The sequence below is a fragment of the Actinomyces ihuae genome, from assembly GCF_001457875.1.
Taxonomy (GTDB): domain Bacteria; phylum Actinomycetota; class Actinomycetes; order Actinomycetales; family Actinomycetaceae; genus Pauljensenia; species Pauljensenia radingae_A.
On record NZ_CZPX01000004.1, the window covers coordinates 115,343 to 346,028 of the forward strand.

General features: G+C 59.8%; 211 protein-coding genes, 5 tRNA genes and 1 riboswitch (2 of these 217 cut by a window edge). Of the genes, 152 read left to right on the forward strand and 64 right to left on the reverse strand.

Annotated features, from left to right (window positions below; translation table 11 throughout):
* The 6 genes from BN3002_RS01685 to BN3002_RS01710 all read right to left on the reverse strand — a co-directional run.
* On the reverse strand, positions 1-305 hold the 5' portion of the coding sequence (locus BN3002_RS01685; protein ID WP_154955690.1) for an Imm61 family immunity protein. 268 nt of this gene lie to the left of the window's left edge; only the first 305 of its 573 coding nucleotides appear in the window; the start codon lies at positions 303-305; its stop codon lies beyond the left edge, outside the window.
* Between the two features lie 5 nt (positions 306-310).
* A complete protein-coding gene (locus tag BN3002_RS01690) occupies positions 311-784 on the reverse strand; it encodes an Imm61 family immunity protein (protein ID WP_157843496.1) in 474 nt (157 codons plus the stop codon).
* Between the two features lie 32 nt (positions 785-816).
* Positions 817-1,353: an Imm61 family immunity protein gene (locus BN3002_RS01695; protein WP_157843497.1), complete on the reverse strand. Its 537-nt coding sequence runs from the start codon at positions 1,351-1,353 to the stop codon at positions 817-819.
* A 74-nt stretch (positions 1,354-1,427) separates the two neighbouring features.
* Positions 1,428-1,772, reverse strand: a complete 345-nt coding sequence (locus BN3002_RS01700; protein WP_058236326.1) for a glycohydrolase toxin TNT-related protein — start codon at positions 1,770-1,772, stop codon at positions 1,428-1,430.
* A gap of 252 nt (positions 1,773-2,024) precedes the next feature.
* Positions 2,025-3,212, reverse strand: coding sequence for a glycosyltransferase family 4 protein (locus BN3002_RS01705; protein WP_058236327.1), 1,188 nt, complete (start codon positions 3,210-3,212; stop codon positions 2,025-2,027).
* A 6-nt stretch (positions 3,213-3,218) separates the two neighbouring features.
* Positions 3,219-3,953 carry an IclR family transcriptional regulator gene (locus BN3002_RS01710; protein ID WP_058236328.1) on the reverse strand — a complete coding sequence of 245 codons (735 nt, stop codon included), beginning with the start codon at positions 3,951-3,953 and terminating at the stop codon, positions 3,219-3,221.
* A gap of 165 nt (positions 3,954-4,118) precedes the next feature.
* On the opposite strand from BN3002_RS01710, the gene leuC reads away from it, so the two are divergent.
* From leuC to BN3002_RS01730, 4 genes are all read left to right on the forward strand, one after another.
* Positions 4,119-5,531, forward strand: coding sequence for a 3-isopropylmalate dehydratase large subunit (leuC, locus tag BN3002_RS01715; protein WP_058236329.1), 1,413 nt, complete (start codon positions 4,119-4,121; stop codon positions 5,529-5,531).
* 110 nt (positions 5,532-5,641) lie between these two features.
* Positions 5,642-6,292, forward strand: a complete 651-nt coding sequence (gene leuD / locus BN3002_RS01720) for a 3-isopropylmalate dehydratase small subunit (RefSeq protein WP_058236330.1) — start codon at positions 5,642-5,644, stop codon at positions 6,290-6,292.
* 91 nt (positions 6,293-6,383) lie between these two features.
* Entirely contained in the window at positions 6,384-7,709 is a 1,326-nt protein-coding gene (murA, locus tag BN3002_RS01725; RefSeq protein ID WP_058236331.1) for a UDP-N-acetylglucosamine 1-carboxyvinyltransferase, read from the forward strand.
* Between the two features lie 95 nt (positions 7,710-7,804).
* Complete coding sequence (locus BN3002_RS01730; protein ID WP_141757377.1) at positions 7,805-8,572, forward strand: lysophospholipid acyltransferase family protein; 768 nt, start codon at positions 7,805-7,807, stop codon at positions 8,570-8,572.
* Between the two features lie 96 nt (positions 8,573-8,668).
* Here BN3002_RS01730 and BN3002_RS01735 read toward each other — a convergent pair whose 3' ends face one another.
* Positions 8,669-9,406, reverse strand: a complete 738-nt coding sequence (locus BN3002_RS01735; RefSeq protein WP_058236333.1) for an AMIN-like domain-containing (lipo)protein — start codon at positions 9,404-9,406, stop codon at positions 8,669-8,671.
* A 131-nt stretch (positions 9,407-9,537) separates the two neighbouring features.
* Here BN3002_RS01735 and BN3002_RS01740 point away from each other — a divergent pair, with 131 nt between their 5' ends.
* From BN3002_RS01740 to BN3002_RS01755, 4 genes are all read left to right on the forward strand, one after another.
* The gene (locus BN3002_RS01740; RefSeq protein ID WP_082628479.1) at positions 9,538-10,644 is read left to right on the forward strand and encodes an NAD(P)H-dependent glycerol-3-phosphate dehydrogenase; all 1,107 of its coding nucleotides are present in this window, start codon (positions 9,538-9,540) and stop codon (positions 10,642-10,644) included.
* Between the two features lie 61 nt (positions 10,645-10,705).
* Positions 10,706-11,845 (forward strand): D-alanine--D-alanine ligase family protein, encoded by a 1,140-nt coding sequence (locus BN3002_RS01745; protein ID WP_058236334.1) that lies wholly within the window; start codon positions 10,706-10,708, stop codon positions 11,843-11,845.
* Between the two features lie 25 nt (positions 11,846-11,870).
* Positions 11,871-12,785 carry an ATP-grasp domain-containing protein gene (locus tag BN3002_RS01750; protein WP_058236335.1) on the forward strand — a complete coding sequence of 305 codons (915 nt, stop codon included), beginning with the start codon at positions 11,871-11,873 and terminating at the stop codon, positions 12,783-12,785.
* A gap of 55 nt (positions 12,786-12,840) precedes the next feature.
* A complete protein-coding gene (locus BN3002_RS01755) occupies positions 12,841-13,191 on the forward strand; it encodes a metallopeptidase family protein (protein WP_257525408.1) in 351 nt (116 codons plus the stop codon).
* A gap of 15 nt (positions 13,192-13,206) precedes the next feature.
* Here the strand turns inward: BN3002_RS01755 and BN3002_RS01760 are convergent, their stop codons facing one another.
* Positions 13,207-14,484, reverse strand: a complete 1,278-nt coding sequence (locus BN3002_RS01760) for a hypothetical protein (RefSeq protein ID WP_058236336.1) — start codon at positions 14,482-14,484, stop codon at positions 13,207-13,209.
* A gap of 288 nt (positions 14,485-14,772) precedes the next feature.
* On the opposite strand from BN3002_RS01760, the gene BN3002_RS01765 reads away from it, so the two are divergent.
* Positions 14,773-14,845: transfer RNA gene (locus BN3002_RS01765), tRNA-His, on the forward strand.
* Between the two features lie 58 nt (positions 14,846-14,903).
* On the opposite strand, the gene BN3002_RS01770 is transcribed toward BN3002_RS01765, so the two are convergent.
* On the reverse strand, positions 14,904-15,893 hold the full coding sequence (locus BN3002_RS01770; RefSeq protein WP_058236337.1) for an alpha/beta hydrolase: 990 nt from the start codon (positions 15,891-15,893) through the stop codon (positions 14,904-14,906).
* Positions 15,894-16,476: 583 nt separating this feature from the next.
* Between BN3002_RS01770 and BN3002_RS01780 the strand changes: the two genes are divergently transcribed.
* Positions 16,477-17,826, forward strand: coding sequence for a hypothetical protein (locus BN3002_RS01780; RefSeq protein ID WP_257525409.1), 1,350 nt, complete (start codon positions 16,477-16,479; stop codon positions 17,824-17,826).
* 175 nt (positions 17,827-18,001) lie between these two features.
* Entirely contained in the window at positions 18,002-18,343 is a 342-nt protein-coding gene (locus BN3002_RS01785; RefSeq protein ID WP_058236340.1) for a hypothetical protein, read from the forward strand.
* A gap of 81 nt (positions 18,344-18,424) precedes the next feature.
* On the opposite strand, the gene BN3002_RS01790 is transcribed toward BN3002_RS01785, so the two are convergent.
* The 6 genes from BN3002_RS01790 to BN3002_RS01815 all read right to left on the reverse strand — a co-directional run bounded on the left by BN3002_RS01790 (position 18,425) and on the right by BN3002_RS01815 (position 26,472).
* Positions 18,425-19,306, reverse strand: a complete 882-nt coding sequence (locus tag BN3002_RS01790; RefSeq protein ID WP_058236341.1) for an anchored repeat-type ABC transporter permease subunit — start codon at positions 19,304-19,306, stop codon at positions 18,425-18,427.
* Entirely contained in the window at positions 19,300-20,133 is an 834-nt protein-coding gene (locus tag BN3002_RS01795; RefSeq protein ID WP_058236342.1) for an anchored repeat-type ABC transporter ATP-binding subunit, read from the reverse strand. Before BN3002_RS01795 ends, BN3002_RS01790 begins: the two co-directional genes overlap by 7 nt.
* Before the next feature lie 2 nt (positions 20,134-20,135).
* Positions 20,136-21,233, reverse strand: a complete 1,098-nt coding sequence (locus tag BN3002_RS01800) for a choice-of-anchor M domain-containing protein (RefSeq protein ID WP_058236343.1) — start codon at positions 21,231-21,233, stop codon at positions 20,136-20,138.
* 2 nt (positions 21,234-21,235) lie between these two features.
* The gene (locus BN3002_RS01805; protein ID WP_257525411.1) at positions 21,236-22,930 is read right to left on the reverse strand and encodes an anchored repeat ABC transporter, substrate-binding protein; all 1,695 of its coding nucleotides are present in this window, start codon (positions 22,928-22,930) and stop codon (positions 21,236-21,238) included.
* Entirely contained in the window at positions 22,931-24,778 is a 1,848-nt protein-coding gene (locus BN3002_RS01810; protein WP_058236344.1) for a TIGR03773 family transporter-associated surface protein, read from the reverse strand. It abuts the gene before it with no gap.
* 176 nt (positions 24,779-24,954) lie between these two features.
* Positions 24,955-26,472, reverse strand: a complete 1,518-nt coding sequence (locus BN3002_RS01815) for an amino acid permease (RefSeq protein WP_058236345.1) — start codon at positions 26,470-26,472, stop codon at positions 24,955-24,957.
* 303 nt (positions 26,473-26,775) lie between these two features.
* Here BN3002_RS01815 and BN3002_RS01820 point away from each other — a divergent pair, with 303 nt between their 5' ends.
* The gene (locus BN3002_RS01820) at positions 26,776-27,414 is read left to right on the forward strand and encodes a PepSY domain-containing protein (RefSeq protein WP_058236346.1); all 639 of its coding nucleotides are present in this window, start codon (positions 26,776-26,778) and stop codon (positions 27,412-27,414) included.
* Between the two features lie 94 nt (positions 27,415-27,508).
* Here the strand turns inward: BN3002_RS01820 and BN3002_RS01825 are convergent, their stop codons facing one another.
* From BN3002_RS01825 to BN3002_RS01835, 3 genes are all read right to left on the reverse strand, one after another.
* Positions 27,509-28,111, reverse strand: coding sequence for a GNAT family N-acetyltransferase (locus BN3002_RS01825; protein WP_082628481.1), 603 nt, complete (start codon positions 28,109-28,111; stop codon positions 27,509-27,511).
* A gap of 77 nt (positions 28,112-28,188) precedes the next feature.
* The gene (locus tag BN3002_RS01830; protein WP_058236347.1) at positions 28,189-28,503 is read right to left on the reverse strand and encodes a thiamine-binding protein; all 315 of its coding nucleotides are present in this window, start codon (positions 28,501-28,503) and stop codon (positions 28,189-28,191) included.
* Between the two features lie 277 nt (positions 28,504-28,780).
* Positions 28,781-28,854 (reverse strand) — tRNA-Gly (locus BN3002_RS01835).
* A 170-nt stretch (positions 28,855-29,024) separates the two neighbouring features.
* Between BN3002_RS01835 and BN3002_RS01840 the strand changes: the two genes are divergently transcribed.
* The 6 genes from BN3002_RS01840 to BN3002_RS01865 all read left to right on the forward strand — a co-directional run bounded on the left by BN3002_RS01840 (position 29,025) and on the right by BN3002_RS01865 (position 34,545).
* Positions 29,025-29,101: transfer RNA gene (locus tag BN3002_RS01840), tRNA-Pro, on the forward strand.
* Positions 29,102-29,537: 436 nt separating this feature from the next.
* Positions 29,538-30,710, forward strand: coding sequence for a metal ABC transporter substrate-binding protein (locus tag BN3002_RS01845; protein ID WP_082628482.1), 1,173 nt, complete (start codon positions 29,538-29,540; stop codon positions 30,708-30,710).
* A 21-nt stretch (positions 30,711-30,731) separates the two neighbouring features.
* Complete coding sequence (locus BN3002_RS01850) at positions 30,732-31,529, forward strand: metal ABC transporter ATP-binding protein (protein WP_058236349.1); 798 nt, start codon at positions 30,732-30,734, stop codon at positions 31,527-31,529.
* On the forward strand, positions 31,519-32,460 hold the full coding sequence (locus tag BN3002_RS01855; protein WP_058236350.1) for a metal ABC transporter permease: 942 nt from the start codon (positions 31,519-31,521) through the stop codon (positions 32,458-32,460). The genes BN3002_RS01850 and BN3002_RS01855 overlap by 11 nt, the downstream gene beginning before the upstream one ends.
* Positions 32,457-33,308, forward strand: a complete 852-nt coding sequence (locus tag BN3002_RS01860; protein ID WP_058236351.1) for a metal ABC transporter permease — start codon at positions 32,457-32,459, stop codon at positions 33,306-33,308. The genes BN3002_RS01855 and BN3002_RS01860 overlap by 4 nt, the downstream gene beginning before the upstream one ends.
* 184 nt (positions 33,309-33,492) lie before the next feature.
* Complete coding sequence (locus BN3002_RS01865; RefSeq protein WP_058236352.1) at positions 33,493-34,545, forward strand: zinc-binding dehydrogenase; 1,053 nt, start codon at positions 33,493-33,495, stop codon at positions 34,543-34,545.
* A gap of 134 nt (positions 34,546-34,679) precedes the next feature.
* Here BN3002_RS01865 and BN3002_RS01870 read toward each other — a convergent pair whose 3' ends face one another.
* From BN3002_RS01870 to BN3002_RS01885, 4 genes are all read right to left on the reverse strand, one after another.
* A complete protein-coding gene (locus tag BN3002_RS01870; RefSeq protein ID WP_058236353.1) occupies positions 34,680-35,606 on the reverse strand; it encodes a diacylglycerol kinase family protein in 927 nt (308 codons plus the stop codon).
* A 154-nt stretch (positions 35,607-35,760) separates the two neighbouring features.
* Complete coding sequence (locus BN3002_RS01875) at positions 35,761-37,395, reverse strand: MFS transporter (protein WP_058236354.1); 1,635 nt, start codon at positions 37,393-37,395, stop codon at positions 35,761-35,763.
* 125 nt (positions 37,396-37,520) lie between these two features.
* The gene (locus BN3002_RS01880; RefSeq protein ID WP_058236355.1) at positions 37,521-39,248 is read right to left on the reverse strand and encodes an SLC13 family permease; all 1,728 of its coding nucleotides are present in this window, start codon (positions 39,246-39,248) and stop codon (positions 37,521-37,523) included.
* A gap of 268 nt (positions 39,249-39,516) precedes the next feature.
* Positions 39,517-40,917 (reverse strand): MBL fold metallo-hydrolase RNA specificity domain-containing protein, encoded by a 1,401-nt coding sequence (locus BN3002_RS01885; protein ID WP_058236356.1) that lies wholly within the window; start codon positions 40,915-40,917, stop codon positions 39,517-39,519.
* Between the two features lie 188 nt (positions 40,918-41,105).
* On the opposite strand from BN3002_RS01885, the gene tig reads away from it, so the two are divergent.
* From tig to BN3002_RS11085, 10 genes are all read left to right on the forward strand, one after another.
* On the forward strand, positions 41,106-42,482 hold the full coding sequence (gene tig, locus BN3002_RS01890) for a trigger factor (RefSeq protein ID WP_058236357.1): 1,377 nt from the start codon (positions 41,106-41,108) through the stop codon (positions 42,480-42,482).
* 204 nt (positions 42,483-42,686) lie between these two features.
* Complete coding sequence (locus BN3002_RS01895; RefSeq protein WP_285014476.1) at positions 42,687-43,319, forward strand: ATP-dependent Clp protease proteolytic subunit; 633 nt, start codon at positions 42,687-42,689, stop codon at positions 43,317-43,319.
* Between the two features lies 1 nt (position 43,320).
* Complete coding sequence (locus BN3002_RS01900) at positions 43,321-43,968, forward strand: ATP-dependent Clp protease proteolytic subunit (protein WP_058236358.1); 648 nt, start codon at positions 43,321-43,323, stop codon at positions 43,966-43,968.
* Between the two features lie 260 nt (positions 43,969-44,228).
* Complete coding sequence (gene clpX, locus BN3002_RS01905; protein ID WP_058236359.1) at positions 44,229-45,482, forward strand: ATP-dependent Clp protease ATP-binding subunit ClpX; 1,254 nt, start codon at positions 44,229-44,231, stop codon at positions 45,480-45,482.
* Between the two features lie 89 nt (positions 45,483-45,571).
* Positions 45,572-45,916 (forward strand): chorismate mutase, encoded by a 345-nt coding sequence (locus BN3002_RS01910; protein WP_058236360.1) that lies wholly within the window; start codon positions 45,572-45,574, stop codon positions 45,914-45,916.
* A gap of 113 nt (positions 45,917-46,029) precedes the next feature.
* On the forward strand, positions 46,030-46,446 hold the full coding sequence (locus tag BN3002_RS10875; RefSeq protein WP_058236361.1) for a PLD nuclease N-terminal domain-containing protein: 417 nt from the start codon (positions 46,030-46,032) through the stop codon (positions 46,444-46,446).
* Between the two features lie 289 nt (positions 46,447-46,735).
* Positions 46,736-47,737 (forward strand): TAXI family TRAP transporter solute-binding subunit, encoded by a 1,002-nt coding sequence (locus BN3002_RS01920; protein WP_058236362.1) that lies wholly within the window; start codon positions 46,736-46,738, stop codon positions 47,735-47,737.
* A 13-nt stretch (positions 47,738-47,750) separates the two neighbouring features.
* Positions 47,751-48,209 carry a DUF1850 domain-containing protein gene (locus BN3002_RS01925; RefSeq protein WP_058236363.1) on the forward strand — a complete coding sequence of 153 codons (459 nt, stop codon included), beginning with the start codon at positions 47,751-47,753 and terminating at the stop codon, positions 48,207-48,209.
* 4 nt (positions 48,210-48,213) lie between these two features.
* A complete protein-coding gene (locus BN3002_RS01930; protein ID WP_082628487.1) occupies positions 48,214-50,244 on the forward strand; it encodes a TRAP transporter permease in 2,031 nt (676 codons plus the stop codon).
* Between the two features lie 35 nt (positions 50,245-50,279).
* The gene (locus tag BN3002_RS11085) at positions 50,280-50,441 is read left to right on the forward strand and encodes a hypothetical protein (RefSeq protein WP_157843498.1); all 162 of its coding nucleotides are present in this window, start codon (positions 50,280-50,282) and stop codon (positions 50,439-50,441) included.
* 295 nt (positions 50,442-50,736) lie between these two features.
* Here the strand turns inward: BN3002_RS11085 and BN3002_RS01935 are convergent, their stop codons facing one another.
* The 7 genes from BN3002_RS01935 to BN3002_RS01965 all read right to left on the reverse strand — a co-directional run bounded on the left by BN3002_RS01935 (position 50,737) and on the right by BN3002_RS01965 (position 61,205).
* The gene (locus BN3002_RS01935; protein WP_082628488.1) at positions 50,737-52,761 is read right to left on the reverse strand and encodes an AMP-dependent synthetase/ligase; all 2,025 of its coding nucleotides are present in this window, start codon (positions 52,759-52,761) and stop codon (positions 50,737-50,739) included.
* 2 nt (positions 52,762-52,763) lie between these two features.
* The gene (gene valS, locus BN3002_RS01940; RefSeq protein WP_058236364.1) at positions 52,764-55,508 is read right to left on the reverse strand and encodes a valine--tRNA ligase; all 2,745 of its coding nucleotides are present in this window, start codon (positions 55,506-55,508) and stop codon (positions 52,764-52,766) included.
* Between the two features lie 94 nt (positions 55,509-55,602).
* Positions 55,603-56,430 (reverse strand): pyrroline-5-carboxylate reductase, encoded by an 828-nt coding sequence (proC, locus tag BN3002_RS01945; RefSeq protein ID WP_058236365.1) that lies wholly within the window; start codon positions 56,428-56,430, stop codon positions 55,603-55,605.
* A 93-nt stretch (positions 56,431-56,523) separates the two neighbouring features.
* Positions 56,524-58,533 carry a helicase HerA-like domain-containing protein gene (locus tag BN3002_RS01950; RefSeq protein ID WP_058236366.1) on the reverse strand — a complete coding sequence of 670 codons (2,010 nt, stop codon included), beginning with the start codon at positions 58,531-58,533 and terminating at the stop codon, positions 56,524-56,526.
* Positions 58,534-58,568: 35 nt separating this feature from the next.
* Positions 58,569-59,072 (reverse strand): DUF4853 domain-containing protein, encoded by a 504-nt coding sequence (locus tag BN3002_RS01955; RefSeq protein ID WP_058236367.1) that lies wholly within the window; start codon positions 59,070-59,072, stop codon positions 58,569-58,571.
* Between the two features lie 108 nt (positions 59,073-59,180).
* Complete coding sequence (locus BN3002_RS01960; protein WP_058236368.1) at positions 59,181-60,821, reverse strand: alpha/beta hydrolase; 1,641 nt, start codon at positions 60,819-60,821, stop codon at positions 59,181-59,183.
* A gap of 9 nt (positions 60,822-60,830) precedes the next feature.
* A complete protein-coding gene (locus tag BN3002_RS01965) occupies positions 60,831-61,205 on the reverse strand; it encodes a hypothetical protein (protein WP_154955692.1) in 375 nt (124 codons plus the stop codon).
* Between the two features lie 112 nt (positions 61,206-61,317).
* Here BN3002_RS01965 and BN3002_RS01970 point away from each other — a divergent pair, with 112 nt between their 5' ends.
* Positions 61,318-62,169, forward strand: coding sequence for a ComEA family DNA-binding protein (locus tag BN3002_RS01970; RefSeq protein WP_058236370.1), 852 nt, complete (start codon positions 61,318-61,320; stop codon positions 62,167-62,169).
* Between the two features lie 30 nt (positions 62,170-62,199).
* Here BN3002_RS01970 and BN3002_RS01975 read toward each other — a convergent pair whose 3' ends face one another.
* A complete protein-coding gene (locus tag BN3002_RS01975) occupies positions 62,200-62,961 on the reverse strand; it encodes a DUF4853 domain-containing protein (protein ID WP_058236371.1) in 762 nt (253 codons plus the stop codon).
* A gap of 334 nt (positions 62,962-63,295) precedes the next feature.
* On the opposite strand from BN3002_RS01975, the gene BN3002_RS01980 reads away from it, so the two are divergent.
* A complete protein-coding gene (locus BN3002_RS01980; RefSeq protein WP_058236372.1) occupies positions 63,296-64,846 on the forward strand; it encodes a ComEC/Rec2 family competence protein in 1,551 nt (516 codons plus the stop codon).
* A 55-nt stretch (positions 64,847-64,901) separates the two neighbouring features.
* A complete protein-coding gene (holA, locus tag BN3002_RS01985) occupies positions 64,902-65,885 on the forward strand; it encodes a DNA polymerase III subunit delta (protein WP_058236373.1) in 984 nt (327 codons plus the stop codon).
* Between the two features lie 17 nt (positions 65,886-65,902).
* On the opposite strand, the gene BN3002_RS01990 is transcribed toward holA, so the two are convergent.
* The 4 genes from BN3002_RS01990 to BN3002_RS02005 all read right to left on the reverse strand — a co-directional run bounded on the left by BN3002_RS01990 (position 65,903) and on the right by BN3002_RS02005 (position 68,794).
* On the reverse strand, positions 65,903-66,733 hold the full coding sequence (locus tag BN3002_RS01990; RefSeq protein ID WP_058236374.1) for an aldo/keto reductase: 831 nt from the start codon (positions 66,731-66,733) through the stop codon (positions 65,903-65,905).
* 213 nt (positions 66,734-66,946) lie between these two features.
* On the reverse strand, positions 66,947-67,225 hold the full coding sequence (gene rpsT, locus BN3002_RS01995; protein WP_058236375.1) for a 30S ribosomal protein S20: 279 nt from the start codon (positions 67,223-67,225) through the stop codon (positions 66,947-66,949).
* Positions 67,226-67,558: 333 nt separating this feature from the next.
* Positions 67,559-68,152, reverse strand: coding sequence for a type II toxin-antitoxin system PemK/MazF family toxin (locus BN3002_RS02000; protein ID WP_058236376.1), 594 nt, complete (start codon positions 68,150-68,152; stop codon positions 67,559-67,561).
* Between the two features lie 9 nt (positions 68,153-68,161).
* On the reverse strand, positions 68,162-68,794 hold the full coding sequence (locus tag BN3002_RS02005; protein ID WP_058236377.1) for a hypothetical protein: 633 nt from the start codon (positions 68,792-68,794) through the stop codon (positions 68,162-68,164).
* Between the two features lie 178 nt (positions 68,795-68,972).
* On the opposite strand from BN3002_RS02005, the gene BN3002_RS02010 reads away from it, so the two are divergent.
* The 20 genes from BN3002_RS02010 (at position 68,973) to BN3002_RS02105 (ending at position 90,408) form a co-directional block, all read left to right on the forward strand.
* Entirely contained in the window at positions 68,973-69,620 is a 648-nt protein-coding gene (locus BN3002_RS02010) for a TM2 domain-containing protein (RefSeq protein ID WP_058236378.1), read from the forward strand.
* A 194-nt stretch (positions 69,621-69,814) separates the two neighbouring features.
* A complete protein-coding gene (locus BN3002_RS02015; RefSeq protein ID WP_092648424.1) occupies positions 69,815-70,798 on the forward strand; it encodes a tetratricopeptide repeat-containing protein in 984 nt (327 codons plus the stop codon).
* A gap of 137 nt (positions 70,799-70,935) precedes the next feature.
* Positions 70,936-72,798 carry a translation elongation factor 4 gene (gene lepA / locus BN3002_RS02020; RefSeq protein WP_371935762.1) on the forward strand — a complete coding sequence of 621 codons (1,863 nt, stop codon included), beginning with the start codon at positions 70,936-70,938 and terminating at the stop codon, positions 72,796-72,798.
* Between the two features lie 7 nt (positions 72,799-72,805).
* A complete protein-coding gene (gene trmB, locus BN3002_RS02025) occupies positions 72,806-73,660 on the forward strand; it encodes a tRNA (guanosine(46)-N7)-methyltransferase TrmB (RefSeq protein WP_082628491.1) in 855 nt (284 codons plus the stop codon).
* Positions 73,657-74,928 carry a radical SAM family heme chaperone HemW gene (gene hemW / locus BN3002_RS02030; protein WP_058236381.1) on the forward strand — a complete coding sequence of 424 codons (1,272 nt, stop codon included), beginning with the start codon at positions 73,657-73,659 and terminating at the stop codon, positions 74,926-74,928. The genes trmB and hemW overlap by 4 nt, the downstream gene beginning before the upstream one ends.
* 33 nt (positions 74,929-74,961) lie before the next feature.
* Positions 74,962-75,876 carry a DUF3097 family protein gene (locus BN3002_RS02035; RefSeq protein WP_074026147.1) on the forward strand — a complete coding sequence of 305 codons (915 nt, stop codon included), beginning with the start codon at positions 74,962-74,964 and terminating at the stop codon, positions 75,874-75,876.
* 195 nt (positions 75,877-76,071) lie between these two features.
* Positions 76,072-77,097 (forward strand): heat-inducible transcriptional repressor HrcA, encoded by a 1,026-nt coding sequence (gene hrcA / locus BN3002_RS02040; protein WP_058236382.1) that lies wholly within the window; start codon positions 76,072-76,074, stop codon positions 77,095-77,097.
* 85 nt (positions 77,098-77,182) lie between these two features.
* Positions 77,183-78,328 carry a molecular chaperone DnaJ gene (gene dnaJ, locus BN3002_RS02045; protein WP_058236383.1) on the forward strand — a complete coding sequence of 382 codons (1,146 nt, stop codon included), beginning with the start codon at positions 77,183-77,185 and terminating at the stop codon, positions 78,326-78,328.
* Between the two features lie 8 nt (positions 78,329-78,336).
* Positions 78,337-79,218, forward strand: coding sequence for a 16S rRNA (uracil(1498)-N(3))-methyltransferase (locus tag BN3002_RS02050; RefSeq protein ID WP_070727505.1), 882 nt, complete (start codon positions 78,337-78,339; stop codon positions 79,216-79,218).
* Positions 79,219-79,277: 59 nt separating this feature from the next.
* Positions 79,278-80,339 carry a PhoH family protein gene (locus BN3002_RS02055; protein WP_058236384.1) on the forward strand — a complete coding sequence of 354 codons (1,062 nt, stop codon included), beginning with the start codon at positions 79,278-79,280 and terminating at the stop codon, positions 80,337-80,339.
* Positions 80,332-80,781, forward strand: coding sequence for an rRNA maturation RNase YbeY (gene ybeY, locus BN3002_RS02060; protein ID WP_058236385.1), 450 nt, complete (start codon positions 80,332-80,334; stop codon positions 80,779-80,781). The genes BN3002_RS02055 and ybeY overlap by 8 nt, the downstream gene beginning before the upstream one ends.
* Complete coding sequence (locus BN3002_RS02065; protein ID WP_070727506.1) at positions 80,778-82,178, forward strand: hemolysin family protein; 1,401 nt, start codon at positions 80,778-80,780, stop codon at positions 82,176-82,178. Before ybeY ends, BN3002_RS02065 begins: the two co-directional genes overlap by 4 nt.
* Positions 82,171-83,229: a GTPase Era gene (era, locus tag BN3002_RS02070; protein ID WP_074026149.1), complete on the forward strand. Its 1,059-nt coding sequence runs from the start codon at positions 82,171-82,173 to the stop codon at positions 83,227-83,229. The genes BN3002_RS02065 and era overlap by 8 nt, the downstream gene beginning before the upstream one ends.
* Positions 83,230-83,411: 182 nt before the next feature.
* Complete coding sequence (gene amrB / locus BN3002_RS02075) at positions 83,412-84,311, forward strand: AmmeMemoRadiSam system protein B (protein ID WP_058236386.1); 900 nt, start codon at positions 83,412-83,414, stop codon at positions 84,309-84,311.
* Between the two features lie 5 nt (positions 84,312-84,316).
* Complete coding sequence (amrA, locus tag BN3002_RS02080; protein ID WP_058236387.1) at positions 84,317-84,961, forward strand: AmmeMemoRadiSam system protein A; 645 nt, start codon at positions 84,317-84,319, stop codon at positions 84,959-84,961.
* A gap of 14 nt (positions 84,962-84,975) precedes the next feature.
* Positions 84,976-86,058: an AmmeMemoRadiSam system radical SAM enzyme gene (gene amrS, locus BN3002_RS02085; protein WP_058236388.1), complete on the forward strand. Its 1,083-nt coding sequence runs from the start codon at positions 84,976-84,978 to the stop codon at positions 86,056-86,058.
* A 103-nt stretch (positions 86,059-86,161) separates the two neighbouring features.
* The gene (locus tag BN3002_RS02090) at positions 86,162-86,734 is read left to right on the forward strand and encodes a hypothetical protein (RefSeq protein WP_058236389.1); all 573 of its coding nucleotides are present in this window, start codon (positions 86,162-86,164) and stop codon (positions 86,732-86,734) included.
* A gap of 290 nt (positions 86,735-87,024) precedes the next feature.
* Entirely contained in the window at positions 87,025-88,782 is a 1,758-nt protein-coding gene (gene leuA / locus BN3002_RS02095) for a 2-isopropylmalate synthase (RefSeq protein WP_058236390.1), read from the forward strand.
* A gap of 70 nt (positions 88,783-88,852) precedes the next feature.
* Entirely contained in the window at positions 88,853-89,590 is a 738-nt protein-coding gene (gene recO, locus BN3002_RS02100) for a DNA repair protein RecO (RefSeq protein WP_058236849.1), read from the forward strand.
* Positions 89,587-90,408 (forward strand): isoprenyl transferase, encoded by an 822-nt coding sequence (locus BN3002_RS02105; protein ID WP_058236391.1) that lies wholly within the window; start codon positions 89,587-89,589, stop codon positions 90,406-90,408. The genes recO and BN3002_RS02105 overlap by 4 nt, the downstream gene beginning before the upstream one ends.
* Before the next feature lie 5 nt (positions 90,409-90,413).
* Here the strand turns inward: BN3002_RS02105 and BN3002_RS02110 are convergent, their stop codons facing one another.
* From BN3002_RS02110 to BN3002_RS02135, 6 genes are all read right to left on the reverse strand, one after another.
* Positions 90,414-90,953 carry a DedA family protein gene (locus BN3002_RS02110; RefSeq protein ID WP_058236392.1) on the reverse strand — a complete coding sequence of 180 codons (540 nt, stop codon included), beginning with the start codon at positions 90,951-90,953 and terminating at the stop codon, positions 90,414-90,416.
* On the reverse strand, positions 90,953-91,354 hold the full coding sequence (locus BN3002_RS02115) for a Fur family transcriptional regulator (RefSeq protein WP_058236393.1): 402 nt from the start codon (positions 91,352-91,354) through the stop codon (positions 90,953-90,955). Before BN3002_RS02115 ends, BN3002_RS02110 begins: the two co-directional genes overlap by 1 nt.
* Before the next feature lie 77 nt (positions 91,355-91,431).
* Entirely contained in the window at positions 91,432-92,406 is a 975-nt protein-coding gene (locus BN3002_RS02120; RefSeq protein WP_058236394.1) for a metal ABC transporter permease, read from the reverse strand.
* Complete coding sequence (locus BN3002_RS02125) at positions 92,399-93,109, reverse strand: metal ABC transporter ATP-binding protein (protein ID WP_074026150.1); 711 nt, start codon at positions 93,107-93,109, stop codon at positions 92,399-92,401. The genes BN3002_RS02120 and BN3002_RS02125 overlap by 8 nt, the downstream gene beginning before the upstream one ends.
* 32 nt (positions 93,110-93,141) lie before the next feature.
* On the reverse strand, positions 93,142-94,176 hold the full coding sequence (locus BN3002_RS02130; RefSeq protein ID WP_058236395.1) for a metal ABC transporter substrate-binding protein: 1,035 nt from the start codon (positions 94,174-94,176) through the stop codon (positions 93,142-93,144).
* 61 nt (positions 94,177-94,237) lie between these two features.
* Positions 94,238-95,266 carry a LacI family DNA-binding transcriptional regulator gene (locus tag BN3002_RS02135; RefSeq protein WP_058236396.1) on the reverse strand — a complete coding sequence of 343 codons (1,029 nt, stop codon included), beginning with the start codon at positions 95,264-95,266 and terminating at the stop codon, positions 94,238-94,240.
* Between the two features lie 213 nt (positions 95,267-95,479).
* Between BN3002_RS02135 and BN3002_RS02140 the strand changes: the two genes are divergently transcribed.
* The 7 genes from BN3002_RS02140 (at position 95,480) to BN3002_RS02170 (ending at position 105,656) form a co-directional block, all read left to right on the forward strand.
* A complete protein-coding gene (locus BN3002_RS02140) occupies positions 95,480-96,736 on the forward strand; it encodes a sugar ABC transporter substrate-binding protein (protein WP_058236397.1) in 1,257 nt (418 codons plus the stop codon).
* 269 nt (positions 96,737-97,005) lie between these two features.
* Entirely contained in the window at positions 97,006-98,502 is a 1,497-nt protein-coding gene (locus BN3002_RS02145; RefSeq protein WP_371935768.1) for an ABC transporter permease subunit, read from the forward strand.
* 77 nt (positions 98,503-98,579) lie between these two features.
* The gene (locus tag BN3002_RS02150) at positions 98,580-99,428 is read left to right on the forward strand and encodes a sugar ABC transporter permease (protein WP_058236850.1); all 849 of its coding nucleotides are present in this window, start codon (positions 98,580-98,582) and stop codon (positions 99,426-99,428) included.
* A 79-nt stretch (positions 99,429-99,507) separates the two neighbouring features.
* Entirely contained in the window at positions 99,508-100,899 is a 1,392-nt protein-coding gene (locus tag BN3002_RS02155; protein ID WP_058236399.1) for a glycine--tRNA ligase, read from the forward strand.
* 18 nt (positions 100,900-100,917) lie between these two features.
* On the forward strand, positions 100,918-102,183 hold the full coding sequence (gene dusB, locus BN3002_RS02160) for a tRNA dihydrouridine synthase DusB (RefSeq protein WP_074026151.1): 1,266 nt from the start codon (positions 100,918-100,920) through the stop codon (positions 102,181-102,183).
* A gap of 4 nt (positions 102,184-102,187) precedes the next feature.
* Positions 102,188-102,931: a type I 3-dehydroquinate dehydratase gene (gene aroD, locus BN3002_RS02165; RefSeq protein ID WP_157843499.1), complete on the forward strand. Its 744-nt coding sequence runs from the start codon at positions 102,188-102,190 to the stop codon at positions 102,929-102,931.
* Positions 102,932-102,968: 37 nt separating this feature from the next.
* Entirely contained in the window at positions 102,969-105,656 is a 2,688-nt protein-coding gene (locus BN3002_RS02170; RefSeq protein WP_257525421.1) for a glycoside hydrolase family 95 protein, read from the forward strand.
* 20 nt (positions 105,657-105,676) lie between these two features.
* On the opposite strand, the gene BN3002_RS02175 is transcribed toward BN3002_RS02170, so the two are convergent.
* Positions 105,677-106,105, reverse strand: coding sequence for a TetR/AcrR family transcriptional regulator (locus BN3002_RS02175; RefSeq protein WP_058236402.1), 429 nt, complete (start codon positions 106,103-106,105; stop codon positions 105,677-105,679).
* Between BN3002_RS02175 and BN3002_RS02180 the strand changes: the two genes are divergently transcribed.
* Positions 106,104-106,610, forward strand: a complete 507-nt coding sequence (locus tag BN3002_RS02180) for a hypothetical protein (protein ID WP_371935763.1) — start codon at positions 106,104-106,106, stop codon at positions 106,608-106,610. The genes BN3002_RS02175 and BN3002_RS02180 overlap by 2 nt on opposite strands.
* Before the next feature lie 217 nt (positions 106,611-106,827).
* Here BN3002_RS02180 and BN3002_RS02185 read toward each other — a convergent pair whose 3' ends face one another.
* A complete protein-coding gene (locus BN3002_RS02185) occupies positions 106,828-108,063 on the reverse strand; it encodes a hypothetical protein (protein WP_154955695.1) in 1,236 nt (411 codons plus the stop codon).
* A gap of 90 nt (positions 108,064-108,153) precedes the next feature.
* Between BN3002_RS02185 and BN3002_RS02190 the strand changes: the two genes are divergently transcribed.
* From BN3002_RS02190 to BN3002_RS02210, 5 genes are all read left to right on the forward strand, one after another.
* The gene (locus BN3002_RS02190) at positions 108,154-109,437 is read left to right on the forward strand and encodes a deoxyguanosinetriphosphate triphosphohydrolase (RefSeq protein WP_058236852.1); all 1,284 of its coding nucleotides are present in this window, start codon (positions 108,154-108,156) and stop codon (positions 109,435-109,437) included.
* A gap of 25 nt (positions 109,438-109,462) precedes the next feature.
* Positions 109,463-111,454 carry a DNA primase gene (dnaG, locus tag BN3002_RS02195; protein ID WP_058236405.1) on the forward strand — a complete coding sequence of 664 codons (1,992 nt, stop codon included), beginning with the start codon at positions 109,463-109,465 and terminating at the stop codon, positions 111,452-111,454.
* Between the two features lie 8 nt (positions 111,455-111,462).
* A complete protein-coding gene (locus BN3002_RS02200) occupies positions 111,463-111,945 on the forward strand; it encodes an S-ribosylhomocysteine lyase (protein WP_058236406.1) in 483 nt (160 codons plus the stop codon).
* Positions 111,946-111,972: 27 nt separating this feature from the next.
* Positions 111,973-112,476, forward strand: coding sequence for a hypothetical protein (locus BN3002_RS02205; protein WP_058236407.1), 504 nt, complete (start codon positions 111,973-111,975; stop codon positions 112,474-112,476).
* A 170-nt stretch (positions 112,477-112,646) separates the two neighbouring features.
* Positions 112,647-112,718 (forward strand) — tRNA-Asn (locus BN3002_RS02210).
* Positions 112,719-112,832: 114 nt separating this feature from the next.
* On the opposite strand, the gene BN3002_RS02215 is transcribed toward BN3002_RS02210, so the two are convergent.
* Positions 112,833-113,216 carry a hypothetical protein gene (locus BN3002_RS02215; protein ID WP_058236408.1) on the reverse strand — a complete coding sequence of 128 codons (384 nt, stop codon included), beginning with the start codon at positions 113,214-113,216 and terminating at the stop codon, positions 112,833-112,835.
* A gap of 148 nt (positions 113,217-113,364) precedes the next feature.
* Between BN3002_RS02215 and BN3002_RS02220 the strand changes: the two genes are divergently transcribed.
* Positions 113,365-113,438, forward strand: a tRNA-Ile gene (locus BN3002_RS02220).
* A 138-nt stretch (positions 113,439-113,576) separates the two neighbouring features.
* Here BN3002_RS02220 and BN3002_RS02225 read toward each other — a convergent pair.
* Positions 113,577-114,707, reverse strand: coding sequence for a hypothetical protein (locus BN3002_RS02225; protein ID WP_058236409.1), 1,131 nt, complete (start codon positions 114,705-114,707; stop codon positions 113,577-113,579).
* A 69-nt stretch (positions 114,708-114,776) separates the two neighbouring features.
* Between BN3002_RS02225 and rimP the strand changes: the two genes are divergently transcribed.
* The 10 genes from rimP (at position 114,777) to BN3002_RS02275 (ending at position 126,775) form a co-directional block, all read left to right on the forward strand.
* Positions 114,777-115,280: a ribosome maturation factor RimP gene (gene rimP / locus BN3002_RS02230; RefSeq protein WP_257525422.1), complete on the forward strand. Its 504-nt coding sequence runs from the start codon at positions 114,777-114,779 to the stop codon at positions 115,278-115,280.
* A gap of 6 nt (positions 115,281-115,286) precedes the next feature.
* Positions 115,287-116,438 carry a transcription termination factor NusA gene (nusA, locus tag BN3002_RS02235; RefSeq protein ID WP_082628495.1) on the forward strand — a complete coding sequence of 384 codons (1,152 nt, stop codon included), beginning with the start codon at positions 115,287-115,289 and terminating at the stop codon, positions 116,436-116,438.
* A 20-nt stretch (positions 116,439-116,458) separates the two neighbouring features.
* Positions 116,459-116,773, forward strand: coding sequence for a YlxR family protein (locus BN3002_RS02240; protein WP_074026152.1), 315 nt, complete (start codon positions 116,459-116,461; stop codon positions 116,771-116,773).
* A gap of 110 nt (positions 116,774-116,883) precedes the next feature.
* Positions 116,884-119,781, forward strand: a complete 2,898-nt coding sequence (gene infB, locus BN3002_RS02245; protein ID WP_058236411.1) for a translation initiation factor IF-2 — start codon at positions 116,884-116,886, stop codon at positions 119,779-119,781.
* A gap of 98 nt (positions 119,782-119,879) precedes the next feature.
* Positions 119,880-119,985, forward strand: a riboswitch (TPP riboswitch).
* Positions 119,986-120,009: 24 nt separating this feature from the next.
* The gene (locus BN3002_RS02250; protein WP_058236412.1) at positions 120,010-121,164 is read left to right on the forward strand and encodes a phosphotransferase enzyme family protein; all 1,155 of its coding nucleotides are present in this window, start codon (positions 120,010-120,012) and stop codon (positions 121,162-121,164) included.
* Positions 121,161-122,228, forward strand: coding sequence for an ABC transporter substrate-binding protein (locus BN3002_RS02255; RefSeq protein ID WP_058236413.1), 1,068 nt, complete (start codon positions 121,161-121,163; stop codon positions 122,226-122,228). The genes BN3002_RS02250 and BN3002_RS02255 overlap by 4 nt, the downstream gene beginning before the upstream one ends.
* A 3-nt stretch (positions 122,229-122,231) precedes the next feature.
* Positions 122,232-123,044 (forward strand): ABC transporter permease, encoded by an 813-nt coding sequence (locus tag BN3002_RS02260; protein WP_058236414.1) that lies wholly within the window; start codon positions 122,232-122,234, stop codon positions 123,042-123,044.
* Positions 123,028-123,768 carry an ABC transporter ATP-binding protein gene (locus BN3002_RS02265; RefSeq protein ID WP_058236415.1) on the forward strand — a complete coding sequence of 247 codons (741 nt, stop codon included), beginning with the start codon at positions 123,028-123,030 and terminating at the stop codon, positions 123,766-123,768. The genes BN3002_RS02260 and BN3002_RS02265 overlap by 17 nt, the downstream gene beginning before the upstream one ends.
* 2 nt (positions 123,769-123,770) lie before the next feature.
* Positions 123,771-124,679: an ABC transporter substrate-binding protein gene (locus BN3002_RS02270; protein WP_058236416.1), complete on the forward strand. Its 909-nt coding sequence runs from the start codon at positions 123,771-123,773 to the stop codon at positions 124,677-124,679.
* 368 nt (positions 124,680-125,047) lie between these two features.
* Positions 125,048-126,775, forward strand: a complete 1,728-nt coding sequence (locus tag BN3002_RS02275) for an FAD-dependent oxidoreductase (RefSeq protein ID WP_058236417.1) — start codon at positions 125,048-125,050, stop codon at positions 126,773-126,775.
* On the opposite strand, the gene BN3002_RS02280 is transcribed toward BN3002_RS02275, so the two are convergent.
* From BN3002_RS02280 to nadE, 3 genes are all read right to left on the reverse strand, one after another.
* Complete coding sequence (locus tag BN3002_RS02280) at positions 126,772-129,399, reverse strand: choice-of-anchor M domain-containing protein (protein ID WP_058236418.1); 2,628 nt, start codon at positions 129,397-129,399, stop codon at positions 126,772-126,774. The genes BN3002_RS02275 and BN3002_RS02280 overlap by 4 nt on opposite strands.
* Positions 129,400-129,497: 98 nt before the next feature.
* A complete protein-coding gene (locus BN3002_RS02285; RefSeq protein ID WP_058236419.1) occupies positions 129,498-130,031 on the reverse strand; it encodes a hypothetical protein in 534 nt (177 codons plus the stop codon).
* Complete coding sequence (nadE, locus tag BN3002_RS02290; protein ID WP_058236854.1) at positions 130,031-130,870, reverse strand: NAD(+) synthase; 840 nt, start codon at positions 130,868-130,870, stop codon at positions 130,031-130,033. Before nadE ends, BN3002_RS02285 begins: the two co-directional genes overlap by 1 nt.
* Positions 130,871-130,974: 104 nt before the next feature.
* On the opposite strand from nadE, the gene lipB reads away from it, so the two are divergent.
* Together lipB and lipA are read left to right on the forward strand one after the other, a co-directional pair.
* Entirely contained in the window at positions 130,975-131,640 is a 666-nt protein-coding gene (lipB, locus tag BN3002_RS02295) for a lipoyl(octanoyl) transferase LipB (protein ID WP_058236420.1), read from the forward strand.
* A 9-nt stretch (positions 131,641-131,649) separates the two neighbouring features.
* Complete coding sequence (lipA, locus tag BN3002_RS02300) at positions 131,650-132,765, forward strand: lipoyl synthase (protein WP_074026153.1); 1,116 nt, start codon at positions 131,650-131,652, stop codon at positions 132,763-132,765.
* Positions 132,766-132,848: 83 nt separating this feature from the next.
* Here the strand turns inward: lipA and BN3002_RS02305 are convergent, their stop codons facing one another.
* The 4 genes from BN3002_RS02305 to BN3002_RS02320 form a co-directional block, all read right to left on the reverse strand.
* Positions 132,849-134,366 carry a hypothetical protein gene (locus BN3002_RS02305; RefSeq protein ID WP_154955696.1) on the reverse strand — a complete coding sequence of 506 codons (1,518 nt, stop codon included), beginning with the start codon at positions 134,364-134,366 and terminating at the stop codon, positions 132,849-132,851.
* Positions 134,359-134,694: a hypothetical protein gene (locus BN3002_RS02310; protein ID WP_058236422.1), complete on the reverse strand. Its 336-nt coding sequence runs from the start codon at positions 134,692-134,694 to the stop codon at positions 134,359-134,361. Before BN3002_RS02310 ends, BN3002_RS02305 begins: the two co-directional genes overlap by 8 nt.
* Positions 134,691-135,035, reverse strand: a complete 345-nt coding sequence (locus BN3002_RS02315) for a YbaB/EbfC family nucleoid-associated protein (RefSeq protein WP_058236423.1) — start codon at positions 135,033-135,035, stop codon at positions 134,691-134,693. Before BN3002_RS02315 ends, BN3002_RS02310 begins: the two co-directional genes overlap by 4 nt.
* A gap of 250 nt (positions 135,036-135,285) precedes the next feature.
* The gene (locus BN3002_RS02320) at positions 135,286-136,965 is read right to left on the reverse strand and encodes a class I adenylate-forming enzyme family protein (protein WP_058236424.1); all 1,680 of its coding nucleotides are present in this window, start codon (positions 136,963-136,965) and stop codon (positions 135,286-135,288) included.
* 133 nt (positions 136,966-137,098) lie between these two features.
* On the opposite strand from BN3002_RS02320, the gene rbfA reads away from it, so the two are divergent.
* The 3 genes from rbfA to BN3002_RS02335 are packed head-to-tail and all read left to right on the forward strand — an operon-like array spanning position 137,099 to position 139,569.
* Positions 137,099-137,614, forward strand: a complete 516-nt coding sequence (gene rbfA, locus BN3002_RS02325; RefSeq protein ID WP_058236425.1) for a 30S ribosome-binding factor RbfA — start codon at positions 137,099-137,101, stop codon at positions 137,612-137,614.
* 14 nt (positions 137,615-137,628) lie between these two features.
* On the forward strand, positions 137,629-138,576 hold the full coding sequence (gene truB, locus BN3002_RS02330) for a tRNA pseudouridine(55) synthase TruB (RefSeq protein ID WP_058236426.1): 948 nt from the start codon (positions 137,629-137,631) through the stop codon (positions 138,574-138,576).
* 3 nt (positions 138,577-138,579) lie between these two features.
* The gene (locus BN3002_RS02335; protein WP_058236427.1) at positions 138,580-139,569 is read left to right on the forward strand and encodes a bifunctional riboflavin kinase/FAD synthetase; all 990 of its coding nucleotides are present in this window, start codon (positions 138,580-138,582) and stop codon (positions 139,567-139,569) included.
* A 37-nt stretch (positions 139,570-139,606) separates the two neighbouring features.
* Here BN3002_RS02335 and BN3002_RS02340 read toward each other — a convergent pair whose 3' ends face one another.
* From BN3002_RS02340 to BN3002_RS02350, 3 genes are all read right to left on the reverse strand, one after another.
* Positions 139,607-140,905, reverse strand: a complete 1,299-nt coding sequence (locus BN3002_RS02340) for an MFS transporter (RefSeq protein ID WP_058236428.1) — start codon at positions 140,903-140,905, stop codon at positions 139,607-139,609.
* A complete protein-coding gene (locus tag BN3002_RS02345; RefSeq protein WP_058236429.1) occupies positions 140,902-142,206 on the reverse strand; it encodes a glycoside hydrolase family 1 protein in 1,305 nt (434 codons plus the stop codon). The genes BN3002_RS02340 and BN3002_RS02345 overlap by 4 nt, the downstream gene beginning before the upstream one ends.
* A gap of 70 nt (positions 142,207-142,276) precedes the next feature.
* Positions 142,277-142,849, reverse strand: a complete 573-nt coding sequence (locus tag BN3002_RS02350) for a YbaK/EbsC family protein (RefSeq protein ID WP_058236430.1) — start codon at positions 142,847-142,849, stop codon at positions 142,277-142,279.
* Between the two features lie 230 nt (positions 142,850-143,079).
* Between BN3002_RS02350 and rpsO the strand changes: the two genes are divergently transcribed.
* From rpsO to miaA, 21 genes are all read left to right on the forward strand, one after another.
* Positions 143,080-143,349, forward strand: a complete 270-nt coding sequence (gene rpsO / locus BN3002_RS02355; protein WP_058236431.1) for a 30S ribosomal protein S15 — start codon at positions 143,080-143,082, stop codon at positions 143,347-143,349.
* A 189-nt stretch (positions 143,350-143,538) separates the two neighbouring features.
* Complete coding sequence (locus tag BN3002_RS02360; RefSeq protein WP_058236432.1) at positions 143,539-145,959, forward strand: polyribonucleotide nucleotidyltransferase; 2,421 nt, start codon at positions 143,539-143,541, stop codon at positions 145,957-145,959.
* A gap of 209 nt (positions 145,960-146,168) precedes the next feature.
* Positions 146,169-146,861 carry a hypothetical protein gene (locus BN3002_RS02365; protein WP_058236433.1) on the forward strand — a complete coding sequence of 231 codons (693 nt, stop codon included), beginning with the start codon at positions 146,169-146,171 and terminating at the stop codon, positions 146,859-146,861.
* Between the two features lie 14 nt (positions 146,862-146,875).
* Complete coding sequence (locus BN3002_RS02370) at positions 146,876-148,201, forward strand: M16 family metallopeptidase (protein WP_371935769.1); 1,326 nt, start codon at positions 146,876-146,878, stop codon at positions 148,199-148,201.
* 34 nt (positions 148,202-148,235) lie between these two features.
* Positions 148,236-148,982, forward strand: coding sequence for a 4-hydroxy-tetrahydrodipicolinate reductase (gene dapB / locus BN3002_RS02375; RefSeq protein WP_058236434.1), 747 nt, complete (start codon positions 148,236-148,238; stop codon positions 148,980-148,982).
* Positions 148,979-149,635: a GNAT family N-acetyltransferase gene (locus BN3002_RS02380; protein ID WP_058236435.1), complete on the forward strand. Its 657-nt coding sequence runs from the start codon at positions 148,979-148,981 to the stop codon at positions 149,633-149,635. Before dapB ends, BN3002_RS02380 begins: the two co-directional genes overlap by 4 nt.
* Positions 149,636-149,678: 43 nt before the next feature.
* Positions 149,679-150,575, forward strand: coding sequence for a 4-hydroxy-tetrahydrodipicolinate synthase (dapA, locus tag BN3002_RS02385; protein WP_058236436.1), 897 nt, complete (start codon positions 149,679-149,681; stop codon positions 150,573-150,575).
* Positions 150,576-150,646: 71 nt separating this feature from the next.
* A complete protein-coding gene (locus BN3002_RS02390; RefSeq protein WP_058236437.1) occupies positions 150,647-152,338 on the forward strand; it encodes a ribonuclease J in 1,692 nt (563 codons plus the stop codon).
* Positions 152,335-155,721 carry a bifunctional lysylphosphatidylglycerol synthetase/lysine--tRNA ligase LysX gene (lysX, locus tag BN3002_RS02395; protein ID WP_058236438.1) on the forward strand — a complete coding sequence of 1,129 codons (3,387 nt, stop codon included), beginning with the start codon at positions 152,335-152,337 and terminating at the stop codon, positions 155,719-155,721. The genes BN3002_RS02390 and lysX overlap by 4 nt, the downstream gene beginning before the upstream one ends.
* Entirely contained in the window at positions 155,718-156,662 is a 945-nt protein-coding gene (locus tag BN3002_RS02400) for a PfkB family carbohydrate kinase (RefSeq protein WP_193599980.1), read from the forward strand. The genes lysX and BN3002_RS02400 overlap by 4 nt, the downstream gene beginning before the upstream one ends.
* A 69-nt stretch (positions 156,663-156,731) precedes the next feature.
* Positions 156,732-159,431 (forward strand): DNA translocase FtsK, encoded by a 2,700-nt coding sequence (locus BN3002_RS02405; protein WP_058236439.1) that lies wholly within the window; start codon positions 156,732-156,734, stop codon positions 159,429-159,431.
* A 17-nt stretch (positions 159,432-159,448) separates the two neighbouring features.
* Positions 159,449-160,057, forward strand: coding sequence for a CDP-diacylglycerol--glycerol-3-phosphate 3-phosphatidyltransferase (pgsA, locus tag BN3002_RS02410; RefSeq protein ID WP_227469210.1), 609 nt, complete (start codon positions 159,449-159,451; stop codon positions 160,055-160,057).
* A gap of 14 nt (positions 160,058-160,071) precedes the next feature.
* Positions 160,072-161,856 carry an ABC transporter ATP-binding protein gene (locus BN3002_RS02415; protein ID WP_058236440.1) on the forward strand — a complete coding sequence of 595 codons (1,785 nt, stop codon included), beginning with the start codon at positions 160,072-160,074 and terminating at the stop codon, positions 161,854-161,856.
* Between the two features lie 208 nt (positions 161,857-162,064).
* Positions 162,065-162,376: a helix-turn-helix domain-containing protein gene (locus BN3002_RS02420; RefSeq protein ID WP_058236441.1), complete on the forward strand. Its 312-nt coding sequence runs from the start codon at positions 162,065-162,067 to the stop codon at positions 162,374-162,376.
* A gap of 14 nt (positions 162,377-162,390) precedes the next feature.
* On the forward strand, positions 162,391-162,612 hold the full coding sequence (locus BN3002_RS02425) for a DUF3046 domain-containing protein (protein WP_058236442.1): 222 nt from the start codon (positions 162,391-162,393) through the stop codon (positions 162,610-162,612).
* A gap of 271 nt (positions 162,613-162,883) precedes the next feature.
* Complete coding sequence (recA, locus tag BN3002_RS02430; protein WP_058236443.1) at positions 162,884-163,993, forward strand: recombinase RecA; 1,110 nt, start codon at positions 162,884-162,886, stop codon at positions 163,991-163,993.
* Between the two features lie 5 nt (positions 163,994-163,998).
* Complete coding sequence (locus BN3002_RS02435; protein ID WP_257525435.1) at positions 163,999-164,631, forward strand: regulatory protein RecX; 633 nt, start codon at positions 163,999-164,001, stop codon at positions 164,629-164,631.
* Positions 164,621-165,127: a CinA family protein gene (locus BN3002_RS02440; protein ID WP_058236445.1), complete on the forward strand. Its 507-nt coding sequence runs from the start codon at positions 164,621-164,623 to the stop codon at positions 165,125-165,127. Before BN3002_RS02435 ends, BN3002_RS02440 begins: the two co-directional genes overlap by 11 nt.
* 27 nt (positions 165,128-165,154) lie before the next feature.
* The gene (miaB, locus tag BN3002_RS02445) at positions 165,155-166,708 is read left to right on the forward strand and encodes a tRNA (N6-isopentenyl adenosine(37)-C2)-methylthiotransferase MiaB (protein WP_058236446.1); all 1,554 of its coding nucleotides are present in this window, start codon (positions 165,155-165,157) and stop codon (positions 166,706-166,708) included.
* 4 nt (positions 166,709-166,712) lie between these two features.
* Positions 166,713-167,861 (forward strand): hypothetical protein, encoded by a 1,149-nt coding sequence (locus BN3002_RS02450; protein WP_058236447.1) that lies wholly within the window; start codon positions 166,713-166,715, stop codon positions 167,859-167,861.
* Positions 167,858-168,835 carry a tRNA (adenosine(37)-N6)-dimethylallyltransferase MiaA gene (miaA, locus tag BN3002_RS02455; RefSeq protein WP_058236448.1) on the forward strand — a complete coding sequence of 326 codons (978 nt, stop codon included), beginning with the start codon at positions 167,858-167,860 and terminating at the stop codon, positions 168,833-168,835. Before BN3002_RS02450 ends, miaA begins: the two co-directional genes overlap by 4 nt.
* Before the next feature lie 23 nt (positions 168,836-168,858).
* Here miaA and BN3002_RS02460 read toward each other — a convergent pair whose 3' ends face one another.
* Positions 168,859-169,473 carry a class I SAM-dependent methyltransferase gene (locus BN3002_RS02460; RefSeq protein WP_058236449.1) on the reverse strand — a complete coding sequence of 205 codons (615 nt, stop codon included), beginning with the start codon at positions 169,471-169,473 and terminating at the stop codon, positions 168,859-168,861.
* An 84-nt stretch (positions 169,474-169,557) separates the two neighbouring features.
* Between BN3002_RS02460 and hflX the strand changes: the two genes are divergently transcribed.
* The 3 genes from hflX to BN3002_RS02475 all read left to right on the forward strand — a co-directional run bounded on the left by hflX (position 169,558) and on the right by BN3002_RS02475 (position 174,136).
* Positions 169,558-171,096 (forward strand): GTPase HflX, encoded by a 1,539-nt coding sequence (hflX, locus tag BN3002_RS02465; protein WP_082628499.1) that lies wholly within the window; start codon positions 169,558-169,560, stop codon positions 171,094-171,096.
* Entirely contained in the window at positions 171,089-173,071 is a 1,983-nt protein-coding gene (locus BN3002_RS02470) for an ATP-dependent DNA helicase (protein WP_058236859.1), read from the forward strand. The genes hflX and BN3002_RS02470 overlap by 8 nt, the downstream gene beginning before the upstream one ends.
* Before the next feature lie 81 nt (positions 173,072-173,152).
* On the forward strand, positions 173,153-174,136 hold the full coding sequence (locus BN3002_RS02475; RefSeq protein ID WP_058236451.1) for an L-lactate dehydrogenase: 984 nt from the start codon (positions 173,153-173,155) through the stop codon (positions 174,134-174,136).
* A 1-nt stretch (position 174,137) separates the two neighbouring features.
* On the opposite strand, the gene lexA is transcribed toward BN3002_RS02475, so the two are convergent.
* Positions 174,138-174,836: a transcriptional repressor LexA gene (gene lexA / locus BN3002_RS02480; RefSeq protein ID WP_058236452.1), complete on the reverse strand. Its 699-nt coding sequence runs from the start codon at positions 174,834-174,836 to the stop codon at positions 174,138-174,140.
* Positions 174,837-175,036: 200 nt separating this feature from the next.
* On the opposite strand from lexA, the gene BN3002_RS10990 reads away from it, so the two are divergent.
* Together BN3002_RS10990 and nrdR are read left to right on the forward strand one after the other, a co-directional pair.
* A complete protein-coding gene (locus BN3002_RS10990) occupies positions 175,037-175,519 on the forward strand; it encodes a LysM peptidoglycan-binding domain-containing protein (RefSeq protein ID WP_070725911.1) in 483 nt (160 codons plus the stop codon).
* A gap of 87 nt (positions 175,520-175,606) precedes the next feature.
* On the forward strand, positions 175,607-176,230 hold the full coding sequence (gene nrdR / locus BN3002_RS02490) for a transcriptional regulator NrdR (RefSeq protein WP_058236861.1): 624 nt from the start codon (positions 175,607-175,609) through the stop codon (positions 176,228-176,230).
* A 44-nt stretch (positions 176,231-176,274) separates the two neighbouring features.
* Here the strand turns inward: nrdR and BN3002_RS02495 are convergent, their stop codons facing one another.
* The 3 genes from BN3002_RS02495 to BN3002_RS02505 all read right to left on the reverse strand — a co-directional run bounded on the left by BN3002_RS02495 (position 176,275) and on the right by BN3002_RS02505 (position 181,691).
* Positions 176,275-178,086, reverse strand: coding sequence for an AMP-binding protein (locus tag BN3002_RS02495; protein ID WP_058236453.1), 1,812 nt, complete (start codon positions 178,084-178,086; stop codon positions 176,275-176,277).
* 81 nt (positions 178,087-178,167) lie between these two features.
* Entirely contained in the window at positions 178,168-179,373 is a 1,206-nt protein-coding gene (gene serA, locus BN3002_RS02500) for a phosphoglycerate dehydrogenase (RefSeq protein ID WP_058236454.1), read from the reverse strand.
* Positions 179,374-179,405: 32 nt separating this feature from the next.
* Positions 179,406-181,691, reverse strand: a complete 2,286-nt coding sequence (locus BN3002_RS02505) for a HelD family protein (protein ID WP_058236455.1) — start codon at positions 181,689-181,691, stop codon at positions 179,406-179,408.
* Positions 181,692-181,848: 157 nt separating this feature from the next.
* Between BN3002_RS02505 and BN3002_RS02510 the strand changes: the two genes are divergently transcribed.
* Complete coding sequence (locus BN3002_RS02510) at positions 181,849-183,081, forward strand: PAC2 family protein (protein ID WP_058236456.1); 1,233 nt, start codon at positions 181,849-181,851, stop codon at positions 183,079-183,081.
* Positions 183,074-184,321 (forward strand): MFS transporter, encoded by a 1,248-nt coding sequence (locus BN3002_RS02515; RefSeq protein WP_074026155.1) that lies wholly within the window; start codon positions 183,074-183,076, stop codon positions 184,319-184,321. The genes BN3002_RS02510 and BN3002_RS02515 overlap by 8 nt, the downstream gene beginning before the upstream one ends.
* Here the strand turns inward: BN3002_RS02515 and BN3002_RS02520 are convergent.
* Entirely contained in the window at positions 184,296-185,117 is an 822-nt protein-coding gene (locus BN3002_RS02520) for a spermidine synthase (RefSeq protein ID WP_058236458.1), read from the reverse strand. The genes BN3002_RS02515 and BN3002_RS02520 overlap by 26 nt on opposite strands.
* Positions 185,118-185,162: 45 nt before the next feature.
* Between BN3002_RS02520 and dinB the strand changes: the two genes are divergently transcribed.
* The 36 genes from dinB (at position 185,163) to thiL (ending at position 221,269) form a co-directional block, all read left to right on the forward strand.
* Positions 185,163-186,434, forward strand: coding sequence for a DNA polymerase IV (dinB, locus tag BN3002_RS02525; protein ID WP_058236459.1), 1,272 nt, complete (start codon positions 185,163-185,165; stop codon positions 186,432-186,434).
* A 46-nt stretch (positions 186,435-186,480) separates the two neighbouring features.
* Positions 186,481-186,915: a DUF3040 domain-containing protein gene (locus BN3002_RS02530; protein ID WP_058236460.1), complete on the forward strand. Its 435-nt coding sequence runs from the start codon at positions 186,481-186,483 to the stop codon at positions 186,913-186,915.
* 420 nt (positions 186,916-187,335) lie between these two features.
* Positions 187,336-187,767, forward strand: coding sequence for a division/cell wall cluster transcriptional repressor MraZ (mraZ, locus tag BN3002_RS02535; RefSeq protein ID WP_058236461.1), 432 nt, complete (start codon positions 187,336-187,338; stop codon positions 187,765-187,767).
* Between the two features lie 112 nt (positions 187,768-187,879).
* Positions 187,880-188,863 (forward strand): 16S rRNA (cytosine(1402)-N(4))-methyltransferase RsmH, encoded by a 984-nt coding sequence (gene rsmH, locus BN3002_RS02540; protein WP_058236462.1) that lies wholly within the window; start codon positions 187,880-187,882, stop codon positions 188,861-188,863.
* Positions 188,860-189,258, forward strand: coding sequence for a cell division protein FtsL (gene ftsL / locus BN3002_RS02545; protein WP_058236463.1), 399 nt, complete (start codon positions 188,860-188,862; stop codon positions 189,256-189,258). Before rsmH ends, ftsL begins: the two co-directional genes overlap by 4 nt.
* A gap of 24 nt (positions 189,259-189,282) precedes the next feature.
* Positions 189,283-191,025 (forward strand): peptidoglycan D,D-transpeptidase FtsI family protein, encoded by a 1,743-nt coding sequence (locus BN3002_RS02550; RefSeq protein WP_058236464.1) that lies wholly within the window; start codon positions 189,283-189,285, stop codon positions 191,023-191,025.
* Between the two features lie 34 nt (positions 191,026-191,059).
* Positions 191,060-192,493, forward strand: coding sequence for a UDP-N-acetylmuramoyl-tripeptide--D-alanyl-D-alanine ligase (locus tag BN3002_RS02555; RefSeq protein ID WP_058236465.1), 1,434 nt, complete (start codon positions 191,060-191,062; stop codon positions 192,491-192,493).
* The gene (gene mraY, locus BN3002_RS02560; protein WP_058236862.1) at positions 192,490-193,575 is read left to right on the forward strand and encodes a phospho-N-acetylmuramoyl-pentapeptide-transferase; all 1,086 of its coding nucleotides are present in this window, start codon (positions 192,490-192,492) and stop codon (positions 193,573-193,575) included. Before BN3002_RS02555 ends, mraY begins: the two co-directional genes overlap by 4 nt.
* Positions 193,575-195,008: a UDP-N-acetylmuramoyl-L-alanine--D-glutamate ligase gene (gene murD, locus BN3002_RS02565; RefSeq protein ID WP_058236466.1), complete on the forward strand. Its 1,434-nt coding sequence runs from the start codon at positions 193,575-193,577 to the stop codon at positions 195,006-195,008. The genes mraY and murD overlap by 1 nt, the downstream gene beginning before the upstream one ends.
* 12 nt (positions 195,009-195,020) lie before the next feature.
* Positions 195,021-196,346 (forward strand): FtsW/RodA/SpoVE family cell cycle protein, encoded by a 1,326-nt coding sequence (locus tag BN3002_RS02570; protein ID WP_227469203.1) that lies wholly within the window; start codon positions 195,021-195,023, stop codon positions 196,344-196,346.
* Complete coding sequence (gene murG / locus BN3002_RS02575; protein ID WP_058236467.1) at positions 196,343-197,458, forward strand: undecaprenyldiphospho-muramoylpentapeptide beta-N-acetylglucosaminyltransferase; 1,116 nt, start codon at positions 196,343-196,345, stop codon at positions 197,456-197,458. Before BN3002_RS02570 ends, murG begins: the two co-directional genes overlap by 4 nt.
* Positions 197,455-198,852, forward strand: a complete 1,398-nt coding sequence (murC, locus tag BN3002_RS02580) for a UDP-N-acetylmuramate--L-alanine ligase (RefSeq protein WP_058236468.1) — start codon at positions 197,455-197,457, stop codon at positions 198,850-198,852. The genes murG and murC overlap by 4 nt, the downstream gene beginning before the upstream one ends.
* Complete coding sequence (locus BN3002_RS02585) at positions 198,849-199,835, forward strand: cell division protein FtsQ/DivIB (RefSeq protein WP_257525444.1); 987 nt, start codon at positions 198,849-198,851, stop codon at positions 199,833-199,835. Before murC ends, BN3002_RS02585 begins: the two co-directional genes overlap by 4 nt.
* Positions 199,836-199,955: 120 nt before the next feature.
* Entirely contained in the window at positions 199,956-201,215 is a 1,260-nt protein-coding gene (gene ftsZ, locus BN3002_RS02590; RefSeq protein WP_058236470.1) for a cell division protein FtsZ, read from the forward strand.
* Positions 201,216-201,218: 3 nt separating this feature from the next.
* Positions 201,219-201,941, forward strand: coding sequence for a purine nucleoside phosphorylase YfiH/LACC1 family protein (locus BN3002_RS02595; RefSeq protein ID WP_058236471.1), 723 nt, complete (start codon positions 201,219-201,221; stop codon positions 201,939-201,941).
* Positions 201,942-201,999: 58 nt separating this feature from the next.
* Positions 202,000-202,467, forward strand: coding sequence for a cell division protein SepF (locus BN3002_RS02600; protein ID WP_058236472.1), 468 nt, complete (start codon positions 202,000-202,002; stop codon positions 202,465-202,467).
* Positions 202,467-202,775, forward strand: a complete 309-nt coding sequence (locus BN3002_RS02605) for a YggT family protein (protein ID WP_058236473.1) — start codon at positions 202,467-202,469, stop codon at positions 202,773-202,775. Before BN3002_RS02600 ends, BN3002_RS02605 begins: the two co-directional genes overlap by 1 nt.
* A gap of 228 nt (positions 202,776-203,003) precedes the next feature.
* Positions 203,004-203,645 carry a DivIVA domain-containing protein gene (locus BN3002_RS02610; RefSeq protein WP_058236864.1) on the forward strand — a complete coding sequence of 214 codons (642 nt, stop codon included), beginning with the start codon at positions 203,004-203,006 and terminating at the stop codon, positions 203,643-203,645.
* Between the two features lie 81 nt (positions 203,646-203,726).
* On the forward strand, positions 203,727-204,245 hold the full coding sequence (gene lspA / locus BN3002_RS02615) for a signal peptidase II (protein ID WP_257525445.1): 519 nt from the start codon (positions 203,727-203,729) through the stop codon (positions 204,243-204,245).
* Complete coding sequence (locus BN3002_RS02620) at positions 204,238-205,164, forward strand: RluA family pseudouridine synthase (protein WP_058236866.1); 927 nt, start codon at positions 204,238-204,240, stop codon at positions 205,162-205,164. Before lspA ends, BN3002_RS02620 begins: the two co-directional genes overlap by 8 nt.
* Positions 205,161-205,640, forward strand: coding sequence for a GNAT family N-acetyltransferase (locus BN3002_RS02625; protein ID WP_058236474.1), 480 nt, complete (start codon positions 205,161-205,163; stop codon positions 205,638-205,640). Before BN3002_RS02620 ends, BN3002_RS02625 begins: the two co-directional genes overlap by 4 nt.
* A 5-nt stretch (positions 205,641-205,645) precedes the next feature.
* A complete protein-coding gene (gene dnaE, locus BN3002_RS02630) occupies positions 205,646-209,194 on the forward strand; it encodes a DNA polymerase III subunit alpha (protein WP_058236867.1) in 3,549 nt (1,182 codons plus the stop codon).
* 15 nt (positions 209,195-209,209) lie between these two features.
* Entirely contained in the window at positions 209,210-210,535 is a 1,326-nt protein-coding gene (gene hisD / locus BN3002_RS02635; protein ID WP_058236475.1) for a histidinol dehydrogenase, read from the forward strand.
* Positions 210,528-211,652 carry a histidinol-phosphate transaminase gene (locus tag BN3002_RS02640; protein WP_058236476.1) on the forward strand — a complete coding sequence of 375 codons (1,125 nt, stop codon included), beginning with the start codon at positions 210,528-210,530 and terminating at the stop codon, positions 211,650-211,652. Before hisD ends, BN3002_RS02640 begins: the two co-directional genes overlap by 8 nt.
* Positions 211,649-212,251: an imidazoleglycerol-phosphate dehydratase HisB gene (hisB, locus tag BN3002_RS02645; RefSeq protein WP_058236477.1), complete on the forward strand. Its 603-nt coding sequence runs from the start codon at positions 211,649-211,651 to the stop codon at positions 212,249-212,251. The genes BN3002_RS02640 and hisB overlap by 4 nt, the downstream gene beginning before the upstream one ends.
* Positions 212,251-212,916: a hypothetical protein gene (locus BN3002_RS02650; RefSeq protein ID WP_058236478.1), complete on the forward strand. Its 666-nt coding sequence runs from the start codon at positions 212,251-212,253 to the stop codon at positions 212,914-212,916. Before hisB ends, BN3002_RS02650 begins: the two co-directional genes overlap by 1 nt.
* Positions 212,913-213,569 (forward strand): imidazole glycerol phosphate synthase subunit HisH, encoded by a 657-nt coding sequence (hisH, locus tag BN3002_RS02655; protein WP_257525446.1) that lies wholly within the window; start codon positions 212,913-212,915, stop codon positions 213,567-213,569. The genes BN3002_RS02650 and hisH overlap by 4 nt, the downstream gene beginning before the upstream one ends.
* 31 nt (positions 213,570-213,600) lie before the next feature.
* Complete coding sequence (gene priA, locus BN3002_RS02660; RefSeq protein WP_058236479.1) at positions 213,601-214,338, forward strand: bifunctional 1-(5-phosphoribosyl)-5-((5-phosphoribosylamino)methylideneamino)imidazole-4-carboxamide isomerase/phosphoribosylanthranilate isomerase PriA; 738 nt, start codon at positions 213,601-213,603, stop codon at positions 214,336-214,338.
* Positions 214,335-215,057, forward strand: coding sequence for an SseB family protein (locus tag BN3002_RS02665; protein WP_074026157.1), 723 nt, complete (start codon positions 214,335-214,337; stop codon positions 215,055-215,057). Before priA ends, BN3002_RS02665 begins: the two co-directional genes overlap by 4 nt.
* 69 nt (positions 215,058-215,126) lie before the next feature.
* A complete protein-coding gene (locus BN3002_RS02670; RefSeq protein ID WP_058236481.1) occupies positions 215,127-216,209 on the forward strand; it encodes a hypothetical protein in 1,083 nt (360 codons plus the stop codon).
* 269 nt (positions 216,210-216,478) lie between these two features.
* Positions 216,479-217,783 (forward strand): hypothetical protein, encoded by a 1,305-nt coding sequence (locus tag BN3002_RS02675; RefSeq protein WP_058236482.1) that lies wholly within the window; start codon positions 216,479-216,481, stop codon positions 217,781-217,783.
* A gap of 271 nt (positions 217,784-218,054) precedes the next feature.
* A complete protein-coding gene (gene infC / locus BN3002_RS02680; RefSeq protein ID WP_227469198.1) occupies positions 218,055-218,771 on the forward strand; it encodes a translation initiation factor IF-3 in 717 nt (238 codons plus the stop codon).
* 52 nt (positions 218,772-218,823) lie between these two features.
* On the forward strand, positions 218,824-219,024 hold the full coding sequence (gene rpmI / locus BN3002_RS02685; protein WP_058236483.1) for a 50S ribosomal protein L35: 201 nt from the start codon (positions 218,824-218,826) through the stop codon (positions 219,022-219,024).
* Positions 219,025-219,056: 32 nt separating this feature from the next.
* A complete protein-coding gene (gene rplT, locus BN3002_RS02690; protein ID WP_058236484.1) occupies positions 219,057-219,440 on the forward strand; it encodes a 50S ribosomal protein L20 in 384 nt (127 codons plus the stop codon).
* Positions 219,441-220,280 carry a TrmH family RNA methyltransferase gene (locus BN3002_RS02695; RefSeq protein ID WP_227469197.1) on the forward strand — a complete coding sequence of 280 codons (840 nt, stop codon included), beginning with the start codon at positions 219,441-219,443 and terminating at the stop codon, positions 220,278-220,280.
* The gene (gene thiL / locus BN3002_RS02700; RefSeq protein WP_058236485.1) at positions 220,277-221,269 is read left to right on the forward strand and encodes a thiamine-phosphate kinase; all 993 of its coding nucleotides are present in this window, start codon (positions 220,277-220,279) and stop codon (positions 221,267-221,269) included. Before BN3002_RS02695 ends, thiL begins: the two co-directional genes overlap by 4 nt.
* A 156-nt stretch (positions 221,270-221,425) precedes the next feature.
* Here the strand turns inward: thiL and BN3002_RS11410 are convergent, their stop codons facing one another.
* Positions 221,426-221,881 carry a hypothetical protein gene (locus BN3002_RS11410; RefSeq protein WP_058236486.1) on the reverse strand — a complete coding sequence of 152 codons (456 nt, stop codon included), beginning with the start codon at positions 221,879-221,881 and terminating at the stop codon, positions 221,426-221,428.
* On the opposite strand from BN3002_RS11410, the gene BN3002_RS11095 reads away from it, so the two are divergent.
* Positions 221,866-223,383 carry a hypothetical protein gene (locus BN3002_RS11095; RefSeq protein WP_157843500.1) on the forward strand — a complete coding sequence of 506 codons (1,518 nt, stop codon included), beginning with the start codon at positions 221,866-221,868 and terminating at the stop codon, positions 223,381-223,383. The genes BN3002_RS11410 and BN3002_RS11095 overlap by 16 nt on opposite strands.
* Positions 223,384-223,541: 158 nt before the next feature.
* On the opposite strand, the gene rpmB is transcribed toward BN3002_RS11095, so the two are convergent.
* Positions 223,542-223,736, reverse strand: coding sequence for a 50S ribosomal protein L28 (gene rpmB, locus BN3002_RS02715; RefSeq protein WP_058236488.1), 195 nt, complete (start codon positions 223,734-223,736; stop codon positions 223,542-223,544).
* Positions 223,737-223,952: 216 nt separating this feature from the next.
* Here rpmB and BN3002_RS02720 point away from each other — a divergent pair, with 216 nt between their 5' ends.
* Entirely contained in the window at positions 223,953-225,530 is a 1,578-nt protein-coding gene (locus BN3002_RS02720) for a hypothetical protein (RefSeq protein ID WP_058236489.1), read from the forward strand.
* Positions 225,527-227,698 carry an ATP-dependent DNA helicase RecG gene (locus BN3002_RS02725; RefSeq protein WP_058236490.1) on the forward strand — a complete coding sequence of 724 codons (2,172 nt, stop codon included), beginning with the start codon at positions 225,527-225,529 and terminating at the stop codon, positions 227,696-227,698. The genes BN3002_RS02720 and BN3002_RS02725 overlap by 4 nt, the downstream gene beginning before the upstream one ends.
* On the opposite strand, the gene BN3002_RS02730 is transcribed toward BN3002_RS02725, so the two are convergent.
* Both BN3002_RS02730 and BN3002_RS11235 read right to left on the reverse strand, forming a co-directional pair.
* On the reverse strand, positions 227,695-228,018 hold the full coding sequence (locus tag BN3002_RS02730) for a branched-chain amino acid transporter permease (protein WP_058236491.1): 324 nt from the start codon (positions 228,016-228,018) through the stop codon (positions 227,695-227,697). The genes BN3002_RS02725 and BN3002_RS02730 overlap by 4 nt on opposite strands.
* Positions 228,015-228,236, reverse strand: coding sequence for a hypothetical protein (locus tag BN3002_RS11235; protein ID WP_058236492.1), 222 nt, complete (start codon positions 228,234-228,236; stop codon positions 228,015-228,017). Before BN3002_RS11235 ends, BN3002_RS02730 begins: the two co-directional genes overlap by 4 nt.
* Here BN3002_RS11235 and rsmD point away from each other — a divergent pair.
* The 5 genes in view from rsmD to rnc are tightly spaced (at most 20 nt apart) and all read left to right on the forward strand, a layout consistent with a single transcriptional unit that may run on beyond the window.
* Positions 228,230-228,799 (forward strand): 16S rRNA (guanine(966)-N(2))-methyltransferase RsmD, encoded by a 570-nt coding sequence (rsmD, locus tag BN3002_RS02740; RefSeq protein ID WP_058236493.1) that lies wholly within the window; start codon positions 228,230-228,232, stop codon positions 228,797-228,799. The genes BN3002_RS11235 and rsmD overlap by 7 nt on opposite strands.
* Positions 228,796-229,311, forward strand: a complete 516-nt coding sequence (coaD, locus tag BN3002_RS02745) for a pantetheine-phosphate adenylyltransferase (RefSeq protein WP_058236494.1) — start codon at positions 228,796-228,798, stop codon at positions 229,309-229,311. Before rsmD ends, coaD begins: the two co-directional genes overlap by 4 nt.
* Positions 229,312-229,331: 20 nt before the next feature.
* Complete coding sequence (locus BN3002_RS02750; RefSeq protein ID WP_058236495.1) at positions 229,332-230,042, forward strand: hypothetical protein; 711 nt, start codon at positions 229,332-229,334, stop codon at positions 230,040-230,042.
* Entirely contained in the window at positions 230,035-230,601 is a 567-nt protein-coding gene (locus tag BN3002_RS02755) for a YceD family protein (protein ID WP_058236496.1), read from the forward strand. The genes BN3002_RS02750 and BN3002_RS02755 overlap by 8 nt, the downstream gene beginning before the upstream one ends.
* On the forward strand, positions 230,594-230,686 hold the 5' end (the start) of the coding sequence (gene rnc, locus BN3002_RS02760; protein ID WP_058236497.1) for a ribonuclease III. Its footprint extends 648 nt past the window's final position; the window shows 93 of its 741 coding nt (coding positions 1-93); it begins with the start codon at positions 230,594-230,596; the stop codon falls past the right edge of the window. The genes BN3002_RS02755 and rnc overlap by 8 nt, the downstream gene beginning before the upstream one ends.

Below are 230,686 nucleotides of genomic sequence, written 5' to 3' on the forward strand. Positions count from 1 at the left end.
TGCGCCCAGCGGAAAGATACGCCCGCCTGGTAGATGAACCAGCGCGTCACCAGGTCAAGATCCGGGGAAAAGAACGAAAAGAAAATCCTCTCATTCCGCGAGCTGCCTCCATACGCGAACTGCCCATCCTCAAGCTGAGCCAAGTGGTAAATCGGATCCCCATTACTGTAACTGAGACTGACAGAGTTCGGATGAAACACATTACGCACAAAAAGAGCATTACGACATTCCGCCAGCAGCCTCAGCTCCTCGAAAAACGGCTCATCAAGACTCATCAACGACACAGTCTTTACAACCTTCCTCACACACGTTATTCCTCGACGATAAAGGCTTCCAAAGCCGGGCGACCATCAGGATCTAGGAAAGAGTCAAGAAGATCCCGAACCGGAATATCACAGATATAAGAAAACAGCACAGTCTCTGAATAGTCGTTGACGAGATCGTCATGCATATGGAAAGGCAGGACCTGGCCAGCTGGCGTCTTAAGAGTGTACGTGTACTTTTCTACCTCAACCAGTTCGTATCCGGGCCGCTGTTCATAGGTGTAACACGGAAAGTACAAGGACGCGTAGCCGCGCTGCGCCCAGCGGAATGATTCGCCCGCCTGGTAGATGAACCAGCGTGTCACTAGGTCAAGATCCGGGGAAAAGAACGTAAATTGGATATCCTCGTTTCGCGTACTTTCTCCGTATGCGAACTGCTCATCCTCAAGCTGAGCCAAGTGGTAGATCGGATCCCCAGCATGACTGATACTGATCGAACGAGGATGGAACACATTGCGCATGAAAAGAGCGTCCGAACTTTCCGCCAGCGGCCTCAGCTTTTCGAAAAAAGGTTCATCAAGGCTTTGAAACGGCATCGCTTCGTGCTTTCTTTACGGGCAATTTCATTCGCAACGATTGCTTCCAGGTTGGAGGCACCCTCTGGCTCCAAGAAGAAGTCGAGAAGATCGCGAACCGGGATATCGCATATGTAGGAAAACTCCACTGTGGGTGAATATCTGTTGACGAGGTCGTCATGCATCCGGATAGGCAGAACGTGGCCGGTTGGAGTCTTGAGCGTGTAGGTGTTTCGAGCTACTTCCACCAGAGAGTACCCGGGCCGTTGCTGATCCGTGTACCAGGGAAGATCAGCCAGCGAATAGTGCTTTTCCGAGCGGTACGCCGTTCCTGCCTGGTAGATGAACCAGCGTGTAATGAGGCCGAGGTCCGGCGAGAAAAGCCTGAACGAAATGGGTTCGTTTCGCGAGCTGAGCCCGTATGCGAATTTTCCTTCATTGAGCTGGACAAGGTGATAGAGCGGATCCCCGCAATGGCTGATACTGATTGAGGATGGGTGAAGCGCATTACGCATGAAATGAGCGTTACTGCAGTGCGCCAGTTGCTGCAGCTCTTCGAAAAAAGGTTCATTAAGGCTGTTGAACGACATCACGACAAGACCCCTTTGATGAGTGCTTCCAAGACTGTCAGCAGTTCGCCGTCTGCGTCAAGGATCTGTAACTGTGTCGCGCCGCCAGAATAGCCAAACCATGGCGGCGCTGTGCTGACTTCAATCGAGTAGCCTTCCGGCAGACTGGAGAGCTTGTATGAGTAGTGCGGCTCTTTGAGTGCGCTGTGCGGCAGCGAACGGCTCTCGAATGAGACGGGCACACCGTCAGGTGCTACAGCCAACCATGTGCCTCGTGGTTTGCCGATCCGATCCACATGGCAACCGTATTCAGCTATGAATGCGTCAAGAGACATTCGGATTTTTCCGCCTGGCACATGGCTCATTTTGTCTTCCTTCACCGGATACCAATTTCCTCCTCCGCTCACTTTCGGTGTACGGAGTACGCTCGGATCCCTTTTCCAATCTCCAGGATCCGTGCCCCGGAAGAAGCGAATACTAAGGGCTTAAACCCTGATTGTACTGCTCAAACTGTTCTTCGGATCAATTTGATCAATGTCTGAGCACCTCACAAGCAGATCCACATGTGCGGGCCTGTGCCTTCAAGGCATCGTCTGCACGCACAAACACCGAAGCGCTCAACGACAGGAATGATGGTTAGAGCGAACATCCTGGTACAGATCAGTGACGACTCGTGCTCCACGCTCCCACGTCAGCTGCGTCGGCTGAGATGCAGCTGCATGCTGCAGGCCAGCCAACTTGTGTGGCTGGACTGCCAGGTCGAACAGTGCGCGTGCGATATCACCATCGCTCCCGGCCATCACGCCGTCCACACCGTCGGTACAGAAGTCAGCGATTCCGTTGCCGCTGCGGTAAATAACAGGCAGGCCGCTGGCGTGAGCTTCCAATGCAGCAATGCCGAATGCCTCGTGAACAACAGGGGAGACGAACACGTCAGCCTCGCGGTACGCATCGGCCAGTTCATCTGGCGACTTGCGTCCGCACCAGTGAATGTAATCGGCATCCGCCGTGCGCTTTTCCAACGGGGTACGCAATGGCCCCTCGCCAAAGACTCGCAGTTCAATGTCAGCGCCGTGCTCGTGAGCTGCCACCACGCATTCGACCAGCTGCGTGATGCGTTTGCGTGGCGCCAGTCGCGTAGCAGTCACCGCTCGCAGCGGTCTCGACGGTCGTGAGGACGGTAGCGGCACCGGCATCGCCGCCCGCCCTCGTGCCCGTTCTGCCTGGAGCAGCCCGGCATGCGCTGCATGGGACACTCGGGTGGTCTCCCAGGGTTCAGCGGTGATGAAATTGGGCAAAATTCGCACCGATACAGGCCCGCGCGCGCAGCGTTCAACGGCCCGAGCTGCGCTGCTCGACACGGCGCTCAGAACAATGCCGGCACGCTGCCAGTCATCCAGCGGATTCGCCCACCCGTACCACAGGCGCTGATCGTCAAGCATGCAGTGCCACGTCACCACGCAGGCGATCTCATGGCGCGCGCAGATATTCGTTGCCATCCGCGCGAAAGGCGAAACCACGCCGGTGTGGATGTGTACCACGTCGAAAGTAGGAAGAGCGCGCGTGAGAGTCACCCTCGCCAATGGGTTAATGGGAATGTCCCACGGAAGACGCATCGTGAGGCGGCGAACGCGTACCCCGTCCTCAACTGACGTGTGATCGCCGCGTTCAGATCCAAGTGGTGTGGCAGTGATGACGGTGACGTCGTGCCCGGCAGCAGTGAGCGCTCGAGCCAGCCCCGCCACCTGCGTTTCGATCCCGCCCAGTCGCGGTGGGTAGCAGTCAGAGACGAGGGCGACTTTCACAGCGCCCTACAGTTCCATTTCCTCAACTGAACGCAGGTACTCGGACAGGCGGTTGGCAGCAGCAACCACTGACGGACCGTGCTGACGACCAGGCTGGCGTCCCATGCGTTCAATCGGGCCGGACACGGAGATCGCGGCGAGGACGCGCCCAGATGGTCCACGCACCGGAGCGGACACCGACGCGACGCCGGCTTCGCGCTCACCTACAGATTGTGCCCACCCGCGGCGACGCACCTGTGCCAGCATCGTCGCGCTGAAGGAAGCGTTGTACAGGCCGCGGTGCATGCGGTCCGGCTCTTCCCAGGCCAACAGAACGTGGGCGGCGGATCCGGCTTTCATGGACAGTGTTGCGCCGACAGGAATGGAATCGCGCAGACCCATCGGCGGTTCGCTCGCTGCCACACACACGCGTGATTCGCCCTGGCGGCGATACAGCTGCGTGGATTCTTTGGTGTGATCGCGCAGTGCAATCAAAACGGGCATAGCGGCTGACAGCAGACGATCCTCGCCCGCTTGGGAGGCCAGTTCTTTCAGGCGCGGCCCCAGGACGAATCGACCCTGCATGTCGCGGGCCACAATACGGTGAAATTCGAGAGCTACAGCCAGGCGGTGGGCAGTGGGCCGCGCCAGGCCAGTGGCGGCGACGAGATGGGCAAGAGTGGCAGGGCCTGCCTCGAGTGTGTCAAGAACCAGCGTCGCCTTGTCGAGAACCCCGACGCCTGATGAAGATGCGTCGTCCATATAGTGATCCTCTCATCTCAAGTCCTGAGATTCAAAATCTGCAGACACGTGTTGTGTCTAACCATAGACACTGTCGACGTATTTATGCACCCAGTTCGACGGCGGTGCTGAAAATTCGCTGAATCAGAGGGAACTGACGGTGATGACACACGTGAAGGAGGAATCATGAGCGGCACATTGGCTGAAAAAGTGTGGGCAGACCATGTTGTGACGAAAGGCGAGAACGGTGCCCCGGACCTTCTTTACATCGACCTGCAGCTGTGCCACGAAGTCACCAGCCCTCAGGCATTCGAAGGGCTGCGCCTGGCCGGGCGCAAGGTTCGCCACCCGGACCTGACCATCGCGACAGAGGACCACAACACTCCGACAGTCAACATTGACCTGCCGATCGCAGACCTTACCTCGCGCACTCAGATCAACACGCTGCGAGCCAACGCCGAAGAATTCGGCATTCGCCTGCATTCACTGGGAGATTCGGATCAGGGAATCGTGCACGTGGTCGGCCCGCAGCTGGGTCTGACTCAACCGGGTATGACAATCGTGTGCGGCGATTCGCACACGTCCACACACGGTGCATTCGGCGCCCTCGCATTTGGCATCGGAACCTCTGAAGTCGAGCATGTCCTGGCTACCCAGACACTACCGCTGGCCCCTTTCAAGACAATGGCGATCACGATCAACGGCACGCTGTCACCGAGTGTGACAGCCAAGGACATCATCCTCGCGATCATCGCGAAGATCGGCACAGGTGGCGGGCAGGGATACGTCCTCGAATACCGAGGCGAAGCCATTCGCGCACTGTCAATGGAAGGCCGCATGACCATATGCAACATGTCCATTGAGGCCGGTGCGCGCGCCGGAATGATTGCTCCCGACCAGACCACATTCGACTATCTGAAGGGTCGCCCCCACGCGCCCGAGGGTGAGCAATGGGACGAGGCTGTGGAATATTGGTCCACACTGTATTCAGATGACGACGCCGTATTTGACGCCGAAGTGGTGCTGGAAGCTGAAGAGATCGAACCATTCGTCACATGGGGAACGAACCCCGGTCAGGGCGTCCCGCTGTCAGCAAGCGTGCCCGATCCGGAGAACATGGGTGACGCAGCCAGGCGGCATGCAGCTGAACGAGCCCTCGAATACATGGATCTGCGTGCAGGAACACCAATGCGGCAGATCCCCATCGACACTGTTTTCCTGGGATCATGCACCAACGGACGTATTGAAGACCTACGGGCTGCGGCGAAGATTATCAACGGGCGCCACAAAGCTGACGGCCTGCGAATGCTCGTCGTCCCAGGATCAGCGCGCGTGCGACTGCAGGCTGAAGATGAAGGCCTGGACAAGATCTTCAAGGACTTTGGAGCCGAGTGGCGAAACGCCGGATGCTCGATGTGCCTGGGGATGAATCCCGATCAACTGTCGGTTGGTGAACGCTCCGCCTCCACATCGAACCGCAATTTTGAAGGACGCCAGGGCAAAGGTGGACGCACCCACCTCGTCTCGCCACTGGTGGCAGCGGCGACTGCCGTGCGCGGAACACTGTCCAGCCCGGACGATCTGGAACCGCAGGCCTGACCGGAACGACGCGCGCACCGCCCTTACGCGCAGCGCACGAGCCCCGGGCAGATGGCAGCCTACGTACCGGACCAGCAATCGTAGAAAAACACTTGTGGAAGAAGAGTGAGATGGAAAAATTCACCACCGTCAGTGGCGTGGGCGTGCCGCTCGAACGGTCGAATGTTGACACCGACCAGATTATTCCGGCCGTCCACCTCAAGCGCGTTGCCCGCACGGGCTTTGAGGACGCATTGTTCTCAGCGTGGCGCTCAGACCCGAACTTTGTGTTGAACAACCCGGCCTACGAACACGGGACGATCCTGGTGGCAGGCCCTGATTTTGGCACTGGCTCTTCGCGTGAGCACGCGGTGTGGGCGCTCAAAGATTACGGGTTCCGAGTCGTTCTGGCCCCCTCGTTCGCGGACATCTTCAGAGGAAACGCGGGCAAACAGGGATTGCTGGCCGGGCAGATCAGCGAAGGCGACTGCCAGCAACTGTGGAAGCTTCTCCGCAACGAACCAGGCGTCATGATGACCGTGTCACTGGGGAACCGCACCGTGACATGCGGCTCGTTCACCTGCACGTTCGACATCGACGATTATACGGCGTGGCGTCTGCGCGAAGGCCTGGACGACATTTCATTGACGTTGCGCAACGAAGATGCCATCAAAGCGTACGAGGCGCGCCGCCCCTCTTTCAAGCCGCGCACCCTGCCGGTGCGGACCCTGCCGAAGGAAACAGTCGTGTCGGCTCGCCCCAGCGACGAGCAGGAGCAGTGAGAGATTCCTAGCAGTGCGCTCCCTGAGACTCCGTTGCGCACTCGACTGTCATAGAGTGAGACAATACGGATTCTTCCACGAGGAGCTTCAGATGACGTCGATACTTGAAGTTGAAGGGGGACACCCGCTCACGGGCAGCATTACCGTGCGAGGGGCAAAGAACTTTGTTCCTAAGGCCATGGTTGCAGCCCTCCTTGCGACCACACCCTCTGAGCTGTACAACGTTCCGCTGATCCGTGACGTGGATGTGGTGTCGAATCTTATGCGCCTGCATGGCGCGCACGTCGACTTCGACCAGGACCGCGGCATCATGAGAATTGACCCCTCGAACGTTGAAGTGGCTCAACGCTCTGACATCGATGCTCTGGGCGGATCCTCACGCATCCCGATCCTGTTTTGCGGCCCGCTGCTGCACCGCATGGGTGAAGCGTTCATCCCACAGCTGGGAGGATGCAACATTGGGGGACGCCCCATCGATTTTCACCTGCAGATCCTGCGCCAGTTCGGTGCGATTGTCGACAAACGATCCGACGGCATCCATATGTCACGGCCAGCCGAAGGGCTGCGCGGAACAGTCGTGGACCTGCCGTTCCCATCAGTGGGAGCCACCGAGCAGACACTGCTGACCGCGGTTCGTGCTGAAGGCGTCACGATCCTGCGCGGCGCGGCCGTTGAACCGGAAATCATGGATCTGATCAACGTGCTGCAGAAAATGGGCGCGATCATCTCACCGGATACCGACCGTTCCATCCGTATTGAAGGTGTCAAGGAACTGGTTGGATATCGGCACACCTCGCTGCCCGACCGCATTGAAGCAGCATCGTGGGGCGCGGCAGCACTGGCAACCGGCGGCGATGTGTACGTCCAGGGTGCGCGCCAACCCGACATGCTCACATTCCTCAACACCTTCAGGAAGGTCGGCGGCGCCTTCGACATCGAGAAGGAGGGTATCCGCTTCTATCATCCTGGTGGTTCTCTGCATTCGATCGCGCTGGAAACGGCTGTCCATCCCGGGTTCATGACGGACTGGCAACAGCCACTGGTTGTCGCCCTGACGCAGGCCGACGGGCTGTCCATCGTCCATGAGACGGTGTACGAAAACCGCTTCGGGTTCACTCAGGCGCTGCGCCAGATGAAGGCGAATATTCAGGTGTATCGAGAGTGCCTGGGTGGGACTCCCTGCCGTTTTGGTCAGCGTAACTTCTACCATTCCGCAGTGATTTCGGGACCGACGCCGCTGCAGGCAGCTGACATCACCGTGCCTGACCTGCGTGGCGGTTTCTCCCACCTCATCGCAGCATTGGCTGCGACGGGAACGTCCCACGTGGCCGGCATCGACGTGATCTCGCGCGGATATGAGCATTTCCTGACCAAACTGCGCCAGCTGGACGCCCGCGTCCAGTACGTTGACGACTGAAGCGACTCCTCGGCAGTGCCCAAGAACCAAGCGGCACCGACAGCTCGGATTGAAGACGCCTTATTGACCGACCCCTGTGATTAAGCTGGTGAACTGTGAGCAGAATTCAAGGCCTGTACAAGAATGCGGTGGCGGCGGTTTCACCGATCATGCACACGTGGATCAACTTTGATGTCACGGGGGAAGAAAACCTGCCCGAATCAGGCGGCTTCCTGGTGACCCCGAACCATATTTCGAACACCGACCCGGTGTGCGTGGCGTTTGTCCTGGGTGAGCTGGGAATTCCGACCCGCTTCATGGCCAAGAACGAGCTGTTCAAGGTGCCGGTGCTGGGCGCTGTGATGAAGAAACTTGGCATGGTGCCGGTGCTGCGTAATTCCTCGCATTCTGTGGACTCGCTGGCAGGGGCCCGTAAGGCGCTCGACGCGGGTCAGTGCGTTGGCATCTATATTGAAGGCACTCTTACACGTGACCCGCAGTACTGGCCGATGCGTGGCAAGACGGGTGCTGCGCGTCTTGCCCTGGATACTCGCTGCCCGGTCATCCCGATTGCACAGTGGGGTCCCCAGGCGATCCTGGAGCGTTACTCGAAGGCGCTGGACATTCGTCCCGGGCGCAAAGTGCGCATGACAATCATGGAACCGGTCGACCTTTCCGACCTGTATTCCGATCAGGGATCGCAGGACCGCGAAGCGGTGGTGGAAGCGACTGAGCGCATCCAGAAGGCCATCACTCGTGGCGTAGAGGAATTGCGCGGAGAGAAGGCTCCTGAACAGCCGTGGGATCCTGACAAGATGCAGGGGCCAGCCAAGAAGACGCTGGGACGGTTCGGGCACTGGCGCAGGGGCGTCCAGGGACGCTGATTTCATTGCAATGCGGCGCCTGTGCCCCGTGTACTCATATCGACGAGGATGACTCTTCCGCCCGCTGCCCGCTGACCACCTGAGCGATGAGGCGGCTCATTTGCGTATGTCGATTACCACTCGCATCGGGTCTTCAAGAATTCCAATCTGATAGACGCGCTGTTGATCCATGCCGATCACAACATGCGTGCGCCCTTCAAATGTGCCGTCCTCAATGATCGACAGCGGCCCGATATTGAGCAGAGGAGGCCCCGAGTAATACACGTTCTGATCTTCTTCCTCCAGCGGCATGGCAGTGCCCTCGATGCCCACATCCAGGAAGGTTGCGCCGCGGATTTTCAGCGGCAATCCGCGTCCTTGCTCAAGAGGCTGAGCCGCACGGTCAACGTACCAGCCGGGTAGGCCCTCACCTGAAAATTCGATGACGAACCGGTAGAAGTTCTCATGTTCTCCCACTCGCATGTCATGGAAGATGAGCTGGCTGCCTTCAACAGGAGCGGATTCCTGATGAGTGGGACCGTCAATCCATTGATCGACGTTCACTGGCAACGTTGCATCTTTTTCGTCTGAGAGGTTCGCTTCCGGCTCATTGGGTGTCGCGGATGAATCCGTGTCGCTGTCGGAGCTGGAAACATCAGATTCATTCGGTGTCTGCGGCGTGTCGGGTGTGCTTTGCTGAGAATGCTCGCTGGCACCGGATGCTGAGGCACCCTCGTCAGGAGTTGATGAACAACCGGCGACAAGGAGGCTGGCTGCGGCAATCCCAGCTGCGACAGCAGGCAGAAAAGCACTGTCACGTTTTGATCCCTCGTTGTACGGTCCGGGCAGCACCATGATCACAATCTCCTTACAGGGCGTCGCTTATGCGCACTCGTGCGCATGTGGCAGTACCCGAAAGCTTATCTCCCATTTTTCGTACTTGTGGCTCAACCGCGATCTGAGTGCCCACGCAGTAGAGTTGATGTATGACACCTCACGCAACGACCGGCTACGACGCTCACTCCCACACGCCTCCGGCGGACAGCTCCGAGGAACGGGCAGGCGCACCTGAACAGCGCTTCACCCACGCCAGCGTGCTGGGCACCGGAGCATGGGGAACAACCTTCGCGCACATCCTGAGCCAGGCCGGCCTCACCGTGTCGATGTGGGGTAGGAACGAGGGCGTCGTCGACTTCATCAACTCTCATGAAAACTCAACCTACCTGCCTGGTGTCACACTGTCCGATGCGATTAACGCGACAACCGACATCCGGCAGTGCATTCAGGACTCGAACCTGGTATGCATCGCCGTGCCCGTGGGGGCGGTGCGCGCCACTTTGGAACAGGCCACATCCGCACTGGACCCCGATGCCACATTGCTGTCCCTGGCCAAGGGTCTTGAACTGGACACGCTGCGCACAGTCCATTCAGTGATCTGCGAGGCAACCGGCTTCGCACCGACCAGCGTGGCCGTCATGTCCGGTCCGAACCTGTCGCGCGAAATTGCCGACCGTCAGCCGACGGCAACGGTCGTGGCATGTGAGGACATCGAGCGCGCCACGATGATCGCACGCACCTGCCACACGTCAACATTCCGCCCCTACGTGAGCGGCGACGTACTTGGATGCGAAATCGCCGGTGCTGTCAAGAACGTCATCGCCGTTGCCATTGGAGCCGCCGAGGGAATGGGCCTGGGAATCAACACGCGTGCCACACTGATCACCCGCGGCCTTGCTGAAATGACCCGTCTGGGTACGACACTGGGAGCCAGTGCCGACACCTTCGCCGGTCTTGCCGGTATCGGTGACCTTGTGGCGACCTGCTCATCGAAACTGTCGCGTAACTACTCGCTGGGTGTGCGCATGGGGCGCGGAGCTTCCCTGGACGAAGCGCTCGAACTGTCTCCCGGCGTGGTGGAAGGTGTGCGCTCCGCACATCCGATCCTGCAGCTGGCTCGCGCTCACGATGTGGATATGCCGATCACGGAGAGCGTGGTGCGCGTGGTCCATGACGGTGACTCCATTGAGCACATGGGTCAGATGCTCATGTCGCGCCCTCAGAAGATGGACGGGTGGCGCATCGAACTGCTGTGAGCCGAGGCATCAGGGGGCGCCCTCGTCAATAAACGCGGCGGACGGCGGTAGGCTTAACGCCATGATGACTCAAGCCCGACCCCGTGTCCTCATGGTTTTTGGAGGACAATCAAGCGAACACGAGATTTCGTGCGCCACTGCCGCAGGGATCCTTTCAGCGATCGACCGCGACGTGTGGGACATTGTGCCGGTGGGCATTACGAAGGATGGCCAGTGGGTGCGCGTCAGTGACAACCCTGATGACCTTGAATTCCACGACGGGCATGGGCACGAAGTCACCGCGACGGGCGCACACGTGGTGTGGGGGCCGCACGGACACCTCTTTGAACTGTCAGACAGTGACGAGGGTGGCCAGGGCCTGCGGACGGCACGCGATCTGGGAGCAATCGACGTTGTGTTCCCGCTGCTGCATGGCCCCTACGGTGAGGACGGCACAATCCAGGGGCTCCTGGAGATGGTTGGCGTGCGCTACGTGGGATGCGGTGTGGCAGCTTCTGCGGTGTGCATGGATAAGCACCTGACTAAGACAGTGCTCAGCCAGGCTGGCGTAGACGTAGGGCGCTGGGAGTTGGTGACGGCTGAGCAGTGGTCGCATCACAAGGACGATGCGCACGAGCGGATCCGTGCCCTCGGATTGCCTCTGTTTGTCAAGCCATGTCGCGCTGGATCCTCCATCGGTATCACGCGTGTGGACCAGTGGGAGCAGCTGGACCAGGCGATCGAAGAAGCACACGCACACGATCCGCGCGTCATCGTCGAATCAATGTTGCAGGGGCGCGAAGTTGAATGCGCCGTCTTGGCCACCCGCGCTGAGACAGGGGAGCGGGCTCCGGCTCGTGCCGCAGTTCTGGGTGAGATTATCGTGCCTGACGGCGAGTTTTACGATTTCAACTCCAAGTACGTGGACGCGGAAGCTGCCACGCTCAAGTGTCCTGCAGATTTAAAGAAGGCAGACGCCGACCGGATCCGTGATGTTGCGATCCAGGCGTTTGCCGCGGTGGGTGGTGAAGGACTCTCACGCGTTGACTTCTTCTTCAACGACTCAACCGGCGCCATTACCGTGAACGAAATCAACACCATGCCGGGGTTCACTCCCATTTCGCTGTACCCGCGCATGTGGGAGAGCTCCGGAGTGGATTACGGTCAGCTGCTCGATACTTTGCTGCGCGAAGCACTTGCACGCCCGCTTGGGCTTCGCTGAGATCCGATCGGGGTAATGTGGAGTCATGTCGAAACCGAAGGTAACGCTCGTAACGTCAGCGGAGATGCCTGACCTGTACACCAATGATGTCGGACTTCTTGATGCACTGGTCGAGCGAGGTACCGATCCGCACATTGCAGTGTGGAACGACCCGAACGTGAACTGGGATGATGCCGGTGTCAGCGTGGTCCGCTCAGTGTCGGACTACGCCACTGACCGTGATGCCTTCATCCAGTGGAGCCGCTCGGTTCCACGTTTACTCAACCACCCCGATGTGCTGGAGTGGAACTCGGATAAGCACTACATGATTGAGTTGGAGAAGCGTGGCCTTCCGGTGATTCCCACGATGTGGTTGGAGCCGGAACAGAACCTGTCGAAGCATCAGGTGCATGCACGTTTTCCCGCCTCGGGTGACTTCGTCGTGAAGCCGGCTGTGTCCTCGGGTGTGCGCGATGTGGGTCGGTACTCCGCCAACGACACGAAGCAGCGTCAGGCCGCGATCATGCACGCGATGACGATGCTGTCGGAGGGCCGTTCGGTCATGGTGCAGCGCTACCTGGAGGACATCGATATTCACGGTGAGATCTCGCTGCTGTTCTTCAACGGCCTGGTTTCGCACTCGGTTGAAAAAACCGCAATGCTGTCCCCGGACACCATGTCGGCACCTGTGTTCCGTGAATCAGTGGTCGAGGCGCGTGACGCGAGTGCCGAGCAGTGGCAGTGGGGCGAGTTGATCCGCTCCATCCTGCATTCGTATGTGCGTGATCGGATGGGCCGCGACGAGCTGTTCCTGTACAACCGGGTTGACCTTGTTCCCGACGGGCAGGGCTCGTTCAGGGTGATGGAAGTGTCACTGGTGGATGCGGACCTGTATCTTGCCTCGTCACCTGCCGCCATGAACAACTTTGCTGACGCTATTGCGATGCGCGCGTTTTGGTGAGCATTGTGGTGCTGCGGGCAGGTGCGCCCGCAAGATCCTGTGAGGGCGGGCCGGCGTGAGCGTTGACGCCAGCTTTGATGAGTTTGAACAGATGGTGGCGCGTGCAGTCGATGAGATCCCCGAAAGACTGTGGCGAGCAATCGACAATGTTGCATTCATTGTCGAGGACGACCCACCCGAAGATTCTCTGCACCTGTTGGGTTTGTATGATGGCGTGCCTCTGACTGAGCGCAGCGACTACGCCGGGATGCTGCCGGATCGTATCTTCATATTTCGTCGCCCCACCCTGGCCGTGTGCGACACGCTCGAAGAAGTCGAGGACGAGGTACGAACAACGGTCATCCACGAGGTCGCTCACTATTTCGGTGTTGACGACGAAGAGCTCGACCAGTGGGGGTGGGGCTAAGCAACCCGCTTTGGCCTATTTATTGGGGACCAGCAGGCGAGCCTCAGGACCGGTTTCGTCGATGACGATGTGCCCATCAAAGACCCTGAAATCTTCCCCGGGAATCTCGTGCTGAGTCTTTCCGTCGGGGGTGACGATGAAGTACCCGTCATCAGTTCTCATCACAACGAATCTTCCGTCGGCTGCCACGGCTTTGACTTCGCCCATATCGTCGAAGTTAAAGCCAGTGGTGGCGAACAGGCTATCGCGGTCGTGCCTGATCGTCACGACGTTTCCCTTGGCGTCGACGCTGGCAGGGCCATCTTCCCGATGGGCAAACATCGCCGAGGACGGAACCAGAGAATGACTGACCACGCTATCGGCAAGCTCTTCACTGAATCCCTTGAAGGTACCCTTTTCTGTGCCGTCGTAGGCGTAAATTGTATGTTCGGCTTCCTCGTCATCTGCTGAGGAGTCGTAGACGATGTATCCGTCGCTGAACGTCTGAACCCAGCTTTCTTCGCCGCCCACGGGGTCCATTGTGGGTTCGCCTGTTTCGAGGTCGTATGCCGTGATCTGCTTTTCGCCGTTATCGCACACCAGAACCTCTTCAGCAATTGTGCAGTCGGCTCCGTGAGCGTCGACGGACCACTTGGTGCCGCTGCCGTCCAGTGCCACTGCCGCGATCATGTCGCCCGTGAAATTGACGTCGAGGGCAGCATACACCACGTTGTCACGTATGCCGAATGGCTTGATGCTCCTAATGACACCGCCTTTGATTTCGAGCAGTGGTGTCCGCTTGCCTGTCTCACCGTCGAAAAGCTCCGCGTAACCATCATCAGACACTCTGCCGTCAGAGCTATAAAAGCAGATGGTGCTGCCGTTGACGGAATGGTTCGGGGTCTCTGCGCACTGCATGTAGTCTTCAGTGTCGCTCCACATGACTTGTCCATCCGGAATGCTGATGCCTTGGGCTGCAAGGTGATCGTCGGCATTCCAGGCAACGTAATAAGAGGAGTCAGCTGCCACCGCTTGCAAGGTGGTGGCGTCGTTCTTGTTGAACTCTATTTCCTCGAAACCGTTGATGTAAGCGGGGTCAACCCAAGATCCTTCTTCAGCGACGATAGCAATCGGGTCATAGGTGGGGATCTCACCATCGGCAGATGCTGTGCCACCGCCACTGGCATTGTCATCACTCTTAGTAGCACCGCCTCCGCTGGAACACCCGACCAGAAGGCCAAGCGATAACAATGCGCTGAGGGTGATGATTCCTGCGTTCCGGTGACCTGATCGTGCGCGACGTGGGAACGACATCGCTCGTCTCCTTTACATATGCTTAAGAAGCGGTCTTTTTCGCATGATACTAGGCAAAACATGGGTGCTGAGGTGGAAGTGCGGCGATCAGGATCGATGCTGCAGAATTGATGCAGAACTTTCACTAACATGTTCCGAATTGTTTACGGTGATGTTGCGAACGATGGAGCGTGCAGCGGTGAACGCGGGACGTGTTCGATGCCACCATCGGAGGCGGCGTGAGAATTTTCAGGTCCGGCGTGAACTCTGATAGAGTTAGCATTCGTTGCACCGGTCGGTGCGGCAATGGTGGCTGTAGTTCAGCTGGTAGAGCACCTGGTTGTGGTCCAGGACGTCGCGGGTTCGAGCCCCGTCAGCCACCCCCAGGGAAGCCCCGTAGCCTTGAGGTTGCGGGGTTTTCGCTTGAATACGCGGAGTCTTCACCTGTTGCAAGCGGTGAGCTCGTTTTCGACCTGACGGATCGTGTCCTCAGGAAAAAGGTCGGGTGCCTGTTCGAACAGGATGCGTGCAGACATGTGCGCTGACGCCGGATGTGCTTCCACGAATGCCAAAAGCTCAGGTGCCAGTTTCTGCAGGATCGCGCGTGCCTGAGGAACTGCCAGGAGGCGATCGACTCGCATGTCGATCCCCACTCGGCGCGTATCTGTATAGGACTTCCACGTCATCGCAGCACCCTCGAGCGGGAAGGGGGAGAAAATGCGCCGCAGGAATGTAACGGAAGCTTGGAACCACTGCGCAACCGCCTCATCTGTGCTTCCCGCTTGCCCGTTAGCCGTGTGAGCCTTCGCCAGGCTGAGGCCGTGAGCACCCAGAAGGTACATGTGCGCCTCCACGGGCACGTTGTGCGCCATCAGCGCGCTGACCAGATCAGTCGTATTGGAAGCGGGAACCAGGCTGTCGCTTTGAGTGGTGAACACGAATGTGGGAGGAGTGGATTCGTCAACTGAATCGACCACATCGAGGATCTCCTTACCCATCAAAGGGCCGAACTCGGCTCGCGTGACGGGGTAACCAAGGACGAGGGCGTCCGGCCGGTCACCGCGCGTCGTTGCAATGGATGCCGCCAGGTGGCCACCCGCCGAAAAGCCAACTGCAGCTATCTGATGAGGGTCGCTGCCATACTTGCGTGCGTGTCGACGCACCCACTGCATGCATTCCTGCCCATCGTCAAAAGACTGCTCCCACGGTGCGTCCTGACCCACTGCGTAGCGGGCGACGAATGCGTTGAATCCTTCAGCTGCGTAGGCGAGCGCTACTGGCTCTGCTTCCCGGTCCGAGCAGAACTGGTAACCGCCGCCAGGGAAAATCAGGACTGCAGGGCGAAGACCTGTGGACAGCTCCTCGCTTGCGGACAGAGCATAGCCGGTAATTGTGGCACTGGGAGTGATTGCCTGGGTAAAGACATCCATGGTGGTTTCGCATCCTTGGGGTACAACGTGTGAACTGATCATACGCCGACTTTGTTGCAGCCAGTCGAGTCATTGGAATGCTCTGTGTGTTAGAGCAGTCCAGATGAGGGTCATCTGCGTATTGAATGGGAGAGCCGAAGCGACAGGTGTGCCGGTTGTTTTCACCGAAAACACTTGTATTGTCTAGAGTTTGTATGATAGTGTGATGTGAGACATGATCTACCTCAGTGTCGTGACGGTAGAGCCAGTGCAACCGGACAGGATCGACGATGACTTTTTCAATGTCCCCTGAAGAAATGAAACAGCTGTCGAACGATCTGAACCAGCTGTTTTCTGCGTTCTCCACTGTCAAGACGCCAGCTCACCCTGGGATCGGGGTGCTTGGTCAGCCGGAGCTGAGCGATGCATACGAAGCATTTTCCCAAGCCGCACAGACACGTGTTGGGGAAGTCGGGCAATGGTGTAACAAGACATCTGAGGCCGTTGCGACTGCCAGGAAGCAAAGTGAGCAAACGGACGGGCAATGGGCCCGGAGTTTCAGATATGACCCAGAACGTCAACACAAATTCAGGTCGTGATCGCCATGCCGCTCTTTTCTCTTCTTATCGGTGATATTCCGGGAGATGCCGCCGCCATTAACGCAACAGCCTCAGGTGTGGAAACCACCGCACAAGTGATGGAAACGAATACTCAGGAACTGGAAGGAATTCCTGGCCGAATACGTGCATGGGAAGGGGAAGCGCGCGAATCGTTCGACAGCGCGCATCAAGAGATTCGAAAACAGGCGTTGCATGTGGTGGACGGAATCGGCCAGGCAGGCGATGCCCTCGTAGGATATGGAGCCTCGGTTTCAGCGCTTCAACGAAAAGCCGACGAACTCCATCACCAGGCGCTCACAATCGATGCGCAAATTGATGCAGCTCCGCCCCTGGCGAAACTGCCAACGATCGTAGCTGTTGCGCGTCAGGGGAACGGGCTGCTGTCGGCATATCGTTCATTGCTGGATCAGGCGCAGGCTCTTGGTGCTGAATGTGCAGCACTGGTGCGTGAAGCACTGCATCTGGAGCCGGTCAACAGAGACGAATCAGGCAGTTATATCAGTGATCGCACCGCATTATCGGACGAAGAGCTCGAGGATATTCTCAGACAGCTCGATGATATGGGTTCCCTTGAAATGAACCAGAGGGGAATCGGAGACTGCTATTTCCTGTCGGCATTAATAGCTCTTAATGACTCGACAGAAGGGCGTGAGCACCTTCGGAACATGATCAAGCCCCATTACGATGAAAATGGAAAACTCGACGGCTATTTTGTGACGATCTATGATGATCCGCTTCATCGTGACGAAAGTCGGAAACGAACTGAATTCGTTGATGACGTATATGCGAGTGGTGCCCGTGGAAAAGACGGGAAAGCGAATGTGTATTCGCTGTTTGAGTCGGCCTATGGGCAAATGCATCAGGGCGGAACGATGCCTGGCAACAATGGCGGCATCACCGGTGGATGGCCTGGCCCTGCCACGAAGGAACTGTCCGGCGGGGACTATCACGTCATCGATAAGTCGAACGGCTTCCTGTTCTTCAAAGAAGGATATAAGCCCTGGGATCAGATGGAAGTCAGAGGTGCGCTTGAAGCTGACAAGCCTGTTACTGCGGAGACAGCAACGACAAGCGGACAATTCCATCCGGACAGGAATACCGCCGTGGTCCATGCCACAGACTCCAGCGGACGGGACATCAACGTCGAACTTGTGGGACAGCACGCCTATCAGGTCAAGAGCGCGACAGCGGATACGGTCACGATTGTGAATCCATGGGGCCACAACTATCTGGAAGGTGGAGGAACAACTCCCACCGGTGAAATCACCATTTCCTGGGAAGACTTTGGAAAGTATTACGGCTCGATCGCGGTTGGAGATGGATATGCGAAGTAGACATGGGGGCACGAGACAGGCCCTCCTGGCATGCGCTTTCGTAGTCGCGATGGGTGCCCTTGCCGGGTGCTCTGATGGAGAAACAGGACAAAGCGAGAGCCCCCATCAACAGTCGCAATCAGACTCAGAGCCAATCACCGGTGGAAATCACGGACAAAACGGGAGCAAGACTATAGTGTGTGACAACGGAATTGAACTGACGATCGGTGAGAATGCGCCGCTGTGGCTGGACAACGCCGGCAATTACACCGCGACGATCACTGCGCCGCAGGTACAGGATCACTTTATGCAGACATATCTGAATGCCGGAAGCGCGCAGGGCGGTATTCAGGTAGTGCTACTGGCTGGAGATTCGGCAACTCTGGAATCCGTGGGGACTTTTACCCTGATCAGAGTGGAACCTACCACGAGCATTGGCGTAGACCCCAATGGCAGTGCCACTTTCTGCTTTGAACCCGACGAAGGGTTCCCCCTGGCTGACACCTTGCGTGAACTGGAACGCGGGCAGTCTGACTAACCCTTACGCACTCGCGTGCCGAGTGCGGTCTCAGCGGCGCCTAGCAGTCTCGAAGCCGTGAAGCCTTGTTGGCGCGGGCGCTTAGGCGGCGGCAGGTGATGCGGTTACGCGGCGTGGCCTGTGGCGGCCTGTCAGTCCATGTCGCGGAGCAAGAACCCACGCCACGACAAAAACAACTGTCAGCGTGACAACAATCGTCGCCCCCGTCGGCAGATCACTGCTCCACGACAGATACACGCCGATCAGCGAACACAGCGCCCCGATAGCGGGGCCAAGAATCATCATCACGCCCAGACGCTCAGTCAGCAGACGCGCCGTCGCAGCAGGCGTGACCAGTAACGCCAGCACCAGAACATTTCCGATCGTCTGCACCGAAATGACAACCGTCAGCGAAATCACTACAGCCAGCAAGACGTCCACAGCCAGCGTCTGCACCCCGGCTGCGCGAGCACTTTCCCGATCCAGCCCAACCGCCAGGAAACGCTGATGCATCAGCGCAACCACAACCATGATCCCAGCGCTCACACCCAGAACAACGGGAACATCGGATGCAGGTATTCCGGTGATGGAACCGAATAGGAACTGCTGGAGCGAACCGGCGTAGCCAGGCGCCCTCGACATGATGAGCAAACCCAGAGCGAACGCACCGGCAAACAGTACTCCGATGACAGAATCTTCCTTCAAACGCCGATTGCCTGACAACAGAGCGACCAGCACCGCTGTGACGATGCCGGCGATCGCACCTCCCAGTACCAGAGATCCCTGAAGGACGAACGCGATGGCAAGGCCGGGGAACACAGAGTGGGCAACTGCATCACCCATGAACGCCATCCCTCGCAGCACAACGTAGGATCCGACAACACCGCAGACTACGGCGCAGCACACACAGATCAGAAGCGCCCGAGGCAGGAAAGCCAACAGGGGATTGTGCAGATCCTGCCAAAACTCGCTGAGCGTCAGCATGCGTCCTCCAGTCGTTCTGCCGGCAACAGGCGCAGCAGCGGGTTGTCGGAGCGAATGTGGAAGGCCTGCACCCACAACGTCGGATCAGCAAGCTCAGCGGCAGTGCCGTGCGCAATCACCGTGCGATTGAGCAGCAGCAGCTGATCGCACGTATGGAGCGCGGAGGCAATGTCATGCGTACTCATCATAATGGTGCAGCCTTCGCCGGTCAGCCGCTGAAACAGATCAGTCAGGAGTTCCTGGGTGGGCATGTCCAACCCCGTGAACGGCTCATCGAGGAACAGTAACTGCGGATTACCGGCGAGCGCCCGGGCAACCAGGACGCGCTGGCGCTGCCCGCCTGACAACTGTCCGATTGGACGGGAAGCCAGATCCGACAGCTCGACTCGATCCAGGGCGCGCGAGACGCGCTCATGGCGCTCGCGGCGTGCGATGGAATCGAAACGCCGCATCATGCGGAGCGTGCGCGATCCCTCGCCGGGGTGGAGGCGCGCAGCCATATCGACACATTGGCGCACGCTGATGGGGTACTCCCACGCGAATTCATGGCGTTGAGGAACGTACCCGATCATCGGCGCACTCAGATGCGTCCCTCCGGCTTGAACGCTGCCGGAGCTGATCGGCACCAATCCGAGCAATGCGCGCATCAGTGTGGTCTTGCCGGCACCGTTCGGGCCGATGAGACCGATCAGGCAGCCGGGAGGAACAGTGAAGCAGACATTGTGCAGAACCGAACGGCCCGCCAGTGACACATTCAGGCCCGACACGCTCAGCGCATCGCCTGCCGGTGACCTGTCCGCCGCAGCAGTTGGTACCGTGAGAGTCATGCCTATCGAGTGGTCCTTTCTGAATCCTGCGGATTGACGAGGGATGAGCCTGCGCGCTGCTTCCTGTGCGCCCTGCTCACAAGCCACGCCACGCCGGCACCAATCAGCACGACGGCTGCAATGATGGTGATCCACAGGGGAGCGGACGTATTCGAATCAGACACGTCCCGTGGCCCCTTCAGAGCCGACTGGTCCTGTGAGGAAACACCGGGCGGTGCCGATTCGGCAGTGGATGCAGAATTGTCGCCAGCTTGTTCGCCTGCTCTGGACTGGTCGGAAGCATTCTGAGAATCGGCAGGATCTGCAGTTGCGGGCACAGCCCTGAGGGCGTCGTGCGGATCAGTCTGGCTGCCGACAGCGACACGCATGACAGCCTGGGCCGTCGCGTCAGACGACGCGTTTCCTGCACCGTCGTCAGCTGCCACACGCAGATGAACCAGGTACACGCCCGGCTCAGAAAATACCCAATTAGCGTGCACATGAGTATTGGCTTCCATCCATACCTCACCGGCAGGTGTGCTGCCCGCTGATCCGTCAGCGCTGTTCGCCCCCGAATCCGCCAGCACACGCGGCGCTCCGAACGTACCGTCCTGCAGGAACAGCCACATGCGGCCCGGCCCCTCGACACGTTCAACCGTCATCGTGGCGCCCGTTCCCATGCGCTTCAGTGCCTCCGAATCCTGCGTGTTCCACCCGACCCAGGGCACATCGACCTGCTGAGTTTGCGGGATCACCCAGGCGCGCTTACCCTGCGCGCCTTCTAGAAAGGCGTAATCGTCTGTATCCGGCACATCCATCATGGACTCATCGCTCACGTGGATGGCAACCGAATCCAGGGTGCGCCACAGTGGTGTGGCAGCCGAATCATCGCGCGCCAGGATCTGCCACGTGCCGTCGATGACGCGCGGACCGATGTCAACGTGTCCGCGCGAAATCACGGTCGGATCAGTGGAAACGGGTTCATCTGCCTTAACCGTCTGATCCAGGGCAGGGTCAGCCTCGTCCATCGGCGCAGACAAGGCGGGCAGGGCCAGGCAGGCAGTGGCGGCGAGGGCCCCCAGGGCGGCACTGGTCAGGCGTGAAATCAGGGATTGTGTCACGGTTACTCTTTCGTTGAATCAGCAGGGCAGAGGCACTCGCGCAGCGAATCTGCATTCGCGCGCATCATGTCGATGTAGGTCGGGGCGCGTGAATCCAGCGTGTCGCCGTACAGAGGGCAGACTTTCACGCCTGATTCCTCTGCAATCGTGCGCAGCGGTGAGCGCCCTCGGGCCAGGTTCGGCTCCAGGAAAACGGCGGGAATCTTCAGGTCACTGAGCGCTGCCTGGAGTGCTTGGCGGTCAGCGAGGGATGGCTCTGTGGCCGGATTGGGAGCCAGGAAGCCCGCCACGTCCAACCCGTACGCGTCGGCAAGATAAGCGAACGCATCAGTAGTGGTGACCAGGTGGCGTCGTTCGGGCGGGATCTGCTCAATCGTCTGGGCCATATAGGTGTCCAGGTCAGCCAGCTCGTTGAGGTAGGCGGCGCTGCGGCGCTGGTAGGTTGCGGCCCCTTCGGGATCAGCGCGCATCAGTTCGTCGCGAATGACCTGCACGTATGCGCGCGCATTCGATACGTCGTGCCACAGGTGCGGGTCGATCTCGCCGTGCACATGCTTGCCGAGGACTGCCTGCGGCAGCAGGTAGATCGGGTCGCCTGGATGGCCGAGGAATCGGAAGCCATCTGCCGGAATTGAGGTCAAAGTGGAAGCCGGCACTGACAGGACGGCGCGATCCAGGTTGATCCGCTCCAGGCTTGAATCCCCGCCCGCGTGTGAATCAGCCATGAGGGTCACGTCACCGTGTTCCAGATCCACGGTCACATCCGCATGGCCAGAATCGACGACGGTGCGCCTTTCGCGCGCGGCGATTTCACCGGGGTCAATGCCCACAGCCACGACCAGCGTCCCACTGCGCAGGTTGCTGTCAGGCAGGCCGCGCCCGGGGCGGATGGTCGCTCCCAGCGTGAGGCGGTAGATCCCTGGCTTTGTGAAACCCCAGCTCATGTGCTGGTGCGCCTGGGCGGGGAGGCGCATCTGATCATTTGAGCATGCATGTGTCTGTGAAGTCTCTGTCTGCCCGCCCGCAGTAAAGGCGATGCTGGGCGCACCGAACGTGGTGGTCAGCCACGCGCTCGCCACCGATCCTTCGGGTAGGTCTGCGCCGGTGCAATACAGGGATATTTCCGATGCTCGATCCGCTCCGTATTTCTCCCCGCTGCCGCTTACCCGCATGCCGAGCCACACCGTATCCAGTGCGCGATCTTCGACCAGCGGGCGTACTTTCGCACCGTATGCCGCGGCAACTTCCGCGATGGACACCGAGCGTGCCTGGGAGGGCAGGTTGGCGTCGAGCGCGCGGATTATGGCATGTTCTTCGAGCAGCAGGTAATTCGAAAATGCCACGTCAGCGTAGGCGACGTCGCGGATGTCGCGCAGTGAGGGCTCATAGGTATGCGGATCTGCCCCATCGGGCACCAGTGCATTAACCGACACGCGCTCACCGCCGACCTGACGCACCAGGTCAGCCAGGATTCCTGTGGTTGTCACGACTTTGAGCGCGCCGGTTTGATCGGCACCTGCTTGCGCGCGTCCGATGCCGCTGCACGCGCTTATCGTGGCGACAGATGCCACAGTGACGAGGGTGACTACCGTGCGTGTCAGCAGTGCGCGCCCTGTGATGCGAAAGGTGTGTGCTGCAGCATGCAGGTGGGCTGGCCACCCTCGTCGTAATGTGTGGAACATGGCGATCAGCGGCATCTAGCGATCGCAGCGTGTGCGACGAGCAGCGTGGTGCATGCCCAGACCAGCCAGGCCCGCGATGAGCACAAGGCCGGCAAGAACCAGAAAGCTGTTGGCGCCGGTTGACGCTAGACTGGTGGCGTTTTCCGGCAACTCACATGCTTTTCCGGAGGGGGTGCGGCCCACGACTTCTGTGACGACGTGCTGGCCGTTCTCATCCACATGGACGCCTGAGGCTGCGAAAGCTGCGGCATTGGTGGGGGTGAGTGTCTGGCTGATGGTCACGGAGTAATGGCCAGGAGCTGTGAAGACCCAGTTCGGATGCGCGTGAGTGTTGGCTGGCAGTGTGAAGGAATCACCGGGAGCGGTGAAGATTTTTTCGCCTACTCCGCCGCCAAGTCCTCCGGAGAAGAAGACGCCCAGACGGCCAGGACCTTGCACATCCTCGAGTGCCCATCGCACCTGACCGGTTGTGGCGCCTGACAGTTCGGGGCGCTGTGAGTTCATGCCGAGCCACGGCACACCGCGTTGCTGTGTGGAGCCGATCATCCACACGGGCTTTCCTGCGGTGGTGAGGAATGACAATGCTGAGGGTGCTTTGAGATATGCGGCGCCTCCCACGGCAAACGTCAGGCTTGACGGATTGACCCACGATGCGGGCTGAGCGCGATCGTCTTTGAGCAGTGCCACGGCACGCCCGTTCGAGATGCCGACGCCGAGGTCGAAGTGTCCATCGGTCGCATCTCCTGAAGCGTTGGGGCCTACCGAAAAGTGCAGGGTTGTTGTGGCGACTGTGGAATCACCGTGGGGAGCAGATTGTGCCTGCGCAATCTCCGCTTCGGTGGCGGGGCGGGTGATTTCGGTGGCAATGCACTTCTCTGGTTCTGCTTTCGCGGCTGGTTGTGCTGCTGAGCCATTGTGTGCTGGTGAGTCTGCGTGCGGTTTCGAGACGGCGGCTGGCGAGTCAGGCTGTGCCTGTGAGCCAGTTCCCGTCTGTGAACTGCTTTCCGTTTGCGTGCCGTCGCCTGACTGCGTGCCGTCACCTGACTGCGTGCCGTCACCTGACTGCGCGTCGTCACCTGCCGGGGAGGTGCTTTCGTCCCCTTCAGGGGATGTCGGTGTCGTGGCTGCCTCGCCCTCGCCCGGCTTCGAGCCAGGTTCGTCAGTGCCCTGTGAATCTGAGGCAGGCTGTGCATGTCCTACGACGATCGTGTACGTATGTGGGGTGCTGTGAACCTGGGTGCCATCGGTGCGCGTGGCCCGCGCGGTGACCTTGAGCGTGTAGGTGCCGGCATGTGTAAACAGCCAGTTGACGTGCGCATGCGCCAGATAAGGCTGCTCGATAGTGGAGCCGGCAGGATCCAAAGCGAGGGACTTGTCGGTCAGTACTGACTGAGGCGCACCGAAGGCTGGTGTCATCCACGCTGCGATGTGACCTCCCTGGGGACCTGAATACGAAATGTCGAAGTTCGCGCCCGTGTAGGAATCTCCCAACGCCAAAATGTCCCATCCCGGCCACAGCAGGTTGAAATCCTGCTTTTGCGGAAGCACGTACGCCTCTGGTGCACCGGGCACACCTGCATCGGATGGAATCGCTGTTTTTGCAGCTTCCTTGACGACGAATGTGACATCTTCAGGGGCGTGACGGACGTCTGTGCCCGTAACGTCTTCTTTCACGTCGAGGTCGATTCCACCTGAGGAGGTGGTACTCAGGTGAAACATATCGACGTGACCGTGATCAAGGGTGAGTGTGTCGGATGCCGGGGACGGCATGGCGTTGCTGAGTGAGGCGACCACACTGAGCAGTGCTGCTGCCGCAAGGGCTTTGGCGCTGCGGCGCCGAGCAAGCGTGCGTAAGAAGCGCATTGGACCTCCTGTCAAGAATGATTATCAATACGCACAACACTAACATAGTGAAAATCAATCTCAAAAGGGTGGGGCGTCTAACAGAGCACACAGAACAGCGCACACAGAACAGCGCATAAGGAATCGGCCTCGCGTCGAACGCGAGGCCGATTCCGTTACGACAGGGAACGGCGGAACTACTGCGCTGTCCGCGACAGGTCGGCATTCATCGGGTCAACTGCGCGCGAGCGCGTCACCAGTTTATGTCCGCCCCAAATGGCGAGGAAGAAGAACAGCCCGATATAGATACCGATGAACTTGATGACGGAGAATTCGCCGGCAATCACGTCGAGGGACTGACCTACCACAACGATCGCACACATCGCCAACGCAATGAGCGGACCTGCAGGATAGAGCAGAGCGCGGTAGGGCAGATCCTTCGGATCCTTCCCCTGAGCCTTATATGCGCGACGGAAACAGAAGTGCGACCATGCGATTCCCATCCATGTGATGAAACCGGCCAGGCCGGACGCGTTCACCAGCCAGCTGTAGACAACGCCGGAACCGACGCGAGATGTGGCGAAACATGCCGCGCCGATCAGGCACGTAGCGGCCAGAGCTGCCAGGGGAACACCGTGTGAGGTGACACGACCAAACAGACGAGGCGCCTTACGCTCCTTCGCCATTGAGTAGAGCATGCGAGTGGCGACGTAGACACCGGAGTTTCCTGCAGACAGAATCGAGGTCAAAATGACCGCATTCATTACACCTGCAGCACCGGCGATGCCGGCTCGCTCAAAGAGCAACGTGAAAGGTGACTTCGTGACGGCCTCGGTGAAGCCTTGTGCGGTGGAATCGTCCGCACTTGCGCCCTGCAGCAGCGACGGGTCGGTGTAGGGGATGAGGAAGGCAATCACCAGGATCGCGCCGATATAGAACAGCAGGATGCGGAAAAAGACCGCTCGCGTAGCCCTGGGAACGTTCTTCTCCGGATCTTCAGTCTCGCCGGCTGCGATGCCGATCATTTCTGTTCCCTGGAATGAGAATCCGGCGATCATGAAGACCCCCATGATTCCCCAGAAGCCGTTGACGAAGGGCGCCTCGCCAATCTGCCAGTTAGTCAGGCCGGGCGATTCGCCTCCCAGGATACCGACGATCATCAGCACACCCAGCGCCAGGAAGATCAAGACGGTCACGACTTTGATGGCGGCGAACCAGAATTCAGATTCACCAAAACCGCGCACACTGAACGCGTTGAGGGTGAACAGAATCAGCAGGAAGACGCCGGACCAGATCCACGGTGGAACTTGATCCGGCGGGAACCAGTACTGCATGACGATGGTGGCGGCAACGAGTTCGGCTGCCACCGTGATCGCCCAGTTGTACCAGTAGTTCCATCCCTGCGCGAAGCCGAAAGACTTGGAGACGTAGCGCGTCGCGTAAACCTCGAACGCACCGGAGGAGGGGCAGTATGTGGCCATCTCGCCCAGTGACTGCATGAGGAAGAAGACCATGACGCCGATTGCGCCGTACGCCAGCAGTGCGCCACCTGGCCCTGCGCCGGTGATGGTGCCACCTGATGCGACGAACAGGCCCGTTCCAATTGCGCCTCCGATGGCGATCATGTTGAGGTGGCGAGCCTTGAGGTTGCGTCGAAGGTGTGGATCGGCTGTGCCGTGGCTGCCAGTTTTTGGCGTCGCAGCAGAATCAGACATACGTTCCCCCTCGTTGAGTAAGCAGTCAGTCGAGAATCAGCAAAGAAGTCGACTGTCACCATGCATGTGAACACGGTAGGCCAAAAATCGCCCTCGTGGAAAAGTGTTCGTATGGTGGATACCTTGCGCAAGGTCGGATGAACGGCATCCAAATAGCGAAACTTACTGATAGGTATGCATAATCATGCGGACGTCGAGGGTTGCGCACGCTGGCGCCGTTTGAGGGTGGTAGCAATGCTTCGCGCGCCGTGAATCTGGCGTGATCGCTTGCAAAAGTGGGAGAGTACTTGACAGGGTAAAGGCATGAAAACCACACGAAAACTGGCATTTGTCCCTGCGATCGCGTTGGCATTCACTCTCGGAGCCTGCAGTTCCCAAAATGACCCCGCACCAGTTGAATCTGAACCCACGTCAACTACTACGACGAGCGAGGCAACTCAGTCTTCCTCGGACGATGACCGTGATGATGATGCTGATGACACCGCCGAATCTGGAGATGACGATCAGGCCTCTGCGGCATCAGGTGTTTCATCCAACGAGCAGGCTCTGGCGGCTGTGGCGGCTGCTGAGGGCGTGAACGGTGGCCGCGCCTATTCTCTGGAAACCAACGACCAGCGCTCCGAGTGGAAAGTGAAGGTTGTTGAGGGTAATGAAGGCCGTGTCTACGTCATTGATCAAAGCGGCAATGTCGTGCGAAACGAGATCGACGACGACTTTGATGAAGACGACAAGCATGTTGCGGATGCTGGAATCATCTCACTGGCCGATGCGGTCAAGGCTGCCCTGGCCGAGCGTCCCGATGGCTACCTCATATCTGCTGACTTCGACGACGATGACGACAACAAGTTCTACTTCGAGGTTGAACTCGAAAACGAAGCCGGGGGAGACTTGGCCGAATTCGACATCGACGCTGAAAGTGGCGCTGTGACAGTTGAGGGTTGATGCAGGTGAGCTGGAGATGATGCAGCGCATGTAGTCTGCGGAAAGTATGAGCTCGGGCCCACCGCTGTTGAAGGCGGTGGGCCCATTTCATGCCTCATTGACGAAGTGAGGCATGCAGCGCCCGTTTAACGATGAATTCATGATCGCGGTGGCAGCCGACTTTGAATCGGTATTCCCCCGCGTGCGTGAAGCCGAAACGCTCATAGAAATGCTGCGCGCGGTCGTTGCGTGACCAGACGCCCAGCCATAAGGCGTCCGGCTGACGCTCAAGAAGCCAGTCGACGGCGATGAACATGACCTGTGTACCTAGGCCTGAATTCTGCAGGCCTTGCCTGACATAGAGCCGCTTAATCTCCCCGTCGCCGGAGCGCACATCAGGGTGGGGAAGTGAGCATGGCCCGGCAAGCACATACGCGACCGGTTGAGAGGTCTCCTGCGCGTCGAGATTAGTGTCTCCACCAACGCCCGCATCGAACGCCAGCCAGACGGCGCATTGGGGGTCAGTGAGCAGCGATGTGAGCGCGTCGGGCGAATAGGTCGATTCGAGGAAGTTCTGGAGGTCATCGGGCGCGTACAGAAAACCGAAGGTCTGTGTAAAAGTCGTGATGGACAGTTCCTGCAGTGCGGAAACGTCAGCGCGTGTGGCCCTGCGGATCGTGAATGGCCGGGACTGGGGCGCGTCGGTAGGGATGCTCATGTTCCTACGGTATTGGTCATAGCGTGATGCTCGCGCACGCGTTCGCGACCACGCACTATGGTGTTCCCTTGGGGGAGTTACTGTCCGTCGATCTTGTCGAGCTGGGAGTTGAGTCGCTGCACTTTCCCGCTCATCTCATCTGAGTGACCGGGGCGCAGGTCTGCTTTCAGCACCAGTGAGACCCGAGGGCTGACTTCGCCCACTGCTTCGCAGGCGCGGCGAATCACTGGCATGCATTCATCCCATGTGCCTTCGATGGTGGTGAACATCGAATTGGTTTCGTGGGGTAGGCCGCTGTCACGAATGACTTTGACGGCGCGCGCCACGATATGCGCCATCGAACCGTCAGGGCTGTCCGTCGTGGACGGGGAAATTGAAAAGGCAAATAACATGCCTTGAGGATATCGTGAAGTGCCGCTCGAAGCGTGCGTATTGCCCGCTTCAGAAGACCGCGTGCCTTCCGTTTTTGCCGCAGTGTCAGTGACGTCCTCACGCGCCGAACGAGGGGGCGACCCTGTTTTTTGTTGTTTGTCTGGTTTCAATACATAGTTGACAGGTGTGTCACGTCATAGTTGACATGGGGTGCAGGCGATGTGTCGGGACATACCCACACACAAAAAGATCGAGACACCGCCAACAAACTGTCAACGCTGCCCCGACACATCATAGTGGAGCGGGCGACGGGAATCGAACCCGCATGACCAGCTTGGAAGGCTGGGGCTCTACCATTGAGCTACGCCCGCGATGTCAGCGCCGATAGGCGTGACTGCTCGCGTGAACGAATCGATCGTAACGTGCCGGGGCTGAAAAGTGAAATCGAAAAACCACGATCTATCCCACAATCCGGATTGAGTGCGAGAATTGGTTTTCGTTGAGCGGATGCATTATCATTTCCAAGCGGTGAAAAACCGACCGGGGTGTAGCGCAGCTTGGTAGCGCATCTGCTTTGGGAGCAGAGGGTCGCAGGTTCAAATCCTGTCACCCCGACCATTTTCGATTTATTGTCATTCATTGCGAATGTGCCGTTCTTCTTGGGTTCTTCAGCTGTCCCCGTTGCGTTCCGCTCCTCTCGAATTTTCGAGGGTGGCTGGCCACTGCCTCTTCCTGTGAATCCATCGGTTACCCCCTTGTATCCATCGCGGCGAGGCCTCTGACTTCAGCACTTTGTGCCTCTGCACACACTGCAGTGAGACCCCTGTACCCAGCACGCTGCCGTGCTCTTGTGTTGCCTCCTGATCTGCACGTTGACACTCCCACACCCAGCAAATATTGTATTGAGCCAAACATATTATTCGGTTGACCGAAAACCTAACTTGGGCGTATAGTGAGAGCCGTTATCGTTAAGGGCTGGGAGGGAATACGACCAGCGGCATCACACATAAGGGGAGAAAGAGTGAAGAAGAGAACTGTGTGCCTTCGAGCAGCGATGGTCGCCGTGGCGGCGGCTAGTCTTGCAGGCTGTGGCAATACCCAGGCGAACATGTCAGGAGCGACCGCCGCGAATGGTCAATCCGGCGCACAACGCTCCTCCAACACAGTGAATGTGGTGGCTACAACCACCCAAGTGTGCGATTACGTCACGCAGATCGCCGGCAACGCCGATGAGCACTCGACGCTGGCGCTCAACAAAACTGACGCACAGGGCGCCACTCATGCCTTAGGAGCGCCAGCCCAGTCAGCCGCCACCACGATTAACCTGACGTGCCTACTCGCCCCGAATGCCTCGGCACATGAACACGAGATGACCCCGGCACAGGCAGACGCCCTTGCTCACGCCGACATCATGTTCGTTTCTGGCGTCGACCTGGAACACTTCCTTGACTCAGCAATCCAGGCATCTGGCTTCCACGGGATCATGGGAGTGACATCGGGAGTTCTGACGGCAGCGGAAGTCGACGACCCTGCCTCGGTGACTAAGCGTGAAAGCGACCTGCCCTACACCATTGATCGCGGCTCGCAGAAGGTCGATGTGCAAAAGTGGCCGTTCCCGCCTGAAGATGGTGCCGCAACACCGGAGTTTCAGTACGACCCGCATGTGTGGACCAGCCCGAAGAACGCCGCCATCCAGGTGCGCAATATCGGTGAAATCCTCGGCAAAGCCTCGCCTGACAACAAGGACCTCTTCGACCGGCACGTTGCGCAGTACACGCAGACCCTGACCGACCTGGACGGATGGGTGCGTGAAGCGATCGATTCGGTTCCGCCTCAGCACCGCGTCCTCTTCACCTCTCACGACGCATTCGGATACTTCTCCAAAGACTACGGCGTGAAGTTCATCGGCGCAGCCCTGTCGGATTTCAACAGCCAACAGGACGCCACCGCTGACCACATCAAGAAAGCTGCCCAACAGGTCAAGGACTCAGGAGCGGTCGCGCTTTTTGCAGAAAACTCCAACAACTCGAAGTCAATCGAGGCAGTTGCTCAGGCCGCCGGTGTCAAAGCAATCGTCGGAGACGACGCACTATACGGCGACTCCCTCGGACCCGACGGGTCGGCAGGACAAACCTACGTCGGCTCCATCACTCACAACGTGACGACGCTGGTCCAGGCGTGGAACGGGAACGTACCACAGCTGCCTGACACGCTCGCAGAAAAATAGGCAACGGAGCAAGGAAAGGCTATGGGCGCGGCACTCGAATTCGACAACTGCTCACTGGCATACGGCAATAAGACAGTGCTCACCGGAGTGGATGGCAGCATCCAGGCAGGTGAAGCGCTGGCACTGATCGGGCCGAACGGGTCAGGAAAGACCACGCTGCTGCGCGGCATCATCGGATCCGTCCGCGTCAGCGCCGGTCACCTTCGAGTGCCGCCAGGCTCAACAGTGGGATACGTCCCGCAACAGCTCAACCTGGACCCCACATTCCCCATCACTGCTCGCCAGGTAGTTGCGATGGGATACCGAGGTCAGCGGAAACTGTTTGGGCGGCTCGGATCGACCGGCAAACAGCGCATCGAGGACGCCCTCGCCAATGTCGGGATGAGTGATCGTGGAGACGTCCGGTTCGGTGACCTGTCTGGCGGGCAGCGTCAGCGCATCCTGTTGGCGCGAGCCCTGGTCGCTGAGCCGGCGATGATCCTGCTCGACGAGCCGTTCAACGGGTTGGATGAGCCGAACCGCCGTGCCCTGCTCTCCATCATCACCAACGCCAAGAACCAGGGCGTAGCCGTCGTGATCTCCACGCATGACCTCATCTTGGCTGACGCTACCTGTGAACGGGCACTGCTGCTGGCAGGCAGGCAAGTGGCATTCGGGCCAATCGCACAGGTACTGACACCGGAGCTGGTGGCGAAGGCATACGGCGGGTCGGTGCCCGTCGAACTCGCAGCGACCAGCGCAGGTAAAGAGGAACACCGCGCTGATCGGCGTGCTCGCATCGCGCACATAGCGACACAGGAGTCCGAGCATGTGGGCTGAATGGCTTGAAGGTCTACGGCAGTTTCTGCAGCCACTACCTGGATGGGGATTTATTGCGTCAGCTCCGTACACGTTCAGGCCATTTGTCTTGCTGATTATCCTGGCCTGCGCCAGCGGAGTGGTCGGCGTGCTGGTCAACGTGCGGTGTGCGGAGTTCAACGCAGAAGCACTGGTTCACGGCGTCTTCCCTGGCATCGTAGTAGGTGCCCTTTATGGCGGCATCGACATGATCGCGCCCGGAGCTGCGCTATGTGCATGCGCAGTCATCGCAGCACTGGTGTGGGCCGGGCAGCGCAGCCACATTTCCGAGGGATCCACCGCAACGATTCTGACGACCTTCTTCGCACTGGGCGTGGTGATCTCGCTGAAAAAAGGCGACATGTCCGGCCAGCTGGAAGCGCTCATGTTCGGCCGACTGCTGGACGTGACCGATGCGCGCCTGGCGCAGTCCGTCCTCTTCTGCCTGCTCGCCATCGTGATCGTCGCCCTGACGTGGCGCGGCCAGGTAATCACCGCCTTCGACCGCGATACCGCTCCGGTTCTGGGAGTCAACACCCTCCTTGTCGACATTGTTCTCAACACCGCGATCGCCGCCGTTGTTGTATCAGCCGCTTCCGCCATCGGCGTCCTGCTGGTGATCGGATATCTGGTGATCCCTGGGGCCAGCGCTCGACTGGTCGCCCGCACCGTCGGGTGGATGATTCCCGTGGGGATTGCGGTCGGCGTCGGCGGGGCGGTCCTGGGGATGCATGTTATGAACTTGCCGGTTTCGCGCCCAATCTCACCGCAGGCTGCTGTCTCGCTCAGTGTGTGTGCCATGTTCGGGCTGGTACTGGCTGTGCGCACGTTGTACCGCATGTGCGTGCGCGCACTGGACACCGGGCACGCGACGCAGCCTGTCGCCCACCCGATTCAGGGAGTGCGCCCATGATCTCGATGTGGACCATCATCGCCCTGCCGCTGGTTGAAGCAATCGTTGTGGGAGCTCTGTGCGGCCTGGTCGGATCCCTCGCCGTACTCAGCCAGCGCATCTTCTTCACTGAATCAATCACCCATGCCGCGTTCCCGGGCGCCGTCATCGGCGTGGTCGGCGCGGCGCTGGTCTCGAGCAGCCATGAGGCTTTGTCTCTGGGACTGTTCATCGGTGCTGGCCTGGCCTCACTCGTCCTCGCGCTGTTGATGCATGGCGTATCGGCCCTGAAAGGAATTTCCTCGCAGGCGGCCGCCGGAATCACGCTCACCGTGGGGTTTGCCTCTGGCTACTTCCTCAATAAGTGGTTCGCGCCCCTGCCGCTGCGAATCGATGGCTTCCTGACAGGATCCCTGCTGGCATGTACGCGCATCGACGTTATCGCGGCCGCCCTCGTCCTTATTGTCGCTGGGGGAGTGTGGGCGTTGATGGGCGGGCGGCTGGTAGCAGTCAGCTTCGACGCGGTGAACTACCGAGCCAGCGGAGGGCGGCCTGACCTGATGCGCCTGATTACCCTGGGTCTGATTATCGCGACGGTGACGGTCATTATTCCGGCGGTCGGCACCGTCGTGTCAATCTCCTTAATCGCCGCCGCACCCACCGTCTTGAAGGGGCGCGTCGCATCGACGCCGCGTTTCGTCGCACTGTCCACGCTCGCGTCTACCATTATTGCCGTAGTTGGACTGGGGCTTGCGGTCGTGTGTGGCCTGTCAGCAGGCGGCACGATCGCGTTGGTTGCAGGAGGCTTCTTCGTTATTGTCGAGGCAGGCTCACGCATCGCTTCGTCGAAACTCGCATCTGCGATATAGGCCAAAAGACCCAATAACCGCAGGTCATGGGTTAGTCTGTGCTCATAGGAGAAATCCTCCTACATAATGTCCGCGTGACGTCGTGTGAGCTTTGGCGACAACCTTGTCAACGCATCTGCAGGCACAGACGCCTGTCTTTTTATGCGCACGAGGGCACGGCGCTGCGCGCAAAAAGGAGAGAGCAATGGAAAGCACGATGCGCGCCCAGCGTCTGCATTCAGATCGCACCGTAACGATCGAGGATATTCCGATTCCCAAACCCGGTCCGAACCAGGTCCTCATCAAAGTTGCCTACTGTGGAATCTGCCATTCGGATATGGCGCTGATCGACAGTGATTTTCCCATGAAAATGCCGGAAATCACGCAGGGCCACGAGTGCTCGGGCACCATCGCAGAGATGGGATCGAATGTGCAGGGCTGGGAGATCGGCGACAAGGTCATCCCGCAGTCGGGTATGCCCTGCCTGAAGTGTCGCGAATGCCGCCGAGGTAACCGAGGCTCATGCCAAAACCTGCGCGTTATGGCATTTGACTATGACGGTGCATGGGCGCAGTACACAGTGGCCAACGCTGAAGGACTCACCCGCGTGCCCGATGGTGTGCCGATGGAACAGGCCGCGATCCTCGCTGATGCTGTGGCAACCCCGTTCGGAGCAGTCAAGCACACCGGCAAGGTCTCGATGGGCAACGCCGTTGCCGTGTGGGGATTGGGTGGAGTCGGAACCCACATCGTCCAGCTGTCCCGGCTGGCGGGTGCGTACCCTGTCATTGGTATCGACATCAACGAGGGTGTGTTTGATCGAGCCAAACGTCTGGGCGCTGACTTCACGTTCCGATCCGACGACCCCGAGCTGATGGACAAGATCAAGAAAGCGACGGGTGGGCGCATGATTGACGTTGCGTTCGACGCTGCCGGTCTTCAGGTGACCTTCGAGCAGGCAGTGCAGTCACTGGACTACAGGGGGCGCGCCGTGCTGGTCGGGCTGTCACGCCAGGAATTCCACGGCGGAAGCCTGTACGATTTTGGCGTCAAGCGCCGTCAGGCCATAGGACACCTGGGCTACGAAGTAGTGGACATCTTCCTGCTTGCTGAACTCGTCAAGGCTGGGCGACTGGATCTGTCCGAATCGGTCTCTCAGATCATCTCGCTGGAGAATCTGGAAGAAGGCCTGGACATCATGCGCAATAAGACAGGTAACCCGATCCGTATAGTCGTCGATCCGTGGGCTGAAAGCTAGGGTGCCTCTCGGTGGCTGGCCGTTGGTCTGCAGCAGCATAGTGAGCCAGCCCCACCGATTCGACGCAAACTCACTGATCTGCCACAGTCGCCCTCGTTCGTCACAATGAGCGAGGGCGACTTGCGTGCGCCGCTCTACCTCGCCATGATCAAGTTGAGGGCGCGCGGCACGCATTCGATGTGCAAAGGCATGGGCATGAGACGCTCGCCGTCAGCAAATGCATCGAGGCCGCTGACTTCGATGTCAACACTGTGGGCACGGTACATGTGGACCTCCGGTACCTCCTCCAGGCGGTGCAGGAAGGTCTTCGGAACTTTGCTGATCGCTTCGAGGCGATTGAGCGTTTCCACCAGGCTGATCGACAGCAGGCCGTCGCGGGGGTCAGCATGCGGACACATCATGATGCCGCCGCCATACGTCTTGGTAATGGCAATGGCGTTGAGAATTGTCGGGACGTGATGTGTGCCTTTGCCGTCGATGCGGATCGTTGTGCGCAGGGGGCGTAGGCGTGCGAACTCGATGCCCAGTGCCAGCAGGTAGCGTGAATTACCCTTCGGCCATCTGATCTGGTTGGCACGATCGTTAATCATTGAATCCACGCCCGCGCACATAATTGTTGCAAAGTAGCGTTCTTCCCCGTTCGCGTGGCTCATGAGGCCCACATCAACGCTGTCGTGGTGGCCGTCCACAATGAGTGATGCGGCTGCTCTGGGATCGAAAGGAATGGAATATTCGCGTGCCAGGTCGTTACCGGTGCCAGCCGGTATGACACCGAAGAGTTTGCCTGTGCCGACCACCTCCTGCAATGCAAGGTTGATCAGCCCGTCTCCGCCGCACACCACAATCGCGTCAATGGTTGGGTCAGCGACAAATTCGCGAGTGCGCAGGCTCGTCGTCAGTGGCAGGTAGCTGGCAATGGAGACCACATCGATGCCGCGATTGGCCAGAAACTCAGTGGCGCGCCGTGCCGCATCCATCGACGATCCCAAACCTGCAACGGGGTTTGTAATCAGTGCGATCCGACGAATCGGGCTCTGTGGCCGTGAATTGGGATCGGTCATACATACTCCGTTCATTTCTTGTTCTACGCCACAGCGATCGTCGCTGTCAGATGGGATGCAATTGATATAGTGTAGCGATTTAAGCGGGCGTGTCGAACAAGTATCTGCAGAAACGCCGCCGTGTGACGCGAGGTAACCCCCCGTGCCACGTGCCCTATTCGCCTGAGGGCTTGCGGGCGCCAGGCAGGAAGAACGTCAGTGCACATCCCAGTCCGAGGGCTGCGCCGGCCACTCCCATTGCGCGCGACGTTCCGACGCTGAAAGCCTCCGACAGTTTGTCGATCACCTGATCGGTCAGTTCCGCTGGAACGCCTTCTGAACCGTCCGAGTCAGTCAGCGCCCGAATGGAAGCGCCAGCTGAAGGTGCGACAGACGCTTCGATGCCGTGACGTGCCTGCTCGGGCAGCGGCACATCGTCGAGGCTTCCCTGTACCTGTGAATTCACTGACGCAGCCAGGAACGTTGCAACCAGAGCAATTCCCAACGCTGTACCGACCTGACGTGTCGTGGACTGGGTGGCGGATGCCTGCCCCGACGTGCTGGGTGGCACATCAACCAGAATGACGGATGTGAGTTGCGCTGACGCCAGCCCCAGACCAAAACCGTAGGCAACCAGTGCTGTGACGATAACTGCGATGGGCGTGTGGGCTGTCAGGCTGATCGCCAGGCTGAATACGGCAATGGATTCTATGGCCAGTCCGGCGCGCGCCACCCACGTTGCAGAAAAGAGACGCCCCAGTGGGGATGCTGAGCCACCTGCGATAAAGGCGCCTGCAGCCATTGCAGCCAGGACACCGCCTGATTGGAGTGGTGTGAGCATGCGGACGTTCTGAAGGTACAAAGGCAACGCGAAGAGCAGACCGAATTCTCCCACTGAAATTGCCGCAGCGGCCACGTTCCCTGCAGAAAAGCTTCGGAGCTTGAAAAGATTCAGATTCAGCAGGTGCGGCCCGTCCACTCGCAGCTGTCGCCGTTCCCACCAGATGAAAAAGCCGAGCAGGACGGCGGCCAGAGCAGCTGCCAGCGGCACAGGCGAGAGTGGCCATGACGCCCAGTCCTCATTGATCGGCTTCCACCAGCCCAGGTCACGCCCCTGAATCAGTGCGTAGACCAGAGCGGCGAAACCGATTGACGAGGTGATAAACCCGCCCGCGTCGAAACCGTGTTCGGAGCGTTCTCCGTAAGTGTTGGGCACGAAGAAAATGCAGCCGAGCGCAACGATGATGCCGATCGGAACATTGATCAGGAAAATCCACGGCCAGGTGGTGTTCGTCGTGATCCAGCCACCCAGCAGAGGACCAACAGCGGCCATCCCTGAAATAACTGACCCCCACACGGCGAAGGCAATCATGCGCCTTTTGCCTGTAAACGTCGCGTTGACAGTTGAGAGCGTTGTTGGAGAAACGGCCGCCGCTCCGGTGCCCTGCAGGAAACGTGCGATGAGCAGGGGAGTGAAAGTGCGCGCCGTGCCGGCAATGATTGATGCGATAACAAAGATGGCGATCCCTGCCAGAAGGATGTTGCGTCGTCCCCAGTTATCGGCCAGACGTCCCACGGTGATCAGCAGCGCTGAGAAGATCAGGGCGTAGCTCGTTGTCAGCCATTGAGCCTGCGTGAATGTGAGCTCAAGGTCACGCATGATTGTCGGCAAAGACACGTTGATGATGGTGCCGTCCATAACGATCAGTGACAGTGCCAGAGACAGGAAAACGAGTGCGATCCAGGGGTGCGCCAGTGTTGATGACCGAGATGGCGCAGTGGATGTACTTTTCCGGGAAGTCGGTGTCATGCCACGATTATGACACACTGTCATTAAAGTGGCGCGCGGTCATCCGCCCGATGATTCAAGCTGGAGTTTCGACACGGCGCCGCGGTCGCCCTCGTTCATCGTGATTGCCGAGGGCGACCGGAGTGCTACACGGAAGGCGTTAAAGCTAGACCAAAGATCGGGACCGCCAGAGCCAGTACGGTGCCCATCACCAGGAAGATGCCGACGACGTTAAACCAGAAACCTGCCTTGATCATGTCGACGATGCGCACGTAACCCGACCCGTACGCGATGGCGTTTGGAGGCGTGGCGACCGGGAGCATGAACGCACACGTGGCAGCCAACGCAGCCGGGATCACGAAGAGCAGGATGTTCATATCGCCGTACCCAAGGCCGATGGCGACGCCGCCGATAATCGGCAGGAACGCGGCAGCAGTTGCGGTGTTGGAGGTGAGCTCCGTCAGAGCCAGGACGAGCGCCGTGATCGCGAACAAAATCACGATGATGGGCAGGGTGCGCAACTGCTCAACTGAGTGGCCCACCCAGTTTGACAGGCCCGTGTGAGAGAACTGGCCAGACAGAGCCAGACCGCCGCCGAACAGCAGGATGATATCCCAGGGTAGGTCCTTCATTGACTCCCAGTTCATCAAACGCACCCCTCGCTTCGGGTCTGCCGGAATGATGAAGAGCAGCAAGGAGATCCCCATGCCGATAATGGTGTCGATCCCCTTGATCTGAATGCCGAAAAACTTCAGGAAAAAGGGCAGGAACACCCACAAGATGGCGGCGGCCACGAAGAGGATGCCGACGAGTAACTCGCCGCTGCCCATCGGGCCGAGCTTCTTCAGTTCACTGCGAATGAGCTTCTTACCTCCGGGGATTTCCGAGATTTCCGGTGGGAACAGAACATATGTCAGCAGGAACCATCCGATCGCCAGGAACGTCACCGCCAGTGGGACACCTACCAGCATCCACTGTCCGAAACCGATCGAAATATCGTGGTTTTCCTTCAGGTATGCCACCAGGAGCGAGTTGGGCGGAGTGCCGATGATGGTTCCCAGTGAGCCGATCGAAGCGGAATAGGCGATGCCGAGCATGAGGGAAATGGCGAACTTCGAGTGATATAGCTGCGTCTGCTTACTGATCGTTTCCGAGGCATCTTTGCCTTTTTGAACGATTGCTGCCACGACGCCACCTTTTGTGGCGTCGCGAGCTGTGCCGGACACTGATTCAGCGTCGGCGGGTAGATCCTCAGAATCTGCCTGGCGGGAACCTTCGAGCTGGGAGACGAGCTGCAGCACCGACATGCCGATGGGCAGCATCATGACGGCGGTCGCGGTGTTGGACACCCACATTGACAGGAAACCAGTCGCGATCATGAATCCTGCGACCAGTTGGCGAGGTTTCGTCCCGACCATGTTGACCACGGTCAGCGCGATACGTCGGTGCAGGTTCCAGCGCTGCATGGCGAGCGCCAGGATGAATCCGCCCATGAACAGGTAGATCGTGTCCGAGGCGTACGGTCCGGCTGTTCCGGAAAAAGAATCGACCTGTAGGGCAGGGAAGACGACCATTGGAATCAGAGCAGTGGCGGCGAGCGGGATGGCTTCGGTCATCCACCAGATGCCCATGAGGATCGCGACCGCGGCCACGATGGGCAGGCCGTCAAGATTCATGGTGCTGAGCTTTTCGTCAGAAAGGCCCTGTGCTGCGATGTCGGCAGCATTGTCGGGCATGATGAAGTACACCAGTACGGCCAGAAGTGGACCTCCCAGCAGGCCCGCCACGCGCACAAGGTGGACGGTACGTGATGGCGCTACGTAGTCATCAGCTGCTGCATGCGATGACGATGTGTGAAGGGTAGGAATACTCATGGTGACCTTTCGTGACACAGAGGACGCGTCGCCTCGACGGAGAATCCCAGGACAGATGTGCGACGCGGCGTACCATCGTCGGTCCGCCGCCTGTATGCACTGTGGCGCATATAGGACTTTAGTCGCAGACATTATTGTATGGCGCGCCGCGACGTGTGTCAGGAAATTGCGACAAGAAAAGTTACGAAAAGGACACAAAAGCAGAAAATAACCGTGTTCTGTTCCGGTCGATTCTGGCCGGCTGAGAAGAGGGGGAGTGGACGCTATGTCACTTCTTCAACTCGATGGTCTTCTCCGGGACGGCCACCCGGGCGCGTACACCCAGCTCCTGATCGAGCGATTCGACTAACGCCTGCGCAGCCTTTTCTTCGCCATGCACGCACCACACTGAACGAGGCTGAGGCACCAGATCGCGTACCCAGTCCACCAGCTCCGAGCAATCTGCGTGTACGGAGAATTCCTCGTCGCGAATCACCTCGGCCTGCACGCTCACCCACGCGCCATGCATTTTCAGTTCGCGTGCGCCGTCCAGGAGCGCGCGCCCACGTGTGCCTACCGCCTGATAGCCGGTCAACACGACGGTATGAATCGCCTGGGGGAGCATGTGCTCGATATGGTGCAGGACGCGGCCGCCGGTGAGCATGCCGGAGGCCGACACAATGATGGAAGGCTCCTTAGGATCGTTGAGTTTTTGCGACTGTTCCTGGTCTCGCACCTCAATGAGATTCAGGTTGCTCAGCTTCAGGCCTCCCACTTCATCATTGAGTTCGCCGCGCGCACTGACAGCCTGGTAGAGGCGCAGGGACGCCAGCGCCATGGGGGAGTCCACGTAGATTGGCACCGAGGGGATCTGGCCGGCAGCGACCATGTCGGAAAGTACTTTCAGCACTACTTCAGTGCGGTCGACGGCGAACGCTGGAACCAGAACGGAGCCGCCGCGATCGATGGTTCGGCAGATGGCGTCACGGAACACTTCGTGCTTTTCGTGTCCTGGATCAGCTTCAAAGTGTTCACGATCTCCATATGTTGATTCGAGCAGAACCGTCGGGGCACCCTCGGGAATTTCTCGCGAGCGCAGAACGGGGTGCGTGGGTCGGCCCAGGTCACCGGAAAACAGCGCGTCACCGCCAGGTGTGTGGACGCGGATCGAAGCTGAGCCGAGGATGTGGCCGGCGCGCGTCCAGTGCGCACTGACCTGCCCGCCCACGTCAATGTCAGCGTCGAAATCGACAGCTCGCATCAGTGGCAGCGTGTCCTCAACGTCGTTGACCGTATACAGCGGTAACGGCCGGCGGTGCTTGGAATACCCGTAGGTGCGTGCATGCTCGGCGTCGCGTTCCTGCAGGTAGGCAGAATCTCGCAGAACGATATGTGCCAGGTCGATGGTGGACGGTGTGGCCCAGATGGTGCCGCTGAAGCCCTGCTTGACCAGGCGTGGCAAATATCCCACGTGATCCAGGTGTGCGTGAGTGAGGAGAATGTCCGAAATGGAATCGGCCGGGACTGGAAAATCAGACCAGTTCTTGCGGCGGAGTTTTTTCTCGCCCTGATACAGGCCTGAATCGATGAGAATCCGTCGCTCGCCTCGTGGGGAGTCAACGGTTAGAAGATGCTTGGAACCGGTCACGGTTCCAGCTGCGCCCACGAAAGTTAAGGTCGTTGGAGCCATACCTTTACTGTGACGCAGATTACGTTGCGATGGGGACGTTCAGTGGTGCGTGTCGCACATTCGGTAGATTCATCCCACATATGACGGATCCCTTGCAGACAACGCCTGGGACTTGTCGTAGAATCGAGGGGTTGTCATGTGCCCGAAATACGGGCTGAAATCGAAACAAGACGTTGGAGTGCACACACGTGAAGAGCACTGTTGAGACCCTCGAGCCCACCAAGGTGCGCTTGACCGTTGAGGCCGACCATGAAGAAATCAAGCCTCAGATGGACAAGGCATACAAGGAAATTTCGAAGCAGGCGAATATCCCCGGTTTCCGTAAGGGACACGTTCCGCCGCGCATTATCGATCAGCGATTTGGTCGTGCCGCCATCATCGAACAGGCAGTCAACGAGGTTTTGCCTCGCCTGTACTCGCAGGCGGTCGTGGAAAACGAACTGCGCCCCATGGCTCAACCCAGCATCGAAGTCACCGAAATTCCGGCGACCAGCGGCCCGATCAGCGGCAAGCTCGTCTTCACCGGCGAGGTCGACATCGTTCCCGCCTTCGAAGTGCCCGAAATTACCGATGACATGACCGTTGAGGTTGACCCGGCGGATGTCACCGACGAAGACGTGCAGACCGAGCTGGACCGCCTGCGCGCACGTTTCGCCACGCTGAAGTCCGTCAAGCGCCAGGCTAAGACCGGCGACTTCGTCACCATCGACCTGACTGCAACGGTCGACGGTGAAGAGGTGGATTCGGTGTCCGAGGTTTCCTACGAAATCGGTTCCGGCACGATGCTGGATGGCCAGGACAAGGCTCTGCGCGGCACGCACTCGGGTGACGACGTGACCTTCACGTCCAAGCTCAAGGGTGGAGATCATGCCGGTGAAGAGGCGGAAGTTGTCCTGCACGTTCACTCCGTGAAGATGCGCGAAATGCCGAAGGTTGATGACGAATTCGCCCAGATGGCATCCGAATTCGACACTGCTGACGAACTCATGGAGGACATGAAGAAGCAGGCTGAGCAGACCAAGCGTTCTCAGCAGGCGCTGGACGCACGCGACCGTCTGGTCGATGCACTGCTGGACAAGGTGGAAATCCTCCTGCCTGAATCCGTCATCGACGAGGCTGTCAAGCAGCAGCTGGGTGACAAGCCCACCGCCAAGAAGAAGAAGGAAGCCCGCGAAGAGCTCGAACTCGAGTTCCGTCGCGACATCCTCTCCGACGAACTGGCCAAGAAACTGGAAGTCCAGGTTTCCCAACGCGAACTGATCGACTACCTGATGCAGATGTCGCAGACCTACGGCATCGACATCAACCAGCTGATCTCTTCGCCCGAGGAAGTCCAGACCGTGGTTGCACGACTGACCCGCACCAAGGCCATCATCGAGGCCCTGCGTCTGGTCACCGTGAAGGACACAAACGGCCAGGCCATCGACCTGACTGAGTTCTTTGGTGATGAAGAAGCTAGCGATGATGCAGCCGAAGGCGCTGACGAAGCGGCTGAGGATGCAGCTGAGGCCGACGATGCAGCCGAGACTGAAGACGCAGAGGCAGCAGAAGCTGACGAGAAGTGATCGCGTAGCTGATCAATCACTCACACGCGGGGCAGGAACCAGAAAACGGTCCTGCCCCGCCTGCATGAGGTGAGCAGCAAGAGCGTGCATGAGTGCGCGTGAACGTGCGCCGTCAGCGAAAAGTGCCAATCCAGGCCGACGGCACAGTGCGAAACCGGTAGGTTGGACATCAGTGATGAAAAATGCCCGATGGAAGGACGTCAAGTGAGTGAACAGCGCGTGAGAGGCGCCGACGGCGCGCAGCCTCAAGGCTCGTTCGGAGATGCTGTCTACCAGCGTCTGCTCAAGGAACGCATTATCTGGCTGGGAAGTGCAGTGGAAGACGAAAATGCGAACGCAATCTGCGCGCAGATGCTGCTTCTGGCTGCTGAAGATCCCGACCGCGACATCTACCTGTACATCAACAGCCCCGGCGGCTCGGTCACCGGCGGCATGGCCATCTACGACACCATGCAGTACGTCAAGCCGGATGTTGTCACCGTGGCCATGGGTCTTGCAGCGTCCATGGGGCAGTTCCTGCTCACCGCAGGCGCACCCGGCAAGCGTTTCATCACCCCGCACACGCGTGTCCTCATGCACCAGCCCTCAGGCGGGGCCGGTGGTTCGGCCACCGACATTCGCATCAACGCCGAACTGATTCTCAAGATGAAGCGCGAACTGGCGGAAATCACCGCTGAGCGCACCGGTAAGTCCGTCGAGCAGATCCTTGCGGATTCCGACCGCGACCACTGGTTCAGCGCTCAGGAAGCAATCGAATACGGATTTGCCGACAAGATCGTCTCCACACCGCAGGAGATCGGCCACCGTGCCAACGACGCGCAGAACGGAGAGAACTGATATGTCCAGCACTGCTCCTTACTTTGACGCAATGGCCCGTCAGATGCCGCAGGCCCGCTACGTGTTGCCCACCTTCGAGGAGCGCACCGCCTACGGGTACAAGCGCCAGGATCCGTACGCCAAACTGTTCGAGGACCGCATCGTGTTCCTCGGAGTTCAGGTTGACGATTCGTCGGCTGACGATGTGATGGCTCAGCTGCTCGTGCTGGAGTCTCAGGATCCCGATTCAATGATCACGATGTACATCAACAGCCCCGGCGGCTCGTTCACTGCGATGACCGCCATCTACGACACCATGCAGTACGTCAAGCCTCAGATCCAGACCGTGTGCCTGGGGCAGGCCGCCTCGGCTGCCGCCGTGTTGCTGGCCGCGGGCGCGCCCGAACGCCGACTCGCACTGCCGAACGCTCGTATCCTGATTCACCAGCCTGCGATGGAAGGCATGCACGGTCAGGCCTCGGACATCGAGATCGTGGCCGATGAGATTGACCGCATGCGCAAGTGGCTCGAAGACACCCTGTCGAAGCATTCAGGCGTCAGTTCGGAGCAGGTACGCCGCGACATTGAACGCGACAAGATCCTCACTGCTGAGCAGGCCCGCGAGTACGGTCTGATCGACCAGGTGCTCGAGCCGCGCAAAGCCCAGTAACTGATCGCCGGCGCGTAGTATCGCTGGCTCAGGTACGCGCGGTGCTGCTCGCATGTATCAGCAGGTGGTGCCAGTCACTTTGTCCAGCGCGCCGAGTTGTTCGTGAACAAGTCGCCCTCGTCAATCATGTGACACCCGACCGGGAAACCTCACATGATTGGCGAGGGCGTTCCCACGCGCGCCGGTTCGCCCACTGCGGATGGCTCCATTAGGCTAGAAACACGCGCATGGAGGTGTGCGGATCGAATGGGAGGCGCGTCATGGCACGGTTGACGGATGGGGCAGAACTGCTCAAGTGTTCGTTCTGCGGCAAGACACAAAAACAAGTGCGCAAGCTGATCGGCGGCTCCGGTGTGTACATCTGCAACGAGTGCATCGAACTGTGCAACGAAATCATCGAAGAAGAGCTGCAGACTGACAGCGCGCCCACGCAGACCCCGCTACCCAAACCGCGCGAAATCTTCGACTTCCTTGACTCGTGGGTCATCGGTCAGGACCGCGCCAAGCGTGCACTATCCGTAGCAGTCTACAACCACTACAAGCGCGTGCGCTCCAGGGAAGCCGGAAACGATGAGGATATGCAGGGCACCAAGTCCAATATTCTTATGCTGGGTCCAACCGGAACCGGGAAAACCCACCTGGCCCGATCACTTGCCCGCATGCTGCACGTTCCGTTCGTGATTGTGGATGCCACTGCGCTGACGGAGGCAGGGTATGTGGGCGAGGACGTTGAAAACATCCTGCTCAAACTTATCCAGGAAGCCGACGGCGACATCAAGAAGGCTGAACGCGGCATCATCTACATTGACGAGATCGACAAGATTGGCCGCAAGGGCGAAAACGCGTCGATCACGCGAGACGTATCGGGCGAGGGCGTCCAACAGGCACTGCTCAAGATTATTGAAGGGACCGTCGCATCCGTCCCGCCTCAAGGCGGTCGCAAGCATCCGCACCAGCAGTTCCTCGAAATCGACACATCCGGCATTCTGTTCATCGCGGCCGGCGCATTTGCCGGTATCGAGGAGATCGTGCGGGCGCGCCTTGGACAGCGCTCCACAGGTTTTGCCTCGTCACTGAAATCCTCTTCCGAAATGGGTGACATTTACGAATCAGTCACGCCCGAAGATCTGCACAAGTTCGGCATGATTCCGGAATTTATCGGCAGGCTCCCGATCCTCACCTCAACGAAACTGCTCACCGAGCAGGACCTGGTTCGCGTCCTCACCGAGCCGCAGGCATGCCTCGTCGCCCAGTACCAGCACCTGTTTGAGCTGGACGACATGACGCTGGAATTTACCGAGGACGCGCTGATGGAGATCGCCTCTGAAGCCAACAGGCGAGGTACGGGCGCGCGCGGCCTGTCCACCATTATGGAAAAGACGCTGTCCGACCTGATGTTTGAACTACCCAGTCGCGACGATGTCGGCACCGTCGTCATTACCCGCGATGTCGTCACCGGCGAGGGGGACGCGGAACTGTATGCCCCTGGTGAGGCGAAGACTCAAAGCGCGTAGCCGCGTTTGCCGGAGCGGGTGTGCCCGGCAGGAAGACATGCACGCGTCGAAGACGACGCAGCACGTAAGACAACGAGGGGAGTGCTGATATGAACCAAACATCTGACCCGAGTGCCGCCAGTGCCGGCACGCAGCCCGCTATTCCTGTAGAACTCAGCCAGGCACGCGAAACGATCGACAATATTGATGCTGCGCTCATCCACATCCTGGCGGAGCGGTTTCGCTGCACGAAGCGCGTAGGGTTCATCAAGGCGGAGCACGATATGCCGCCTGAAGATCGGGCGCGTGAGGCGCGGCAAGTGGCGCGATTGCGGCGTTTGGCGGAAGAAAGCGGGCTGGATCCGGACTTTGCGGAGAAGTTCCTGGCCTTTATGGTGCGCGAGGTTATCCGACATCATGAACACATCAAGCGCAATTTTGGAAACGAGGAGTGAACGGGGCGTAACACGTAAATGACATCGTTCACAAAGTGGGGCCAGTGACCGTATCATAGAGATAGTTCGTCAGAACTGTAATCACGTCATACACTTTCGAGGATATGAGGGCAATGGCAATGAGCCAAAACACCAATACTCCCCCTAATTATGGGCAGGATAACCCTAATTATGGGCAGGAGAATCAGTACAATTCGTCCGGCTCCGATGCGTACGGATCCCAGTCTCAGCAGTACCAGGCTGGACAGCCATCGCCATACGGCCAGCCGGGGCAGTACCAGCAGGCGAGCCAGTATCAGCAGGGAGCAAATCCTGTGGACACCGGCAGCATCGGATGGGCGGTCCTGGGATTCTTCGTCCCGATTGTCGGCCTGGTTTTGTGGTTGGTCTGGAAGGATCAGCGTCCGAACGATTCGCGCATGTCGCGTAACGGCTTCCTTGCAGCACTGATCGTGTTCGTTGTTCTCATGATCATATGGATCATCATTGTTGCGATAGTAGCAGCGAGCGCCTCCATGTCCGTGTCCTAATCCGCGGCACCAGGAACGCGCAAGGCGGCAGATATCCTCAGCGATATCTGCCGCATTTTTGCGTATTTCGAATTCTGCGATTCGAGATACGGCAATGAAATTCTAAAATTTCTCTTGACGTGAAGATAATAACAGGGGTATTGTCCGAAAGAAATATGTGAGCTGAAGGACAGGGAAGTAACTGGCTACATGAGGATTCACCGAGCCAGTATGTCAGCATGGCGCAGGCGAATCCAACCGTCACACAGCCACCTCATCGGACACATCAGCAAGCCCGGAAGGGGACGTCATGAGAAAACGATTTGGAGCCATAATGGCCGCCGCGGCGTTGGTACTGACTGCCTGCATAGCACCAGGTCCTTCGCACGAACGCGGATCCGTCGAATTCATCACTATCGCCGCCGGCGGCACGTCTGGACCGTACTACCAGATCGGCGCCTCTATGGCTCAGATTTTCCGCAACGAACTAGGATCGGACGCATCCGTACAGGCAACGGGCGCATCCGTGGAAAACATCTCGCTCATCACCTCAGGGCGCGCCGAACTGGCCTTCGTCATGGGCGATGCAACACGACAAGCTGTCGAGGGAACCGGCCCATTCGAAGGACGCCGCCAGCTCAGTGAGCTCACCGCACTAACAGCGTTGTACCCCAACTATGTCCAGATCGTGACAACCGCCAGGACTGGGATCCGATCGGTGGAGGACCTGCGCGGCAAACGCGTCGGCGTGGGAGACAAGAACTCCGGTGTGGAACTGAACGCGCAGATGATTCTGGATGCGTACGGCATGACCTATGACGACATCCAGGAAGATTTCCTGTCATACTCGGGCGCCATCGACCAGATCAAGAACGGCCAGACCGACGCAGCGTTCGTTACCTCCGGCCTGCCAAACTCCTCAATCATGGACCTTGCGACAACCGAAGACGTTGTCATTGTCCCCATCGAGGGTGAAGGATTCGCCAGGCTCAAGGAGAAGTATCCTTTCTTCGACCAGAGCGCGATCCCTGGCGGAACATACTCGCAGGCAGAGGACGTCCTCACCGCGTCGATTATGAACCAGCTGCTCGTCTCTCCGGACCTGGACGAGGAACAGGTCTACAAAATGACGAAAGCCCTGTTTGAAAACCTCGACACCCTGCACGCGTCTCACAAGGCTGCAACGGGAATCACGCTGGACAGCTTCGATGAAGGCGCAGCAGTCCCCATCCACCCTGGAGCACTGCGCTATTACACGGAACAGGGGGCGGTGAGCAAAGATGCATCCAAAGACACTGCACAGTCTGAATAAGAGCCCGCGGATCGTGGCAGCCGTCGTCGGCATCGCCCTCGTCGCAACGGGTGCAATGTGCGGTGCGTACGCAACCGCGCTCCATGCCGCACCCTCGATAATCATTGAAGATCAGGAAACCGGTCAGGAATATTTCCGATTCGCCGCCACTGACGACGAACCGATCACGATGAAATGGATCCATTCCATCGAGAAGGAACCGTGGGTCGAGTACTACACCGTCCACGGCGACCACCTGCAGCTTGACGCCATCGACATCAAATCATACGGAGCGGGGGTGCCGGCCGACCCTGGAGGAGTGACCACCGTCAAAGACGGTGTCATCCACACCGAAGGAATCAACCGGACGATTCCGGAGCTGACGTGGGCGCATAGCCACGATACTCACACCACGCTCACCGTCGGAACTCATGTCATCGCCCCGACGGATCTGCCACATCATGCCCTCGTGCGACTACGAATTCAGGAGTAGAACCATGTCTCACTCACATACCACACAGGCTCACCCCTCACAGACGCACCCGACCCGGTCGAAACGTGACGACGAACGTGTCAGTGTCGACACGCACGACATTGATGTACACGCCGAAGACGTGCTTGAAGAATTTGACCGGGAATCGCGCGTTCGCCAGGTCGAGTGGAAACCGATGGCCATTCTCATCACAGCCGTCGCAGTCGCCCTGTCCCTGTATCACATGTGGACCGCCTACTTCGGTGCGCCGCCGGTGCTGATCCACCGATCGATCCACGTCGGCGTCATCTTGTTCCTGACATTCCTGCTGTATCCGCCGATCCGAAAGGGCGTGCGCTCGCGAGTCCCGTTTTATGACATCATCCTGGCCCTGGCTGCGCTGTCGACGGCCGTTTACGTGATAACCAACTACGACGGGATTGTGCGTCGGTTCGGTGACCCCTCGACTGCAGACCTTGTCTTTGCGACGATTCTGGTTGTTTTGGTCATTGAAGCGGCGCGCCGGCTGACCGGCTGGGCCATGCCGCTGCTGGCGATCGCGTTCGTGATATACGCGCTGTACGGGCGATTGTTCCCCGGAATCTTCCGTCACCGCGGGTATTACCCTTCCGACACGTTCAACTTCCTGTATTTGACGACCGAAGGAATCTACGGCACGGCAATTTCTGTGTCCGCCACCTACATCTTCCTGTTCATCCTGTTCGGAGCGGTCCTGCAGAAGTCAGGCATGGGTGAGTTCTTCAATGACATCGCGCTGGCTATTGCCGGTCAATCCCGTGGTGGCCCCGCGAAGGTGTCGGTCATTGCCTCCGGCTTCCTTGGGTCGATCAACGGTGCCGCCGTGGCGAACGTGGTAACAACCGGTGCTTTCACGATTCCGCTGATGAAACGCGTGGGCTATAAGTCGACGTTTGCGGGCGCGGTGGAAGCCTCGTCATCTGTTGGCGGCCAGATCCTGCCGCCGATTATGGGCGCTGCAGCATTCATCATGGCTGAGACCTTGGGCATGCCATACAGTGAAATCGCGATTGCCGCGTTGATCCCCGCCTTGCTGTACTACCTGGGCATCATCGCGCAGGTGCATTTGAGGGCAACGAAGGAAGGCCTGAAGGGTATTTCTCGTGACTCGTTGCCTCTGGTGCGAGACGTCATGAAAGAACGCGGTCACCTGGTCATCCCGCTGCTCTTCCTGATCTACATGCTGTTCTTCTCAGGACGCACCATCTTGTTCTCTGCGCTGCTGACGATTCTGGTGACCATAGTGGTCGCAGAGCTTCGCCCGGCTACGCGCATGTCAGTCAAAGACATCATCGAAGCGCTGGCAAATGGTGCCAAAACAGCAATCTCCGTGGCTGTGGCCTGCGCGGCCGTTGGCATCATCGTCGGTGTTGTGACGATGACGGGGTTCGGTGTCAAACTGGCGAATGCAATCGTAGCATTCGGCGCAGGTTCAATCTTGCTGTCACTGGTGCTGACGATGGTGGCCTCGATCATTCTGGGCATGGGCCTGCCGTCGATTCCGACCTACATCATCACCGCAACGATGGCTGCACCTGCGCTTGGTCAGCTGGGCGTGCCTCCGCTGATTGCACACATGTTCGTGTTCTACTTCGGCTTGTTCGCCAACATCACGCCGCCTGTCGCCCTGGCCTCCTTCGCCGCTGCCGGCCTGTCGGGGGCTGACCCGATGCGCACGGGCTTCCAGTCGATGAAACTCGCCCTGGCCGGATACGTCATTCCGTTCATCTTTGTGTTCAACCCGGTTCTGTTGCTCCAGGACGTGAACTGGCTGGAGGGTATGAAGGTAACTGCCACGGCTGTTGCAGGCGTGCTCCTGCTGGCGATCGCCGTCGAAGGCTTCTTTATGGAAAAGGTACCGTTGCTCATGAGAGCAGTGTTCCTGGGCGCAGGCCTATCCATGATGTCGCCTGAGCCGATCACCGACCTGATCGGCATCGCGGTAGGTGCGTGTGCACTGGCGTTCATGATGATGAAGGCCAAGAAGAACGATAACCTCTCACTCAAAGCCATTTAGCGGCGGTTTGGCCGATCGCGCCGTGGCGGTCGATCATGATGCAGACGGCCGGCCCCTCATCGGGCGTGCTGTGGTGGTGGGGCGGCTGGCCCACCCATCAGCTGCGTGAATTGGGGACGGCTGAGCATCGTGATCTGGCTGTGGCCGTGATATTCCGCGGCTGCGTGCAGCCGAAAGCGGCTGGGATGATCTGCTGATCAACGGGTCAAGGTAATTGAAGGGCTGAATCGTCAACCAGTCAAGGTATGAGGCGTAGGATTCAACATCTCACGATATGAGAACGTTGATATAGTACGGAAAAATCGATGTTCAACGGTCGGCTGTGCGAAGTGAGCGGCCCTCTTACCTTGACGGGTTGACGCGCGGCGGTGCGTTGACCTTGACCGGTTGACTAGGACCTTGACCCGTTGACGTGCGACTGCGCGAACATCGCAAACGGTTGGCTTCTTGCCCGCGCCCTGCACGAGAGCGCGAGCAAGAAGCACACGAACGCTACTTATCCTGGTCCTCTTCAAGCGGTCCGCCGTAGATGTCGTTGATGACAGCCTCGAAGCGCTTGGTCACAACCGCACGCTTGACCTTGAGCGAGGGCGTCAGCATGCCGTTAGCTTCCGTGAAGTCAGAGGTCAGCACGCGGATCGCTCGAATCGACTCGGCACGCGACACATGTGCGTTCGCACGTTCAACTGCTCGCTCCAACGACGCCTGTACCTCCACATTGGTCGAGGCTTCAGCAACGGACATCGCTGGCAGGCCGTGATTCTTCAACCACACCGGCAACATCTCCTCATCCAACGTGATGAGAGCAGCGACGAACGGACGCTTGTCACCTACGACCACAACCTGACTGATCAGCGGATGAGAACGAAGTGGATCTTCCAGCGTGGCAGGTGAAACATTCTTGCCGCCTGCCGTCACGATCAGCTCCTTGGCTCGACCTGTGATGCGCACATACCCATCACGATCCAGCGACCCCAGATCACCGGTGCGGAACCAACCGTCCTCAGTCAACGCCTGAGCTGTCTCGTCGGGCATATTGTGGTAGCCCTGGAAAACCGAACACCCCTTGATGAGGACTTCTCCCTGATCAGAGATCTTGATCGACAGCGGCGGAAGCGGCGGTCCGACCGTGCCAATCTTGGTCAGACGCGGTGTATTGACCGACACCGGCCCAACCGTCTCAGTCAGGCCGTAGCCTTCCAACACAGGCAGTCCGATACCGCGATAGAAGTGAGCGAGATGCGTGGACAGGGGAGCGCCGCCGGACACGATGTAGCTGGCATTGCCGCCCACAAGCTTCAGGAGCTTTTGATACACCAGCTTGTCAGCCACCATGCGCTGGGAACGCAGCGAACGCGAGGGACCTTCAGGAGTATCCAACGCGCGCGAGTATTCCACCGCCACATGTGCAGCCCAACGGAATACTTTGCGCTGAGGGCCCGAGCCCGCCTGAGCGTCCGCCGAGTTATAGATCTTCTCCAGCACTCGCGGCACAACCAGCAGATAGGACGGCCTGAACGAAGCGAGATCCGGCAGCAGGTTCTTCGTGTCAGGGCTGTGCCCCAGCACACCTCCACCTGAAATCTGGAAGACCTGCAGGAAACGCGCAAACACGTGTGCCAACGGCAAGAACAATAAGAGGCGTGAATCTTCACCCGCCGCGATCTCCGGCATCCAACGGTGCGAATTCACCGCCAGCTCAGTGAAATTGCCGTGCGTGAGCACCGTGCCTTTGGGCCGTCCCGTCGTGCCCGACGTGTACACGATCGTGGCAATCGAATCGGTGGTGAGCTGCGCCATGCGACCAGTCAGCACTGTGCGCCGAACCTGAGCGCCACCATCCTGGATGGTTTGGATCGCCTCGGAATCCAGCGACAGCACGGTGACATCCTGAGATTGCGAGCTGGCCGCGGCACGCACCAGTTCCGCCATCGTGATGGTCTCAGTGATCGCCACGCGCGCCTGCGTGTCTCTGAGGATAAAGGCGATCTGCTCGATCGACGACGTCTCGTAAATCGGAACGGGCACCAGTCCTGCACACCAGCAGGCAAAATCCAACAGCGTCCACTCGTAGCGCGTATGCGACATGACGGCGACCCGATCACCGAGTTCGAGCCCCATTGCAATCAGGCCGGCAGATGTGCGCTGCACATCCTCGTAGAAGTGCGCGGCACTCATCGGACGCCACGTGTCCCCCATCGAGAGCTTGCGCTCAATAATCGGCTTGCGCGGTGAGCGTTGCACCCTGCGCTGCAGCAGGTAGGGAATCGTGGTGTGCTCGTCGATCCGGACCAGGACAGGCGCCCGCCACTCGAGTGCATCGGTTGAGACAGGTTCGCTCTCGTCCTCGCTCTCGCCCGCGTCAATCGAGTCTCCTGACGGCAGGCGGAGCTGAGACGACGTGAAAGCAGACGTTGCCTCTTCCACACCAATTGACGAGGGAGACTCCTGTCCTGCCGGCTCGACGACTACCTGTTCATCGGCATTCGAATCGGGCTCGCTGGAGCTGTGCGCCATGACTACTTCTTTCTTTTGGCCGGAGGCTCACCCAGGGTCACGTCAGCAACCTTGACACTGTGGGTCTCATGCGAATCATCGCCGCTGTCGGGTGTTGACGCGGATTCTTCAAGAGTCAGCGTACCCGTCACCTTCGTAGCAGAGCGCAGATCGGATTCCACCATTTCGAGGGCAGGAATCATGTCGGCAGGAGCCTGCACCGTCACAGCCAGGAACGGCGTACGCGGAGAAACCTTGGCTTCCGACTTGACGCGGCGCATGACGATCAGCGCTGCCGACGCAGCATCCAGAACAGTCGGGTCACCCTCGGGGCCGGACAGCTCATCGAGGGTAGGCCAGGACGCGCGATGAATGGAACCTTCCTGATACCACGACCACACCTCTTCCGTGACGTAGGGCAGGAAGGGTGCGAGCAGACGCACAGCAGCGTTGATGACCAGGGCCAACGTCGCGCGTGCCGACTGAGCTTCCTCGTCCGACCAGGCGCCGTCGTGGTTGTAGGCACGCTCCTTGACCAATTCCACGTAGTCATCGCAGAACGTCCAGAAGAATGATTCAGTGACCTCGAGGGCACGCGCATGGTCGTAGGCTGCAAATGCGCTGCTGGCAGTGTCGATGACGGAACGCAGGTGTGCCAGAACAGACTGGTCAAGTGGCTGCGTCACATGCGAGGCATCAAGATCCACCTCACCGGAATCGTCGCCCATCGTCAGCGCGAATTTCGAGGCGTTGAGAACCTTGATAGCCAGGCGGCGACCGATCTTCATCTGCGACTCGTCGAAAGCTGAGTCCACACCCAGACGGGCGGAAGCCGCCCAGTAGCGAACCGCATCCGACCCGTACTTTTCGAGCAGGCCCATCGGCGTGACGACGTTGCCCTTCGACTTCGACATCTTCTTGTGGTCTTTATCGACGATCCAGCCGGATAAAGCCGTGTGCTGCCAGGGCAGTTCGCCAAATTCGAGTGCGGCACGTACCACCGTGGAGAAGAGCCACGTGCGGATGATGTCCTGCCCCTGCGGGCGAAGGTCCATCGGGTAAACGCGGGTGAACAGGTCCTCGTCTTCCAGCCAGCCGGCTGCAATCTGTGGGGACAGGGACGAGGTCGCCCACGTGTCCATAATGTCCAGCTCGGCTGCGAAGCCACCGGGCTGGTCACGCTGATCCTCCGTGTATCCGTGGGGCGTGTCGCTGGACGGATCGATCGGCAGGTCAGCTTCATCAGGAATGATCAGCTGGTCGTACAGCGTTGTGCCATCCTCGTCGATCCTGTACCACAGCGGGAACGGCACGCCGAAGAAGCGCTGACGGGAGATGAGCCAGTCATTGTTGAGGCCACCCACCCAGTTCTCATAGCGCACCCGCATGAATTCGGGGTGGAAGTCCAATGCGTGCCCGCGCTCAATGAGCTCCTCATTGAAGTCCTTACCCGTTGATTCATGCGTCCATGGGCGCCCACCGTTGCGGATGTACCACTGGCGGGACGTGACGATTTCCAGAGGCTTTTCGCCGCGCTCAAAGAAGTTTGTCTGACGCTGCGTCGGAGTGGGTTCACCACTCATTTCACCGGACTCACGCAGGCGGTCAACCACTTCCTGACGCGCTGAGAACGTGGTCTTTCCGGCCATCGCCTCATACGCCTGGCGGCCGGCGGGATCCGTGATCCATTCGGGCACGTCGGTTGCGATGCGGCCATCTTTGCGCAAAATAGCTCGCAACGGCAGATCAAGGTCGCGCCACCAGTCAATGTCAGTGGTGTCACCGAACGTACAACACATCGCGATGCCCGCGCCCTTATCCATCTCCGCTTCCGGGTGGGCAAGGACAGGCACTTCCACACCGAAGACGGGCGAGGTAACCGTGGTGCCGAACAACGGCTTGAAACGCTCATCGTCAGGGTGAGCGATCAGGGCAACACAGGCTGCCAGCAGTTCGGGTCGCGTGGTCTCAATATAGACATCGCGACCGTTTTCAACCGGCGCACCCTGCTCAGCGGCTTGGCGTGCGGCCCCCTCGTCAGTGATGTGGAATGCGAGGCGGTGGTAGAACCCTGGGTATTCGCGTGATTCGAGCTCAGCCTGGGCCACGGCGGTCTGGAACGTGATGTCCCACAGACCGGGCGCCTCCTGCTGGTAGGCCTCGCCGCGCGCCAGGTTACGCAGGAACGCTGCCTGGGCAACCTTGCGGGCATGTGCGCCGATGGTTTGGTAATGCTGCTTCCAGTCGACCGACAGGCCGAGGCGACGCCACAGCGCTTCGAACTGCTTCTCGTCATCGATGGACAGGCGTTCGCACAGCTCCACGAAGTTCTGGCGACTGATCGGCTGCTGGTCGCGAGCCTTAATGGATTTTCCGCCACCGGTGTGCGGGGGCTGGAAGTCGGGGTCGTAGGGCAGTGACGTGTCGACGCGCACGCCGAAATAATTCTGAACGCGGCGTTCAGTTGGCAGGCCGTTGTCATCCCACCCCATTGGGTAGAACACTTCCTTGCCCATCATGCGCTGGTAGCGGGCAACCACGTCAGTGTGCGTGTAGGAAAAGACATGCCCCACGTGCAGGGATCCGGAAACGGTGGGCGGAGGAGTGTCGATCGAATAAACCTGTTCACGCGTGGCCGTGCGATCAAATGAGTACGTTCCGGCGTCTTCCCAACGGTCGCCCCACTTGTCCTCTAATCCATCTGCTGTCACTTTGTCGGGCACCTGACCCAGGTGCGGTCGCGATGACAGGGGTTGCTGTGTGGTCATAAGAGTCTGACTCCATCCGATACGCGTATAACTCTGCCCTTAGCCTACGAGGTTAAGGCGCTTGCCACCAAAGACGTCCAGCATCCAGTGGTGTCTACCTCAACTCACCGTCGCGCTGGACTGCCGCATCGACAGCGGCGACCAGTGCATTCGACAGGCCTGCTTCTTCACTTGCGAGCAGTCCTGCAATGGTGGTGCCACCGGGCGAGCAGACCTGATCGATCAGCTGAGCAGGCACGATGCCGTCTTCGGCTCGGTCAAGGACCAGACTGGCAGACCCGGCAACCGCCTGGGCTGCAATGGTGGTCGCCTGACTCTTCGACAGGCCGTATTTCACACCGGCGCGCGCGAGCGCCTCAATGATCTGAAACACCCAAGCCGGTGAGCATCCTGCCAGTGCGCTGAATACTGCGAACTTGTCTTCGTCAATGACGAGGGTGGTGCCCACCGCGTTCAACAGTGCGCGAACGGCGTCAAGGTAGGTGCCATGTGTGGTGAAGGAGGCGGCGGTAGTCGAGGCAGCCTTGTTGGCACACAGTGCACTCATGGACTGGCCGATCTGCGCATTCACATTCGGCATGACGCGTACAATCGGAACATCACCCAGCGCTGCACTGAGCGTATCGATCGGCGTGCCGGCAGCCAGGGACGCCACGCATACCCCGCCGCGTTCGGCGATTGTTGGAGCCAGTGCGGTGCACACTTCACGAATCGCGTAGGGTTTGACGGCCAGGACGACGATGTCGCATTCGGCGGCGATACGCTCATTGGTCGCAGACTGTCCGCCCAGCTCATCGGCCAGTGCGCCTGCCCTGCCGGAGCCGGCATCTGAAAACATCAGGGAGTCGATGGCCTCACTGTGAGCCGCCCCGCGAGCAATTGCTCCTGCCATTGATCCTGATCCAACGAAACCTATACGCATGATCTTCTCCTTCTTCGCGTGCGCGCGTCGCCCTCGTCAATTATTGCCAGCGGACGAGGGTGACTCAAAGCGGGCGGCATGACCGGCGTGACGTTACTTGCGGCGCGTGCCGAAAATACTGCGGGTGATTTCGCGCCCAATCTGAGTGCCGGCGGACTTGATCACGTTGGCCAGTGCCGATTCCATGGATCGTTGGCGGCGCTCGCGAGCTTTCTGAGCGCGTTGCTGCTCACGTTGGGCTTCCTTCTCCCAGCGGGCTCGCTCCTTTTCCGCCTCTCGTTCGGCCTTCTTGCGAGCCTTCTCCTGTTCCTTTTCCAGCTCGGCCTGCTTTTCTTCTGCGGCCCGCTGGTCAATCGCTTTCTGGGTGCGCTCAGCAAGCTCTTCGGTGGCAGAGCGCGGGTCAACAGGTGTGGCGTAGCGGGCGACCAGATCTGAGGCCGACAACAACGCAGAGATCGTCGCGTCGGACGCCTCTCCCATGACCGATGCGGGAGCCCAGATGCTGAACGGTGCGGGCGGTGTGGGGCGGCCTTTCGGGTCGAGTACCGTCACCACCGCTTCACCTGTGCCGAGCGTGGTCAGGATCTCCGCCAAGTCCAGATCAGTGGTGGGGAAAGTCTTGACGGCATCCTTGAGGCGGCGCTGATCGTCCGGTGTGATGGCACGCAGCGCATGCTGGATGCGCGAACCGAGCTGTGCGAGCACGTCAGAGGGGATGTCCGTGGGGGACTGGGTGACGAAGACGATGCTGACGCCCTTGGAACGTATCAGGCGCACGGTGTGGACCACCTGACGCACGAACTCCTTGGTCGCATCGGTGAACAGCAGGTGTGCTTCGTCAAAGACGAATGTCAGGCGTGGCTTGTCCAGGTCACCGACCTCGTCGAGGCTGGAGAACAAGTCAGCGAGCAGCCACATGATCAGCGCGGAGATCAGGGCCGGCTGGCGGGACATGTCGCCTACTTCCAGCAGGGAGATAATCCCGCGCCCGTCACTGTCGGCCTTCATCAGGTCAGCCGTGTCGAATGCGGGTTCCCCGAAGAACTGGTCACCCCCCTGGGAAGCAAGGGCGGTCAGCGTGCGCAAGATGACACCGGCGGTCGCTTTGGACACGCCGCCGATCCCGCTGAGCTCCTCTTTGCCTTCAGGGGAAGTGAGGAATGTGATGACTGATTGCAGGTCACCGAGGTCAACAAGCTCCAGACCGTTCGTGTCGGCCCACGAGAAAATCAGTTGAAGTGCCTGCTCCTGCGTGGTGTTGAGCTGGAGCGCGCGGGCCAGAAGCAGCGGCCCGAAATCGCTGACGCGTGTGCGCACCATCGCGCCGGGAACAGGGGCGTTGGAGCCTGCCGGTGTGAGCAACTGTGTGGGGAAGGAAGCCGGTTGCCAGTCCTGCCCGTTGGCGGTCGTGCGCGCAGCAAGCTTGTCGTTGGCAGTACCCTTTTCGGCAAGGCCGGTCAGATCGCCTTTGACATCGACGAGGACGACCGGGGTTCCCGCTGTTGACAGTCCTTCTGCCAGGAGCTGGAGGGTGCGAGTCTTGCCAGAGCCGGTGGCGCCGGCTACGAGTAGGTGACGGTTGAGGATGGACAGCGGTATTGTGGCGGTCGCCTGGGGTAGGTGAGTGTCGCCGTCCAGCAGCGTACCGACCGTGATGGTTGGAGCGGATGTGGTGTCCGCGAATGCGTAGGCGGCGCTGATAGTGTCAGCCAAAGGTGAAGAGGCAGGAGGCGTCGTGTCTTCTTGAGGCTTATCGGGCGCGTTGTCTGTCGTGCCTTCTGGTGCCTGCTGGGGCGCGTCTGCTGCTGAGTCCTTGTCTGCTGCTGAGGCCTTGTCGGCGGATTCTTGCTCCTGCTCAGATTCGTCAGCGTGCGGTTGCACGTCGTGGGGCTTGTCAGAAGGCGGGTTGTCGTCCTGTGCGTTCTCGGCGGGGTTTTGGGCTGGGTCTGCGGGCGCCTGCACTGATCCGCCCTGTGCTTCCAGTGCGGCGAGGCGGGCTGCGGCGGCCTCAGCTTCTGCTCGGGCGGCGCGTGCTTCAGCTTCGGCCGCCTGAGCGCGGGCCTGTGCGAGTTGAGCTTCCAAGTCGGCGTTGTTTTCACTCATATCTCGAGTCTAAAAGCTCACCGCAAGGATCAGGGTCAGTTGGCGCCCGCAATTGACTGAGCACCGTCGATCCATTGTCCGGCTTGTGTTGTTGAGCCGTCAGAGGGGCGATTTCCGGAGACGTAGTAGATCGTCAGATCGCCTTTGGGAAGAATCGTCAGTTCGACGAATCCACCGTTTTCTTCATCGTGCCAGTTAAATGTGGTGTCCGAGTTGGCATCTTGAGGCGTGATATCGGTGAAGTGGCTCAGACCTGCTGGGGGGAGGACACGGTTGCCGATTTCACGCGCGCTGTCAGCAGGAATTGCGTTGCCGGCCAGGACTGCAGTGCTGACCTCAAAGCCAACGATGGCTCCGGTTTCTTTCTCTGTCGTTCGTCCGTCCAAAGAAGGCCCCTTGAGCTCAGAGAAAGACCCAGCTCCGGATTCGGAGAGTTCGTCGAGAAGCTGCTTAAAGGCGGGGAGAACTTCCGTTTGAACGCTTTCAATTGTCTGGCGCTTCTCAAAGGGGGCGCTGCCATCCCAGAACTCGTTAGTCACTGTTTGCTCCTTTGTGGTACACGACGCTGCTGTCAACGCTGCAATTGTCAGTACGGATAGAAAGGGAATGCTCGGAGCGTGCAGTCTTGTATGTGCTGCAAACACCATCTACTTCACTCCCGCGATTACACGGCCGAAGTCATTCATTGTCGCAGACCCTTCTTCAAAGTAAGAACTGTGCTGCGAAAACGGGTCGACCCATTCCCAGAAGGTATCAGGCTTAGCAGTGGAATCTGCGAGATGCTCGATGCCGTCAAGCTTGTTCGGGTTCTTGCCGAAGGAAAAGTCCGGTCCTATCCCTTGCACTCGATCTCGGTATTGGGCGTGCGAGACGTGCGCATGCGGTCCCGGATCTCCTCCTGAATCAGCGGGCAGGTTATATTCACGGATGTCCTGCACACCCGATCCAGGGGAGCCAAACATCACGAGATCGTCAACTACCCCTGTCCTCGTGTCCTTCACTGCCATACCGGAAGTAGTCGAGCCATACGAATGGCCGAGAACAGTCTGATGCGGGTCACCATATTCGCCTGCCTCACGCGAGGCCTGGATTCCTTCAACGAAAGAATTGAGCCTGTCGGCACCTGCGTGTGCTTTAGATGTGGAGGCAACATCTGACAAGTCCGGAGCATCGTAGCCGAGCCATGCAATAGTTGCGACATCGCCATTATTGTTCTTCAAAGCCTTGCTCTGCATGACGTCTGTCTTGGCCGTGTACGAGTCGAGACTATCGTGAACTGTAGTGTTCATACCGGGAACGAAAGTCGCAACGTGCTTAGCGCTGTCAATATCTCCATGAGCGACAGCGGCTTTCAATCGTTCTCCAGAATCATCTAAAACGAGTAAGGACAATTCCGGGTCGGAATTAAGTGTGGACTCGACAGCGCGAAGATCTTCCAGTTTCTCTTGAGCTCGCTGCCATTCACTATATTCGAGTGATGCAAAACCCGATGGCCCCAAGCGTTCTTGAGCATCAAGGTATTTCTTGCGAGCTTCCTTCTCGGCTTGCTCAGCTTCAGAGAGCATGGCAGGAAGATGAATCTTATTGGCTTCATCGCGTGCGGATCCAGGCAGGCCGTCCAGCCCTCCGATGAGGTCTGGATGATTTTTGATGAGGGCATCTTGTTCATCTTCAGATAGAGCATTCCACCACGTTGCGATTTCTGCTGGTGACCAGGTGGCAGGGTCAGGCAAATCTGATAAACCCGGACTCGTAGAGCTGCTACTCTCCGAATTTCGATAAGAGCCTTCTGCCACGGCGCGAGTGCGATGTGCATACTCGCTGTCCACTTCTGTTGCTCGCTGAACTGCACGGTTGATGTTTGCAATCGTAGCCTGACATTCCGCTTCGTTCCGCGCCGCCTCAATGGCGTAAACGTCTGGGGGGAGAGTGGACGGTGGCGGGGGATGAGATGCCGATCCATTTGCATGGATCGCCACACCATCGATCTGTGCCTGAGTGATGCAGTCATGAACGAGAGTCATGACTTCATTGACGCCATCAGCAGCATCTGCCGTTGCCATCATGAGCTCGGCAGTGTCATTAATGACGCGGCTCAGATGTTCAATGATCGTGCCTAATTGATCGCGCGCTGAGTCTGCAGCCTCACCAACAGACTGGATCTCGTTTCGTGCTGCGGCTGCTTCATCCGCCTGAGCTCGGAACTTATGGTAGGAATCAGTCAGGTTGTTCGCCGCTTCAATGACCGGGCTGTCATTCCAATATTGAATATCGCTCCACGAGGGCATTGCGACCTCCTACTTCACTGTGTGAACAGCGGTGTCCCCACCTGTGCCGCCATCAGTGGCTCTAGCAGGTTCTGAGTACGCTGGCGGCTCTACAGTGTTGCCTGAAAATCCGTTAGTAATGCTGTTTTCTGTGGCGTTGAAGCTGTTTTGAGTACTCATAGCAGCATCGCTGAACCGAGACAGCAAATTGGCGGTAGCTTTTGAGCGTTCCTCGATCTTCGCGCCAGCCTCCGCCGCGGCTGAAGGTGACGATGCGCCGGGCATTGCTGATGAAAGTCCTGAAAGTGCATCCGCCACTGTGATGGAGCGGACATCGTCAGCGATAGATGCAGTTGAATTGGAGAGCTTGCCGAAATCTCCTGGCACGACATGTAAATCTGTCACGGTAGTCCTCTGTCTCCTTGTCAGCGGGCGTTTTCATGGTAAGAGATGCATGCCCTCGAGTAAAGAGGTTGGAATAAATCGCTTGTGATGTGGACAGTGCCCAGATATCCACATGAGGCACTGCGCGCTGGAGTTATCCACACTCGCACTGCCGCTGTTCCGAGACAGTCCGCAGTATCCATACAGTGCCCACATGGACCTCCTTCAACGCCGTCGTCTCAAAAAGCTGACACACGCTGTGTACGCCCAGGCAGCGTCTGAACGCGGCGACGAAACACCCGAGCAGCGCATCCGTATTCTGCCATCGGCGCCGGCAGTCATTGTCCTGGTCCTCGTCATTGTCCTTGTCAGCGCAATCTCAGTATGGCGCTTTCGTTCAGCTCCAGATACCGCCCATAGCCTCGACGAATCATCGCCAAATGAAACACCGGCTGCTCAGTCCGCCCAGTCCTCCTCGGCTGTTACGGGCGTTGACGAGGGCGATCTACTCACCCCATCTGACACTGCCAGCGTTACCGTCTACGTGACAGGGCAGGTCGGGCATCCGCAAGTCGTGGAGCTTCCCGACGGCTCACGAGTCATCGATGCGGTCGATGCTGCGGGCGGTCCACTTGCTGATGCCGACCTTGAATCGCTCAACATGGCGCGCGTGCTGGTCGATGGTGAACACATTGCCGTGACCAAACCAGGTGAAAGCCCTCCACCCGGTGCTCAGACAGGCACTCCGTCAAGCAATGACTCTGATGGCAACCCGGTAGGCAACACGGCACCATCCTGTATCAACATCAACACCGCTGACTCTGCCGAACTCGAAAATCTCGACGGCGTGGGACCAGCCATTGCGCAACGCATCATTGACTATCGCCAGACAGTTGGTCGCTTCGATTCAGTCGAACAGCTCGATGATGTCTCTGGCATTGGACCGGCAATGCTTCAGAAGATTTCGACAGGTGCGTGTGTGTAAGCGCGGCGTTGCCACCGACAGAAACGCCCGCTACTGGGCACTCGCATCGGACTGGGCTCCATCAGTCCACTGTTCGGCTTGAGTTGTCGAACCATCCGTCGGGCGCATGCCTGAAATGTAATAAACAGTCATGGAACCATCGGGTAGAATCGTCAGTTCGACGAATCCACCGTTATCCGGATCAAACCAGTTGTACGAGACCTCGCCGGTGTTGTCATCATCGGGTGTGAGGTCACTGAATTGGGTCATTCCGAGCGGGGTCACAATGTCGCCTGTGATCCGGCGAGCCTCTTCAGGCGGAATTGCGTGGCCAGCGGCAATGGCAGTTGCAACTTCAAAAGCCGAGATCTTGCCCGTGTCACGATCAGTCGCACGACCCGTCAGCGACGGGCCCTCGAGCTCTGAAAACTGTCCGGCTCCAGCTGCGGACAGGTTGGCGAGGATTTCCTGGAATGCGGGCAGGATAGTGCGCTGAACATCCTCGATTGTGGCGCGCTGCTCGAGGGATAAGGATCCATCCCAGAATTGATTATCCGTCGTCGGCTGCGAGGAATGACACGACGTCAGCGCAAACGCAACCATGAGTGTGACAAGTGGAAACATCAGGAACGATCGCACCCGCGTTCTCAGCGCATCAGTGCGGGACTTGGTGTGAGCGCGCTGTAAGCGTGCTGCACTCAGTGCGCGGACGATCCTCGTTGATGCGCGCAGGTGCAAGAGTTCTGGAGATGGTCCCGGAGGCGTCCGTATCGCAGCGTCGTGAGCATCAGGAGCAACGTATGGTGGGTTCAAACGGGTGTCCTTGTCATGAGCGCGGTTAGATGAGTCCTACTGTAAGCGCGCTGCGTCGCCCCTGTAAATCGAACGACAACTTAATCCGACCGGGGTTTTGTCGTGTGGAAAACCACCGCCGTCCACAGTCACCACACGTGTGCAGCGCTCACCCACAGGCGAAGGACACACGGTGGTAGGCGGTGAGACGAATGCATACCCTCGTCCTCATGCAGCACTTTTTCTTGATTGAATCATCGGCTCGCACTCGCCGTTGCCATGCCGGTCAGTCGTTTCCCGGGGCGCCACCGTCACTGAAGGCCATCCGATGAGTTCACCGAGGATTTATCCGCGCATGCGTGATATGCGTGTCACGCCGGTTGCCGCCAGCATCTGGATCACCCTGCTCATCTGTCTGCGCATCTCGATCCACCTGAAGGATGCGGTGGTAGTGACCGGTGTCCTTGTGGCACTCGCAGCAACACTGGCCGCGTGGCGGGTTCGTGATCGGCACAATGAACGAGGGAGGCCTCGCCCTCGCCGGATGCGCACTCCTGTCGGATCGTTACGGTTGGGATGGGCGGCAATACTTATCGCATCGGGTGCGGCTGCGATAGTTGCCGGCAGTGCCTGCGATGCTCATGCGCGGGATCCGACCGTGCGCCTCATCGACTCTGGGCGCACCTACGTGACGCTCCGCGTGCGCCTGATCGATGACCCAGCTGCGATGGCAAGCCGGTGGAACCGGACACGCTTCTACGCAGACGCGCGCGTCGAACAGGTTGAAGTGTCTCACGGTCAATGGCAGCCCTCGAACGTGAATGTCATGTTGATGGGTGCAGGGATTGGAGAGTATGTGCGCGATGATCGCGTACTCGTGCGCGGCAGTATTGACTCGCAGTTTCGCTCCGACCCGCCGTTTGTGGGCGCGATGGAGGCTGAGAACATTGAGCTGACTGAACGCCCGGGCGGATGGGTCTCGATTGTCCGTCATGTCAGATCATCGATGCGTCAGGTGTGCTCGACGCTCACTGTGCAAGGCCAGGCGCTGGTTCCCGGCGTCGCCATTGGTGATGATCGCGCCATGAACGAGGAGCTTTCGGACGCAATGAAGACGTCGTCGCTGACGCATCTCACGGCCGTGTCCGGAACTCACATCGCGATCATGTTGTCACTGATCGTCAGCGCAGTGCCAGGGCGAGGATTGATCCGCGCTGGCGCGACCCTTGCGGCGATGAGTCTTCTTGTGGCAGTTGTCGGACCGCAGCCCTCGGTCATACGCGCGGTGTTGACCGCGAGCGTCGGAGTCGCAGGCTTGTTGCTCAAACGGCCTGGGGGAGCGCAGGCAGCGCTGTCCACCGTGGTCGTACTGGTTTTGCTGATTGACCCGTTTTCTGCCCGGGCAGTGGGGTTTGCGCTGTCCGTCCTTGCCACGTGGGGCGTTGTCGGCCCTGCTCAACAGTGGAACGAAGCTGTCAAGCACGCGGTGCGCAGCGATGCCTGGTATGCGCGCTGTATCAGACGCCTGCTGCAGGCGTGCTGTGTTCCACTTGCCGCTCAAATCCTGGTGGCGCCTGTCCTCGTACTGATGTCGCCGCTTCTACCAGTGTGGGGTGTGATTGCGAACGTTTTGGTCAGCCCTGTCATCGCGCCAGCGTGCGTCTGCGCCCTGATGACAGCCGTGTGTGCGCCGTGGTGGCCCGCTGCAGCAACCCTGATGGCGCACGTTGCACAAATATTCACGGGATGGATCGCGTGGGTCGCTACATGGGTGTCGTCATGGCCGATGGCGAACGTGTCATGGCCACAGGGGATCGAGGGAACTATCGTCCTGGCCAGCGCAGCAATCGGAATGCTGAGTGTGTCCACAGTGGTACGCAGATGCCGTCGACGCATGTCACACTAGTGGCATACCCTGAATCTAAAAAACGACACGGTGAGGAAGCGGAGGAGGATGGCAGATGGCGCGTCGATCCCAGTCACGCTCAAGTGACCCGATCGAACTGGCACCTCTTGTGCTGGTTAAAGGATCCGAAGCCTTCCTGGCAGACCGTGCCGTCAGTGAGCTTCGACGCCAGGCCACTGAACGCGACGCTTCAGTTGAACGCGTGGAGATTTCGGCCGCCACGTATCCGGCTGGACAACTCGATGTTGTCACCTCACCGTCCCTGTTCGGTGAACCCCGCCTGATCGTGATCCCTAATTTTGAAGTCACCAATGACGAACTGATGGTGGATCTGCTGGCCTACATTGAAAACCCGGCAGACGACGTGTGGATGATTGTCCGACACAACGGCGGTAACCGTGGCAAGAAAGTGCTCGATGCGCTCAAGAAAGCACATGTGCCCACGATCGCGGCAGATCCGCTCAAATACGACAACGAAAAAATCGACCTCGTCATGTCCGAGGCGCGCCGCCTGCACCGACGCATCGAAGCTGAAGCTGCGCACATGCTCGTCGGCGCTCTGGGATCTGACCTGGCGGAAATGATGAGCGCACTGTCCCAACTCATGAGTGACGTCGAAGGGACGATCACGACGCAAGCCGTCCACCGTTACCATTCAGGCCGAGTGGAAGCCTCCGGCTTTGACGTTGCTGACGCTGCACTCGCAGGTCGGACAGCTCAGGCGCTCACACTGCTACGCCACGCTCTGGCAACAGGTGTCGCGCCGCTGATGATCGTCGGCGCACTGGCATCGAAGTTTCGGTCGATGGCGTACGCAACCGCTCCGCGTGGCGCTCTGCAGTCTGTGTCGATGAATCAGTGGCAGTTCAACCGTGCACGGCGGGACGTGCAAGGGTGGACTGACACGGCTTTGGCCGGTGCCATTGAAGCCATCGCGCTCGCAGACGAAGAGGCCAAAGGCCTGTCACGTGACCCGGAACGCGCAGTCGAAAAATGTGTCCTCACGATCTGTCGACTGCGCGGGTCGGCCCGCGCCTAAGAGCCTAGGAGCCGCTTCTAGTCCACTTCGACTTCGTCGGGGTGAGACGAGACACGGTTGCCTCGCTCCAGCGCGGTGATCGCGCTCATTTCGTCACTGGTCAGCGTGAAATCAAAGATCTCCATGTTCTCGCGCATGCGCTCAACATGTACTGACTTCGGGAAAATGATGTTCTTCATCTGCAAATGCCACCGCAATACCACCTGAGCAGGAGTCTTTCCATGAGCTTCAGCAGCCTCCTTGATCGGCTTCTCACCGAACAGGTCGTACTTGCCCTGTCCCAGCGGTCCCCAGGCTTCAATCGCAATATCGTGCGAGCGTGAATACTGCGTCACCGAGCTTTGCTGGTAGGTCGGATGCAACTCAATCTGGTTCACAACCGGAACAGTCTCGGACTCACCGAGCAAACGCTCCAGGTGTTTCGGCAGGAAATTACACACACCGATCGAGCGAATCAGCCCTTCCTCTCGGCACTTTTCCATTTCATGCCATGCATCGAGGTACGCATCCTGCCGGGCGCACGGCCAGTGAATGAGGTAAAGGTCAACGTAGTCAAGTCCCAGGCGTTCCAGGGACTGCTCAAGTGCCTGGCGTGCTTTCGGCTGGTCATCGTTCCACAGCTTCGTGGTGATGTACAGGTCTTTACGGGCAATTCCCGATTCAGCGATCGCGCGTCCGACGCCTTCCTCGTTCCCGTAGATCTTCGCCGTGTCGATGTGGCGATAGCCAGTTTCGAGGGCGTCCATCACTACCCGCTGTGCCTCATCTTCTTCAACGAGGAATACCCCAAAGCCCAGCTGAGGGATCTCGTAGCCGTCATTCAGTTTCATCACAGGAATATCGCTCATGACTCCAGTGTGCCATTGACCACACTCGCGTGCAGAACGAGAACGAGGACGGTCGAACGCGGAACACCTGCGATAACGCGAGCAGAAAATGCCGGCGAATGCGTGATGGCGCGCGAAGCGGACGAAGGAGACTGGCGCGGCCGAACCAAAAAGCGAGGGAGCAGGCGCCATGCCTGCTCCCTGTGAAAGTGTGTGCCCGCTCGGGGCGCAGAATCACTCCGCTTTTTCAGCCGTCATCTTGTTCAGACGGTGCGACAGCTTCGACTTACGCTGGCTGGCCTGATTACGGTGAATCACGCCCTTAGAAGCAGCCTTGTCAAGCTTGCGGGAAGCAACCTGCACTGCTTTTTCTGCAGCGTCCTCGTCGCCTTCTTCAATGAGTTCGCGAGCCTTACGTACCAAGGTCTTCAGCTCAGACTTCACTGACTGGTTACGCAGACGACGCTTCTCGTTGGTGCGGTTGCGTTTGATCTGAGACTTAATATTCGCCACTGTCCGGAAATCTCCTTACTTCATGAACGTCCAGGTCGGTGAGGGTTCTGTCGCTACCGGGACTGGGACGAGGGGACATCCCGCAAACGGTAAACAACCAGACCCCCTGCTCGACCAAGCCGGGAGCCCGACCGTTAACATTACCAGCATCAAGCGCGTCCGTGCCAGTAGCTGAACGAAAAAACGGGGTGAATACGCTCACCTTCGGCCGGTTCGGGCGCCGGCTCCAGAACAAGTGAGCCGGCGGCGGCCCTCTCAGAGGCGCAACTTGACGATAGTGAGCAGTCGCGCGACTCAACGAAAATCTTCAGCGGTGGGAGTTGGCGGCAGTCCTTACCTGTTCGAGTCGACGGTGCGCATGCCGTTGATGACGCGTTCGAAGATCTGACGTTTCAGTGTTGCGCCTTCTCGACGCACTTCATCATGAGCTACCCATAAAACCCGATCAAGTCGAACCTCGGATGGGCGCCCTCGTGAATCCCACTTGCCGGTACCGACGTCCATCCAGTGACGGCCCTGCGAGGCTTCCCAGCGGGCATCTCGATCGTGGTCCTTCGAGGTCAGCTGCGCAACATACACGCCGTGGGTGCCTGACTTTGTCGAGCGGCCAATGACCACGACCGGGCGATCTTTTCCGCGGGAGACATCCTCTTCATAGGGAACCCACGTCCACACCACTTCACCCGGATCCGCATCCCCATCCGGATCAGGATCGTAGGAGGTATGCGCAAGACCCTCGGACAAGTCAACCTCGCGAATGGAATGCGCGCCGAGGGGGCGCGGCTGGGAACCGTCAGAAGGCATGGAGTTGCGCCGCGATTTGCGTGTCTGCGTGGGCGCCTGCGAGCCGGAGGTGCGCATCTGAGACACCACAGTGGACAGCGCTTTGCGGGCAATGTTGCGTGCGAGTCGGGACCACGATGGCATGAGGAAATCCTAATGAGAAGCTAGAACGATGATGGAAACAAGGCAGGTGACTGCACAGATCGCACCACCCGCTGTCATGGCGAAGAAGGCAATCACGCTGGTGCGCAAATCGCGTTCGAGCCAGGGCGCATTTTCCACCCCGCCCAGGTATTCCGTTGCGGCACGTTGAGCTGCCTCGACACGAGGAAGAGTGGTCTTGCGCCGCAGGTCATATTCCTTACGTGCGTTGAGCCAGCGCACTTCTTCGCGGTCAAGAATTGTCGAGGGAGAAAGTGCCGACTCCTGAGGCGATGAGAGGGAAGCATTGTGGACGGTGATTGAGTTGCCTCCACTCGAATGGCGATGTGCCCGGGAGTCTTCCCGAATGGCCTTGACCCACAGGCGTCGTTCGTACCAGAAGACACCGGTGACAAGCAATGTGACCACCGCGATAATCAGGGGGAGCCATGAGCCGAAACCGTCGCGCTGGCGTACCACGAAAATGCCGAGCAATGCGCAGATGGCTGCTGTCGTTGCGGCTGTGATCAGAACGAGCAGGCCGATAAAACCTGTCACGCGTGCAATCCACCGGGAAACCCGCTGAGTGGTGGCCGGGATGGGTGTATGTGTGCGCGGCGGCAGCGGGGTTGCTTCAGACGTCATGGAACCTTCCTTCAGTACGCTTCGTCATCATTGTCACCCAAAAGTGGCCGGTGTGCGTGGCATCACGGACAGAATGCGAGGCTAGTTCATGTACCACCCGCACAATTGTGGGCATCTGCAGTACTGTTAGTGTCTGAAGATACTTTCAGGTCGGTACGTGACACGTTAGGAATTCTCAGTGGACAACGATCACACGTATGGTGCCAGCCGGTGGCCGGAACAGGATGTTCCTTCATCGTCTGATTCCAGCCAGGACTACGGCAACTCAGCATCAACTGGATCCGCATTGGAACAGTCCGGATATAACTCGTCGCAATATTACGGGTCGTACGGCAGTTCCCCTTATGGTTCGGCCAATGGCGCTCCCAACGGTGCTGCCAATGGCGCTCCCGATGGGTCCTCTTACCCGGGCCAGTCCTATGGCGGCTATTCCAACCAGGGTGTGTACGAGGCGCACGGCGCGACCCCGTACCCAAACCAGGGCGGGTATGGCAACCAGGGAGGCTACCAGTCTCAGGGCGCCTACCAGAATCCCGCCGGATATCAGGCGAATCCAACCTATTCGGCACCGAAGTCGCGAATCGTCGCAGGAATCCTGGGCTTGTTCTTCGGCACGCTCGGTGTCCATAACTTCTATGCCGGTAGGACGACGCTGGGCATTATTCAGCTCTTGGTGACGCTCGTGTCGTTCCCGCTGTGCTTCATCATCATCGGGTTCTTCACGCTCACCGGTGTCGCGATCTGGGCGTTTATCGAATCGATCATGTACTTCATCGGATCGGGATCTTACGCATATGATGGGCACGGGGTGCCGATGCAGGCTTGAGGACTTCTCTGGAAGGCTCCTTTTATCCACAGGGATAGAAGGAGTCTTCGTTTATCCACAGATGTACTCGGCCATACATGTGTGTGCCATGAACTCATGTCAGTATGGGTGAACCGAAAGGAACTGACATGAAATGAGGTAATGGTGTGGGACAATCTACGACAGGCTCGCAGCATCGAAGCAGTGCCGGGGGGATGCCAGCCCCTGTCAATATGAAAAGCGGCGCCGGTGATATCACCACTGAAGGGCGCGCCTTGGAACGTATGCGGCAGCTGGCAGACGGAGGCAACCTTGAAGAAGCGATTCACGTCGCCAAACAGGTGATCACGTGCAATAACGTCGATACTGCGACGCAAGTCATCATCATGAAACAGGTCGTCGATTGGCATGGGCACCTCGGACAGGCCGATTACGCGCGCAGATCAGCTTCCAAAGCGGTCACCCTGGCGCGCCGCGATCTGGGAGCGTGCCACCCACTGTCCCTGCTTGTCCGTCACTCGGAGCTGTACTGGATGTGCATGAGCGGATACGACGAGGCTGCACAGCCGCAGTTCGAACCGCTCATCAAGGATATCTGCCGTACCCTAGGGCACACCGATTCACTGGCATGGGCCGCGCGCACAAACTCCGCAATGCCGTATAAAAAACGCCGAGATTACGCGGGAGCTGCCCTGATATACCGACAACTTGCTGATGACATGGGTGCCGAATTGGATCCTGATGACCCGATGCTCCTGACGATTCGTGACAATCTTGCCGAAGTGCTCGCCCTCGACGAACAGTGGGATGCAGCGATTGCACTCTACGAAGAGCTCGTGAAAGACGTGATACCGGTGTGGGGGCAAGGCAGTGAATTGACGCTGAGTATTCGCGATTCCCTTGCAGCATGCCTGTTTGCCTCAGGAGACGTGGAAAAGGCGCGACAATTATGGTCTGTCCTGGCACAAGATTGCCGGCGGTTCCTGGGTGAGCGCGCTGACATGACAGCCCGGCAGCGGATCTTACAGGTCGCCCTCGCCCTCGATGAGGACGATTATTCGGCCGCGCAGCACTGGTGCACCGAACTGCTGGAGAACCTGCCCGCCGGATTCACTGAAGAGGATGTGCAGATCTACATGCACATCCAGGGCTCCTGCCAGGAAGCTGTCGACACGCAGGAGGGCATTCGGCAACGGTAGGCGAGCGGAAGCGGCGCGACGTGCGGCGGTGGTCCCTGACCCGGGATGTGCGCAACTGGTCAAGGCGACAGTTGGCGCGTGACCCGTCTTCAATGGGACGATAGGGGGTATACATCGTGATGTTCGGAGGTTGTTCCTTGTCTGCTAGTTTGACTGATGCAGTACGCCAGTCGATTCTTGCGGCGCATACCCCGCAGAATCGGATTCGAAACTTCTGCATTATCGCCCACATCGACCACGGCAAATCCACCCTGGCTGACAGGATGCTGCAACTGACTGGCGTCGTCGAGCAGCGCGATATGCGCGACCAGTACCTGGACCGCATGGACATCGAACGCGAACGCGGCATCACCATCAAGTCTCAGGCTGTGCGCATGCCGTGGGTTGTTGACGGCACCGGCTACGCGCTTAACATGATCGACACCCCTGGCCACGTCGATTTTTCGTACGAGGTTTCCCGATCCCTCGCTGCCTGCGAAGGCGCAGTTCTGCTGATCGACGCAGCTCAGGGTATTGAAGCGCAGACCCTGGCGAACCTGTACCTCGCAATGGAAAACGACCTGACGATCATCCCTGTACTCAACAAGATCGACCTGCCCAGCGCCCAACCCGATAAGTACGCCGACGAAATTGCCCAGCTCATTGGTGTGAACGCCAGTGAAGTTCTGCGCGTTTCCGGCAAGACAGGCGAAGGCGTCGAAGAACTGCTCAACGCGATCGTGAACCTGGTGGCACCGCCAAGTGGCGACCCGGATGCTCCCACACGAGCCATGATTTTTGACTCCGTGTACGACGTGTACCGCGGTGTCGTGACGTATGTGCGCGTCGTGGATGGCTCATTGTCCTCGCGTACAAAAGTGAAAATGATGGCCACAGGCTCCACCCACGAACTGCTCGAAATTGGTGTCATCTCACCTGACCCCACGCCTACCGACGGAATTGGAGCTGGCGAAGTCGGATACCTGATCACAGGCGTGAAGGATGTGCGCCAATCTAAAGTCGGCGACACAGTAACCGAATCGGTGCGCGGAGCCGACCAGCCGCTATCGGGTTACCAGGATCCTCGTCCGATGGTGTTCTCCGGCATCTACCCGGTGGACGGAACAGACTTTCCTAACCTGCGTGAAGCACTCGAACGCCTCCAGCTCAACGATGCAGCACTGACATTCGAACCGGAAAGCTCAGCGGCGCTGGGCTTCGGTTTCCGCTGTGGCTTCCTCGGGCTGCTGCACCTGGAAATTGTGCGTGAACGCCTCGAACGCGAATTCGACCTGTCGTTGATCGCGACCGCACCCAACGTGGTCTACGAAGCGGTCGCAGAAGATGGTACCCGCATTCGTGTCGACAACCCCTCGACTTTCCCGGACGGTAAAGTGGCAGAAGTGCGTGAGCCGATCGTGGACGCCACCGTGCTCACCCCGTCAGACTTCATCGGCGCGGTCATGGAGCTGTGTCAGGAGCGGCGCGGAACCCTCGAAGGGATGGAGTACCTGTCGCCTGAGCGCGTCGAAATTCGCTACAAGCTTCCACTGGCTGAAATCGTGTTCGACTTCTTCGACCAGCTCAAGTCCCGCACCCGAGGGTACGCCTCGCTGGACTACCACGATGCCGGGCAGCAAAGCGCTGACCTCGTCAAAGTCGATGTGTTACTCAACGGTGAAAAGGTCGATGCGTTCAGCGCCATCGTCCACCGAGATGCGGCCTACGCCTATGGGCTGAAGATGACGAAGCGCCTCAAGGAACTCATTCCACGCCAGCAATTTGAAATCCCCGTGCAGGCTGCTATCGGTGCGCGCATCATCGCGCGTGAAACGATCCGAGCCCTGCGCAAGGACATGCTGGCCAAGTGCTACGGCGGTGACATCACCCGTAAGCGCAAGCTGCTGGAGAAGCAAAAAGCCGGTAAGAAGCGCATGAAGTCCATCGGGCGTGTCGACGTGCCGCAGGAGGCATTCATTGCGGCTTTGACGTCAGATGTGCCCACAGGAAAGAAGCAGTGACCGGCCGATGAACCGTGTACATCGAGCCCGCAAGTCAGTGCTGGATTCATCCGACCGCCACGACGAGGAAAACGGTGTGTACCGTGCCCGCACGAAGTCCTTCACGCGTCGCTCGCGTCGCCTGACCGAATCGCTGCAGCGCACGATGGACAAGCATGGTGACCGTTTCGTTGTGCCCGTTAAGCGCTCACAGGGATACACCACTGTCGCATCCGACTTCCACCTGGCGCCCACTGAACTGTTCGGGCGCGAGGCGCCACTGGTTGTCGAGATCGGACCGGGCGTCGGCGAGCAGATCGTCTCGGCGGCAGATCGCTGGCCCGACCACAACTTTCTGGCATTTGAAGTCTGGCAACCGGGTATTGCCAAACTCGTTTCACGAGCAGTCAGCGCCGGAGTTGAGAACATTCGCGTCGTCGAAGCTGACGCCGCCCAGGCGATCCCGATCACCCTGGACAGTGCGATTGCCGACGAGGTGTGGACATTCTTCCCGGACCCGTGGCGCAAGGCGCGTCACCGCAAGCGCCGCATCGTCAACGACCAGTTCGCCCTGGAGATCGCCAGAATCCTCAAAGACGGGGGAGTGTGGCGCCTGGCAACGGATTGGGACGATTACGCATGGCAAATGCGTGATGTCGTCGAGGCGTGCGACGTCCTCGTCAATCCGTATGAAGGCGAACGGGCGGACCCCAATGACCCCGAGGGGGAGCGCGGGGGATTCGCACCGCGGTGGGAAGGGCGCGTGCTCACCCACTTCGAATCCCGCGGCATCCGCGACGAACGCCATGCGCACGACATCGAAGCGATCCGGGAGCCTCGACTGCCTCGCACACAGCCCGCGAGCGAAAACACCCAGCAGTGAGCCCGCAGCTGCCCGACGGAATGCGCTGGCCACAATCTGGCGCTATCAGCTCTGAAAACGCGCAGCCCGAGCTTCACCGCCCCCTCAGCATTTACGTCCACGTACCTTTTTGCCGCGTGAGGTGCGGGTACTGTGACTTCAACACCTACACTGTTGGGTTCGGTCCGGGGGCCGACCGCGATACGTACGCGGACAGTGTCAGCAGTGAAATCTCTTTGGCGGCACGCGTGCTGGACGAGGCGGGGCTGGGACAGACACCTGCACGCACCGTCTTCTTCGGCGGCGGCACGCCCACCATGCTGGACACCAGTGCCCACGCGCGTATGCTGCACGACCTCGCAGACCGAATTGGAATCGCCCAAGGTGCAGAGGTTACCTGCGAGGCAAACCCGGAAACCGTTGACGAGCAGTCTGTCAAGAGGCTTGCAGATGCCGGGGTGACACGACTGTCGGTGGGCATGCAAAGCGCAGTTCCGCGAATCTTGCACACCCTGGATCGTCAGCACCGCCCCGAACGTGTCGGCCAGGTGATCGAGTGGGCGCGCGCAGCAGGACTGGACGTATCCGTTGACATCATCTACGGCACGCCGGGTGAATCACTCGATGACTGGGCCACAACAGTGCAGGCAGCGTGCGACCTGCAGCCCGACCACATCAGTGCCTACGCACTGGTCATTGAGGACGGCACCAAGATGGCGGCGCAGGTTGCTCACGGGCAGCTGCCCATGCCTGATCCGGATGATGAAGCCGACAAGTATGAACTGCTCGACCAGATGATACGCGGCGCCGGATACCGCTGGTACGAGATCTCGAACTTTGCTCGCGAAGAAGCAGATGAAGCAGGGCTTCCAGCCACCGAACTGCGGCACGCGTCCCGTCACAACCTGGCCTACTGGCGCGACTGGAACTGGTGGGGCTTTGGCCCCGGTGCCCATTCGCATATCGGGCGCGCCCGCTGGTGGAACGTCAAACACCCGCGTGCCTGGGCTGGTCGCCTTCGATCCGCGCAGTCACCGGCCGCCGCCGGTGAAATCCTCGATGACCAGACGCGTTACCTGGAGCGCGTCCTGTTGAGAGTGCGCACGTCAGATGGCATCGCGCTAGGCGAGGTTGCCGCTCACGCGGGCAGGGAGAACGCCTCGCAAACCTGTCACCGTCTGCGTGACGAAGGCCTGCTGGACTCAGAGGCGCTGGAGCGTGGCCACATCGCACTGACCCTGCGTGGCAGGCTTCTGGCTGATTACGTGACGCGCGAGCTCACTGACTAGGCGCATCTTTTTCGCCCGTACAATAGCCGGGTGATGGATGACCCGTATGGCACAAATATCTTCGAGTTTGACCCGCATCGCGATGGTCCCGACGCGCATCGCCCGCGCTCGCGAGAGGTCCACGTTGAGCCTGGCATGGTCCTCGAAGATGTCACCACCGGATTCGTGGGCGCGGTCATCCGGACTGAAAAATCCGCAGGGATCTACGTGATCGAGTTGGAAGATCGACGAGGGAGACGCCGCAGCTTTCCCCTGGGCGGTGGATTCTGGCTCGATGGCCGACCGATTATTGCCCTGCCGCCATTGCCTCGCGCGCAGGCGACGCCTCAGAACGCAGGATCGGTGTCCGCCAGTGGGCGGGCGGTGACCAATTCTGGGTCGCGACGCGCCCGCCCGGAAGAATCGGCGCGCACGCATCCGCGTGTGGCTCGCCAGTCACGAATCTGGGTCGAAGGGCGCCACGATGCTGACCTGGTCCAATACGTGTGGGGTGATGACCTGGCAGATGTAGGGGTTGTGGTCGAACTGCTCGAAGGGGTCGATAACCTGGAAGCCGTTCTGGAAGAGTTTTCGCCCACGCCTCACACACGTGCAGGAATACTGGTCGATCACATGGTGTCCGGTTCGAAGGAATCCCGTATTGCTCACAGCGTGCAGCAGCGGTGGGGGGACAGCGTCCTCATTGTTGGGCACCCGTTCGTTGATATCTGGCAGGCGGTCAAGCCGGCGCGTGTTGGACTCGACACGTGGCCGGCGATCCCGCGATCCGTTGACATCAAAATGGGAACCCTTCAGGCGCTGGGCTGGCCTCATGCCTCGCAGGCTGATATTGCGCAGGGGTGGCGACGAATCTTGCGCACTGTGCGCGACTATCGTGACCTCGAGCCGGCACTGCTTGGCAGGGTTGAAGAGCTCATTGATTTTGTGACCGCGCAGGGAACGCTCTAGCCGACAATGCGCCGTGGGAACGCATGTACGCCCTGAGCAATAGACGCGGATTTTCCACCGCAGCCGGTGAGAGGAAATCACCTGAACGGAGTAGAATTGGCACTCAGACAGGGTGAGTGCCAAATGTGGCGTTTGTGTCGCAGACATGGACGTGCCACAGCACCACCACAGAACGGATCGTGGAAAGGACACAACATGGCCACTGATCGCAGGCTCGACGTCTTGCGTGCGATCGTGTCGCAGTACGTCCACACCCGCGAACCCGTCGGCTCGAAAATGATCGCCGCAACGCAGGATTTAGGCGTCTCACCGGCAACCATTCGCAACGACATGGCTGTGCTGGAAGAAAATGACCTGATCTACCAGCCTCACACCTCTGCCGGGCGAGTTCCCACTGAAAAGGGCTACCGCCTCTTCGTCGACACGCTCTCTGAGATCAAACCGATGAGCGCACCCGAGAAGCGGGCGATTGAGACTTTCCTCGGCCAGTGCGTTGACCTCGAAGACGTCGTGAACAGGACTGTTCGACTGCTTGCGCAAGTCACCAGGCAGGTCGCGGTTGTCCAGTACCCTTCGCTGTCCACGTCCACACTGCTCCGAGTCGAACTGGTTGACCTCGCACCGCATCGAGTCTTGCTGATCGTCATTACGAACGAGGGACGCGTGGAAGAACGCATGCTGGAATTCCCCCAGCAGGTTCCCCCACATGTCATCTCATTTCTGCGCGAAAAGCTCAACGACGAATGCGAGAACCACACTGCCGACAAGGTGCGTACCATCGTTGATGAGATCAGGAATCAGGCTCCAAGCGGGCATCAGAACTTCGTCGACGCCGTGTGCAGTGCACTGACGGAACTACTGCATCCCACAGCAGCTGAATCGCGCGTCGTCATCGCGGGGATGTCCCACCTGACGCGTTCACATGTGGATTTCACCGATATCGGCGCGCTGTTGGACGCCCTCGAAGAACATGTGGTGCTGTTGCGATTGCTGTCGGAATTGGACGAGGAACATTCCAGCGGTGACGTGCATGTGTCGATCGGGACGGAAAACCCTGACGGAGCGTTCGCGGAAACATCCGTCATATCGGGAACGTACGGGACGTCCAGCGGAGCGGTCGCGCACCTCGGTGTCATCGGTCCGACGCGCATGGACTACGGGCGCACGATGTCAACCGTCAGGGCAGTTGCGTCCTACTTGTCGAAATACCTAGCGTCATGAGTGCACACATCTGCCACACTGACATGTCCGGCGCGAGCTGCTTGTCGGAACAACGCTTGTCGAAACAACGAGGGAATTGAATCGAGTGAACGACTACTACGAGATCCTGGGCGTCTCGAGGGATGCCTCACCGGAAGAGATCAAGAAGGCCTATCGCAGGAAGGCTCGACAACTGCATCCTGACTACGCCGGGCCTGATTCCGAAGAAGCCTTCAAGGAACTTTCAGTTGCCTACGAAACACTGTCAAACCCTGACAAGCGCCAAATGTATGACCTCGGTGGACCTGAAGCTGTGCACGGGGGCGGAGCAGGCGGCTACGGGTTTGGCGGTGGCGGTATGCCATTCGACTTCTCCGACATCTTCGACACTATGTTCGGCGGGGGAGGATTCGCCTCATCAGGCGGACCGACCTCGCGCGCCACACATGGCTCAGACCAGCTGTTGACCATTGACGTTACCCTGGAAGAAGCTACCTTCGGTGTCACCAAGAACATCGAAGTGGATACCTATGTGCTGTGCGCGCGATGTGAAGGTTCGTGCTGTGAGCCGGGCACTCAACCGCGCGCCTGCTCAGGGTGCCACGGGTCGGGCAGCGTGACCCGGATGCAGCGTTCACTGCTGGGCGTCATCCGCACGCAAAGCCCGTGCCCGGACTGTGGCGGACACGGTTCCATAATCGACCAGCCCTGCTCGGAATGTTCCGGTGACGGCAGGGTGCGCACGCGCCGCTCGATGAAGGTGGATATTCCTGTGGGTGTGACAACGGGAACCCGTATCCGCATGAGTGGCCGTGGCGATGTCGGCATGGGAGGTGGTCCCGCAGGAGACCTCTACCTTGAGGTGCGTGAAAAGAAGCACCCGATTTTCACGCGCCGAGGCGATGACCTTCACACGTGGGTCACCATTCCGATGACCACGGCGGCGCTGGGCACCGTGTTCGAGCTGGACACGCTCGATGGCGCGAAGGAAGTCACCATTAAACCCGGTACGCAGCCGCAGGAAACAGTGACACTGTCGGGTCTGGGAGTGGGGCGCTTGTCGCGTTCGGGCCGGGACGCCGGCCGAGGTGACCTGCAGGTCCATATTGATGTGGAGATTCCACGCAAATTGGATCAGCGCTCACGCGAAATCCTGGAAGAACTGGCTGCCAATCGTGGAGAGGACCGCGTGGAGCCGCGACGGGCCGATCAGTCAGTCTTTGACCGTATCCGCGAAAAGTTCACGAACTAGGAGCACCCATGACCGCTCCAGTCTTCTTCGCTGACGACCTCAATTCCGACTTATCCATCATTGCCGAGGGGGACCACGTCCACCTGGGCGGAGCCGAAGGCAAACATGCTGCCACGGTGCGCCGCATGCAGGTTGGAGATGAGTTTGATCTTGTGAATGGGGAAGGGTGGCGAGCACAGTGCCGCGTGCGAGCCGTGAACGGTCAGGAACTGGATCTGGTGGTGGAGCACGTCATGTGTGAACCTGCCTCTGATCCGCACCTGATCCTCGTGCAGGCCCTGGCGAAAGGTGGACGCGATGAGCAGGCCATCGAAACGTCGACGGAGATCGGTATCGACAGCGTGATCCCTTGGCAGGCGCACCGCTCCATCGTCAGGTGGACCGGGTCGAAAGCAGAGCGTGCACGCAGCAAATGGATCAACATTGTGCGCGCAGCAGCTAAGCAGTCACGACGCGCGTGGATTCCGCAGGTTCTGGAATCGATGGATTCGCGCGCTCTTGCCCGGTGGACTCAGGATCGCTGCTCGCATGGTGATGTCGTCTTCATGTGTCACGAACAGGCCACTGTGTCGATCCTGGAGGCTATGAGCCAACTGGGGCTGACGGTCGCTGGGTCTGCATTTCCTCGAGAGGTCGGAACTGTCAAAGCGGTTGGTGCGTCACCGCGCAGCATTGCCATCATTGTCGGGCCTGAAGGAGGCATCGATGATGAGGAATATGCGACCCTGACCGAGGCAGGTGCCATCCCGGTTCTTCTGGGGCCGAACGTCCTGCGCTCCTCAACTGCCGGCCCCGTTGCCACCACGCTGATACGCGCGCTGACGACATGGCGTCACGAGGCGCCTACTGACAGGCAGGATGCCCATGTTGCAGGCTCTCCCATACGATAAAGTAGAGACACGATGGATGCAGATGCAAAGGAATGTGTGGCCCACCGCATGACACGCGTATGAGTGAGCAAAACACGACGCATAACGACCCGACACTGGCGATGTCAACCCGCCGCGTCGAGATCCCATCGCATGTCGAACCCATTCAGCTGCTGGGAACATCGGATCAGATTCTGCGCGCACTGGAACGCGGCTTTCCAACCGTCCGTTTCTTCGTCGCCGGACGCACCATCACGATGACGGGTTCGTCAGGAACCATTGACGTCGCCGCTCAACTGGTAAGTGAACTGGTTGACCTCACGGCATCCGGCACGATGCTTGATGTGCCCGGCGTTGAACACGCCATCCGGCTGCTGACCGCTCCTCAGCCGCGCGCCGGCCAGGACACTTCCGATGACATCGTCACTGCTGACGGCCACACCATTCACCCGCAATCCCCAGGGCAGAGCAGCTACATCAAGGCCATTGAACGCTCGGTTGTGGTCTTCGGGATCGGCCCGGCCGGCACCGGTAAGACATACCTGGCAATGGCCCAGGCCGTGCGCGCATTGCTCTCGGGCGAGGTGCGGCGCGTTGTGCTGACACGTCCCGCGGTGGAAGCGGGGGAGAACCTCGGCTTTCTGCCAGGATCTCTCACTGAAAAGATCGACCCGTATCTCAGGCCCCTGTACGACGCCCTGCATGACATGATCGATCCACAGGCACTGCCGCAACTGATGGCTGCCGGCACAATCGAAGTGGCGCCCCTGGCGTACATGCGCGGACGCACCCTGAACGACTCCTTCATAATCCTGGATGAGGCGCAGAACACGACGCCCTCGCAAATGAAAATGTTCCTGACACGTCTGGGCTTTAACTCGCACATGGTTGTCACGGGCGACGTGTCCCAAATCGACCTTCCCGGAGGAACCCGATCGGGGCTGAACGTCGTGCAGGATATTCTGACAGATATCGACAATGTCGAATTTTGCTACATGACCAGCGCGGACGTCGTCCGGCACCCCCTAGTCGGACAGATCATCGACGCGTATTCCCGGTGGGAAGAACGCGCCCACAGGCAGGCCGACACGCGCTCCGCGACGCGCAGCGGCCGCAGGTCACGAAGGAATGATCATGACTGAAGTGATAAACGAAACGGAATGTGAGATTGACGAGTCTGAATTCGCCGCACTCGCAGACTACGTTCTGATGCAGATGCATGTGGCAACGACAGCTGAACTTAACATCTTGTTCATCGATCCCGAACCGATGGCAGATCTGCACGTCAAGTGGCTCGGCCTGGAAGGACCGACTGACGTGATGAGCTTCCCGATGGATGAGCTGCGGCCGGGAACCGACGACAAACCCACCGAGGGTGTACTGGGGGATATCTGTATCTGCCCGCAGGTTGCGCACAAACAGGCCAAAGAAGCGGGGCACTCTGCCGCTGAAGAGATGCTGCTGCTGGCGACGCACGGCATGCTGCACCTGATGGGATACGACCATGCTGAGGAGGAGGAAAAGGAAGAAATGTTTGCCCTGCAACGCAAACTCCTGCTGACATTCCTGGCAACACGATCATGATTCCTTTCGCTCACCAGCCATCCCCGTCAGGTCTGTCGGATACTGCTCCTGTTGCAGTGCTGATCGCCGTATCGGTGATCTGCCTGCTGCTGGCGGGAATCCTCGCCACCATCGAAACCGCGTTTTCCCGACTGTCGAGGGCGGCCGCGGAAGACCTTGTCGAAGAAGGCCGCAAACGTGCTCCTCAACTGGTTGACTTGCTTGCGCAGCGCAGGCGCACCGCGTTGACCCTGCGCACAGTGCGCATGTTTGTGCAGGTCATCGCCGCCGTCGGTATCACCCTGGCGCTGGTGCACCCGTCGCTGAGGTGGTGGCTCATCGGCATCATTGCAGTCGCTGCGGTGGGTTTGATCGAACTGTTCGCCGTGGTGATGCTGCCGGTACCGTTGGGTACGCGTAACCCTGAACGCATGGCGTTGGTTGGAACGCCTCTGGCGTCGCGGCTGGTTGCCATCTCTCACATTGCCGACCCCATTGTCCGTTTCGTACGCAAGCGCCTGCCTCAGTCGAACCAAACCGATGCGGAAGCGCGGCAGGAAATGGCTGACGACCTGCGCGAAATGGTCGACCAGGTTGGTGAAACAGAAGGCTTTGAAGAAGAAGATCGCGAGATGCTGCGATCCGTGTTTGAACTGGGGCACACGGTGGTGCGCGAGGTGATGGTGCCGCGCACCGAGATGATCACCGCGACCGTGGATCTGCCAGCTTCCAAAGCACTGCGACTGTTCATCCGATCAGGGTTTTCCCGCTTGCCTGTCATTGGTGAGGATATCGACGACGTGCGCGGCATCCTGTACTTCAAGGACGTCATTTCGCGCATGGTGCATGATGCGGGCAGTAAGGATCTGACCGCTTCCCACATGATGCGACAGGCAGTTTTTACTGTGGAGACCAAACCGGCTGACGATCTGCTGCACCAGATGCAGGCTGAGCACTTCCACATGGCGCTGGTCGTCGACGAGTACGGTGGGATCTCTGGCCTGGTCACCCTGGAAGACCTGATCGAGGAAGTCGTGGGCGAAGTGACCGATGAGCATGACCGTCGCGAAATCGAGCCGGAAGAGGTCGCCGAAGGGGTATGGCGAGTCCCGTCCCGATTCCCGATCGACGAGCTGGGCGAGCTTTTCGGCATGGAGCTCGAGGACGATGATGTGGACTCGGTCGGCGGTTTGCTGACCAAGGCGATTGACCGTGTGCCGCTGCCCGGCGCTCGCGGTGAAATGGACGGCATCTACATGCTGGCCGAGGAGGCACGAGGGCGACGCCGTCAGGTCGGCACCGTTGTCTGCGCGCTGTCGCCACTGCCGACCACGTTCGAGGACGGTTTCCGCATCCTCGACGAATCACAACTGCTTGAACTGAGCTGCACGCCGGAGAGCGAGGACACCGATGAATGACCGTGATGACCAGTGGGATGACTCCACTGACGAGTGGGATGACGCCTCTGAAGAACAGGTGCGTGACGAGGTCGCCAGCATTCGCGACGCACGTCAGGAAGCCGAGCAGGCTGCCGATGCGCACGGACTGATGTCGTTGACCTACCCGGAGGGTTTTCGTGCCGGATTCGTTTCGGTTGTCGGGCGCCCCAACGTCGGAAAATCCACGTTGACCAACGCAATGGTCGGCCAGAAAGTGGCGATCACGTCAGGTAGGCCTGAAACGACGCGCCATAACATACGCGGGATTGTCCATAGGGACACCTCGCAGCTCGTCATCGTCGATACGCCCGGATACCATCGCCCTCGAACCTTATTGGGTAAACGCCTCAATGACATGGTCCGAGAAGCACTGGCTGAGGTGGACTGCGTGGTGTTCTGCCTGCCGGCCGATCAGAAGATCGGGCCGGGGGACCGCTTTATTGCCCGCGAACTGGTTGATGTGCGCCGCCCCGTCATCGCAGTTGCCACGAAAATCGATCTGGTGCCGAAAGACCGTCTGATGAAACACCTGCTGGCGATTGACCGGCTGGGATCGTGGGAAGCGATCGTCCCGGTCAGCGCTCAGACAGGTGAGCAGGTGGAGGAATTGATTTCCGTGCTCTCGCGCACTGTCCCTGAATCCGCGCCGCTGTATCCGCGAGATGACGTGACGGATGAATCCCGCGACACCCTCATTGCTGAATACATTCGCGAAGCAGCGCTTGAAGGCATTCGCGAGGAGCTGCCGCACTCCCTGGCGGTGCAGGTCGAAGAAATTATCGAGCGCCCGGCCAAGGAGGGCGATTTGCGCCCACCTCTGCTGGATATCCACGTCAATGTCTATGTGGAACGTGACTCCCAAAAGGCGATCATCATTGGACGAGGCGGGTCGCGCCTGCGTGACATCGGCACGAAGTCCCGCAAGCAAATCGAGGAGCTGCTGGGACGCAGAGTCTTCCTGGATCTGCATGTGCGCACCGCCAAAGATTGGCAGTCAGATCCGAAAATGTTGGGCCGCCTCGGTTTTTGAGTAAATGACTATTCGGTAAACAGCAGGTGACTGTGCATTAACTGATGCTGATGGAATGGGGGTGACCTGCAACGTTGTCACATAATGGAAGGAGTGTGACAAGCGGCACCCGCAAGAGGCTAGAATCACATACAGTGGATGGGTCGATGGTGCCCCATCCACGCCAGGAGAGGAGAACGAGTGTGACGCAACCTCCCGACCTCACCGCCCCTGAGTCTACCGCGCCCGAATCGACCGGCTCTGACACTCGCGATACCTCGCTGACCGTCCGCGCCCCCGCAGTCGCCGGATTCTTCTACCCAGATAGTCCAACCGATATTGACTCAACTGCCAGTGCGCTGATTGATCGTGCCCGCCAGCACACCGCCCCGTCAGACAGTGAGGCACACCCGGCACGCGCAATCATCGTGCCCCACGCCGGTTGGCGATACTCGGGCGATCTTGCTGCGCTGGGCTGGGCGTACGCGGCGCGCAGTCGCCCCCGAACCACACGAATCGTCCTGCTCGGCCCGACCCACCGTGTCGCCATCCGGGGAATCGCGCTGCCCGGTGCGGACCGGTTCGGAACACCGGCTGCAATGCTCAATATCCCCACCCGTGACATCCTCGAATCCACGCGCACGTGCGTCGAACCTGTCCACTGCGACGAAGGCACCCACCGGGATGAACACGCGCTGGAAGTCCAGGTCCCTTTCATCACGGCACTGTTCGGAGACGACGTCGAACTCGTGCCCCTCAACGTCGGAGAAGCCTCTCCCACAGCAGTTGCCGACGTGATCGACGCGCTCACCTCGCCCACCACGCTGATCGCAGTCAGCTCAGACCTCTCGCACTACCACACATACGACGAGGCGCGCCGCATCGACCAACGCACCATCGACATGATCGAACGAAGACAGTACCCCGTTGAACCCGAGCAGGCCTGCGGCGCCCGTCCCATGAACGGCCTGCTCGAATATGCCCGGAGACACTCTCTGACGGTGACCGCGCTCGGCTCACACAACTCCGGAGACGTTCTGGGAGGTGACACCGCGCGTGTCGTCGGATACGCAGCGTTTGCACTGACTGACGAAAAGGACTGACCCAGATGCCAACATCACTGCCAGACAATGCGGGACGCATCCTGGTTCCACTGGCGCGAGGAGCCATACGGCTCAGGCTGCAGGGAACACGTACCGACCAGATTGTCATGAACTCCCTACCGGCACCGCACGACCGGCCCGAATGGCTGCAGGAGCCAGGAGCAAGCTTTGTGACGCTGACGATCAACTCTCATTTGCGAGGATGCATTGGGTCGCTCTCACCGCGCGGATCTTTGTACGACGACGTCATCCATAATGCCCTCGCAGCCGCCTTCCACGACCCGCGTTTCGATCCCCTTGACGCAACTGAATATCCGAGCATCAGCGTGGAGGTGTCGGTGCTGTCGGCCCCGGTGGCCCTGCCGGCGTTGAGTGAGAAAGCGGTGCTTGAATCGTTGCGTCCCGGAATTGACGGGGTCGTCCTGATCGCCGGTCCGACTCGGCGCGCCACGTTCCTGCCGCAGGTGTGGGACGACCTTGCGGATCCAGCTGACTTCTTCGCCCACCTCAAACGCAAGGCAGGCCTTCCCACTACCTGGTGGTCGCCGGACGCCCGAGTGGAAACCTACACGGTGCGAGCCTTCACCGACCAGGACGCGGATGGTGACGATGATGCGCCGACCAGTGCGTCAGACATGACCGACCGATAAAACCACGCAGCGCCATGTCCACACCTGCACACACGATCACCGGACGCTGGCAAACACGCCTCGATGACGGTCGAGTGCGCTGTGACTTGTGCCCGCGTGCATGCAAACTGCGCGATGGGCAGCGTGGATACTGCTTTGTGCGGGAGCGTCGCGGCGCTGACATTGTGCTGTCAACCTGGGGGCGCTCCAGCGGCTTTTGCGTGGACCCCATTGAAAAGAAACCACTCGCGCACTTCTACCCTGGTACCGCTGTGCTCTCATTTGGTACCGCCGGATGCAATCTGGGATGCAGGTTCTGCCAGAACCACGAGATCTCAGCGGCTCGACAATGGGACCTCCTGGCCGAACGCGCAACGCCTCATATGGTCGCAGACGCGGCAGTGAGACATCATATTCCTGCGGTCGCATTCACGTACAACGATCCCGTGATCTACGCCGAGTATGCTATCGATACGGCTCTGGCATGCCACGAGGCGGGCGTGCGCACCGTAGCTGTGACTGCCGGCTACATTTCTCCGAAAGCTCGATCTGAGTTCTTCGCGCCTATGGACGCGGCAAATATTGACCTCAAAGGCTTCACCGAGGACATGTACTGGCATCTGACAGGCGCTCACCTGCGCGACGTCCTGGAGACGATTGCATGGGTTGCCCACCAGCGGAGCACGTGGCTGGAACTGACAACCCTGCTGATCCCTGGACACAATGATTCATCTGAGGAAATCCGCAGTCAGTGCCGGTGGATCCTGCGTGAGTGCGGCTCTGATGTGCCTGTGCATTTTTCAGCATTCCATCCTGACCACAAAATGCGCACCACTGCACCGACTCCACCTGAGACTTTGCGCCGAGCCCGCTCCATTGCACTCGACGAAGGGCTGCATTACGTGTACTGCGGCAATGTTCACGACATCGAAGCGGATACCACCACATGCGCCTCCTGCGGGCACGAACTCATCGTGCGCGACTGGTACCGCCTCATCAGCTACGACGTGACAGCTAACGGGACGTGTCCGGCGTGCGGGGCCAGAATTCCCGGTCGCTTCGACGAGGGCGGCCCCGGCGAAGCCTCTGCGCATTCCTTCCAGGTTGCCTTGTCATGAAACAGCTCAAGAACCGGCGCCACTACGTCCCTCGACCTATCATGTTCGAGTGAATAAGGAAGACACAAACCGCCCGGGAAGCTGCCGCATTCCTCGGAGCCAGATGATCCCAGTGGGTCCGCACGAGGGTCGCTACGTGATGTATGAGCCTGTCACGCATCACGCCTATCTCACGGTAGACAACGATGACCGTGGAGCAGCCGCACAGGGCGGGGGACTGATCGGAGCATTCCTTCTTGCGCCGCTGACGATGTGGCTGGTAACCAAGCACCCCGCTGATTTGAGCGGCGGCGCCTACATCGCACTCTTCTGTGCCGCGACGCTGCTGGGCGGAGCGGTTGCCGCCTGGCTGTATCATGCAGGCATCCGTCAGAAGATGAACCTGCACAGATGGAATGCGGGAGGCAACGACCTGCTGGCTGCTCGTTCACGCAACAGAGTGCGTGAGGTTTTTGCGTTCATCATCATGGTCATATTCGTGTTGCTTATTCCAGTCATGGCTTGGGCATACTTCGCGGTACCAACAGCCGCAGCGTTGACTCTGTATATCCCGGCGCTCGTCCTGTCGCCCATCTCGGTATATGCAGTGATCAGCACCCTGCGTCTGCAGGCATGTGCTCGCAGATGGCGTGCACAGGCCGCACGCGCTGATAACAGTTCTAACAGCGCCGGCTGACGCATGAACTGACGCAGGCGCGGTGCGCATCAACAGGTTTGGCATCGTCGATTCAAACGTCAACTGCACGGGAACCGGCGTCTGACCAGCGGCGCGTAGTGTCCACTTTGTGAAACGCGTGCGGCGCGGTGGTCCCAATCTCATTACGGTGGAGAATATGATGCAGCGCGCACTCCTGCTTATGTGCCGCGACGAGGCCTGAAAAGGCCGGAACCTCGTCGCGGCGTTTGTCGACCCCGGTCAAGCCGGTTCGCCACCGGAATCGACACCAGCAGGAAAGAAGAAAGCAGATGCGCACAACAGCCAACGTTCCCACACCTCAAGCCAGCCCCATGCCGGTTGACAAGTACATTCCATTCCTGGAATCCAACCCCATCGACCTGCCCACGCGCACATGGCCCACCAAGCGCATGACACGCGCCCCGCGCTGGCTGTCCACCGACCTGCGTGACGGCAACCAGGCACTGATCGAGCCGATGGATCCCACGCGCAAGCGTGCCATGTTCGATTTGCTGGTCTCACTGGGGTACAAGGAAATCGAGATTGGATTCCCAGCGGCATCGCAAACCGACTACGACTTTGTTCGCTCTCTGATTGACGATGAGGCGATCCCTGAAGACGTGACAGTGTCTGTGCTGACACAATCACGCACCGAACTCATTGAGCGCACCATCGACGCCCTCGTCGGCATTCCCCGGGCAACGGTTCACCTGTACAACGCAACCTCGCCACTGTTCCGCGAGCTCGTCTTCCGTATGGACAAGTCACAAACCGTTGACCTGGCACAAAGCGGCACCCGGGAAATCATGGCGCGGGCAGAAAAAGTCCTCTCAGATGACACGATCTTCGGCTTCGAATACTCACCGGAAATCTTCGTGGACACGGAGCTGGACTTCGCAGCCGAAATCTGCGAAGCAGTCATGGATATCTGGCAGCCTGACGACGACCGTGAAATTGTGCTGAATCTGCCGGCAACGGTGGAGCGCGCAACGCCTAATGTGTTTGCCGACCAGATCGAATGGATGTCAACGAACCTGTCGAGGCGCGACCACATCGCGCTGTCCGTCCACCCGCATAATGACCGCGGAACGGGTGTTGCAGCAGCGGAACTGGCGTTGCTGGCCGGCGCTGATCGCGTAGAGGGATGCCTGCTTGGACAGGGCGAACGAACCGGCAACGTGGACCTGGTCAACCTCGGCCTGAACATGATGAGCCAGGGTATCGATCCGGGTATTGACTTTTCCGACGTGGATCGCATCCGGCACACGGTGGAACACTGCACCATGATGGAAACCCCACCGCGTATGCCCTACGTGGGGGACCTGGTCTACACGTCCTTCTCCGGATCGCACCAGGACGCCATCAAGAAGGGCTTCGAAGCCCGCAAGAAGAAAGTTGCGGAAGCTGGCGGAGATGAAAACGCTGTGCCGTGGGGCATTCCGTACCTGCCGATCGACCCGCATGACGTGGGACGTTCCTACGAGGCGATCGTGCGCGTCAACTCCCAGTCCGGCAAAGGGGGCGTCGCCTACCTCATGTCGACCGTACACCACATGGAACTGCCGCGACGCCTGCAAATCGAATTCTCACGCATCGTTCAGCGTCACACAGATTCTTTTGGCGGAGAGATCAACTCCGAAAACCTGTGGAAGATCTTCACCGACGAATACCTGCCCGCCGACAGGGCAAGTGGCCTGGCCCCGTGGGGACGCTTCGAAATGGGAGACTTCCACCTGTACACGCGCGGCAAAGAGCAGGAAGTGGAACTGCGCGGTGAGATCCTGGACCAGGGACAGCCCGTTGCCATCAGCGCCGTGGGAACCGGCCCGATCGACGCTTTCGTCGCAGCTATGCACGACTTCGACCTGGATGTGCGTATCCTCGACTACTCTGAGCACGCCATGAGCCAGGGACGTGACGCCACCGCAGCCGCATATGTGGAAGCAGCGGTCGACGGCCAGATCGTCTGGGGCGTCGGCATCGATTCGTCCATCACGACAGCCACCTACAAGGCAGTCATTTCCGCCATGAACCGCGCTTTGCGCTAATAGCACATTGACGGTGCCGGTCGACGTGTCCTGTGGCACCTCGACCGGCCTGTGAGACAATGCGAGCGTGATCAGAAGCTACCGAGACCAGGCGATCGTCCTGCGCACCCACAAACTGGGGGAAGCTGACCGTATCGTCTGCCTGCTCACCAAGGAAAACGGGCAGGTACGCACGGTAGCCAAGGGAGTGCGCCGCACCACCTCGAAATTCGGTGCGCGCCTGGAACCGTTCTCACTGATCGACGTGCAGCTGCACCGTGGCCGCACATTCGACATTGTGACGCAGGTCGAAATGCTGCGCCCCTACGGCACTCAACTGGCTTCGGACTTCGATTTGTTCGCCGCCGGAACGGTCATGGTGGAAACAGCCGAACGCCTCACGGCCGATTCAGCTGACGGTGCACACGCTCAATACTCACTCCTGCTCGGAGCACTCCACGCGTTGGCCAACCTGCGTCACGACCCGGTCCTCGTCGTCGATTCGTATCTTCTACGCGCCCTGTCAGTGGCGGGGTGGGCACCCTCGTGCTTCGCATGCGCCAGTTGCGGCAAGCCCGGCCCGCACACGTCCTTCTCCATTTCCGAGGGTGGCGCGCTGTGCGACGAGTGCCAAAGCGAAGGGGGAGTGGCCGTCTCGGAGAACACGATGGAACTGATGGGGCACCTCCTGGCCGGAAACTGGGATCAGGCTGACCGCACCGAAGCGTATGACCGGCAACGCGTCGCACACCTGACATCGGCGTATACGCAGTGGCATTTGGAACGTAAGCTGCGCGCACTCCAGCTCTTCGAAAGGAAACGGGCATGACATCTGCCCAGGCTCCGGTTGATCGGGCACCATCAGATCCCACTGCTCCTGTGCTGGGTCCGGGTCAGTGGTCCCAACCGGTTCCCGTTTTTGACCGCGTGCCTCGCCACGTCGCCCTCGTGATGGATGGAAATGGTCGATGGGCCAATGCTCGCGGATTGAATCGCACGGCAGGGCATCACGCCGGAGAATACTCCCTGATGGACACGATCGCCGGTGCCATTGACGCGGGCGTGCGCTATCTGAGCGTCTACACCTTTTCGACGGAAAACTGGAAACGTTCCCCGGCTGAAGTGCGTTTCATCATGAACTACGCGCCCGATGTGCTCACGCGCAGGACGGGCCAACTTGATGAATGGGGTGTGCGCGTGCGATGGAGTGGACGGCGACCCAAACTGTGGAAGTCCGTTATTCACGCCCTGGAAAAAGCTGAGCGCGCCACCGAATCGAACCGGACGCTCGATCTGATTATGTGTGTCAACTACGGTGGGCGCGCCGAAATTGTGGACGCTGCACGCACGATTGCCATGGAGATTGCTGACGGGACGATGAAGCCGGCTGGCGTGACTGAACGGACGTTTGCGCGCCACTTGTATCTGCCCGATGTGCCAGATGTCGACCTGATGATTCGCACCTCAGGCGAGCAACGTATTTCGAACTACCTGCTCTGGCAGCTGGCGTACGCGGAGATGATGTTCGTGGATACGCCGTGGCCGCAATTTGACCGCAGTGAACTGTGGAAATGTCTGGCGTCCTACGGGAAACGTGATCGCCGTTTCGGTGGTGCCGTCAATTCACCGCACGCGCCGCTTCGGTGAGCGTCCTACTGTGCTGATACCGGGGATTCCTCGCACGTCAGGACTTCCTGAGGTGCCGCTTTGGGGTGCGAGCGACGATAAATGAGCCAGCTGGCCAGAATAATCACCGCCAGAGCGATCCCGATCCATGCAATCGGAGAGCCTGCGATTGCGCCGATGGCAGCGACCCACACAGCCAGCAGTCCCAGCCCGTACATGATCGACCACGCTACGCACCCGGGAAGCATCGCGAGGGTATAGGTGCGCCACTTCAACCGGACAACTCCGGCACCGGCATTGACCGCTGTCTGAACACCGACGGTGAGGAAACACAGCGGGATGATCAAAAGTCCCCATTTTTCGAGCAGTTCTGCACCGCGGCGGGGAACAGGCCCGTTAAACCAGCGGGCGATCGCGCCGATGAGGCCGGAGTGTCCGTCACCTTTCAGGGCGCCCGCGGCGGCGCCTCGACCAAGCCAATAGGTGCCCTGGGCGCGCAAGAAGACGACAAAGAACAGGAAGATGAAAAGAGGCAGCCCGCTTGAGGCCCACTGGGGAACTGGCATCAGTCCTCGTCATCCTCAACAGCGCTGCACTCAGAGCACAGACCGAATACTTCGAGCGAATGGGCAACCTCAGTGAAGCCGTGCTGCGAGGCGATCTGAGAAATCCAGGATTCTGCTTCGCTGACTTCGATCTCTTCAGTGTGACCGCAGTTGCGGCACACCAGGTGGTGGTGGTGGCCTTCATCTTCGCACAGACGGAACATCGATTCGCCATCGTCCATGCGCAGGACATCGACGACATTCATCTCAGCCAGTGCCTGCAGATTGCGGTAGACCGTCGCTAGGCCGACGCGCTGCCCCTGATTTGTCAGGTCGTCGTAGATCCGCTGTGCGGAACGAAAGTCCTTGTCACGACGCAGCTCGTTAAAGACGGATTGACGTTGCCGAGTCATCCGCTGCACGATGTCCCCCTCTTGCCGACCCTGAAGTAAATCTTCTCGTTCTTGGAAGCATACAGGGTTGAGGCGAGAAATGGAGATTACAGTGTGTCATCTGCTGGTGGTGTGCCCATCCGATCGGGGGAGTCAGGATGCGCCGAATGAGCGTGAGGATCACCGGCAATCAGATGTGTATGTCCGCCGGTGACCTGGAGGCGTCGCCCTCGTCGAATTCCGTCAATGGCAGCCTTGATAACGAATCCGAGGATGTATACGACGATAGCTGCCACCACGATGAGTGCGCCGGGGGAGACATCCACGAAGTAGGTCACCACAAGGCCGCCGACACATAGCACGGTTCCCAGAGCCATTGCGCAGGCCATTGTGGAGCGGAAGGAACGGGTGACGAGTTGCGCGATTGCGACCGGGACGATCATCAGGGCCGACACCAGGAGCGAGCCCACGACGCGCATCGCAACTGCGACAGTTAACGCCGACAGGATCGCGATGAGGATGGACAGGGCAGCCACCGGAAGGCCGGTTGAGTGCGCGAAGTCCTCATCATCGGTCACTGCGTACAGTGCAGGCGACAATCCCAGGCCGATGAGCAAGATGAGTGCACACAGTGCGCCAATGAGGTAGACGTCTCCCCATTGCACTGTTGAGATGGATCCGAATAGATACGAGTTCAACTGTGTGGACGTTCCACCTGCCAGACCGATCAGCAGGACGCCGGTGGCGATGCCTCCGTAGAACAACATGGCGAGGGCAACGTCGGCACTGGTGCGGCCACTGAGCCTGACGACTTCGATCGTCACCGCGCCCAGGATTGATACGACAAGGGCGCCCGGCAATGCCCATTGATCAGAAGGCGTCACGTTTGCAGCTGTCCCGGCGATCCAGCCCAGAGCCACACCCGTCAGCGAGACGTGCCCGATGCCGTCTCCCAGCATCGCCATGCGGCGATGTACCAGGTAGGTGCCGACGATGGGTGCGCACAGTCCGACCAGCAGCGCTGCCAGCAGGGAACGGAGCATCAGTGGGGATGTGAAAAGGCCGGCGAGTGCCTCACCCATGATGGCTCGCCTCCTCGGTCGATGCCGGTTGTGGGGCGTCGTCGTAGGTGATGTGGCCGGCGGCAATGGTGATTTGACGATCCAGGAGGGGGCGTAGTTCCCCTAGCTCATGCAGGACCAACACAATGGTGGTGCCCCCGTCCTTGGCTGACTGCACGATCGACGCCAGGCGTTGGCGCGAAACCGAATCGATTCCAGTTAGCGGCTCATCCATGATGAGAAAATCCGGGTGGCGCACCAGGGCGCGCGCAATGTTGACGCGCTGACGCTGCCCACCCGACAGGATGGAGACCGGATCGTTTGCGCGATGTGCGAGCCCGACCAGTTCCAGAGCACCGAGCGCTTTGCGTCGATCGGAGCGTGACAGCCAGAATTTTCGAGGCCCCAGTAAACCTGAGGCGACAACTTCACGCGCATTGGAGGCGACGCCGCCGCCTGCGCGTGAATATTGCGGGACGTAGCCGATGCGCGACCATGGTCGCTTGCCGTGCGCACTGACCTGCATGCCGAACAGTGACATGCTGCCGCGTGTCACCGGTGCGGTGCCAAGGATCGCGTGTACCAGCGTGGACTTGCCGGAACCGTTGGCACCCGTCACGGCGAGCGTTTGTCCGGCGGGTATATCCAGGTTAATGCCGTGCAGGATGAGGGTGTCATCCCACGCGACATGCAGGTCACGCATGCTGACGGCAAGAGTGGTCATGTCAGACGCATCGGGGCAGGTCATTGCGGGGGCTACTTGCAATCCAGTGCTGTGCGCAGAGCAGCCAGATTGTCTCTCATCACGTCCATGTAGTCCTTGGATGGATCGTTTTGGGATTCGAGGGGATCAAGGACTGCGGTCTTAATTCCCAGGTCCTCTGCCAGTGTCTGCGCAATCTTCGGGTCAATGAGAGTCTCAGTGAAAATTGTCGTCACGCCTTCTTTCTTGGCCAGCTCGGAGATCTCCTTCAGTTTGGCTGGCGAGGGCGATGTTTCCGGATCAATACCGGCAATGCCTTCCTGGTTCACGCTGGCGCGGTCGGCCAGGTAACCGAAGGCCTCGTGCGAGGTGATGAATGTCGTGTGAGCGCACTTGCGTGTGCCCTCGACAATTTCCGTCGACAATTCGTTGAGGGAAGTAGACACCTGGGCCGCCTGCGTGGTGTACAGCTGCGCGTTGGTTGGGTCGGCTTTTGCGAGCGCCTGTCCAATCATCGTGGCAGCTTGAGCCATACGCTGGGGATCCAGCCAGAAATGTGGATCCACGTCACCGTGGTCATGTTCGTGACCTGTGTCGTGATCGCCGTGTTCCTCATCCGTCGAGTCAGTGTCCTCGGCCTCGTTGTGCCCCGACTGTGTGTCCTCATTTGCGTGTGTGGGGGACAGGAGCTGAACAGCACTGGCAACATCAACAACATGTTCGGGTGGATTGATCGCAACAGCGTCATCGACGGCAGTCTGGAAACCAGAAAGATAGACCACGATGTCTGAACGCCCCAATTCGTTCACCTTGGCCGGCGACAGCTCCAGGTCGTGCGGTTCGGCGCCCGGAGGTGTCAGTGACGACACGGCTACACGATCACCGCCGATCTGCTCCACCAGATATTGCAACGGGTAGAAGGATGCCGCGACGTTGAGTACCGTCGATGTGTCGGACTGGGAGGACTGGCCTGCGTCAGCGATGACCGACCGTTCAGACTGCGTGGATTGGGGTGCTGAAGGAGTGGAACACCCGGCGAGCACGGTGGCAGCGCAGACGAGGGTGAGGAGAGGACGCGAGATCTTCATACCTACAACTCCACCGTAAGTGAGAATGAATGTCAAGTGGACCTGGTGTGAGATGTGTAGTTTATCGCGATGTGGACGGCGCTCGGCCAGTCGAACCGCGGACAACCAGATCCGGTGTGTACAGGAATGCCCCGGACGTGGCGGGCATGTCAGGATTCTTGATCGCTTCGAACAGAGTGCGAACTGCAGCCGTGGTAATCGCATCAACAGGCTGGCGGATCGTCGTGAGGGGTGGATCGAGGTGAGCCATGAGTTGCGAATCGTCAAACCCGACAACCGACAGGTCATCCGGCACGCGCATGCCACGTGACTTTGCCGCGCGAATTGCGCCCAGTGCCTGCATATCTGATCCAGTGACGAGGGCAGTCATGCCCTCATCGAGCAGACCGTGAGTTGCAGCTGCGGCGGCCTCGTATGTGTAGAACGTTTCGACAATGCGCGGCTTGTCGATTCCGAACTCCTGAGCCATGACTGTCTTGAATGCGTCGACTTTCCTGCTGGCGGGCACGATGTGCGTATGCCCGGACAGTAGAGCGATCCGTGTGTGTCCCAGTTCGCGCAGGTGACGCACGGCGATCGAGATACCGATCTGGTCGGCGGCAGAAAAATCTGCGCTTTCAATCTCCTCGCGTGATCCATTGATGGTGACGAATGGGATGCGTCGTTCGCGCAGGTGATGGTAGCGGGACATATCTCCGCGAAAATCGGCGTGACGCCCCGACACAAAAATCAAGCCGGAGCATCCGTGGGACAGAAGGGTTTGAACGTAGTCACCCTCGGAGGTGGAGCCGGGAGTCTGACTGCAGATCAATGGGATTGCACCTGTGCGCGAAACCTCGGCCTGGATGGCGTGGGCGTATGCGGCGAAAATTGGATTGGTCAGTTCGGGGATGATGATCCCGATGCAGGGGGTGGAGGAGGAGCGTTCAGGAAGGGGGCGTTCATACCCCAGAGAATCAATCGCCGTCAGGACGCGGTGGCGCGTCTCGGCTGACACGGGGCCAGTTCCGTTAATGACGCGTGACACGGTAGCTGTTGACACCTGCGCGTGTTCAGCGATATCAGTCATCCGTGTGCGGTGCTTCGGCATTGAACCCTCCCGGTTATGTACGTCTTATCGATCGTAGTCGATCACGAGGGTGAGCCGTGCATGGCTCACCGAGTGGACGCTGTACTGAATGTAACAGTTCTCTATCTTTTCTGTAAATCCTTGCACAATTGTCGGAGATTATTTACAGTAAGAGCTACAATCGCACGGCAGCGGAGCGTGCGGATTCACGATCACCCGATCATAGGAGTTTGAATGCGCAGACGCATAACTGTACTTGGTGCCCTCGCCATCGTTGCCACACTGACAGCGTGCGGCGGAAATTCGCCGTCCGGCCAGTCCTCAGACGGTGTTGACGCGGAACAGTCCGCCATCGGACAGTCTGCTTCGGACGGTGCTGCAACCGTTGGATCCCTCACTATCTGGGCAGATGACACCCGAACCGGGCCGCTGAAGGAACTCGCGAAAGATTTCACTGCTCAAACGCAAATTGACGTCAATATCTTCTCCAAGTCCAACGACACCATGTCGAAAGACTTCATCGCGCAGGTACCTACCGGCAAAGGCCCCGACATGATGGTGACCGCTCACGATGGGCTGGGAGAACTGGTCAACAATGGTGTCGTCGCTCCGGTTGACATTGCCGATTCAGCTGACGCCTTTACCGAATCAGCAGTGCAGGCCGTGACCTATGACGGGCAGACCTACGGTGTACCCTACGCCACCGAATCGCTGGCACTGGTGCGCAATAACGCGCTGACCACGGATGAGCCTGCCACATTCGACGAGATGATCGAATCGGGCAAAGCGACAGGAGCCGAGTATCCGTTCGTCCTCCAAACCGGAGATCAGGGAGACCCGTACCATTACTACCCATTCCAGACCTCCTTTGGTGCAACGGTTTTTGCTCAGGAAGCTGACGGCTCCTACACCTCAGAGTTGACGATGGGTGGCGAAAAGGGGGTGGCGTATGCTACATGGCTGAAGCAACAGGCAGACGCTGGAATCTTCGACATCAACATCACCGGCGAAATCGCCAAGCAGTCCTTCCTGGACGGCAAAGCGGCATACACCGTGACGGGTCCGTGGAACGTTGACGCTTTCCGCGATGCCGGCATGGACATCTCTGTGCTGCCCATCCCCTCAGCGGGAGGTGAAACAGCGGCGCCGTTCGTCGGCGTCCAGGTCTTCTACGCATCTGCAAAGAGTCAGAACCAGGTGCTTGTCTCGAAGTTCATGGACTTTATGAAGACCCCCGAAGCGCAGCAGAAAATGTACGACCTGGCTGGGCGCACACCGGCTCTGAAAGAAACAGCCGCCGCAATTGATGACCCTGACATTCAGGCTTTCTCCAAGATTGCCGAAACCGGTATGCCTATGCCGTCTATTCCTGAGATGAGCGCCGTGTGGCAGTTCTGGGGTCTGACCGAAGCAAACATCATCTCCGGCAAGGAAGCTCCCGAAGAAGGCTGGAACACTATGATCTCCAACATTCAAGGCGCTATTGAGTAGTGTCTGTCGCGTCGCGCTGCTCACTGCAGCGTGACAGACCGGTGGCACGGGGATGAGAAACGAGGCGCCTCGCATCTCTTTTCTCATCCACCGTGCCGCCCGCACCCTGTTCACCCAATCAGGAGTAGGCCATGTCGTCGCCTTCATCAGCAACGTCTTCTCACACAGAACAGTCCTCACAGTCAACGGATTCACCGCAGGCCCCCTCGTACCGCACCTCACATGCCCGCGACATAACGAGGCCCGGTTTTATCGCCAAATTGATCTTGATGATGCTCGTCAATGCACTCGGCGTCTACGGCATCATCACAGCGGCGTTCGTCCAGTCGTGGCTCATCGTGGCGCTACTGGTCCTTCTGCTGGTTGCCGTCGATTTCATCTATTTTTCCTCGCGGATGCTGCCCGCCAAATACCTGATCCCCGGCCTGGTGTTCCTCCTGATCTACCAGGTCTTCGTCATGGGGTATACCGGCTACGTGTCCTTCACAAACTACGGGCAAGGGCATAACTCGACCAAAGCTGACGCCATCAGCTCCATCATGATGGAGAACAAGAAAAGGGTGGATGGCGCGCCCACCGTCAATATGGCGGTCGTCGACGACGGCGGCACACTGGGGCTGGCGGTCGAAGATCCCGATACACATGCGGTGAGCGTCGGTTTTGAGGATGTGCCGCTTCATGAGGTCAACGCACAAGTCGGCTCCCTGGGTATCACCTCGGTGGAAGGCTACGACGTCCTCGCGTTTGCAGATGTTGCAGCCCGACAAAACGACGTGGTCAACCTGACTGTACCGGTCAGTGACAACCCTGACGACGGGTATTACGTCACCACTGACGGCTCCAAAGGTTATCTGGCTCAGCCCACATTCCACTACGACGAACAAGCCGACACCATGACAAACACGGCAACCGGCGTGGTGTACACGGCAGACAGTGACGGTTTCTTCACCTCACCAGACGGCGAGCACCTCACGCCCGGGTGGCGCGTCTTTGTCGGTTTCGACAACTACGCCTCAATGGTGGTTAGCCCTGACCTGGCCGTCCCGTTCTTTAAATCGCTGATCTGGTCGTTCGTCTTTGCATTCGGATCGGTGATCACCACCTTCGCCTTCGGCCTCTTCCTGGCATTGACATTCGCTGATCAGCGCATCAAGGGCAGACGGATCTTCCAGTCCCTGATGATTCTGCCCTACGCGTTCCCTGGCTTCCTCGCCACCCTGGTCTGGCGCGGCATGCTCAACGAGCGCTTCGGCTTCGTCAACGAGGCATTGCTGGGCTGGATGCCCGGAGCGAATATTCCGTGGCTGACCGATGGGACGTGGGCGAAGGTCTCCATCTTGGGGGTGAACTTGTGGCTCGGATTCCCATACATGTTCCTCGTCTGCCTGGGTGCACTGCAATCGTTGCCCTCTGACGTCATGGAGGCGGCGAAGATAGACGGAGCAGGGGCGCTGCGCACAGTGTGGTCAGTGAAGCTACCACTGGTGCTGCAATCGACGGTCCCACTGCTCATCTCATCGTTTGCCTTCAACTTCAACAACTTCTCACTGATCTACATGCTCACAGGTGGCGGCCCGTCCTATCCGGGATTGTCGGTGCCGGTGGGTGAGACTGACATTTTGATCTCGATGGTCTACAAGATCGCATTTGACCGGGGCGGGCAGAACTTCGGTCTGGCATCAGCCATGTCGATCGTCATCTTCATCGTCGTAGGAGTGATCTCCTGGCTGGGCTTCAGGAAGACGCGCGCATTGGAGGAACTGTGATGACTACTGCATCAACGTCTCAAGCTGCCACAACACGCGGCGCACACAACGATCAGGCGAACAATACACGCCACTCGATGTCGGCTGGCCGATGGATGCGAGAGCTGGGGTGGAGGTATGTGGTCGGTATCCTCGTCACCATCTACTGTCTGATTCCTCTGCTGTACGTCTTGTCTGTTTCCCTGTCGCCGGGCGCGACGCTGACCGGAGCCAACAAGTTATTCCAGCACTTCTCATTGGAGAACTTCCAAGCACTGGGGCAAACCACGTACTGGCAGTGGATCAAGAACTCGCTGATCGTTTCATCGATTACCGCGATTGGTACAGTGCTGATGGGCGCTGCGGCCGCTTACGCATTTTCCCGTTTTCGTTTCCGAGGGCGACGCGGCACACTCACCTTCCTGCTCCTGGTTCAGATGTTCCCGCAGATGCTGGCATTCGTGGCACTGTTCCTGCTGCTGCTCGCCCTCCAGGACGTTTTTCCGGTCCTGGGACTGGACTCTCGTCTGGCGCTGATCTGCGTGTATCTGGGCGGCGCATTGGGGTCGAACACCTTCCTGCTGTACGGGTTCTTTAACACCGTTCCCCGCGAACTTGACGAAGCGGCCGAAATCGACGGGGCAAGCCACGCTCAGACGTTCTGGACGATCATCATGCCGCTCGTGATCCCGATCCTGGCTGTTGTCGGTTTACTGTCCTTTATCGCCAGTTTCTCCGACTTCGTCATTGCGCGTGTTGTGCTGCAAAGCGAATCAAATTTCACACTGGCTGTCGGCATGTACAACTGCGCTGCCGATGAGCGCGTGGCACCGTGGGGCCTGTTCGCCGCAGGAGCCGTTGTCGCGGCAATTCCGGTGATTGTGCTGTTCCAGTATCTGCAAAAGTACATTGTGTCGGGTCTGACAGCGGGCGCAGTGAAGGGGTAACGCAGTAAAACCGGTAGACTCGAGCGCGTGAGCGTCGCACCAGCCAGGTGCGACGATGAAAATAAGGAGAATATCCAACATGGCACAAGGCCCTTCACGTCTCGACTCGGTCATCAGCCTGGCCAAGCGCCGCGGCTTCGTGTTTCCCTCCGGGGAAATCTACGGTGGTACCCGTTCAGCCTGGGATTACGGTCCGCTGGGTGTGGAGCTGAAAGAAAACATCAAGCGCCAATGGTGGAACACTGTTGTGCGCTCCCGTGACGATGTTGTGGGACTGGACTCAGCCGTTATTTTGCCCAAGCGCGTGTGGGAAGTGTCCGGTCATGTCACAGCATTCACTGACCCATTGACCGAATGCCTGTCCTGCCACAAGCGTCTGCGTGAGGACGAACTAATCGAGCAGTACGCTGAGAAGCATTCGAAAGATGAAGGCGACGTGTCGATGGAAGACGTGCCGTGTCCGAACTGTGGGACGCGCGGTCAGTGGACACAGCCCAAGGCTTTCTCCGGACTGCTCAAGACATTCCTTGGTCCCGTTGATGACGAGGCCGGACTGCACTACCTGCGCCCCGAAACAGCACAGGGTATCTTCACGCAGTTCGCCAACGTTATGTCGACCTCCCGCAAGAAACCACCGTTCGGAATCGCTCAGATCGGCAAGTCCTTCCGCAACGAAATCACGCCAGGTAACTTCATCTTCCGTACCCGCGAATTCGAGCAGATGGAGCTTGAGTTCTTCGTAGAACCGGGCACTGATGAGCAGTGGCATCAGCAGTGGATCGACCAGCGTTTCCAGTGGTACGTCGACCTGGGCATTGATCCCGAACACCTGCGCCTGTACGAACACCCGAAAGAGAAACTCTCGCACTACTCCAAGCGCACCGTTGATATCGAATACACGTTCGGTTTCCAAGGCTCCCAGTGGGGCGAGCTCGAAGGCATCGCGAACCGTACCGACTACGACCTATCGGTCCATGCCGAAGCTTCCGGCGCCAAGCTGGACTACTTCGATCAGCAGAAGAACGAACGCTGGACTCCGTATGTTATCGAACCGTCGGCTGGTCTGACCCGCTCTCTCATGGCATTCCTCGTGGAAGCTTACGACGAGGAAGAAGTACCCAACGCGAAGGGTGGTGCGGACAAGCGAACGGTGCTGCATATGGATCCTCGTCTGGCTCCCGTCAAGGCCGCCGTCTTGCCGCTGTCACGCAAGCCGGAACTGCAGGAGCCTGCACGCGAACTGGCGAAGAGCCTGCGCATGCGGTGGAACGTGGACTATGACGATGCTGGCGCGGTGGGCCGGCGCTACCGCCGTCAAGATGAGATCGGCACACCCTACTGCGTCACCATTGACTTCGACTCGCTCGACGATCACGCAGCGACAATCCGTGAGCGCGACTCGATGGAGCAGGTGCGCATCCCGATCGACGAGGTTCCTGCCTGGCTTGCCGATAAGCTCGGCGCCTGCTGAGGCATACCTGTCCATCCGATGACGTTACTTCCCGTTCAGTGTGCTCCCGCCTTCGCGCCTGTAGCTGTCGGCCCCATTCAATTGTGGTCACCGGTCATCCTGGCGCCGATGGCGGGAGTCACGAATGTGCCATTTCGGCGCCTGTGCCGCCGCTTCGGTGAGGAAGGCCTGCCCGAGCATTTGCGTCCAGCTCCTGACGGGCAGGCACATCCACGTCCCCGGATCGATGCGCCAGCGGGCCTGTATGTCACCGAAATGGTGACCTCGCGCGCTCTGGTTGAAGGCAACCAACGCACGTTGGATATGGTGCGCGTGGATCCTGAAGAACGGGTGCGCTCCATCCAGCTATATGGAGTCGATCCTGACGTGATGGCGGCTGCGACCCGACTGCTTGTCGAGCAGGATCTGGCCGATCATGTGGACCTGAATTTTGGTTGCCCGGTGCCGAAAGTCACGCGCAAGGGTGGGGGAGCTGCGCTTCCCTACAAGCGGGACCTGTTTGCCTCACTGGTCGGTGCTGTGGTTCGCGCGGCTGACGATGCCGGCCGCACTGTCGGCCGAGATATTCCCGTCACTATCAAGATGCGAATCGGCATCGATGACGGCCACGTGACCTACCTGGATGCCGCACGCATTGCGCAGCAGGCAGGCGTCGCCGGTATTGCTCTGCACGCACGCACACAGCACCAGTACTATTCGGGCGCCGCCCAGTGGCAGGCGATTGCGCGACTACGCGACGTCGTGCGTGAGGACATCCCCGTCTTCGGCAATGGAGACATTTTCAGCGGAGACGATGCCCGAGCCATGATGGACAGCACAGGATGTAATGCAGTGGTGATCGGTCGCGGCGCGCAGGGCCGCCCCTGGCTGTTCCGCGAACTCGTTGCAGCCTTGCACGGGCATCCGCTTCCACCACCGCCCACGCTCCGCCAGATCACACCCATCATTGAGCAGCATGCTCGCTGGCAGGTCGAAGAAATGGCCGACGAATATCGCGCGATGCGTCACCTGCGCGCTCACATCGGCTGGTACCTGCGCGGATTCGCGATCGGCGGGCCATCTCGCCAGGCTCTCAATCTGGTTTCCTCCCTGGAGGAGCTGCATGAGCGACTGATGGATCTTGACCTCGATCAGCCCTTCCCGTCGGCAGCGCAGGGCAGCAGAGGACGCGCAGGACACGAGAAGAAACCGCATCTTCCCGATGGGTGGCTCAACTCGCGCACACTAACTGACGATGAACGCCAGCACCTGCACCTGGCTGAAGATGACGCGTCAGGCGGGTGAGAACATGCAACGAGAAGTCCAGATCGGCCCCGTTTTCCTGGGGCCGGGGCATCCGACCAGAATTATCGCACCGCTGACCGGGAGCACATGGGACGCCCTCGTCGACGAGATCGACAACCTACATGGCGAGCCGATTGATCTTGCCGAGTGGCGCGCAGATATGTGGCCAGATCCCGACGAGCTTGCCAGCGTGTGCAGCGCTGTTGTCCAACGGTGCACCATTCCCGTCCTCGCCACCATACGCACCATTGACGAGGGCGGCCGCAGCGCCCTGGATGAAAACGCATACGCTCACAATGTCAGGAACCTGGCGGCGCTTGCGCCCTGTGTGGACGTGGAAGCCAGATGGCCGAGCAGCGCACAGATCGTGGACGATGCTCACAACGATGGCAGTACCGTCATTATTTCCGCACACAACTGGGAGCTGACACCGTCACCTGAAGAGATCACGCGCCAGCTTGAGCAGATGGCGGCACTGGATGGAGATATCGTCAAGGTCGCCTATCGCGCTCACTCACATGCTGATGCGGACGCGATTATGCAGGCTGGACGGTGGGCGATGTCGCACCTGGACGTGCCGACGATCTGTATCGGCATGGGCGAGGCTGGTGTGGCGACGCGCCTGGCGGGGCCTGAGTTTGGACTGGCGGCCACATTTGCAACGGTCGGCGCGTCCAGTGCGCCTGGCCAGTTGCCGGCTCAACAGGTAGCACACACACTACGTGGACATGCGCACCGTGCGCACTGACATTGCGCACCGCGCACCGATCGAAGGAAGGCGCCTCATGGCGAGCGCTCAGCATACAACGTCACACCACCACGACCTGCGCCTGTGGTACAGGCAACCGGCGAGCCTGACCGAACTGATGTCCAGTGGAAAAGGGCCGCAAGCTGGCTCGCCCTCCATCGTGGACGCTGACTCTCGCATCTGGCAGGAAACAGTGATGCCGATCGGAAACGGTGACCTGGGCGGCGCGATATTTGGTGAGATCAGCCGCGATCGCATCGGTTTCAACGAGAAAACCCTGTGGACGGGCGGACCGGGAAGCACGCCGACCTATGACGGCGGCAACTCAGTCGAACACGGCAGAAACGGCCAGACGCTGCGCTCGGTGCAGCACCTATTCGAACAGGGACGCCGCGAAGAAGCAGCGCGCCTGGCGTCGAACACTCTCATAGGCGGCTTCAATGCCGCCGAACAAGGAGGCTACCAGGCGTGGGGAACCGTCTACCTCGACTACGGTTTCGCTGATGACCACTACTCGAATTATGAACGTGACCTGAATCTGTCGACCGGGATCGCGCACGTCGCATTCGATCATGACGGGACACACATCACCCGCGAATACTTTGCCTCCAACCCTGACAACGTTCTTGTCATGCATCTGACGTCCACCACCGCACAGACACTGGCCGTGTCGTTTCCAACGAAGCAGGACAGTCAGAAAAACGCTGAGCGCACCACCGTTGACGTGGCTGGAGGCCTCCTTGAAGTCAGCGGTGCACTGCATAACAACGGCCTGCGCTATGCCTCGGCAATTAAAGTGGCCAGCACTGACGGCGAGGTCAGCGACGGGGGAGACCACTTGAGTATTGCAGGGTGCACGCACGTGTCGCTGCTGGTGAGCGCGGCGACTGATTATGCGCTGACGTTTCCGGCATATCGAACTGGCGAGAGCCCGCGCGATGTGTCGAGACGTGTCAGGGCGGTGCTGGAAGAGGCTGCTGCACGCAGCATTGATGACCTGCGTGAACGCCACCAGCGTGACTACAGCGCGCTGTTTGACAGAGTGGAGCTGGACCTGGGCCAATGCGACGCGAAAAATGCGGGCCAATGTGACGGGGGCGAAGCGGATCAGTGCGCCCGGACCGTTCCGACTGACGTGCTACTCGACGCCTACCGCGCAGGAGATGCCTCGCCTGCGCAGCAACGCGAACTGGAAGTTGTGCTGTTTCAGTACGGACGCTACCTCGGCATCAGCTCCTCGCGGGAGAACTCACTGCTGCCAGCCAATTTGCAGGGCGTATGGGCGAACAGGTCTGACGATACCGTTGGGCCGAATGCATGGAACTCCGACTACCACCTCAACGTCAACATGCAGATGATCTACTGGGCGGCCTACAGTACGAACCTGGTCGAAACTGCCGATCCGATGATCCGCTTCATGAAGGCTCTGGTCGAACCGGGCAGACGCACGGCACGCATCTACCTGGGTACCGATGGCAGTGAAGGATCAGGTTTCAGCGCTCACACCGAGAACACTCCATTTGGCTGGACCACTCCGGGACGTGACTTTTTCTGGGGATGGTCGCCCGCCGTGGTTCCGTGGATGCTGCACAACGTCTACGAATGGTACGAGTTCACCGGGGACACGGAGCGCCTGCGAGAAGACATCTACCCGCTGCTCAAAGAACAGGCAGACCTGTACGTGCAGCGCCTGCTGCACCCGTCCACCGACTCGACGGGCACACGCCGCCTAGTCTCATCGCCTGCCTACTCGCCCGAACATGGGCCGGTCACTGACGGCAACGTGTACGAGCAGACCCTGATCTGGCAAATGCTGACTGACGCCATCGAAGCGGCAGAGGTGCTGCAGGTGGATGCCGATCGGCTGACGATGGATGAGAGCTGCTCCATCGACGATTGGGAGCGGGACTGGGAAAATGGCGGCGCGTTCACCTCGGACGCTTCACGTTCATGGGCGTGCGCCAGGCAGCTGCTCGACCCCATCGTCATTGGCGACTCAGGCCAGATCAAGGAATGGTACGACGAGGGCGCCCTCGGGCATCATACGGATGGCTCCGCGATCGCGGACTATCAGTGCTACCACCGCCACATGTCGCATGTGCTGGGCCTCTATCCTGGCGACCTGATCACTGTTGATCATGCAGAATTCCTCGACGCGGCAAAGGTGTCGATGAATGATCGATCTGACCGCGCGACCGGGTGGGGAATTGCTCAGCGACTGAATTCGTGGGCCCGCGCCGGTGATGGGGAGCGTGCGCACCGCATCACCCAGTCTCTTTTTGCCAACGGGATCTACCCCAACCTGTTCGATACACACCCGCCGTTCCAGATCGACGGGAACTTCGGCTACACCGCAGGTGTCAGCGAAATGCTGCTGCAGTCCAATTCGACCTGGGTGGGTCAGGATGGACGCGGGTACCGCAACTATATGTATCCAGCGCCCGCGTTGCCGCGCGTGTGGAGAAACGGTCGAGTCAGTGGGCTGCGCGCTCGCGGCAACTTCACGGTTGGCTATGAATGGGCCGATGGCGCCGTCACTTTGATGACGATTACCTCCGGAAGTGGCGGGCACGCAGTGGTACGTCTGTCGGGAGCCTCGAACGCGACCGTGACAAGCGCTGACGGCGCGTGCGTGAGATCGACGCTGCTGGACGCCACGCACCTCGCATTCGATACGCGTCCTGGCGAAACCTACACCATCACTCACCTGACCAAGGAAGCGTGAGCGTGTGGGCGCGAGGAGACCTACCGGCTCCGTGGCGAGCGAACCAGTTCGACAACCGTATCCAGGCGGCGCTGCGCGATGGGAGCGAACTCGTCGATAAGTGCCTGCTCTGACATGGATGCGAGAGGTTCGAGCTGGACAATGTAGCGCATCGTGGCCACACCGTACAGCGTGGACATGACGCACTCAATCTCCCGCGCAATCGCTGTGCGCGTGGCGGGTGACAGGGGAGGAGCGTCAGTTCCGCACACGTGCTGATGAATAAAGTCAGTAATGTCGGGGATGATGCTGGAGTGTACGTAGGAGCGGAAACGCTGCTTGGAGTCGAAATAATAGTTCACCATTGCCGGATCGCAGTTGGCGCGAGCCGCGATATGACGGGTTGTGGTGCCGTCGTATCCATTCGCAATGAATTCTTCTTCTGCGATGCGTCTGATGATTTCGCGCATGTCGCCGCGCTTGCCATGCGCGACATCGCGCAAACCCCTGGTGGGACTGGTCGGGGAAATCCTGGTGAAGTTCCATCTCGAGGCAAACAACCACGCGGTGCGTGTTATTGAAGAGGAAGGGTGTGAGGCGGAACTGCCCACACTGATCCAGTTCTTCCACAACGCGATGGCATCAGCATCGTGGAACGCTCACAACCTGGGGATGGTCGACATGATTGAACATGGCTGCCCGAACATCATCTGTGCACAGCCTTTCGGCTGCCTGCCCAACCACATCATCGGCAAAGGCATGTTCCGCGCGCTGCGCAACCGTTACCCGAACGCCAACATTGTCTCCGTTGACTACGATCCCGCTGCCTCTCAGGTCAACCAGCTCAACCGCATCAAACTGATGATCTCAACGGCGATGGAACAGCATCGGCGCGAAAGCGCGGATGGCGTGCTGGATTTCGGCACAGTCGACATTGTGTGGGATGAGGAAGACAAGGGATTTGAGCCACGCTGACCGGCATGCGGAAGTTGCGCGATGGCCTCACTGGCCGCCCAGTCCAAATTCGCCGTCGATCGCGGCGATCGTCCCTCCCTGCCGATTGCGGCGGTGACCAGCAATTAGCGCGTTGGTCGGGCTGCTCCGCAGAACAGACCGACCCAGGATCAAGATCGGCGCGATGTTGCCAATGCCCGGGCGCTGATGGTTCTCTGATTGAGCAGGCCCGTGTGGCTTACGAATAGCTGGAGACGGGAGGGGCCTGAACCAAGGCTGCTTCAAACCAGGCGCACTGGTCAGGGCCGACAACAGTGGGCTGATTCGGCTCACCACCGGAGCGCCCCGTTGAATCAAGCAGCAGCGCATGTTCGGGCGGAACCTCAACAGGAGTATCAGAAGCGTTGACCACCACCATGACGCCGGCGCACAGGTGCACACCCACACCCTCATGCGCCCAGGCCAGGTGGTTCACGTATGCCAAGGATCCTGACCCCATGGAGCGCTCAACACGGATCCTCAGGGCACGTGAGACCATTTCGCGCTCGCGGCGCGCATCCTCACTCGGCTCCCACTCCACGTGAGCCCCGTCGTGAGCATCAAAATTGCGGCGACCGGCCAGCCTGTCGAACGGTGTGTAGGCCGCGCCCGGAAGTGACAGCGCCACCAGTGCCATCGCATTGCGGCGCCACTGCGAAGCGCCTTCCTCCCACGAACCAGGGGAGGGAAGAACGGGGCGGTTGTCGGTGACGCAGTGCGACCACTGCCAGGCGGCAACGTGACCCAGACGCGAACGCTCCGACAGCGTGCACGCAATGCGTTCATGCAGCTCAGTGATGTCCCACGGGCAGGTGACCAGTGCGTCGTCACGCAGATGGTGGAACCAGTCTTCCTCCAGGTGGCGGCTCAGGGCATGCGGAGTGGTGATGGAACTTTCCGCACTCAGAATTGGCATGCGTTCAAAATCAGCCAGCTCTGCCTGCAGAATGTGGATCAGTTGCGTGAAGCGCTGCGCCTGATCGTCACCTGACTGGTCATCCTCGCGAATGATTCCCAGGTCAATCCCGTCGGCACCGGCTTTCAGAGCCGCCCTCGTGCGCACGACCAGTGAGGACACGTCCTGTTCGAAGTTGACAAACGCTCCCTCGCTGCTGCCCGGCACGCGCGCGCCGGACAGTCGGACGATGACCTTGACGCCGGTGCGGTGAACACGCTCGATAAATGATGCCAGGCGCGACCCATCCACCGCGATGTCGGCATGTGCGGGCCGGACGGCAACAGCCGTGAAGCCGACGCGTGCAAAATCGAAGGAGAGTTTTTCGATAACTTCCAAATCCTCATCGGTCACACCGCCGCCGATATCGCAGGTCACGGCGCGTCTCCACCAGGGGAAATGTCCCCGTTGGACGCGCTGAACCAGTCGCGTAGTCACGCTTGAATCGGATGCGACGTGAAAAGTCGACGTGTCAGACATAACACCATTGTGGCCCATTCGCGTGCCGAAGGCACATATTGTCCAAGGAAGAGCATGTACGGGCGTTAGGCTGGAGCCGTGAACCAGCGCATGAACCACGCCCAGGCGCCCCATCGGATCGTCTACTCGGCAGATGACCGTGAACGATTCGTCGCAGAATCACCCAAGAATCCTGAACGCACCGATTTTGAACGTGACCGCGCGCGAATTGTCCATTCATCAGCGCTGAGACGCTTGGGCGCCAAGACTCAGGTGCTGGGACCCATCAGCGATGACTTCGTGCGCACGCGCCTGACGCACTCACTGGAAGTGGCACAGGTGGGTCGCGAGCTTGGTAAAGAACTTGGCGCAGATCCAGACGTTGTGGAGGCAGCGTGCCTGTCTCACGATTTGGGCCACCCGCCGTTCGGTCACAACGGCGAACGCGTGCTCAACGACCTTGCGCAAGATGCCGGAGGCTTTGAGGGCAACGCTCAGACACTACGCATTGTGGTGCGCCTCGAACCCAAAGTTGTCGCCCCGGACGGGGCACCCTCGGGACTGAATTTGACGAGGGCGACGCTGGACGCCATCGCGAAGTATCCGTGGAAGCGCGGCCAGGGCCCAGACCCTGACAAGTCGATGAAGAAGTTTGGCGTCTATGAAGATGACGCCGAGGTGTTCACCTGGATGCGCGGCGATGTGCCCGCGGGAAGGCGCTGCCTTGAAGCACAGATCATGGACCTGTCTGATGACATCGGGTATTGCGTGCACGACGTGGAGGACGCGATCGCCACGCGCGCGATGGATGTGAGCCACGTGAGTGATGATGAGCATGTGGCGGGCATTATCGACTCCACGCTGCAGTGGTACGGCCCGGGAGCGAGCGCAACTGAACTGGAAGCGGCTATGGAACGCCTGCTTGCCTTGCCGGTGTGGCTGCACCGTTTCGATGGCACCTATGCGGATCTTGCGGCCTTGAAGAATCTGACTAGCCAGTTGATCGGCAGGTTTTGTCAAAGCGTTGTTGCAGCCACGCGTGAGGTGGCCGGTGATGGCCCGCTGGGACGGCACCATGCGGACCTGGTGATTCCTCGGGACGTGCGGGCGGAGATTCAGCTGCTTAAGGGGATCGCTGTGCACTACGTGATGTCTCCGCGAGAAACCGAACCGGTCTACCTGCATCAGCGCACGATTCTTGCCGACCTGGTTGACGCGTTGCTCGAATCGCGTGGGCAGCACCTCGAAGAGCCGTTTGCGACTGCATGGCAACATGCCGACGGTGATGCCGAGCGGCTGCGTGTCGTCATCGATCAGGTGGCGACATTGACGGATATTTCAGCCTCACAGTGGCACGCCCGCCTGTGCGGGCTGCTATCGACCCAGTGGACGTGAGGGCGCGGAACAGTACACTGAAGCCATGGCTGGCATGATCCGTCGAGAAGACATAGCGGCGGTGCGTGAAGCCTGCCGGATCGAAGAGGTGGTAGGCGAACACGTCACCTTGAAGAGTGCGGGCGTGGGTGCGTTGAAAGGACTGTGCCCGTTCCACGATGAGAAGACCCCTTCGTTTCACGTGCGCCCCGTAGTCGGCCTGTGGCACTGCTTCGGATGTGGTGAGGGTGGAGACGTTATCAGCTTCATCCAGAAGATCAACCATATGAGCTTCGTTGAAGCCGTCGAGATGCTCGCCCAGCGTTACTCGATCACGCTGCACTATGAAGAAGGCGGCCGGCGGGTACGCGAGGAAGAACCGGGGAAGCGTCAGCGCCTCCTGGATGCCCACAATGTGGCAGAGGATTTCTACCGCGAACAGCTCCTGTCCCACGAGGCAAAGCCGGGCCGCACTTTCCTGGCCAACCGCGGTTTTTCGCAGTCCGACAGTGCGCAGTTCGGGATCGGGTATTCGCCGCAATCGTGGGATTCGCTCACACGTGTGCTGCGCTCGCGTGGATTCACGGATGCGGAAATTCTGGCAGCCGGACTTGCCAGTCAGGGTAACCGCGGCATCTACGATCGTTTTCGAGGGCGCCTGATGTGGCCAATCCGCGACATTACTGGCGCGACCGTCGGATTCGGTGCGAGGCGCCTGGACGATTCTGACACGAATTCTCCGAAGTATCTGAATACCCCCGAGACACCGATTTACCACAAGTCACAGGTTCTTTATGGCCTTGACCTGGCCAAGCGCGAAATTTCCAAGCGTCGACGCATCGTCATTGTGGAAGGCTACACCGATGTGATGGCCGCGCATGTGGCTGGTGAAGTCACTGCGGTGGCCACATGCGGCACGGCGTTCGGCTCCGAGCACGTCAAGATCGTGCGGCGTCTGCTTGGTGACAGTGCTGATCCTGCGGCCGGAGTGGTGCTCTCATCGGGGCGTGCTCACGGTGGAGAAATCATTTTCACTTTTGACGGTGATGAGGCCGGTCGTAAGGCGGCGCTTCGTGCTTTTGGTGAGGATCAGAACTTTGCCGCCCAGACTTTCGTCGCCGTGGAGACATCTGGCCTGGATCCGTGTGACTTGCGGCTTCGCAGCGGTGATCAGGCGGTATTAAATCTGGTCAATTCGCGCACACCGCTGTTTGAGTTTGTTATCCGCTCGTTGCTGCACCTGCAGGATTTGAACACTGCTGAAGGTCGCGTTGCCGCGTTGCACGCTGCCTCTCCCGTGGTGGCCGGGATCAAGGACAGGGCGTTGCGTAACGAGTACACGCGTTCACTGGCAGGCTGGCTCGGCATGGATATGCGAGATGTGGCCAAGTCGGTGCGCACCGCGCCGCGGATGGCGTCCAATCAGAGTGGTCGTTATGCGCAGGCGCGCAGCTACACGTCGCCCTCGGCAATGGACATGGCGGGCGCGGGCGTGCCTGGACGAGTGCCGGCAGCAGTGATGGACGATCCGGTGGCGAACCTGGAGCGCCAGGCCCTTGAGGTGTTGATTCAACGCCCAGTCGACGTGGTGGATTCCGGTTTTGAGGAACTGGGCGGGGAAGCGTTCACGGTGCCTGCTCACAGGGCAGTTCACGACGCTGTGCGCGCTATCGGCGGGCTGCAGACCTTTACTGACATGCTGACCCGAGCAGAAGACTCGATGGGCAGGGGGGACGCGGCGGAAGCTGCTGCGACGAAGAAATTTGCCGAAGCGATTCGTGAAAGCGCCGGGCCGGTTGTCGATGCGGTTGTCACGCAGCTGGCTGTCGCACCCTTGCCGCAGGACCGTCCCGACCAAATGCGTTCGTTTTCGCGCGGCATTATTGCTGCGATGGTGCGTATGGATCTGACGCGTCGAAGTGCCGAGCTGCATGCGAAACTGCAGCGTATGAACTCTGATGATGAGCGCTATGCTGAGACCTTCACAGAGTTGATGAAATGTGAAGAGCGGCGGCGAGCGTTCGCTGAGCAGAATTAGGAGAAGAAATGGCGGAAGTGGAAAGTTTCCAGCTCGATCATACGGCTGTGCGCGCGCCTTACGTGCGGCTCATCAATCGTGAGAGCGGGCCTGCCGGTGACGTGATCTCGAATTTCGATCTTCGTTTTGTCCAGCCCAACGCGAACGCCATCCCCACCGGGGGGTTGCATACGATTGAGCACCTCTTGGCGTCACTCCTGCGTGACCGCATGGACGGAATCATTGACTGCTCACCGTTCGGTTGCCGTACCGGGTTCCATCTGATTACGTGGGGAGAACCGGCAGTGGAGGACATTGCGCGCGTAGTGACCGATTCTCTTCGCGCCATTGCCGAAGACGTCGCGTGGGACGATGTGCCGGGTACGGATGAAAAGTCGTGTGGCAACTACCGTGATCATTCGCTGTTCAGCGCTCGCGAGTGGGCTCGCTCCATCATCGATGCCGGCTTGAGCGTTGATCCTTACGAGCGCCAGCTTCTGGACGCGAACTAGATCACCGTTGCGGATATCCTCATTGCTATGACACCTTCGAAACCTTCTCACAGCCAGCTTCCCTCCACGGTTGCGCAGCATCTGCCCGCCTATGATGCGAGTGCTCCATGCGAGCGCCTCGAGGACGGGCGAGTAGTCATCGCCGGCAAGTACGCATTTTTCGTCGCCAGTGACGAGGGTGTCCACCTCGCTGCCATGTGGTACGAAGTTCAGCATGCGCGCTGGAACGCTGAGAAGCGGACGTTGAGCGTCACGTGGGTCGATCCCGACCGCGAACCGTTCACGGGCGTCACGATCAGTGAGGACCCAGAGCGTTTTATGGCGCTTATGAGTGAAGCTGTGTCGCAGTCGATCGTGACTCAACGTTCGGTGACGGTTGATTCGGGTGCGACAGTGACTGCTGCAATCCGTCGAACTGCTGATGGGCAGTTGTTCTCCACACTCGTGTCGGATGGGCCGCTAACCGGTGAGGAAGCGCATCAGGCGGACGCGCTTGAACGGGATGTGCGTGAAGGTGTCGGCCTCGACTAGCGAGACCGAGCAGCGGCCTCACATGAGCGTGCGAATGTGAGCCTGAGCCACTCACCCTGGCCGTTGGCGCGTGAGCAGTGCTGTGCTGGCACGTGCAGCAAAGTGAGGGATACACCACCTCTTTCAAGTTGCCCCTTTTGGTCATCAGTCGCTAGACTTCAATGCGTTGATCCCGCGTAGCTCAACGGCAGAGCATCCGACTGTTAATCGGACGGTTACTGGTTCGAATCCAGTCGCGGGAGCTTTTTATTGCCTTGACTTGGGCCAATCGACGTGCTCCAATTGGCCGAACAGTGGCCCCTCGCCTTACTCTCGCGTAGGCCACGTCCCCGAACGCTCCCCCGGACAATCATTGCTTAAATGTTCGTGAGGCGATCTCCCAGCGTCAGCCTACTTTCGGTCAGGCATTCCTCGATGATGTCGTGAAGACTAGCAAACTCCGATGTGTCGAGATCATTCAGGTCCTCACCGCTTTCGCGGATCACTTTCATCAGTTGGCCATATGCTAGGCAGCTTGCGAACGTGAACTCTCGTAGTGCGTCTCGCAGCGCGATCGCTGCAAGTGTCTGTTCGACCTGGTCGTCAGCAGCCTTATGGCGCAGCATGCTCGCCAGCCACCCGGCTAAGGTTTGGTACAGCATCCACAATGTGGCCTCATCTTCGTCGGCATTCTCACGGAACGCGCCGAGGGCATTGTAGAGCTTGACAGCTAGTGCGTGAACGTCAGTGAACTGGTTCATGAGTAGACTCCTCTGGATGATTGGGGTAAGGCAGCGACTGGTTCGTTTTGCGTTCCTGTCATCGTGGTGCACAGTATGACCCACACCACTGGCATTTGCGTTCAGGCGCGATTCGCTTTCGAAGCCTTAAAGCGGTTAGGCTAGATCTGCCCTGATAGCTCAGTCGGTTAGAGCAGCGGACTCATAATCCGTTTGTCCCGGGTTCGAGCCCCGGTCGGGGCACCGCAGAATAACAACGACAAGCGCCTGCCCAGACGGTGATGGGACGCATACTAGGCCCCCAACTGGACGCCGCGCATGACAGGCGAAAAATGCGCGGGCAGGTATCACGCACACCGCAGTACGTGAGGGACAGAAACGTTACTGCTTTAAGGCTGCATCGAGGGCGTCTGACATGTCAGCACTGCCCGATGCGGCTCCTGCCACAATGTCAGCGGCCAGGCTGCGCACCCCCAGAGCGCGCACATCCGCATCGGCGGAATCAACCAGAGTCAGATCCGTTGCCAGCATCAACGCATCCAGTGACTGAGGTGACGACTCTTCCAGATGGCACCGGAACTCGCGCGTATCGTCCACGCCAGCGTTGAGGACAACTCGCGTGCGTTCCAACAATCGATCCACCGTGGCAGATGCGTCAGCGATCCCCTCGCCCTCCACCTGGAGGGCAGGAAGAGTCTGACCGACACAATCCCATACGCGCACCGCATTGGACACGTCAGCATCTTCAGTGAAGTCGCGTTGATCGCTGTGCATGCCCTGGTCAGCGGGTGCCAGGTGCGCAAAGAGGACGGTGCCTGTGTCGACAGGCGCAACCTCCTGGGCATCCAAAATTCCCTGAGCCGCGCGCATCACGCCATCACGAGCAGACCCGCCCGCAGAATCCCCGAAAGTCCGAGCCGCAATCCGTTTCGCCAGTACCAGCACACTTGATGCGCCCTCACCGTAATCAACGCCCACAACCGCACCGAGCGTGGTCGCATCCGCCAGGCGCGCCGCCGCGACCCTGGAAAGTATGCGCGCATCGGCATCACTGAGCAGGGCAGGATCAGCGACGGATGACAAGTCGCGTACAGCACAGGCCGCCATCCAGGCGACGAATGCATCCGCTGCAACGGGAGCCTCAGCGATCGGATCGGGCAAGTCAGCGCCCTCAGGGGCACCATCAGGCCACGGATGCCACACGCCTCCCAGTGACTCGACTCGCTGCGCGGCACGGTCGGCCACATCGCGCCACGCCTTCTGGCACGGCTCACACTGTCCGGCCAGATCAGCGAGCTCGTCGGCACGAGCGGCAATTGCCCAATCCGCGCGAACAGCACGATCGCGCACCAGCTGGGGCGCTGTCAGCTCAGGCAGTGAGCCCTGCGCCGATTCCAGGTGAACCCCGCAGCCCGTGAGTGTCACGGCGATGGCAGCTATCGCGGCGCTTGCGCACGCCGCCCTCGCCAAATGGTAAAACGAGTGGCGGTGCAGGCTGGAGGAAAACTTCACGGTGTCATCATCGCATGCGCATGTGGCTAAACTAGTGAATATTGGCGTGTCGTTCGGAAGGAAGAAACTGTGGCACAACCCGCTCAGCCAGTAGATCAGGATCTGATCAGGCGCATACTGGAGCCCGTCGTCGCCACGTGCGGACTCATCATCGATCAGATCGAGGTCGTCGGCCCCCAGGCGCGTCCGATTGTGCGCATCAGCGTGGATTACGGTGAGGACACGTCTGCAGACTCCTACGAGTCAGTTGACTCCGACACACTCGCGCAGGTCTCACGAGCCATTTCCTTGGCGATGGACGAGGCCGACCCGATTGACAGTGAATACATTCTGGAAGTGTCCACACCGGGAGCCGAGCGTGAACTCACGCAGCCGCGGCACTGGCGCAGACAGATCGGACGGCTCATCCGCGTCAAGCTTCGCGACGGGACCACCGTTGAGGGGCGACTGTCCGAAGTGGCTGATCAGCAGGTCATTCTGGTGGTCGATGGTGAGCCGGTTACCATTGAATACGACACGATCAAGAAGGCGCGTCCGCGCGTCGAGCTTGGCACGGGTAAGTCAGACAAGTGAGGGATCATGGAAATTGACATGACAGCGCTCCGAATGGTGGAGCAGGAAAAAGGTGTAGATCTCAATACTCTTGTGGACGCGATCGAAGAGGCGCTGCTCAAGGCGTATCACAACATCCCGGGCGCTATCCGCAAAGCTCGCATTGAGATCGACAAGCGTTCAGGGCGGGTCACCGTCATGGCGACCGAGGAAGACGACGACGGCAACCCGATCGGTGAATTCGATGACACTCCCTCCAACTTTGGGCGCATCGCACAGGCAACTGCGCGCTCGGTGATCATGCAGCGGCTGCGAGACGCCGACGATCAGAAAGTTCTGGGCGACTTCGCATCCAAGACCGGGCAGATCGTCACCGGCCTTGTCCAGCAGGCACGTGAACGCCACCTGACGCTGGTGAAACTATCGGACGACTTCGAGGCCGTGCTGCCGGATTCAGAAAAGGTTCCGGGCGAGGAATACCACCACAATGAGCGGATCCGCGCCTACGTCGTGTCGGTTGAACGCACCGAGCGTGGTGCGCGAATCGTCCTGTCACGAACCCACCCCGGCTTGGTGCTCGGCCTGTTCGAACGCGAGGTTCCTGAGATCCAGCAGGGTCTGGTGGAGATCAAGGCCGTTGCGCGCGAAGCGGGCCACCGCACGAAGATCGCCGTTGCAGCAACACGTGAAGGTGTCAACGCCAAGGGAGCATGCATTGGGCCGATGGGGTCGCGTGTACGCTCGGTGATGACTGAGCTGGGTGGTGAAAAGATCGACATCGTTGACTGGTCGGCAGATCCTGCTCGTTTCGTGTCCAACGCGCTGTCTCCGGCGCGCGTGAGCCGAGTGGTCGTGCACTCGGTTGAAAATCACACCGCCACCGCCGTTGTGCCTGACTTCCAGCTCTCACTGGCAATCGGCAAAGAGGGACAAAACGCTCGACTGGCTGCGCGTCTGACAGGTTTCCACATTGATATTCACTCCGACACGGATGCGGACGGAAAGATGGAGGCGTCACGCTCATCGATGCCTGACATGCCCTATGGAGGTGACGAGGCTGCCAGCGTGTCAGATGGTAGCGGCACCGACGCATTCGACATCACTGCCGAGGACGAGGACGAGGACGACGTGACCAGTCGCTCACATACAGATTCCAATACGGACGCCGACCTCAGTTAGACTGGTTGGGCTGGACTAGTATGTGTGCGGTGGAGACGCATGACCATTCAGGCCCGATTCGCACATGTATTGGCTGCCGGCAGCGAGGCGCCCCCTCGAGCATGGTTCGAATGGTGGCGACTCACGACGGATCCGCACAGGTGGATCCAAAAGGCATCCTGCCAGGTCGTGGTGCGTGGATTCACGCACATGCGACATGCATGGAGAAGGCCCGCCGACGGCGAGCCCTCGAACATGCATTACGCCTGCCTCACACCGTGGGGGAGGACCAGTGGGATCACCTGATCGACACGATCACATTGTCAGCAACGCACCGTGCGTTGGACATCGAGTAATGGAAGCGGGTTGGAAGCTGATGGGCACCCGATGAGTACCCAGCGATGAGCTGCCAGCAAGAACGATAAGTCCCGTCTCCAGTTCGGAGACGGATCCGGACAGGAGAATTGTGGCAAAGTTGCGTGTACACGAGCTCGCCAAAGAGCTCGGCATTGCCAGCAAAGAACTCTTGGCGTACCTGCGCGATAGCGGAGAGTTCGTCAAGGCATCAAGCTCGGCTCTGGAACCGCCAGTGGTTCGAGCCGTGCGTGAACACTACGCCTCCCTTGCGCCTCAGGACACAGAAGAATCCGAGAAGGCGAAGGCACCCAAGAAAACAAGGAAAACGGCTGCGAAGACAACTACTGCGTCTCGTAAGTCGACCAGGAAGTCGTCCACTGCGTCCACACCTGCCGACCTGGCACAGCCAGAAAGCAGTGCGGCCAGTAATGATGCGCCGACCGGAAAGTCAGAAAAGAAACCGGCCAAGACGCGAGCACCAAAGCCAGGACCGGTAGCGCACGCAGCTGACAAGAAGGCAGCTGCAGCGGCGAAACCGGGACCTCGCGATACTCAGGAATCAGGCGATGCTCACGCATCGGCACCGGTGTCGTCGGGAGAATCTGGTCCCAAGCCCGGCCCCCAATCCGCCAAGAAAGCATCGGCTTCAGATTCCAAGGCTCATGGCCGCCAGTCGGCACCGCGCCCAGGACCTCGTCCCGGCCCGCGCCCTGCTGGGCCACGCCCAGGCAACAATCCCTTCGCATCCACGCAAGGTATGCCTCGACCTGGTGGAACACGCGGTGGCCAGCGCACCAACAGGCCCGGTGGTCGCGGCACACAAGGTGGCGCTGCGCACACGAACCGCTCCGGCGGTGGCGAGCACCGCGCTGAACGCCCGAACCGTTCACGCGGCGGCAACCATCCAAACCCGATGATGATGCCCGATCAGGCACGGTTCGCCAAGCCTGACCGCCCGTCACGTGGCGGACGTGGACGTTCCAACAATTCACGTCACAACAGCCCAGGAGTCGGCGCACACGCAGGTGCATTTGCGCCCCCGAGCGGTGGCCGTCCCCGTGGCGGTCGCGGTGGTCGCGGCTCCACACCGGGCGCATTCGGTCGTGGAAGCGGCTCGCGTCGCGGACGCAAGTCCAAGCGTGCAAGGCGGCAGGAATACGAAGAGCAGAGTGCACCGACAATCGGCGGCGTGAAGATTCCTCGCGGAAATGGCCAGGAGATTCGCATCCGTCAGGGCGCATCCCTGGCTGATCTTGCCGAAAAGATCGACGTCAATCCGGCAGCTTTGGTGACTGTTCTGTTCCACCTCGGTGAAATGGCAACGGCCACGCAGTCACTGGATCAGGACACCTTTGAAACACTGGGCGACGAACTGGGCTACAACGTTAAGGTCGTTTCCCCAGAAGACGAAGATCGCGAACTGCTTGAGTCCTTCGATATCGACCTTGAGGCCGAAGAACTTGATGATGAAGAGCACCTCAAGCCGCGCCCACCGGTCGTCACCGTCATGGGTCACGTCGACCACGGTAAGACGAAGCTGCTGGACGCCATCCGGCACACCGACGTCGTCGACACCGAACACGGTGGCATCACCCAGCACATCGGCGCCTACCAGGTCACGGTGGATATGGAGGGCAAGGACCGCCCCATCACATTCATCGACACGCCTGGTCACGAAGCCTTCACCGCTATGCGTGCCCGTGGCGCCAAGGTAACGGACATTGCGATCCTGGTGGTCGCAGCCGATGACGGCGTCATGCCGCAGACCGTTGAAGCGATCAACCATGCGCAGGCAGCGGACGTGCCGATCGTTGTGGCCGTCAACAAGGTGGATAAGGAAGATGCCAATCCGGATAAGATCCGCTCCCAGCTCACCGAATACAACCTTGTGGCTGAAGAATATGGCGGCGACGTCATGTTCGTGGACGTGTCCGCCAAGCAGCGCACCGGCATCAGTGACCTGCTCGAAGCAGTCCTCCTGACAGCGGATGCCGCACTTGACCTGGAGGCAAACCCTGACACCGAGGCGCGAGGCGTCGCCATTGAAGCGAACCTTGACCGTGGTCGTGGTGCGGTTGCCACCATGCTGGTCCAGCGTGGAACGCTGCGCGTGGGAGACGCCCTCGTTGTGGGATCCGCCTCCGGACGCGTGCGCGCCATGTTCGACGAGTATGGCAAGGATGTGCAGGAAGCCGGTCCGTCACGACCGGTGCAGGTGATCGGCCTGACATCAGTTCCACGGGCAGGCGACTCCTTCCTTGTGGCATCCGATGACCGTACCGCCCGCCAGATCGCTGACAAGCGAGAAGCTGCCGAGCGCGCAGCACTGCTGGCCAAGCGTCGCAAGCGCGTCACCCTCGAAGACTTCGATAAGGTTCTCAAGGAAGGTGAAGTTGACACCCTCAACCTTGTCATCAAGGGTGACGTGTCCGGTGCCGTTGAGGCTCTGGAAGATTCCTTGCTGCGTATCGACGTGGGCGACGAAGTTGCCCTGCGGATCATCCACCGCGGCGTCGGAGCCATTACGCAAAACGATGTCAACCTGGCCACCGTCGATAACGCGGTCATCATCGGCTTTAACGTGCGTCCGGCTGAGCGCGTGGCTGAAATGGCCGACGCGGAAGGCGTGGAGATCAAGTACTACTCGGTCATCTACGCAGCCATCGACGATATCGAAGCGGCCCTGAAGGGCATGCTCAAGCCGATTTATGAAGAGGTCGCGCTGGGCACGGCTGAGATCCGCCAGGTCTTCCGCTCCGGCAAGTTCGGTAACATCGCAGGCTCCATTGTCCGTGACGGCATCATTCGCCGCGGCTCGAAGGCCCGCCTGGTTCGCGACGGTGTCGTGGTTGCTCCCGATTTGGAGATCGCGTCGCTGCGCCGCGAAAAGGACGATGTCACCGAGGTTCGCGAAGGCTACGAATGCGGTATCACCCTGGGCTTCAAGGACATTGCCGAGGGCGACATCATCGAAACGTGGGAAATGAAGGAAAAGGCTCGCGACTAGTTCGCACTGTGTTTCCTGTCCCATTGACGAGGGTGACCCATCCACTATGTGAGGGTGGGGCACCCTCGTTTTACGTATGACGTGCAGCTGATGGTATGGTGAGGGGGCACGGGAGCCCGGACAGGCGGGCTGAGAGGGAAAATTCTCCGACCGTTATACCTGAACCAGATCATGCTGGCGTAGGAACGCGGTTTAGTCGTGCGCATTGGTGAGCACGAGGAGCCGCAAATGAATCGAGACGAACAACTCGACATCATTAACAATGTGTGGCCACTGATCTCAGATCAGGATGTGGCGGCGCTGGAAGAGCGCCTGGTGGATATGCCGCATCTGGCGGGTGCTTCTGCCCAGTGCCCGCAGGTCCTCACTCACTCGGCGCGTCCAATGGCCTCGGCGTGTATCGCCCAGCTGGCATGTGGAACACGCGTCTTCATCAAACGCTATGCGCCCCACCTGATCAGCGAATACGACCTGTGTGTCAAACATGACTATGTGAACCGGCTCGCCGCAGGCGCCTTCCCGACGCCGCGCTTCTTCACCTTCGATACCGGCAGAACATGTCTGACGATGGGCGGATGGGTCTGGGAAGTGAGCGAATGCGCGCCGGGTGAAGACCGTTACCGTACGACGACCAGCTGGATGCCGCCGTGCACACGCGAAGAGAGCGTGGAAATCGGCCGAGTGGCGGGGCAGCTTCGTCGCGCCTCTGAAAAGATTCCGGCAGTGGTCGCACCGCCCAATCCTTACCAGTCGCGCATGGACCTCATGCTGGGTGATCCGTTTGACCGTCTTGAAGCCTGGTGCGAAGCGCACCCCATCGTTGCCAACTATGTGTCCAGAACCGGCCGTGACCTGGCTGGTGACCTGGCAGTTGTCGCTCCTTTTGCGCGGGCCCTTGAGCCGCTGCGGGAGCGCCCTCGTTACTGGACACACGGGGACCTGCACGTGTCCAACACGATGTGGAAGGACACCAGGCAGGGTCCCGTCATCACCAGTGTCTTTGATTTTGGGCTGGCATACGCCAACCCGTCGCTGTTCGATCTGGCACAGCTCATTGAACGTCACGCGATCGACTGGCTGACCATCACTGAAGGTATCGAAAATGCGTGGCGTCCCCAGGTGGTGCGCGACCTTCTGGACGGGTATGTCAGTCAGTACCCACTGATGCGCGAGGAGGCTCGCATGCTCGCGCCGATGGTGGCAGTGTCGAACACCGAGTTCGAACTTGCTGTTATCGAGTATGACCAGCGTGCCCCGATACCGGGGCGTACGTCGGATTGGGCGTACACGATCGGGATGGATGCTCATCACCGGTGGTTCACCACTGAATCCGGCACTCAATTTATCCGCACAGTTACCCAACTAGCAATCGAGAGATCATGAAAACAACCAGGCTTTTGCCCCTCCTCCTCAGCGTCGCCATGCTGGGCGCATGCTCATCAGGCGGATCGTCGGATATGTCCTCAGCTGACCAGTCAGGCGCCGACGCCACCGGCCAGTCGGCTTCGCAGGCCTCTGGACAGATGCGTGATGTGTCCGTCATCTTGGACTGGACAACGAACACGAATCACACTGGACTGTTCGTCGCCCAGGAAAAAGGCTACTTCGCGGACGCCGGATTGAATGTGGACATCATGGGCTTCTCCAAGTCAGGTGTTGACGCTGTTCTCAGCGCGAAGGGCGCTGATTTTGGAATCTCGGGAGCAGATGCACTGGCATCGGCTCACGCCGCCAACCTCGGGCTGACGATGGTGCTGAATATTCAGCAAAAGTCCTCCTATGGCGTGGGAGTTCTGGAAGATTCGGGGATCACCCGTCCAAAAGATCTGGACGGCAAGACAATTGCTGACTACTCGGGCGATTCGGCCCATATCTCCACCCAGATGATGATTCAGCACGATGGCGGAACAGGCGAATTTGACCGCGTCATTGTGGGCGCGCAGGCAATGGCGGCTCTGGAATCAGGCCAGGCGGATTTTGCTGAGGTTCTCAGCACGTGGGAGGCAATTGAGGCAGAACTGTCGGGCACCAAGCTGCACATGTTCCAGCCCGCCGACTATGACGTTCCCACCACTCCGGCAATGATCGGCATTTCGACGCGCAACGACTTGATCGAATCGGATCCCGACCTTGTCCGCGCCTTCGTGCAGGCAGCACAAAAGGGCTACGAGTTCGCCAAGGATAACCCCGATGAAGCGGCGAAAATTCTGGTCGATGCCAACCCACAGGCCAAACTTGATCCCGAACTGGTCACTCGCAGCCAGGAAATACTCTCCACACAGTATTGGCCTGATTCAAAGGGTGGTGTGGGCTTTGCCGACATTGATCGCTGGAACACCTACCTGGCATTCATTGTCGAGCAGGGCCTCGTGTATGACGAGAAGGGGACTGCGGTCACCGAACCGATCGCAGCTGACGACATCGTCACCAATGAGTTCGTGAAGTAACAGATGCCCGCGAGGTACCGCACCGCCGTCTCTGCACGTGAGCGCGACCAACACCACCGGGGCAGTTTCATGCCCGCACTGATGTTTGTGGTGTTGCTCCTGTGTGCGTGGGAGGTGGCGGTGCGCGCGTTCAACGTCAACGAACGCCTTATGCCGGCGCCCTCGACGATTATCCACGCCGGCTTTGATGATGCGCCCAATGTCTGGGAAGCCACCAGGATCACCGCCCTTGAAGTTGGCCTGGGAACGGTGCTCGCACTCGTGTGCGGTGTGAGCCTGGCTTTCATCATCTTTGCGATTCGCCCGATCGGTCGTGTCGCCATCCCTGTTCTCATCATCTCGCAGACCATTCCGGTCGTCGCTATTGCGCCGCTGCTCATTATCTGGTTCGGCTTCGGTATCACGTCGAAAGTACTGCTGGTCGGATTGTTCGGGCTTTTCCCGATCGTGGTGCCGCTGGCGCGCGGACTGGCATCGCCCAGCAGAGACCAGATTGACGTGGCCACGACCTTGGGCGCATCGAAATGGTGGATACTCACGCATGTGCGCATGCCCGCTGCGGCCGCAGTGTTCATGTCCGGGCTACGTATCACCGTCACCTACGGGCCGGCAACGGCAGCGACTGCTGAGTTTGTCGGAGCGCGCAATGGCTTGGGAATCTACCTGCTGACCGCGCAATCCTCGTTTCGCACCGAGCTGGTCTTTGTCGGCGCAGCAGTGTTGACGGCGATGACACTGGTGCTGTACGGCGTTGTTGCTCTGGCCGAACGCATTGCGTTTCCCTGGAAAGCGGTGACACATGCTTCACATCAATGACGTCAGTAAACAATTCCAGGTCCCGCCCACTCTGGCCCTCGATCGCATTTCAGCCACTCTGTACCCACATCAGACTGTGGCAATCGTCGGGCCATCAGGATGTGGCAAGTCCACGCTGCTGCGTATCGTGTCCGGCCTGGATCACGCCACGAGCGGCCAGCTCGAATGGCAGGTGGATAACCCGCACGTCGCACTGATGCCGCAAAACGACGGTCTGTTTCAGTGGCGCACTGTTGTTGACAACGTCGCATTGCCGCTGTTCATCCACAAACTACCCCCGGCCACGGCACGGCAGGCCGCCCTCGACCTTCTCGCTCAGTTTGAGCTCGACGAATTCGCACACGCCTATCCGGACCAGCTCTCTGGTGGAATGCGCTCGCGTGTGGCATTTCTGCGGACGATGCTCGCTGAACCCACATTGATCGCACTGGATGAGCCGTTCGGCGCCCTTGATTCCATGACGCGCGCCGGCATTCAACGTTGGTTGGTCAGCGCCGCCCGCCAGCGCGCACTGTCGATCCTGCTGGTCACGCACGATGTGGAAGAGGCCATTACCCTTGCTGACAGGGTTCTTGTCATGTCCGCTCGGCCGGGTCGCATTGTCGCAGATTACCCCATTGATCTGCCTAACCGCACCGATCCCAATCTGCGCACAGATCCCCGGTTCTTACACGCACTCACCAGTATCAGAGTCGCCCTCGAACAAGGGGCAGAAAGAAGGTAGCAATGAACCTCGTCAGAATTCGTCTGGAATACGTCGTGACGTGGCCCAACCACGCCGGCCTGTTCGTGGCGCGCAAGAAAGGCTTCTATGCCGACCAGGATCTGGACGTCGACATCTCCTGGGATGGTTTTGACCGTGGCACGCCCGCTGAACTGACCGCCCGCGGCGAATTCCAGTTCGCCTCGATCCGCTTGGGCGAGCTGCTCGAAACCCGGAAGACTGATCACCCCTTTGTTGCGGTCGCCACATTCAACCAGAACCAGCTTGGCGGCGTCATTACGTTGAAGTCTAAGGGCATCACCCGCTTCCGTGACCTGGAAGGCAAGCATGTGTCGATCCCACCGGTGGGACGCCTGACTGAAATGGTCAAGGAAGCTGTCGAAAAGGACGGGGGAGACTACTCGAAGGTCATCGTGGAAGATCCTGGCGTGTTCGAGCCGGACATCCGCGCAGTCGAAAAAGGTCATTATGACGCGATCTTCAACGTGCTTGGCTGGGAAGCCTACCAGGGGTCGGAAGACTTTGGTCAGGTCGTTCAGATCTCCTTCGACGACATTGAGGTCACGCCACACCATGCCTACTTCCTATGCGTCGAAGAGTCCTACCTGCGTGAGCATGGCGACACGGTGCGCAGCTTCCTGCAGGCCACCGGCAAAGGATACGACTTTGCGCGCGACAATCAGGACGAGACGATCCAGCTGATTGCCAGCACCATGTGCGCCAGCGAAGAAGACACCCTCAAAGCTTCCCTGGCCTTTATGGCGCCTACGTGGCACGCGCCCAGTGGACAGTGGGGGCAGATGGACGAGGGGGTCATCCGCTCCTACACCCAGTGGATGGTTGATAACGGGTTCACCACCGCGACGATGGATGACATTGATGGCGCGTGGACGAACGACTACCTGCAGTAAGACAATTGCCCGCAGTACGTGAACGCTGGGGTGAGGCCGGGAGAATCTGCCCGACCTCACCCCAGATCGTGTAAGAGAAGAAAACCCCGCCGAATCTCACTGCGCTGACGGGTGAGATGACAAAGAGGAACGAGACAAAACGGACAGCGGCGAAAACAGAAAGCCCTTCAAAGCGACGAAAGTGGAACCCACGAGGACGAACAGAAGATTGTATGAATGTGAATGTCGTTTGTGACAAGAGGGGGAGTGCGATCCGGCACGTTCGTCGCTTCAATGCCGTACAGTAGCGATAAGTGCGAAACGAGTGGGCACTCACTGGCAATGGTGAAGCGTGATCCCTCGTCCGAACGACACATGAAAGGCCAGCAATGAAGCGAACAGAATTCGATGTCGTTGTCGTAGGGTCGGGTGCAGCCGGCCTGAGCGCGTCACTGACGGCGGCAAAAAACGGGCTGCACACACTGATGATCGAAAAAGGCGACAAATGGGGCGGGTCCACCGCTAAGTCGGCCGGCATGGTGTGGGTGCCGGGTAACAAACAACTTCAACGCGTCGGCGGCAACGACAATATGGAAATGGGTCGCACCTACATGAAGGCGACGGTTGGAGACTGCACCAGTGACGAAATGATTGATTCGTTCCTGACCAACGGTACGCGCGCGATGGATTTCCTGACTGCAAACTGCCCCGGGCTGGTGTGGCGCAACATGGAAGGCTACCCCGATTACTGGCTCGACGCTCCGGGAGCTCAGCCGCAAGGACGCGGCGTGGAGGCCGGTGCCTTCGACTCGAACAAACTGGGCAAATGGAAAAAGAACCAGATGGAGGCCTATTTCAAACCGGCTGTTCCGCTGGATCTGAATTCGTTCGACTCCGCCGACATCCTGCTCTTTGCGTCAAGCTGGAAGCCGTGGGCGCGACTGGCCCGACTGACTGCACGCAACATCAAGCATCTCTGTGCCCGGCGCACACCGCGCACAATGGGAATGGGACTGACCGGCGCCCTCATGGAAGGATGCCTGCGCGCAGGTGTCGAAATTGCCATGAACACCGCGTTGAAGGACCTCATTGTGGAGGATGACGCGGTGCGCGGCATCGTCGTGACGCACGAAGGCAAGGAGTCACGTATCCGCGCTGCCAAGGGCGTCATCCTGGCGTGCGGCGGGTTCGAGCGAAACGCGCAGATGCGTCAGAAATACCAGCGCCACCCGATTAATGGCACGTGGACTGTCGGCGCGGAAACGAACACGGGCGACGGTATTCAGGTCGGCCTGCAACACGGTGCTGCGATCGACAATATGGCTGATGCGATCTGGTCACCTGTTATCCAGTTGCCACGTTCATCCGCGTGGACGCCGATCGTCATTGAAGATGAGGAACGCTTTATCGTCCCGGACCGGTCCCTGCCACACACCGTGATTGTCAACGGCCAGGGCAAGCGCTTCATGAACGAAGCGCTGCCATACTGCACCGCTGGCCAGGGCCTGTATGGTGGGCATTTCGGCAAGGGCGAGGGAGACGCTGAAAACCTTCCCGCCTGGCTGATCTTCGATCATCAGTTCCGCTCGAAATACGTGTTCGGCTACGGACACATGCCGGTCGTGCCCCTGCCCAGGGAATACTTCGAATCAGGGGCGATGGTACAGGCAGACAGCGTGGACGAGCTGGCGCAGAAGATCGACGTGCCGGTCGAGCAGCTGCGCCTCACCCTCGAGCGGTTCAACGATTTTGCGCGCACAGGCATCGACGAGGATTTCCACCGCGGCGAAAACGAACACGATCGTTTCTACGGTGACCGCTACCATGAGCCGAACCCGTCGCTCGGCACAGTGGAGAAAGGCCCGTTCTACGCCACGCAGGTCTACCCCGGTGACATTGGAACGTCGGGCGGCCTGGTGATTAATCCGCAAGCGCAGGTCACGCGCGAGGACGGCAGTGTCATTGACGGTCTGTATGCGGCCGGCAATACCACCAAATCCATTGTTGGACACACCTACACTGCCGGCGGCACGTCGATTGGGGCCGCTCTGGTCTTCGGGTATGTTGCCGCGCGTACGATCGCAGAAAAGGCCGGCCGCAATATGGTTGCTCACTAAGAACAGCGAGGGTGCCTGGCCACGCACGCACACCCGAGCGCGGCCAGTATGAGTGCGCCTGCGACCATTCCTCCATGGGCGCCACTGCTGGCAAGGCGCTGCGTGCCCAGTGGCGTAACTGATGCCAACGGGGCACCTGAAGCCGAGGCGGAGGCATGCTGCTCGCCCGTGCTCTGCGCGCCAGCCGCGTCCTGCGGTGTGGTACCTGCATCTGCACCGTCAGTCTTCGTCTTGCCAGAGTCTGTCGGCTGAGATTCGCTGGAGGGAGCCCCGCCAGCGGGAGTATCTGGCGTGGGAGTGCCTGCGGTGGGCGTGTCAGCGCACGAGGGCGTCTTTCCTGACCTGTGATCAAGGATTGCCTGGTGACCGACAAGTACGGTCAGGCACTGCTTGCCTGATGATGCGGGCGCGCCATCGATCGTCCCGCTGTAAGACGCATCGAGCAGATACACGCCAGGCTGGGTGAATGCCCACGCCGCATGTGCGTGAATGTTCGCCGGCATGGTGATGCTTGTCATTTCGCGGGTCGAATTTATCAATTCGGTGGTCTCACCGAAGGTTCCCAGGGTAAAGACGTGGTATGAGGCGCCTTTGGGAATGGAGCGCGGCTCAAGGTGTAAAGTCAGTGACTCGGCACGCTCAGCGTCAACCTCGGTCGTCGACCAGCCTGGCCACAACGCGCCCTGGCGCTGTTCCTGGTCCAGCAGGTAGTACTTGGCTGGAGGTGTGGGAAGGAAATTGGGTCCGTTCGCCGCGCCTGACGGAGTGCGCGGAGTGGACCGACGCGTATTGTCATCCAGTGCGAACGCGACTGACGATAGTTCGCGAACCTGCGATGAATGTGCATGCTGCCTGGTGTCATCCTTCAATGCGATCCCCAGACGACCATTTGCCTCCAAGCGGGCCTGAATATCCACGTGGCCATCGTTCAGGATCAGACGCGGGTCAGCCTGTGTGTGCGGCGAGTCGCTATCGGTTCCGGGAGCGGTGCCTGGTTTCGCACCGGGATTTGAGCCAGGATCAGTCCCCGTCTCGGATCCGCCCGGCTTTCCATCCGTACCGGCTGCGTCGGACGGATCGGAATCTGGATCGGCAGGTGCTGCGGGAGAAGCAGCTCTCAGCGTGCCTGAATACGTCAGCGGCTGAGCAGTATTGACAGGCGTGGGGATCGTGACCTCGGTCGGCAGCGCTCCGATCAGAGCGTGAGGGAGCACCGTGAATTTCAGTGACATCCCATCGCAGTCAGACTGCATATAGGTGATGGAAGCGGTGGCTGCGCCCTTCGACCCCGACACCATCTCCGAGGGCTCAAGACCGCAGGTGGGATTATTCGCGCCAGCCTCGTAATATCCGCCACGGAGCGTCGCACGGATCTTCGGGTCATTGAACCTTATAGTCGTGCTGAATGTCTCCCCGTCTTCCGGGGTGAGCGTGAGAGTGAATCCCAAGTCAGTGGGCGTATACGCGTCGGTCGAAAATGCAGGCGCCGGATCGTGTGAAGCGGGCTGCGGCAGCCCCTGAGCGCTTGCGGGAGACGATACCGTTGCCGCAGCATCGCCTGTCGAGTAAGACACTTCGGGTGAGACCCACCTGGCGTGTGTGCCATCTGCGGGAATAAAAACGGCTTGGAGGGAGCTGGTGGTGTTCCCCAGCATTTCAGGCCACGTTGCACGCCCGTCTTTAACAGGTACTTCCGCCAGGAAATAGCCGTCGATCAAGAAGGTCACTGTTCCGCTGGCACCTTCAGGCACGCTCGCCACCAGATCCGTCAGCTGATCATCACCATCATTGTCTCGCCCGTGGTGGGGGCGAACGGTCAAGGAGTAGGCACCGGCCTGCGGTGGAGCATCAGATGCCGCGGCAAACTGATCGGACAGCGAAGCAGAGGGTGTGCTTCCAGGTTGGCTGCCGCCGACCTGCCACACGTGCGGGTACTTTCTTGACGCGATCAGGGTGCCGTCAGCTGAGCGTGCGGTGACTCGATATGTCGCCGTGTAGCGCCCGGGTTTGGAAAACAGCGTCATATTGTGCGTGTGCGATCCTGCAGTCAACCATGTCGAGCGCAGATCCGGATTATGGCTGGAGATCAAGCGCGTCAGAATCTTCAACGGCCCCAACGTCGTGTAATTCATCAGCTCCATGCGACCAGGTCCATCAAAATCAACCAGGTCGAGGGTGAAAGTGCGACCAGCGAACTGTTCGATCGGAATGTCTGCGTCGGCACCGAATCCTGCCCAGATCGGAGCCTGATTCCATCCCGGAAGCTGCGGAGCCATGTACCACGTGGCACTGGTGTCTCGCAGGAATCTCACCTCGGGATCATCAGGAACGTGGTAGATAAACTGCTGAGCCTGGGTTGTGTCGTTGTACCCCTTGCCGACCCAGTTCACGGTCTGCTCAAGCGGATAGACCTTCCCATGCGCCTCGTTCTTGAGGACGAAGGTTCCGCCTTCCCAATACGTTTTCGGCGCATCGATATGTCCGAGCGTTGCCACGGTTTTCCCGTCATCGGGCGCAGCATGGGTGGGCGGAGTTGTCGACAGTGCGGCGCCGATGGCCATGATTGCAGTGACGAGGGTGGCGCCGGCATATCGGAAGAATCGTTGGCGGGAGATGGCGGGCACGGTGTGCACCTTTCGTAGGCGGTGAAGTTACCACCACACTAGTGCAAGTGAGAATACTTATCAATAAGATGAGAGCTGCCCATTGTGACTCCTTGTCGTCAACGGGTAGCGATCACGCCCAGTGCTGTCCCCACCGCGACGCCCGCCGCATCGGCCACCACATCTACCGAATCGGCACCGCGACCCGGAATATGAGCCTGAAGTTTTTCGGAGATCCATCCGTGCGCGCATTGGCCCGCAGCGGCCACATACCACGGCACTCCCACAGCAATGAGGCTGGCAGTGCCTGCGGCAAACAGCACAGCGTGCACAAGCTTGTCGGCATCACGCGGCATCGATTTCAACATGGCATCTGCGATGCTGTCGTGATCGTCACTGTCGGTGTCGCTGGTGTCATCGGTGGCGCAGCTTCCGCCAGTGGCACAGGTCGCGCTGGTGTCGGTATCGCTGAGGTAATTGGTGCCATTGCCGTCGGTGTCATCAGCGTCAGTGACGCCGATTCCGCTGGCGCCGCAATCCGACCGTGTCACAGCTCGCGGATCAGGGACATAGAGTGCTGCAAGCTGCGCGCCCCACGAGAGACCAGCTAACACCCATGTGACAGGTGAAGGCTGACGCGAGCGTCGTGCCATCAGTGCGTCTTCTCCCAACGGCCAGGTGTCAAAGGCAGTGCACGCTTGTGAGCGGTGCGCGAGTGCCACCTGACGATGGTCTGCTCATCTTCTTCGCTCACCTCGCGGCCCTCAAGGTAGTCGTCAATGGCCTCATACGTGACGCCCAGAGCAACTTCATCAGGACGCAGCGGCTTATCAGATTCCAGATCCGCGGTAGGAACCTTGTCAGTCAGTGTCGCCGGAGCGCCCAGATAGCGGCCCAGCTCCCGCACGCGGCGCTTGGGCAGTCCAGTCAGCGGTGTCACGTCAGCAGCACCATCACCAAACTTCGTGTAGAACCCGACGAGGGCTTCCGCAGCCTGATCAGTGCCGACGACGAGCATTCCGCGAGCACCGGCAACTGTGAACTGCGCGATCATGCGTTCGCGAGCCTTCACGTTGCCCTTGACAAACTCCGTGTAGGAATCGACATGATCATCATCTGCTTCACTCACTGCCTGCCACATGGCATCGGTCGACGCTCCGATGTTGACTGTCAGAACCTGATCAGCATCGATAAACGACAGGGCATCTTGCGCGTCGTCCTCGTCAGCCTGGACCTGGTATGGAAGGCGCATCGCGACGAATGTGGCGTCACCACCATCCTCGCGCACTTTTTCGCACGCCAGCTGAGACAGGCGACCGGCAACGGTAGAATCTACTCCGCCCGAAATGCCCAGGACATAGCCCTTCAGGCCAGTTTCCTTGAGATATTCGGCCAGGAACGTGATTCGACGCTCGACCTCGTGAGCCGCATCGAAATCTTCGACAACTTCCAGTTCTTCCATAATCGCGCGTTGGCGTTCATGATCAGTCATATCTGAATCGTAGCGAACTGAGGGCGCTCGCAGTACTGCCAACATCGGCGTATCTCACGCTTGCTCGGGTGGGGCGATAAGTTTCGCCAGCGTAGAGTAGAAGCATGCAGGTAAAGAACCTCTTGGATCGCGGACTGATCCCGTACATGGAAGGTGACCGAATCCAGCGTGAGACCTTCGATGACGTGAAGGTGAGCCATTGCGATGACACGCTCATTGTTGCTCAGTTCGAACCGACCTACACGGCTGGGAGGCGCACGAAGCCTGAAGATATCGTCGATGCTGACCTGCCGGTCATTTCGGTTGACCGTGGAGGATCGGTAACGTGGCACGGGCCCGGGCAGCTGGTGATTTACCCGATTATTCGCCTGGCAGATCCAACGGAAACGATTGGATACATTCGCGCCGTCGAAGCGGCAGTCATCGAGGCTGTCCGCACTACATGGCACCTGCCGGTTGTTCGCATTGAGGGCAAAGCCGGTGTGTGGTTGCGTGACCCTGATCGCAAACTCTGCGCCATCGGACTCAAAGTGGCTCAGGGCGCAACGATGCATGGTCTTGCTTTGAACGTCAATCCTGACTTTTCGCGCGCCTTCACAGGTATCATTCCCTGTGGGTTGCACGACTGCGGTGTCGCCTCCCTCGTTGGGGAAGGCGTCGATGGTGTCAGCGTTGCCGATGCGGCTGACCCGCTCATCGCGTCGCTGACAGCCCACCTGGAGCCACTGACATACTCTGCACACGAATCTGAACTAGCTGCAACGAAGTGAGGACCAGCGTTGTCGACACTGCCAGAACCTGAAGGCCGCAAGCTCCGACGCGTCGAAGAGCGCAACTCGCAGACGCCTATCGAAAAGCAACGTCCCACATGGCTGAAGACGCGCGTTTCCAATGGGCCGGGATATCAGGATATGCAGCAGCTGGTTCATCGCGGCGGACTGCACACCGTCTGCGCAGAAGCTAACTGCCCGAATATCTATGAATGTTGGGAGGACCGTGAGGCTTCCTTCCTGATTGGTGGAGCGCTGTGTACGCGTCGATGCGACTTCTGCGATATTGCCACCGGACGGCCAACTGAATACGACCGGGATGAGCCCAAGCGCCTGGCTGAGTCGGTTAAAGAACTCGGACTGCGCTATGTGACGATCACAGGCGTCAGTAGAGACGACCTTGAAGACGGAGCCTCGTGGCTCTACGCAGAATCGTGCCGACAGATCCATGTCATGCAGCCTGGTACCGGTGTCGAATTGCTGGTCGATGACTTCAAAGGCGATCCGCATGCCCTTGCACAGATATTCGAATCCGGGCCTCAGGTGTTCGCTCATAATCTGGAAACAGTTCCGCGCCTGATGAAGACAATCCGGCCGGCGTTTCGTTACGACCGTTCGCTGAGTGTCATCAACGCAGCGAAGGAGGCTGGCCTCGTCACAAAATCGAACCTGATTTTGGGCATGGGCGAGACGACCGAAGAAATCGAATCCACCATGCGTGACCTGCTGGACGCGGGGTGTGACATCTTGACCATTACGCAATACCTTCGCCCCTCGGCATTGCACCATCCCATTGACCGATGGGTCAAACCTCAGGAATTCGTGCGACTGCGTGACGTGGCGTATGCGATGGGATTCCCCGCCTGTATGTCAGGGCCGCTCGTGCGTTCCTCCTACCGTTCAGGCAAACTGTGGGGCGAAGCGATGAAGAACCTGGGTCGGGAAATCCCGTCCGAATATGCTGACTTCGTTGAACTGGCCTCCGCTGGTGCGGCGCGTCAGGAAGCCTCAGCTGTTGTGGGACGGATGTCTCCGGCAGAGTGTGCTCACTCAACGTCGGCCGAACCTGCGATCCCTGCCAGCGGGTCGCTGGTAGGACGTCCGCTTCCGGTTTCGGCCCTCTAGGAACCTCATACATTACACAACGCGCGCCTTGAAGCTGGCTGATGAGCCAGTCAAGGCGCGCGTTGTACGTCGGCAACCAGAAGTTATGACCTCGGCGAGAAGGCGTGTTCAGTGTGATGGCTACCAGTGATGACTGGCACGTTCGAAGCAGGAGCTTCTGGCTCCGTGTCGAACAATGACTGAAAATTCTCCTCGTTGATAATCTGCCGGGACGCATGCGCTCCCCTGAAACCAGATCCGGACGAGGCTGCTGCCGCCATCGAACCACCGGCGCCTGCCATCGCCATCGGCGGAACCATGAAGCCGCGCCCAGTCGCCGCGGCGCCACCACGAGCTGCCAAGGAGGCAGAGGACGCGGCTGACGATTCAGCGGCGTGGAAGCCCAGACGGCCCGCCTGCGTGGGAGCAGATGAAGACGCGTGGACAGCTTCTGCACCTGCCGGAGCCACCGGGATGCGTGAGTCAGGAGTGATATCACCGTTGTGCCGGATACCCGCGAAGGCAGCAGAGTGGCTCATTCTCACATCAGACGCGCTATGAGCGCCCGACACGTCATAGGAGCCTGGCATGCCGTAGGAGCCTGCGTGATAGGAACTCGGCAAAGCTGAGGCGTAGTGGGTGCCATAGTAGTCTGAGTAACCCAAGCCGCCATATGCTCCGCCACCGTAAAATCCTGATCCTCGGTTCAGCGAGGTGCCTCGGCCGTACGCCGCAGGATCCATCATCTGACGCTGGGAACCAAAGAGGCCGCCACCCTGTGAGCCACCCGTGATCTTGTTGAGCAGCGCGTTTCCACCAGTGGTGAGAAGCTTGGTGCCGACATCTTTCAGAATCTGACCACCGGGGGTGGCCAGGAACTGATTCAGCAGGCCGCTTACCTTGTCGAACAGGCCGGCAAGCTGACCCAGGAGGCCTTTGAGGTTGCCGATCGACTCGATTACCTTGTTGATCGTTTCGCTGATGCGCGTGGCCAAGCTCGACACCTTGGCCGAGACCTGTTGGATGATGGCCGGCAGTGCCAAACCAGCGGTCGCGACTGCTTCGATTAATGCTGAAGCAAAAGCACCGATGATCTGTGAGAGCGCGTCGCGGACCAGGTCATGAACGACCTGGACGAGGGACGCGGCTACTTCCAGTGCCGTGCCCATTGCATCTGCCCAACGTCCGGCTTTCTCAACGGTCTTGGCGATGTCGCCTTCGAGGGCATTCAGCGCCTGAATGGTCTCACCGCGCATATCGGACAGGTCGACGCGGGTGTGGTTCTGCAGAAGCGTACCGGCTTCAGCGAGCTGAGCGTGAATGTTTTTCCACGTCGCGCTGTAGGCGGCCACCTGGTCGGCATCTCCAGTGAATGCGTCAAGCCATTCGTCCAGAGGGTGGACATGCTCGATGAGCCACCCCAGGCCCATCGCAATCAGTGTGCCCAGCGGGTCGAGGACCGCGGCACCGATATCCAGCGCGGTTGAAAAGAGCGCGACGCCGCCACTGACCCAGTCCTTCGATTCAAAGGCCTTGACGAGGGCCTCACCATCTTCGATCAGCAGCGTACCGGCCAGCTGCCCTGTGGATTCCTGGCGTTCAGCAACCAAAGAATTACTCATGGCGACCTCGCTTACCCCATACGTTTACCTCAGCTTTGAACCCGCGTGTCAGGTCCGCTTCCTGAGAGTTGAAGTCTTCAGTGGTCAGTCCGAGCTGCCTGGACGTCCTCTCCAAGGCGTCGGTTGCGCTTTGCATGGTTCGGCGCGCTGCGCTTTCCATGATCAACAACGGAGGCAGCAAGATCGGGGTGCAGAGAAGCCCAAAAGCGGTGCCGCCTATACCCGCTTCATATGAGGCCTGCTTAGCCAGGTCAACAGCGCTGGCCACCTGTGCTACGTGTGCTTTGTGCTGGGACAGTTCGTCTGTTCTGATCTCGAGGTCGCTCACATTTCACCTATCAATCTTGAGACAATCGGAGAATCCTCACCAAACAGTTCGCCCGCGATCGTGTGCACCTGACCGCGAAGGTCCGTGCGCGCCGCGTTGTAAGCCTCCATCACGTCGTAGGCGATGTGATCGGCTGGCACGCCCTGGGCATGACTATCGATATCTGTACTTCTGAGATGACCTTGAAAATTCACCGTGATTCGCACGAGACGGTCGCGACTGGTGCCCTGTCCGGTCACTTGCTCTGCTCGGCGACGAAATTCTGTTGCGGTTTCTGCGTGCTGTTGAGCTTGGGCCACTTGACGCTTGACCCGCTCTTGCGCTTGTGCAATTTCGTCCACACCTAGGAATGTAAACGGAAAACAGGACCTTTGTCCATACCTGACAGCAAATTTCCGCACATTTACATTTGCTCTGTACACCGGCCGCTGCACCGTGATGCAATGTTCTCTTACCGATACGCGTCCACACTGCGACAGAACGCGACGCGTGCGTATGCGCGCACATTCATCCGTTCATTGGATTCAATGCCAATGTGCCCCGTACACGCACATGTCTGGTACACACACTTCCGGTACACACACCGCCCTGCTAGTCACCTGGTGCGAACACTGCGCGAAGCGCGCAGACGGTGACCTTGCCGTTGGACGATACCGGCAGTGACTCAACTACCGCCAGGCGTTGAGGCACTTTGAAGCGCGCAAGATATCGACCGGCAAACTCACGTACATCGTGAAGCGATGGCGCTTCGCACCCCTCATCCATGACCAGCACCGCGCTGACAGCTTCGCCCCACTTCACATCGGGCACACCCACCACATGCGCGGATCGGACTCCGTCCATGCGCGTGAGCACCTGTTCAACCTCGTGAGGGAGCACCTTTTCGCCGCCTGTGTTCACCGTGGCCACTTTGCGCCCCACGATGTGAACGAAGCCGTCCTCGTCAATGAAACCCAAGTCGCCGGTGCGCAGCCACGGGCCCCTCAACGATGCCGCGTTGAGTTCGTCGTCATTCCAGTACCCGTTGGTAACGGATGGGCCGGTGCAGATGAGTTCACCAATAGTGTTCGCACGGATGTCTCCCTCGCGCGAGCTGGGCGGCAGAACGCTCGCAGTTGACGAGGGGGACTCGCCCGCCCGGGTACCTTCAACTGGGACAGCGTGTGCGTCCAGCCCATCCACCATCTCGATACCGATACGTGTGTGCGGGAAAGGAAAACCGCTGGTTGTGGAGCGGTCGGCTGGAAGACCGGGAACCAGGCACGTACCTGACGCTGCCTGCTCAGTCATCCCCCATACGCTGAACGGTTCAAGGCCTCGTTCGCGCAACATGGCGGCAAGGTCAGCCGGTACGGGTGCGCCACCGATCAAAGGGCGCGTGAATGAGGGCAACCCATCTGAGGTGAAAGTGGGAACCTGACACATCATGCGGTACATCGTGGGAACGGCGAACATCATCTCCACCTGGTAGCTGCCCAGGGCTTCGACCAGTGCAGCCGGATGGAACGCATCCACGATGATCACCGTTCCGCCCGAGACCGCCAGGTCCAGCGTGGTGCCGTTGAAACCACCGATATGGGACAGGGGAACGCTGACGGCTTCGACGGTGCGTGGACCATATTCGAAGACGTCGCGGAAATTGCGCGTGCCCCACCACAGGTTCTCATGGGTGAGTGTGACGCCCTTGGGATGAGCGGCCGTTCCCGAGGTGTACAAAATTGCGCCGACCGTGTCCGCAGGCAGTGCCGCCACATCAGCAAGCGGCAGGGGAGAGGTCTCAGCAACCGCGCGACTCCACTGGTCAACTGTCACGACGCGTGGCTGGCGGGCCGGGTGGGAAGCGTTGTCGGTGTCGATATTCAAGGTGGTCGCGCGCTCAACGCGGTCAATCTGAGCATCCCCGCAGATGATGACATCCGGATCGCAGTTGACCAGGATGGCGGCTAATTCCCCGGCCTGCAGGTGCTGATCGAGCGGCACAGTGATGGCTCCTATTGCGGAGCAGGCCACGTGCACGAGCATATGCCAGGCGCAGTTCGGCGCCATGATAATGACGCGGCAGGTGGGCCCGACATTCCAGTCCAGTAAGACCTGAGCAGCGCGCAGCGCGTCGTCGAGGCTGTGAGCCAGGGTGCGGCGCGAGGCTTCCGAGTAGGTGTGCGCTGCAGGATCCAGATGCAGCTCGATGAGATTGTCGCGCCCGGCATGGCGCGCAGCGGACAGCGCGAGGAAATGGATGGCGGAAAAATCTGCGTGCGGCTCAGTGATCACGGCTCCTATTATGCAGCCGCCGATGTGCTGACGGTGAACATGAGGTGATGGACACGATCATTAGGAACACGACGGCGCAGACACGTACGATAGAGGGTCGCAACGTTTGTTTACCAGCACAGGAGGCATCACCATGGCAGATGAATCGCGAGTACATAAGGTGGAGGACCGGATTCATCAGACGGTCGCACGCTTGCTGGGCCGACGCATCAAGGATCCGCGCCTGGGGTTCGTGACCATTACAGATGTGCGCGTCACAGGAGACTTGCAGCACGCCTCCGTGTTCTACACCGTCCTGGGTGATGACGAGGAACGCGCAGCAACGGCGCGCGCTTTCGAATCCGCCAAGGGGCTGATTCGCTCCGAAGTGGGCAAGGCATTGGGCGTTCGATTGACCCCGACGCTCGAATTCATCCTCGACGCGCTTCCAGAGACGGCCGCCTCCATTGAAGATGCATTGGGCAAGGCTCGTGCGCGTGATGAGGAGATCGCGCGCGGTGCTCAAGGTGCCAGTTATGCCGGTGAGGCAGATCCCTACCGTCATCCCGAAGAAGACGACGAGGAATACGCCGACGAGGGAGGCGCTGACGACACATACGTCGATCAATCAGACATCGACGAGGCCGACGCCGACACCGACGAAATCTAGGCCCACCCAGATCCATGACACCTACCGATTCGAAGCAGAAGCCGCAGCCACCCTCGGGAATTCTGATCGTTGACAAGCCCCAGGGGATGACCAGTCACGACGTGGTGAGCCGTGTGCGACGACTGGCGCACACCCGTAAAGTCGGGCACGCCGGTACGCTCGACCCGATGGCGACCGGTGTGCTGGTGATCGGTATCGGCAAAGCGACGCGGCTGCTCACCTACCTGAGCGCCAGTACGAAGATCTATGACGCCACCATGCGTCTGGGAATCGGGACAACCAGCGAGGACGCAGATGGGCAGGTCACGGAGTGCCCAGGAGCCAGCGATGTAACAGTCGATCAGGTGGCCGACGCTGCCCGTGTGGTGCGTGAACGCGGGTGGCAGGTGCCCTCTGCCGTCTCTGCCATCAAGATCGGTGGGAAGCGTGCGCACGCCCTGGTGCGCGAAGGAGAAGACGTCCACATCCCTCCGCGCGAGGTTCATATCAGCGCGATTGACCTGACTGCTCCGCTCCGCCCGACCGCAGCGGAGGCAGGCGTGCCGGTGGTGGACTGTGATATTCACGTTGAATGTTCGGCCGGCACCTACGTGCGAGCCATTGCCCGCGACATTGCCGAACAGCTCGGCACAGCTGCACACCTGACTGCTTTGCGCCGCCTGCAGGCCGGCGCGTTCACCCTGGACGATGCTGCGCCACTGGATCGGCTTGAAGCGCTGACCGCTCAAGGAGCCGACGTGCCGATCATTCCCATTGGTGAGGCCGTCAGCAGACTCTTTGACACCCTTGAGATTTCTCAGGAGGAGGCCGCGCGCTTTGCTCACGGGAATCCGCCTGAACGCAGCGGCGCGCAGCTGGCTGATATGAATGTGGACCAGCCGATCGGCGTGTATTGTGAAGGCCGGCCTTTAGGCCTGGTGAAGGTACAAAACGGTGCTCTGCGCACGATAAGGGTGTGGTAAGACATGCAGGTGTGGACGTCAATTGACCAAGTGCCACGAGATTTCGCCTCCGTGGTGACGATCGGCAACTTCGATGGTATGCACCGCGGTCATCGGCGTGTGATCTCCGCCTGCGTGGACCGTGCGCGCAAACGCGGGGTGGCGGCAGTGGCCTGCACCTTTGACCCGCACCCCCGGCAAGTCCACCAGCCCGACTCGCATATGCAGCTGATCAGCCCACTGGAAGATCGCCTGAGCGCGATGGATGCTGCCGGCCTTGATCACACGCTTGTCATCCACTATGACCGCTCCTTCTATTCGCTGACGGCGCGCGAGTTCGTCCAGCTCACGCTCGTTGAGGTACTGGGTGCTGTGGAAGTTGTGGTTGGTGAGGATTTCCGCTTCGGCAAAGACAACGCCGGCACGGTCGAAACCTTGCGTGAACTGGGCAGAGAATACGGCTTTGATGTGGTGATGGTCGCTGACATCATCAGCCCGCAAGGTCGGCGCTGGTCGTCGTCCTGGGTTCGTGAACTACTTGACGAGGGTGACGTTGCTCAGGCGGCATATGTTTTGGGCCGACAGCACCGAGTGCGTGGCGTTGTTCAGCACGGATTCAAACGCGGACGCAAACTCGGTTTTCCGACTGCCAATCTGTCCGAGGGGATCGACGGTGTGGTGCCTGCGGACGGTGTGTATGCCGGATGGGTCGTACGCTCGGTGCCGAATACGACGGCGCGTGAGTTCTATCCGGCAGCGATTTCAGTGGGCACCAACCCGCAGTTCGGTGGAGATAAGCGCACCGTTGAAGCGCACGTGCTGGGGCGCGCCGACCTGAACCTGTATGGCGAGCGCATCGCGGTGCATTTCGTGGAACGCATCCGTGCGATGCAGGCGTTCGACTCGGTCGATGCTCTGACGGCTCAGATGGATGATGATCTGCGGCAAACAGCATTGGTGCTGGGGATTGGCGTGTCAGGACGCGTGGATCCTGATGCCGTGACGGCCAACTGACTGAGAGCAGACATCTGCTCGGCACCAGGCAAGCTGCTCACGCCACGTTCTTCACCCGATAAATCACGAGTGCGCCGGTCAGAGCGAGCACTCCGGACAGGATATACAGGCCCGCATAGCCGCCCAGGAATGACAAGGCTCCCGCTGCCACGACCGGTGCCAGCGCATTTGGCGTGACAACCGCGATATTCATGATTCCGACATCGCGTCCGCGTTGCGCGGGGATTGGCAGTACCTCGTTGATCAGCGCCTGATCGACCGCCATATACACGCCCCACGAAATGCCGAGTACCAGTGCGGCAATAATGACCACCCAGAACGCGTGCGCCCACGCCATGATCAAGCAGGCGGCCGCAACCCCAACGGATGATCCGGCCACGAAAATCAGGCGCCGGTGCATCTTGTCAGAAATCGACCCGGCCACCACGGCGCACACCACCACGGCCAGCGCATAGATTCCGGTCAGGATCAGCACGCCCGTATCTGGATCGTCCAGCTTGATGCGATCTCTCAGGTAGTAGAACAGGTAGAACAGTGCCGTCACGTTCCCCAGGGTCACAGCCATGCGCGCAATGAACACCCAGATAAAGTCTGCATATGGACGGTCGGCATTCGCCTGAGCGCCGACGGGTTTCTTCACATCCTCATCACTGTCATCGGTCGCGGCAGGTGTGGTCGGTGAGATCGCGAAGACGCCCTCGCCAGTGGGGACCTCGCGGTAGAAAACCAAGAACTGTACGACCAGGACCACCACGACTGCAGCGGAAATCCAGTAGGCCGGCGCGACATCGAAGACCGTGCCGATTGCCGTGCCGAGGACTAGGGCGAGTGTGTACGTCAGACCCATGACGCCTGAAACCGTGCCGTACTGGTTGGTCGGAACACGGTCGGGTGCCATCGCCTGGCTCGCTCCCACGGCGCTTGCGATCATGATCTGGAACAGCGTCCACGCGATCAGCAAACTGACGAACGAGGATGCCCCGCCCATCCACACCAGCAAGGCAGCTGATGTTACCGCGCCAATCAGCACCCACGGGGATCGACGCCCAAAACGCGAACGCGTCCAGTCGGTGACAAATCCCCACAATGCGGTGGCGATAATGGAGGCCGCACCGCCGACCGCCATGATCAGCGCAAGGTACTGCTCTTTGCCGTTGTCTCCGAAGAAGTCAAGGACCTGCTTGGCGATGAGGAGCTGGCTGGGGCCCGCCCACGCCAGGTTGATGCCCAGGTAAGCCAATCCGTAGCGACCGATCCAGCCTTTGGTGACGGGTGGTCGCGCATGAGGATCAACGAAGTGATCGTGGTGGTGGGTCTGGTCAGATGCGGTGCTCATTGCGGATCCTCCCGGTAACGCTGGCCGGCAACGTAGGTGTCGTAAAGATCCGGTGTCAGTGCGCCTTCGCGAATGATGTCGCGGTACATGAGGGCGGAGGGTTTGCACGTGCGCTGACCGGTGGCAGGATCCACACTGACCAGGCCGAAGCGCGCTGTCATTCCCTCGCTCCACTCCCAGTTGTCGGTAAAGCACCAGTGGTAGTAGCGCTCGACGGGCAGGCCACTGTGCGCCAGTGCATTCAGGTGATCCCAGATGAAGCGGCAGCGGAATGATTCATCGGCGTTTGCATCGCCGTTGTCGCACGTGCCGTTTTCAGTGATCCATACGGGTGCGTTGTAGCGCTCAGCCAGTTCGCGTGTCACCTCCACGATGCCGTCAGAGTAGACCTCCCAGCCCAGGTCGTTGACAGGGGTACCGGGTATGGTGCCATCTTCGAGCTTGTCGATCGCGCTGCGCGAATAGTAGTTGATGCCCAGGAAGTCGTAGTAGCGCCCCGGTTTTACTCCGCCACTTGTGCCGAGGGCGACCGGAAACTCACCGACCAGCATTGCCTGTGCGATGGCGTCCTGGAACGCATAGCGGGCAACGCGGGTGAGTACCCTGTGCGACGGGTTCGAGGCGACGCGCGGCACAAAAACACGCATGTGGTGCGCGAAACCGACCTTCGCTTCTGGTTGCAGCCGGTGGATCAGCATGTAGGCGCGGCAGTGAGCCTGAGCGAGGTGGCGCAGGCAGGCGCGCACGCTGCGCCACGATACATCTGCCGGGGGACCTTCCTGGAACAGGTGCGCCTGCGTGACATAGACATTGGGTTCGTTGATCGTCACCCAGTCGGTGACGAGGTTGCGAAATTCGCGTACTACCCGGTAGACGAAACGCATGAAGCAGGTGATGTTCTCGTGGCGGGTGAATTCACCTCGCTGGGCAAACCAGCGCGGATTAGAGAAGTGGTGCAGCGTCACGAGGGGTCGGATCCCTGCTTCGACGAGTGCTTCGAGCTCGTGTCGGTAATGGGCAATGGCGTCAGTGTCGAAAACACCTTCTTCGGGTTCGATGCGCGCCCACTCCAGGGACATTCGGTAGTCGCGAATGCCAAGGTTGCGCATCAGTTCGATGTCCTCGCGCCAATGCTGCCAGTGGTCGACCGCAGTAGCGGGGTCGGAGTTGTCGCGGATAGTGCCGGGCTTTTGAGCCCAGTCATGCCAGTCGTTGTGGGTGTCGCCGCCCTCGATCTGAAGGGAGGACGTGGCGACGCCCAGATGCAGGCTGGTCGGTAAGGTCACGTCGTCGGGATCCATACCGTGATGCTAGCAGGGCGACAGCACGTATGTGAGTGGTCGCTCACAGCAGCATGGGATGTGAGCCTCGTCAGGCCTGTTCGCTGACCGGCTGTGCGAGTCCCTCGATCACCTCGGCACCGGGCAGGGCCGCCAGCAACTCGCCGGGCACCGCCAACTTGGAGCGACGCAGACCTGACCCGATGACACACATGTCGACTATCACGCGTGGATCAAGCAGCAGGCGCCACTGTGGCGGCACGCCCACAGGCGTGATGCCGCCGTATTCCATGCCGGAGGCTTCCACTGCTTTGTCCTGCGGCCAAAACGAGCACTTGCGCACGTCCAGTGTCTTCTTGATGACATGGTTGACGTCGGCTCGCGTCGTTGCGCGCACGACAGCGGCAGCCACGCGTTCATCACCGTTGCGCTTGCCAGCAATGAGGACGCAGTTACACGACAAAGCCAGATTCATCTGGTAGTGCTCAGTCATCGCCTCGGTATCGGCGTAGTCTGGATCAATGTCGGCTACAAGGGCCTGCGCAGCCAGCTCCGGCTCGCGCTTGGCCAGTTCCTGAAGTGCCTTCGCGGTAGGATCCGCGAGAAGATCGAGATGCTCGAGGGCAGGGAGCCATGTCGCTGTTCCATCCAATTCAATACTCATATGGTTATTTCAGCCTGCCTGATCAACAGGCGCCACCTGAATTTCTTATGATGAGACATTAAAGCTGAACGTGCGCCATCTCACCGCGCTCGCAGCGTGATTTTCGCCCTGATCAGGCTGAAGTGAGGGCGGAGCGTGTTAGCCTGTATTCGCCGTTAGATCGGCCGCGGGATGGATTGCACGAAGACAAGCTTCGATGCTCCGCGCAGCGAGACATTTGAGGAGAACACGTGCCGCTGAGTAAAGATGTTAAAGACCAGATCATTGCTGAGTACGCAACTCATGAGGGCGACACAGGCTCTCCCGAGGTGCAGATTGCTCTGCTGAGCCAGCGAATCAAGGATCTGACGGAGCACTTCAAGTCGCACCCGCACGATCACCACTCACGTCGTGGATTGATGCTGCTGGTTGGTCGTCGCCGCAGGCTCCTCGGATACCTGTCGGACATCGATATTGAACGCTACCGTTCACTGATCGACCGCCTTGGCTTGCGTCGCTGAGTAAAGCTCGGCCCGGCTCCACCTGGAACCGGGCCGCTTTTGCTATCCCGACTCGACAATGCGCGCCTTGAACGAGCGGTTTTCGACAGTGGCTTACGGAACGCATGAACAGAAAATGCCGGTCCGTGGGCTTCGATCGAAGGCCGACGTCGGGCGCATGACCAGAACAAGAAATGGAGTATTACGCCCATGATGGAAGGCGAAGAAATCACCGCTGCCGAAGCCATTATCGACAATGGCAAATTCGGTAAGCGCACCGTCCGTTTTGAAACCGGACTGCTTGCGCAACAAGCTGCCGGCTCAACGCTGGCATACCTCGACGACGAAACAGTCGTCCTGTCCACCACGACCGCAGGGAAAAATCCCAAAGATCAGTTCGACTTCTTCCCGTTGACCGTCGACGTGGAAGAGCGTTCCTACGCTGCTGGCCGCATCCCCGGATCATTCTTCCGTCGCGAAGGCCGCGCCGGAACTGAAGCGATCCTGGCTGCACGTCTCATCGACCGCCCGCTGCGCCCCGGATTTGTCAAGGGCCTGCGCAACGAAGTCCAGATCATTGAGACCGTTCTTGCGGTTCACCCCGATGACGCATACGACGTCCTCGCCATTAACGCGGCGTCGATGTCCACCCAGATCGCGGGCCTGCCCTTCACTGGCCCGATCGGTGGTACGCGCCTGGCTCTGATCGATGACCAGTGGGTCGCATTCCCGCGTTGGTCCGAGCTGCAGCGCTCCGTGTTCAACATCGTGGTCGCCGGCCGCATCGTCACCAACGAGGACGGCACGGATGACGTGGCCATCATGATGGTGGAAGCCGGCGGCGGCGAGAACGAATGGGAACTCATCCAAAACGGTGCCACCGCGCCGACTGAAGATGTCGTTGCCGACGGCCTGGAAGCCGCTAAGCCATTCATTCGCGCGCTGTGCGAAGCACAGATGAAGGTGGCGGAGAAGGCCTCCAAGGAAACAGGCGAATTTGAGCTCTTCCTTGATTACACCGACGAAGAGTACGACGCCCTCGAAAAGCAGGTGGGTGACAAGCTGGCCGAGGCCCTCAAGACTGAAGGCAAGCTTGCCCGCGACGAGGCCGTTGACGCTGTGCGCGACGAGGCTCTGGCAGCACTTGAGGAACAGTTCCCTGAAGGCGAGAAGGACCTCAAGGCTGCATTCCGCGCCTTGGAGAAGAAGACGATTCGTGAGCGCACACTGCGTGAAGGCATCCGCATGGATGGCCGTAATCCGCGCGAGATCCGCTCCCTGTTCGCTGAGGTCGGTCTTCTGCCTCGCGTCCACGGTTCAGCACTCTTCCAGCGCGGCGAAACCCAGATCCTGGGTGTGACCACGCTGGCCATGCTGCGCATGGAGCAGCAGCTCGACAACCTGAGCCCGATTACCTCCAAGCGCTACATGCACCAGTACAACTTCCCGCCATTCTCCACCGGTGACACCGGCCGCGTCGGATCCCCGAAGCGCCGCGAAATCGGTCACGGTGACCTGGCTGAACGCGCACTCAAGCCGGTTCTGCCCACGCGCGAAGAATTCCCCTACGCCATCCGTCAGGTCTCCGAGGCATTGGGCTCGAACGGCTCCACCTCAATGGGATCGGTGTGTGCCTCAACGTTGTCACTGCTGCAGGCTGGCGTGCCGCTGCGCGCACCCGTCGCCGGTATCGCAATGGGCCTGATGACCGGCGAAATTGACGGTGAGCAGAAGGCCGTGACCCTGACCGACATCCTCGGCGCAGAAGACGGCTTCGGCGACATGGACTTCAAGGTCGCGGGCACCAGCGAATTCATCACCGCTCTGCAGCTGGACACCAAGCTGGACGGCATTGATTCACAGCTCCTGCGTTCCGCGCTCGCACAGGCTCGCGATGCCCGCCTGGCGATCCTCAAGCTGATCCACGACGCGATCGACGGCCCCGATGAGATGTCCGCCAACGCGCCTCGCATCATCACCGTCCAGGTTCCGGTCGACAAGATCGGTGAGGTCATTGGACCCAAGGGCAAGATGATCAACCAGATTCAGGACGAGACAGGCGCTGAAGTTGTCATCGAAGATGACGGCACAGTGTTCATCTCTTCCTCCGATGGTGCTTCTGCAGAAGCGGCACGCACCATGGTCAACCAGATCGCAAACCCGCAGATGCCTGAGGTGGGTGAGCGGTTCGTCGGCACCGTCGTCAAGACGACATCCTTCGGCGCATTCGTCTCCCTGACGCCAGGTAAGGACGGTTTGCTGCACATTTCGCAGGTTCGTCGCCTGGTCGGTGGCAAGCGCATCGAATCTGTCGATGACGTGCTGCAGGTGGGCCAGCAGATCGAGGTTGAGATCGCTGAAATCGGTGACCGTGGCAAGCTGTCTCTGCATGCCGTCGTTGACGGAGAGGCCGCTGAATTCGAGCCGGAACCGCGTAAGGACAAGTCCGGACAGTCCGACAAGGACCAGGATGATCGTTCAGAGCGCTCCGGACGCGGTCGCGGACGCGGCCGTGGAGAGCGTCGCCAGCGCACCCGCACCCGTCGTCATCACAACGACGAGGGCGGCTCTCACGACGCAGACTCGAAGGATCAGTCAGATTCCACTGACTCCTCCGACGATGCTGAGTAAGTGAGAACGCTGAATAAGTCTGAACGCTGAGTGATGCTGACTCGGCAAGGCGCGGCACCCGACTGAGGGTGCCGCGCCTTCTTCGTGGGCTGGCCGAAGGCCTGCCTCGAACAACGCCGGTATGGTCACAGGCGGGTGCGTCGCGGCTCAATGGCATAAGCTAAGTCTGACGCGTGCAACACAGCTGCGAACCAACGAAAGGACAGCTCATGAAGCGCTTCACGGATCCGGTCTTATTCGGCGCCCTTTTTGTCTTGGATACGCTGGCATGGCTGATACTGATGTCCACCGGCGGCATTGAAACCGCAGACCCCGGCTACGTCGCACCGATGACGGTCGGCAGCATCATTGTCATCGCCTGCCCAGCTCTGTTGGTTGCCACAGTTCTCGGCTTTGCGCGCGCTATCACCCGCCAGTCACCACGCAGCTTCTATATGTGGGCATTGTGCATGACGGTTGCCGCCGCCGTGATCGTCGGAATCGCCAGCGCCGCAACATCTGCATGGGGTATTGAAGTGGGATTCGGATGGATGACGTGGTTCTTCGCCATCATGGCTCTCGCACTTCTGATCGCTCTGATCATCGCACTCACCGGCGGCATCCCGTCGGAAAAGCACCTGGGCACCAGCGCCAAGGAGTCCAACGCTGACACCTCAGCCAGTCGCAACGACAAGACGGCAAGCGCCAAAACACGCACAACGGCTCCGCTCAAGTCCCGCTCGAGCTTGGAAAGCGATCCGCCACAAGACATCGCACCTGTCGGCGCCTCCGCAACTGAAGGCTCCAAGATGACGTCGAAGCAGGCGCGCCAGGGTGCCGACCCGCTTGACCTGCCCGACTCGTCAATTACGCCATCCGCGTCAAATGGCACATCAACGAATGCACCAAAGGAATCTCGTTAGTGACCGCACCAACCATAACTGGTATCGATCTTCCACTCGGCGGCGCGCAGGCAGCGGCCTCGTCAATGACCGTCAGCGATGATGAAACGACGGTGACGCGCACGATCCTGCCACGCGGCGTCAGAATCATCACTCAGCACGTCCCCGCCACGCGCTCAGCGGCAATCGGGCTGTGTGTGCCGGTCGGCTCGCGCGACGAAAGCCCTGTTCACGCTGGAGCCACACACTTCCTGGAGCACCTGCTGTTCAAAGGCACACCAACGATGAGTGCGCTCGATATTGCGGTCGCATTCGACGCGGTCGGCGGTGAAACAAACGCGGAAACCGACAAGGAACACACGCAGTACTATGCGCGGGTGCGTGACGCGGATGTGGATATGGCGCTGAGTGTCCTCACCGACATGGTGACCTCCTCATCGCTGGTGCCCGACGCCTTCGACGTGGAAAAAGGCGTGATCCTTGACGAACTGGCGATGGCGAAGGACTCACCGCTCGATGCAGTCCACGAAGCATTCGCTGCCGCAGTTTTCGGTGACACAACGCTGGGCAAACCGGTCGGCGGAACTCCTGAAGCAATCCGAGCCGTCAGCCGTGACGACGTGTGGGAGCACTACCAGTCCCATTACGGTCCAGACCGCCTCATCGTCTCCGTTGCCGGAAACGTTGAACACGACCACATCGTCGACCTCGTTGCTGCTTCGCTCGACCGGGCAGGGTGGCGTGGGGACGAGGGAGACCTCGGACCTGCTCCCAGGCGTGACACAACACCGGCACAGCTGGCACAACCCACTGTCCAGGAACGTCACCGCGACGTCGAACAGGCTCATGTGATCGTCGGATGCCCTGCGCTGCAGGTCGGTGATGACCGCATCCCTGCGATGTCAGTACTGCTGTCTATCCTGGGCGGGTCGATGTCGTCACGCCTGTTCCAGGAGATCCGTGAAAAACGCGGCCTGGCTTACACGACATATGCCTTCAACATGCGCTACTCGAATGCCGGCGCATTCGGGATGTATGCCGGTACGTCGCCCGCACACGTGGAGCAGGTTGAACAGCTCATGAACGAACAACTGCAGGCTCTGGCTTCTGACGGGCCGACCGAGGAAGAGATCGTTCGGGTACGTGGACACGTGCGCGGCGCGATCGCCCTGGGGCTGGAAGATAACCTGTCACGGATGGGCCGGCTGAGTAACGCCGAGCTGACCGGCACGTATTTCACGGTTGATCAGGGCTTGGCCCGCATCAACGCAGTCACCCAGGAAGACGTGCGAGCGCTGGCAGCTGAGCTGGTCAACGCCGAGCAGGGCCGCGCGGTCGTGCTGCCGAACGCGCGCAGCTAAGACAGCCGCAGGCCACCGCGGCGAAGGAGGAGAGATGAACACACTGCGAGTTGCAGTCGTTGGTGCTCGAGGACGCATGGGTGCGACCGTCGTTGAGGCCGTCAGCGCAGCACCAGACATGGAGGTTGTCGCGCGCATCGATGTCGATGACCAGATCGCCACTGACACACTCAACCAGGCGACGGTCGCTGTTGATTTCACCGCTCCGGCCGTGACAGAAGATAATGTGCATGCGTTGCTGGACTGCGGCGTAAACGTCGTGGTGGGGACAACGGGCTGGACCGATGAGTCTCGCGGGCGCGTCGCGGAGCACGCCGAACGCGCAGGTAGATCCGTCATCATCGCGCCGAACTTTGCGATGTCAGCAATTCTGGCGATGAAATTTGCCGAAATGGCCGCGCCGTACTTCGAATCGGCTGAAGTGATCGAGATGCACCATCCGAACAAGCTGGACGCACCCTCGGGAACGGCACGCACCACAGCTGAACGCATTGCCCGTGCCCGCCGCGAAGCAGGATGCGCCCCGATGCCCGATGCGACCCGCACCGACCCTGAAGGAACTCGCGGCGGCGTCATTGACGGTGTCCCCGTGCACGCCGTGCGGCTGCGTGGACTGGTCGCACATGAAGAAATCCTGCTGGGAAACGAGGGCGAGCAGCTCGTCATCCGCACCGATTCCTTTGACCGCGCATCGTTCATGCCCGGCGTCCTGTTCGCTATCCGTCACGTGCACGAACAGCCTGGTTTGACCGTCGGTGTCGATCAGCTCATGACACTATGAGCAACGCTGATAGCCGCGTCTCAGTACGCCCCGCAACCGCCCCGGATGCAGCCGACATTGCTGCCATTCAGGTCGCATCCCTACGCAGCGTTGCCCGCGCCGTAGGGGGAGCATCCGTCGACGTTTCGCCTCTGGAGGTGCAGCGCGCCTGGAATGACACGCTCTCACGCATACCACCGCCGGGATGCTCCACAATGGTGGCGCTGCACGGCAGCCGCGTTGTCGGGTTCGTGGTCGCGCAGCCGGCACCGTCCCATCACATTGACCATGCGAAGGCACCTGATATTCCAGACGGCCTTGAGCTGGCCGCCCTCGACGTGGACGAGAGATTCAGGCGCTCTGGACACGCCTCCCGCATGCTGGCCGCGATTGTGGATACCGCGCGGGAAGCGGGGCTGTCTGCCCGCAGTCTCCAGGTGTGGATCAGCCCCAACGATGAAGCGCGCGTCAGATTCTTCCAGTCAGCAGGTTTTGCGCCGGCAGGGCTGCTCAGACGGCTCGATGTGGCAGGAACGCCGATGACGCAGCACCTGTGGTGGGCAGGACTCGACTCCGCGGGATCAGGTGGCGGTGGCAGGCCGAATGCGCAAGCAGACAGTGCCGGTGCTCGCGGCCCTGAAGGGTGCGGCCACCCTGCAGAATCCACCAACTGAAACAACGCGGCCCCTCGTGACGCCATCTCCTAGACTGTGAAACATGAAACATCTTCCGTCACGTACATTCGGATCCCTCGCCCCCGCATTGGTGACCCCTTTTCACCAGGATGGCTCACTTGATGCCGAGGCAGCAGCCAGGCTCGCCACCAAACTGGTCGACGACGGATGCGACACGATCCTTCTGTCGGGTACGACGGGTGAATCACCGACCACTCACCAACCTGAAAAGGACGAACTGACCAGAGCTGTCAAGGAAGCTGTGGGGCAGCGCGCTCACATCATGTGCGGCGCATGCTCGAACGACACTGCTCACGCCGTGCGCATCGCGGAAGGAGCGCAGGCATGCGGAGCTGACTGTCTGCTGGTCGTCGCCCCGTACTACAACCGTCCTTCCCAGGCTGGACTGATTGCGCACGTGCGCGCCATAATGGACGCGACCGACCTGCCGATCATGCTCTACGACATTCCGGGGCGCACCGGCCTGGCGTTCAGCGACGAGACGTTCGATGAGCTGGCCCAATACGACCGCATCAAAGGCGTGAAGGATGCGACCGGTCAGGTGGAACGAGGATCGGCACGTATGCATCGCACAGGGTTGGAATACTACTCAGGCGATGACGGTGAGAACTTCAACTGGCTGGTGGCCGGCGCATCAGGACTGATCTCAGTGGTTGCCCACGTTGCCGCCGCCCAGTACCGCCGGATGATTGATTTGCTGGATGACAACCAGGTGTGGGAAGCGCGCGAAATCCACTTCGAACTACGCCCACTGGTCGACGCCATCATGGGAGGCGGACAAGGGACAGTGATGGCGAAGGCCGCACTGGCACTGCAGGGAATCATCGACACACCGGCCGTCCGCCTGCCGCTCGTACCGACATCTGATGAGGAGCTCACGCGCCTGCGTCAGGTCATGGAACGCATGAACCTGCTGTGAAATAGCGTGGGAAAACATCTGGACGCGCGCCGCCGCTTTCAGCGCGGTCCAATGCGTGAGACACTTGCCCCATGAAGTCCCTGTACGAAAACTTAACCGAACCGGCACCCCTACCCGAGGGCGCCGTGCGGATCGTGCCCCTCGGTGGCCTCGGTGAGGTCGGCCGCAACATGACCGTCCTCGAATATGACGGAAAGCTGCTCATCGTCGACTGCGGCGTTCTCTTCCCCGAAGAAAGTCAGCCAGGTGTTGACCTGATTCTGCCTGACTTCTCGTGGATTGAGGAGCGCCTCGACGATGTGGAGGCGATGGTACTGACCCACGGCCACGAAGATCACATCGGCGCCGTCCCCTACCTGCTCAAACTGCGCTCTGACATCCCGATCTATGGGTCGGACCTGACATTGTCGTTCGTTGAGCCCAAGTTGCGCGAGCACCGCCTGGAGAACCCACCCCTGAACGTCGTAGATGAACATGACACTGCCGAGGTCGGCCCGTTCAGCCTGGAATTTATTGCGGTGACGCACTCCATTCCGGATGCGCTCGCAGTGTTCGTGCGCACTCCCGCCGGCAAAGTTCTGATGACCGGTGACTTCAAGATGGACCAGTTGCCCCTCGACCACCGCCTGACCGACCTGCGTTCATTCGCCCGGTTCGGCGAAGAAGGCGTCGACCTGTTCATGGTGGACTCCACAAACGCCGAGGTGCCAGGATTCATCACTCCTGAACGCGAAATCGGCCCCGTCCTCAACCAGGTTTTCTCAGATGCGACCGGCCAGATCATCGTGGCCTCCTTCGCCTCGCACGTGCACCGCGTCCAACAGGTCATCAATGCGGCGGCGCGCAGTGGACGCAGGGTCGCCCTCGTGGGACGGTCAATGGAACGCAATATGCGCATCGCGGAAGAAAAAGGCTACCTGTCAATTCCCGAGGGTGTCCTGATCGAACGCTCGATGATAGGGGAGCTGCCTCCAGAGCAGCGCGTCTACATGGCGACCGGCTCGCAGGGCGAACCGATGGCCGCGCTGTCACGCATGAGCGTAGGATCGCACCGATTCGTCACGATCGAACCGGGCGACACTGTGGTGTTCGCTTCCTCACTGATCCCGGGCAATGAAAACTCGGTCTATCGGGTCATCAACGACCTGACTCGACTGGGCGCAAAAGTCGTGCACCAGGCCAATGCGAAGGTTCACGTGTCCGGTCACGCCTCTGCCGGTGAACTCATCTACGCTTACAACCTCGTGCAGCCCGCCAACGTCATGCCGATTCACGGCGAGATCCGCCACCTGGTGGCCAACGGACAGCTGGCCGTCAAGACAGGTGTCTCCCCGGAAAATGTCGTGCTGGCTGAAGACGGCGTGGTCGTTGACCTGATCGATGGGAAAGCGCGCGTTGTGGGCGCGGTTCCATGTGAATACATCTACGTCGACGGACGCTCGATCGGTGAAATTTCCGACGACGAACTCGAGACGCGTCGCACGCTGGGAGCCGAAGGGTTCATCAGCGTGTACGCCGTGGTGGAACATGATTCAGGGATGGTGCTCGCACCGCCGACGATCCGCGCGATCGGCATGGCTGAGGACGATTCTGTTTTCGACGAGATCCTGCCTGATGTGGATGACGCACTGCGCCAGGCAGCAGCGCCAGGAGGACAGGATCCCTACAAACTGCAGCAGGCCATGCGGCGCGTTCTGGGCAGGTGGGTGGCGCGCAAGCTGCGTCGCCGGCCGATGATTGTGCCTGTCGTGGTCGAGCAGTGAACGTAACACCGTCCACATCGAAACGCAGTCCGCTTCCACCAGCCAGCGAGCAGGCCACCGCCCGCGCGCTGAGAATACCGACCATCGTCTCGGACATTTACGCCATTACGATGATCTGGTCCCTCCTGTCGGTGCTGATCCACCTGATCGCTCCGCGCGTCGTTGAAATCGGCATGTTGATCACGAGCGCGTTGAACTTGCCGTCGGGTGCCGGCCTGTTCGAAGCAGTAGTGTGTGGGTCAATCGCGCTGGCCGCATCGCGACGAAAACGCGTCGTACTATGGGCCATCGCCTTTTTCCAGATCATTGGCGCCCTCACGTCCGTGTTGTTCATCATCCTTTTCGTTGCGGACGGTAGCGTTGTGTGGCTGGATATGCCGTCCTTACTGATCTCGCCGCTCGTGGCGCTCATCGTGATGGTGGCGCTGTTGCACTATCGGGCCTCGTTTCCCTCGCACATTGTGCGCGGGTCCCTCGTCGGTGCCTTGGTCATTCTGATCACAGGGATCGGCACTTCGATCGTGTGGGGAATTGTGCTGGTGACGTGGGGACCGTGGTCGCATACCACTGCTGGACCCGGATGGGTGATTTCACGTTCTCTGGGCTTCGTGTCGCTGACACTGACCGACGGTAGCGAGCCGATAGGGCCGCGCCCCCTTGCACTGGCGTTGTCTTTATGGTCAGCGCTGATCTATCTGTTGGCACTGGCCTACTTCCTGCGCGGGCAGAAAACTCCGGGACGCACTTGCGGAGATGACCTGAAAACGCGCGAACTGCTGGCCCGTTGGGGAACAGATTCGCTCGGGTACTTCGCAACCCGTGGTGACCGGTCCCTGGTGCTGTCAACAGATCAACGTGCCGGCGTATCCTATTCGGTTCTGTTTGGTGTCTGCATGGCTGCCGGCGACCCGCTGGGTGATCCCCAATCATGGCAGAACGCGATCGCGCAGTGGCGCCTGCGCTGCGCCCGCTTCGGATGGATTCCGGCCGTTCTTTCTGCCTCCGAATCAGGAGCGCGTGCCTACCGACAGCAGGGGTTTGCCGTGCGAGCCATGGGGGATGAAGCAATCGTCCACGTCCGCGACTTCGAATTGCGTGATCCCTACATGAAAGACCTTGCCCATGCGGTTCGCCGAGTGGCACGCGCCGGTATCGATATTTCGATCCGCCAGCTCGGAGAGATCGACGCCGAGGAACGCTGCTGCCTGGAACGGGTCGCCAACGAGTATCGCAGAGGCGACGAACGCGGCTTTTCCATGGCGCTGGACCGCATGTTCGACCCGGTGGATTCACGCACACGAGTAGTCGTTGCCCGCGCAGGTGACGGCACTATCGAAGCAATCCTGACATTCGTGCCGTGGGGCAATACGGGGCTGTCACTGAACCTGATGCGTCGATCAGCTACAGCGACAAACGGCATCATTGAAGCCATGATTGTCGCCCTGATAACGGACTGCGCTGACGGGCCGATCAACGCGATCTCATTGAACTTTGCGATGTTCCGTCGCATTTTTCGCGAGGGCGAGGCGGTTGATGCCACGTGGCGTGCCCGGCTGCTCCGGCGCATCATGCGCGCCGCATCCAAATGGTGGCAGCTCGAGTCCCTGTATGAATCCAATTCCCGCTACCGCCCCGAGTGGTTTCCTCGTTATATGTGCTATCGCACGTTCGCAGAAATCACACATGTTCTGGCTGCAGCCGGTGGACTAGAGGGTTTCCTGCCCGTATGGGCTGACATTGACCATGGACAGTCATGGGGCATTGATGACGAACACCGCCGGGCAGTGCACGCCATCGAGCAGGAAGCCCATCAGGCTGTTGTGCCGCAGCGTGCACTCACGGAGCAAGAACGCGTCCGCCGCTCCAAGGCTGAGCGTCTGCGCCAAAGCGGCATGGAACCATGGCCCCCGTCACTGTCGCTGGGGCTTCTCCCTGATCAGGTGCGCGCTCAAGCGCGGCAGTGTGCCGATGATACCTGGTCCCCTGACGAGGTCACTACCGGTGGGCGCATCCGTGCCATCCGAGATCATGGCGGCATCATCTTCGCCGACCTTGACCGAGGCGGGCAGACGATTCAGATCATGCTGGAACAATCCACGACGGAACCGGCAGTGTTCGAACTGTGGGGCCTGTGTGACATCGGAGACTCGGTGGCAGTAACAGGGCACCCAGGACGTACACGCTTTGGCGAGCCGACGGTGCGGGTGGCAACGTGGACGATGGCGGCAAAATCGCTGCGTCCTCTGCCTGCCCACGGCACGTCGCTGGATGCTCAGACCCGCTCCCGCCAGCGTGTGACACATCTGTTGACAGACTCCACTGCGGTGGATCTTCTGCGCAAACGCTCGCGCGTGATGGCCACTACGCGCGCTGTGCTGGCGCACAACGGATTTACCGAAGTGGAAACGCCAATCCTGCATCCGATTAAGGGCGGGGCGAACGCTCGGCCATTTATTACACACCTGAATGCCTATGGTTCCAACGTATTCTTGCGGATAGCTCCCGAACTGTACTTGAAGCGACTGGCTGTGGCGGGTATGGACGCCATTTTCGAAATGGGACGCTCCTTCAGGAACGAGGGGGCGGACATGACCCATAATCCCGAGTTCACCTCCCTGGAGGCCTACCGAGCGGGCGGCGACTACACAACGATGCGTCATCTGGCCCAGGAACTCATCCAACGCTGCGCCCTGGAAGTCAACGGACAATGCGTATGTCTGCGGCCGGCAGGGTCATTCGGTACCGAGGGATTGCAGACGGTGTGCCGCTACGACGGTGTGGACATGGTCGAATACGACCTGTCAGGTGAGTGGCCTGTGATTGGTGTCCATGAGGCGATCAGTGCTGCCACGAACACCACAGTGACACCGGATTCGGACGATGATGAGCTGATCGGCCTCTGTCACGCGCACGGCATTGACGTACCACCCGTTGTCGACCACGGAGCACTGATCGCGGTACTCTACGATGACCTAGTTGAAGCGCAAACGGTTCAGCCGACGTTCTACCGCGACTTCCCAGCATCCTCTTCGCCACTGACCCGCAAACATCGCGACGACCCCCGTCTTGCCGAACGGTGGGACCTGGTGGCTTTTGGCATGGAGTTAGGCACGGCCTACACAGAGCTGACAGACCCTATTGACCAGCGCGAACGTTTCGTTGAACAGTCGCTGGCGGCAGCAGCGGGAGACCCTGAGGCAATGAGCATCGACACGGCATTTCTCGATGACCTCGACCTGGGATTGGTGCCGACCGGAGGTGTGGGAATCGGAATGGATCGGTTGGTCATGTTGTTGACCGGCAGCACGATTCGTCAGATTCTGGCGTTCCCATATGTGCGTCCTATGACTCACGCAGGAACAGAAGGTACGGTAATGGCATGACCGGTCGTTTCATCTCGACAGATTCCATCGTGCTGTCGCTCCCGCTGCACGTTGATCACATCCCCGAGCGGGGAACATCCGTGCGGGCAGACAGCGCCATGTCACGACCGGGAGGTGGTTTCACCACGCTGTCAGCCGTGGCAGCCTACGGGATCCCCGCGCTGCTGGCCTCACCACTGGGAACCGGACCGAACTCCTTCACCGTGCGCCGCCAGCTTGCCCACGCTGGCGTCCAGATCGTGACTGATGAACTGGTGGGCGACATCGGCGCTGCCATCATGTTGGTGGAAAACGACGGCTCGACCACGTCCGTCGCTACGTCAGGCGTTGAATCTGAACCATCGCGTGCCGCCCTCGACCGTATTGAGCTGCAGGAGGGGGACCTTGTCCATATCGGTGGCGCTGACCTGGTCAACGAGTCCAGTGCGCGCGTCCTGTCCGGATGGGGAGCAGACCTGCCCGATGATGTCACTTTGGTGGTCTCCGTGTCACCGGCTGTGGAGCAGGTACCAGTGTGGGCGTGGCGCCGACTGCTGAAACGTGTGGATGTTCTGACCATGAATATCCGCCAGGCCTCCACGTTGAGCCGGATTCTGGCAACTACTGAGCCTGGCACTGCGATTCGACATGTCATACGCCCCGACGCCGCAATCGTGCGTCGCCTGGGCGTGATGGGGTGCGAAGTGCAGGTCGATGAGAACTCGCCGCGCGTGCAGATTCCCGCATTCGATTCCATCACCGTTGACACGGTCGGTGTGGGCGATACGCATATCGCGATCATGTCGGCCGCACTGTTGGAGGGGCATGACCTGATCGAAGCATGCCGCATTGCCAACGCCGCGGCAGCGGTGACCATTTCACATGAATCGGCTCTGCCGGTGCCCACGCGCAGCCAGATCGAGGAAGTCCTGCGGGAAAAGCGCGTGAAATACTCCATGTGAGGCGATCTGGCGAGTCGGTCGGCGCGTCTGAAACGGATCGGAAAGTGTTCGCGGTAGCGTCGAAGTATCATGGCCAAAAAACCTGCATCATCTTCGCGTACTCGCAGCTCTCGAACCTCGGGGCGCTCCTCTGCACGCGCCGAGAACGCTCCGGCACGCCCAGGCGGACTGGCACGGGCAGCGTCGGCAACCGGCCACGCGGTTCGCAGCGCACACGAGCAGTGGCGCGCTACGGACCCTCAGCTTAAACGCGACGCGTTGGCATTCATCTTGTGTGGGCTGGCCATTATCATCGCCCTGCGTGAATGGTTCGGCATATCGGGGACCGCAGGAATGATCGTGCATCACGCGGTAGCCGGCCTGGTCGGACTGTTCTCCGTTCTGGTGCCGATTCTGTTCGTGGCTTTGTCGATCGAGCTCATCAAGGCACGGTCCGGCCAGCACGCGCTGCCACACCACATTGCAGGTGGAATCGGCATGGCCATGTCGATTGCGGGCATCACCCACATCACCGCGGGAAACCCGAACATCGATTCCTTTGACCGGCTTGAAGCAGCCGGAGGGCTTGCCGGCTGGTTCATCGGACGCCCGCTGGCTCAGCTGCTGTCACCCTGGGGAGCGATCCCCATTCTGGTGCTGCTCGCCCTGTACTCACTGCTGCTTGCCACCCGCACCCGAATCAGTGACATTCCCGCAGTGCTGCGCTCATGGTGGCGCATCCTGTCACGCCAGGACCAGCGTGAACGCATTGATGCAGACGATGTCGATAGTGACGAGGACGAGCTTGCGGCCACCGCTCAGCTGGATTCCTACGACGCGGATGAAGCATTCCGCCGTGCACACGAGAGCGCACACGCCGTCCCGAATGTGTCAGAACACCAGGACATCGAGGAAACGGAGCCCCCCTCGTCAGACCACGAACCAGAAGCAGCAACCCAGGTCCTGCCACAGGCAGATACGGGAGCAGGGGAGGAGACCTCCACACTGGCCGCACCGCCCACGACCGAGCCGCCTGCCAGTTCGTTCCAGCCCGAGCTCGACGAGTCGATTTCCTATACGCTGCCTGACGAATCCCTTCTGGTCCGCGGCGCGCCGCACAAGACGCGTTCTGCCGCGAACGATCAGATCATCGAGGCCCTGCAGCGCGTATTGACCGAATTTAACGTCGACGCCACAGTGACAGGCTTTTCGCGCGGCCCCACGGTGACTCGATACGTCGTCGAGCTGGGTCCGGGCGTCAAGGTTGAACGCATCACGAACCTGTCGAAGAACATTGCCTACGCTGTGGCAACAGCAGACGTGCGCATCATTTCACCGATTCCCGGCAAGTCCGCCATCGGTGTGGAGATCCCGAACCCTGACCGCGAGACGGTCGCATTGGGTGACGTGCTGCGCTCCGGTGTCGCCAAGCGCAATCACCACCCGCTCATGGTCGGTGTGGGTAAGGACGTCGAGGGTGGCTACGTTGTCACCAACCTGGCGAAGACACCGCACCTGCTGGTTGCAGGCCAGACCGGTTCGGGTAAGTCGAGCTTCATCAACTCGATGATCACGTCCATCATGATGCGCGCCACTCCGCAGCAGGTACGCATGATTCTGGTGGACCCCAAGCGTGTGGAACTGACGGTCTATGACGGAATACCGCACCTGATCGCACCGATCATCACGGATCCGAAGAAAGCCGCCGAAGCGCTTGAATGGGTTGTTGAAGAGATGACCAGGCGTTACGACGACCTGCACACATACAAGTTCCGTCATATTGACGACTTCAACAAGGCCGTGCTGTCCGGGCAGGTGCACGCGCTGCCGGGACTGGATCGCACGCTCAAGCCCTACCCGTACCTGCTGGTCGTGGTCGATGAGCTGGCGGACCTGATGATGGTGGCGCCTCGTGACGTGGAAGCGTCCATTCAGCGCATTACACAGCTGGCACGTGCGGCCGGCATTCACCTGGTGCTGGCCACCCAGCGCCCGTCGGTGGACGTGGTCACCGGCGGCATTAAAGCTAATGTTCCCTCTCGTCTCGCGTTCGCAACAGCCTCGCAAACTGACTCGCGCGTGATTTTGGACCAGACCGGTGCTGAAAAGCTGATCGGTCAAGGTGACGGCCTGTATCTGCCGGCGGGTGCGGCGAAACCTTTGCGCGTTCAGAGCTCGTGGGTCACTGAATCTGAAATCCATGCTGTTGTCACGCATGTGAAGGAGCAGATGGAAGTGCAGTACCGTCAAGACGTCACGGCACCTGCGAAGAAGCCGAAGGTTGCTGAGGATATTGGTGATGATCTTGAGGATCTGCTGCAGGCAGCCGAACTGGTGATTTCCACACAGCTGGGCTCCACCTCCATGCTGCAGCGCAAACTGCGCATCGGGTTCGCACGCGCAGGACGATTGATGGATCTGCTGGAATCGCGCGAAATTGTCGGCCCGTCCGAAGGATCCAAGGCGCGCGAAGTGCTGGTTCCACCTGAGTCCTTGCCGGACGTGCTGGCAATGCTGCGCGGGGAAACGGATTCCGTACATGCTTCCGAACCGGAACAACCTGCCGATCCGGCCTCCAGTCAGGGCGGCTACCACGGCGCGCCCTCGTCCGCTGATCACGCACCTGACGCGTACGGCGACTCAATGGGTCATGACTCACATGCAGGGCCGTTCGCCCACCCTCACCGGGACCTGACCAGCATCGGCGCACCTGATGACTGGGTCGATGAGAAGGACTATGACGACGGGTCAGGTCCAAATGAAGACGCCTGGCAACTGACTGGTCGCTGAACACGATAGGATTCATCATGATGAAGTCAGCACCGGAAAACGTCTCGATGTTGGATGAGGGGCCGAAGCGCTCCTGGGTCAATGTTCCCAACATCCTGACTGTTTTTCGCCTCATCATGGTGCCCATCCTCATCATCTTGATGCTGCAGCATGACTGGAACCTGCACTGGTGGGCGGTCAGCGTGTTCGTGATTGCCGGCGTCACCGACCAGCTCGATGGGCACATCGCCCGCTCGCAGGACCTCATTACCGATTTCGGCCGGATCATGGATCCGATTGCCGACAAGGCACTGACCTTGAGCGCCTTCATCATGCTGAGCATCGCGGGTTACCTCCCGTGGTGGTTCACCATCGTCATTGCGGCAAGAGAACTAGGCGTGACGGTGTTGCGTGCACTCCTGCTCAAACGCTCAGTTGTCGTTGCTGCATCGCTTGCGGGCAAGTTCAAGACCTTGTTGCAAATGTTCCTGATCTTCATTCTGCTGCTGCCCTGGTCCACTTTTTCGAACATCGTTATGCCGGGATCATGGTTCATGGTCGTCGTTGCAGCACTGACTCTGATCGCCACATTGTGGAGTGGAGCCGGCTACGTGATCGAAAGCGTCAAACTGTTCGGCAAACATTAGGTGTCATCTCAGACATGAAGAATATCTGGCGAATCCTGTCAAACGCCCGGTCACTGTGGCCGCTCTACGTTGGCATTATCATCGGCGCCATCGTCACGACGGTGACCTCCCTGCTCAGCCCCTTCGTCATCGCGCAGGGCACGCAGATCGTCGTGGACATGATCGGCGGCAAGACGAACGCGACGATCACCACCCTGGTGTGGCTGGCCGTTGGACTGCTCGCACTCATGGTGCTGAACTCGTTGATCACGAACGTCACCGGCTATATGGGTGACCAGATGAGCACGAGGATCCGCGCGATCCTGTCGCACAACTATTTTTCGAAACTGCTGCGCCTGCCGCAGCGCTATTTTGATTCCGAGCTGACCGGCACGATCATTTCGCGCCTGAACCGTTCAATCACTTCGGTGGCTGACTTCCTGCAGGTATTCGCCAATTCGTTTTTCACCACGATCCTCACCGTCGTCACGGTGCTGGTTGTGGCTGGCCTGCACTCGCCGTGGCTGGCGTTGTGCCTGTTCATCATCTACCCGCTGTTCGTCTGGCTTACAGCTTTGACCTCGGTGAAATGGCAGGTGTGGGAGCATCAGAAGAACGAGCACTACGACATCTCGGGTGGCCGTTTTGCTGAAGTCATCGGCCAGCTTCGCGTCGTGAAGTCCTATACGCGTGAGCGTTCCGAACTGGAAGCCTTCGACGGGCACTACGACGACGCAATCAGCATCACGCGCTCCCAGTCTGCCTACTGGCACCGCATGGACATTATTCGTCGCGTGTGCCTGGACCTGGTGTTCTTCGCGGTCTACCTGATTATCTTCATCCAAACTGCTCGCGGCGCCTTCTCCGTTGGATCAATGGTGCTGCTGATCCAACTGATCAACATGGCCAAGCAGCCTGTCACGTCGATGAGCTACTACGTGGATACCCTGCAAAAGGCGATCACCGGCTCCAACGAGTACTTCAAAGTCATGTCAGAACCCGACGAGCCGCTGACCGCCGTGCACGAGACAATCGACTGGTCCAGCGAGGATCCATACGTCGAGTACACCCACGTCAACTTTGGTTACACCGACGAGGCAGTCCTGCGCGATATTTCCCTCGCTATTCGCAAAGGTGAACGCATCGCGTTTGTGGGTGAGTCAGGTGGTGGGAAAACCACGATGATCAACCTGCTGATGAAGCTGTACACGCCTGATTCAGGCGTGCTGAGGGTACGCGGACATGACGTGACGCAGGTGCCGACTCAGACGTTGCGCGATCAGATCGGTGTTGTTTTCCAGGACGCGAGCCTGTTCTCCGGCACGATTCGTGACAACATCACCTACGGCAAACCCGACGCTACGGACGACGAGATTGTCGAGGTGGCGCGTCGAGCGAACGCCCTGTCGTTCATTGAGCGCCTTCCCGAACGCTTCGACACGCAGATCGGTGAGCGCGGCATCAAACTGTCAGGTGGGCAAAAACAGCGCATCTCCGTTGCTCGCGCCATGCTCAAGGACGCGCCGATCCTCGTGCTCGATGAGGCAACCTCAGCCCTAGACACCAAAGCTGAACGGCAGGTTCAGGCCGGCCTCGACGAACTCATGCATGGGCGCACGACGATCATCATCGCGCACAGGCTGTCCACGATCGCAACGGTGGATCGAATCGTCACCTTGAAGAACGGGACGATCGATGAGGTCGGGTCGCCTGCTGAACTGGCGCGCAGTGGCGGAATCTACGCGCAGCTCCTGGCGCTGCAGGCCACAGACTCGCACGCCAGCCGCACACTGCTCAAACAATTTGAAATCACGCACTGACGCTGCCGGCCAGGGGAGTACCAACTCCCCGAATCGAGACGTACCCCACATTAGGGATCTGTCAACTGCCGGGAATAAAGACATCGTCAAGGGCGTTGAAATGATCAGACAAGGAAATGATCCTGCGCATTGCAAGCTGGTGTTCAGTAACTTCCCAGTTGGTGAACATAGGATGCATGTGAGTTCAACGAGAGGATACAGTCAGAACATGACGACAACTGCAACAGCACCACTGCTTCGCACCGAGATCGGCGACGTGCTGCGCTCACTGCGTCAGGACCAGGGCCGGACCTTACGCGAAGTTTCATCTCAGGCACAGGTGTCGCTGGGATATCTGTCCGAAGTTGAGAGGGGACAGAAAGAAGCCTCCTCTGAACTGCTGCAAGCCATTACCGGAGCACTAGGCGTCCCGCTGTGGGTCGTCCTGCGCACCGTGTCAGATCGCATGGCGATCATTGAAAGCACAACGGTGCCCGATACGGTACCCGATGATTTGATGTCGGTTGCGCTGTTGAGCTAGAACGGTTCAGCTTCGTGCTCAAATCAGAATTCTGGAACGCCCTTGACCAGGTCTATGGACCTGCGTTGGGGCGTTCCCTGTTTCAGGACCTCTACCTCGTCCCGCTGAAAATGAGCGGCCGTGAGGCGATGGATGCCGGTGTTGACGTTGAGGTGATATGGGACGCCCTCGTCGATGAAACCGGAAAAGGCGAAGAAGCCCGCTGGGTGCACAGGCGCCCGAAGAAGAAGCGCTGAAGGCGAGCCGAACGGTTGCCTGCGCGAGAATTGACGGGCGAGGCGGCTCACGTTTGTGACATCAGCGTGTCGTTTCACAATCGAACACGTGTTCCACTACTGTATCCACAGGTGGCCCGATTCGCTCCAGCTTTCCACAGATTGCTCGCGACGAATCCCAAATGCCTATGGTCGGGCATATCGTCACTCATGCACCCCGGCGAGGGGACCGCATTCCGAGACCAGGACTGATCCATTGGGCGGAGAGCCCGCAACGACGAGGAGAAACACGATGGCCAGGAAAACAGCCCCGCGTGCGCAGCAAGCGACCACAGATCGCGACAAAGCACTGGAAGTGGCACTCGCGCAGATCGATAAGCAGTTCGGAAAAGGATCTGTGATGCGACTGGGCGACGATGCGCGCCCGCCCGTACGCGTCATTCCCACAGGTTCGCTGGCCCTCGACATCGCACTGGGTATCGGCGGTTTGCCGCGCGGTCGAGTCGTTGAAATCTATGGACCAGAATCTTCCGGTAAAACCACCGTTGCTCTGCACGCCGTTGCCAACGCACAAAAAGCGGGTGGAAACGCTGCGTTCATCGACGCTGAGCACGCACTTGATCCGGAGTATGCGCGTGCTTTGGGCGTGGACACTGACTCCCTGCTGGTTTCACAGCCTGACACCGGTGAACAGGCACTGGAAATTGCCGACATGCTGATCCGCTCGGGCGGCATTGACATCATCGTCATTGACTCGGTGGCCGCGCTCGTTCCCAAGGCAGAAATCGAAGGCGAAATGGGTGACTCGCACGTCGGCCTGCAGGCCCGTCTGATGAGTCAGGCGCTGCGCAAGATCGCAGGCGTCCTGTCGGCCACAGGGACAACTGCGATCTTCATTAACCAGCTGCGTGAAAAGATCGGTGTGTTCTTCGGATCTCCCGAGACAACAACGGGTGGCAAGGCACTGAAGTTCTACGCTTCAGTTCGCATCGACGTGCGTCGTATCCAGACTCTCAAAAATGGCGATCAACCCGTCGGCAACCGCACCCGCGCCAAAGTCGTCAAGAACAAGATGGCGCCGCCGTTCAAGCAGGCGGAGTTCGACATCGTCTACGGTAAGGGAATCTCACGTGAAGGCTCCCTGATTGACATGGGCGTGGAAAGCGGCATCGTGCGCAAGTCAGGTTCCTGGTTTACCTACGGAGATGATCAGCTGGGCCAGGGCAAGGAGAACGCCCGCCAGTTCCTTGTTGACAATGCTGAACTTGCCGACGAGATCGAACACAAGATCCTGCAGGCCGTTGGCATCGAAGCATCTCCCGAAGAAGAATCAACACAGTCCGAGGAGGCTTCGGAGACAGCGGAGCCGGCCGTTGACCCCTCCGAAGATGCAGGATTCTAAGGTGTGTGCACGTGGTCAACTACTCGGATCCCGAAGACCATCCTGAGCTGGGTGACCAGCGTCGGCGTGCAACCGCGGATTCGGCTGCGCAACGCATGGCGCGAATTCGCGAACGCAACGCTTCTTTAACGGGGACAGCCGCGATTGAAGCGGCACGTGAGGTGGCACTGCGTCAGCTGGACGCCAGGGCGCGATCACGCGCCGAACTGCACACGGCCATCACGTCGCGTGGCTTTTCCAGTGATGTTGCCGATGACGTACTGGAACGGCTCGAACGCGTTGGACTGGTTGATGATCGCGCGTTTGCCGCCATGTTCGTCAAGGACCGCTTCTCGCTGGGCGGCAAAGCAGGACGCGCACTGGCAGCAGATCTGGCGAAACGCGGAGTTGCGCTGGAGCTGATTAACGAGGCCCTGAGCGAGATTTCTCATGAGGATGAACAGGCGCGGGCTCGACAACTTGTCGACGCGAAGAAACGGTCGGTGCTGTCACGAGGGCTCGACGGCGCTGAACGCGATAAAGCCTTTCGCAGGCTGACGGGTATGCTGGCGCGCAAAGGATATGCGGCTCACGTGTGCGTCAGCGTTGTCGGCGCCGCGTTGAATGAGTGGAGTAGAGAATCGGACGATGACATCTGATGATGCGACTTTTCGCCTGGTGCACGACCTTATCGACTCACACCTGACGATTGCGACAGCTGAATCCCTGACAGGTGGGCTCCTGTGCTCGACACTGGTCAACATTGCAGGCGCATCCGATGCGGTGCGCGGAGGCGTGTGTACCTATGCCACTGAGCTGAAGGCTGACATTCTGGGTGTCGATCGGGCACACCTGGCACGAACCGGTCCGGTAGATGCGGACGTGGCCATTCAGATGGCTCAGGGGGTACGCACCCTGATGGGTGCCGATATCGGTATCTCCACCACAGGCGTGGCCGGCCCAGGTCCGGCAGACGGGCACGAAGCAGGAACCGTCCACATCGCCTGTGTCACTCCAGAAGGCTTCACGCAGCGTGAATATCACTTCACTGACCGCTCACGCACACAGGTGCGCACCGCGGCTGTGGACGCTGCAATCACGCTGGTGAGTGACGTGGTCACACGCGGGCATGACGAACCCAACAGGGTGGAGTAAGGCATTGTTGAGTAGAATCTTCAGACGATGACTTCTTTGACCGATCTTTCCGCGCCAGCCGCACCGTCTGCACTGCCACGTACCTACGCGGTGCGCACACTCGGATGCCAGATGAACGAGCATGATTCAGAACGCATGGCGGGACTACTGGAAGAGTATGGACTGGTTCCCGTCTCACAAGTACCCGAAGCTGCAGCACGTGCCACTGATGCCGGCGACATGGGCGCTGACGTGGTGGTCATCAATACCTGCTCGGTCAGAGAAAACGCTGCGACTCGTCTGTTCGGAAATCTTGGCCAGCTCGCCCAGGTCAAACGTGAACGCCCCGGCATGCAGATCGCAGTGGGCGGGTGCCTGGCTCAGCAAATGCGCGGCGGTATTGTGGAACGCGCACCTTGGGTCGACGCCGTTTTCGGCACACACAACATCGATGTTCTGCCCGCACTGTTGCGGCGCGCTGAACACAACCAGGAAGCAGCAGTTGAGATCGAAGAATCGCTGAAGGTTTTTCCATCGACGCTGCCCACACACCGCGAATCCGTGTATGCGGCATGGGTGTCGATCTCTGTCGGATGCAATAACACCTGCACATTCTGCATCGTGCCGCATCTGCGCGGAAAGGAACGCGACCGCAGGCCAGGTGAGATCCTCCAGGAAGTCGAAGCAGTTGTCGCACAAGGCGCTATCGAAGTGACGCTGCTGGGGCAAAACGTCAACTCCTACGGTGTGGGATTCGGTCACAGAGGAGCCTTCGCTGATCTGCTGCGCACAGTCGGCGCAGTCGATGGAATTGAGCGCGTACGCTTCACCTCCCCTCACCCGGCAGCTTTCACTGATGACGTCATCGAGGCGATGGCTCAGACACCCACCGTCATGCCATCCCTGCACATGCCATTGCAGTCAGGCTCAGACACGGTGCTGCGCCAGATGCGCCGCTCGTACCGTCGCAAGAAATTCATGGGCATTTTGGAACGCGTTCGCGCAGCAATGCCCGACGCGGCTATTACGACCGACATCATCGTCGGCTTCCCCGGCGAAACGGAAAAAGATTTCGAGCAGACCCTCGAAGTCGTCGAAGAAGCACGCTTCGCATCTGCTTTCACCTTCCTGTACTCACCGCGCCCCGGCACGCCCGCAGCCGATCGCGACGACCAGGTTGACCCCGCGGTCGCCTCCGAACGCTACAGCCGTCTTATCGCCCTGCAAGATAAGATCTGCGCGCAGGACAATGAGAAGCTCGAAGGCACTGCCGTCGAAGTCCTCGTCAGCGAAGGACAAGGCCGCAAAGACGGTGCCACTCAACGCATCACGGGGCGCGCGCGTGATAACCGACTGGTACATGTCGCCCTGCCCGACACTCTTGTAGAAGCGGACAGGCCACGACCCGGCGATATGGTGCGCGCAACGGTCACGCACGGTGCGCCTCACCATCTACTCGCTGACTCGGCCCTGACCGGGGGACTTTTCGACGTTCGCCGTACCCGTGCAGGGGACGCATGGCAGGAGGTTCAGCGTGCGCACAACGAGGCATCCGATCCACGCGTAACTCTTGGAATGCCGACGCTGCGCATGAGATCATGAATGCATGAAGCAAAGCGACGTTGACGCCGTCCAGGACGTCACGCTTATTGAGGTGCGCCCCCAAATCAGCCGTCCGTTCAACAATGAACACCCGCACGCTGATCTCTACTGCCGGTTGGCGGCTCTCACGGAGCAACATTCGCAGCGAATCTTTGGCACATCTGTGTGGGCGCTGACCGCCCAGCAGCTCTCCACGGCTCGTCATTCGTGCGCTCAGCTCTTTATCGTTGCCTGCGCAGGTTCCCAGCCCGTCGACGTCGATCGAGCCAGCGTGATCGGCTTTGCCTATCTGGAGCTACCGCTGCTGGAGAACACTCATCTGGCAACGTATGACATCTATCTGGCAGATTCCCACAATGAGGCGATCGCTCAGGCGCTTCGCGCCCGATGTGAAGAAAAAGCGCGGCGCTATGGGCGCACCGGTATCGACACGTGGGTTGTGTCGACCTCGTGGCACAAGATCGAGGATTCCGAAGCTATCGCTGACGTCAGTGGATATCACCCGGATCGGCCGGATACCCTCGTCAATTTTGATGAGGATGCCGACACTCGGGCACTGCGAGCCGGGGGCTATGAGCCTGTGTGCGGTGAATGGGTGAATGTTCTTCCTGCCCAACGTATCCGTGAAGCCGCACCGGTCGCGCCTGACGGTTTTGAAACAGTGACGTGGACAGGACCCTTCACTCGGCCCGCGCTCGCCAGGCAGATGGTGCGCCTCTACGAAATGTGTGCGCGTGACATCCCTTCAGGTGCGCTACCCACTGATCAAAGCGCAATCTGGGACGAACAGCGTATCCGACTGATGGAGGACGGACTCTACCGCGCCGGCACCAAGTGGATGACGACCGCAATTCGACCAGCCGGAGGACCACTGGTTGGTTGGACAACGCTGACGTATCGTGACGACACATCCGGCTACGCTTACCAGGAAACAACGCTGATCGACCCGCAATACCGGGGCAGGAAACTGTCAGCGTGGATCAAGCTTGTCAATGCTCAGGCACTGGAACGTGAACGCCCCGACATCTGTCACATCGTGACATCGAATGCCGTGACCAACCGCGCAGTATTGGCGCTCAACCGCAACTTTGACGCTCGCGCCGTTGCCATTGACGTGGACTGGTACAAACCGCTGGGTGATCAGAACCTGTGACCTCTGACCACACTCCGATTATCGCCGTCGTCGGCCCCACAGCCTCAGGAAAGTCCGACCTCGCCCTTACCATTGCGCAGGATCTGCCGGCATTGCTGGGAACATCCGGTGAGGCCGAATTGGTCAGCGCGGACGCGATGCAGCTGTACCGAGGAATGGATATCGGCACGGCCAAAACACCACTGGAGGAACGCCGAGGGATCACACACCACCAGATCGACGTCCTGGATGTGACAGACGAGGCCAGTGTTGCCGCCTATCAGCGCGAAGGACGACGTGACATCGCGGATATTCATCGTCGTGCGGGCATCGCCGTGGTTGCCGGCGGATCGGGACTGTACGTTCGCGCGCTCCTTGACGTCATCGACTTTCCTGGCACAGATCCGGACATACGCGCCCGCATTGAAGCTGAGGGTGACGGGCCACTGGGCGTCCAAGGGCTGTGGGACAAGCTCTGTGAGCGTGACCCGATTGCTGCGTCCCGAATCGACCCGCATAACGCGCGCCGAATTGTGCGCGCACTTGAAGTGATTGAACTGACGGGGGAGTCGTTCTCAGCGCGCCTGCCGCGCTACGAGTTCGCCCAGCCGGCGGTCATGCTCGGAATGAGGCGTGAGCCTGCCCGCCTCGATGAGCGCATCGCGGTCAGAACGCACGCCATGTTTGACGAGGGCCTGCTTGACGAGGTTGCCCACCTGATTCCTCTCGGATTGCGCGAGGGCAAGACGGCATCCCGGGCAACGGGATATGCGCAGGCTCTGTCCGTGCTTGACGGTCATATGAGTCGTGATGAGGCGATTGAGTCGGTTGCACTGGCCACCCGTCAGCTTGCACGGCGACAGATCAAATGGTTCAGACGGGACCCACGCATCATGTGGATCGATGCAGACGGGTGCGATGAGGCGGCACTGCGCGCGAACGCGTTGAAGTTGATCGAGCGCGCACTCAGTGATGCACAGCCCGAATCGTTCTAGCGCTGCGCAGCCTGAATCGCGATCTAGCGGCGCGCGACCCGAATAATGCGGTAGCCCTTCTTGGATGCAATCTTGCCGGCATCCCAGCCTTGCTCGCACAGCCAGGAGATCAGGGAATCTGCGCCAAGGTTGCGCTGTACCACCAGGTACGCCTCACCCTCATCGGCCAGCAGGTTGAGCCATTGAGTCAGCAATTCACGCAATGCTTTTTTCCCGATACGCACCGGAGGGTTTGACCAGATCAGGTCGAAACGCACGTTCTCGGAGTGAGCTTTGGCCAGGGCAGCGGGCGCACGGTACGCCGTGATATTGGACACTCCCGCGGCTGTGGCGTTGCGGCGCGTCAAATCGAGCGCCCTGTCTGTCACATCGACTGCCCACACCTGAGCCTCGGGCGACTCCAGCGCCATCGCCAGCGCGATCGGCCCCCATCCGCACCCGACATCCACAAACGTTCCTGACGAAGGCGGCGTGGGAGCTTCTGCCAAAAGCTGGCGTGTCCCCAGGTCCAGACGGTTGGCAGAAAAAATATGATCACTGACCCAGGCGCGAAAATCGTGTCCGCGCAGCGCCACGTCAATGCGGCGCAGTTCAGATTCTTCGGCAGGAGCAGCGTTGGTGAAGTACTGGTCAGTCATGATGTCCAGCCTAGTGGATCACTCAGGTGTCCACACCCATCGCTGTCTCATCTGCGCGGGTGGGTCTGCTCGTGGCACACTAGGATGAACCCGCAACGAAGGAGATCAGTGGCCGACTCACGTGATTCAACCTCAGCGCATGACGACGAATCGTTCAAAGCAGCAGAAGACGTCGTGGCGCGTATCCTCGCCCGCCAGGGCACAGCACTGGCATCCACGCGCTTTCAGGACACGACGCACGATGCTGGCGACCTGGAACGGGAGGCGCGCGCCGGTATGCGCCGCGTCAATGACATTGCGAGCCAGACCGAGCTTGACGAAGTCAGTGAAGTTGAATACCGCCAGGTGCGTCTCGAACGTGTGGTCCTGGTGGGCCTGCGCACAACGCAGAGTCTGGAGGAATCGGAAAATTCGTTGCGTGAACTGGCAGCACTGGCTGATACAGCCGGATCCCACGTCCTCGATGGCATCATTCAGCGGCGCCCCACCCCAGATCCTGGCACCTACCTCGGCTCCGGTAAAGCGCGTGAACTCGCTGAAATCGTGGCGGATAGCAGGGCAGACACGGTCATTGTGGACGGTGAACTGACCGCTTCTCAGCGCCGCGGCTTGGAAGACGTCGTCAAAGTGAAAGTTGTTGATCGTACGACGTTGATCCTTGATATTTTCGCCCAACATGCCAAGTCTCGTGAAGGCAAGGCACAGGTGGAGCTCGCTCAGCTCGAATATCTGTTGCCGCGACTGCGAGGTTGGGGTGAGTCCATGTCGCGTCAGGCCGGTGGCCGTGTGGCCGGCGGTGAAGGTATCGGCTCACGAGGACCCGGTGAAACGAAAATCGAACTGGATCGGCGCCGCATTCGATCACGCATGGCGCGCCTGCGCGCACAGATCCGTGACATGGAACCCGCCCGACGCACTCAACGAGCTGCACGCCGTCGCATGGGTGTGCCCTCTGTGGCGATTGTCGGGTACACGAACGCTGGGAAATCTACCCTGCTCAACCAGCTCACTGATGCCGGCGTGCTTGTGGAGGACGCGCTGTTCGCGACTCTCGACCCAACTGTCCGCCGGACGCAAACTTCTGATGGCCGGGTCTTCACACTGTCTGACACGGTGGGGTTCGTCCGTAATCTGCCGACGCAACTGGTGGAGGCGTTCCGATCCACGCTCGAAGAGGTCGGTGAAGCGGACGTGATCGTCCACGTCGTTGATGCGGCTCACCCTGATCCGGTCGGCCAGGTCGAAACCGTGCGCGGCGTGCTGGACACGATTGACGGCACGGAGACGATTCCCGAAATTCTTGTGCTCAACAAGAGTGACCTGGCCTCGCCTGAACGCCGGGCGCTGAACCGTACGTTGTTTCCCAAAGCTGTTGCGATCAGTGCTCGCACTGGGCAGGGAATCGAGGAGCTGCGCCAGCTCATCGAAGACACGTTGCCGCGTCCGCGCGTCTATGTTGACGTGGTCGTCCCGTACGACCACGGCGACCTCGTCCATGCCGCCCACGAACAGGGCGAGGTCCTCAGTGAAGACTACGAGGCAGCAGGCACGCATATCACTGCTCACGTCGACAGTGCGCTTGCAGACCGACTTCATCATGTGAATGCCGCGCCCCATGAGTGAGGCTGACGAGCAGGAGACTGCCCTCGAACATCGTATTTTGACCCGAGTGCTCACCGCGATGGGAGGCAGTCGGCGCGACGGCCAGGTTCGCATGATTGACGAGGGCGCCTCCGCGCTGAAATCAGGTCACCATGTGATGATTCAGGCGGGAACCGGCACGGGCAAGTCGATTGGTTACCTGATTCCGGTGCTGGCTCGGGCAGCTGAATCAGGCGCACGAACCCTGATCACAACGGCCACGCTGGCACTGCAACGCCAGATTCTGACGAAGGACGCTCCTTTGGTCATTGACGCCGTGGCGGATGAAACGGGTGTGCGTCCGCATGTCGCACTGCTCAAAGGATGGTCGAATTACGTCTGCAAGTATCGAGCTGACGGTGGGCGCTCCCAGCTGGATACTCTTTTCGACGCTGCCGACGCGCATCAGGGACCAATCAGTGACCTCGGCAAAGAAGTGACGCGGGTGCGAGAATGGGCGCGCATCACGGATACAGGTGATCGTGATGATCTGATCCCCGGCGTCTCCGACCGGGCGTGGAGACAGGTGAGTGTCTCGAAGCGTGAATGCATGGGGCGCGACTGCCCATTTGTGGAGGAATGCTTTGCTGGTCTCGCGCGCGATGAAGCGCTTGAAGCTGACGTGGTGGTCTCAAACCATTCCCTCTTCGGTATTGACACGATGAGTGCGCTCAACCTGTTTGGAGAGTTGGATCATGTGGTGGTTGATGAATGCCACGAACTTGCTTCCCGCGTTCGCTCTCAAGCCTGTTGTGAAATATCCAAGGCACTGTGTACGCGCGTGGCGCGAGTAGTACGCACGCTGGTCAAATCCGTTGATATTCAACCGTTCGAGCAGGCAGCGAGCGCATTGATGGATGCCCTCGACGCGCAGCCTGACGGGCTGATGGTGTGCAGGCCAGATGCGGTAGTTGAGGCGATCAGCGTATGTGATTCAACGGTGCGTACCGTGGCCAGTGAAGTTGAGCAGTCCTCGGTGGAGCAGAGTCAGAAACTCATGGCGCAGGCGGCGTGTGATGAGTTCATCGAGGCGATCGACGCGTGGAATGTCGATCCAGCTCAGACGATTACGTACATCGAGAGGGACACGGATAGCAGCGCTGTGTCGTTGAAGATTGCGCCTCTGGATGTCGCCGGACCGCTCGGCGCGGTCGGGCTGGGGGAGCGTGCGGCGATCTTGACGTCTGCCACGCTGGCACTGGGCGGGTCTTTTGATTCGGCGGCTCGGGAATGCGGCCTGATGGTCTCCCACGTGCCCTGGCATGGCATTGACGTTGGTTCGCCCTTCGATGTGGCTCGTCAGGGCGTCATCTACGTGGCGCAGCATCTGCCAGTTCCGGGTCGCGAGGGCCCGAGCGGAGAAGCGCTTGATGAGCTTGTCACCCTGACTCAAGCGGCAGGTGGAGGTGTACTCGCCTTGTTTTCAGCATGGCGTGGTCTGAAGGCCGGTGCGCGAGCACTTCGCGAGGGGACATCTCTGGACGTGTACGTGCAGGGAGAGGAAACCACGTCGGCGTTGGTGTCGCGTTTTCGAAACGAACGCGATTCGTGTCTGGTTGGCACACTGTCACTGTGGCAGGGGGTCGACGTTGTGGGCCCGTCCTGTCGGCTTGTTGTCATCGACCGGATTCCGTTTCCTCATCCTGATAACGCGGTGTTCCAGGCGCTGCAAAACGATGCAGCGAAACGGGGAATGAGCGGTTTCGGCGCGGTGGCACTGCCTCACGCAGCACTGTTGATGGCCCAGGGCGCAGGCCGACTGTTGCGTTCCTCGCAGGATCAGGGAGTTGTGGCAGTGCTGGATCCGCGACTGGTCACAAAGTCGTATGGCAGCTTTATCCGCGCCACCATGCCGCAGATGTGGCCGACGACAGATTCGCGCATCGTGGTACAGGCGCTTGAACGTCTTGCAGCCAGTCTTGACACACCCGATTCGTCCAGTCGCCCTCGTGAATGAGACCATAGACCACTTCTCAAAATTCATCTGATTTGGGATGATGGTGCCGGATCGGAATGAAGGAGGCATCAGGTGCACCACATGACTGCTCAAACCTTGTACCCCTCAGGGACGGAAGGACACCCGTCGAAAATCGCGGTGATCGGGGCTGGAGCGGTTGGCACCGCAGTCGCCTATGCGTGCGCCATGAGGGGCGACGCCCGCACCATCGTCCTCCAGGACATCAACAAGAAAAAGGTCGAGGCTGAAGCGCTCGATATCGCTCACGGCATCCAGTTCACCCCATGCGGCGCCGTTGAAGGATCCGACGATGTGGAAATCGTGCGAGGATCCGACCTGGTGATTGTCACCGCCGGCGCGAAGCAGAAACCGGGACAAACCCGCCTTGAGCTGGCCGGCTCCACCGTCAACCTCATGAAAACCATCGTGCCGAACCTGCAGAACGTCGCACCGCACGCCCGCTTCATGTTCATCACGAACCCCGTTGACATCGTGACCTATGCGGCGCTGAAAATCATGGGTGTTCCACGCAACCAGGTCTTCGGCTCGGGCACCGTGCTGGACACATCGCGCCTGCGCTACTTGGTTTCGCGCGAAACCGGAGTGGCCACACAGAACATCCACGCCTACGTGACAGGCGAACATGGTGATTCAGAGGTGGCACTGTGGTCATCCGCTGAAATTGGAAACGTGCCGATCCGGCACTGGGGGCCCACCCTGAGCGGCAGGCTCTTCGACAGTGATCTGCGCAAGGAAATTGCGGAAGAAGTCACTCAATCGGCCTACAAGATCATCGAAGGTAAAGGCGCCACGAATTACGCGATTGGCCTGTCGGCAGCTAACATTGCCCGCGCGGTGCTGCGAGACGAAAACCGAGTTCTGACGATCTCCTCGCTGCTTGAAGACTGGGAAGGCATCTCAGATGTCTGCATGGCTGCACCCACCATCGTTGGGCGAATGGGTGCAGGACGGGTGCTGAACCCGCCGCTGACGCTGGCTGAGCGCGACGGTCTGACCGAATCAGCCCGACGCTTGCGTGCTGTTGCGCAAGAGCTCGGGTTCTGACCTACAGGCAGCGGATCACGGTGACGACGAGGCCGAGGATCGTTGCCTCGTCACCAGGGATCGGACTGTAGGACTCGTTTTTCGGCAGCAGCCACACATGACCGTCGGCGTGAGACAGAATCTTGACAGTTGCTTCACCATCGATCATCGCGGCAACCGTCTGCCCGTCAACAGCGGTGGGCTGAGAGCGTACCACGACATAGTCACCATCAAGGATCCCCGCATCAATCATTGACTCGCCGTTGACACGCAGCATGAACACGTTGCCTTGCCCCGTCAGTGAGGTGGGAAGCTCGAACGTGTCCTCAACATGCTGTTCTGCCGTGATAGGCGCGCCGGCAGCGATCTGCCCGACGAGGGGGACAGGAACTGTGTCCTGGTCAGCATGGCTGACCGGGATCTCGATTTCATGGACAGTGGCAGGTGCCTGATCCTGAGCATCGCGGGGATCGCGGGAATCTCCAAGACCCTGCTCCGTGAGTTCAATGCACCGCGCCTGGCCAGGAAGACGACGGATAAAACCAGCCTCCTCCAGTGCGTCAATATGATGCTTCACTGTCGAGGGGGAGGCCAGCCCCACGTTCTGTGCAATCTCACGCACCGAGGGAGGGTAACCGCGTTCGCGGATACTCTCACGAATCGTGTCGAGAATCTCACGCCTGCGACGGCTTAACGTCGCCTCATCCGTCTTCTTCGCCATCGATCCTCCCGTTTATGCAGGTCAATCAGTATTTGGAACGCAAATGCACATGGTCGTTGTTTCACTGTGTTTACAGGGTACCGAAGACTTAGGCAAATGTGAAACATTTGTTCGAGCAAGTCTTGTTGCCCTCATAAAATGATGATATCGTACAAGTGTTCGACGAACATTTGTACGACGATTGAAAGTGAGGGATTCTCATGAGCGCTGCGATTCTTGGAGCAGCTCGAACCGAACACTCCACAACGCGTCATGCTGCGAATCTGCATGTGGTGGACACCGGCGAACTCGCAACAGTTCGTGACATCTCCACTGCACCGTCTCTTCAACGCAAGCGTGCTCGCCTGCTGGAAGAAGACCCCGCCATTCGTCGTCATCCTGTTTTCGCGCGACATCGCGAGGCAGCCACGCCGCGGCTCACTCTTCGCTCTGTGGTGTGCACACTGAGCACATTGGCTGCCGCCACGACACTGAGCGTGGGTGCCGGTCTGTATTTCCAGCCAGACGACTACTCGGGGCCGACCGTGGCGCATTCGGTGACGAATGGAGAGTCAGTGTGGAGCCTTGCTCAAGCCGTGGATACTTCCCGCCCGCTCGAGCAGGTTGTTGTCGACATTGAGCGCCTCAATGACATTGACGGTCCCCTTCAGGTGGGGCAGCGTCTGCAAATCCCAGCAGAGTAGGATTGCGAGCCTGTTGTCACTGTGTCTCGTGTTGCAAATGAGGTGTGAAAACTCGTAGCGTTGAGCTAACACTAGATGGAGGCTCGCGTGCACTGCCCCTTTTGCCATAATCCTGACTCACGTGTCGTAGACACCAGGATCGCTGATGACGGAGCGTCAATTCGACGCCGCCGCGAATGCACTGTGTGCAAGAAGCGCTTCACCACGATTGAAACCTCCTCATTCCAGGTCGTCAAAAACTCAGGAGCCGTTGAGCCTTTCTCCCGAAACAAGGTTATCGCCGGCGTGCGTAAAGCATGCCAGGGAAGGCCAGTTACAGATCACGACCTCGCATTGCTCGCTCAACAAGTAGAAGAGCATCTGCGATCCAGTGGCGTCTCGAACGTCTCGTCAGAAGAAGTGGGCAAAGCAATTCTGCCGTTCCTGTCTCAACTCGATGAGATCGCATTCCTGCGGTTCGCATCTGTCTACCGCTCGTATAACTCGCTCGAAGACTTCGAAGATGCGATTGCGCAACTGCGCCTGCAGCGCCAGGAAAATGACGATGCTGACAAGACGGCCGATGACAAGGAAGCAACGGTGTCTACCCCCGGCAACACCCGCGACAGTGCGGCTGGGGTACCGCAGCACACTGGAGTGCACAAGCAGCACGCCCGAAAGCCTCGCAAGAAGCAGATCAGAGAAGAAGAGCCCACACTGCTCGACTCCTAATCGCCAGCGTGGGCCCCTACAACCGACTCCTACAACCGAGCGGCCTACTTGTCGCTGCGGCTCGAATCCTGATCGCGGTGCGAATCTCCCTGCCGTTTATCACGCAGACGCTCCACTGCAGCAGACACGGCAGACTGAGCCTGGTCGACAACCTCCTGGGCCTGCTGCGCAAGGTCAGCGGCACGCGACTGCATCGACAAAATATCCTCACGCACCCTGCGGCGCATCACCTTGCCGATCTGAGAGCGCGGCAGCTCATTGAGGACAACGAGCTGGCGTGGCAGCGCATAGTGCGACAGTGACTTTTCAGCCCAGGTGCGAATGTCATCCAACGTGACAGAGGCGCCCGCCTCCAGCACAATCGCTGCAGCAACCGACTCGCCTGACTTCTTGTCAGGCAATCCCACCACGGCAACATCGCGAACACCTGGCATTGAGCGCACCGCATCTTCAACCTGGCTCGGGAACACCTTGAAGCCCGACGAATTGATCATCTCCTTGCGGCGGTCGGCCATCGTGATGAAACCGTCATCAAGGACCACCAGATCGCCCGTGCGCAGCCACCCGTCAATCAGTGTCTGTTCGGTTTCATCCTCACGGTTCCAATACCCGGCAAACACCTGGGGACCTTTGACGATCAATTCACCGATCTGACCGTCGGGAACATCCTCGTCAATGTTGTCAGGATTGACAATTCGCACCTCGGTGGACGGGAAGGGCAGACCCAGCGTGCCGGGGCGGCGCGCGGGGGAAAGCGGCGAACCCAAGATAATCGGGCTTGCTTCCGTCATGCCGTAGCCCTCCACGATCAGGCCCCTGCTGGTTTCTTCCCAGCGGGCCGCAAGCTCACCATCCAGCGGCATCGCGCCCGAGATCGCAAATCGGACTGACGTGAGATCGGAATCAAGTTCTTCTGCCGCATCCAGGATGCGCTCATACATCGGCGGAACGCCGACGAAGAAGGTACACGGCAAACGCTTTTGTGCAGTCAGCAACATCGCGGTGTCGAACTTTGGGAAAAGCGCCAACGTTGCGCCCAGGCGGATACCTGCCATAAACGAAACACCGAAGCCAAAGGCGTGGAAGAGGGGGAGCACGCAGTACACAACCTCAGAGCCCTCGTGCAGATCTGGAACCCAGGCAATATCCTGCGCCACATTCGCCATGATGTTGCGGTGCGTAATCGTCGCAGCTTTCGGAGTGCCTGTCGTGCCGCCTGTATGCAGCAACAGCGCAGCATCGTCGGGGCGAGCAGGACTGTCACCGGACATCGGCTCGGCATGCTCAACCAACTTGTCCCACGAGGGTACATAGGCGGGAACTGGAGCGGAGATCTCCTGACGTTTTTCCCGCGCAGCCTTAACCGGCAAGCTCAGCAGGAAACGCGTCACCTTCGGCATGGCGTGCGTCAAATCCATTGCGAAAACCCTGCCGGTTCCGCGCAGAAAAGCCAGCTTGTCCACCACTTTTTCCCACGCGATAGCGACGCGCGCACCATGACGGTCAAAAGATTCGTGAATTTCGCGCTCAGGTGCCAGCGGATTGTGCTCCACCACAACAGCACCCACGTACAGCGCTGCGTACACCGCCACAATGTGCTGTGGGCAGTTCGGCATCAGAATTGCCACGCGATCGCCTGGCCGCACACCGGCTCTCTTCAGCACCGTCGCACCCTGCCGAGCCTGCTTCACCAACTCCTGATAAGTAGTCGGGCGTGAGAAGAAATCTAGCGCCACGCGGTTCGGATAACGCGAAGCGACATCCTCAAGAACGTCGGTTATGCGGTGGTCCTTGATGTCAACAGAGTAAGGAATGCCAGGGGCGTACCCAGCCTGAAGCTGGTGCATCAGTGTCATTGTTCCTCCTGGATCGTGCCACTAGAATTTACCTACCCTACGGTAGCGTAGGTTGGCAGGCCAGGAGAAACGCGTATCACACTACAAACTGGTCACGGTCAGACGAATCGTATCGTCCATCGACTCAATGGCATGAAGAGCCTCACGCGGCAATTCCGAAGAAATGTCGGTCAGGGCGTAGCCCACAAACCCCTGCGTCGACAGAATCTGGCCGTCAATGTTGGCCCCGGACTCAGCAAATGTCTGGTTGATCAAAGCCAAAACGCCGGGCGTATTGCGGTGAATGAGCGCAATCCGGTAACGCGACTGTGCCGAAGCCGCAAGCTGCAGATTCGGCAGATTCACACTCATATCCGTCGACCCTGTCGCCAGATAATCGCACAGCTTTGTTGACACAAAGTGTCCGATGTCCAGCTGAGCCTCTTCGGTGGAGCCGCCCACGTGCGGCGTCAAAATCACGTTATCCATCCCCACCAGCGGCGAGGAGAACGGCTGGCCATTCTTCTTCGGCTCCTGCGGGAACACGTCGATAGCGGCGCCCGCCAGATGACGAGACAACAAGTGTGAGCGCAGCGCGTCAATATCCACCACGAACCCGCGCGACAGGTTGATGAAAACCGCCCCGCTCTTCATCATGTCGAATTCTTTTTCGCCAAATAGATTCCGGTTCTGCGGTGCGCCGTCAACATGGATCGACACAATATCCGCCTCACGCAACACCGATTCCATCGTCGGCATCTGCGTGGCGTTGCCCAGGGCGAGTCGCTCCGCAATGTCGTAAAAAATAACGTTCAGCCCCATCGCCTCGGCCAGCACTGACAACTGCGTGCCGATGTTGCCGTAGCCGATAATGCCGAGGGTGCGTCCGCGCACCTCGTGCGATCCGTCCGAACTCTTCTCCCACACGCCGCGGTGCAGACGCGAGTTCTTGACCGTGACACGACGCGTCAAGTCAATGATCAAACCGATCGCCAGTTCCACAACCGAACGGGTGTTGGAATACGGAGCGTTGAACACGGCGATACCGTGCTTGGTGGCCGTGGAAAGATCAATCTGGTTCGTCCCAATACAGAAAGCACCAATTGCTTGAAGCTGAGGGTTCGCTTCAATGACACGCTGTGTGACACGGGTCTTGGACCGCACACCCACCATGTCAAAACCGTGAAGCGCCTCAATCAACTCATTTTCGTCCAGGGCACCGCTCACGCGTTCAACCTCGACATTGTGATCTGCGAAGATTTGATCAGCGTCAGCGTGAGGATTTTCAAGCAAGAGAACACGAGTCATAAGCTCATATTCTCACAAAGGTGACCTGAAAGTCAGTTTTGTTCAAGTCCGGACAGAACCTGTCCGCTGGAGACGATATGCAGGCGCTGAGTGGATCGCGTCAGCGCCACAAAAAGATCACCCGGCCCGTCGCCCAGAATCTCAGAAGGCTCCACCACGATAACTGAGTCAAACTCCAGCCCCTTCGCAGCCGTCGCACTCAGCACTGCGACCCGCTCACTGAGAGTGGTGTGCCCATCTGTGTCAGCGTTCCACTGGTCGGCGCGCTCCGATCCCATGATGATGGCCAGGCGCCCTCGTCCAATCCCAACTGTGTGGTCAAGTACGGACAATTCTCGCCGGATCGCCTCACGCGTCGGCTCCCACATGTCGTCTGTTTCAGGTGACGAGGGTGGCTGGTGCTCCTGCGCGAGATGCGTGAGCTCATAGGCATCGGTCACATCACGCACAGCCTGAAGCTCACCGGACATGGGTTCGCCTACCGCCGCCATAACGCGCTGAGCACGGTCAATGAGCTGGCGAGGCGTGCGATACGAGATCGTCAGCACATACTCCTCGCTCAAGGCGCGCGCAGCTGGCCCAAGAGCCTCGTGCCACGTGGACGGGCGATCATGTCCGCGACGCTGATCGAGATCACCGACGACAGTAAACGAGCGGGACGGGCAGCGGCGCAACAGAGCGCGCCACGCCATAGGGGAGAGCTCCTGAGCCTCATCCACGACGATATGCCCATATGTCCACGACCGGTCGCGTCGCGCACGCTCAGCCAGTGACGAATGAGATTCCCCTTCACGTGTCGCATCAGCCAGCATCTGAGCCGTGACGATACCGTCGCCCAGGTTTTGGCGCTCAATGGCTTCGCGCGCATATGCCAGACGCTCGGCGCGCTCATTATCCTCACGCTCACGCAAGGCCGAGGATGTCCCCAGCAGCTCCGCACACTCATCAAGCAGAGGAATATCACTGACTGTCAGCGGGGAACCTTTCGGGCGCCGAAGCCCAGCAATCTCATCGAAAGTGAGGCGATTGGGAACCGAAGCGTTGAGCTGTTCCAGATAGCCCGGGCGAGCAAAAATCCTCTCCAGCAACGTGAGCGGAGAAGTCGGCATCCACGCCAGGTTGATGGCGCGACGAGCATCCACCGAATCACGGATCTCCTGACGCCACATCTCCACGTCGTTGCCGTCCACGTCATGCACCCCTTCGCGCGAACGGCGATCACGTTCATCGGCAGCCAGTCGGCGCGCCAGAACATCCATGAGCTCCAGCGCAAAACCGTCACGCGCCTCATTGTGGGGCTTGCCCGTGCGGCGGGCGTGAGCATGCGCGGCGCGGATGTCCTCTACGGTCAGCGTGACGGTGCGTGACCACACGCGCAGCTCCTGATCAGCGTCAGGTACGCGCTGCAGCCCCTTGACTGCGCGGCGAATAATCGACTGCCACACCGCCTTGCCTTTGATGCGTGCCACGCGCTCGCTGTCGTGGGCCTGTGCATGGAATCCGGGCAGCAGGTCACCCATCGTCACGGACACGACGCCTGTTTCACCTAGAGACGGCAATACCTGCTCGATGTAGCGCAGGAAAACGTGGGAGGGGCCGATCAGGAGGACACCGGAATGCTGGAGCCTGTCACGCTGTGTGTACAGCAGGTAGGCGGCGCGATGCAGCGCAACAGCGGTCTTCCCGGTTCCCGGACCACCCTGAACGATGACCAGGCCGGAATCTTCTGAGCGGATCACGCTGTCCTGCTCGGCCTGAATGGTCGACACAATGTCGGTCATGTGGCCCTGACGGGCTTCGCTCAGTGCGGACATGAGTGCGCCTTCGCCCTGGAGCGTCATATTCCGCTTGTTTGCGGCCTCCTGATCCAGTGCTTCATCTTCGATTGCGGTGACGCGGCGGGCTCGGGTGGTCAGGTGGCGCCGCCGGATTACACCCTGTGGATCAATGGCCGTCGCCTGGTAAAAGGGTCGCGAAGCGGGGGCGCGCCAGTCAATCAGCATGGGTTCGCCCTCGGCAGTTGAGATGCCGATGCGACCCACATAATGAGTGAGATCATCTTCCATGTCGATCCGGCCGAACACCAGGCGGTCCTCCACCTGATCGAGGCGCTCACGCAGGTCAGAAAAGTGTGCTGAGAGCACGTCACGTTCTGTGAATCCCTGAGCGTTGCCGACACCATGCTGGCGGTGGGCGCGTTCCTGCGCCAGACGGTACTCATCCTTCAACTGGTCAAGTCGGTGGTACGTCGCATCAACGACAGCCTGCTCATGAGCAATCTCGGGGTCCTGTGAGCCTGCGTCGACGGGTTCGAACATGCATCCTCCTGGCTAACTGACGGCATACTATTGTGCCCTATCTGGAGGACTTCGGCATATACAGCGAGATAGAAATTTCACCTTGTAGCTCAAAGCTCGCCTGAGGGCACGGATTTGGGTACCGTGGTAGTAACGACACAGCTGAAAGGAGGCAGCGATGGCTGACAATACGCTTGATCAGTTCCTGGACGACCAGGAAGCGTACGACGACGGCCCCGCCAAAGGCGCGCGTGCCCCCATTTTGCTGACACACTTTGACGGTGCGATGGATGCGGGAACCGCCGGCCACCTCGCAATCGAGCAACTGTTGCACACGCTGGACACCCAACGCGTGGCCACGTTTGAGTCGGACATGTTCATCGACTACCGCTCACACCGCCCTGTGATGAATATTGACGACTGGGTGACAACCTCTCTTGAAGTGCCTGAAATTGCACTTGACCTGGTCTACGACGATGCGGGAGTGCCGCTGCTGGTTCTCCACGGGCCTGAACCCGACGCGAAGTGGGAAACGTTTGTCCGAGCCGTGTCCCACCTTGCCGAGCAGGCAGGCGTGGAGATCTCGTTCTCGCTGCACGGCATCCCTTCCGGTGTGCCGCATACCCGCCCCACACCTGTTCATATGCACGCCACAGACGGCTCCTTGTTGCCTGAGCAGCCGCAGATGTCGGGAACGATGCGCTTTCCGGCACCCATGACGTCATTCCTGCAGTCCCACCTGGCCAGTCAGGGCATTGACGGTGTGACCATGCTGGCGGCAGTGCCGTATTACATGTCTGACACGCAGTACCCGCGTGCCGCTTCAGCGCTGTTGACCTCGCTGTCGGACTACGCTGACCTGTCTCTTCCGGTTGGCGATCTGGAGCGCGGTGCCAGCGAGGAGATTGACCAGGTAACTCAGCTCATTGAGGCCAACGAGGAAGTCTCGCGTACCATCGCCGCCCTCGAAAAGCACTATGACGCGCTGGCGACCGCGTCGAACAGCACGGAAACCTTCCGACTGCCTGACTCGGAAAGCTCCGCAATGTCGGCGGAGGACATTACCGAGACCATCGAGGAGTTCCTGCGTACCCGCTCACAGCGTTCAGCCGAGGCTGACGCGACCAGCGCGAACACCGACGAGACAACGCAGGGTGACGAGGAGGATCAGGTCACCATTGATGATGTCCTCGACCGCCTCGAAGAAGGTTCCTTCCACGCGCGTCCTGCTCGTGGCGCCGAAAGCGAATCATCGGCGCGCCCATCACAGGGCCAGCGCGAAACTGTCGAGGATGTTCTGCGACGCCTGCGTGACCGCGGCAACGACAGTGAGGCAACCGAACGTAACCAGACCCTGCGCCACCGTGCCGATCCGACATGGGGACCCCCTCAGCAGCCATCCGATGACTAGGCGGGCACTTCTCGTCTGGACGAGCGCCATGTTCGCCTACATGCTGGCCGTTGCTGCACGTACATCCCTGGGCGTTGCCGGTATTGAAGCGATGGATCGTTTCGCCATGCCCGCATCCGTGTTGGCTGCGTTCTCCTCCGTGCAGCTGTTCGTCTACGCTGCGATGCAGATCCCATCGGGACTTGCGCTGGATCGGTGGGGGCCGCGACGCGTTCTCATGGTCGGCGCAGCCCTCGTGTCCATCGCCCACATTGCCATGGCGTGCGCGACGAACCTGCCGCTGGCATTTGCTGCCCGCATTCTGCTGGGAGTGGGTGACGCGACGGCCTTTATTTCTGTGCTGCGCCTGGTACCGAGCTGGTTCACCCCATTTCGCGTACCGCTGATGACTCAGCTCACCGCAATTGTCGGACTGCTCGGTCAGGTGGTGTCAGCCGTTCCCTTCCTGTGGGCGCTGCGCGCCTTCGGCTGGACTCCAGCCTTTTGCATCCTGGCGGGTATTGGATTTTCGGCAACCCTCCTCATCGGATTGGCTGTTGCGGACAAACCCGGAGCGAAACGTGAGCGTTCAGATCAGCAGGGGGAGCACGCGCTGACCACCATTAAGTTCGTCATGCGTGACCCGTCGACATGGCTCGGGTTCTTTGCCCACTGGACAGGCGGAATGCCCGGCATGACGTTCACACTCTTGTGGGGCGTTCCGTTCATGACTCTCGGCATGGGACTGAGCCCCGCTGTCGCCTCAGCGGTGCTCGTAGCATTCACCTGCGTCAATATTGCGATCGGTCCAGTTGTCGGTCAGCTGACCGCGTTACGACCCGGTGGCAGAGTTCTGGGCGTGTTGGCCGCGGCCGCTGCCTCCACCTTCGCATGGGTCATCGTGCTGGCTCGCGTGCAGCCTGCCGGTGCCTGGGCAGCATTCTTGCTGGGAATCGTGCTTCCCGTCAGCGGCGTCGCTTCAACAATTGCATTCGACTTTGTGCGCCGCTCTTCACCCGAACACCGCCTGGGTACGGCAACCGGAACGGTCAATATGGGCGGTTTCGTTGCCACGATCGTGACAGTGCAGGTCATCGGCGTCGTCCTTGACCTGTTGAACCCAACACGCGAATACGGGTGGAGCGAGTTCCGCGTGGCGATGTCCATCCAGGCCATCACACTGCTCATCGGGGTGATCGGTGTGATCGTGAATGCGCGGCGTGCTCACGTACGCATCATTCGCCCTGTGGATCTTCCATAGGCCGAGCCCCCGCAATCCACTGGTTTAACGACTTACCTGCCATGATGCGCGCTGGAAGTGCGAGCTTGCGCAGCAGCCGGTCCAACTGGGCAACATCCAGCGGCGCAAAGTGCGGCAACTGGTCGCGGACCGTCTTCCGTCCGGCCACCATGACATTGCCCCACCTGCCTGAACGCGCCACCTTCGGGTCCGCAACGGCGACAACTTCGCCGAACGCCTCGCTGATTGCAGCAACGTCAGGGCGCCCGTTTGCCTTCCCACCGTGCGGCACGTTGGCCACGTACAGTCCACCCGGTACGAGGGCATCCCATGCTGATCGAGCCGCCTGAAGCGTCATCAACTGGCGGGGCACGCTCTGATCGGAAAAAGCGTCACGTACGATGACGTCCCACCGCTCAGGGCGTGTCGAATCGAGGACCTGGCGCCCTTCGCCCACACGTATCTTGAGTTGAGGCGAGCGCGGCAGATCAAACAGGTCACGCACGGTGTGCGCCAGATCTTCATCGATTTCAACGACGCAATGGCGCGACTGTGGACGCTTGATGCTCCATGCCCATGCCAGAGCGCAGCCGGCTCCGCCGATATGGAGGACACGCACCGGCTCAGGTGATGGTGCAAGCGCTTCGAGGGCGGCATCCATATGCTGCATGTATTCAAATTCGAGCACCTCAGGATGGTCGACATCGACACTGGAGGACTCCGCACCGTTGACGAACACTGTCGCATGGGAACCATCCCACGTCACCCGTGCCGAGCCAGTGGAGATCGCAAATTCGTGAGCGTCGCGTGAAGACATACCCGTTACTGTAACGCCCCTAAGATAGTGATGAGGGGAGGAGCCATGTCGAACGCGCCGCGCGACAAGCGCGCCAAACGCAACTGGGGCGATGACGATTCAGCCACCCCGATCATCCACGTGGATATGGACTCCTTCTTTGCTTCGGTTGAACTGCTGGAAAATCCGCAGCTGCGTGGCAGACCGCTGATCGTCGGCGGATCAGGAATGCGGGGCGTGGTCACATCCGCAACCTACGAAGCACGTGAATTCGGAGTGCGTGCCGGTATGCCGATGGCGCGGGCGCGCGCACTGTGCCCCAGTGCGCAGGTGGTCTCCGGACGCCGGGAAATATACAGCGCATACTCGACGCGCGTGATGGCGATCCTCGCTCAGATCACGCCACTGGTTGAGCAGGTCAGTATTGACGAGGCCTTCCTGGACGTCGCCGGCGCCAGGCGCCGGCTCGGGTCACCCACCACGATCGGACATCTCATCCGCAGGCGAATCAGGGAGGAGGTCGGCCTGCCGGCCTCAGTCGGGATCGCTTCCACGAAATCCGTTGCAAAGATCGCGTCATCACACGCCAAGCCGGACGGACTGCTGCTGATACCTGAGGATCAGACGGTGGCATTTCTGCACAGTTTGCCAGTGGGCGTGTTGTGGGGCGTGGGAGGTCGAACGCTGGATGTGCTGCAGCAGGAAGGCGTTGAACGTGTCGCCCAGTTGGCGCAGATGCCGATGACACGGTTGACGAAGCTGTTGGGAGTGGCCAGTGCGCACCACTTGCACGACCTGGCGTGGGGCATCGACCGCAGGCGCGTGCATGTGGAACGCGAAGAAAAATCGGTCGGAACCGAAACAACCTTTGAGACGAACGTGACCAGTCGGCGTGACCTTGAGCAGTTCATCGTGCGAGCCGCCCACAAGTGCGCTCGTCGACTGCGAGCAGGCGGACAGGTGGCGTGGACGGTTACGATGAAGATGCGCGATGCCTCATTCCGCACGATCACACGATCCGCCACACTGGTGGCGCCTACCGATGAAGGCCGCGTCATTGCCCGCGCTGCCCACGACCTGTTTGCAGCCGAAGTGATGCCGAGCGGGGGAGTCAGACTCATGGGCGTGCGAGCCGAAAATCTGCAGCTGCGCCGGGACGGCGTGGCGGTCCTGATGGACAATGACGGGCGCTCGCGGGCTGTGGAGGAGGCGATGGATCACGCCAGTGAGCGTTTCGGTGACGGAGCATTGCGACCAGCTTCTTTGCTGGGCACTAGCGTCAAAAAAGACGATGTGTCGCCTGCAGATCGTGGCCCGAATGGTCTTAGGGAACCTTAGACCGTTACACTGGATCCGTAACGTCCACAGCCGAAGGAGGTGCGCGATGGCCCTGTCCGACTATGAAAAAGAAATACTCGAACAAATGGAGAGCCAGCTGCGTGAGGACGATCCGGAACTCGCCTCGACCATGTCGGCTCGCACCTCGCGATCCTCACGTGCACGTTCCTCGTACGACACTTCCGCTGATTCCCCTCGGCGCTCCAAACTCTCCCCGCGCAACATGATCCTCGGCGCTTTCTTCGCTGTCATCGGCATGTGTGTGGTGCTAGGTGGTGTGACGCTCGGTTACGGCATATGGTCGATCCTTCTGGGAGTGCTCGGATTCTGCATCATGGTCGCCGGTATTCTCTTCGCGTTGCATACGCGCCCGGTGGATCCCGCCTCGTCGAAGAAGTCTGGCACGAAGCCGTCCAGTGGACGTTGGACGGATTTCGTTGCGAATCAAAATCGCCGCTGGGACGAACGCGGCCGCGACTAGTCACTGCACACTCGCCGTTCCTTCGTTCTCCATTCTTGCCGCCGCTCATTCTTTTGTGCCCTCATCGACGAGGGTGACTGACGTGAGTTGGCGCTGGCTGCCCACTGATATCACCGCGCCGCGAATGTCGTGGACGTCCACCACTGTGCACCACTGCGTGTGCTGACCCCTCATCGATGAGGGAATACCCCTGCGAAATCTGCAGCCTCGACCCTGATATGCCTCGATGTGGCACATATTCATGCCCGTCAACACCCGGCGTTGAGAATTTTCCCTCCACCTTCCTCCACCCTGATTTTTACGCGATTTTCCAACGTTTATTTTCAAAATAAACCGAAACATGGGCGCAAAATGTTCCCATAGTGGTTGAAAGTGGGTTAAAGTGGAGCTGCGTGTCACGGAGGGGAAGGGAGGTGTGGCATGTTCCTGGGAACGTACGAGCCGAAGCTCGACGACAAAGGGCGTGTCATTCTGCCTGCTCGTTTCCGTGATGACATGGAAGGTGGAATCGTCCTCACCCGTGGTCAGGAACACTGCATCTACGCATTCCCTGCCCATGAGTTTGAGTCCATGGCACAAGAACTGATGCGCGCGCCCTTGTCATCGAAACAGGCGCGCGACTGGGTTCGCGTCATGCTCTCAGGTGCCTACAAGGAAATTCCAGACAAACAAGGACGCGTTGTCGTTCCAGCTGACCTGCGAGCATACGCCGGACTTGACCGGGAACTCACAGTCATCGGAGCTGGCGCACGTGCTGAAATCTGGGACACCACAGCGTGGCGCGAGTACCTCACCGTCCAAGAAGATGTTTTCGCCAATACAGCGGACGAAATCATCCCCGGAATGTTCTGACCCCACCGTGCCCTCCGCCCGACGCTCTGACATCACTTCCCCGATGGCAGATCGGCGGGGGAGAAGCAGGTGGGAAGAACGCACACAGGCAGATCACGGACAAGGAGGCGACGTGAGCGCAGAAACTACACGCGATGCAGCTCAGCTGCACACGCCCGTCCTTGTCGACCAGTGCATGGATCTGCTCGCCCCTGCCCTCACTCGGCCCGACTCTCTTCTGATCGACGCCACCTTGGGAATGGGCGGTCACACGCACGCAGCCTTGACACGCTTTCCCTACATCCGTGTGGTCGGAATTGACCGCGACCCGCAGGCCATTGCGCTGGCAAGCGAACGTCTGCGCGAATTTGGACAGCGCTTCGAAGCCGTGAACACAACATACGATCAAATCGGCCAGGTCATTGACGACCACTCGGCAGACGGACTGGCAGATGCCGTCCTGATGGATCTGGGCGTCTCCTCACTGCAGCTCGATGAGACAGAGCGAGGCTTTTCCTATGCGCATGACGCACCCCTCGACATGCGCATGGACCCGACCCGTGGACGCAGCGCAGCCGAACTCATTGCAGATGCGAGCGTGCAGGAACTGACGGACATCCTGCGCACCTTCGGGCAGGAACGCTTTGCGCACCGCATCGCCACGTTGGTTGTCAAAGAGCGCGCCGAGCAGCCCATCACGAGAACCGGACAGCTGGCGGATCTGGTCAAACGCGCCATCCCTGCGCCGGCACGCCGCACGGGCGGAAACCCCTCCAAACGCACGTTCCAGGCGCTGCGAATTGCCGTCAACAGCGAGCTGGACATTTTGCGGGCCGCCATTCCGCAGGCACTGAGCCATCTGCGCGTGGGCGGACGAATGGTTGTCGAAGCCTACCAGTCCCTCGAAGACCGCATCGTCAAAGAGATCTTCGCTCAGGGCGCCCGTGACAATGCGCCGCCCGGACTGCCGGTGGTGCCTGAGTCCATGAAAGCGACACTGACACTGGTCACACGTGGCGCTCTTCAAGCTGACAGCGCTGAACAGGAATCCAACCCTCGATCACGATCCGTGCGCGTGCGCGCCGTCGAAATCCGTTCCCCATGGAGGCCACAATGACAAACGAAGCAGTGGCGCGTACACGTCCAGCATCCCGTACCCGCGAGACGCTGCGGCCCACCCTGCACCTGATCGAGGGAAAGATTCCGCAGCGCTCAGTCATCCCGCTCGCACTCCTGGCGATCGCGATTCTGCTGGCGGCAATTGTCGTGCCGCTGGTCGTCAACACGCAGATGGCTGAAACTGCGTTTGAGATCAGGGAGATGCAGCTGGAGGTCAACGCGCTAGATGCTGAAGCGTGGACCCTGCAGACGCAACTGCACAACGCATCGTCACCTCAGGCCCTCGAAAAATCTGCACGCGATCTTGGTATGGTTCCGGCAGGACCCACCGGGTTCGTCACGTTGTCGAACGGCACCGTCGAGGGCGGCCAGGCCGCTTTTCGTAGTGAATAACGCGCAGCTAGAAAGGCTCACTAGATGAACACTCGTGCGGGGCGGCAGGAGTCGGCTCGGCGCGCCCACTGGATCTTGTTCATCACCCTTTTCGCACTGTGCGCATGCGTGCTGCGCCTCTTCCTGCTGCAAATCGTCCAGGGGCCAGCTCTGGCTGCCGAAGGCCTCGAAGTGCGAACATCGGCCTCTGATATCACCGCTCAACGTGGCTCCATTACTGATGACACCGGAATCGTTCTAGCTGAATCCGTGCAGACTTACCACATTGCCGTCAACCAGATCAATATCCGCACCTACGAACATGACGGTCAGATCGGGCCGGCAGCAGCAGCCTCGCAGCTTGCCCCACTGCTCAGGATGGACCCGGTCGAACTGGGCGGACTGATGGTCGGTGATTCGACGTATGCCTACGTCAAGAAGAACGTGGATGCGGTGACCTATCGCAAGATTCGTGCCATGGACATCTACGGCATTGAGTGGGAATCAGCTTTTGAGCGCACCTACCCCAATGGCTCGACCGCAGGCCCCGTCATCGGCACCATCAATGCCGAGGGGGTCGGCGCCTCCGGTCTTGAAGCCACGATGGATCAGATTCTGCAGGGCAGCGCCGGACGTGAAGCCTTCGAAATTGCTCCGAACGGCGCCATTATGCCAGGCGGAAAGCACACAGTGGCTGAACCGGTCTCAGGCGGATCGGTGCGCACAACACTTCGCGCCGACCTTCAGCATGGTGTCCAGGAAGCCCTCGATGCGCGCGTGAAAGCACACAACGCCGACTGGGGTGCCGTCGTCATCACCGACGTGAAGACCGGACGAATCCTCGCCCTGGCTGATTCCAATTCCACCGCGCCCAACAGTGCCACACTTCAGCCGGTTTCCGCCGTCCAATATGCATTTGAACCCGGATCGGTCGGCAAGGTCGTCACCGTGGCCACAGCCCTGAATAAGGGCACAATCACCCCGACCAGTGAATTTACCGTGCCCTACTCTCTGGACGACCTGCCGGGAGCTGACGGCCCGATTAGTGACTTCCACGAGCATCCCACAGAACGAATGACGGCAACAGGAATCCTGGCAGAATCATCCAACACAGGCACGATCCTGATTGGCCAGACCGTTGACGATGCCGACCGGTATGACATGATGCTGAAACTGGGTCTCGGTGCCCCTAGCGGCATTGAACTGGCCGGCGAATCATCCGGCGTGGTTCGCACACCCGACCAGTGGATCGGACGAGACAAATGGGTGTCCATGTTCGGACAGTCCTACTCCATGACAGCCGTCCAGGAAGCCACGATGATGGCCACAATCGGCAACGGCGGCGTGCGCATGCCGCCACGCATCATCGACTCGTGGCAATTGGCCGACGGTACTGTCCACACCCCCGACCCAGTCCAACCAGTCCAGGCAATGAGCGCACAGAGTGCATCCGACCTGCTGAAGATGATGGAATCGACCGTGGCGACGGACGTCGGCACGGGACAGACAGCCAAGATCGACGGATACCGGCTGGCCCTCAAAACGGGTACTGCTGACATCTTCGTGGACGGCGTGCCCGCAACCGTATCCACTGTGGCAGGTGTCCTCCCCGCCGAAGCGCCTCAGATCGCAGTGTCAGTTGTGCTCTACAATCCGAAAGTCGGAGTGATCTCATCCGATTCGGCGGCGCCCCTCTTCGCTGAGGTCGCCTCACAGGCGGTGCGAAATCTCGCAATTCCCGCATCACAGGAACAGGCAGAGCTATTCCCGCTCAGACCGGGCTCATGATAGAGGACAGGGACAACCTGCTGAAAGAAGGACGATGAACAGGCAAGCAGAATGGGTAGCCCGAGCAGTGGGCGGGCAGATGATCGGCCCCGATGTGACGGTCACGGGACCAGTGGTCACCGATTCGCGTGAAGCAACCGCAGGATCGCTCTACGTCGCCCGTCGCGGCGAGAACGCCGACGGGCACGACTTCATCGCCAGTGCGCGAGACAACGGAGCGGTGGCCGCCCTGGTCGAACGTGAAATACCACAGGCCGGACTGACCCAGATCGTCACCCCCGAATCGACCGAGGCGCTCGGCGTCCTCGCCCATGCACATCTGGAGGACCTGCGACAGGCAGGCCCCCTCGATGTCATCGCTGTGACAGGGTCCGCCGGAAAAACCACCACCAAGGATCTGCTTGCTGCGCTCATGGCGACCGACGGGCCGACCGTTGCGCCCAAACTGTCCTTCAATAACGAGGTTGGCCTGCCACTGACCGTCCTCAAGGCCGACGAACACACACGTCACCTGGTGCTGGAAATGGGTGCATCGGGGCCCGGACATCTGCGCATGCTCACTGGCATTGCCGCTCCGGATGTGGCGATTGAACTGATGGTGGGCACAGCGCATCTGGGAGGCTTTGGATCGCGCGAAGCCACCGCCTCCGCAAAAGCCGAACTGATTAAGGGCATGAAACCTGACGGGACAGCTGTACTGAACGCTGATGATGACTACGTGGCGGCGATGGCTCAGCGTGCGCCAGGACGCATCATCGGATTCACCACGCGCACTCAGTACCCGCAGTTCACCGACACGTGGATCCGCGCGGAAAACATTACGATCGACGCTGACGAACGCGCCGCATTCGACCTAATCACACCCGAAGGATGTGCTCACGTGCACCTGACATTGGTGGGCGCGCATCATGTGCACAACGCGCTGGCAGCCGCAGCCGGAGCATACGCGTGCGGCATCGACACGCAGACCATTGCGCAAGTCCTGACCGCTTCGGGGCCATCATCGCCACACAGGATGGACATCGAGACAGTCACGCTGGACGAGGGACGCACCATCATCCTGATCGATGACGCCTACAACGCCAACCCGGATTCCATGCGCGCAGCACTGACCGCTCTGAAGCATCTGGGTGCTCAACGCAATGCGCGAACCGTGGCAGTGCTGGGCGCCATGCTGGAGCTGGGGGAGCAGTCCGAGGCCCTGCACCGAGACGTTGCCCAAATGGCACTTGATGCAGGCGTGTCCCATATCTTCACGTGGTCAGCTGATGCGCAGCCACTTGCCTCCCACGCGCAGGCGAAAACAGATTCAGGCACCGAAGTGACATACAGTGAAGACTGGAATGAGACACTGGGCGAACTCACCAGCGCCGTTCGTGACGGCGACATTGTGTTAGTCAAAGGCTCATACGGATCTCATGCGTGGCAGATTGCCGCAACACTGATGGAAAGCGGGTGCAGTCGATGATCGGGGTTATTGCGTCATTCGCGGTCGGCCTGGTGCTCTCACTGGGCCTGACACCCCTGTTTATCCGATTCCTTGTCCGTCACCAATACGGACAGTTCATCCGCCAGGACGGCCCCACCCAACACCTGACCAAACGTGGCACACCGACAATGGGTGGCGTTGTCTTCATTGGCGCCACCATCATCGCGTGGCTTGCTGGCAACGCCGTAAACCGCACGCTGCCCGCCTATTCATCACTCCTGCTCGCATTCCTCTTTGTCGGCTTGGGAATCGTCGGCCTGCTCGACGACGGCATCAAAATACGCAAACAACGATCCCTTGGCCTGCACGCAGGTGCGAAGATCATCATGCAGGTGGCGATCGGCTCCATCTTCGCCATTTTGGCACTGATGCGACCCAACGAACGCGGCATCACACCTGGATCGACGGCGATATCCGTGGCACGTCCCACCGGTATCGATCTGGCGTTCGCGGGCATCATCGTGGGCGGCATCCTGTTCGTCCTGTGGGTCAACTTTCTGGTTGCCGCATGGTCCAACGCCGTGAACCTGACAGACGGCCTGGATGGTCTGGCGACCGGCGCATCAATCTTCGTCTTCGGAGCGTACGCGCTGATCTCAGTTTTTCAGGTGACACAGTCGTGCTGGGGAACGACGATCAATACGGCAGCCTGCTACACGACCCGTGACCCCTTGTCACTGGCAATTTTCTGCGCCGGCCTGGTGGGAGCGCTGGCCGGTTTCCTCTGGTTCAACGCCTCACCCGCACAGATCTTCATGGGGGACACCGGATCTCTCGCCCTGGGCGGCGCAGTCGCCGGCATGTCGATTTTCACGAACACGGAGTTCCTGGCCGTCATCATCGGCGGACTCTTCGTCATCATCACGATGTCTGACGTCATCCAGATCAGTGTGTTCAAACTGACGCGCAAACGTGTCTTCCGCATGGCGCCGCTTCACCATCACTTCGAACTCAAGGGCTGGAAAGAAATCACCATCGTGATCCGTTTCTGGCTGATCGCCGCACTCCTGGCAGTGATCGGCGTCGGCCTGTTCTACGCGGAGTGGGTGTCATGGCTGTAATGGAACAACTGCCCCAACCCGGTCGTGCAGCAATCATCGGATGGGGAATGTCCGGTCGGGCCGCAGGCCGCGCCCTGAGTTCACGAGGCTGGGACGTCACGGGCTTCGACCAGCACGACGTTGCCGAAAACAACGACCGTGTCGAGGTTATCGCTGACGCCGATGAACTGGCCACACGCGTCGTGCAGACCGCGCCCGACCTGATCGTCATGTCTCCGGGAATCGCACCCCACGAGCCAGTATGGCAATCGGCATTGTCTGCGGATATCCCAATCGTCGGCGAGATGGAACTGGCGTGGCTCCTGCAGGAATCCGGCCTGCATGCAGGCCGCCCCTGGCTGATGGTCACCGGTACGAACGGCAAGACCACAACGGTCTCGATGCTGGCGGCCATGCTGCGCGCAGGCGGAGAGAATGCCCTCGAAGTAGGCAATATCGGCGTCCCCATCACGCAGCTCATTGACGATGATGCTGACGTGTTTGCAGTGGAGGCATCCTCATTCCAACTGTATTCGACCCGCACCGTATCCCCGGAAGCGTCCGTTGTCCTCAACGTCGATGCCGACCATCTGAACTGGCACGGCAGTGTCGAGGCCTACGCGCAGGCAAAGGCACGCATCTACGAAAACACACGCATCGCATGCGTTTATCCGTCAGCTGACCGTCGCATCGAAAAAATGGTGGAGAACGCGGACGTCATTGAAGGGGCGCGCGCCATCGGATTTACACTGGGCACCCCTGCTGTCTCACAGGTCGGCATTGTCGAGGACACCCTCGTCGATCGGGCCTTTCTGGATGAACGACGCACGCACGCATTGCATCTGGCTGAATTCGATGACCTCGTTCATGTCTCCGGTGCACAGCCCTCGCCCGCACTCCTGATGGATGCGCTGGCGGCCGCCGCTCTTGCACGCGCACACGGAGTGACGCCCGAAGCTGTTGCAGAGGGTCTGCGCACTTTCACGCAACCCGCCCACCGGCGAGCCATTATCTCGCACGCAGCGGACATGACGTGGATTGATGATTCAAAAGCCACCAATGCGCATGCCGCCGCTGCTTCCCTGGCTGGTGTCACGCCGGGAACTGCCATCTGGATTGCTGGGGGAGACGCAAAGGGGCAGAACTTCGACGACCTTGTCACCCGCGTCGCCCCGTTGTTGCGCGGCGTGGTGCTCATTGGCGTCGACCGGGCGCCTTTGAGGAACTCACTGGCGGCGCACGCTCCGTCGGTGCCTGTCGTGGAAGTCGATGGTCATGATGACTGGATGTTCTCGGTGGTGAACGAGGCGGTTGGCCTGTCGCGACCGGGCGACACCGTGTTGCTGGCTCCGGCAACCGCATCGTGGGATCAGTTCGACAACTACGGCCAGCGAGGCGATGTTTTTGCCCAGGCGGTGCAGCGCCTGGAAGACATGTGGAACACCAACAAGTAGGGGAGGCAGATTGTGGCGGACCAGGTGACCCGCAGTCCGCGCGAACGGCTGGCGCGCCTGTGGCATCGCATACCGGCGATCCGCTTCGGGCGGGAAGGCCAGTCATCTGCCGCGCGTGAATCCTCGCCTGTCACGTCCTACTACCTCGTCATCATCCCCGCAGTGCTGCTGGCACTGATCGGACTGCTCATGGGGTTTTCTGCCTCCGCCGTCACCAACATTGCCCAGGGTGAAAACCCCTATATCGCTTTCCTGAAGCCGCTGGCGCTGACGACAATCGGGCTCATCATGATGTTCGTGGCACAGATGGTGCCCGAGAAGGTCTACTACGCCGGAGCCCTTGTGCTGTTCGCACTCGCCTGCCTCCTCCAGGCCCTGGTCATGGTGCCGCTGTTTGGCCGTGCCGAGGGCGGCAACACGAACTGGATCCATATTCCCGGTCTGCCGTTCCTGATCCAGCCATCCGAACTGCTTAAACTGGCGCTCATCATCGCTTTGGCCCAGCTCGTCGCCCGCAGGGATTCGCGCCGTGATGACTTCAAGCAAATGGCGATCCGCTGTGGTGGTGCGACCGCCGTTGCGCTTGGCCTGGTCATGCTCGGACACGACATGGGGACAGCCCTCGTCGTCGCCACGTGTGCCTTTGGCGCGCTGTGGGTGGCAGGACTGCCCAGGAAGTGGTTCGGCTATGCGATCCTGGCAGCAATCCCGATTCTGGCATTCCTCGTCGTGCAGAACCCCACGCGACTGAGGCGCATCATCGCCATTATTCCCGGCATGGGGCCGGAGCGCTCCACCTCAGCTCCCGAACAGATCGACCACGCGCTGTGGGCATTCGGCTCTGGAGGGCTGATGGGGCTGGGACCGGGCGCATCGCGTGAAAAGTGGGAATACCTCCAGGCCGCGCACACCGACTTCATCCTTGCCATCGTGGGCGAGGAGTTCGGCCTGCTGGGCACATGCTCGGTCCTGGTTCTCATGATGCTGATGGTGTGGGGAATGGTGCGCGTCAGCAGGGAAACCACATCGCTTTTTGCCGCTGTTATGTGCGGCGGCATCGCATCGTGGATCGCTGTTCAGACCGTCATCAACGTCATGTCGGTAACCGGCATCGGCCCGGTGATCGGCGTGCCGTTGCCGCTGGTATCCTCTGGCGGTTCGGCGTTCGTATTTACCGCTAGCGCTGTTGGGGTGGTAGCGTCATGTGCGCGCGCGAATGCTCGCATGCGAATGTTCGGCTCTCCCGACGAGGCTTCCGCAGGACGCGATCCACGCCGACGCATTCACAAGCGTCCCGCGCGCACACGACCAGTACGACAGGCACAGAAGGCGCGATGACACACACAATAGTTCTGGCAGGCGGCGGCACAGCCGGTCACGTCAATCCGTTGCTGGCAACGGCCACGTGCCTGCGTGAGCGCGGATGGGATGTGCGAATCCTCGGCACGCGCGAAGGCCTGGAAGCAGATCTGGTCCCGGCAGCAGGATTTGAGTTTCACGAAATTGAACGTGTGCCCCTGCCACGCCGACCCACCCCGGCATTGCTGACAGTTCCGCAGCGACTGCGCCACGCAATCGCGCAGTCCCGCAACGTGATCACAGGAGCTGACGGGTTGTTGGGTTTTGGTGGATACGTCTCCACCCCCGCCTACTTTGCCGCACGTTCAGAGCACATCCCGATCGCCATTCATGAACAAAATGCGCGCCCCGGCCTGGCGAACCGACTGGGAGCCAGATGGGCCGCCCTCGTCGCACTCACGTTCGCTTCCACGCCGCTTGCAGCACGACAGGGACGCACCGAGGTCGTCGGATTGCCCCTCCGCCCGCAGATCGCGCGCCTGGCGCATCTGCGAACCACCGACGAGGGTGCCCGCACCGCCCGCGTCGAAGGCGCGCAGCGCTTCGGACTTGACCCGGATCTGACCACGCTGGTCATCACGGGCGGCTCCCTGGGGGCGCTTCACATCAACACAGTCATGGCATCCATCGCCTCCGAGCTGCCTGAGGGCTGTCAGGTTCTGCACCTGACCGGTAAAGGCAAGGACGATGCCGTGCGTGCCAGTATTGACGAGGCGGGAGTGGCTCACCGATGGCACGTGGTGGACTACACAACTGACATGCATGATGCGCTGGCCGTGGCCGACCTGGTGGTCTGCCGCTCAGGTGCCGGCACCGTCGCGGAGCTGAGCGCCCTCGGACTGCCTGCCGTCTATGTCCCCCTCCCGATCGGCAACGGTGAGCAGCGTCTGAATGCGCATGACCACGTCGCAGCAGGCGGTGCAGAGCTGATCAACGACGCGCACTTCACCGTTGAACGCGCACGCACCGACGTCATGGGCATACTGATTGACCAGGAGCGCCTCAGCCGGATGCGCAGCGCGTCAGCTCATGGATCCTCTGCCAACGCCGCTGAGCGCCTGACAGACCTCGTGGAGGAGATGTGCAGATGAACGCGCAAACCGGTATCAGCACAGTTCATCTCATTGGCGTCGGCGGAGCCGGTATGAGCGTGGTGGCAGAGCTGCTTCATGCTCGTGGTTGTACCGTCAGCGGGTCGGATCAGAATCCGTCATCTGTCATTGACAGGCTTCAGGCAGCGGGAATTGACGCCTATGTCGGCCATGACGCCGATCGGGTCCCGGCCGACGCCACAGTTGTAGTCTCGACGGCAGTGCGTCCAACGAATCCGGAACTGGTCCGTGCCACCGAGCGTGGCCAGAGTGTTATTCACCGCTCCCAGGCACTTGCCTATGCCGCCAGCGGCATGCGTTTTGTCGCTGTTGCCGGCGCGCACGGCAAGACTACGACATCTGCCATGTTGACTATTGCGTTAGCTGAAGCAGGGGAGGATCCCTCGTGCGCGGTCGGCGGTATCGTGCCCCAATTTGGCACTGGTGCGCACCTGGGCGGCGGAGACATTTTTGTGGCCGAGGCAGATGAATCCGATGGCTCATTCCTGAACTACCATCCGACAGTCGCCCTCGTCACCAATGTTGAGCCGGACCACCTGGATCACTACGGCTCAACGGAGGCGTTCGAGCAGGCATTTGTGGACTTTGCGCACCGCATCGTTGCCGGTGGAACACTGGTGTGCTGCGCGGAAGATCGAGGTGCGCGGGCGTTGGCGCAGGCAGCTCGTCGCGATGGCATCACCACGCTGACCTATGGCCGCCCTGAACACTGTGAGGCGGTGCCGGATGTGACGATAACTGATGTTGCGACAACTGATCATGGCTCGAGCGCCCACCTGTGCGGACCTGACACGCTGGAGGCGACGATTCGCCTCGCCGTGGTGGGTGATCATAACGTGCTCAACGCGGCGGGTGCATGGGCGGCAGGATGCGCGCTGGGGGTCGATGCCGGCCGTCTTGCCAACGGTCTGTCGCATTTTTCAAGTACAGGTCGCCGATTCGAACTTCGCGGCCAGGTGGGCTCCAGACGCGTTATTGATGACTACGCGCACCACCCGACCGAGGTGGAAGCAGCTCTCAGGCAGGCCCGGATCGTAGCTGACGGCGGCGAGGTAACCGTCGTCTTCCAGCCGCATCTGTTTAGTCGCACACGTGCTTTTGCCCAGCGTTTCGCTGACGCTCTGGCGCACGCGGATCATGTGGTCGTCACCGATATTTACCCGGCGCGTGAAGATCCGATCGAGGGAGTCGACTCTGGATTGATCGTGGCGCACCTGCCTCGAGCCCAATGGATCCCGGACATGCATGAAGCTGCCCGCCTGGCAGCGCGTCAGACAGGAGAACATGGCATAGTGATGACCATGGGTGCCGGCTCAATCACGCAATGCGCGGATGACGTTCTCGATGAATGGCGCAACGGGGACGTGCAGTGAGGCAACCACCCCGGCCTCGCCCTCCCCACGAGCCTGCCGAACAGCCTGAACGCTCCACCGTGCATGATCGCCATGCAATCGGTGGGCGATCCGCATCAACGCAGCATTCCGAATCGAGCAGGCGGCCCGCCTCGACTCAGCGATCTGCGTCGGCCACGCGATCCGCGTCGGTGGAACGTATCCGCGGGCCACGCCAGATGCGCACGCCGCTGTCCTCGTCCAGTGCGGTCGACGCATTCGGCGAGCGGCGCGCGAGGGGCCAGAAAAACTCGAAGGTCACCCGTCTTGATGAACGACGCAAAGCACGTAGACGGCTGTCTCTTCGCACTCTGATGTCGATTATTGTCACTGTCCTCCTTGCTGCAGCGGCGATCTGGGCCATCTTCTTTTCGCCACTTTTCGCCCTCACGACCTCGCGCATCACCGTCGAGGGCGCGAATGACGTCGTACCGGCCGAGCAGGTGATTGCCAGCGTCGACGAATTCAGCGGAACCCCGATTACGCGACTGTCGATGTCATCAGTTGTGCAGGCTGTGAATTCGCTGACGCTGGTACGCGACAGCCAGGTGCAGCGTTCGTGGCCCAATGGGCTGACCATTACGATCACCGTTCGCAGGCCAGTGATGGTGGAAATGGTCGGTGAAAATGCCCGCGTCATTGACGAGGACGGCGTGGAGATACCCGGGGATCCGCCCGAGGGTCTGCCTGTTGTCGCGCTTCCATCTGAGGACCCTCTCAGAGCGCAGGCAATTGAGCAGGTCCAGACGGTGTGGGCGGCGCTCAGTTCTGAGCTGCGTCAGATGACAGGAAAGATCAGTGCCGACGGACAGCAGCTGACCATTACCTTGGCGGATAACCGTGTGGTGCGGTGGGGGACCCAGGATGATTCGGATCTGAAGTCACGCGTCCTGAAGGTTCTGATCGACCAACGACCTGCGCAGGTCTATGACGTAAGTTCTCCGACCCGGCCGGTCACGTCCTAGCGACACGCCCACATCTTTCCTTGCAGTTTGAGGTGTTGTTTCCTACCGTCTTTCCGGCAGAATACAGGAGAAACACCAACCTTCAACTTGAGGTTGAGGGTTGAGTGGGAGGGGCACAAAATGGCAGGACCTCAAAACCACCTCGCAGTGATCAAGGTGGTCGGAGTCGGCGGCGGCGGCGTCAATGCTGTTAACCGAATGATCGAAGCAGAACTCAAAGGCGTCGAATTCATTGCGGTGAACACAGACGCCCAGGCTCTGCTGATGTCAGATGCTGAAACCAAACTTGATATCGGTCGCGACCTGACCCACGGCCTGGGAGCGGGAGCTGACCCGTCAGTGGGCCGTCAGGCAGCTGAAGACCACATCGATGACATCAAGGCCGCCCTTGAAGGCGCCGACATGGTGTTCGTCACCGCCGGTGAAGGAGGCGGCACGGGAACGGGCGCAGCCCCCATCGTTGCCAAAGCCGCCCGCGACTCCGGCGCTCTGACAGTCGGCGTCGTCACCCGCCCCTTTTCCTTTGAAGGCATGCGTCGCGCCGCCCAGGGCGAACAGGGCGTTGAGGCACTGCGCAAAGAAGTCGACACGCTGATCGTCATCCCGAATGATCGCCTGCTGTCCATCTCGGATCCCAATATCTCGATCCTTGAAGCATTCCAGGCAGCCGACCAGGTCCTGCTCTCGGGAGTGCAGGGAATCACTGAACTCATCACCACCCCGGGTCTGATCAACGTCGACTTCAACGACGTGAAGTCCGTGATGCAGGATGCCGGATCCGCGCTGATGGGTATCGGTGCTGCTACAGGTGATGACCGCGCGCTGCGCGCCGTGGAAACCGCGATTTCCTCCCCGCTGCTTGAAGCCAGCATTGACGGCGCTCACGGCGTCCTCATGTTCTTCCAGGGTGGCTCGGATGTTGGCCTGCAGGAGATCTACCAGTCCGCACTGCTGGTGCGCGAAGCCGCTCACCCTGAAGCCAACATCATCTTCGGCAACGTCGTTGACGATTCGCTGGGCGACGAGATCCGCGTCACCATCATTGCGGCCGGATTTGACGACCAGCCCGTGACGTCAGGTAACACCGATGCGACAGCGAAGAAGCCGGAACAGCCGGCACCTGTCGCCGCGCCGGCCCCGAAGTCTGCGGAAGAACCCTTGCGTGAACGCTCAGCGGGAACCATTTCCCAGACGCCGGTTCGCCCCGCACATCGTGCAGAACCTCGCGTGCCTACCCGCACGCAGGCGCCGTCCGCCACACCGTCGGATGCGCCCAGTGCTCAGCCTGCTCCGCGAGATGCCGATTCGCTGGAAGTGCCGCGCATCTTCGACGAGGATGACTCCGCTGACGACCTGGATATTCCTGATTTTCTGCGCTGAAACATGATCACACCGATCGAGTGGGCAGGCGCCCTGATCACGCACACTGAAGCGGGGTCGGGCACCTGCCCACTTCGCAATAACGTGGGATACCACGTTGGCGATGATGCTCAGGCAGTGGCGAAGCGCCGCGATCACCTGAGCAAGCTGACCGGAAGCCCGCTGACCTGGATGGACCAGACACACTCCACGCGTGTCCGCGTCGTCGATGCGATCAGCGACCACATTGACGCAGACGCCCTCGTCGTCAATCTGGCCGAGGGGCCACGCACGGGACTGGCCGTGATGGTTGCCGACTGCGTGCCTGTGTGCCTGAGTGCAGCTCATGGGACGATCCTGGCGGCGATCCACGCCGGACGCACGGGGCTGCTCGGTGGAATACTCAGCGCGACAGTTCGCCGGATTCGCCGCATGAGCGCGGAGCCGATCAGCGCCTTTGTCGGCGCCTGCATATGCGGCCAATGCTACGAGGTGGACCGCGCGCTGTGGGACGACGTAGCAGCCGTTCGACCACATATGTGTACCCACACCAGTTGGGGCACCCCCAGCCTTGATCTTCGCGAGGGGGTATGCAGCGAACTGCGCGAAGCAGGCGTCGACACAATTGAACACGACCTGCGGTGCACCCGGGAAACGCCGGCCCTCCACTCCTACAGGCGCGACCCCACCTGCGGACGCCAGGCATTGATCATTTCGCCATCGTTGCGACATGCCGAGGCAACTTGAGGCCTGTGCGTTATCTTCTCGATTAGCGTAAGATCAGCGGCCTGACAGAGGAGAAACGATGGCGGAATCATTTTCTACGCGCGCGAAGAAATTCATGGGATGGGACACATCCGACGACGAGTTCGATGAACCCGAAATGGAACAGGAAGAGCCCGGACAGTGGGCAGACGTCACTGAACTGTCCGACTATGAACCCACACCTGCAGTGCGCCGCACTGAAACAGTGCAGCAAACTGAGCCGAATGATCTGGCCCGAATTCAGACCATTCACGCCACCTCCTATGCGGATGCGCGCAGCATCGGCGACGCCTTCCGCAGCGATATCCCTGTCATCGTCAACATGACCGACCTGCCTGACAATGAAGCGCGCCGCGTGATCGATTTCTCCGCCGGGCTGGTGTACGGCCTGCGCGGACACTTTGAACGCGTGACTCAACGCGTCTACCTGCTGTCGCCGCGATCTGTCAAGGTGTCATCCGGAATGGCCCCCTCCCACGGTGCGGAGCTGTTCAGCCAGGCAGAGTAATGCCCGTGTACATACTCGGCGCCGCTGTACACTTCTGTGCCAGCTTGTACCTGCTGGTGCTGTTTGGACGGATGATCTTTGACTGGATCCGTATTCTTGCCCGCGACTGGCATCCGCGAGCAACGGCCGTCATTGTGATCGGTAATGTGCTCTACGCGTTGACTGACCCACCTCTGCGTTTCCTGCGTCGCTACATTCCGCCGCTCAGACTGGGTAACGGGATCGCACTCGATGTCGGTTTCATGGTGCTGTTCATCGGTATTCTGCTTCTTCAGCGCGTTGCACGATTGATGATGGTATTTGGCTAGTTAGGCGTTCAAACGGTAGATTAATTGAAACGCATATTGGAATGTGATGTCGCTGTGACTGAAGTTGCCTCAGTGATTCATGTGTCCGATAGAATAAGTATCACTTACAATCAGTGTCATCAGGTTGAATGCTGGTGACACCACGATCGTCGGGCGGTTACCAATCGGCGTTCGACAGGGCAGATACCGAGAGGTGAGGAAATGGACGAGCCCACAGGTCAGGAACAGATTCAGCTGCTGACAACGGACGAAGTTCTGAACAAGAACTTCCAGGCAGTGAAGTTCCGTGAAGGCTACGACCCCGTCGAGGTTGACAATTTTCTCGACCGAGTCGTTGCGACGATCTACTACCTGAACATGGAGAAGCAGAATCTCCAGGAAAAGCTTGAAGCAGCCGAACGCCGCATCACCGAACTCCAGGAAGGTTCGGCCGACGCATCTGGCTTCTCCACTCCTGCCGAAACTGCTCAGCCTGTTGTCGAGGAAGAACCGCAGGTCGCGCAGCCCGAACCAGAACCAGAACCAGAACCCGTTCAGCCTGTGCAGCCGGTTCAGCCTGCCACGCCCAGCGAACCCGAATCCGCAACCTCGATGCTTGCTTTGGCGCAGCGCGTCCACGACGAGTACGTGCGCGACGGCCGCGAAGAATCAGAACGCATCATTGCTGAAGCTCGCACCAAGGGCGATGAGATCGTTGCCGACGCAGAGAGCAAGCATGAAACGATCCTTGCTCAGCTCGACCAGGAGCGCGGACTGCTGGAAAACAAGATCAACGAGTTGCGTGGATTCGAGACGGAATACCGTCAGTCCATCCGCACTCACCTCGAGAAACTTCTGACCGAAGTGAACGAGGACAGCTCGGAAAACTGACGTTTCTCAAGCCAATGACTGTGTGGCGGCGGCGTACCAGACGCTGCCGCCACATTTATGCCCCACCTGTTAGGAGAACATGTGTCAACGAGTCCAGCTGCAACGAATGTGTCACGGCGCCCACTGGTCAGCGCCATAGTCGTAGCACTCGTCGCACTGATCAGTGACCAGGTCACGAAGTTCTGGGCTTTGTCCTCGTTGTCCGAGGGGCAGCGCCGTCCACTTATTGGTGACTTCCTGAGTCTCCAGCTGGTCAGGAACTCCGGAGCCGCCTTCTCGATGGGGGCAGGCTCAACGTGGATTTTCACGATCATCTCAGTGGTCGTGCTCGGCGTCATCATCTGGGTCCTGCCGAAAATCACCTCCACGAGTGTGGCAGCCGTGGTGGGTCTTCTTGCCGGGGGAGCGGCGGGTAACCTAGTGGATCGCCTCGTGCAGCCTCCCTCGTTCGGGCGCGGACACGTCGTTGACTTCATCAACTACAACGACTACTTCGTTGGCAACGTTGCCGATATCTGGATCGTTGTGGCAGCAGTGTTGATGGTGATCATCTTCCTGCGAACAGAACACTCCCATTCCGGTGCGCGCACCGATGAGTGACGAGTTCGAGCACCGCTACCTGCCAGTGCCGGACGCGCTGGTCGATACCCGCGTGGACGTGGCACTCTCACGCATGCTCGGCATGTCACGCTCTCAGGCCGGTGACCTTGTCAGCGCAGGACACGTGCGCATCAACGGTGCCGTCAGTCGGAAGTCGGACCGGCTCAGCCTTCAGGACCTCATTGAAGTCGACATACCGCAGCACCGTGTGCAACCCGCACCCGTGACCGGCATGGACATCCTCTACGATGATGACGACATCGTCGTGGTCAACAAACCTGTCGGCGTTGCGGCACACACGGGCCCGGGATGGACCGGTCCCACAGTGATCGGCAACCTGGAAGCCGCAGGCTTCCGCATCGCACTGTCAGGCCCGCCCGAACGCCAGGGAATCGTGCACCGCCTTGACGTGGGTACATCTGGCGCCATGATGGTCGCCAAATCCGAACTGGCATATTCGGTGATGAAACGGGCCTTCAAGGAACGCACCGTCACGAAGATTTACCATGCCGTGGTCGCCGGACACTTGGATCCGCCATCGGGCACCATCGACGCGCCCATTGGCCGCCATCCGTCGCGCGAATGGCGCATGGCCGTTATCGAAGGTGGCAAGCGTGCCGTGACACATTACGACACCCTCGAACTCATGGCTGGTGCAGCCCTGCTGTCAATCCACCTGGAAACCGGCCGCACACACCAGATCCGCGTCCACATGGCAGCGGTCAACCATCCGTGTGTCGGCGACGTGTTCTACGGCGCTGACCCCACGCAGGCTGAACGCCTCGGCTTGGAACGTCAATGGTTGCACGCCGTCCAGCTCGGCTTCGCACACCCACGCACCGGCAAACACGTCACCGTGGACGCACCGTACATGGACGACCTTGATGCTGCCCTCACCCTCCTGAGAAAACCACGATGACCACTCTTCACGTCCGACGCGCCACCGACTCCGACCGCTTCGCCATTATCTCGATCAGGTGGGATGTGTTCGTTGTTGAACAGCACGTTCCTATGGTCCTTGAAATTGATGCACGCGACTTCAACCCCGCCGTCACCCAATTCATTGCCGAGGACGAGGCTGGCCACCCTGTTGGAACCGTGCGCCTCATCCCGGATGGTGATGATTGCTATCACCTGGGGCGCCTTGCTGTCAGACAGGAGGCACGCGGCAGTGGATGCGGAGCCGCCCTCGTCAATGCTCTGCACGAAGAAGTCAAACGACGAACCCCTGCCGGCAGGCACGCCCGGGTCGACCTCGACGCGCAACTGCAGGCACAGGGATTCTACGAACGCCTCGGATATGTGTCACACGGCGACGACACATTCTGGGATGCAGGAATTGAGCATCGTCACCTCGCTCAGCTCATCGAGGGCACTGCAGAACCATTAAGATGACACGTATGGCCACCCGTGACAGTTTCGTTCATCTTCACAACCACTCCGAATACTCCATGCTGGACGGCGCAGCGAAAATCGCGCCGATGGTTCAGGAAGCTGCCCGCCTCGAACAACCGGCAATCGGACTGACCGATCACGGATACCTGTTCGGCGCCTTCGAATTCTATTCAGCGTGCAAAGATGCCGGAATTAAACCCATCATTGGCCTTGAAGCATACGTCACTCCCGGCACGTCCAGATTTGACACGAAGCGTGTCCACTGGGGAGAACCGTGGCAGCGCAGTGACGACGTTTCGGCCAATGGCGCATACAACCACCTGACACTGCTGGCCTACACGACCGAAGGCATGCTGAATCTGTTTCGCCTTGGTTCACGCGCCTCCACGGAAGGACAGTTTGGTAAGTGGCCGCGTGCCGACAAGGAACTGCTGCAGGAATACCACGAAGGGTTGATCGTTTTCTCAGGGTGCCCGTCGGGAGCCGTCCAAACCCATATGCGGTTGGGTCAGTGGGATGAAGCAGTGCGTGAAGCAGGGGAGCTGCGCGACATTTTCGGGCCGGAGAACTTCTATGTCGAAGTCATGGATCACGGCATCGAATTTGAACGACGCACACGCAATGACCTGCTCAAATTGGCCAAGCTCATGGATGCTCCACTGGTAGCGACCAACGATGCGCACTACGTTAAAAATGAAGACCGCGATGTGCAGGACGCGTTATTGTGCATCAACTCGGGTGCCAAGCTGGCTGACCAGGACCGCTTCAAATTCGACGGCGACGGCTACTATATCCGCTCCAGCGAAGACATGCGTCGCACCTGGGCTGAACTGCCCGAAGCATGCGACACCACCCTGGACATTGCTGAACGCTGCGACGTGCACTTCACCACCACCAAAGAGGGCGCCAACTACATGCCCGATTTCCCCGTGCCCGAGGGCGAAGACAAAACATCGTGGTTCATCAAGGAAGTTGAACGAGGGCTGGCCGACCGTTTCCCGGACGGCGTTCCTGATGACGTGCGTAAACAGGCTGAATACGAAGAAGACGTCATTATCTCGATGGGGTTCCCCGGCTACTTCCTGACGGTGGCGGACTACATCAACTGGGCCAAGCATCAGGGCATCCGCGTGGGGCCTGGCCGAGGCTCCGGTGCTGGCTCCATGGTGGCCTACGCGATGCGTATCACCGAGCTGAACCCAATGGAACACGGCCTGATTTTCGAACGCTTCCTCAACCCCGAGCGCGTCTCCATGCCTGACTTCGATGTGGACTTCGACGAACGTCGCCGCGACGAAGTGATCGAATACGTGAAACGTAAATACGGCGAAGACCGGATCAGTCAGGTCGTCACCTTCGGACGAATCATGACGAAACAGGCACTGAAGGACTCAGCACGACTGCTCGGCTACGACTTCAAGACAGGCGAGCAGCTCACCAAGGCACTGCCCCCGGCAGTGATGGGCAAGAACATTTCAGTGCACGGCATTTTCGACAAGGAAGACAAGCGCTACGGCGAGGCAGCGGAGTTCCGTAAATACTACGAGGAAAATCCGCAGACTCACGACATCGTCAACCTGGCGATGGGACTGGAAGGACTGACACGACAATGGGGTGTCCACGCATGCGCGGTGATCATGTCCTCGCATACGCTGACCGACATTATTCCGATCATGAAGCGCCTCGCTGACGGCGCGATCATTACGCAGTTCGACTATCCCACGTGTGAAGCGCTGGGGTTGCTGAAGATGGACTTCCTGGGGCTGCGAAACCTCACGGTCCTGTCAGACGCCCTCGAAAATATCAGGCTGAACAACAAGGATGTCCCGGACCTTGATCAGTTGCCGCTCAACGACCCGGCAACCTACGACCTGTTGGCACGCGGCGACACGCTCGGCGTGTTCCAGCTGGATGGCTCGGGGATGCGAGAACTTCTCAAACTGATGCGCCCCGACAACTTTGAAGATATTTCAGCTGTGGGCGCGTTGTACCGACCCGGCCCGATGGGCGCAGACTCGCACACGAACTACGCTCTGCGTAAGAACGGGCGTCAGGAAATCACTCCCATTCACCCTGAACTTGCTGAGCCGCTCAAAGACATTCTGGGCACTACGTACGGTCTGATCGTCTACCAGGAACAGGTCATGCAGATCGCGCAGAAACTGGCCGGATACTCACTGGGTCAGGCAGATATGCTCCGACGCGCGATGGGTAAGAAGAAGAAAAAGATTCTGGACCAGGAGTTCGGACCGTTCTCGCAGGGGATGCGCGAACATGGCTATTCCGATGATGCGGTGAAAACACTGTGGGACATTCTGGTTCCGTTCTCGAACTACGCGTTCAACAAGGCGCACTCGGCGGCGTACGGATTGGTGTCGTACTGGACTGCCTACCTCAAGGCGAATTTTCCCACTGAATACATGGCCGCATTGCTGACCTCGACCAAAGACAACAAGGATCGGCGAGCCTTGTACCTGGCTGAATGTCGTCACATGGATATCACCGTTTTGCCCCCCGACGTCAACGCTTCGATGGGCACGTTCGCGCCAGATGGGTCGAACATCCGTTTTGGCCTGTCTGCGATCCAGAACGTCGGCGCGAACGTGGTGGACGGTATCGTGCAGGCGCGCTCGGAAAAAGGCGCGTATACCTCCTTCCAGGACCTCCTGGACAAGGTACCTGCCACCGTGTGCAATAAGCGCACCATCCAGTCACTCATTAAGGCCGGCGCCTTCGACTCTCTGGGGAAGAACCGGCGCTCCCTGCTGTCCCGCTGCGACGAGGCCGTCGACGCGGTCACCGACCTGAAACGCAATGAGGCCATCGGCCAGTTCGACCTGTTTGCCGCCATGGGTGGAGCAGCAGCACCTGTACAGTCCTCCCTCACGGTCGAAATCCCTGACCTGCCCGAATTCGATAAGCGGCACAAACTGGCCGATGAACGCGAAATGCTTGGCCTGTATGTCTCCGACCATCCACTGCGCGGTGTGGAAGCGGCGCTGCGCCGATACCAGGACATCGACATCGCCGCGATCGTCTCCTCCGAAGAAGCCATGGCGGACCGCAAGGTGCGCGTCGCAGGACTGGTGTCGTCGGTTCAGATGAAGGTCACCAAGCAGGGCAACCAGTGGGCGATCGCAACGGTGGAAGACCTCAGCGCTTCCATCGAAGTGCTTTTCTTCCCTCGCTCGTTCGAAACAATTCAGTCCTACCTGGCTACCGACACGATCGTCCAGGTCGAGGGGCGCGTCACCCAGCGCGATGAGAACGTCGAACTGATCGGCCAGGCCATGACGTTGCTGGATCTGCGTGACGATCAGGACTCCCCGCTGGACCTGCAGATGACTCCTGGCCGATGCACTCGCTCAATGCTGACCGAACTCAAAGACGTGCTGGAAGCTTTCCCAGGCGAATCACCTGTGCGCATCCACTTGCGCCAAGGCGGGCGCGTCACAATCGTCGAAGTTGACCCGAAGTACCGCGTCGAAAAATCCAGCGCATTTTTCAGCCAGGTCAAGGCCGTGGTCGGAGCAGACGGAGTGATGACCTCCTGAGTTAGGCTAAGAGTTATGAAACGCATGGATCTTCGCGGCACCAGTGCCACCACAGATGCAATCCGCCGTCAACTGCCACGAGCTGCATTCGACATCACCGCAGCGGTCGAGGCTGTCACGCCGATTATCGACAGCGTCATCCACGAGGGTGCGAGCGCCATCAAGGACTGTGCCGAGCGTTTCGACCATGTGCGTCCCGATCGCCTGAAGGTACCGGCCGACCAGATCCGTGCCGCCCTCGATGGACTTGACCCTGCGGTGCGCGGCGCGCTGGAAGTGTCGATCGAGCATAACCGCGCCGGCCACACTGTCCAGCTGCCCACCACGCAACACGCCACCATCATTCCCGGCGGCACGATTACCCAGCGGTGGGTACCAGTGCAGCGCGCCGGTGTCTACGTCCCAGGTGGCTTGGCTGTCTACCCCTCCTCAGTTGTGATGAACGTGGTGTGCGCGCAGGTCGCCGGCGTCAGCTCAATCGCCCTGGCTTCACCGCCGCAACGCGAGTTCGGCGGACTGCCGCACCCGACAATCCTTGCAGCGTGCGCACTGCTGGGCGTGGACGACGTGTGGGCAATGGGTGGTGCGCAGGCAATCGCCGGCCTTGCCTACGGATTTGACGACGAGGGTGACGTGTGTGAACCGGTTGATGTCGTAGCAGGACCGGGCAACATTTATGTGGCCGCAGCTAAACGGGTGGTGTCTGCTCACGTGGGGATCGATGCGGAAGCGGGAACCACTGAAATAGCGATCCTTGCCGATGGTGATGCTCACCCCGCTTTCGTTGCCGCTGACTTGATCAGCCAGGCGGAACATGATCCTGCTGCCGCATCTGTTCTGATCACGGACAGTGAGCCGCTTGCGGATGCAGTGGAAGCTGAGATTCAGCGGCTGGCACCGCTGACCGCGCACACCGAACGCATTATGACGGCGCTGAGCGGACCGCAGTCGGGCATCGTTCTCGTCGATGATCTGGATGCTGGGCTGCGCGTTGTGGATGCGTATGCTCCCGAACACCTCGAAGTACAGACTGAGAATGCTGCCGAAGTAGCGCTGCGCGTGCGCAACGCAGGTGCCATTTTTGTCGGCCCGTACACGCCGGTACCGCTGGGCGACTACGTTGCAGGCTCCAACCACGTCCTGCCCACAGGAGGCACCGCCCGCTACGCTGCCGGACTGAACGTGGGACAGTATCTGCGCAGCCAGCAGGTCGTCGAGTATTCACGCGATGCGCTCGAAGCGCTCACCGATGACCTCAACACGCTGGCATGTGCCGAAGACCTGCCGGCGCACGGAGCAGCCGCGCTGATCCGACGCGAGGAAGGCGGACGCAATGACTGATTTACGTTTGCCGCTGCGCCCTGAACTTGCGGGACTGAGCCCGTATGGCGCGCCCCAACTGGAGGTGCCCGTACGCCTGAACGTCAATGAGAATCCGTGGGCGCCTTCTGACGAGCTGGTTGACGATATCGCGCGCTCAGTGGCTCGCGCCGCCAGCGGGCTGAACCGCTACCCGGATCGCGATTTTCTGGAACTGCGTGGGGAACTGGCACGATATCTGGCTGACGAAAGCGGTGTAAGTGTTCCGCCCGAACATGTATGGGCAGCCAACGGTTCCAACGAAGTCATGACCCAGATTCTGCAGGCATTCGCCGGCACGTCACGGACCGTCGTTTCATGTGCCCCGACATACTCGATGTATCACGAGTACGCGCGCGACACGTGCTCACGGTGGGTCACGTGTGATCGGCACGAGGATTTTTCCATCGACCTGGATGCTTTGCGCGACCTGCTCGAAACTGAGCATCCGGCAGTCGTTCTGCTGGCCAGTCCGAACAATCCCACCGGAACAGCACTGTCACTTGACGACATCCGCTCCCTGGCTGACGACACACGATTCAGCGGGCCTGTCGGGCCGGACGGACAGCCCACAGCGAGCCTGCTGGTCATCGATGAAGCGTACGCGGAATTCAGGCGTGCGGGGACATCCTCGGCACTCGAACTCGTTGAGCAGAATCCGCACGTGGTCGTCTCCCGCACCATGTCGAAAGCATTTGGAATGGCGGGGCTGCGTCTGGGATACATGGTGGCCTGCCAGGACGTCATTGACGCGATCATGCTGGTGCGCTTGCCCTACCATCTGTCAGCCATCACGCAGGCAGTGGCACTGGCGGCGCTGCGTCACCGTGAAAGCCTCATGCAGCAGGTGGCCGACCTGCGTGACAGTCGGGACGCCCTCGCGCACTGGCTGGAATCACGAGGGCTGCAGGTGGCTCAATCTGACGCGAACTTCATTTTCTTTGGACGTTTCGATAACCGGCAGGACATCTTTGACAAGCTCCTGGAGCGGGGCGTGTTGATCCGCGTCGTCGGCCCTGACGGCTGGCTGCGGGTCAGCGTAGGGACACCTGAGGAAAACCAGCAATTCATGACGGCACTGGAGGAGGTTCTCTCATGAACGCGCGAACTGCGACAATTGACCGCGAAACATCAGAGTCAACAATTCACCTGGAAGTGAATCTTGACGGCAGCGGCGTGACCAACATTTCGACTGGTGTGCCGTTCTACGACCATATGCTCACCGCATTTGGGCGTCACTCCCTGATCGACCTGACTGTTCAGGCGCGCGGGGATGTGGACGTGGACGTGCACCACACTGTCGAAGACACCGCGATCTGCCTGGGCCAGGCCATCAAGTTGGCGCTTGGTGACAAGGCAGGAATCCGCCGTTTCGCAGATGCTACGGTGCCCCTGGACGAAGCCCTCGCTCATGCTGTTGTGGACATTTCAGGGCGGCCGTACCTCGTGCACGAGGGCGAGCCGGCCGGCCAGGAATACCACCTCATTGGCGGGCACTTCACCGGCTCCATGACACGACACGTGTTTGAGTCGCTGGCCTATAACGCCGGAATCTGTCTGCATGTGCGTCTGCTTGCCGGTCGCGACCCGCACCACATTGTGGAAGCGCAGTTCAAGGCACTTGCCCGCGCGATGCGCGGCGCTGTTGAACCGGATCCACGGGTGAGTGGCATTCCGTCTACCAAAGGAGCACTGTAATGGTCCAGGATGTTCCTCAGCGTCCTGACGATGAGGACATTGACGCTAAGTTCGCGGGAATCGTTGCGGACTTCGAGCGCTCAAGCGCACCTGCCGAACGGCATGACCTGGACACTCCGGTTGATGAATCCTTGCACCTGGAAGGTGGATCCCTGTCGGTCGCATTGGTGCTCACACCGATTCCGTCAGCCGAGGCGCTGCACAAACTCCTGCAGCTGGCCGGGCTTTCCGTCCACGTCGTCCCGATTAAGCCGTGGACCGCGATTTGGCTGAAAGTTGATTCCAATCAGCCGATGACCGAGGAAGACGAGCTGGCCTCACTGATGGGCAAGTGCCGCTCCATGCCACCCGAAGTGGATCAGGTGGCACGACTGACCTCACGCCTGTCCAAGCTGGGCTCCGTGGCAATCATGTCGTGGCTGGTTGAAGGTGACGAGGAAGATGTGGAGCCGGGTGTATCCGGACAGATCAGTGCACGCCGATACGTGTCGGGCGAGCCGGAAGACGATATTCCAGCTGGCGTGCTGATCGGATCAATGCCGGTGGCCCTTGAAGACCTGCTGCTGGGCAGAACCACCCCGGATGACTACAACGGGTCGGTCGCACCTGATGGCACATGCCTGAAGCGGCCACGCGGCCCATTAGGGTGGTTCAGAAAACCATGAGCATGATGCAGCGACGCCCTCGAATCGTCGTCTTGAAATTCGGGTCAGGTAACGTGCGCTCAGCGTGCAGTGCGCTGGAACGAGCCGGTGCCGACGTCTCACTGAGCGCCGATCCGCAGGAAGTCAGCGAAGCTGACGGCCTGGTGGTGCCAGGTGTGGGAGCATTCATCACGGTGATGGACCAGCTGCGCGCAGTGCAAGGCCTGAGGATGATTGAACGCCGGATCGCAGGTGCAAGGCCCGTGCTGGGAATCTGCGTCGGGCTGCAGATCATGTTCGACCGCTCCACTGAAAAGGGCACGACCGAGGGCCTGGGGCAGTGGGACGGAACCGTGGACCGTCTGGACGCGCCCATCATTCCACACATGGGGTGGACACAGGTTGAAGCCGCATCCGACACGACACTGTTCGACGGACTGGATGAGGAGTACTTCTACTTCGTGCATTCCTACGCCGTGATGGATGATCCGGCTCAGACATCTCGCCCTCGCACCGCAGCTGCTCCGCAGACGAGCTGGGCAACCTACGGTCAGCGCTTTGTCGCAGCCGTGGAAGACGGAGCGCTGAACGCCACACAGTTCCACCCCGAAAAATCTGGTGCCGCCGGCTTGAAGCTGCTGCAGAATTGGTTGGCGACCACCGTGTCTGACTAAAACCGCTCTATCTGACTAGAAAAGGTGACTGATGGATACTCCGTTGATTCTTCTGCCTGCCGTTGACGTGGTTGAGGGGCAAGCAGTGCGCTTGCGCCAGGGTGAGGCAGGAACGGAAACACAGTACGGCGTACCCCTGGAAGCTGCACAGGCGTTCACCCACGCAGGCGCCGCGTGGCTGCACCTGGTTGACCTGGATGCCGCTTTTGGACGCGGATCCAATATCGACCTGCTGGCTGATGTCGTACGCCAGATCCCGCTGCACGTTGAACTGTCGGGCGGCATCCGTGATGACGCCTCACTTCAGCGCGCCCTGGCCACCGGTGCACGCCGCATCAATATCGGCACGGCAGCGCTGGAAGACCCCGAATGGACCGAATCGATTATCCAGCGTTACGGCGATCAGGTTGCCGTGGGCCTGGATGTGCGCGGTGAGACTCTGGCAGCACGAGGCTGGACGAAACCAGGTGGAAATGTCTGGAAGGTCCTGGAGCGTCTGAACGAGGCTGGCTGTGCCCGATATGTGGTCACCGATGTGGCGCGTGACGGCATGATGCAGGGGCCGAATATTGATCTGCTCCGCGCCGTATGTGAACGTACCGATGCGCCGGTTGTCGCCTCGGGCGGTGTGTCCAGCATTGACGATATTCGAGCCCTGCGTGAACTGACGTCGATCGGCCTGGAAGGTGCAATCATTGGTAAAGCCCTGTACGCCGGGGCGTTCACGTTGGAAGAGGCGCTGGAAGCGGCCGGCCCTCAACAGTCATGATGGAACTGAGCGATGAGCAACGCGACAAGATTGCGCAGCGCCTGACACTGCACACCGACTCATCGGATTGTGGCCAGACGTTGCCGTTGACGCGTCACGCACTCGGACTGCCAGCCGGTACCCGCAGCGAGCAGGGCGAGCGCCTCGAACAGCTTGTTCACGCACTGAGCAGTGAGCGCGTCATTATTCCAGTTGTCCTCAATGGCGGAAACTCTGACAACCACGTGGAGTTCACCAGGGCGGAAACACCTGAAGGCCCGGCATTGGCCGTGTTCACGTCAACGGATGAGCTTGCAGCGTTTGACCCACAGGCACGCCCATTGCCTGTCTCAACGCGCCTTGCCGCGTTGAGCGCCCTCGTCGAAACCCGAGGGCTGATAGTGGCCGATCCGCGCGGTGCGAATATCGTGATCCCGCGCCCCGCGTGCAATTCGCTGTCAGTGGGGGACAGGTGGCTGCCCGCGTGGAAAGATCGCGAACTTGCCGCCGGTCTGCTGCGCATCATTATGGACGAGGGTGTCCGATGCGTGGTCGATGTGCGTATCCATCATGGAGGCGGCAGTCGCGTCATCGTCGAGCTGTGCGCGGCCGCCGGTGGTGATGAGCGAGCGGTCCGACGCGAATTGTCGCGCGCAATCAACTGCATTCACGGCAGTGATCGCCTCAAAGCTGCGGCTGACCAGATCGTGATCGCGCCAACGTGGGTTCAGGCGGTATAGCTGTTAATCCTGAACGTGGTCTCTTACGATGATCGTAACTTGTCGCGACGCAGGTAAGGAGATCAGCCGATGTTGCAGCACGCACCGAATTCCGCCCCATTTCAGTTATCCAACCTCCCGGTCACGACACCCAGGAAGAAAGCCGGCCTGATTATTGGCATCGTATGTGCAGTGGCCGCTGTGGTGGCCGTGGCTGTCATTGTGATGGTGATGATGGCCCGCCCGTCGCAATCCGACAACCCTGAGGTGTTTGTTCGCCAGTACATTGAGCATCTTGCCGCCGGACAGGCTGAAGATGCCCGGGCGATGGAAAGAGACAGTGTTTCTGATGACGACGGCACATTCACGGAGGCGAGAACTGATGCGGTGCTCTCAGGCGCTTCTGAACGAATCGTTCTAGGCAGCATCGAAGCTAGAGACACGTCTGAAGACGGAACGCATCTATTCGGCGTCACTTACCTGCTGGGCGAACAGGAATATGAAGCGGAAATCGGGGTGAGCCGGCCCGTTGGTGACGATACCTGGCAGATCACCAGGTCGCTGGCTGAGACGGTCGTATTTCCCTCTGGCCTTGCCGATCAGCTGACGATTGGGGACAGCTCACTGGAGACGGTCCCTGACAACGCACTGGCGGTGCGTCTGTATCCTGCGCACTACGAACTCCATGCGGAGGCCACATACACCGACTTTGTGACATTTGGCGATCAGGATCTGATTGTGGCACCTGACGACAGTGATCGATACGCTCCTGAGTCGGTTGTTGAGTGGGAGCCGGAACTGACCGAGCAATTCACTGCGGCTTTTGTTGACCGCGCGAACGCTTTCCTGCACGAATGTCTGGAAGAGCGCGACAATCCTGATGAAGAGTGCGGATTCATTTATGCTGTCTACACAGACGGGCAATCAGAATCAGCCACCCTCAATGGAGAACTGACCACTGCCAGCCCCGCCGACAACCAGCTTGTGTCGATGGCACACTCCACGGGGATTCCGGACATGCAAACAGACGTGACGAGCGTGACACTCCATTTCAGGGATGACGGGCTCAACATACCAGACAAGGAGCAAAAACTCGCCGTCCAGGGCACGGTCGAATTATCGAAGGAATCAAATCCTGTTTTCCATATGCGGATCGTGACTCCTGAGGACTGAAGCGGGAAGATTGTTGTCAAAATGTTGCCTTAAAAGGATGCCTACGCAGCCCAGAGCTTCAACTCTGCAGTGATGGAGGCGATTCCCCTCACGAGGATGAGCTCGAGATGGTCGGAGCCGTTACTTTTGATGACAGTGGAGCCCCTGCATACTCGTTCGACTTCCCCTTCCAGTTCTGAAAGCGGGCGCGATCGGCCATTTCACGATGAAAGTTGACTAGGATAGAAGCGCTTTCATGCGCTAAATCTTTTTACCGGGAGTATGGCACTATGTCTGAAAATGCGAATGGCAACGACCTGAATTCACACTCCGAAACTCAGGGGAGTGCTGACTCGTATATGCCTCCGCCACCACCGCCCGCTGATTCGCCAGAACCGCAGCAGGGGCAGGCACAGCAATACGCGCAAGCGACGCAGCAACCGCAGCAATATGCCCAGCAGCAGTACTATCAGCAGCCCAACCCGCAACAGTACTCGCCGCAACCACAGCCGCAGTTTGCTGCGATGGCTTCTGGCGCCGGGTCTTCCTACGCAGCGACCACGACTAAGTCCTCGTCCGGCAAGACTGTCCGCATCGTGTTGGTGTTCATCGGCGTACTGATGACACTCGCGTTGATCGGGACAATCGCTTTCTACATCCTCAACAGCACGCGGACCCCTGAAAAAGCTGCTGAAGAATACCTGGGATATCTTGCAGCGGGTGACGCGAATGCTGCATCGCAGATGGTGGACCCAGGCAAACCCAATAATCAACGAGCGTTTCTGACAAACGAAGCAATGGCCGGCGCGACCGCGCGAATCGAGAACTTCTCGGTGACGCGAGCTGATTCCGGCAGCGATGACTATTCACTCAGCTCCGACAAGCCGCGCGGAGTAACGCTGGATGTCGAATACTACCTTGATGGGCAAGTCGTCGATACGACACTTCAGGTCACCCCTGCCCAGCCCACCTTCCTCGTTCTCAAGAACTGGAAGATTGACGACACACTGGCCACAGAGATCACCCTCCAGCCAGGCACTTTTGACTCGGTCACCATCGGCTCTCAAAGCGTTCCGATCACGAACGATGATCAGAACTCCCAGGAGTATCAGACGTTTTACCTGTACCCCGGAATCTACCCAGCGCAGGCATCCTACGGATCCAATGAGTATGTGAACTATCCCGACAAGAGCCTGATCGTGGGGGGCCCGGAGTCATCCTCGACGCTCTGGTGGGACGCACCCGAACCGACCGAAAAACTGCAGACACTGATGCTTGATCGGGCCAAGGAATTCGTGGAAAGCTGTGCCTCCCTCGACGGTGGAAATCTGAATGAAGCATGCCCCAGCGGCGTGCAGAGCACCAAACTCGCTGTTCTGGAAGTGACCAAACTGCCCACCACCCTCGAAGACGTCTCCGCATTTGAGTTCGTCACGGATAAGGCCACGATCAAGACCCAGACAAATCCGACCGAATTCAACAAGAACCCCTCACCGGACAACGTTGAATTCCGTGTGTCAGGCCAGGTGACATTCCCCGAGGGAAGCACTGAACCTGAAATCACTGAACTGAGGTCGTCAGGATCATGGTGGTAAACCGCGGGTGATTCGCATACCACCGCATCTCGGTGACGAAGGCCCTGTGTGTGACCAGATGTTGCACGCGGGGCCTTCCACATCTGGCAGTGTGAGGCACCCCATGACGATCCTGCCTAATCTCGCTGGATTTGCCTTCGACGGCAGTGATACAGTAGCTGTCGATTGTCCGGGTACCGTACCCGGGACGTAAGCGGAGATACTCCCACCTTGATTCCCGCCTCAGGGGATCGGGTTCCTGGCTTGAGCCGATGCTGCATGCAGCATCGCTGTGGCCACGTGGTGTCAGTCTCCGTTGCGTTGCGCACGGAGATTTTTTCGTGATGCACCACCATGGAAGGAGCCACCCATCAGCGAGCCTCGGATCAATGAGCGCATCAAAGTAAACGAAGTACGTCTTGTCGGCCCATCGGGAGAACAAGTCGGAGTCGTGCGCGTCGAAGACGCATTGCGTCTGGCAGACGAAGCAGGCCTCGACCTCGTTGAAGTGGCACCCAACGCGAAACCTCCAGTAGCCAAATTGATGGACTACGGCAAGTACAAGTACGAAGCCGCACAGAAAGCGCGCGACGCGCGACGCAACCAGGCAAACACCCAGCTCAAAGAGATCCGTTTCCGCCTGAAGATTGATGACCACGACTTCAACGTGAAGAAGAACCACGTGGAGCGTTTCCTGAACCAGGGAGACAAAGTCAAGGTCATGATCATGTTCCGCGGACGCGAGCAGTCTCGCCCCGAAGCGGGAGTTCGTTTGCTGGAACGTCTGGCAGAAGAGGTCGGTGACATGGCGACGGTCGAATCCGTCCCACGTCAGGATGGCCGCAACATGACGATGGTGCTCGCCCCAACGCGACGCAAGTCAGAAGCAATGAGCGAACAACGCCGCCGCCGCAAGGCTGAGCGCGAAGCCCGCCGTGACAAGCAGGCAGAACGTTCCAGCAAGGAGCAAGCTCGCAGCGCCAGGAACGCTGAAAGCGCGGAACAGTAGCTACTTTCTTGGCACCAGTGCCAAGAGGTGTTGAAGGTTAGGAAACGACACTATGTCAAAAGGAAAGAACAAGACGCACTCAGGAACCAAGAAGCGCTTCCGCGTGACCGGTTCCGGCAAAATCATGCGTGAACGTGCTGGTAAGCGTCACCTGCTCGAGCACAAGTCTTCACGCCGTACTCGCCGCCTCTCCCGTGACCAGGTGCTGGCACCTGCAGATGCGAAGCGAGTTCGTACCCTGCTGGGTAAGTGATAGCGAAGACTTGTAGGTAAGGAGATAACAACATGGCACGTGTGAAAAGGTCTGTCAACGCCCGCAAGAAGCGTCGCACCACACTTGATCGCGCATCCGGATACCGTGGGCAGCGCTCACGCCTGTACCGTAAGGCAAAAGAGCAGGTCACTCACTCTTTCGTATACAGCTACCGTGACCGTAAGCGCCGCAAGGGTGACTTCCGTCGCCTGTGGATCCAGCGCATCAACGCTGCCGCACGCGCAAACGGCATGACGTACAACCGCCTCATTCAGGGTCTGAACCTTGCCGGCATCGAAATCGATCGCCGCATGCTGGCCGACCTGGCAGTCAACGACGCAAACGCCTTCGCAGCAATTGTGAAGACTGCCCGTGAAGCGCTGCCCGAAGACGTCAACGCCCCCAAGGCATCCTGATTGACTCACAATTTTCATCCTGAGCGCCCGCCTGTGATGGACAACCCGCGTGCCGACCGCGTGCGAACAGTCCGTTCACTCGGCGGGCGCTCAGCACAATCACGCACCGGACTCCTCCTGGTTGAAGGCCCAGGAGCAGTCCTCGAACTGGTGACATGGCGCCCCGAGTGCGTCACCGACGTCTACGTCACCGAACGAGTCGAGGAATCCCAGCCAGAAATCGTGGAGCAGGCCCGCCAGGCCACACGGTGGGTTCACCGCGTCACCGACGAGGTTGCTCACGCGATGTCCCCTGACTGTCAGGGCATCATCGCGGTCGCTCGACACGACGCGATTGTTACGCAGATGCCGAGCGTTGACGGACTGGCAGTGATCCTTGCGCGCATCCAAGACCCCGGCAACGTCGGTACGCTGATCCGCACGGCCGATGCGATGGGTGCGCAGTGCGTCCTGACCACGGTGGGCACCGCTGACGTTCGCAGCCCGAAAGTGATCCGCTCAACAGCGGGATCAGTGTTCCACCTGCCGATCATGTCAGGCCTGACTTTCGATGCGGCGATCGAGCGCGCTCGCACCTGGGGTGCACTCGTCCTTGGGACGTCCGGAGGCCACGGATCTGTCAGCCTTCTCGACATTGACGAGGGCGACTCGCCGCTCCTTTCCCGCACACACGCATGGGTTTTCGGCAATGAAGCGCGAGGCCTGTCACCCGATGAAATGCGTCAGTGCGACCATCTGGTGTGCATCCCGATGGCAGGGAAAGCTGAATCTTTGAATGTGGCCTCGGCGGCAGCAATGTGTCTGTATGCGTCAGCACGCTCACGTACACTGACAGCATGAAGGTCCGAGACTGTGATGAAGGCGACCTGATCGCCCGTTTTGTCAATGTTCTTCCCCAAGGTGAGCGCACCATCGTCGGTTCAGGTGATGACTGCGCGCTGATCTCCTGCCCTGAACCCTCATTCCTGGTGACCACCGATACATTGGTCGGAGAGAGTCACTTTCTGAAAGCCTGGTCCACCGGCGCTGAAATAGGTGCGCGGGCTGCGGCCCAGAATCTGGCAGACATCGCTGCGATGGGCGGGCGCACGAGCGCGCTTGTCGTGTCCCTTGTTCTGCGCGGCGACTACGACGTTGACTGGCTTGTGGACATGGTGCAGGCCTTCGGTCAGCGTGCCCGTGAAGCGGGCGCAGGCGTGGTTGGCGGCGACCTGACCGGGGGAGAGGAACTGATCATTTCAGTCACCGCACACGGGTGGGTCGATGGGCCTCCCGTCCTGCGTTCAGGTGCACGACCCGGTGACATCGTAGCGATAGCCGGAACATTGGGGCGTTCCGGCGCAGGCCTGGAATTGCTGTCACGCCGCATCGTTGACCCCTCAGTTCATGACGATATCCTGCTGGGAGATTTCGCTGAAGCGGTGAGGATTTACCGTGCGCCCGAGCCTCCGCTGGAAGCCGGTCCGATTGCCGCTCGCCACAATGCCCACGCCATGATGGATGTGTCCGACGGGCTGGTGCGTGACGGAGGCAGGATGGCACGCGCGTCGGGTGTGATGCTTGAAATCGATTCGTCCCTGCTGGCCGATGACGTCGAGGCATTGGATGCTGCTGCACGGGCCTGTGGACATCACGCGATGGATTGGGTCCTTTTCGGCGGTGAGGATCATCCGATGTTGGCTACTTTCCCGCCTCAGGTTGTGTTGCCCTCACCGTTCAGGGCAATTGGCGTGATCGGAGCAGTGAGCCCGGGAGATCAACCTGGGATTCGTCTTGATGGGCAGCGACTGAGTGGTGGCTTCGACCATTTCCGTCAAGACAATAGTTAAACCGATACACTAGGACTACGTGTAACCTGTCAATACGCTAGTGAGGGGACTTCATGAGCAACGAAAACGTTCATGATAGCAACCAGGACGCTCAAGTCCAGGGATCGCAACCAAGTGAGCCTGTGACCGAGCCGGAAGCCGCCGAAGAACAGCCACTCAGTCAGCCGGAGCAACCTGCGCAGCAGCCGCAGTTTCAGCAACCAGTTGCTGACCAGTCGCAGGTGCAGCAGGGCCAGCCCTATGCTCCACAGCCCATGCAACAGCCGCAGTACCAGCAACCGGTTCCGCCGCAGCAACCGCAGTACCAGCAGCCTTATGCTCAGCCCGCTCCTCAGCAACAGAGCCAGCCATACGCTCAGCAGCCATACGTTCAGCCTCAGGGCCAGCCCTATGCTCCACAGCCCATGCAACAGCCGCAGTACCAGCAACCGGTTCCGCCGCAGCAACCGCAGTACCAGCAGCCTTATGCTCAGCCCGCTCCTCAACAGCCTTACGCGCAGCCGGGCCAGCCCTATGCTCCACAGCCCATGCAACAGCCGCAGTACCAGCAGCCGGGCCAGCCCTACGTGCAGCAGCCTGCGCAACCAGCAAAACCAGTGCTCCCGCCAGCATTTATGGGCGAGCTCAAGGCCGGATTTGCCAATGGGCGCGGCCTCGCTGCCCTCGGCGCCGTGCTGGGGGTGCTCGTCGTCGTCTCATTCATCTTTGGCCTGTTCCTCATGCCTCTGGGATCGGCGATGGGCGGCGCGGCCGGCTCAGATGACTCCATACTGTCGGGCCCCTCGCCCCTCGTATTCGCCGGTGTTGTGCTGGGAGGCTACATCTTTGCAGGTGCTCAGGCTATGGGCTTCACAATAGCCGGAGGAACACTCTCAGTGCTGTTCATCCTCGCCTGGGCTGTCATCTGCACGCTGATCTGGGTCGTGCTCAAACGATTCTTCAAAGTCCAGCGCGATAACACCAACCTGGTTGCCCACCTGGTCCGCACAGTGCTGGAGGCTCTGGCTATTGGCCTCGTTACCTCGATCCTGTTCGGTTTTTGGAGGCTGCGGCTTGTCGCACCGCTCGACGGCGGTGACCTGTCCTTTGACAACCTCGGCAGCCTGTCAATGGGACCCGGTTTCTTCCACATCTTCCTGAACGTGACGTTCTTCGTTGGGATCACGCTTTTCTTTACTCGTAAATCTCTTCCTGCCAGCTGGAAAGACAACAAGTTTGTTGCGGAGCTGCTTACTGGTGCTCGCGAATTCGTTCAGGCACATGCGGTGCTCTTCGCCATCTTCGCTCCCTTCGCTCTGATTCTTGGGATCGTGTTTTTTGCCAAGACAGATGGCGTGTCCGTCACGCTGGTTCTGCCGCTGTTGGCCAACATCATCATCTGGATTACAGGCATGTGCTTCTTCGGTGGATTCTCGGTGGGTGGCTCAATGATGGACATGTTCGGTTCGGGTGGATCCTACGGTGGCAGTGGCACTGCCATGATCTGGAATTTCCACCCCATCGCCGCCGTCATCGGTTTCATCCTCGCCATCGTCGCCATCATCGCAATGGCGATCCACATCGGGGCTCGACGCACGCGCACCGGCTCGATTCAGTGGGCCAGGATCTGGCAGATGCCAGTCATCGGTCTTCTGGCGTGGCTCATTGTTGGCCTGTGGCTTTCCAACGTGTCGATGCATATGTTCGGTGAGAGTGCTTCTCTCGGCATGTCATGGTGGACGCCGTTCACGGTCGCCATCCTCGGACTCTTCTTCGCCTCACTGCTGGCCGAGATTCTTCCCGAAGCATTGGTCGACACGCCACTGCTGCCGTTGCTCGCTGGAAAGAAGACGGCGCAAGCCTGGCGTCAGCAGCCAGCTCCGGTTCAAGCTGCTCCTCAGCAGCAGTACGGGTACGGAAATGGGATGCAACAGGGCATGAACGCTCCTCAAGGCCCCCAAAACTCGGCGCAGTACAACCAGTACCCGCAAGGGGCAGCCGCAGCTTACCAGCAGGAATTCGGTTCGCAGTACCCGAATCAGGGGTACCAGCCTCCGGCTCAGGACCCGTCAGGATCAGCTGATAACCAGGCAGAACCGCCGTATCCGCCGCAAGACTCCTCACCTCAACAGTGAAAGTGAGTCGCTGAATCGATCACTGAAATGAAGATGGTCTCCGAACTGACTTCGGTCAGATCGGAGACCATCTCCACTTTTCAGATGCGCCCGGTTCCTGCCACAGGCGCAAAAAATTCGCCGCCTACACTGTAGACGGCGAATCAGAAAGCAGCGTATCAGCGGGTGTGACGCGCCACCCGTTCAGACTTCAGGCACTTCGTGCACACATTCAGTCGCTTGGGTGTGCCGTCAACCAAGGTACGAACGCGCTGGATATTCGGGTTCCAGCGGCGATTCGTGCGCTTGTGGGAGTGCGAGACACTCTTACCGAAGCCCGGTCCCTTGCCGCAAACGTCGCATACGGAAGCCACGATGATCTCCTCTAAGTAGTCAGTTATCGTCCCAAATGAGACAGTCGATGTGGTGCGAATCCACCACGAGCAACCACAAAATGGTAGCTGATGGCAGGCCTATTCTCCAACTCTTTGAACCACATTGCCTGTGTCAGTTCCACCACATCTGCGCGCGAGCGACCAAAAGTGAGACGATAGGATCACCCGTGACTACTCATAGCGAAAGGCCTATCCGTGACCGGTGAACTCTCAGCACACACGCTGGCAATCACGCTGACAACAGCCGCCACGGAGCTGGCCAAATTGCGTCCCTTCCTGGATGACCTCGATGGATGGAACTCCCACGACTGCGACACGGGCACCAACGCGCTTCTGACAGTGGAATCCATGAGCCGCCTCGCCCCAACTGACCCGGACATGCCTCTGGCTGATTACCTCGACACGTTGGTCAGCGAGGGGATCCGCACAGGGCACGGACACGTCGGATTGCTCATTACCGCTCTATGGAGTGCCTGGGCACACGCCCTGCGACAAGAGTCCGGCGCAGATCTCAATCCGATCATCGTGCGACGGATGCTCACATCCGCCCCCTGGGATGCGCCCGACGCCCACGTGAATGTCGCACCTGCCCTTGCTGCAATGTTTGATGAGGCAACCAGCGAACTCGAGGTTCTGGGAGCAACGGTTCCTGATCAGAGCGACCTTGTCTCCCTGTATTCCAGCCAATTGCAGTATGGGCTGATCAACGCGACTGATGACTATATCGACGCAGGTGCAGCAGCCCTGATCGTCATCGCCGCATCACTGGACTGCACCATGCGTGACGATCCAGCCATCCTGGACTCACTGGCACGTATGATGAGCGACCTGGCTCATTCACATTCGCGCCTGGTTTCGACCGCTGCCCGCCCGCGCGACGCCTTCAATGTGGACATGATTGTGGCAGGCAGTACTGACGATGCCACGAATGCAGGCGACTATCTTGATGCACTGGAAGCTCGGTGGGCGGCAGTGGGAGCCACCGATTTGTTTGCCTATGGCACCTGGCGTTTCCGCATCGACACATCGGCGCCATTGGCAGTTCGACCACCCCACGGTACCGTCACCCGGTTTATGGTCCGTGACGGCCGACCCGACGAACTCATCGGCGTGGACACGCTCAGTGACGGTGTGACGCATCGCGGCGCTCAGCTCCTCGAACGCCGCACCCACCAGCGCATCGAACGCGCCACAGTTATAGCGATGACTCATGCACCCGGCCTTGTCGAAGACCTCGCACAGGCAGGAGCACTGACACTGCTCGACCCGAATGACCAGGACATTGAGGCCATCACTTGCGCCCTCGCGCATTCGTCAACAGGAGTGTCGCTCATTGCCGCCTGCGACAGTGCCAGCCGCGCACGTGCCGAACGTATTCGTGATGTATCGCCCCACACAGTCATTGTCGCCCCGTGCGAGGACGACCTGACAGCGCTGGAATGCACCCGAGCGTGCGCCAGCGCCTTCGTCCCACAGCCAGGCGGACCCACCGTCGCACCTGTCATGCAGACCATGCTGACTCAGTCAGCAGCGCGCGCAGCTGCAGCCAGCTTCGCCCTGGCCATAACCTATGATGCGGATGAGCAACTTCCTCTTGCCGTGCGGGAAGTCAAGGCGCGCGCCCCCAGACGCGTGCGTCTGCTGATCGGAGCTGCCGACGGTCCGAATCTGACGGCAACGGTTCGTCAGATGCTGGCACCTGACATCAATGAGCTCGAAGTAATTGACGGCGGACAGGCAGGCCCCAGCATTATTCAGGGACTGACCGTATGAACGGGTTTTCCACCTCCCTCGACGTCCCCCTTGCGCTGCGTCTGCCCGCCTCGACGGCGCGAAAACTTGCCGCACACGATCTGATCTCGGTGGCTGACCTGCTCACGTACGGGCCACGCAGGCTCGACCAGTGGGGCTCGCTTACACCGATCAGTTCGCTGCGCGAAGGGGACACGGTGACGATCCTCGCTGAAGTGCTCAGTGCCCAGATGATGCCCAACCGCACGCGCAAAGGGGTACGCTTCGTGGTTGAACTGACCGATGGGTCCGAGACGATCACCGCCACGTTCTTCGCTTCCACGCGCTATCGCCTCGCGCCCCACGAACGACTGCTCGAACCTGGTGCGCGCATGCTGTTTGCCGGCAAGGTCGGTTCCTACAAGGGGAAGGTTCAGCTGACAAATCCGCAGTTTGAAGGCGCGCAGGATGCCACGATTCCGGAGATCGTTGAACGCAGTCAGCGACTCATCCCCATTTACCCGGCCACTGCCTCGCTCAATTCGTGGACCATTGAGCGCGCTGTGTCTTTTCTGCTTCAGTCCATGCACGAGGGCGACCTGGCTGACCCCGTCCCGGAAACGATTCGCCGTGAAGCTGGTCTGCCTGATCTGGTCACCACGTTGCGCGCACTGCACGAGCCGGACAGCCGCGAGGACTGGAAAACTGCCCGCGCGCACATGGCGTGGCGTGAAGCATTCACACTGCAGGCTGGGCTGGCCTGCGTCAGACGCGGTAGTGACATGGAAAAGGCGCCGGTGTGTCCGCGAGGCGATGACGGTGCCGTCCAGGCTTTACGCGACTCCCTGCCTTTCGTCTTGACGGGCTCCCAGGAAACAGCGGTGGAGGCCATTTCACGTGACCTCATGCGCGAACGCCCCATGCAGCGCCTCCTGCAAGGCGACGTGGGATCCGGTAAGACGGTGGTATCGGCACTGGCCATGTGCCAGGTTATGGATTCAGGATTCCAGGCGGCGATGCTGGTACCCACCGAGGTCCTCGCTGAGCAGCACTACCAGTCCCTGCATGCCCTGATCGCGCGGATGACCACCCACGCGCCACGCATCGAACTGCTCACAGCTTCCACTCCGCGCGCCGAGCGCCGCACTCTGGAACGCGACCTTGCTGACGGCCAGCCCATGATCGTGGTCGGTACACACACTTTGCTGCAAGATAGCGTCACATTCGCGCACCTGGGCCTGGTTGTCATCGACGAGCAGCATCGTTTCGGTGTTGCCCAGCGTGACCACCTGCGCGGCGCGGCCACCGCTGCCACGCTGACGATCCCGCACCAACTGGTCATGACCGCCACGCCCATTCCGCGAACTGTCGCGATGACCGTGTTCGGTGACCTGGACCAGACGTGCATCAATGAGCTTCCACCGGGGCGTCGCCCCGTCAGCACATTCTTAGTCGATGTGGCCAACGCGGCGTGGATGCAGCGTCTATGGGAACGCGCCCGCGAAGAGATCGACCAGGGCGGCCGCATTTTCGTCGTCTGTCCACGTATTGATGAGGGAGACGACGTCGAAGACACCGATGCAGCTGACCACCGTCCACCGCTCGCATCCGTCCACGCGGTGGCGGCCGCACTGCGCACCCAGACAGCGTTGCAGGGTATCGGGATCGAGGAACTGCACGGACGAATCGGCAGTGCTGACAAGACCCGCATCATGGATGACTTCATTGCGGGTCGCGCCCCTGTCCTCGTGTCCACCACAGTGATCGAAGTGGGAGTGGATGTGCCCGAAGCGACCATGATGGTCATCATTGACGCCCAGCAATTTGGCCTCTCACAGCTGCACCAGTTGCGCGGCCGCGTCGGACGCTCGGATTCAGACAGCGTGTGCATGGCGGTACACCGCCACGACCTGTCGGCACCAGCCCGCGAACGGCTCGAGGCCTTCGCGCGCACGACAGACGGATTCGAACTGGCTCGCGTGGATCTGACGCTACGTCGAGAAGGCGACGTGGTCGGCGCCCAACAGTCAGGGCGCACCTCGGGACTGCGTTTCCTGTCGGTCTCACGAGATGGCGACATTATCGAGCAGGCGCGTGACGCTGCGCGACGCACCATCAGCGCAGACCCCACACTGGCCGATCACAGCGAACTTGAACGAGTCATCAGAGCGCGACTGTCCTCACAGGTCGCGTGGATGGAGCGTTCCTAGCCGACCACTGCTGACAGTGCGATACACACGACTGTTCCGCTGAGAATCGAAATCATGAGGTTGTGTTTCCACAGGTGCAGTCCGACCGTCACGACGAGGGCGACCAGTGTCGGCACTGTTGCCTGCAGGTCGCTCCACGCAACATCCATCATCGTGTAGACGCTCAAGATGGCCATGATGCCCACAGCCATGCGCCTGCCCAGCCATTTGATGAGGCGAGATTCGCGGATCGGGGCGAGCAACGCGAACGGCACGGCGCGCAGCAACACGGTGACAATACCGGCTACCGCAAGGATCGCAATCAGATACATCGTATTCATCGCCTCTCCTTCGCGGCGAACATGACAACCAGAACCAGCACATAGGCCGACATGGCGATGACCAGCATTGATCCGGGCACAACAATCGCGGCCGCCACGCACAGGCGCCCCGCATATGCCACGTCGTGTCCGATGCTCACCGAAATTATGGTGGCACGAGGGCCAGTGGCCGCGATGTATGTCCACGCTGCGAACCAGTAGAGTAGGTCCCATGACACGGATTGTGGCCGGAGAGGCAAAAGGGCGCGTACTGAAGGTGCCTGCACGCGGAACGCGGCCCACATCGGAACGCGTGCGCGAAGCACTGTTCTCACGCCTGGATGCCATGAATATGTGCGATGGGGTAGCGGTACTGGACCTGTACGCAGGGTCGGGAGCGCTGGCCTTCGAGGCCCTCTCACGCGGAGCAGCCCGGGCTGACATGGTGGACAGTTCACGTCAGGCTGCCCGCGCCATGAGTACGAACGCAGCGATGATGGGCTACGAAGATCGCACGCGCATCCACACCCTCGACGCGCTGGCGTTTGTGCAGTCAGGCCGCGTGAGCAGCCCGGTTGACCTGGTGTTCGTGGACCCTCCCTATGATTTGGCACAAAATGCGCTCGCGGCCGTGCTGGCCGGACTCGCGGCGCACCTGTCGCCAGACGCCCTCGTCATTGTGGAGCGATCAACCCGCTCACAGGCGCCAGACCTGCCGGATGGCCTGGTGTGCGAAGATCACCGTCACTGGGGTGAGACTGCCGCGTGGTTCATTGGCCGTGCCGATAGGGTGGAGTCATGACGCAACGCCAGCCACTCATCGCAGTGATCCCGGGATCCTTCGACCCCATCACCTGCGGCCATGTCGACATCATCGAACGCGCTGCACGTTTCGCGGACCGCATCATCGTAGCGGTGGGGATCAACTTAGCGAAAACCACGATGTTCGATTCTGCGGCGCGTATCCGCATGGCGCAGGCAGCGTGTGCCGATCTGGACCCCGCCATCGCCGGCCGCATCAGTGTGGAGAAAATGGACGGCACGGCGATTGATTTTTGCCGCTCCCACCAGGCACGCGTGATCGTCAAGGGAATCCGAAACGCTGCCGACATGCAGTGGGAAGAGGTCCAGGCGTGGGTGAATCGCACTCACGGTGAGGTGGAAACATTGTTCCTCCCCACCGCGCCGGAGCTGGCACTCGTTTCATCCAGCATCGTACGCGAACTGTTGGCGTGGCAAATGGACGCTTCTCGGTATGTTCCACCGGCAATTGTGCCGATGTTGACGGACAATAAGACTCATAGACACTCATGAGGCAACAGGCGGAGGACACAATGGCTTACGACGAGAACGTCCCTTCTGACGAGCCGAGTGACAGCTCGGAAGTGTATGGCCCATCGACGGTGATCGCGGCGCTCGAACAGATCGAAGCACTGGTTGAAGAGGCTCGTTCGGTTCCACTTTCAGCATCCGTGATGGTCAATCGCGCTGAGATCCTTGATCTGATTGAACAGGCCCGAGCCGCGCTGCCTGAAGACCTGGTTGCAGCAGACGCCCTCGTCGCTGACGCCGACGCCGTGCTGGGCCGGGCTGACTCGGCCGCTGAAATGACGCTGACGGAGGCCCGCACTCAGGCACGAACCCTCACTGACGAGGCGCGTGAGCAGGCCGAGCACATGATCGCTGAGGCGCAGGACAAGGCACAACGCACCGTGGCCCACGCGCAGGAACAGGCTGAACATGTTGCCAATCAGGCCCGCTCCGACGCTGAAAACACGCTCAGTGATGCGAACGCTCAGGCTGAACGCCTCATCGCGAGTGACCGAATCTCCCAGATGGCGGAAGATCGTGCACGCCAACTGGTCGGTGAAGCGAAGAACGATGCGCGCAAACTGCGCGAAGGTGCCGACCGCTACGTTGTGAAGTCCCTGGGCGAGCTGTCCGACGTGCTGTCGGATCTGCATCGACGTGCGCAGGCCGGTCAGCGCACCATTCTGGAGCGCGCCAGCCAGGAAAAGACGGATATCTCCCTTGACGATGAGTAAACGCGAACCGGTAGCGGCATCCTCACTGACCGTGTCACTGCGCGACGTGCCGCGCCGCGTTGGAACGACTCGCAGTTATGAGCTGCAGTGGCACGTGCCCGCAGGCATCGGCACCCCGATGATGGCGATTCGAGAAGGCGCGCTCGTCCCCGTCACCGTGGACATCACGTCGATCGACGAGGGAGTCCTGGTGCGCGCACGCTGCCAGTGCGACCTGGAGGGTCAATGCGTGCGCTGCCTGGATGACATTGTGCAGGAAGCGGACGTGGACGAAAGCGTCGTCTATTACGATCAGCAGCCGGAAGGTGACGAGGACGCCCTTGTCATCAGTGCGCACGACATGCTGGATCTGGAACCGATGCTGCGTGACGCAATCGTGCCGCTGATTGATCCGCAGCCACTGTGCGGTCCGGACTGTCAGGGGCTGTGCCCGCATTGCGGTGAGCGTCTGGATGATCTGCCTGAGGATCATCACCATGAGGTTATTGACCCTCGGATGGCTTCCCTTGCGCAGCTGCTGGATGATCTGAACGTACAGGACGGGCAGGATCGTGGCTAAGCATTCGAAACTTCCTGAACCTGTCAATGTGGATACGGCTGAGCTGGAACGCAACTGGGGGATTGAGGTTGACCCCTCGCTGCTG

Coding starts and splice junctions, on each gene's coding strand:
- BN3002_RS01690 (WP_157843496.1), bottom strand. CDS start 784: ATGCGCAATGTGTTCCATCCTCGTTCGATCAGTATCAGTCATGCTGGG.
- BN3002_RS01695 (WP_157843497.1), bottom strand. CDS start 1,353: ATGCGTAATGCGCTTCACCCATCCTCAATCAGTATCAGCCATTGCGGG.
- BN3002_RS01700 (WP_058236326.1), bottom strand. CDS start 1,772: ATGAGCCATGTGCCAGGCGGAAAAATCCGAATGTCTCTTGACGCATTC.
- BN3002_RS01710 (WP_058236328.1), bottom strand. CDS start 3,953: ATGGACGACGCATCTTCATCAGGCGTCGGGGTTCTCGACAAGGCGACG.
- leuC (WP_058236329.1), top strand. CDS start 4,119: ATGAGCGGCACATTGGCTGAAAAAGTGTGGGCAGACCATGTTGTGACG.
- leuD (WP_058236330.1), top strand. CDS start 5,642: ATGGAAAAATTCACCACCGTCAGTGGCGTGGGCGTGCCGCTCGAACGG.
- murA (WP_058236331.1), top strand. CDS start 6,384: ATGACGTCGATACTTGAAGTTGAAGGGGGACACCCGCTCACGGGCAGC.
- BN3002_RS01735 (WP_058236333.1), bottom strand. CDS start 9,406: ATGGTGCTGCCCGGACCGTACAACGAGGGATCAAAACGTGACAGTGCT.
- BN3002_RS01740 (WP_082628479.1), top strand. CDS start 9,538: ATGACACCTCACGCAACGACCGGCTACGACGCTCACTCCCACACGCCT.
- BN3002_RS01745 (WP_058236334.1), top strand. CDS start 10,706: ATGATGACTCAAGCCCGACCCCGTGTCCTCATGGTTTTTGGAGGACAA.
- BN3002_RS01750 (WP_058236335.1), top strand. CDS start 11,871: ATGTCGAAACCGAAGGTAACGCTCGTAACGTCAGCGGAGATGCCTGAC.
- BN3002_RS01760 (WP_058236336.1), bottom strand. CDS start 14,484: ATGTCGTTCCCACGTCGCGCACGATCAGGTCACCGGAACGCAGGAATC.
- BN3002_RS01770 (WP_058236337.1), bottom strand. CDS start 15,893: ATGGATGTCTTTACCCAGGCAATCACTCCCAGTGCCACAATTACCGGC.
- BN3002_RS01780 (WP_257525409.1), top strand. CDS start 16,477: ATGCCGCTCTTTTCTCTTCTTATCGGTGATATTCCGGGAGATGCCGCC.
- BN3002_RS01790 (WP_058236341.1), bottom strand. CDS start 19,306: ATGCTGACGCTCAGCGAGTTTTGGCAGGATCTGCACAATCCCCTGTTG.
- BN3002_RS01795 (WP_058236342.1), bottom strand. CDS start 20,133: ATGACTCTCACGGTACCAACTGCTGCGGCGGACAGGTCACCGGCAGGC.
- BN3002_RS01805 (WP_257525411.1), bottom strand. CDS start 22,930: ATGCCGCTGATCGCCATGTTCCACACATTACGACGAGGGTGGCCAGCC.
- BN3002_RS01810 (WP_058236344.1), bottom strand. CDS start 24,778: ATGCGCTTCTTACGCACGCTTGCTCGGCGCCGCAGCGCCAAAGCCCTT.
- BN3002_RS01815 (WP_058236345.1), bottom strand. CDS start 26,472: ATGTCTGATTCTGCTGCGACGCCAAAAACTGGCAGCCACGGCACAGCC.
- BN3002_RS01820 (WP_058236346.1), top strand. CDS start 26,776: ATGAAAACCACACGAAAACTGGCATTTGTCCCTGCGATCGCGTTGGCA.
- BN3002_RS01825 (WP_082628481.1), bottom strand. CDS start 28,111: ATGAGCATCCCTACCGACGCGCCCCAGTCCCGGCCATTCACGATCCGC.
- BN3002_RS01830 (WP_058236347.1), bottom strand. CDS start 28,503: ATGTTATTTGCCTTTTCAATTTCCCCGTCCACGACGGACAGCCCTGAC.
- BN3002_RS01845 (WP_082628482.1), top strand. CDS start 29,538: ATGGTCGCCGTGGCGGCGGCTAGTCTTGCAGGCTGTGGCAATACCCAG.
- BN3002_RS01850 (WP_058236349.1), top strand. CDS start 30,732: ATGGGCGCGGCACTCGAATTCGACAACTGCTCACTGGCATACGGCAAT.
- BN3002_RS01855 (WP_058236350.1), top strand. CDS start 31,519: ATGTGGGCTGAATGGCTTGAAGGTCTACGGCAGTTTCTGCAGCCACTA.
- BN3002_RS01860 (WP_058236351.1), top strand. CDS start 32,457: ATGATCTCGATGTGGACCATCATCGCCCTGCCGCTGGTTGAAGCAATC.
- BN3002_RS01865 (WP_058236352.1), top strand. CDS start 33,493: ATGGAAAGCACGATGCGCGCCCAGCGTCTGCATTCAGATCGCACCGTA.
- BN3002_RS01870 (WP_058236353.1), bottom strand. CDS start 35,606: ATGACCGATCCCAATTCACGGCCACAGAGCCCGATTCGTCGGATCGCA.
- BN3002_RS01875 (WP_058236354.1), bottom strand. CDS start 37,395: ATGACACCGACTTCCCGGAAAAGTACATCCACTGCGCCATCTCGGTCA.
- BN3002_RS01880 (WP_058236355.1), bottom strand. CDS start 39,248: ATGAGTATTCCTACCCTTCACACATCGTCATCGCATGCAGCAGCTGAT.
- BN3002_RS01885 (WP_058236356.1), bottom strand. CDS start 40,917: ATGGCTCCAACGACCTTAACTTTCGTGGGCGCAGCTGGAACCGTGACC.
- BN3002_RS01900 (WP_058236358.1), top strand. CDS start 43,321: ATGTCCAGCACTGCTCCTTACTTTGACGCAATGGCCCGTCAGATGCCG.
- clpX (WP_058236359.1), top strand. CDS start 44,229: ATGGCACGGTTGACGGATGGGGCAGAACTGCTCAAGTGTTCGTTCTGC.
- BN3002_RS01910 (WP_058236360.1), top strand. CDS start 45,572: ATGAACCAAACATCTGACCCGAGTGCCGCCAGTGCCGGCACGCAGCCC.
- BN3002_RS10875 (WP_058236361.1), top strand. CDS start 46,030: ATGGCAATGAGCCAAAACACCAATACTCCCCCTAATTATGGGCAGGAT.
- BN3002_RS01920 (WP_058236362.1), top strand. CDS start 46,736: ATGAGAAAACGATTTGGAGCCATAATGGCCGCCGCGGCGTTGGTACTG.
- BN3002_RS01930 (WP_082628487.1), top strand. CDS start 48,214: ATGTCTCACTCACATACCACACAGGCTCACCCCTCACAGACGCACCCG.
- BN3002_RS11085 (WP_157843498.1), top strand. CDS start 50,280: ATGATGCAGACGGCCGGCCCCTCATCGGGCGTGCTGTGGTGGTGGGGC.
- BN3002_RS01935 (WP_082628488.1), bottom strand. CDS start 52,761: ATGGCGCACAGCTCCAGCGAGCCCGATTCGAATGCCGATGAACAGGTA.
- valS (WP_058236364.1), bottom strand. CDS start 55,508: ATGACCACACAGCAACCCCTGTCATCGCGACCGCACCTGGGTCAGGTG.
- proC (WP_058236365.1), bottom strand. CDS start 56,430: ATGCGTATAGGTTTCGTTGGATCAGGATCAATGGCAGGAGCAATTGCT.
- BN3002_RS01950 (WP_058236366.1), bottom strand. CDS start 58,533: ATGAGTGAAAACAACGCCGACTTGGAAGCTCAACTCGCACAGGCCCGC.
- BN3002_RS01960 (WP_058236368.1), bottom strand. CDS start 60,821: ATGCCCTCGTGGAGCGATATTCAATATTGGAATGACAGCCCGGTCATT.
- BN3002_RS01970 (WP_058236370.1), top strand. CDS start 61,318: ATGAGGCACTGCGCGCTGGAGTTATCCACACTCGCACTGCCGCTGTTC.
- BN3002_RS01980 (WP_058236372.1), top strand. CDS start 63,296: ATGCGTGATATGCGTGTCACGCCGGTTGCCGCCAGCATCTGGATCACC.
- holA (WP_058236373.1), top strand. CDS start 64,902: ATGGCGCGTCGATCCCAGTCACGCTCAAGTGACCCGATCGAACTGGCA.
- BN3002_RS01990 (WP_058236374.1), bottom strand. CDS start 66,733: ATGAGCGATATTCCTGTGATGAAACTGAATGACGGCTACGAGATCCCT.
- BN3002_RS02000 (WP_058236376.1), bottom strand. CDS start 68,152: ATGCCATCGTGGTCCCGACTCGCACGCAACATTGCCCGCAAAGCGCTG.
- BN3002_RS02005 (WP_058236377.1), bottom strand. CDS start 68,794: ATGACGTCTGAAGCAACCCCGCTGCCGCCGCGCACACATACACCCATC.
- BN3002_RS02015 (WP_092648424.1), top strand. CDS start 69,815: ATGCCAGCCCCTGTCAATATGAAAAGCGGCGCCGGTGATATCACCACT.
- trmB (WP_082628491.1), top strand. CDS start 72,806: ATGAACCGTGTACATCGAGCCCGCAAGTCAGTGCTGGATTCATCCGAC.
- BN3002_RS02035 (WP_074026147.1), top strand. CDS start 74,962: ATGGATGACCCGTATGGCACAAATATCTTCGAGTTTGACCCGCATCGC.
- hrcA (WP_058236382.1), top strand. CDS start 76,072: ATGGCCACTGATCGCAGGCTCGACGTCTTGCGTGCGATCGTGTCGCAG.
- BN3002_RS02050 (WP_070727505.1), top strand. CDS start 78,337: ATGACCGCTCCAGTCTTCTTCGCTGACGACCTCAATTCCGACTTATCC.
- BN3002_RS02055 (WP_058236384.1), top strand. CDS start 79,278: ATGAGTGAGCAAAACACGACGCATAACGACCCGACACTGGCGATGTCA.
- ybeY (WP_058236385.1), top strand. CDS start 80,332: ATGACTGAAGTGATAAACGAAACGGAATGTGAGATTGACGAGTCTGAA.
- BN3002_RS02065 (WP_070727506.1), top strand. CDS start 80,778: ATGATTCCTTTCGCTCACCAGCCATCCCCGTCAGGTCTGTCGGATACT.
- era (WP_074026149.1), top strand. CDS start 82,171: ATGAATGACCGTGATGACCAGTGGGATGACTCCACTGACGAGTGGGAT.
- amrA (WP_058236387.1), top strand. CDS start 84,317: ATGCCAACATCACTGCCAGACAATGCGGGACGCATCCTGGTTCCACTG.
- amrS (WP_058236388.1), top strand. CDS start 84,976: ATGTCCACACCTGCACACACGATCACCGGACGCTGGCAAACACGCCTC.
- BN3002_RS02090 (WP_058236389.1), top strand. CDS start 86,162: ATGATCCCAGTGGGTCCGCACGAGGGTCGCTACGTGATGTATGAGCCT.
- leuA (WP_058236390.1), top strand. CDS start 87,025: ATGCGCACAACAGCCAACGTTCCCACACCTCAAGCCAGCCCCATGCCG.
- BN3002_RS02105 (WP_058236391.1), top strand. CDS start 89,587: ATGACATCTGCCCAGGCTCCGGTTGATCGGGCACCATCAGATCCCACT.
- BN3002_RS02110 (WP_058236392.1), bottom strand. CDS start 90,953: ATGCCAGTTCCCCAGTGGGCCTCAAGCGGGCTGCCTCTTTTCATCTTC.
- BN3002_RS02120 (WP_058236394.1), bottom strand. CDS start 92,406: ATGGGTGAGGCACTCGCCGGCCTTTTCACATCCCCACTGATGCTCCGT.
- BN3002_RS02125 (WP_074026150.1), bottom strand. CDS start 93,109: ATGACCACTCTTGCCGTCAGCATGCGTGACCTGCATGTCGCGTGGGAT.
- BN3002_RS02130 (WP_058236395.1), bottom strand. CDS start 94,176: ATGAAGATCTCGCGTCCTCTCCTCACCCTCGTCTGCGCTGCCACCGTG.
- BN3002_RS02135 (WP_058236396.1), bottom strand. CDS start 95,266: ATGCCGAAGCACCGCACACGGATGACTGATATCGCTGAACACGCGCAG.
- BN3002_RS02140 (WP_058236397.1), top strand. CDS start 95,480: ATGCGCAGACGCATAACTGTACTTGGTGCCCTCGCCATCGTTGCCACA.
- BN3002_RS02145 (WP_371935768.1), top strand. CDS start 97,006: ATGATGCTCGTCAATGCACTCGGCGTCTACGGCATCATCACAGCGGCG.
- BN3002_RS02150 (WP_058236850.1), top strand. CDS start 98,580: ATGTCGGCTGGCCGATGGATGCGAGAGCTGGGGTGGAGGTATGTGGTC.
- BN3002_RS02155 (WP_058236399.1), top strand. CDS start 99,508: ATGGCACAAGGCCCTTCACGTCTCGACTCGGTCATCAGCCTGGCCAAG.
- dusB (WP_074026151.1), top strand. CDS start 100,918: ATGACGTTACTTCCCGTTCAGTGTGCTCCCGCCTTCGCGCCTGTAGCT.
- aroD (WP_157843499.1), top strand. CDS start 102,188: ATGCAACGAGAAGTCCAGATCGGCCCCGTTTTCCTGGGGCCGGGGCAT.
- BN3002_RS02170 (WP_257525421.1), top strand. CDS start 102,969: ATGGCGAGCGCTCAGCATACAACGTCACACCACCACGACCTGCGCCTG.
- BN3002_RS02180 (WP_371935763.1), top strand. CDS start 106,104: ATGTCGCCGCGCTTGCCATGCGCGACATCGCGCAAACCCCTGGTGGGA.
- BN3002_RS02175 (WP_058236402.1), bottom strand. CDS start 106,105: ATGCGCGAAATCATCAGACGCATCGCAGAAGAAGAATTCATTGCGAAT.
- BN3002_RS02185 (WP_154955695.1), bottom strand. CDS start 108,063: ATGTCTGACACGTCGACTTTTCACGTCGCATCCGATTCAAGCGTGACT.
- BN3002_RS02190 (WP_058236852.1), top strand. CDS start 108,154: ATGAACCACGCCCAGGCGCCCCATCGGATCGTCTACTCGGCAGATGAC.
- dnaG (WP_058236405.1), top strand. CDS start 109,463: ATGGCTGGCATGATCCGTCGAGAAGACATAGCGGCGGTGCGTGAAGCC.
- BN3002_RS02200 (WP_058236406.1), top strand. CDS start 111,463: ATGGCGGAAGTGGAAAGTTTCCAGCTCGATCATACGGCTGTGCGCGCG.
- BN3002_RS02205 (WP_058236407.1), top strand. CDS start 111,973: ATGACACCTTCGAAACCTTCTCACAGCCAGCTTCCCTCCACGGTTGCG.
- BN3002_RS02215 (WP_058236408.1), bottom strand. CDS start 113,216: ATGAACCAGTTCACTGACGTTCACGCACTAGCTGTCAAGCTCTACAAT.
- nusA (WP_082628495.1), top strand. CDS start 115,287: ATGGAAATTGACATGACAGCGCTCCGAATGGTGGAGCAGGAAAAAGGT.
- BN3002_RS02240 (WP_074026152.1), top strand. CDS start 116,459: ATGTGTGCGGTGGAGACGCATGACCATTCAGGCCCGATTCGCACATGT.
- BN3002_RS02250 (WP_058236412.1), top strand. CDS start 120,010: ATGAATCGAGACGAACAACTCGACATCATTAACAATGTGTGGCCACTG.
- BN3002_RS02255 (WP_058236413.1), top strand. CDS start 121,161: ATGAAAACAACCAGGCTTTTGCCCCTCCTCCTCAGCGTCGCCATGCTG.
- BN3002_RS02260 (WP_058236414.1), top strand. CDS start 122,232: ATGCCCGCGAGGTACCGCACCGCCGTCTCTGCACGTGAGCGCGACCAA.
- BN3002_RS02265 (WP_058236415.1), top strand. CDS start 123,028: ATGCTTCACATCAATGACGTCAGTAAACAATTCCAGGTCCCGCCCACT.
- BN3002_RS02270 (WP_058236416.1), top strand. CDS start 123,771: ATGAACCTCGTCAGAATTCGTCTGGAATACGTCGTGACGTGGCCCAAC.
- BN3002_RS02275 (WP_058236417.1), top strand. CDS start 125,048: ATGAAGCGAACAGAATTCGATGTCGTTGTCGTAGGGTCGGGTGCAGCC.
- BN3002_RS02285 (WP_058236419.1), bottom strand. CDS start 130,031: ATGGCACGACGCTCGCGTCAGCCTTCACCTGTCACATGGGTGTTAGCT.
- nadE (WP_058236854.1), bottom strand. CDS start 130,870: ATGACTGATCATGAACGCCAACGCGCGATTATGGAAGAACTGGAAGTT.
- lipB (WP_058236420.1), top strand. CDS start 130,975: ATGCAGGTAAAGAACCTCTTGGATCGCGGACTGATCCCGTACATGGAA.
- BN3002_RS02305 (WP_154955696.1), bottom strand. CDS start 134,366: ATGAGTAATTCTTTGGTTGCTGAACGCCAGGAATCCACAGGGCAGCTG.
- rbfA (WP_058236425.1), top strand. CDS start 137,099: ATGGCAGATGAATCGCGAGTACATAAGGTGGAGGACCGGATTCATCAG.
- truB (WP_058236426.1), top strand. CDS start 137,629: ATGACACCTACCGATTCGAAGCAGAAGCCGCAGCCACCCTCGGGAATT.
- BN3002_RS02335 (WP_058236427.1), top strand. CDS start 138,580: ATGCAGGTGTGGACGTCAATTGACCAAGTGCCACGAGATTTCGCCTCC.
- BN3002_RS02340 (WP_058236428.1), bottom strand. CDS start 140,905: ATGAGCACCGCATCTGACCAGACCCACCACCACGATCACTTCGTTGAT.
- BN3002_RS02345 (WP_058236429.1), bottom strand. CDS start 142,206: ATGGATCCCGACGACGTGACCTTACCGACCAGCCTGCATCTGGGCGTC.
- BN3002_RS02350 (WP_058236430.1), bottom strand. CDS start 142,849: ATGAGTATTGAATTGGATGGAACAGCGACATGGCTCCCTGCCCTCGAG.
- BN3002_RS02360 (WP_058236432.1), top strand. CDS start 143,539: ATGATGGAAGGCGAAGAAATCACCGCTGCCGAAGCCATTATCGACAAT.
- BN3002_RS02365 (WP_058236433.1), top strand. CDS start 146,169: ATGAAGCGCTTCACGGATCCGGTCTTATTCGGCGCCCTTTTTGTCTTG.
- dapB (WP_058236434.1), top strand. CDS start 148,236: ATGAACACACTGCGAGTTGCAGTCGTTGGTGCTCGAGGACGCATGGGT.
- BN3002_RS02380 (WP_058236435.1), top strand. CDS start 148,979: ATGAGCAACGCTGATAGCCGCGTCTCAGTACGCCCCGCAACCGCCCCG.
- dapA (WP_058236436.1), top strand. CDS start 149,679: ATGAAACATCTTCCGTCACGTACATTCGGATCCCTCGCCCCCGCATTG.
- BN3002_RS02390 (WP_058236437.1), top strand. CDS start 150,647: ATGAAGTCCCTGTACGAAAACTTAACCGAACCGGCACCCCTACCCGAG.
- BN3002_RS02400 (WP_193599980.1), top strand. CDS start 155,718: ATGACCGGTCGTTTCATCTCGACAGATTCCATCGTGCTGTCGCTCCCG.
- BN3002_RS02405 (WP_058236439.1), top strand. CDS start 156,732: ATGGCCAAAAAACCTGCATCATCTTCGCGTACTCGCAGCTCTCGAACC.
- pgsA (WP_227469210.1), top strand. CDS start 159,449: ATGATGAAGTCAGCACCGGAAAACGTCTCGATGTTGGATGAGGGGCCG.
- BN3002_RS02415 (WP_058236440.1), top strand. CDS start 160,072: ATGAAGAATATCTGGCGAATCCTGTCAAACGCCCGGTCACTGTGGCCG.
- BN3002_RS02420 (WP_058236441.1), top strand. CDS start 162,065: ATGACGACAACTGCAACAGCACCACTGCTTCGCACCGAGATCGGCGAC.
- recA (WP_058236443.1), top strand. CDS start 162,884: ATGGCCAGGAAAACAGCCCCGCGTGCGCAGCAAGCGACCACAGATCGC.
- BN3002_RS02440 (WP_058236445.1), top strand. CDS start 164,621: ATGACATCTGATGATGCGACTTTTCGCCTGGTGCACGACCTTATCGAC.
- miaB (WP_058236446.1), top strand. CDS start 165,155: ATGACTTCTTTGACCGATCTTTCCGCGCCAGCCGCACCGTCTGCACTG.
- BN3002_RS02450 (WP_058236447.1), top strand. CDS start 166,713: ATGAAGCAAAGCGACGTTGACGCCGTCCAGGACGTCACGCTTATTGAG.
- BN3002_RS02460 (WP_058236449.1), bottom strand. CDS start 169,473: ATGACTGACCAGTACTTCACCAACGCTGCTCCTGCCGAAGAATCTGAA.
- hflX (WP_082628499.1), top strand. CDS start 169,558: ATGAACCCGCAACGAAGGAGATCAGTGGCCGACTCACGTGATTCAACC.
- BN3002_RS02470 (WP_058236859.1), top strand. CDS start 171,089: ATGAGTGAGGCTGACGAGCAGGAGACTGCCCTCGAACATCGTATTTTG.
- BN3002_RS02475 (WP_058236451.1), top strand. CDS start 173,153: ATGACTGCTCAAACCTTGTACCCCTCAGGGACGGAAGGACACCCGTCG.
- lexA (WP_058236452.1), bottom strand. CDS start 174,836: ATGGCGAAGAAGACGGATGAGGCGACGTTAAGCCGTCGCAGGCGTGAG.
- BN3002_RS10990 (WP_070725911.1), top strand. CDS start 175,037: ATGAGCGCTGCGATTCTTGGAGCAGCTCGAACCGAACACTCCACAACG.
- BN3002_RS02495 (WP_058236453.1), bottom strand. CDS start 178,086: ATGACACTGATGCACCAGCTTCAGGCTGGGTACGCCCCTGGCATTCCT.
- serA (WP_058236454.1), bottom strand. CDS start 179,373: ATGACTCGTGTTCTCTTGCTTGAAAATCCTCACGCTGACGCTGATCAA.
- BN3002_RS02505 (WP_058236455.1), bottom strand. CDS start 181,691: ATGTTCGAACCCGTCGACGCAGGCTCACAGGACCCCGAGATTGCTCAT.
- BN3002_RS02510 (WP_058236456.1), top strand. CDS start 181,849: ATGGCTGACAATACGCTTGATCAGTTCCTGGACGACCAGGAAGCGTAC.
- BN3002_RS02515 (WP_074026155.1), top strand. CDS start 183,074: ATGACTAGGCGGGCACTTCTCGTCTGGACGAGCGCCATGTTCGCCTAC.
- BN3002_RS02520 (WP_058236458.1), bottom strand. CDS start 185,117: ATGTCTTCACGCGACGCTCACGAATTTGCGATCTCCACTGGCTCGGCA.
- dinB (WP_058236459.1), top strand. CDS start 185,163: ATGTCGAACGCGCCGCGCGACAAGCGCGCCAAACGCAACTGGGGCGAT.
- BN3002_RS02530 (WP_058236460.1), top strand. CDS start 186,481: ATGGCCCTGTCCGACTATGAAAAAGAAATACTCGAACAAATGGAGAGC.
- mraZ (WP_058236461.1), top strand. CDS start 187,336: ATGTTCCTGGGAACGTACGAGCCGAAGCTCGACGACAAAGGGCGTGTC.
- ftsL (WP_058236463.1), top strand. CDS start 188,860: ATGACAAACGAAGCAGTGGCGCGTACACGTCCAGCATCCCGTACCCGC.
- BN3002_RS02550 (WP_058236464.1), top strand. CDS start 189,283: ATGAACACTCGTGCGGGGCGGCAGGAGTCGGCTCGGCGCGCCCACTGG.
- BN3002_RS02555 (WP_058236465.1), top strand. CDS start 191,060: ATGAACAGGCAAGCAGAATGGGTAGCCCGAGCAGTGGGCGGGCAGATG.
- mraY (WP_058236862.1), top strand. CDS start 192,490: ATGATCGGGGTTATTGCGTCATTCGCGGTCGGCCTGGTGCTCTCACTG.
- murD (WP_058236466.1), top strand. CDS start 193,575: ATGGAACAACTGCCCCAACCCGGTCGTGCAGCAATCATCGGATGGGGA.
- murG (WP_058236467.1), top strand. CDS start 196,343: ATGACACACACAATAGTTCTGGCAGGCGGCGGCACAGCCGGTCACGTC.
- murC (WP_058236468.1), top strand. CDS start 197,455: ATGAACGCGCAAACCGGTATCAGCACAGTTCATCTCATTGGCGTCGGC.
- ftsZ (WP_058236470.1), top strand. CDS start 199,956: ATGGCAGGACCTCAAAACCACCTCGCAGTGATCAAGGTGGTCGGAGTC.
- BN3002_RS02595 (WP_058236471.1), top strand. CDS start 201,219: ATGATCACACCGATCGAGTGGGCAGGCGCCCTGATCACGCACACTGAA.
- BN3002_RS02600 (WP_058236472.1), top strand. CDS start 202,000: ATGGCGGAATCATTTTCTACGCGCGCGAAGAAATTCATGGGATGGGAC.
- BN3002_RS02605 (WP_058236473.1), top strand. CDS start 202,467: ATGCCCGTGTACATACTCGGCGCCGCTGTACACTTCTGTGCCAGCTTG.
- BN3002_RS02620 (WP_058236866.1), top strand. CDS start 204,238: ATGAGTGACGAGTTCGAGCACCGCTACCTGCCAGTGCCGGACGCGCTG.
- BN3002_RS02625 (WP_058236474.1), top strand. CDS start 205,161: ATGACCACTCTTCACGTCCGACGCGCCACCGACTCCGACCGCTTCGCC.
- dnaE (WP_058236867.1), top strand. CDS start 205,646: ATGGCCACCCGTGACAGTTTCGTTCATCTTCACAACCACTCCGAATAC.
- hisD (WP_058236475.1), top strand. CDS start 209,210: ATGAAACGCATGGATCTTCGCGGCACCAGTGCCACCACAGATGCAATC.
- BN3002_RS02640 (WP_058236476.1), top strand. CDS start 210,528: ATGACTGATTTACGTTTGCCGCTGCGCCCTGAACTTGCGGGACTGAGC.
- hisB (WP_058236477.1), top strand. CDS start 211,649: ATGAACGCGCGAACTGCGACAATTGACCGCGAAACATCAGAGTCAACA.
- BN3002_RS02650 (WP_058236478.1), top strand. CDS start 212,251: ATGGTCCAGGATGTTCCTCAGCGTCCTGACGATGAGGACATTGACGCT.
- hisH (WP_257525446.1), top strand. CDS start 212,913: ATGAGCATGATGCAGCGACGCCCTCGAATCGTCGTCTTGAAATTCGGG.
- priA (WP_058236479.1), top strand. CDS start 213,601: ATGGATACTCCGTTGATTCTTCTGCCTGCCGTTGACGTGGTTGAGGGG.
- BN3002_RS02665 (WP_074026157.1), top strand. CDS start 214,335: ATGATGGAACTGAGCGATGAGCAACGCGACAAGATTGCGCAGCGCCTG.
- BN3002_RS02670 (WP_058236481.1), top strand. CDS start 215,127: ATGTTGCAGCACGCACCGAATTCCGCCCCATTTCAGTTATCCAACCTC.
- BN3002_RS02675 (WP_058236482.1), top strand. CDS start 216,479: ATGTCTGAAAATGCGAATGGCAACGACCTGAATTCACACTCCGAAACT.
- rpmI (WP_058236483.1), top strand. CDS start 218,824: ATGTCAAAAGGAAAGAACAAGACGCACTCAGGAACCAAGAAGCGCTTC.
- rplT (WP_058236484.1), top strand. CDS start 219,057: ATGGCACGTGTGAAAAGGTCTGTCAACGCCCGCAAGAAGCGTCGCACC.
- thiL (WP_058236485.1), top strand. CDS start 220,277: ATGAAGGTCCGAGACTGTGATGAAGGCGACCTGATCGCCCGTTTTGTC.
- BN3002_RS11410 (WP_058236486.1), bottom strand. CDS start 221,881: ATGCTGGCGGGAGCACTGGTTTTGCTGGTTGCGCAGGCTGCTGCACGT.
- BN3002_RS02725 (WP_058236490.1), top strand. CDS start 225,527: ATGAACGGGTTTTCCACCTCCCTCGACGTCCCCCTTGCGCTGCGTCTG.
- BN3002_RS02730 (WP_058236491.1), bottom strand. CDS start 228,018: ATGAATACGATGTATCTGATTGCGATCCTTGCGGTAGCCGGTATTGTC.
- rsmD (WP_058236493.1), top strand. CDS start 228,230: ATGACACGGATTGTGGCCGGAGAGGCAAAAGGGCGCGTACTGAAGGTG.
- coaD (WP_058236494.1), top strand. CDS start 228,796: ATGACGCAACGCCAGCCACTCATCGCAGTGATCCCGGGATCCTTCGAC.
- BN3002_RS02750 (WP_058236495.1), top strand. CDS start 229,332: ATGGCTTACGACGAGAACGTCCCTTCTGACGAGCCGAGTGACAGCTCG.
- BN3002_RS02755 (WP_058236496.1), top strand. CDS start 230,035: ATGAGTAAACGCGAACCGGTAGCGGCATCCTCACTGACCGTGTCACTG.